Below are 230,686 nucleotides of genomic sequence, written 5' to 3'. Positions count from 1 at the left end.
CATCCAGGGACGCTGCACCTTCACCCCGGACGACGGTGAAACCCTCTACATAGAAGCTGGCGATGCACTGATGTTGCCAGCCAACAGCCTCGGGATCTGGGACATCCAGGAAACCGTGCGCAAGACCTACGTTCTGATTTTTTGATCCTCTGATTGCCTGCCAACAACAATAACCCACACAGGAATCCACTCATGATCCGAAAGACCCTGGCACTGGCCCCACTGGCGCTCGTCGTGTCCGTCAGCCACGCGGCCGAAACCGTCAAGATCTACAACTGGTCGGACTACATCGCACCGGACACCACGAAAAACTTCCAGGCAGAAACCGGCATCGGCTTCAGCTACGACGTCTACGACAGCAACGAAACCCTCGACGGCAAGTTGATGACCGGTAAATCCGGCTACGACGTGGTGTTCCCGTCCAACCATTTCATGGCCCGGCAGATTCAGGGCGGGGCGCTGAAGAAACTCGACAAGAGCCAGTTGCCGAACTGGAAGAACCTGAACCCGGTCTTGCTCAAGGCGTTGCAGACCAACGACCCGGGCAACGAGCACGGCTTCCCGTATCTATGGGGCAGCACCGGCATCGGCTATAACATCGCCAAGGTCAAAGCCGTATTGGGCGACAACGCGCCGGTGGATTCCTGGGACCTGATCTTCAAGCCCGAGAACATGGCGAAGCTGCAGAAGTGCGGCGTGGCGATCCTCGACAATGGCCCGGAATTGCTCCCGGCGGCGCTGAATTACCTGGGTCTGCCGCATCACAGCAAGAACCCGGAGGACTACAAAAAGGCAGAAGCGCTGCTGATGAAAGTCCGGCCTTACGTCAGCTACTTCCATTCATCCAAGTACACCAGCGACCTGGCCAACGGTGACATCTGCGTGGCGGTCGGTTTCTCCGGCGACATCCTGCAAGCCGAAACCCGCGCCAAGGAAGCCAAGAACGGCGTGGACATCGGTTATGCGATTCCCAAGGAAGGCGCGGCGATCTGGTTCGACATGGTTGCCATGCCCGTCGATGCCCCGGATGAAAAAGCCGGTTACGCCTTCATGAACTACCTGCTGCGCCCGGACGTCATGGCCAGTATCAGCAACTACGTGCATTACGCCAACGGTAACGAGAAGGCTGACAGCCTGATCGACCCGGCGATCAAGAACGACACCAAGGTCTACCCGAGCCCGGAAATGATGGGGAAATTGTTTGCGCTGGAAGCGATGCCGCTGAATATCGACCGGATTCGGACGCGGGTGTGGAACAAGATTCGCACCGGAAGCTGATACGCCAGATAAGGCCAACGGGACAGGATGTCCCGTTGCGCGATCAGGTAGTCGGCTCAACCGTACAACTCATTCGCCCCGAGCCCGGTATCTGGAAAAATGCTTCGTTTTCGTCCTGCCAGAAGCTGTAGCTACCCCGGTTGTCCTTGGCGTTGTATTGGGTAGCGGAATCATTCGGCACCTGGATCAGGGTGACAGCGGTATTCGCCCATTTCAGGTACACCACACGCGGTTCGACATTGAAGAAAGTGGCGGCAATCAATGCGTTCAGCCCTGCGCAATGCAAGGCTATGGGGCCATCGGTGAGCCTGCTCGGATCCTTGGTTCGTGCAATCGCCGAACCCTGACGAAGCTGATGCGCACGCTCGGCATAACTGCGGATCGTGCATGCCTTGGGCTCTGCTGCGGAAGCACACTGATTGCGGGCGTCGGCCCAGAACCGCTGTTCGACCTCGACTTTGTCGGGAAGCGGCACCGAATGAACGTCCGTGAGCACCAGGCGATAGAGACGCGTCAGTTCAATATCCATCTGCTTCAGTTGCGGGTCGCGACAGATAAGCTTCTCGATGGTTGCGCTGGCCTTGGCGCAATCGAAGCTGGTCGCCAGGACCGTAGAAGTCCCGGCGCTTGCGCAAAAACTCGTCGCCGCGCACGCGCTGGCGGCAATGAGCGTGGCCAAAAAGGGCGTGACCATTTTCATGTCGGCTTCACCCGGATCATTTCGTAAGCCCGCGAAGAACGATAACTCGGTATTTCAGTGTGGTCACATTCCTCGAAAAGTCTAATTTTCACTGATCGAAGTGTACGAGCCAACACATGAATAGTCAGACGATTCCCGTCCCGATAACTTACCTTTATTTAATATTTAAATTGCCGATTGTCAGACAATAACTTCAGCTGATTATTTTCACATTCATTCTTTTCCCAGTGCGCCTATTGTTTCCGGGCGCTTTGCGGAATACACAAACTTGACGCCAAAAAAGTAGTGGACGTTTGATTTCAAATTGTGTCAGTTTTCTTTCGCCTTCATTGGGCGAGTGATAGGACGATCTCGCCAGGGATTGTCGCTATCTGACTAAAACTGTTCCATGGCAATACAAGGAAGTGTGTTTATGTCGAAAGTAAAAGTTAACGCTATTGAGATTGCTGAACTGGCCTTCCAGCCTTTGCAGGCATTGGCGGCCCCCAGTTCTGCATTCAATCAGATCAATAGTTTCAGCCATCAATACGACCGTGGCGGTAACCTCACGGTCAATGGCAAACCCTCGTTCTCCGTCGACCAGGCAGCCACCCAATTGCTGCGCGACGGCGCTGCCTACCAGGACAAGGACGGCAGCGGCAAAATCGAACTGACCTACACGTTCCTGACCTCGGCCTCGTCGAGCACCATGAACAAGCACGGGATCACCGGCTTCAGCCAATTCAGTGCCCAGCAAAAAGGCCAGGCCGTGCTCGCCATGCAATCCTGGGCCGACGTGGCCAACGTCACCTTCACGGACAAGGCCAGCGGCGGCGACGCTCACATGACCTTCGGCAACTACAGCGGCGGTCAGGACGGTGCGGCGGCATTCGCTTACTTGCCTGGCACGGGCGCGGGGTATGACGGGACTTCCTGGTACCTGATCAACAGCGGCTACACGGCCAACAAGACACCGGAACTGAACAATTACGGGCGTCAAACCCTCACTCACGAAATCGGCCACTCCCTGGGCCTGGCGCATCCTGGTGACTACAACGCCGGCGAAGGCGCACCGACCTACAACGACGCGTCCTACGGGCAAGACACCCGCGGCTACAGCGTCATGAGCTACTGGAGTGAAAGCAACACCAGCCAGAACTTCAGCAAGGGCGGTGTCGAAGCCTACTCGTCGGGCCCGTTGATGGACGATATCGCAGCCATCCAGAAGCTCTACGGCGCCAACACCACCACCCGTACCGGTGACACCACCTACGGCTTCAACTCCAATGCCGGCCGCGACTTCCTGAGCGCGTCTTCATCGTCGGACAAGGTCGTGTTTTCGGTGTGGGATGCGGGCGGCAAGGACACCCTGGATTTCTCCGGGTTTACCCAAAACCAGAAGATCAACCTCAATGAGGCCTCGTTCTCCGACGTTGGCGGCCTGGTGGGTAATGTGTCCATCGCCAAGGGCGTTAGCGTCGAAAACGCCATCGGCGGTTCGGGCAATGATTTGCTGATCGGTAACGGCGTAGCCAACGAGCTGAAGGGCGGTGCCGGCAACGACATCCTTTACGGCGCGGGCGGTGGGGACAAATTGTGGGGCGGCGTTGGTTCGGACACCTTTGTGTTCGCGGCCAGCAGCGACTCCAAGCCGGGTGCGGTCGACCAGATCCTCGATTTTGTCAGCGGTCTCGACAAGATCGACCTGACCGGCATCACCAACGGCGCAGGCCTGCATTTTGTGAGCGCATTCACGGGGGCGGCCGGCGATGCAGTGCTGACCACCTCCGGTGGCAACAGCCTGTTGTCGGTGGACTTCTCCGGGCATGGCGTGGCTGATTTCCTCGTCAGCACCGTAGGCCAGGCGGCGTTCTCGGACATCGTGGCCTGATTCAAGGCAAAAGGAGGGCGGCGCCGCAAGCGCCGCTCTTTGCCCCTTGAGCCACAATCCTGAGTAAAACGCCCTATGATCCCTGACGCTTTTACCTACAAAGCAACCGCGTGGCTGTTCGCGACGCTCATGATGTTTTTTGGAGATGTAGCCATGGCAAGCAGCCTGAAGTTGGCAGACCCGTCGGAACTGGCGGGGAAATGGCGGGTGACGCAACAGGACAATCCGTCGAACGTTTGCCCCTTGGAATTCAAAGCTAACCAGACCTTGGGCGACGGCACCGAGTGCCTCGCTGGATGGTTGGGAGAGCAGCCGATCGGTTGGTTTCCCGAGCCCGACGGCATCGCGCTCACCGGTAAGGAAGGGTCGAAGATTGTGTTTTTCAGTCGTCAGCGTGACGGACTGTATCGAGGCACTTCGAAGACCGGGCTGGTCATTACACTTGAGCACCCGCTGTATTAATCGAAACCCTACTAGTTGTGATTAAAGTGTAAGTAACAACCTCGCCAGGCAGGCGAGGGATAACACCTCAGGAAGAGCGCATGAAGATCGCAAAGAATCCAGTCGCCGCGCCGTTAATTATGGCGCTGGGTGACTACAAGAGCATTTTGATCAGCGTCGGCTGTTTTACGGCGCTGATCAACATTCTGATGTTAGTGCCCTCTATCTACATGCTTCAGGTTTATGACCGGGTATTGTCTTCGCAAAATGAAACCACACTGGCGATGTTGTCACTCATGGTCGTCGGGTTCTTTGCGTTTATCGGTTTGCTGGAGATTATCCGCAGTTTCATCGTCATTCGTATCGGCAGCCAACTGGAGCGACGCTTCAACCTGCGGGTGTATCAAGCGGCGTTCGAGCGCAACCTGTTCAGGGGCGAGGGCAACGCCGGGCAGTCGCTGGGGGATCTGACCCACATTCGCCAGTTCGTGACCGGCCCGGCGTTGTTTGCCTTCTTCGACGCGCCGTGGTTTCCGGTGTACCTGTTGGTGATTTACCTGTTCAACGTCTGGCTCGGCGTGTTTGCCACGGCGGGCGCGGTGTTGCTGATCGGGCTGGCGTGTCTCAATGAGGCGATGACCAAAAAACCGCTGGGTGGCGCGGCGGTGTTTTCCCAGAAGTCCAGCCAGATGGCCACCAGTCACCTGCGTAACGCGCAAACCATTCAGGCCATGGGCATGCTCGGTGCCTTGCGCCATCGCTGGTTCCAGGTGCATTCGCGATTCCTCGGCCTGCAGAACCAGGCGAGTGATACCGGCGCGGTCATCAGTTCCCTGAGCAAAACCCTGCGCCTGTGCCTGCAATCACTCGTGTTGGGACTTGGCGCATTGCTGGTGATCAAGGGCGATATGACGGCGGGGATGATGATCGCCGGCTCGATCCTGATGGGACGTGTGCTGAGCCCCATCGATCAGTTGATCGCCGTGTGGAAACAGTGGAGTGGCGCGAAACTCGCCTACCGGCGTCTCGACGAACTGCTGCAAGCCTTTCCTCCAAGCGACGACGCCATGGCGTTGCCGGCGCCGAAAGGGCAGATCACGTTCGAACAGGTCAGTGCCGGCCCACCCGGACAACGGGGCGCCACCTTGCATATGCTCAGTTTCCAGCTCGGTGCCGGCGAAGTGCTGGGCGTGCTGGGGGCTTCCGGTTCCGGCAAATCGACGCTGGCCCGAGTGTTGGTCGGTGTGTGGCCGACGCTTGGCGGCACTGTGCGGCTCGACGGTGCCGACATCCATCGCTGGAACCGCGACGAACTCGGCCCCTACATCGGTTACTTGCCCCAGGACATCGAATTGTTCAGTGGCAGCATCGCGCAAAACATCGCCCGGTTCCGTGAGGCCGATCCGCAAAAAGTCGTGGAAGCGGCGCATCAGGCCGGCGTCCATGACTTGATCCTGCGCCTGCCTCAGGGCTACGACACGGTTCTTGGTGAGGATGGTGGCGGCTTGTCCGGCGGTCAAAAACAGCGCGTGGCGCTTGCGCGAGCCCTGTACGGCAAACCGAGCCTGGTGGTGCTGGATGAGCCGAATTCCAACCTCGACACCGTCGGCGAAGCCGCATTGGCCGGCGCGATTGCGCAAATGAAAGCCCAGGGCACCAGCGTGATTCTAGTGACTCACCGTTCTTCGGCGCTGGCCCAGGCCGACAAATTGCTGGTGCTCAATGATGGACGCTTGCAGGCGTTCGGCCCGAGCCAGGACGTGCTCAAGGCCCTCGCCGGCGCTCAGGAACACAAGCCCGCCACGGCACCGGGCGGGCTGAGCATGAGCCGGCAATACCAGCCCTCGACAAGGAATTCGAGTGTATGAGCAACAACAGCGAAGCCACCCTGGAACACGATTACCTCACCGAACGCCCGGAGCGCGACGCAAGGTTTTTTGCGCGCATGGGCTGGTTGCTGGCGATCGTCGGCGCCGGCAGTTTCTTTCTCTGGGCCAGCCTTGCGCCACTCGATCAGGGCATTCCCGTGCAAGGCACGGTCGTGGTCTCCGGTAAGCGCAAAGCCGTGCAATCGATGAGCAGCGGCGTGGTCAGCCAGATTCTGGTGCGCGAAGGCCAGGTGGTGAAGCAGGGCCAGCCATTGTTCCAGCTCGACCGCACGCAAGTCACCGCCGACGTGCAATCCCTGCGCGCCCAATACCGCATGGCCTGGGCCAGCCTGGCGCGCTGGCAAAGCGAACGGGACAACCTCAAACAGGTGAATTTTCCTGCCGAACTGAGCAACGATCCCGACCCACGCCTGGCACTGGTCCTAGAAGGTCAACGGCAATTGTTCAGCAGTCGCCGCGAAGCGTTTTCCCGTGAACAGGCCGCCTTGCGCGCCAGCATCGAAGGCGCCGGGGCGCAACTGGCCGGCATGCGCCGCGCCCGTTCGGATCTGACCGCCCAGGCCAGTTCGCTGCAGCAACAACTGGGCAATCTTCAGCCGCTGGCGGACAACGGCTACATCCCGCGCAACCGGCTGATGGAGTACCAGCGCCAGTTGTCGCAAGTCCAACAACAATTGGCAGAAAACAGCGGTGAAAGCGGTCGGGTGGAGCAGGGCATCCTCGAATCGCGCCTGAAGCTGCAACAACACATCGAGGAATACCAGAAAGAAGTCCGCACCCAACTGGCCGATGCGCAACTCAAAAGCGTGACCCTCGAAGAGCAACTGACCTCTGCCGGATTCGACCTGCAACACAGCGAGATCATCGCCACCGCCGACGGCATCGCGGTCAACCTCGGGGTGCACACCGAAGGCGCCGTGGTGCGTCAGGGCGAAACCCTGCTGGAGATCGTCCCGCAAGGCGCACATCTGGAAGTCGAGGGGCACCTGCCGATCAACCTGATCGACAAGGTCGGCACGCATCTGTCGGTGGACATCCTGTTCACCGCGTTCAACCAGAGCCGTACGCCGCGTGTGCCCGGTGAAGTCAGCCTGATTTCCGCCGACCAGATGGTCGATGAAAAAACCGGCGTGCCGTATTACGTGCTGCGCAGCAGTGTCAGCGATCAGGCCATGGAAAAACTCAACGGCCTGGTGATCAAGCCCGGCATGCCCGCGGAAATGTTCGTGCGCACCGGCGAGCGCTCGCTCCTCAACTATCTGTTCAAACCGCTGCTCGACCGCGCAAGTTCCGCGTTGACCGAGGAATAAGGATGTTCCGCAGTATGAATAAGCTTTCCCTTTTCGCGGCGAGTCTCGCGTTGCTGACCTGCAACGCGTCAATGGCCATGGGCCCGTTCGACATTTACGAACAAGCGTTGCGCAATGATCCGGTGTTTCTCGGCGCCATCAAGGAACGCGATGCCGGCCTGGAAAACCGTGCCATCGGCCGCGCCGGGCTGCTGCCACACCTGGGTTACACCTACAACAAGGGCCGCAACACCTCCAAGGTCACCTACCTCAACGAGCGCGGGGAAAACCAGCGTGATGATCGCAACTACAGCAGTTACGGCTCGACCCTGACGCTGCAACAACCGTTGATCGATTACGAAGCCTATGCCGCGTACCGCAAAGGTGTGGCGCAGTCACTGTTCGCCGATGAAACCTTCCGCGGCAAGAGCCAGGAATTGCTGGTGCGGGTGCTGGAAAGCTACACCCAGGCGCTGTTCGCTCAAGACCAGATCGATATTGCACAAGCGAAAAAGAAGGCTTTCGAACAACAGTTCCAGCAGAACGAACACATGTTCCGCCAGGGCGAAGGCACGCGCACCGATATTCTCGAGGCCGAATCCCGTTACGAACTGGCGACCGCCGAAGAGATCGAGGCGCGCAACGAGCAGGATGCGTCCCTGCGAGAGCTCGGTGCATTGATCGGCGTGTCGGCCATTGACATCGGGGATCTGGCGCCGCTGGATCAGAACTTTCAGACCTTCACCCTGCAACCCGCCCGATACGACACTTGGCACGAGATGGCCGTGGCGAACAACCCGAACCTGGCGTCGCAGCGCCAGGCCGTGGAAGTGGCGCGCTACGAAGTCGAACGCAATCGCGCCGGGCACCTGCCGAAAGTCAGTGCGTATGCGTCGGTGCGGCAGAACGAATCGGAAAGCGGCAACACCTACAACCAGCGCTACGACACCAACACCATCGGCATCGAAGTCAACGTGCCGCTGTATGCCGGCGGCGGGGTTTCCGCCTCGACGCGCCAGGCCAGCCGGGCCATGGAGCAGGCGGAGTACCAGCTGGATGGTCAGACCCGGGAGACGCTGATCGAGCTGCGTCGGCAGTTCAGCGCCTGCCAGTCGGGGGTGAGCAAACTGCGGGCCTATCAGAAAGCCCTGACGTCCGCCGAAGCCCTGGTGGTCTCGACGAAGCAGAGCATCCTCGGCGGTGAACGGGTCAACCTCGATGCGCTCAACGCCGAACAACAGCTCTACACCACACGCCGCGACCTGGCCCAGACCCGGTACGACTATTTGATGGCCTGGATCAAGCTGCATTACTACGCCGGCACCCTGAACGAGCAGGACCTGGCCAAAGTGGGTGAGGCGTTTGGGCAAGGCCCGCCGTCACGCCGCGAAGATCTCTGAAACATCCACCAGTGGAATACCGGCAGGCACTCACAACTGTGGCGAGGGGCCCCGCTTAGGTGAACAGCATTCCAACAAAAAGAGAGGCTTTACCATGGGTGTGTACGACTACAAAAACTTCGGTACAGCAGACTCAAAGGCGTTGTTCACCGACGCCATGGCGATCACGCTGTATTCCTATCACAACCTCGATAACGGTTTTGCCACCGGTTACCAGCACAACGGCTTTGGCCTTGGCTTGCCGGCGACGTTGGTGACTGCGCTGATTGGCGGCACTGACTCCCAGGGTGTAATCCCCGGCGTGCCGTGGAATCCGGATTCGGAAAAAGCCGCGCTCGACGCGGTGCACAAGGCTGGCTGGACGCCCATTACCGCGACTCAACTGGGCTATGACGGCAAGGTCGATGCCCGCGGAACCTTTTTCGGCGAAAAGGCCGGATACACCAGCGCTCAGGTGGAAATCCTCGGCAAGTACGACGCCCAGGGCCATCTCAGCGAAGTCGGCATCGCCTTTCGCGGCACCAGTGGGCCACGGGAAAGCCTGATCAGCGACTCGATCGCTGACGGGATCAACGATCTGCTCGCCGCATTGGGGCCGAAGGATTACGCCAGGAACTACGTGGGCGAAGCGTTTGGCGACTTGCTGGGCGATGTCGCGGCATTTGCCCGGGCCAACGGTCTGTCGGGCAAGGACGTGCTGGTCAGCGGCCACAGCCTCGGCGGTCTGGCGGTAAACAGCCTGGCAGACCTGAGCAACGACAAGTGGGCCGGGTTCTACAAGGACGCCAACTACATCGCCTACGCGTCGCCCACCCAAAGCAGCACCGATAAAGTGCTCAACGTCGGTTATGAGAACGACCCGGTATTTCGCGCGCTCGACGGCTCATCCTTCAACCTGTCTTCAGTGGGCGTGCACGATGCCCATCAGGATTCGGCGACCAACAACATCGTCAGCTTCAACGATCATTACGCGTCGACGGCGTGGAATGTGCTGCCGTTTTCCATCCTCAATATCCCTACCTGGATTTCCCACCTGCCGACGGCGTATGGCGATGGCATGTCCCGGGTGCTGGAGTCGCAGTTCTATGACCTCACCAGCAAGGACTCGACCGTCATCGTCGCCAACCTGTCCGATCCGGCGCGCGGCAACACCTGGGTCCAGGACCTCAATCGCAATGCCGAGACCCACAAGGGCAGCACCTTCATCATCGGCAGCGACGGCAACGACCTGATCCAGGGCGGCAAGGGCAACGACTACCTGGAAGGCCGCGATGGCAATGACACCTTCCGCGACGGTGGTGGCTACAACATCGTGCTGGGTGGCAAGGGCAGCAACGTGCTGGACTTGCAGCAGTCGGTGAAAACCTTCGATTTCGCCAATGACGGCGCCGGCAACCTGTACATCCGCGATGCGCAGGGCGGCATCAGCATCACTCGCGACATTGGCAGCCTTGTCACCAAGGAGCCGGGGTTTCTCTGGGGGGTGTTCAAGGATGACGTGAGCCACAGCGTTACGGCCAACGGTCTGGCGGCAGGAAACAACCTGACCCAATACGCCTCGACACTGAAGGGCGGAGCGGGCGCCGATACGCTAAAGGCTCACGTCAGCGGTGATTGGTTGTTTGGCCTGGAGGGCAACGACCATTTGATCGGCGGCCAAGGCAACGACGTGTTCGTCGGTGGCGCGGGGAATGACCTGATGGAGTCGGGCGGCGGGATCGACACGTTCCTGTTCAGTGGCGCGTTCGGCCATGACCGGGTGGTGGGCTATCAGGCGAATGACAAGCTGGTGTTTCTTGGAGTTCAGGGGGTGTCGCCCAATGACGATTATCGGGCTCATGCCACGGCAGTCGGGAACGACACGGTGCTGACGTTTGGCGGTGATTCGGTGACGTTGGTCGGGGTTGGGCTGGATAGCCTGGGCGGCGTTGTTATTGCCTGAAAATGATGTGGCGTCTGCAAGAGCCTCTTCGCGGGCAAGCCTCGCTCCTGCAGGGATCATCGTCGAGCACAAATTGTGCGTAGATCCTGTAGGAGCGAGGCTTGCCCGCGAAGAACGATAACGCGGTCTTCAGTCTTCCTTGCGAACCGTTGCCACCTCATCAACCTTGACCTTCACCTTCGTTCCGGAAATATCTTCAAATTCGTAAAAGCCTTCCTTGTTGTTGGCTTTCGGCATGTCCTTGGTCAAATACTGGGTGCCGTTCTGCAGGGTCACCACCGTTGGCGTCGAGCAACCGGCGAGGGTCAGCAGAGCCGCCATGGCCAGTGGCAAACCCAGAGTCTTGATATTCATAACCACCTCTCATCCTCCAATAAACAGCGCGACCGCTTCGAATCCTCCAATCGTCACTGTACCTCTAACGCGGTTGGTACGATGGATCGCGGGAAAGTTCGACAGACAGCCGAAATATTCCTGATCGCGCCGCCGCTTATCCTTTTCCGTTTGCACCGGACAGGGCGTTGCTGGTATCTGTACGCATAACCAGTACTCGTTCCCTATGGCCCTGTTTTCCTGTGACCCAGAATCCGCTCGACGATCCGTTCTATTACTTGAACAACTTCATGCAAGTGCTTGATTGGCTTGAGCATCGCTATGCCGATGTGCTGACGATCGAGGAGCAAACCTTCATCCGTGAATTCAACCGGCTGCCCCGCGAGTCCAGGGCGTTGCTGGTGCGGATGGTGATGCGCAAGGGAATTCACTTCCGGGCGAGCAAACTGCATTACCTCGAGATTGGCGACATCGCCAGCGCCGCGAAGCCATTGCTGGAACTGGGCTGGATCGATGAGCAGGCGCCGCTGTCACTCGACACGTTGTTCGACGTGTTGCTCAAGGCGGAAATCGTGCAGTGCTTCGGCACCGCCATTGATCAGCCCAAAGGCAAAAAGAACGAGTGGCTTGCGACCCTGAGCGAACGGTTTCCCGAAGCGCTCAGCTTTAGCCATTGGTGCGCGCCACTGCAGGACCGGTTGTTCAGCCTGACCATCATGGGCCTGTGTGATCGCCTGCGCCTGATGTTCTTCGGCAATCTTTATCAGGACTGGTCAGAGTTTGTGCTGGCCGACCTCGGCATCTTTACCTACGAAAAAGTCGAGTTCTGCGCCGAATCCCGAGGCCTGCGCAATCGCGAGGATGTGGATGCCTGTTTCTTCCTTCACGAATGCCAGCAGCGTTTGGAAGCGGGTGAGGCGGTGGCGGAGATCGTCGAGCAGATCAACGGGCTGACACTGACCAATCCCTGGTTGCAGAAACGGCGCGGCAAGCTGTTGTTCCAGATCGGCCAGCATTGCGAACGCATGGCGGATTTCGCCAATGCGCTGGGCATTTATCGCGACTGTGCCTGGCCCGGTGCGAGGTCGCGTTTGATTCGTGTACTGGAGCGCTGCGGCGAGTACCAACTGGCCATGGACCTGGCCACGGTTGCCGGCCAATCACCGGAAAGTGCTGCCGAACAACAGCACCTACTGCGTGTAGTGCCCCGGCTGCGACGCAAGCTCGGCGGGCCGCCCGCAAAACGTTCGTCCCCAAGGGAGATGCTGCGCCTGGACCTGCAACTGCCCAGAATCGATCCCGTGCTGTCGGTGGAATTTTACGTACAGGCGCATCTGGCCGAGGACTCGGCACCGGTGCATTACGTCGAAAACAGCCTGATCAACTCGTTGTTCGGCTTGCTGTGCTGGCCCGCGATCTTCGCACCGTTGCCGGGGGCGTTTTTCCATCCGTTCCAGCGTGGGCCGGTGGATCTGCTCAATGAAGACTTCCATGCACGGCGTGCGGATCTGTTCCAGGCCTGCCTCGCCGAACTCGATGACGGGCGTTACCTGCAGACGATCCGGGAACGGTATGCCGCCAAATGGGGCGTGCAATCGCCGTTCGTGTTCTGGGGCGCGTTAAACGAAGATCTGCTCGATCAGGCGCTTGATTGCCTGCCGGCCGAGCATCTCAAACACTGGTTCAACCGCTTGCTGCTGGACATCAAGGCCAACCGTGCCGGGATGCCTGACCTGATCCAGTTCTGGCCGCAGCACAAGACCTACCGCATGATCGAAGTCAAAGGCCCTGGCGATCGCCTGCAAGACAATCAGTTGCGCTGGCTCGAGTTCTGCCATGAACACCAGATGCCCATTGCCGTCTGCTACGTGCAATGGGCGGAGCAGAGCGCTTGAGCTACAGCATCGCGGTGCGGGCGTTGTGCGAGTTCACCGCCAAGGTCGGCGACCTCGACTTGCGCTTCACGCCATCGCCGACTGCGCTGGAAGGCATCGTCGGCCACCGGACGGTGGCGTCCCGGCGCAGCGACGGTTATCAGAGTGAAGTCGCGCTTGAAGGCCTGTATCAAACGTTGAAGGTCAAGGGCAGGGCGGACGGCTACGACCCGGTGCAAAACTGCCTGGAAGAAGTCAAAACCTACCGGGGCGACCTGAGCAAGCAACCGGCCAACCATCGCCAGCTGCACTGGGCTCAGGCCAAGGTCTACGGCTGGTTGATATGCCAGAAACTGGACCTGGCGCAGATCAACCTGGCGCTGGTGTACTTCGACATCGTCAGCGAAAAGGAGACCTGCCTCGTCGAAGCGTTCAGCGCTGAAGAACTGAAAGTATTCTTCGAACATCATTGCCAGCTGTTCTTGCGCTGGGCCGAACAGGAAATGGCCCATCGCGAAGCACGCAACGCTGCGGCGCAGCAACTGGCGTTTCCCCATGCCGGTTTTCGTCCGGGGCAACGGCATCTGGCTGAATCGGTGTTCAAGGCCGTCAGCACTGGCCGTTGCCTGATGGCCCAGGCCCCGACCGGAATCGGCAAGACCGTCGGCACGCTGTTTCCAATGCTCAAGGCCCTGGCGCCGCAGCAACTGGACAAGGTGTTTTTCCTCACGGCGAAAACCCCCGGGCGCAAACTGGCGCTCGATGCGGCGCAGGTCATTCTCGACAGCGCGGCGGCGCCACCGTTGCGTGTCCTGGAAATGATCGCCCGGGACAAGGCTTGCGAGCATCCGGACAAGGCCTGCCACGGCGAATCCTGCCCGTTGGCCCAGGGTTTCTATGATCGGTTGCCGGCCGCGCGCCAGGCCGCCAGCGAACTGTCACTGTTGAATCAGAGTGCCTTGCGCGAAGTGGCCTCGAAGCACGATGTCTGCCCTTATTACCTGAGCCAGGAAATGGCCCGTTGGTCCGACGTGGTGGTCGCTGACTACAACTACTATTTCGATTTCAGCGCGTTGCTGTTCGGGCTGGCCCAGGCCAACAACTGGAACGTCGCGGTGCTGGTGGACGAAGCCCACAACCTGGTGGAGCGCGGGCGACAGATGTACAGCGCCAGCCTTGACCAGTCGACGCTCAACGGTGTGCGCAAAACGGCTCCCGAGCCCCTGAAGAAAGCCCTGCAGCGGGTCAATCGCGAGTGGAACGCCCTGCATAACCTGCAACTCGCGCCGTACCAGGCCTACGATAAACCCCCGGAGAAACTGCTCCAGGCATTGTCGTCATGCAGCGCAAGCATCGGCGATTACCTCAACGATCATCCCCAGGGCCTGGACAGCGCCTTGCAGAATTTCTACTTCGACATGCTGCAGTTCTGCCGCGTCGCCGAGCTCTTCGATGAACAGTTCCTGTTCGACATCAGCAAGCGCGACCTCGACCGCCCGCGCAACCTGTCGCAATTGTGCCTGCGCAACGTGGTGCCTGCCGGTTTCATCCGCCCGCGCCTGACGGCGGCACGCAGTACCGTGCTGTTTTCCGCGACGTTGAGCCCTCGTCATTACTACGCCGATTTACTCGGAACGCCGGCGGACACCGTCTGGATCGACGTCGAATCGCCGTTTCACGCTGACCAGTTGAAGGTCCATATCGTCAGCGAGATTTCCACGCGGTTTGTCCATCGACAGTCTTCCCTGGCGCCGATCGTCGAGTTGATCGCCAGGCAGTTCGCCCAACGTCCCGGCAACTACCTGGCTTTTTTCAGCAGCTTCGATTACTTGCAGCAAGTGGCACAGCTCCTGGCCGAGACACATCCACACATCAATCTCTGGGCGCAATCCCGGGGCATGGGGGAAGGGCAGCGTCAGGACTTTCTCGATCAGTTCACCGAGCACAGTCAGGGCATCGGTTTCGCGGTGCTGGGCGGGGCGTTTGGCGAGGGCATCGACTTGCCCGGTGCACGGTTGATCGGCGCATTCATCGCCACCCTCGGACTGGCGCAACTCAACCCGGTCAATGAACAGTTGAAACATCGGATGGCAGCTATTTTCGGTGCCGGTTATGACTACACCTACCTGTTTCCCGGCGTGCAGAAAGTGGTTCAGGCCGCAGGACGCGTGATCCGTACCCAACAGGACCAAGGGGTGGTGATGTTGATCGATGACCGGTTTGGCGACAGTAAGGTCAAACAGCTGCTACCGCGTTGGTGGTCGGTTGCTCCGACGATTTTGCTCTCTGCCGAGTAGGAACTTTTTCCCTTAGAAAACATCGACATATCTTGAAAGCTAACGGCGTTTGAAGAAACGGTGAGTGCACGCTTTATTGAGAGGGCAAGGCATCACGTTCAAGCCCGTCTTTGATAAGGAAATCAAGGCATGTCAGAAGCTTCGAAATACACGTACACCTCTGCCGAGGTCACAGAGGCATACGATGAAATAAAAGTGACCCTGTTCAACGGCATCACTGCCGAGGCGACGCCAAAAATACTGGTGGTTGCCGGGCTACAGGCCTCGGGCAAAACGTATCTGCTGGAAAAGACCCTTTTGCCGTCAACGCGCTACGACAACTACGTTCGTTTGTACCTGCCCAAGTACCGGGAAAAACACCCTCAATACGCAGAGATGATCAAACTCGGCGTTTTGCATGCGTACGAGCATACAGAGGCATTTGTGCGGGAAGTCTGCGCGAAGATCTTTAACCAGGCTTTCGCCGGCAAATACAACATCATCATGGAGTGCGCGTTCGATAGCATCGATTTCGCCGCCTTTCCGCCGATGGCAACCGCCGCGGGCTATCAGTTCGAGACCCATATCGTCGGCTGTACTCAAGAGTTCGCTCACATTTCGAGCATCCAGAGAGCACTAAAAAGCCTTGAAAAATCGGAAATGGAAAGATTTCTGACAAAATCAACGCTGGCCGCCAGTATGGGATATGCACAAGCGATCATCCTGGCTTTCGAGACGGCTTCAAAAGCGATCAGCGGTTCGCAAATCACCGTGTACGAACGCGGGTTTGGCGCGTTGAACGAGCGAGCGATGCGGGCTCAGAGCACTTATGCCAAAGCGGCCGACGGCTCCGTGAGCAAAACGACAACCTTGAGGCATTTTGAGTACGCCGTTTACTCCCGGATCATCGATAACCATGCCTTTGCGGTAAATGGTCACCACGAAATCATCAAGGAGTGCCATCTGGCGCTGCTCGAGACAGCCGGTCATACCCAGTACGTACCCGGTTTCGTCTACAACGATCTGTACGCCTGCATCATCAGGTACGCAGACCGATAACACTTTGCATCAGTGCCGCTTTTCGGCTTTCCAAAATCCCGGTTTATCGCATACTCCAGAAAACATACCTGACGTGAGGGCTCAATGAACGAAGGTCGAACCAAGGCCAGCACTATCGAGGACGGGCGTTTTCGCCTGTTGATCGATGCGGTGATTGACTACGCGATCTACATGATTGATCCCGACGGCATCATCACGAGCTGGAATGCCGGCGCCAAGCGCTTTAAAGGGTATGAGGAAGCCGAGATTCTCGGCCAGCATTTCTCGCGTTTCTACACCGAAGAGGATCGTCTCAAAGGGATGCCCCAACGGGCGCTGGACACGGCGATCCGTGAGGGGCGTTTCGAGGGGGAAGGCTGGCGGGTTCGCAAGGACGGTTCGCATTTCTGGTGCCACGTGGTGATCGATCCGATTTTCGACGCAACGGGCACCTTGTTGGGTTTTGCCAAGATCACCCGGGACCTGACCGACCGCAAGATGGCCGAAGAAGTGCTCAAACAAAGTGAGCAGCAGTTTCGGCTATTGGTCCAAAGCGTCACGGACTATGCCATCTACATGCTCGACGCTGATGGGCGCCTGACCAACTGGAACCCTGGTGCCCAGCGCATCAAGGGTTACCGGCCCGAAGAAGTGATCGGCCAGCATTTTTCGATGTTCTATACCCCGGAAGATCGCGAAGCCGGCGAACCGAAACGCACGCTGGACGTTGCGGTTCGCGAGGGGCGATTCGAAAACAAGGGCTGGCGCCTGCGCAAGGACGGCACACGGTTCCTGGCGCATGTCGTGGTCGATCCGATCTGGGGCGACACCGGCACATTGCTCGGTTTCGCCAAGATCACCCGGGATATCACTGAAGCGACCCATGCCCAGCAGGCCCTTGAGCAAACCCGCGAGGCGCTGTTTCAGGCGCAGAAAATGCAGGCCATCGGGCAACTCAGCGGAGGCATCGCCCATGACTTCAATAACCTGCTGACAGTGATCCTCGGCAATCTGGAAATCGTCCGCAAGCGGGTGGGGGAGGATTCGAAAATCACTCGGTTGCTGGATAACGCCGTTCAGGGCGCCTTGCGCGGCGTCTCGCTGACCCAGCGCATGCTGGCCTTCGCCAGGCGCCAGGAACTGAAGACCGAGCCTGTGGAAATACCGAAGCTGGTAGAGGGCATTACCGGTCTGTTGCGCAGTTCCCTCGGGCCTTCCGTGGTGCTCGAAACCCGTTTTCCGCAGGAAATCGAGCCGGTGGTGGCAGACATTAACCAGCTCGAACTGGCGGTCCTGAACCTGGTGACCAACGCGCGCGATGCAATGCCCCATGGTGGGAAAATCCTTATCAGCACCAAGTCTGAAGAAGCCGCGGATCACGCCTCGCTTTCGCCAAAGTCAGGTCGTTTTGTCTGCCTGAGCGTCAGTGATTCGGGGGAGGGCATGGACGACGTCACCCTCGCCTCAGCGATGGACCCGTTTTTCACCACCAAGGGGGTGGGCAAGGGCACGGGGTTGGGATTGTCGATGGTTCATGGCTTCATCGAACAATTGGGCGGGCGATTCATTCTGAAAAGCCAAAAGGACAAGGGAACAACGGCCGAACTGTGGATACCCGTCGCCACAAACGGTTTGGCCGACAAGCTTGCCCCGGAGGAGGCCGCGCCGCCGGTGCCGCGCCTGTGCGTGCTGGTGGTGGACGACGACAGTCTGGTGCTGACCAGTACCTGCCTGTTGCTCGAAGATTTGGGTCACCGCGTGATCAGTGCGGTGTCCGGAGCTCAAGCGCTGAAAGTGTTCGACAGCGAGCAGGCCGTCGATCTGGTCATTACCGACATGGCCATGCCGCAAATGGATGGCGCGCAACTGGCGCAGGCGATCCGAGGCATCAAGCCGGACCTGCCGATCATCCTCGCCACCGGTTACGCCGAGCGCCTGGAAGGCTTTGCGACAAGACTCCCGCGCCTGTCCAAGCCTTTCACTCAACTCAATCTGGTGGAAATCATTGCCTCGACGATGAAATGACTCATTGTTCGGCCGCGGAACCTGCATTCTTTTTGAACCCGCGCAGGTTCATGGCGCACAGGCAAAACTGCAACACGATCAAGGCGTAGGCCTGGGAGTGATACCCCCAGATCACCCATAGAATGTTGCTGAGGATAAAGCACATGAACCCCCAGACCCGGCGCCTGGGGGTTCGTGAACCGATCAGCCAGGCCGCCAGCACCGTCACCAGCATCGCTGGCCATTGCACCCAATCAAGATCGTCCATTGCAGGCCCCTTGCAGTGTTAATCCGGCTGAACTTGTCCGCAGGCGTTTCTTCTAAACGTTTTCCATCCTGTGCGTGACTCCCTTGCCAAGAATACTGACTGAACCGTCTGCCGAAGAAGCCCTGACCGAACACAACGCCAAGATGTTCGGCTCGCCCAAGGAGCGCCTGGATTTCTATCGCCGGGAAATCCAGTACGAAACCAGCATTCTGGCCAATCGCACCGACGCCTACCTCGCGGCGCAATCGTTTCTGGTGATTGCCTTCGCATCGTGCATGGCCAACCTTAATCCCGAGTGGGGCAAACTGTTCACCCTGGTGGTCCCGCCGTTTCTGGCGTTGCTGGGGCTGCTCAGTTCTCTCAACGCCTGGCCGGGCATTCGCGCGGCGTACGACATCATCGATCACTGGCACTTCAAGCAGAGTGAATTGCTGCGCAGCGAGCCCCTCATGGGACTGGCCTACGACGAGTCGCCACTGTTCAGCGAGATGGAGTCGTCCCACAAGGGCTACCGCAAATCGCTATTGTTCTCGGTGCGAACACCCTGGATCTTCGCCACGTTCTGGGTCGTGCTAGGCAGTTACGCGGTTTATATCCAGGTGACCAATCCCGGGGCGTGAGACGAAATGCAAAAAAGCCCGGCAAAACGCCGGGCCTTTTATTGCCTGTCACGGTAATCAGGCCGCCATATTGGCCGCACTCATTTCTTTCTTGTACTGGGCTTTGAGGCTTTCCATTTGCGCACCCAATTCTTCGAGGGTGGCTTTGCCCAGCAGCTTTTTAGCCTGAGGGAACATCTCCGTTTCTTCCTCTTCGATGTGGTGCTCCAGCAATTCCTTGACCACTTTCACCCGCCCGGCGAACTCCACGGAGGACGGGTCGGTGACTTTCAGGTCAGGCAGCACCAGCGAGTCGACGGTGCGGTGTTCTTCCTTGGCTTCGTAATACATGACGTCCTGTTCCTTGCCGCCCGCTTTTTTATACGCCGGGTACAAGACTTCCTCTTCGAGGCGGGTATGGATGGTGATCTCCATTTCAAGCTTGGCCAGCAGCTCGGTGCGTTTTTTAACGCCACGTTCAGTGGATTCGCTCAGCTGGGTCAGGATGCCCTTTACGCGTTCATGGTCGGCTTGCAGCAGGTCAATGGCGTTCATGGTCAAGTCTCTCGAATAGTCACGGGGATGAGCGCGAACGGTCTCAAGGCCGAAGGTCGCTCATAGTCCTTGAGCATTTGTCGTGCCGGATAACCTGTTGAAGTAAGTCCATTTAAAATCAAAGGGTTGCAGTGGCTGATGGCGAACTGAAGTCATGCAGGCTGCATGAGTCCGGATTTTGACTCATGCAGTTCGCGGCTTCGTTTTTCAACGCGCCATACACCCGGTTTTTCACGCGCAACCATTGATCAGATTCGCCACTGATGCGACTGAACTCGCAGTGAACCCTCGCTCCCTTAATACAGACACCGATGCCTTTATTGAACCGCGAGGATGCAGCCATGCGTGCAATGACATACCACGGAGCCCATGACGTCAAAATCGAAACCGTGCCCGATCCCGTCATCGAAGCCCCCGACGACATTATCCTGCGAGTGACGGCCACTGCCATTTGTGGATCGGACCTGCATTTGTATCGAGGGAAAATCCCCACCGTGGAGCATGGCGACATTTTCGGCCATGAGTTCATGGGCATCGTCGAAGAAACCGGCCCTGCCGTCACCGCCGTGCAACGGGGTGACCGGGTGGTGATTCCGTTCGTAATCGCCTGTGGCGAGTGCTTTTTTTGCCAGCAGGACCTGTTTGCCAGCTGTGAAACCACCAACACCGGGCCTGGTGCGATCATCAACAAAAAGGCGATTCCACCACCTGCCGCGCTGTTCGGTTTCAGCCGTTTGTATGGGGGTATCCCGGGCGGGCAGGCCGAACTGGTCAGAGTGCCCAAGGCCAATACCGGGCCGTTCAAAGTGCCGGGGACGCTGGCCGACGAGAAGGTGCTGTTTCTATCTGACATCCTGCCGACGGCCTGGCAAGCCGTGCTGAATACCGGGATCGGTCCGGGTTCAAGCATTGCGATCTATGGTGCCGGGCCGGTGGGGTTGTTGAGTGCGGCCTGCGCCAGAATGCTCGGTGCCGAGCAAATCTTCATGGTGGATCATCACGCTTATCGACTGGCTTATGCCCAGCGTACCTACGGTGTGATACCGATCAATTTTGATGAAGATGATGACCCGGCCGACACGATCATCCGCCAGACGGCGGGCAGTCGCGGGGTGGACGGGGTCGTCGATGCGGTCGGTTTCGAAGCCAAGGGCAGCACCACGGAGACGGTGCTCGCCACCCTGAAGCTGGAAGGCAGCAGCGGCAAGGCGTTACGTCAGTGCATTGCGGCCGTGCGTCGCGGCGGCGTGGTGAGTGTGCCGGGCGTTTACTCCGGATTCATCCACGGTTTTCTGTTCGGTGATGCGTTCGATAAAGGCCTGACCTTCAAAATGGGCCAGACCCACGTGCAGCGGTATTTGCCGGAACTGCTGGGGCACATTGAAACCGGCCGCCTGCAACCGGAAGCCATCATCACTCACCGGATGTCGCTGGAGCAGGTGGCTGAGGGCTACAGGATTTTCGATAAAAAGCAGGAGGAGTGCCGCAAGGTCATTCTGACACCCGGCTCCAGTGATATACCGCTGACCGAGAATCTGGAAACCGCCCCGATACCAGCGTTATAGGTGCGATCCCTTGTGGGAGCGGGCTTGTTCGCGAATGCGGTGTTTCAGAATCAGAGAAGTCGACTGACACGGCGCATTCGCGAGCAAGCCCGCTCCCACATTCTTTGGGGAGATGGCTGATTTCCGGTTGATAAATACCGACGTAAATTCACAGCCATCAAATCAAGTCTTTTGTTTTTTGCGCTGCTCATACCAAGCCAGCATCGGTTGCGTGCTGATGCCATGGACGAGAATGCTCAGCGCAACCACCGACAACGTCAGGTCGGTGCAAAGCGCCGCGATCGAAGGCGCGAGCCCATGGTTCAGGGCATAGAAAAGGTAATACAGGCTACCGATCCCGCGAATGCCGAACCAGCCGATCAACAGGCGCTGACGACCGTCCAGCAAGCCGCGCCAGGGCAGGGCGACGACACTCAGCGGGCGAATCAGGCAAAACAACACGCCACCGATCAGCAGCGCTCGCCAGTCCCAGTGCCCAATCAGCACGACACCGAGCAGGGTCACCAGAAACACTTCCATGGCGCGCTCGACCAGACCGCCAAACGCGAGCATGTCGCCCATCATGATGCCGGCGGCAACCTGCGTTTCTTCAAGACCTGCGGTATCGCCATGCACGGCCTGGTGCGGTTCGACGTTCTGATGGCCGACGACCGGCTGTACCAGGTGCTCGGCCGGCAGTTCGTCGTCGCCGGTGGATTTGACTTCGACATGGCGCAGGCCCAGGCCCGCTGCGAACACGGACAAAAAGCCGTAGCCATGAATCGATTCGGCAGCGACGTACGCCAGGGCGATCAGCGCGAGGGCCAGGTAATCGTTAGGGGAAACGGTGCTGTCTTCATTTCTGATCCGCAGCGCCAACGTCAGGCGGCCAATGCCTCGTGCCATCGCATAACCGGTGAGCAAACCGGCCGGGACCGCCCAGAGCAGGCTGTGCAACGCCCAGTCGCCCAGCCAGCCGGGGTTGCCTTCGTGTTGCAGCAACAGCAGCCCGAGGATCACGAATGGAAAGGCAATCCCGTCGTTGAGTCCCGCTTCACCGGAGAGGCCGAAACGCACGCTGTCGTCATCCCGGGCGTCGTTGACTTGCACCAGCGCCGCGAGTACCGGGTCGGTGGGTGCCAGTATCGATCCAATCAACACGGCGGTGCCCCAGGACAGTTCGAACCCGTAGTGCAGCAGCAGGGAAACGCCGGTAATGGTCAACACCATCACCGGGCCAGCCAGGCCAACGGCGATGCGCCAGTTCTTGTCCTTGAAGGGCGAGCGCAACTTCAGCCCGCACACAAACAGCGAAAAGAGCACCGCAACTTCCGTCAGGTGCTCCATCCAGGTGGAGGCGTCGTTCATGTCCAGCTTCAACAGGCCGAGCGCCGCCGGCCCGATGGCGATACCGAGGATCAGGCACACCGCTGATGTCGTCACCGGCATCCAGCGCAGGTACGACGACGTCAACGCCAGTGTCAGCAACACCGCACCCAACACCGACACCCAGAGAATGAAGCTCATGCGCTGTACTCGCCGGGCAGGTGTTGCGATGTTGGGGCGTTGGTGATCAACCGACCGTCGCGCGCAGGTATTCCGGCGTCAGTACGTTGAACCACACCAGGATCATTTCCACCAGGATGGTGACCAGCACCAACAGCCCGACACCCCAGACGCAGGCCGCATTCAGCAACCCTTGCTCCTTGCGTTCATGCATGAAGGTCGGCATGCCGATGAACAGCAAAAACGTCGAGTAGATCGAGGCTGCACCGAGCACGGTGATCGCCAGCCAGCGACTCGGGTACAGACCGGCAAAGCCTGCAAGGAAAAACGGGGTGACGGTATACGCGGCAAAACCGATGCACTGGTTGACCGTCGGCCGCGCATCGAACGTGCGAGACATCCAGCGGATGAACAGCCCCATCAACGCCACGCCAGCGACAATGGTCACGTAAAGCAGTACGCATAATTGCAGCGCGCTACTGCTGCTGAGCTTCACGGTTTCGTTTTCGGCCAGGCTCCAGCCGACATAGGTGGTGCCGATAAACAGGCACACGGCCGGGATCAAGGCGAGCACCAGCAAATGAGCGAGGTAGTGGCGGGGGTGGGCTTCCTCTTCCTTACGGATATCCGTCCACGCGAAGTTCGGTTGGGTAAACAGCTTGACGATAGGTGCGGACATGACGACCTCCTGATCTGGAGCGGCCCCGTGACAGGGGCACCTAAACGTATTGAGGGGCGAGCATTGTCAGGGGTTCACTTTTTATCGCCGTCGCCGGACGTGGTCCGATAGAGGGAATGTTTACCGGCGGGGAAGGTCAACCGAGCAGCTCTGTGTCGGGAGAATTGCCATGAGCGTCAGCCAGTCCGTGGTCGAGTACCTGCGTCAGAACGATTTGCTGCTGACCACTGCAGAATCGTGTACCGCCGGAAAAATCGTCACCCTGCTGGCGGAGGTGCCGCACAGCGGTGAGTTGATCGAGAGCGGCTACGTGGTCTATTCCCCCGAAGCGAAGCAACGCTTGCTCAACGTCAGCCCTTCGACGATCGAAACGTTCAACCTGACCAGTTGCGAAGTCGCCCGGGAAATGGCGGAAGGGGCGCTGCGCGACAGCACGGCCAACGTTGCCGTGGCGACCACCGGCATCCTTGGGCCGGAAGACGTCGATGGCATTCCGGCCGGCACCATTTGTTTTGCCTGGGCCTATCAGACGCGTCACGGGCGCAGTGTTTTCAGTCGGCAGGAACGGTTTTTCGGCACCCGGAGTCAGGTGCAGCTGATGGCCGCAGAGCATGCCTTGAAGTTGCTGCCGGATTTCCATCAGCGTGCGTTGGCCGGCGAGTCAGGCCAGGGAGAAGCGCGTGAGCGATGAGTCCAGTCAACGCGATTACCAGAGTCGCGACTATCCCGTGAAGGAGGACATGGCGTACCAGGTTAAAGTCTGGCGATTCGAGCGCGTGGGCTGGTACGCCCTGGTGGTATTGGTTTTGCTGGCGCTGCTCGGTCTGTTTTCCCACGGGCCGTTGAGCACCCGTGACGTTTCCGGTGGCGATGGCAAGGTGCGTGTGCAGTACGAGATGTTCCACCGAAATGGGTCGACCAACGCCATGCAGATCAGCGTGATCGGTGCGCCGCAGGCCCCGGTCGAGCTGGAACTGTCGGCGGCGCTGCTGGACGGATTCAGCATCGAAACCCTGCAACCGCAACCCGTTCGCGCCCTGAGTGCCGGGCAGGGCATGAAGGTGTGGCTGCAAACCGATGCGCAGGGGCAGGCCAATCTCTACCTGACGTTACGCGGTGACGGGCTGGGGTTGTTTCGCAGCCGCATCACATCCCCCGGCGCCATGCCGGTCGAGCTGGATCAATTCATTTTCCCTTAGGTGACTTATGGATTCGGTATTGCGCGCGGCGGTCATGTATCTGGCGCTGATGGTGCTGTTCAAGATTGCGGGGCGGCGCTCGCTGGCCGAACTGACGACGTTCGATTTCGTGCTGCTGATGATCATCGGTGAGGCGACGCAACAGGCGTTGCTGGGCGATGACTTTTCCTTGACCAATTCGATGCTGGTCATCGTTACGCTGATTGCGATTGACGTTGGCCTTTCGTTGCTCAAGCAGCGCTCGCACTGGGTGTCCCAGCTGATCGATGGCGAGCCGACGATCATCGTCGAGAACGGCAAGGTGTTGCACAAGCGACTGCGCCACGCACGGTTGATCGAGGCCGATATCATGGAGGCGGCCCGTTCGAGTCAGGGCATCGAAACCCTGGACCAGATCAAGTTTGCGATCCTTGAACGAAACGGCAAGATTTCAGTGATCGCTCAAGAATCGCGATGATCCGCTGTTGTGGCGAGCAAGCTCGCTCGCCACAGGGCGTTCCTTCAAAGCATCGGTTTTCCGCCGGTAATCCCGTAGCGCTGACCAGTGATGTAGCTGGCTTCATCCGAGGCCAGCAGCACATAAATCGGCGCCACTTCGACCGGTTGTCCCGGCCGTCCCAGCGGTGTCTGCCCGCCAAAATTCTGCACTTCCTCATCCGGCATGGTCGAGACGATCAGCGGCGTCCAGATCGGGCCCGGCGCCACGCAGTTCACCCGGATGTTTTTCGGGCCCAGCATCTGCGCCAGACCGGCGGTGAAGTTGGCAATCGCGCCTTTGGTCGTGGCATAGGGCAGGAGCGTCGGCTTGGGCATGTCCGAATTGACCGAGCTGGTGTTGATGATCGAACTGCCGGGTTTCATGTGTTTCAGCGCTGCCTGGCAGATCCGGAAGATGGCGGTGATGTTGACGTCGAAGGTCATCACCCATTCTTCGTCCGGGATGTCCTCGAAATTTTCGTGGGTCATCTGGAACGCGGCGTTGTTGACCAGAATGTCGATCCGGCCAAAGCGTTCGACGGTCTTGTCGACCAGCGCCTGGCATTGCGCTTTGTGCGCGATGTCACCGGGCAGCAACACGCACTGGCGCCCGGCCTGTTCGACCCAGCGTGCGGTTTCCTGCGCGTCTTCATGTTCATTGAGGTAGGCGACGGCGACGTCCGCACCTTCACGGGCGAAGGCGATCGCGACTGCGCGGCCGATACCGCTGTCGGCGCCGGTGATCAGGGCGATCTTGCCGTCCAGACGGCCGGAGCCTTTGTAGCTCTGCTCGCCACAATCCGGATACGGGTCCATTTTTTTCTGGGAGCCGGGAACGGGCTGGCCCTGTTTCTTGAAGGGTGGTTTTGGATAGTCAGTCATCGGGAAATCTCCGTTCTCAAGGCAGAAGAGTCAAAGGGTGGACCCTGCTCTTTTGTCCTGAGTTCGGTTGGATTTCTCGGTCGTGTGACCAACGCAAATGCCCAGTAGGAACGAACCTGTGGGGAGGGATTTTGTGGCGAGGGGATTTATCCCCGTTCGGCTGCGAAGCAGTCGTCAACCCTTTACACGCGGTTGATCTTTGAAATACCGGGGCTGCTTCGCAGCCCAACGGGGATAAATCCCCCCGCCACAAAATCCCCTCACTACTGGCTCGCTCACACAGGGGGGGATTGCCTTTGGCTTGAGATCGGATCAGGTGTTGAGATTGAGCAAACTGCGCTCCATCCGGGCGATGCCTTCCTCCAGCAACGCGCGCGGGCAGCCGAAATTCAGGCGGACGAACTGTTTGCAGTCATCGCCAAAATCCAGGCCCGGGCTGAGCCCGACTTTTGCGTGTTCAAGGAAGAACTGCTGCGGATTCTCCAGGCCCAGTGCCGAGCAATCGAGCCACGCCAGGTACGTGCTCTGCGGTACGTTCATGGTGACGCCCGGCAGCCGGGTGCGCACCGCATCAACCAGAAAGTCGCGGTTCCCTTGCAGGTAACCCACCAGCTCGGACAGCCACGGCCCGGCTTCGCTGTAGGCAATGCGTGTCGCTTCCATGCCCAGCGGGTTGACGCTGTCGACCATGCCGCAACGGGCGTGGTTGACCCGCTCACGCAAGGCCCGGTCCTGAATGATCATGAACGAGGTCTTAAGGCCGGCGATGTTGTAGGCCTTGCTCGCCGACATCAGGGTGATGGTGCGCCGGGCGATTTCCGGGCTCAACGACGCGGTGGGAATGTGCTTGCGCCCGTCGAAGCACAGTTCGGCGTGGATTTCGTCGGAGATGATCCAGGCGTCCTGTTCCCGGCAGATGTCGGCCACCGCTTGCAGTTCCTCCCTCGGGAACGCCTTGCCCAGCGGGTTGTGCGGATTGCTCAGCAGCAACGCGCCGCCACCGGCCAGCGACTGGCGCAAGGTGTCGAGCGGCGTGGCGTAGGTACCGTCAGCCCGTGTGTCGAAACTCAGTTCAACCTTGTTCAGGCCCCAATGACCGGGGGCATGCCGCAGCGGCGGATAGTTGGGCACCTGGACCACGACATTCTGTTGCGGTTGCACCAGTGCGTTCAGGGCCATGTTGAAACCCGATTCCACGCCCGGCAGGAAAATCAGTTCCTGCGGCTCGACGCGCCAGGAGTATTTACTCCAGAGGTCGGCAACGATGGCATCGCGCAAGTCGTCCTGCGCCACACTGTAGCCGAGCAACGGATGCTCCAGACGTTTTTGCAAGGCCTGGATGATGACCGGCGGCGCGGCGAAATCCATGTCGGCGACCCACATCGGCAATACCTCGGCCGGGTAGCGGCTCCACTTGGTACTGCCGGTGTTGTGGCGGTCGAACACCTGATCAAAATCGAAAGTCATGCTCATCTCATAAGGGCCGGGATTAATTCGGCAGACATGATAAGCGCCAAGCGGTGTGGGAGCGAGCCTGTGTAGTGAGGGAATGTTGTGGTGAGGTGTTTTGTGGCGAGGGGATTTATCCCCGTTCGGCGGCGAAGCCGTCGTAGATCCTGACAACCCGGTATGACTGAAAGAATGCAGGGGGCCGCTTCGCAGCCCAACGGGGATAAATCCCCTCGCCACTAAGGTTCGGACTCTACAGGCAGTGATGTCCAAATCTTGTCCGGCGGTCGGTTTTCACACAGTCTGCAACGGCATTGTCTACAGTTTGAAGTGTCGGTAGCCACGCTGCCGCCACCGTGATTGTCCAGAAAAACCCGGCACAAGTACCGGGTCTCCACCTGATCAGGAGTGCACGATGGATCTCAACCGTCGTCAGTTCTTCAAGGTTGCCGGTATCGGCCTTGCAGGCTCGAGCCTGGGCGCGCTGGGCATGGCCCCGGCGCCGGCCTTCGCCGAGCAGGTGCGCCACTTCAAGCTCGCCCACACCCATGAAACCCGCAATACCTGTCCGTACTGCTCGGTAGGCTGCGGCTTGATCATGTACAGCCAGGGCGATGCCGCCAAGAACGTCGCGCAAAACATCATCCATATCGAAGGCGATGCCGACCACCCGGTCAATCGCGGCACCCTGTGCCCGAAAGGCGCGGGCCTGCTGGATTTCATTCACAGCCCCGGCCGCCTGCAATACCCGCAAGTGCGCAAGCCGGGCAGCAGCGAATGGACGCGGGTGTCCTGGGATGAAGCGCTGGATCGCGTCGCCGACTTGATGAAGGCCGACCGCGACGCCAACTTCATCGAGAAGAACGAACAGGGCCAAACGGTGAACCGCTGGCTGACCACCGGTTTCCTGGCGGCCTCGGCGGCGTCCAACGAAGCGGGCTACATCACCCACAAGGTCATTCGCAGTCTCGGCATGCTGGGGTTCGATAACCAGGCGCGTGTCTGACACGGCCCGACGGTGGCAAGTCTTGCCCCGACGTTTGGCCGTGGTGCCATGACCAATACCTGGACCGATATCGCCAACGCGAATCTGATCCTGGTGATGGGTGGTAACGCCGCAGAAGCGCACCCGTGCGGTTTCAAATGGGTGACCGAAGCCAAGGCTCACAACGCCGCGAGGCTGATCGTGGTCGATCCGCGATTCACCCGCACCGCGTCCGTGGCCGACTATTACGCGCCGATTCGCACCGGCACCGACATCGCCTTCATGGGCGGGTTGATCAATTACCTGCTGACCGAGGACAAGATCCAGCACGAGTACGTGCGCAATTACACTGACGTTTCGTTCATCGTCAAAGCCGGGTATGGCTTCGAGGACGGCATCTTCAGCGGATACGACGTGGCCAAGCGTGCATATACCGACAAGTCCGGCTGGGGTTATGAACTCGGTGAAGACGGCTTCGTCAAGGTCGACCCGACCCTGCAAGACCCGCACTGTGTCTACCAACTGATGAAGCAGCATTACAGCCGCTACAACATCGAGCTGGCCAGCCAGATTTGCGGCATGCCCGTGGACGCCATGCAAAAGATCTGGGAAGAGATCGCCACTTGCTCGCAACCGGGCAAGACCATGACGATCCTGTATGCCCTGGGCTGGACGCAGCATTCGATCGGCTCGCAAATCATCCGCAGCGCCGCCATGGTGCAGTTGCTGCTGGGCAACGTCGGCATGCCGGGCGGCGGCGTCAATGCCTTGCGCGGGCACTCCAACATTCAGGGCCTGACCGACCTCGGGCTGTTGTCCAACGCACTGCCGGGCTACCTGACCCTGCCGGTAGACGCCGAGCAGGACTACAACGCCTACATCACCAAACGCACGCAGAAACCGTTGCGGCCGGGGCAATTGTCCTACTGGCAGAACTACAGCAAATTCCACGTCAGCCTGATGAAAGCCTGGTACGCCGGCAACGCCACCGCCGAGAACAACTGGGCTTACGACTACTTGCCGAAACTGGACATTTCCCAGTACGACATCCTCAAGGTGTTCGACCTGATGGGGCAGGGCAAGGTCAACGGCTACATGTGCCAGGGCTTCAACCCGATTGCCGCGTTGCCCGACAAAAACCGGGTGATGGCGGCGCTGGCCAAGTTGAAATGGCTGGTGGTGATGGACCCGCTGTCCACCGAAACCTCGGAGTTCTGGCGCAATGTCGGGCCGTACAACGATGTGGAAACCGCCGGCATCCAGACCGAAGTGATCCGCCTGCCCACCACCTGTTTCGCCGAGGAAGACGGCTCGCTGGTCAACAGCAGTCGCTGGCTGCAATGGCACTGGAAAGGCGCCGACGGCCCTGGCGAAGCGCGCACCGACGTGCAGATCATGAGCGAGCTGTTCCTGCGCCTGCGTCAACGCTATCAAGCCAAGGGCGGCACGTATCCCGACCCGATCCTCAAACTGTCATGGCCCTACAAGATCGCTGACGAACCGACGCCAGAAGAGCTGGCCAGGGAAATCAACGGTTACGCCACCACCGACTTTACCGATGCGACAGGCGTGGCGATCAAGGGCAGTGCGCAACTGGCCGGCTTCGGCCAACTCAAGGATGACGGCAGCACCGCATCAGGCTGCTGGATTTTCTGCGGCAGCTGGACCGAGACCGGTAACCAGATGGCCCGGCGCGACAACAGCGACCCGTACGGCATGAAGCAAAACCAGGGCTGGGCCTGGGCCTGGCCGGCAAACCGGCGGATTCTCTACAACCGCGCCTCAAGCGACCCGCAAGGCAAACCGTGGGACCAGAAAAAACGTCTGGTGTGGTGGAACGGCAAAGCCTGGGGCGGCACCGATGTGCCGGACTTCAAGGCCGACTCGCCACCGGAAGCCGGGATGAACCCGTTCATCATGAATCCCGAAGGTGTGGCGCGGTTCTTTGCCGTCGACAAGATGAATGAAGGCCCGTTCCCGGAACACTACGAGCCGTTCGAGACGCCCATCGGCATCAACCCGCTGCACCCGGACAACAAGAAAGCCACCAGCAACCCGGCGGCCCGGATCTTCGATTCGGTGTGGGATTCCCTCGGCGTGGCCAAGGATTACCCGTACGCCGCCACCAGCTACCGCCTGACCGAACATTTCCACTTCTGGAGCAAGCATTGCAAGCTCAACGCGATTTCCCAGCCGGAGCAGTTCGTCGAGATCGGCGAGGTGCTGGCCAAGGAAAAAGGCATCGTTGCCGGTGACCGGGTGCGGGTCAGCAGCAAGCGCGGGCATATCGAAGCGGTGGCGGTGGTGACCAAGCGGATACGTCCGCTGCAGGTCAACAATCAGGTGGTGCACCAGATCGGCATTCCGTTGCACTGGGGATTCACCGGGCTCACGCGTCACGGATACCTGACCAATACGCTGGTGCCGTTCCTCGGCGATGGCAACACCCAGACCCCGGAATCCAAGTCATTCCTGGTCAACGTGGAGAAAGTCTAAATGGCCAGCCAAGACATTATTGCCCGTTCGGCCACCACGACGGTTTCGCCTTCGGTGCGCAATCAGGAGGAAGTGGCCAAGCTGATCGACACCACCAAGTGCATCGGCTGCAAGGCCTGCCAGGTCGCCTGTTCGGAATGGAACGAACTGCGCGACGACGTCGGTCACAACCTCGGCACCTACGACAATCCCCAGGACCTGAGCGCCGAAACCTGGACCCTGATGCGCTTTACCGAGCACGAGACCGATGCCGGCAACCTCGAATGGCTGATCCGCAAGGACGGCTGCATGCATTGTGCCGAGCCCGGCTGCCTTGCGGCGTGCCCGAGTCCGGGGGCGATCATCAAGCACGCCAACGGTATCGTCGATTTCGATCAGGACCATTGCATCGGTTGCGGTTATTGCATCACCGGCTGCCCGTTCAACATTCCGCGGATCTCGCAGAAAGATCACAAGGCCTACAAGTGCACGCTGTGCTCGGACCGGGTCGCGGTGGGCCTTGAACCGGCCTGCGTGAAAACCTGTCCGACCGGGGCGATAGTGTTCGGCACCAAGGACGACATGAAGGAACACGCCGCCGAACGCATCGTCGACCTCAAGAGCCGCGGCTTCGCCAACGCAGGTCTGTACGACCCCGAAGGCGTGGGCGGTACGCACGTCATGTACGTGTTGCATCACGCCGACACGCCGGTGCTGTACGCCGGATTGCCGAACAGTCCGACGATCAGTCCCCTGGTGGAGTTGTGGAAAGGCGTGAGCAAACCCTTGGGCTTGCTGGCCATGGGACTGGCGGTACTGGCCGGGTTCTTCCACTACGTGCGCGTTGGCCCGCAGATCGTCGAGGAAGACGAACTTCCGATTCTCAAAGACCCTGCGGTGCATGAAGTCGATCCGGCGGTGCACACCTTCGATCCGCGCGGGGAGGACAGACCATGATCCGCAGACAGATCCTGCGCTACACCTCGAACCAGCGCACCAATCACTGGCTGGTGGCGATCTTCTTCTTCATGGCGGCATTGTCGGGGCTGGCGCTGTTTCATCCGGCGCTGTTCTGGCTCAGCAACCTGTTCGGCGGCGGGCCGTGGACGCGCATCCTGCATCCGTTCATGGGCGTGGTGATGTTCGTGCTGTTCCTGGGGCTGGTGATTCAATTCTTTCGGGCGAACTTTTTTATCAGCAATGACCGCCTGTGGCTGCGCCGCGTCGGGCGGGTGATCCAGAACGAGGAGGAGGGCGTTCCGCCGATCGGCAAGTACAACCCGGGGCAGAAGCTGCTGTTCTGGACGTTGTTGCTGTGCATGCTGGTGTTGTTGTTCAGCGGGCTGGTGATCTGGCGTGCGTATTTCGGCGAGTATTTCGGCATCACCTCGATTCGCTGGGCGATGCTGCTGCATGCCTTGGCGGGATTTGTCTTGGTGTTGAGCATCATCGTGCACATCTACGCCGGCATCTGGATCAAGGGCTCGGTCAGCGCCATGGTGCATGGATGGGTCAGCCGTGCCTGGGCGAGTAAGCACCATGAACTCTGGTACCGGGAAGTGACGCGCGACGAACATCCAGAACGGCCGGTCAGTAAAAAAGGATAAGCACCTTGGCGACGATTCTTGAGCCTGGCGAGATCGAAGCGGCGGCGAGTTCACCGCCGTTTCTGCACCTGCCGCCGAACAACCTGTTTGCCTTGCGCGCGCGGCGACTGGAACGGTTGGCTGAGGGGCATCCTTTGGCTGGTTACCTGCTTTTGGTGGCTGGTCTGTGTGATGTTCAGCAGCAGTTGATGGATGATCCGCCCGTCATTGCGTTGCCGGATTCCGAACGCTTGCGGGTTTGCCTGCAGCATGGCCTGCCACCGTTCGCTGCCGACAGTCTGGTGCGCGAGGACGATTGGTTGCCTTGGCTCGAGGCGTTGTTGCAGCGTTATCTGCCACCGTCGCAATGGGAAGTCGAGAGCGCGATTACCCGCTTGCGCAATGCCAGTGTCGGCCAACTCAAAGCGTGGGCAATTGCTTTGGTCAGTGGCCAGTTTGCGATGCTGCCCGCGGCGTTGGTGCCGTTCCTGGGCGCTGCATTGCAGGCCGTGTGGAGCCATTGGTTGCTGAACACGCCTGGTCTGGTCTTGAAACCCGGCGACAGTCTCAGCCAGTGCCCGGCGTGCGGTTCGCCGGCGATGGCTGGGGTGATCCGGCATCGCGGCAAGCACAACGGCTTGCGTTATCTGGTGTGTTCGTTGTGTGCCTGTGAATGGCACGTGGTGCGGGTTAAATGCGTGTATTGCGAGCAGAGCAAGGGCCTTGAGTACGTCAGTCTCGATGATGATCGCCATGCTGCCAATCAGGCGCCGTTGCGGGCTGAAGTTTGTCCCGGTTGTCGCAGTTATCTGAAGTTGTTGTATCTGGAGAATGATGCTGATGCTGAAGCGCTGTCGGGGGATTTGACCAGTCTGATGCTGGATATGCGGCTGGAGCAGGAAGGGTATCAGCGGGTGGCGCCTAATCTTTTGTTTGCGCCTGGGGGGGACTGACGCTGTCTTGGTGTGGGGGGGTATATCCGTTTTTTCGGTAACGGCTGATATTGGTTCCGCCCTTACGGCGGGTCACTTGGAAAAGCGCCAAGTAACCAAGCGCTTTTGCCCCTTTCGTTCGGTGGCTCGCTAAGACTCGCCATGCCCTCGTTCCGGTCCTGCTCCGTGGGCCCGCCGCCATCGGCCATCCATGGCCGGGGGCGGCTACCGCGGCATCCTTGCCGCGGTGCCCACTGCGCAGAACCTCCACTCGGCCTCTCGAGGGGGCGACCACCGCCACAGCACCGCGAGGCGGCCTTCGGGCCGACCTGGGCGTCAAGCGGGCGCGCTTCGCTGACTTGATCGTTCCCCCCCTCTTGAGCAACCCCGATTAAATGTGGGAGCGGGCTTGCTCGCGAATGAGGCCGTGTCAGTCAACATCAATGCTGAATGCCAGTCCGCATTCGCGAGCAAGCCCGCTCCCACAGGGTATTTTTGGTGGGCATGAGATTGGTGTTCGTCGCCGATGACTTTGACGGAAAACAGGCCGGTTATCAGGCCGCCTCGCTTTGTTTTTGATCTTGATCTGCCCCGTCGGAGCGAGCCACCGTACGTCAGGGGCGCTGGGCGCTTGGTTACTTGGCGCTTTTCCAAGTGACCCGCCGTCAGGGCGGAACCCATAGCCGCCGTTACCGAAAAAATGGATATGTACACCATCAAAACTTAGGTCAACTGACACACCGCTATCGCTGGCAAGCCAGCTCCCACAGGGTTCCGTGAACATCCGCAAGAACAGGTTGGCTGTCACGCGAAGAAGCTCGGCCGACTACACTCAGGCGGTCAGCCGTTTACGGGAGCCCCTGATGTCCTCCAGATCCGCCACCCCGGCCTTGCGGCTACCTTCCATCGACAGTTTGCTACGCCATCCAGCCTGTCAGCCCCTGGCCGAGCGCTACGGGCGCGAGGCGCTGCTGGCCAGTCTGCGGCAACTGCTCGACGACCTGCGTGAACCGGTCATTTCAGGACAACTCGACGCTATCGAAATCACCCCCGAAACCTTGGCGGGCAGGGCGGGCGAGCGCCTTGCCCGGCAGCATCGCAGCCATGTCCGCCGCGTATTCAATCTCACCGGCACCGTGCTGCACACCAACCTCGGCCGCGCGTTGTTGCCGCAGGAAGCGATCGATGCCGTGCAGATGGCCGCCCGTTATCCGCTCAACCTGGAATTCGACCTGCACAGCGGCAAGCGCGGCGATCGCGATGACTTGATCGAAGGCCTGATCCGCGAACTGACCGGCGCCGAAGCCGTGACCGTGGTCAACAACAACGCGGCCGCCGTGCTGCTGACGCTCAATAGCCTGGGCGCGCGCAAGGAAGGGATCATTTCCCGGGGTGAACTGATCGAAATCGGCGGTGCGTTCCGCATTCCCGACATCATGGCGCGGGCCGGGGTGAAGCTGCATGAAGTCGGCACCACCAATCGCACCCACGCCAAGGATTACGAAGCTGCCATCGGTCCGCGCAGCGGCCTGGTGATGCGCGTGCACGCCAGCAACTACAGCATTCAGGGCTTCACCACGAGTGTGCCGACCGCCGAGTTGGCAGAGCTGGCGCACAAGCACGGTTTACCGCTGCTTGAAGACCTCGGCAGCGGCAGTCTGCTCGACTTGACGCGCTGGGGCTTGCCCGCCGAACCGACGGTGCGCCAGGCATTGCTCGACGGTGCAGACATTGTCACCTTCAGCGGCGACAAACTGCTCGGTGGGCCGCAGGCCGGGCTGATCGTCGGGCGCAAAGAGCTGATCGCGAAGATCAAGAAGAACCCGCTCAAACGAGCGTTGCGCGTCGATAAGCTGACCCTGGCCGCCCTCGAAGCCGTGCTGGGTCTGTACCGCGATCCGGATCGCCTGGCCGAACGCCTGCCGAGTTTGCGCCTGCTCACCCGGCCTCAGCCTGACATCCTCGCCCAGGCCGAGCGCCTGCAACCCTCACTGGCCAGGGTGATGAGTGATGGCTGGAACGTCAGCGCAGTGCCGTCGCTGGGCATGATCGGCAGCGGCAGCCAACCGGTGGCGCGCTTGCCGAGTGCGGCGTTGTGCCTGCGACCGGAGGTCAGCAAGCGCCTGCGCGGTCGGCGGTTGCTTGATCTGGAAGCGGCCTTCAGAACACTGGACATTCCCGTGCTCGGCCGCCTCGATGACGATGCGCTGTGGCTGGATCTGCGGCAACTGGACGACGAGCCGGCGTGGCTGGCGCAACTCGATCAACTGCAGGTGCCCGGGTGATCGTCGGCACCGCCGGGCACATCGACCACGGCAAGACGTCCTTGCTGCAGGCCTTGACCGGCCAGGCGGGCGACCGTCGCCGGGAAGAGCGTGAGCGGGGCATGACCATCGACCTGGGCTATCTGTATTCGGCGCTCGAACCGGGCGCGGCCCTGACCGGTTTTATCGACGTGCCCGGTCATGAACGCTTCACCCATAACATGCTGGCCGGGGCGCAGGGCATTGATCTGGTGTTGCTGGTGGTTGCCGCCGATGACGGCGTCATGCCGCAGACCCGCGAACACCTGGCCATCGCCGAACTGCTGGGCATTCCCCGGGCGCTGATCGCGATTACCAAATGCGACCGGGTCGATCCCTCCAGGGTGCAGGCCGTACGCGAACAGATCGTCACCTTGCTGGCGCCCGGCCCTTATGCCGGTGCGCCGCAGATGGCAGTGTCGAACACGACCGGCGAGGGCATCGAAACCCTGCGTCAGGCGTTGCTGGATGCGCAAAAAAATGTGCTCCAGCGCAGTACTCGCGGCGGGTTTCGCCTGGCAATCGATCGGGCTTTCAACGTTGCCGGTGCGGGAATTGTGGTGACCGGCACGGCGCTGTCCGGACAGGTCACGGTTGGCGACACGCTGTTGCTCGGCCCACAGGGCAAACCGGTGCGGGTGCGCGGCCTGCATGCGCAGAATCAGGCTGCCAACCGCGCAACCGCAGGCCAGCGCGTGGCGTTGAACCTGAGCGCCGAACGCCTGGCACTGGAGCAGATTCATCGGGGGCACTGGTTGTTGGCCGAGTGGCTGTATGCGCCGACGCAGCGACTGGACATCGACTTGCACCTGTTGGCCAGCGAAGCCAGGGCATTCGAACATTTTCAACCGGTGCACGTGCACCTCGGGACTCAGGACGTCACAGGGCGAGTGGCATTGCTGGAAGGCTCCAGCCTGGCGCCGGGTGAGCGAATGTTCGCGCAACTCCTGCTCAATGCCCCTGTGCAAGCGGTTCACGGCGACCCGTTGATCCTGCGCGATCAAAGCGCTCAACGCACCCTCGGCGGTGGCCGGGTGCTGGACCCGTTCGCGCCGTCCCGACAGCGCCGCAGCCCGGAGCGACTGGCGCAGTTGCAGGCACTGGCCACGACGACACATCTGGAAGCCGTCTTGCCGGCATTGCTGGCCAACAGCGACACCGGACTCGATCCGCAGCGACTGGAACGCCAGTTCAACCGTCCGCGCAGCACCTGGGATTTGCCTGATGATATGCGCCTGATCAACACGCGGCAGGGACAGCTGCTGTTCAGTACGCTGCGTTGGGACACGCAAAAAGCCCGGTTGCTGGAACACTTGGCGCGTTTTCATCAACTGGAGCCGGACCAGATGGGCCCGGACCGGGATCGTCTGCGTCGGTTCACCGGCACGGCGCTGGACCGTGCGACGTTCATCAGCCTGATCGACGAACTGTTGGCAAGTGGCGCCATCGCTGCCAGCGGACCGTGGCTGCATTTGCCCGGCCATCAGGTGCGTTTGAGCGAGGAAGACGAAGCCCTGTGGCAACACTTGCAACCGCTGTTCGATCAGGCCGGATTCGAACCGCCGTGGGTACGTGATCTGGGCGGCGATGAAGTGGCGGTGCGCTTGCTGCTGCGCAAGATGGCGCGGCTGGGCCTGGTGCATCAAGTGGTCCGCGACCTGTTTTATACAGACGCCATGCTGCGTCGTATGGCGTCTATGCTCTTGCAACTGGCGGCGCAAAACGAGGTGATTCAAGTCACGGCGTTTCGCGATGCGGTGGGCCTGGGGCGCAAGCGCAGCATCCAGATTCTCGAATACTTCGACCGCCTCGGCCTGACCCGACGCTTTGGTGACAAGCGCCATGTGCGCCTGGACAGCGCACTGGCCCGGCCAACAGAGCACTGAGTTCATGGAAGGCAATCGCGCCCGGTGGCGCGGCCGGGCTTCAAACCCGGTTGGGGACGGCATCCGTTCCCGGGCGAGTTCGACTCCCGCTGCCTTCCGCCATTTCCCTCAGAAGCGCCCGAAGTTCAACGGGTACTCGATGACCACGTAAACCCGGTCGATATCATCACCGGCCTGGGCGCTGTTGGCCCGGTGCGAGACATGGGACAGTTGCAGTGACAAGCCCTTGGCCGAGCCGGACTGCACGATGTAGCGCAAGTCGATATCGCGCTCCCAATGCCGTCCGCCATCGCCTTGCTGCGGCACGTTCGTGCCGACCGATTCATCGAACGGGTTGTAAGCGCCGCCCTGGGGGGCATGGGTGCCGTCAATCTGGCTGCCCCTGACGTAACGGGTCATGAATTTCAGACCGGGAATGCCATAGGCGCCCAGATCCAGGTCGTAACGCGCTTGCCAGGATTGTTCGTGGGCGCCGTTGAAGTCGGCGTATTTGATCGAGTTGGCGAGGTAGATGGAGTCGCCACCGACGAAGTCGAACGGTGTATTGCCGTTGACCTTCTGGTAGGCCAGGGTAAAGGCATGGGCATCGACGGTGTATTTGCCCGACAGGCTGAACGCAGTGTTATCGATGGCGCCGGCCAACGCTCGGCCGGTGTCCCGGGTGTGATAAAGATTGGCGTCGAGGAACCAGCCGGACTGTTTCAGGTGCAGATTGCCGTAGTACTGATGCCAGGTGTCGGTCAATTCCGATGTGTACAGGGCGGCGCCAATAGGACTTTGCGTAAACAGGTCGGCACCCAGCAATGAAATGCCGCCTGCCTCGGTGTTCGCGCCATAACCATAAAAGTTGCCCTTGCCCGAAGAATTGTCCTGGTTCTTGAACGCCGTAAAGTGGCCCGCGACCAGGTTCATCCCGTCGATCTCGCGACTGTTCAACAGAAAACCGCTGGCGTACTCCGGTTGCAGACGTTTGTCGGCGGTGTCGAACACCGGGGTTTCGACCATCATTTCGCCGTAGGCCAACGTGGTTTTCGAGGCCTTGATCTTCAAGGCGCCGCCACCACTGGAGTAGTGGTCTTCGCTGTTGCCGTCACTGTCCAACGGCAATAATCCGGTCCCGGAATGGCCCTTGCCGCCATCCAGTTTCATCCCCAGAAACCCGTGGGCATCGAGGCCGAATCCCAGGGTGCCGGGTGTGAACCCCGATTCGAACGAGGCGATAAAACCCTGGGCCCATTCCGCCTTGTAGCTCTTGCCGGCGGGCGAGGGCGAGCGGTAGTCGCTGTTGAGGTAGAAGTTACGGCTCAACACCTCGAGCTTTGAATCCTCGACAAAGCCTTGCGTCGATTCATCGGCCCGGACGACGCCGCTGGTGCTGGCTAAAACTACGGACAAGCACAAGGGCAGCCTGACCCGCAGGTCTTGCGAGGAATAAGTCATCGATCAATCACCGCGAGGGAACGCGACTCCGCCTTACGCGGAGCCGCTGGCATTGCTTAGTGACCTTCGGAAGCACCAAACATGGTCTTGGCGTAGATCAGCCCCAGACCGTAGGAACCACCGTTGGCAATCGAGGTTTTCACGGTTTCGTCATAGGTTTCGGTGCGTGCCCAGTCGCGTTGCAACTCAAGCAGGTATTGCAACGACGTCATCGGCCGCGCGCCGATCTGAATCATGCGCTGCATCGCCATTTCGTGAGCTTCGGTGGAGACGTCGCCACAGGCGTCGGCAATCACGTAGACCTCAAAACCCTGGTCGATGGCCGACAGCGCCGGGCCGACGATGCACACGGAGGTCCACAGGCCGGCGAGGACGATTTTCTGTTTGCCGATCTTGTTGACTTCGACGGCGATGCGCTCGTCTTCCCAGGTGTTCATGCTGGTGCGGTCGATGACGTTGTGTTCCGGGAACACCGATTTGATTTCGTCGAAGATCGGGCCGGAGAAGCTCTTCTCGGCAACCGTGGTAAGGATGGTCGAGACCTTGAAGCCACGCGCAGCCTTGGCCACCAGCGCAGCGTTGTTGCGCAGGGTCACGGCGTCGATCGACTTGGTCGCAAAGGACATTTGTGACTGGTGGTCGATCATGATCAGCGTGTGATCGGTCGGGGTCAGCAGGGTTTTGCCGGGAACTGCTTTTGCGATAGCCATGGCGATGTCCTTACGGGTGAGTGAGGAGGCCATGGTTGCTCAGATTCGGACGGAGATATTGAACCGGTGTGCTGTGTTTTGACTTTCTTGCGGGGCAAGATCACCGCGCCGCCCCGCGCCATAAAAGCTATCGCGCGGGGCCGTCCATCATTGCATCACGTAACGACCGGGTGCCGATTCAAGTGCCGGGTACTGCGCGTTGCCGGTGTGCAGCGCAGAAGGCTGGCGTTCACCGGCGTGTTCGGCCAGCCAGGCGAACCAGTCGTTCCACCAGCTGCCGGGGTGTTGCTCGGCATTGGTGAACCAGGTATCGGGGTTTTCCGTGACCCGGTTGTTGGTCCAGTAATGGCGCTTTTCCTTGGCGGGCGGGTTGATGACCCCGGCGATATGCCCCGAAGCGCCCAGCACGAAGCGCTTGGTGCCGGACAGCAGTTCGGTGCTGGCGTAGGCGCTTCGCCACGGCACGATGTGATCGTCATGAGTGGCGAGGATGTACGCCGGCGCGTTGATGGCGCGCAGGTCGAGCTTGACCCCGCAGCAGTCCAGTCCGCCGGATTTCAGGTCGTTCTGCAGATAGGTGTGGCGCAGGTACCAGCAATACATCGGGCCGGGAAGGTTGGTGCTGTCGTTGTTCCAGAACAACAAGTCCAACGGAATAGGCTTCTGACCCTTGAGGTACTTGTCGACGTTGTAGTTCCACCACAAATCATTGGGGCGCAACAGCGAGAAGGTGTTGCCCATGTCCTCACCCTTGAACAGGCCGATGGGGCCGTCGATGCCGCCGATGGTGCGCTCGCGGTAAGCCACCAGTTGCTCGTCGACGAAGATGTCGATGGGGCCGGTGTCGAGGTAGTCGAGGAACGTGGTCAGCAGGCTCACGCTGCCGATTTCGCGATCACCACGGGCCGCCAGCACCGCCAGCGCGGTGCTCAGCAGCGTGCCGCCGATGCAGAAACCGACGCAGTTGGGCCGTTGCTCGCCGCTGATTTCGCGGGTCACTTGCAGGCCTTTGATGATGCCGGTTTCGATCAGGTCATCCCAGGTGGTGCCGGCGTGTGCCTGATCGAAGTTGCGCCACGACATCAGAAACACCGGATGACCTTGTTGCAACAGATGGCGAACCATCGAGTTGTCCGGGCGCAGGTCGAGGATGTAGTACTTGTTGATCGACGGCGGGACGATGAACACCGGGCGCCGGTACTGGGTTTCGCTTTGCGGGTAGTACTGGATCAGCTGGAACAGTTCATTCTCGAACACCACTTCGCCAGGGGTGTTGGCCAGATCGACGCCGACCTTGAAGGCGCCGCTGTCGCACTGGCGCATCTTGCCTTCCTGCAGGTCGCTGGCCAGGTGCAGCAGGCCAGTGAGGAGGCTGCCGCCCTGAGTGTCCGCCGCCCGCTGCAGGGCATCGGGATTGCTCACCAGAAAATTGCTCGGCGCACCCGCGGCAATGGCTTGCTCCACGAGGTACAGCAGGCGCTGGCGGGGCTTCTTTTCCTTGATCAGCAGTTTGTCGAGCAGTTTGAGCAGGAATCCGGCGTTGAGCAGGTAAAACGCGGCGAGGGAGCCAAACAGCGGCTCGCTCCAGTTGCCACTGGCAAAACGTCGATCCTCAAAAGTGAAGGGCTGGCCGCTCATCACCCGGTGCCCGAGGTCCGCCCATTGCAGTTGATAGTCCGATTGAAGGCTATCGAGCGTGCCGCGCGGCAAGTCGAACCACTCGTTGTATTCCTGCCCGGTAAACCACGGATTGGTGCTGACCCATAACCGTAATTGTTGCACTGCAAAGGAGGCAATGAACGGAACCTGGCCGGACCAGAAGGTATTGAAGGTGTGCGCGTTAGTGTCCATGGAACTCCTTGCCCACATCCGTAAACCGGGCAGAAAAAAACCGCGGTGCCGGAATTCGGCACCGCGTCAGCAGTCAAGCAAGCAGTCCTGTGTTTCTTCTTAGCGTTCGATGACCAGGCTGACGCCTTGGCCGCCACCGATGCACAACGTGGCCAGGCCTTTTTTGCCGTCTCGGCGAATCAGTTCGTGCACCAGCGACACCAGAATCCGCGCGCCCGACGCGCCGATCGGATGACCCAGCGCAATCGCGCCTCCGTTGACATTGACCTTGCGAGTGTCCCAGCCCAGTTCTTTGCCCACCGCCAGTGATTGCGCGGCAAACGCTTCGTTGGCTTCGATCAGGTCGAGGTCGTCCAGGCTCCAGCCGGCTTTCTCCAGCACCAGACGGGTGGCCGGGACCGGACCGATGCCCATGATCGACGGGTCGACGCCCGCGCTGGCGTAAGCCTTGATGCGTGCCAGAACCGGCAAGCCCAGGGCCTGGGCCGTGGCGGCGTTGGCCAGCAGCAACACGGCGGCGCCATCGTTGAGGGTCGACGAGTTGCCGGCGGTCACGCTGCCGTCTTTCTGGAACGCCGGTTTCAGGTTGCTCATGGCTTGCAGCGTGCCGCCCGGGCGCGGTTGCTCATCCGTATCGAACACCAGCGGATCGCCCTTGCGCTGAGGGATCAGGATCGGCGTGATTTCACGCTTGAAGTAGCCCGCTTCGATGGCGGCGGCCGCTTTCTGTTGCGAGGCGGCAGCGAAGGCGTCCTGATCTTCGCGGCTGAGGCTGTACTTCGTGGCCAGATTCTCCGCGGTGATGCCCATGTGGTAGTCGTTGAAGGCGTCCCACAAACCGTCCTGAATCACGCTGTCTTGCAATTGCGCATGACCCAGGCGCAGGCCGGTGCGTGCCTTGGGCAGCACATAAGGCGCCAGGCTCATGTTTTCCTGACCGCCGGCAATCACCAGTTCGGCGTCGCCGCAACGGATCGCCTGGACAGCCAGTTGCACGGCCTTGAGGCCCGAGCCGCAGACCTTGTTCAGGGTCATGGCCGGGGTGGTAAAGGGCAGGCCGGCCTTGATAGCCGTCTGGCGTGCCGGGTTTTGTCCCGAGCCTGCGGTGAGGACCTGGCCGAGGATCACTTCATCGATCTGCGCGCCGTCCAGACCGGTCTCTTCCAGCAGGCGGCGAATCACTGTGGCACCCAGTTCGGTGGCTGGAATCGCGGACAAGGCACCTTGAAAACTGCCAATGGCGGTACGAGTAGCGGCAACGATTACGACTTCGTTCATGCGTGACCTCATTAAGATTTTGTCCAGCGGGAGCAGGGCGTCCGTGCCCTGATCGGTCTACTGCATGTTCATGCCGCCGTTCACCGAGAAGTCGGCGCCGGTGCTGTAGCCCGATTCATCGGAAGCCAGCCAGGCCACGATCGAAGCGATTTCTTCGGGTTGGCCGAGGCGCCCGACCGGGGTGGCGGCAATCATGGAGTCGAGGATGTCCGGGCGGATGGCCGCGGTCATGCTGGTCTGGATGTAACCCGGCGAGACGGTGTTGACGGTCACGCCCTTGCCGGACACTTCCCGCGCCATTGCCATGGTGAAACCGTGGATGCCGGCTTTGGCCGCGCTGTAGTTGGTCTGGCCGAACTGGCCGCGCTGACCGTTGATCGAGGAGATATTGATCACGCGTCCCCAGCCTTTGGCCAACATCCCTTCAATCACCTGCTTGGTGGTGTTGAACACGCCGCTCAGGTTGGTGCCGATGACCGCGTTCCAGTCCTCGTGCGTCAGCTTGCGAAAAGAGGCATCGCGCGTGATGCCGGCGTTGTTGACCAGCACATCGATCGGGCCGAATTGTTCCCGCGCCATCTCGAAGGCCTTGCGCGTCGACTCCCAATCGGTGATGTCGCCGTAGACGCACTCGAACTGATAACCCGCCGCCAGCTGAGTGGCAATCCAGTCATTCTTGCGGGCGGAATCGGCGCTGCAACCGACGATGACCTTGAATCCTTCCTTGTACAGGCGCTGGCTTATCGCCGTGCCAATCCCACCCATACCACCCGTGACCAACGCAATACGACCAAGCGACTTCATAAGCTCCAATCCTTTTTTGTTTTTGCGCTGCAAGATGGGCGATTGTTCGGTATTGGCGGGGGATGCGGAAGTGTTGGGAAGTGACGGTGTGGTGTCCAACGGTGCCATGCGCGGTTTGGCAGCTCCGATGCGACGAATGGCCTGAATCACTGGCTAAAAGTGAGGGCTACCTATACTGGGATCAATATTGGCAACGAAACAGCCCGTTAGAATCTTGATTCATCGCAGATCAGTCATGGCTCCGGACAGGATGTCCGGTTCCACAGGTCATTGAGGACGCCATGTATAGAATGAGTTCAGGCTATGCCAGCGTGCTGGTAAATACGCTCTCGGCTCAAGGACTGGAGGTTGCCAGTCTGTGTCGGGAGGCTGGACTAGACATTAATCTCGCAAACAAACCAGGAGCGTTCTGCGAGCGAAAGGCCATCTATCGACTCTGGGAACTGGCCGCCGAGGCCTCGGGCGATCCAGACATTGGCTTACGGGCCTATGGCAGTTTCCACCCCGGCAGCTTTCAGATCGTCGGCTACACCATGATGTCCAGCCTGAACCTGAAAAAAGCCCTTGAACGCCTGGTCCGTTTCTGTCCGTTGATTGGCACCGGGTTCAGCCTTTTCTTCACTTCGGAACAGCAACATTATCGTTTGTCCGGGCTCGACCATCAGCAACAGGGTTCGGTCAAACCACGCCAATACACCGATGCCGGGCTCGCTTCATTGCTGGGTTTCTGTCGCAAGCTGTCGGGTGGCAACACACCGCAACCCTTGAGCGTCGAGTTCACTTATCCCGAGCCCGAAGACATCTCCGAGCATCGACGGCTGTTTGGCTGCAATCTGCATTTCGACGCACCTTACGACAGCATTCTGTTTGACGGCGAGGAGTTGATGCGGCCGTTGAGCATGGCCAACGAAGCGTTGGCGGTGCTGCATGACAGCTTTGCCGAGGCGCAACTGGACCTGCTGTTTGGTTTTTGCATTGTCGGCCGGATTCGCGCGCTGATTACCGAGCGCTTGAGTCAGGGGCAGGGGCAGTGCGACATGGAGTCGATCGCGGCGGCCTTGAACATCAGCAAGCGAACGCTGCAACGTGCGCTGGAAAAGGAAGGGACACAATTCAAGGACGTGCTGAACGCGGTGCGTCGACAACTGGCCGATTTCTACCTGCGTCATTCTCACTTCAACATGAAACATGTCGCGTATCTCCTTGGTTTTCATGACCACAGCAGCTTCAACAAAGCCTGTAGCCGCTGGTTCGGCATGACACCGGGGCAGTACCGTTCCGACGAATCGTTTGAGATTGAGGAAGCCGCGCCGGTGTGACTTTCCCTGTGGGAGATTCTATGTTTGGGGGCTTGCCCCCCCTACCTGGCGACCCGATTACTCACTCACACCGCATGGGCAGGTTTCGCGGCTGCTTCGCAGCCGAACGGGGCGGTGCGACGTTTCGCTAAATCCCCTCGCCACACAAGCTCGCTCCCACCGGTTGCTCATCACGGCGCAGCAGGTTTCTTCGCGCCTTTTTTGCCCTTTACGGGTTTGCGCGTTTTTGTCGGCGTTACCGGGGCGATCGGTTCAGGGGTGACCACCGCAACTTGATCGGCTTCACTTGGAGGTTGAGCCAGGCTGAACCCCGGCAGCGGCACATCGAGCAGCGTGTGCAATTCACACCAGAACGGGTTGTCTGCACCGCTGGTCAGCAGTTCCGGCAACAAATTGGCGACGGCCGCCAGTACTTGTTGGCGTTCTTCGCGCTCGACCAGCATCAGGGGCAAGCTGTGCAGGCTTTCCTGCGGGTGGGTGGCGACCAGCAGTTTTTGCAGGCGAAGGGTTTCGCGCAAGTCCAGCGGCTCGGCACTGTAGTCCTGCAGCAGCACCTGCAATTGCACGATCAGTTTCTCGACGCTTTGCTTGCCCGGCTCATCGCTGTCGCGGCCCAGCAGGAACAGGATCCGGATCAGGGCTTCCATCAAACCGCCAAGGGGCAGGGCGTCCTGAAGGCGTTCGGTCAGGACTTTATCGTGCTGCCTGGCATGCGCCTGCAGATCTCGCCCCGGGGTATTGCCGGCGAGGCTGTTGAGGACGCCATACACGCCGTAAAAACTCATCTCCTGAGCGGCATCACGCAGGTCCCGATAACCATTCAAGGCGTCCTGTACCTGGTTGGAAAACAGTGCCTGCCAGGCCAGCAACGGATTGGACGGGCTGGCGGGATGTCGATCCTTGCTCACTTGAGCGGCACTGCCTGCCAGCCACCAGAGCGCCGGGTTCAGACTGTTCCACATGACCTGTTGCTGGTGGAACGGATGTGCCTTGCGCATCATTTCGGCGGTCGGCTCGTTGATCAACTGACGCAACCACGGCCGTACAAATCCGTCATACAGCGTGTTGTTGAAATCAGAGGTACGTTCGACCAGCGCGAATTCGCGATCGTCGTCACGGGACGGCTGCACTGTGCCGTGGATGTCGGCGATACGCCGTGGCTCGAAACGCACGGCGTACGGCGTATCCGGATTTTCCGGCAGGTCATCGATGAGCATTTCATAGAGTCCGCCTGGCAATTCATTGATCGCGTCGACCGCGCCCAGCAACTCTCGGTGTTCACGCCGCGCCACTTCGCCCGAGACGAAGATGCCCAGATGACCGATGCTCGCGTGCCGCAGGTAAACAATGGTGCGTCCGGCATTTTGCAGGGCGAGATCGCTGGGATAGACGTCGGTGATCCAGTCCAGCGCCTGCTGCGGCGAGGTGATGTTGTCGCCATAGGAACAGAACACCACCACCGGCACTTCGATGCGTTTGAGGTCGAGCCCGCTGCTCTTGCGCCCGAGACCGCCGGACAGCTGATTGCCGATGAACAGATCGTCGACAATCATCTCGATCTCTTCACCATTGAGCAGGGTCGGGCTGCCCCACCAGCGTTCGAAATCGAGAAAGCGCGGGGCTTCGCTGTCGACTTCGCTGAACAGGTGGTAGTACTTGCCCCACCAGGTGTTGGCCGGGTCGAGGCTTTCGAAATTGCTCACCAGCCAGGTGCCGTCGAAACGGTCATTGCCCAGGTCGCTGCCCAGGCGCGCCATCCAGCCGCCACCGAGCAAACCGCCGGTGTAGCGCATCGGATTGCGCCCATTGACGCCGGCCCAGTACGACAAAGGCGCGCCATTGACGATGATCAGTCCCGGCAGCTCCGGGCGGGTCGCCGCCAGGCCCATCAATGCCCAGCCGGCCTGGCAGTTGCCGATCACCACGGGTTTGGCGCTGGCGGGATGTCGCGCGCTGACCTCTTCGAGGAACCGCGCCTGGGCTTCAACGATGTCCGCCAGGGTTTGCCCCGGGCGTGGGGAATGGCTGAACGAGATGAAATAGGTCGGATGGCCGGCGCGCAGGCTTTCGCCGATGACCGAATCCTGTTTGAAACCGCCAATCCCCGAGCCGTGGCCGCCGCGCGGGTCAATGATGATCACCGGCTGTTTTTTGCTGTCGAGCCGTTGTCCGGGGCCTGCGAGGATCTGCAGCAACGAGTAGTTGACCGGGCGAAGCAGGTCTTCGCCGGCAATCAGGGTTTCATGATTGAACTTGAGCAGCAGTGGGTACCCGGCGCGTTCGTGGGCCAGGGTGTTGTCACCACGCTGACGCAAGGTGTCCCAGAACAGCACGCTGCGTTGGCCCAGGTCGATGACGTATTCCTGCCAGTCAGCGGCGTTCGGCGGTGTGAGTAGCCCAAGGCTTGAAGGCGCGTAGGTTTTGGCCTGGCGCTGCTGCGCGGCGTCGAGAACGTTGAGGGTGTTGAGGCGCTGGAGATGGTTCAGGTGCTCGAACAAACCGGACGGGGCCGAAAGCTCTTCATCTTGCAGCGCAATATTTTCTTCCTGACCCATCGTGAACTCCTGACGCCATGCGTGGGAATGTCGCCCTGACTCATAGAAGCCAAGCCGGCCATTCGATTTTCACGAGTGTATAGGGAATATCAGTCGAGGAAGCGAACTTTATTGTGCGCTGCACAAAATAGCCGTTGCCAAATGGTTTTGTGCACTGCAATATCAACTCAGCGCGATGACTGGCAGGATCGCTATCGTGTCCTCAGGCCCATCCGGGCCTTCCCGTACCAGGAGATTCAAGCATGTCTTTTTTCAACCCGGAAAATCTGCAAACCGCTCAGAAAGCCAACCTCGACCTGCTGCAGCAAATCAGCGGCAAAGTGTTCGCCAGCGTTGAGCAACTGAGCCAGTTGCAGTTCAAGGCACTGCGCGACTCCACCGAAGAGCATTTCGAAGGCGTGCGCAAATTGCTCGCCGTGCGCGATGCCCAAGGCTTCGCTGACTTGCAGGCGTCGTTCACCCAGCCGAGCGCGCAAAGCGAACGCCTGGCCGAGTTCAATCGTCAGGTTCAGGCGCTGATCGTGGGCACGCAGTCGGACATCGCCAAACTGACGTCGAGTCAGGTCGAGGCGGGCACCCAGCAGGTGAATGAGTTCGTTGAATCGATCAGCAAGAATGCACCGGCCGGCTCCGAGCCTGTTGTGGCGGCGTTCAAGTCGGGTCTGGCGAATGCCGGTACGGTGTTTGAAAGCGCACAGAAAGCCGTGAAACAGGCTTCCGATGTGGCTCAGAGCAATTTTGACGCCGCCACTGCCGCTGCCGCCAAAGCAGCGCCAGAAGCCAGCGCCAAGGCCACCAACGGTAACAAATAAGTCAAATCAGGCCGGCAGCACCGATGGCGACGGGTTTACTCCCCGTCGCCATTTTTTTTCGGGCCGTTTTCGCTTTCAGGTTTGCCGGTGAACAGGCCGAACATGTTTTGCGTGTTCAGGTAGAGCGCCTTGGACTGATCGACATACTGGCGCATCAGGTCCTGCATGACCGGGGCCTGCTGGTGCATGAAGGTGCTCCAGGCTTCGGACGACTGCGCGCCGGTCTGTGACTGGATGTCGATGACGGTCTGGATGCTTTTGTCGAGGTAGCTGCCCAGCACACCCTGGTACGGGCCGTAGAACTGGATAATCCCCATCAGCATGTCGCTGGTGAAGATCGGTTCGCCGCCGCTTTCCGCTTCCAGAATCACCTGCAGCAGGATGCTGCGCGTCAGATCCTCGCCAGACTTGGCATCGACCACCTGGAACGCAATCTTGTCGACGACCAACTGGCGTATGTCCGCGAGCGTCAGGTGACTGCTGGTGTGGGTGTCATACAGTCGGCGATTGGGATATTTCTTGATCAGGCGGGGGGTGTTCCGACTGTTATCTGGCATGCGGGGCGTCTCGTGGCGAGCCTGGTTTGCAGGCATCTTAACCTACTATGGGTACTGCCGCGGGATGGTGTCGGGGGGAGGGATGCCAGGTTCAACATCTTCAGTGCTTCTGAAGCCGTCTTCGCGAGCAAGCCCGCTCCCACAGGGGACTTGCGAACACTGAAGATCCAATGTGGGAGCGGGCTTGCTCGCGAAGAGGCCCGCAATCACAGCGAAAATCCGGAAAAAAAAGGACTGCGCCGCCAAGCGAGTCCCCTTTTGTGAAACCAGAATCGGGTTACCAGATCGGCAATGTGTAACTCACAATCAAACGGTTCTCATCAAGATCGCTGCCAAAATTCGTCGAGCGTACTGTCGCATTACGCCATTTCACCCCTACGTTCTTTAGTGGCCCGCTCTGCACGACATAGCCGATATCGGTATCACGCTCCCATTCCTTGCCTTCCGGGCGGTTGCCGCCCAGGTCGATATTGTCACCGGTGATGTAGCGGGTCATGAACGTCAGACCGGGGATGCCGAGGGCGGCAAAGTTGTAGTCGTAACGGGCCTGCCAGGATTTTTCGTCCTTGCTGGCGAAGTCGCCGATCTGCACGAAGTTCACCAGGAACGCATCGGTGCCATTGACGTAAGCATACCCGGTGTCGCCGCTCATGCCCTGATAACCCAGGCCGAACGCATGCCCGCCGAGGCTGTAAGTGAACATCGCACCAATCGCGTTGTTGTCGACATTGCTGCCGCCATCATCGGTGGAACGGGCGAAACGCAGATCTGTCTTCAACGACTGGCCGGTGGTGACCGGCAACACGTAGGTCAGGTTGACCAGGTGCTGGCTGTAGAAATTGTCGAGGTGACCGTAGCTGTAGCCGGTGGCGAGGTTACTGGTCCATTTGTAGTTGAGGCTGGCGAAATCGAAGCTGTCGCTGTCCAGATGACGGCTCGTAATGCCCTTGGCGCCGGTGCGCGTGATGCCCATGTCCTCGTAGTCCGAGGAGTCGCGCTGGTTGACTTGCGTCAGGCGCCCGGCATCCACGCTCAGGCCTTCGATCTCCAGGGAGGTCAACTGACCGCCCTTGAACGTTTGCGGCAACAGCCGTGAATCGTTGGCCAGCACCGTCGGTAGTTTTGGCAGCAGCGTACCGAGTTTCAGGGTGCTTTTGGAGGCGCGCACTTTGGCGGTCAGGCCCAGTTCACCGTACTCGTCCTGAGCACCTTTGCGCGTGTCGCGATGGCGCTGAAGCACACCGGAACCGGCGCGATCCGGGCTGGAGTCGAGTTTGACGCCCAGCAGGCCAATGGTATCGAAACCGACCCCGATCAAACCCTCGGTAAAGCCGGATTCGTAGCGCAGCAGGAAACCCTGCGCCCATTCCTCTTGTTTGGATTGCGCAGCGTTATCCTGGCGATAATCACGATTGAAATAGAAGTTACGCAGCTCGAGGCTGGCCTTGCTGTCCTTGATAAAGTCAGCAGCGGCGGGGGCCGAGAGGCTGATGATACCGCCGGCCAGCAACAGTCGGGTAGCGAGAATACGGGTGTTGCAATCCATGTGAAGCCCCTTTGTTTTTATTATGGAATGACGGCTTATGCAGCCCTCGCCAATCGGGCGAGGGCTTATCAATAAAAAACGCGGACGCCGAAACGAGAGGAGCGTGGCGCCGCGTGCGGTTCAATCGTTAGAACTGCTCGGCGCTCAGACCGAACAACGAGGCACTGCCGGCGCGAATCGACTGTTCGAGGCTCAAGATGCGCGGCAGCAAGCGATGGATGTAGAAGTCGGCGGTGGCGATCTTCGCCCCGTAGAACCCTTCGTCTTCGCCGCGTTTTTTCTGCGCAACCTGTGCCATGCGCGCCCACAGCCAGGCGTAGGCGACGTAACCGAACAGGTGCAGAAACTCCACGGAAGCGGCACCGACTTCGTTGCGATTGGTCGCCGCCCGGTCCTGCAACCAGTCGCTCAGGTCTTCCAGGCGCTGCACGGCATCGAACAGTTGTGCGGAGTAGGGCGCGTCGGGCTGGTGGGCGAAATGGCGGATCTCGCCGGTGAACTGACGCAGCGCGACGCCGTTGTCAGCCAGCACTTTGCGCCCGAGCAGGTCCAGCGCCTGGATGCCGTTGGTGCCTTCGTAAATCTGTGCGATGCGCACGTCGCGGACCAACTGTTCCTGGCCCCATTCGCGGATATAGCCATGGCCGCCGAACACTTGCTGGCCGTTGATGCAGCTTTCCAGGCCGGTGTCGGTGAAGAAGGCCTTGGCAATCGGTGTCAGCAGGGCGACCAGGGTTTGCGCGGTGTCGCGTTCTTGCGCGTCATCGGAGAACTTCGCCAGATCGAGCTGCTGCCCGACATAGCTGGCGAACGCGCGGCCACCCTCGGTCATGGCTTTCATGCTGAGGAGCATGCGGCGCACGTCGGGGTGAACGATGATCGGATCGGCGACTTTGTCCGGGGCCATGGCGCCGGTCGGGGAGCGACTCTGAGTACGTTCACGGGCGTACGCCACGGCGCTCTGGTAGGACGCTTCGGCACAGCCAATGCCCTGAATGCCGATGGACAGGCGTTCGTAGTTCATCATGGTGAACATCGCCGCGAGGCCTTTGTTGGCTTCGCCCACCAGCCAGCCACTGGCACCGTCGAAATTCATCACGCAGGTGGCCGAGGCCTTGATGCCCATCTTGTGTTCGATCGAACCGCAACTCACGGCGTTGGCGTCACCGAGGGAACCGTCGGTATTGACCAGCACCTTGGGCACCACAAACAGCGAGATGCCTTTCGGCCCGGCCGGTGCGTCCGGCAGTTTGGCCAGCACCAGATGGACGATGTTTTCGGTCAGGTCCTGATCGCCACCGGTAATGAAGATCTTGCTGCCGGTGATGCTGAAACTGCCGTCGGCCCGGGGTTCGGCGCGGGTACGGATAAGCCCCAGGTCGGTGCCGGCATGGGCTTCGGTCAGGCACATGGAACCGGCCCAGCGACCTTCATACATCGGCGGCAGGTACAGGTCTTTCAAGCTGTCGCTGGCGTGAGCATCCAGTGCCAGGCAGGCACCGGAGCTCAACGCCGAGTACAGCGCGAAGCTTGAATTGGCGCCGTAGAGCATCTCTTCAAACTGTACGGCCAGCATTTTCGGCATGCCCATCCCGCCATACTCGGCATTGCCGGACAGACCGACCCAGCCACCTTCGATGTACGTGGCATAAGCCTGTTTGAAGCCGATCGGCGTCGTGACCTGGCCTTCATGCCACTGCGCGCCTTCCTCGTCGCCGCTGCGGTTCAAGGGTGCGATCAGGTGCGCGGTGACTTTTCCCGCTTCCTCAAGGATCGCGTCGGCGATGTCGGCATCGATGTTGTCCGCCAGGGCCGGCAGGCGCGCCCACAGGGCAGGGGCGTCGAACACTTCATGCAGGACGAAGCGCATGTCGCGCAGGGGGGCTTTGAATTCGGGCATAACGTGAACCTCGACGGGACGGTTGTGCACGGCGCCACAACGGGGCGCCGTGCCTTTCAATCAATGACTGGAAGCGGCGGCAGCACCCAGGCCGGTCTGCGCGCGCACGAACTGGTCGGCGTAGGCATCGCGTTCCTTGTCGGCCCGCACGCTGCGGTCGAGGCGGGACACGACGACAATCACCAGGAACGCCAGCGGCATGGAAAACAGCGCCGGGTGGTCGTACGGGAAGATCGCGTGGGCATGGCCGAGCACGGTCACCCACACGGCCGGGGACAGGATCACCAGCACCAGGGCGCAGATCAGGCCGGCAAAACCGCCGATGATCGCGCCTTTGGTGGTCAGGCCTTTCCAGTACATGGCCATGATCAGCACCGGGAAGTTGGTCGAGGCGGCGATGCCAAAGGTCAGGCCGACCAGGAACGCAACGTTCATCTTCTCGAACAGAATGCCCAGCAGAATCGCAATGATGCCCAGGCCCACGGTGGCCAGGCGGGTCACGCGCATTTCCTGTTTCTGGGTGGCTTTACCTTTCTTGAACACCGTGGCGTAGAGATCGTGGGAAATCGCCGACGCACCGGCCAGGGCCAGCCCGGAAACCACCGCAAGGATGGTGGCGAAGGCCACGGCCGAGAGAAAACCGAAGAACAGGTTGCCGCCCACGGCTTTAGCCAGGTGCATCGCGACCATGTTGCCGCCGCCGATCAAGGCACCACCGACTTCGCCGTTGACGTAGTACTGCGGATCGGTGCCGATGATCACCATCGCGGCGAAGCCCAGGGTGCAGACCACGAGGAAGAAGAAACCGATGAAACCAGTGGCGTAGAACACCGATTTACGCGCTTCCTTGGCGTTGGGCACGGTGAAGAAACGCATCAGGATGTGCGGCAGGCCGGCGATGCCGAAGACCAGGCCGAGCGACATCGACGCCGTGTTGATCGGGTCGGCGAGCATCGAGCCAGGGCCCATGATGTTCCAGCCGCTGGCATGCGCCTCGACCGCTTTGGTGGCGAGGGTTTCGTAGCTGAAACCGAATTGCGACATGGCCATGACCGCGAGGGTCGTGCCGCCGGCGAGCAGCAACACGGCTTTGATGATCTGCACCCAGGTGGTGGCGATCATCCCGCCGAAAATCACATACACCAGCATCAACGCACCGACGATCATCACCGCTACCGGGTAGTCGAGGCCGAACAGCAATTTGATCAACTGACCGGCACCGACCATCTGCACGATCAGGTAGCAGCACACCACCGTCAACGAACCGAAGGCGGCGAAGATCCGTACTTTGTTCTGGTCCAGTCGATAGGAAACGATGTCGGCAAAGGTGTAGCGCCCCAGATTGCGCAAGCGCTCGGCCATCAGGAAGGTGATGATCGGCCAGCCGACAAAGAAGCCGATGGTGTAGATGAAACCGTCGTAACCCTTGGCGAACACCAGGCTCGACAGCCCCAGCAGTGTGGCGGCGGACATGTAGTCACCGGCAATCGCCAGGCCGTTCTGAAAACCGGTGATGCCACCGCCGGCGGTGTAGAAGTCGGACGTGGATTTGGTCTGGCGCGCAGCCCACCAGGTGATCGCCAGCGTGCCGAGGACGAACAGGAAAAACATGCCGATGGCATGCAGGTTCAGCGGTTGTTTTTCTATGGCGCCCAACGCGGGAGCGGCGAATACAGCGGAGGCCGGCAGCAGGCACGCTGCCGCGAGGATGAGTTTACGCATCACTTGCTCTCCTCGAGAATGGCGGCGCCCAGTGCATCGAAGCGCGTGTTGGCGCTGTAGACATACCAGCCGGTCAGCAGCCAGGAAAAAATGATGATCGCCGCGCCAACCGGCATGCCCAGGGTCAACATCCGATGCTCGCCGAGCGGTGCGTGCAGCCACTGCGGGGCAAACGCCACCACGAGCATGAACAGGTAATAAGTGCCCAGCACGGCAGCACTCAATGACCAGGCCAGGCGCGAACGGCTGCTGACCAATTGAAGGAATTTCGGGTTGCTCCGAATACGTTCACAGCGTTGGGTATCGGTTGCATGGATGTCGATCATGGTGCGCTCCACATTGTTGTTGTTATCGGTGTGAGGGGGCAGCGCAGGCCGAATCCGGCGTGCACGATCCCGAAGCGGCAGGTAAGACACCTGCCGCCTGATAGGTAAAACGTGGGTGAGGGTTAGAGGGCCTTGGCCCTGTCGCGCAGCACGTACTTCTGGATCTTGCCGGTGGAGGTCTTCGGCAACAGGGTGAAAATCACCGTGCGCGGGACTTTGAAACCGGCCAGGTGTTCGCGGCAGAAACTGATGATGTCGGCTTCGCGAACGTCCTGGTGATCAGCCTTCAAGGTGATGAAGGCGCAGGGCGTTTCGCCCCATTTTTCATCGGGACGGGCGACCACTGCGGCCTCCATCACACCCGGATGGCGGTAGAGCACGCCTTCGAGTTCGATGGTGGAAATGTTCTCGCCACCGGAAATGATGATGTCTTTGAGGCGGTCCTTGATCTCGACATAACCGTCGGGGTGACACACCGCCAGGTCGCCGGTATGGAACCAGCCACCCTCGAACGCTTCAGCGGTGGCCGTCGGGTTTTTCAGGTAGCCCTTCATCACGGTGTTGCCGCGCATGAACACTTCACCGATGGTCTGACCGTCGCGCGGCGTCGGTTCCAGGGTCTTCGAATCGCCGACCATCACGCCTTCGAGCGTCGGGTAGCGCACACCCTGGCGGGACTTGATCTGCGCCCGTTCTTCCAGCGGCAGTTCATCCCATTCGGCATGCCAGGCGCACAGCGTCACCGGGCCATAGGTTTCGGTCAGGCCGTAGACGTGGGTGACCTTGATGCCCATTTCTTCCACGGCGCCAATGACTTTGGCCGGCGGTGCAGCACCGGCGACCATGGCGTTGACCGGGTGATCGATGGCGGCTTTCGCCGATTCCGGCATGTTGACCAGCGCATTGAGCACGATTGGCGCGCCGCACAAGTGAGTGACCTGGTGTTCGCGGATCAGCGTGAGGATTTTCTGTGGATCGACGCGACGCAGGAACACGTGCACACCGGCCAGCGCGGTGATGGTCCACGGGTAGCACCAGCCGTTGCAATGGAACATCGGCAGGGTCCAGAGGTAGACGGGATGGTTGCCCATCGCCCAGGTCATCTGGTTGCCCAAGGCATTCAGATAAGCGCCGCGGTGGTGATAGACCACGCCTTTCGGATTGCCGGTGGTGCCGGAGGTGTAGTTCAGCGAGATGGCCTGCCACTCGTTGGACGGCCATTGCCAGGCGAATGCCGGGTCGCCTTCCGCCAGCAACGCTTCATAGTCCAGATCGCTGACGGCCTTGCCTTCGCCGTACTCCGGGTCGTTGACATCGATGACCAGCGGCGGGTGATCGAGCATGCCGATGGCGGCGTGAATCACGTCATGGAACTCGCGGTCGGTGATCAGCACCTTGGCCTCGCCATGCTGCAGCATGAAAGCAATGGCTTCGGCATCCAGGCGCACGTTGAGCGGGTTGAGCACGGCACCGATCATCGGCACGCCGAAATGCACTTCGAGCATCTCGGGGATGTTGGGCAGCATCACCGCCACGGTGTCGTTCTTGCCAATACCGCGACCGGCCAGCGCCGAAGCCAGACGTCGGCAACGGGTATAGGTCTGTGCCCAGGTACGACGAATCGAGCCGTGGATAACGGCGGGGTAGTCGGGGTAAACGTTGGCCGTGCGCTCGAGGAAGCTGAGCGGAGACAGGGCGATGTGATTGACAGCCGAAGGGCCTAGCCCTTGTTCATAGATCGACATGTTCAGGTACTCGGTGGCTGATTGTTAGCTCTATCGGTGGCCTTTCAGCGTAGCCGCTGAGGTCACCTTTTATGTCCGGTCTGCTTTATATAACAATTATCCACAAATATGGAAGTACAACCTATAGCGTATAGGATATGTACTATATTTGATTCTTGCTCATCTAAATGACTGCAGTCATATCGCCAAGGCCGGTATATCCTTGGTTTCCCCAACGAAGCGGAACCGTGATGACCCTGACTCCCGTTCGATTGCACAGCTGGTTGCGTCTGCAGCGCGAGGGCGTTTCCCTGGCTGCCCGGGCCGACGCGTTGTGCCGGGCGCTGCAGGATTGCCCCGAGGTGCGTCGCGCGGTTTACCTGAGCTGGCAACCTCAGGCGCGGATCTACAGCCACGAAGGCGCCGCCCAGCATTTTCCACCGGGCCAGGGCGACCCTTCGCAGGCCAGCGACCAGTTGTTGTTCGAGCGTCTACTGGAAGCGGGGCGCCTCGATCTCGCGCAGGTACGGCAACTGGATTGCTGGTTGGCCGGCCGACTGCGCCGCGCCGCCATCAGCCATGGTCAGGTGTTTGATCTGGCGTTGCAGCCGGGACAGGCGGGCCTGTTGCTGGTGGAAGTCTGCGAGGGCGTGAGTTTCGATTGGCTGGGTTGGGTGCAGGATCTGCTGACGACCTTGCTCAGCAGCGTCAACGGCATGCTGCGCGGCTCGCCGTTGCTGGGTCACGATCCACAGCCCAGCCTGTTGCTCGATGCCCAGGGCCGGCCGCAGGAATTCAACGCAGCGTTGCTGGCGCTGCTGGCCGAAAAGCCGCTGACCGACGTGCTGGGATTTCTGCCGGTCAATCATCGCGTGCTGGTACGCGCCTGCCTGGACCAGCAACGCGCCATTGAAGGGGTCGAAGCCCAGTTTGAAGCGCAGATCCTGATCTGGACGTTCATTCCCGATCCCCAGGACAACCGCGTGCTCGCCCGTTGCCGCGACGCCACCGTGCAAGTGCTGGCCGAGCGCGAAGCGACCCAGGCGCGGCGGCTGTACCGGTTGATCATCGAGAACACCACCGACCTGATTTCCCGGCACACACCGGACGGCTGTTTTCTCGATGCTTCGCCCGCCTCGTGGACATTGCTCGGTTACTGGCCGGAAGAGTTGCGCGGGCAAATGGCCCAGGGGCTGTTCCATGGTCAGGACCTGGCCAGCCTGGTGCAACGTGCCCGGGATGCGCTGGAGCAGGACGGTTATCACACGATGACGTATCGCATTCGCCATCGGGACGGGCATTACCTGTGGTTCGAAACCGCCAGCCGGGCGATTCGTGAGACCTACACCGGCACGGTGGTCGAGGTGGTCAGCGTTTCCCGGGACATTACTGCGCGGGTTCAGGCGGAAGAGAACAAGCGGCGCCTGGCCGAAGTCGTCGAGGCCAACATCGACCCGGTTCTGTTTATCGACCCCGAGGGCCAAGTCACCTACCTCAACCCGGCGGCACGGCGCATTCTCGGGATCGGCGAGCAACAGCCGATGCCGACCCTGGCGGAACTGTTCGCCAGCGCTGACCTGACGCGTCTGCAGCGTGACGGCTGGAGCGGCGCCGAACGCCACGGCGTCTGGAGCACCGATGCACGCTTGCAACCACCGGGCGGTGGCGCGTCGGTGCCGGTGTCGTTGGTGCTGTTGGCGCACCGTTCGGCGGGCGGCGAACGCTACTATTCCCTGGTGGCGCGTGACATGACCGAACGTGAACTGCGCGAAGTGCAACAGCGCCGCCATCAGGATGAACTGGCGCATACCGCGCGTCTGGTCACCCTCGGTGAACTGGCGTCGGGCATTGCCCACGAAATCAATCAGCCGCTGGCCGCTGTGGTCAATTACGCCAATGCCAGCCAGCGCTATTTGCAGACCGTGGATTCCAATCCCCAGGCCGCCGCCCGGGTGGCACAAGGCCTGGAACGCATCACCCACCATGCCACTCACGCGTCGGAAGTGATCCGTCGTTTGCGCGCGTTTCTACGCAAAGGCCAGCGCCGCATGCAGGCACTGAATGTCACCGATGTCGCCCGCGAAGCCGTGCGTTTGTGCGACTGGGAGGCGAGCAATTGCCAAGTGACAATCGAGGATCGACTGCCGGATAATCTGCCGCCCGTTTATGCCGACCGGGTGTTGCTGGAGCAGGTCCTGCTCAATCTGTTGCGCAATGCCATCGATGCCAACCGCGAACAACATCCCGGCCAGCCTTCGCTGATCGTGATGACTGCAGGGCAGGGCAGTGCCGCCAGCGTGGATATCAATGTGCAAGACCAGGGCCCCGGCGTGAGCGAGCCGGAACTGGAGCAGATCTTTACCCCGTTCTACACCAGCAAGGCCGATGGCCTGGGGCTCGGTTTGTCCATGAGCCGCAGCATCATTGAAGGTTTCGGCGGCGAACTGCAGGCCCGCCGCCAACCGGTCGGGCTGCTGATGTGCTGTCGCTTGCCGCTGGCCGGCCCAACAAAACAACAACAGGAATAATGCAATGGCGGGTGTGACGGAGCACGTGGTGTATGTGGTCGATGACGATCAGGGCATGCTCGATTCAACGGTCTGGTTATTGGAATCGGTCGGCCTGAAAGCATTGCCGTTTACCAGTGGCGTCGAGTTCCTCGATGCCTGCGATGCCAGCCTGGCGGCCTGCGTCCTGCTGGACGTGCGCATGCCTGGCATGGGCGGCTTGAACGTGCAGGAAGAAATGCGTGTGCGCGAACTGAACCTGCCGATCATCTTCGTCAGCGGTCACGCCGATGTGCCGATCGTGGTGCGTGCGTTCAAGGCCGGCGCTCACGACTTCATTGAAAAACCCTACAACGAACAATTGCTGCTGGACAGCGTGCAACAGGCCCTCAGCAACTGCGCGACCCACCGTTCGGGCAATCAAGGGCATGAAGCGTTGCAGGCCCGCTTGCTCACGCTGACCCCGCGGGAGCGTGACGTCCTGCTGCCGCTGGTACAGGGTTACATCACCCGGGAAATCGCCGAGCAATTGGGGGTCAGCGCGAAAACGGTCGACCTCTACCGCTCACGGGTGATGAAACGCATGCAGGCTAATACTCTGCCGGACCTGGTCGGCATGGCCATTGCCGCGGGACTGGTTGATCCATTGAAACTGCGTTGAACCTTCGTGTTTTTCGCCGAACGTCTATGCTGGGCTAACCGATCCCGTTGCAGCGATCAGGGAGGCATTCATGGAGCCCACGTCCTTATCCGAAAAAACGTTGACGCGCACACTGCTCGACGTCTTTATCCGTGCCGGGTTGATCACCGTACTGGTGCTGTTCTGCTTCGAGATCTTCAGCCCGTTCCGCGACCTCATGCTGTGGTCGCTGATCCTGGCGATCACCCTTTATCCGTTGCAAGAGCGACTCAAAGGACCGCTGGGGCAAAAGGAAGGGCGCATTGCGACGCTGATCGTACTGGTCGCCATCCTTATCCTGATGGTGCCGATTTATCTGATGGGCACCTCGATTGCCGACTCGGTCGAGCACGCCATCGGCGTGATCAAGAGCGGTGGTTTCCACATTCCGCCACCCGCTGATTCAGTCGCCGAATGGCCATTGGTGGGTAAGCCGCTGTCGGCCCTTTGGCTACAGGCTTCCACCGATCTTCCCGGCCTTACAGAGAAGTACATTCCGCAGATCAAAGACGTCAGCCTGAACCTGTTGAGCAAACTCGCCGGTGTCGGCATGGGTTTCCTGATGTTCATTTTCGCCTTGATCATCGCCGGGATCTTCATGGCCTATGGTGAAAACGGTTACCGCAGTTCGGTCCAGATCGCATCCCGCATCAGCGGCCCGGAAAAGGGCGCGAAAATCGCCGGGCTGTGCACCGCAACGATTCGTGCGGTCGCACTGGGGGTGGTCGGCATCGCTTTCATCCAGATGCTGCTGGTAGGCCTGGGTTTCGTGTTCAAGGGTGTTCCTGCTGCCGGGTTGCTGGCCCTGGGGGTACTGCTGCTCGGAATCATGCAGTTGCCGGCGACGCTGATTACGCTCCCCGTGATTGCCTATGTGTTCGCCACGGAAGGTGCCAGCACGGGGACGATTGTGTTTGCTGTCTATGTCTTCGTTGCCGGCCTGGTGGATAACGTACTCAAGCCCTTGCTGCTGGGGCGCGGTGTCGATGTGCCGATGCCGGTGATCCTGATCGGCGCTCTGGGCGGCATGGTCACTGGCGGTATTCTCGGGCTGTTCATCGGTCCGGTCGTGCTGGCGGTCGGGTATCAATTATTCTGGCAATGGGTACAGGATCGGCATCCGGAAAGTGGAGGGCCGCCACCATGAGTGCACCGAGTCATGAACTGCTGGACCAGGTACTGATCGCCCACGGTGGCCTGGACCGCTGGAACAGCTTCAATCAGGTTCGCGCGACCATCGTGACCGGTGGCTCGCTCTGGGCCATGAAAGGGCTGACCCAGGACAGCGCGCCCCGGCAGATGACCGTGTGGCTGCATGAACAGCGGGCCTCGGTGACGCCCTTTGGCGGGGCCGATCAATTCACCGCCTACACCCCGGACCGAATCGCCATCGAAAATACCGCCGGCAAGGTGATTGCCGAGCGAGCAGCACCGAGGGAGTCCTTCCGCGACCATGGGGAAAACAGTCCATGGGATCCGCTGCATCGCGCGTATTTCAACGGTTACGCACTCTGGTCCTACCTGACCATGCCTTTCCAGTTCACCTGGCCGGGTGTCGTGACCGAGGAAGTCGAGCCCTGGCACGAGGGTTCACACATCTGGCGACGCTTGCGAGTGACCTTTCCCGAAAACGTCGCCACGCACTGCGCCGTGCAGGATTTCTACTTCGGTGATGACTTTCTGCTGCGTCGACACGATTACAACGTGGACGTCAGCGGTGGCCTGGCTGCCGCCCAGTACGTGCATGGCTATGTGGAAGCTGATGGGTTGCGCATGCCCGGCAAGCGGCGCGCTTATCGACGCAAGGCCGACGGTCAGGCGGACAAGGATGCCTTGCTGGTGGCCATCGATCTCAGCGACATCGGCTATTCGTAATGCACGGTGGAGGAATGAATCATGAACGTACATTCCTGGGAAAAACTCTATGTCGATGACTTGCGCGTGGGTCAGGAATTTGAAAGCGACCCTGTTCGCGTCGATCGGGACGCGATGCTGGCGTTTGCTCGCGAATACGACCCGCAACCTTTCCACTTGAGCGCCGAAGAAGCCGAATTGAGCCTGTTCGGCGGTTTGGCGGCCAGCGGCTGGAACACCGCGGCACTGACCATGAAGCTGCTGGTGGCCAGCGTGCCGTTGGCAGACGGCATCATCGGCCTGGGCATCGAGCTGAGCTGGCCTACACCGACCTATCCGGATGACGTTCTGCGACTGTTCAGCACCGTGCAGGCCATCGACCCGTCCGCTTCCAAACCGGATCGGGGCGTGGTGACGATGTTCATGGAAACGCTGAATCAGAACGACAAGGTGGTACAGCGCGCGACCGGCAAGTTGCTAGTGTTCAGAAGGCCGGCGGAGGACTGAAGTCGTTGAGCCTGGCTTCAGGTTTCGAGGGCGACAGCCACTAGTGGCCTGCGTGATCGAGAACCTGAGGGGGTGGGGGGGCAGATAGAACAATCAGTACCGCCCCCGTCATAACCTTCAAACTGCCGTTGATGGTTTGACGGGGGCGCCAGGTCTTTTAGAAACTGAACCGCTGCAGAATGACGCCCAGTCCGTCGGACATTGCCTTGAGTTCCTGAGTCGTGCGAACGATCCCGCCTTGGGCGGTGGCGTTCTCTTCCACGCTTTGCGCCACTCTTTCGACGTTGCAGGCGACCTGCTCACTGGCGGCGCGTTGTTCCTGGAGCGACAACGAAATGAAACTGACGGCCGCAACGGATTCGTCCAGTGCGCCCTTGATCCTGCCCATGGAAAGGCCTGCGCTCTCGACCAGTTTCTGGCCATGGGTCACGCGCTCACAGCCAGCGGCCATGCTGTCTTTGGCTTTGACCATGCCGCTTTGTATGGCATTGACCAAGGCAACGATTTCGGTGGTGGATTGGGCTGTGCGTGCAGCCAGGCTGCGTACTTCATCCGCGACCACGGCGAAGCCGCGACCTTGCTCGCCGGCCCGCGCCGCTTCGATAGCGGCATTGAGGGCAAGGAGATTGGTCTGTTCGGCGATGCCCCGTATCACACCGACAATCAGACTGATGTCGTTGGACTGTATCGCCAGCTGATCGATGTCCGAAGAACTTTGTGCAACCAGATCGGCAATCAGGCCCATCTCCTCGATGGACGCCTGCATGACCGCCATGCCTTCACTGGTGATTTCGCCCGCTTTCTGCGCGGTGCTCTGGGCCTGTCGGGCATTGTCGGCGATGTGAGTGATGCTGACGGAAAGCTCTTCTACCGTGGCCGCCATGGAGGAGGCTGTCTCGCTTTGCATGGCCGCGCTGCTCAAACCTTGCTCGGAGGACGCAGACAGTTGCAGCGTGGCGCCTTCGATCTGCTCGGAGGCCTGGCTGATCTTGCCGATCATATCGCTCAGGCTGAGGCGCATCGCCTGGACGGAGTGCAGCACACCTGTCGACTGTTGTTGCTGATCAAACTGCGAAGCGGCGAGCTTTCCCTCGGCGATGTTCGAACTGATGGCGGCAAGTTCTGCCGGTTCGGCACCGAGCTGGCGACCCAACAGGCGGGAGAACAGGAATGTGTAGGCCGCGCCCGCGATCAGTGCCAATGCCAGAATCAACAGGCTCAACCGGAGACTGTCGTTATAGGCGATCTGGTTCTGCTCGAACTGGCTCTTGGCCTCAGTCAGTTGAACCTCGATCAACTCGGAAAACTTGGCTGACAAGGGATCGATCAGTGGATACAACTGATCTGTCGCGAAACGTGCGAGCCCGGCGTTATCGTTCTGGCGCAGTATGCCCTGCAAGTTTTGCAATGGCCCGCGGGTGGCTTCCATCAACGGGTTGATCTGCGCGATTAAACCGGTTTCAGCGGGGATCAGTTGCGTCGATTTGTACGCTTGCCACGTCTGATCGATTTCCCGCTGTGCTTGCTCTATCCGGGTCAACGATTCAGCGTTGGTGAAGTTGCCATTGCGAGCCTTGTGGGTTGCATCGACGATGTCCACGGCGTACAGGTCAGCGATTTTTTTCAAGTCCCGCAGCGGCACGACTCGATCGAGGTACACGGTCTCCAGACTGTGTACAGCAGATTGCATTCCCAAGAGCCCAAGCCCGCCGACACACAATAAACCCAGCAGCAAAGTACTGGTGAGCACAAGCAGATGAGTCCTGATTTTCCAGCGTTCCATAGTCCGTTATTCCTGAGTCAGCTAATCGATGGGCGATCGAGAGGATAGCGTCAGTTGCAATGAGGGCACGTTGCCATCATGTGCTGGGACTATGGAGAAAGACATCGTTTGACCGGCGAGTATTTATGAATTTGCGACGTCTGACTGCGCCCCCGACGCCGTCAGACTGGCAACCCCGGTTATTTGCGCACGTTCTGGTACAGCATCAGCCTTGAAGTTTCATGCATGCCACGGGTCAGCTCCACCAGGCGTTTGAACTCTTCAGGGTTTTGCCCCGCCACGTTATCCAGTGGCGTCGCAGAGGCCAGGTCGTGCAGCGTTGGCGAGCTGCCGTCGTGCTGCATCTGCACCATGTAGTGTTGAGTGACGCCCGCAATCAACGGGAATGTGCCTTCACGCAGCACCAACGGCACTGCACGCTCACCCTCGGGCGAAGGCTGTTGAATATCACGCCCCATGCCACTGTTGCGAAACTCGAGGCCGGCCATGCCCGCCACGGTTGGCAGCAAGTCGACCAGGCCGACGGCTTCCTTGACGGTCCGCGTGCCGAGCAGGCCCGGCGCGTGGATGATCATGGGCACCGCGTTGCTTTCCAGACCCAGCTGCTCATAAGCCGGTGCCAGGAACGGGATCTGGGCGATACGGGTGTTATGGTCGCCAAACAGTACGAAAATGGTGTTGTCGTAGTACCCACCTTCCTTGGCAATTTCCATCAAGCGTCCGATGTTGAAGTCCAGCAGGCGCACGGCATTGTACTGCTCGACACTGCGCGACCCTGCGGCCTGAACTTCCGCCAGGGTAGGGTGCTTGACCTCGAATCCGTCATTGCTCTTGGGAATCGTGAAGGGGCGATGGTTGCCGGCCGTCTGCACGTAGGCAAAGAACGGTTTGTCCTTGGGCAGCGCCTGCAGGATCTTGTCGGTTTCCTTGAACAGATCCAGGTCTGAAATCCCCCAGACATCCACGACCGGTGATTCCCAGTCCCGCTCTTCGAGCAAACGAACCCCGTCGATACTTTGTCGAATCAGGGCGTTCATGTTGGCCCAACCGGAGTTGCCGCCAATGGTGTAGATCTTCTCGTAACCGGTGAAGGCATTGATCAATGTGTGCTGTTTGGTGATCAGCGGATTACGGGTCGCGGTTTCCTGTCGAGTGACGTCCGGAACCCCGCTGATGCTGGCCCAAACGGTTTTTGCGGTGCCGGTGACCGGCACGTAGAAGTGCTCGAAGAACCAGCTCTGCGTGGCCAGGCGGTCGATATTGGGCGTCGGATTGATCGGGTTGCCGTAGGCGCCGACGGCGCTGGTGCCCAGCGACTCAAGCATGACAAACATCACGTTCGGCGGTCGCGAGCTGGAAACCTTGTAGGGTTGCGGCCCTTGATGACGGACGAAATTCAGGGTTTGCGCATCGGGCTGGTCAACGCCCAGGTACTTGGCAATCACGGGATAGTGTTCACGCACCTGCGCTTCGTCATAGCGCGACTGACCGACCTTGACCGTGTCGTAGAGGAAAATCACCGGGTTCAGGCCCAGCGCAGCGACCTGGTTATTGCCGGAGAAAAACGCATCGCTCCAGCGCAATGGCACAGGGTTTTCAAGGTTCATGTTCTCGACACGGCCCAAGATACCCAGCAGCACCAGCACCACCATCAATGCGCTACCCCATGTGGCGGAGAGCGGGTGAATGGCTTTGCGTGGACGGTCCAGTGTCACGCGTTCGAGACGTATCAGGGCCAGCGTGACCAATACGACCGTTATCAGCCACCCCAGTGAAATCCAGATAACCGGGTAGGTTTGCCAGACCATGTCTCGGGATATTTGCGCGTCTTCGATGAAGCGCAGCACGGTGGCGTTGATCCTCACGCCCAGGTAGGCGTAATGGCCAAAATCGACGATATAGATCAGCAGCAGGGCGCCCATGGCGACAAACACATACACACGGGCCAAGCGGCGAAGCAGGCGGCTGCTGACGAGATTCCAGCGCGGAATCCAGGCCAGCAGCGCCAGTGGCAACATGACCAGGATGGCCAGGCGCAGGTCGAAACGAAAGCCGATGCCCAGGGTTTCCAGGACTGCACCTTCGCCGCTCAATGCTCTGGCGTCGAAACCGGAAAAACCGAAATAGAACACCACTCGTAGCAATGCAAACAGCACAAACGCAACCGCTGTTGCGCCTAGCCAATAATGCAAACGTCTCGATTGCAGCCAACCCATCCCTGTTCCCCTGTTAAAAAGTCGTTGAATCTCAAATGGATCTGGAGTCTTTCACTGAGCCACGCAATGTGTTCAGCCAGCCATACGTCCGGCGCACCGCAAGCATCAGTAATGCCACGCAGCAATACAGGCCCAGCAGTGGATCAACCAGGTAATCCCAATAGTTTTGCGAAGGTTTTATCCCGGCGATGAAAGCCAGGGTCGCACTCGCCAGCAGCACGACGGCCAAGTAGTTGCGCAGGTAAAACAGACCTGCCGTGAGCAGGCCGACGAAGATCAGCATCGGACGCGGACTGAAGCCAAACCGGTAAGGGTCCAGATAACTCAAACCCAGCGTTGCCGGATAGAGCACCAGCGCCATCGCGGCGAAGATGATTAATACGCTGGTCGCACCGTGCTGCGCAGACGGGAGGAAACCCAGTCGACGCAAACAGCCCCACGCCATGAACACCAGGGTCGTGACCGCGAGATCATCAATGTGGCTGCGCAAGTACGCCGCCAACGACAAGCCATCCAGCGGTATGAAGCTGACTGCCAGCAATGCGGCCAACAGGGCGATCCGCGAAGCCCGGCTCAAGCCAAAAGAAGGCAGCAACAGGAAAATGATCATTGTGAAGCTGACATGGGCTTGCCACAGGTTGATCATTTGACACGCTCCGACAGCCATGCATCGTTGAAGCTAACGTGCTTGATGAAGGTGTTGTTCCAGGAATAAACCAGGTGATACATACCGTCGGGGCTTCGGATGAAGTACGGATATTCATATTCGAAACTGCAGACCTGGTCTTTGCAGACCCGGCCGTCAAGGTTGTTCAGGAACTGCGCCTCCAGCGGTTGGCGAAGTGCACCACTGGATCCGCGGAACTCTTTACCGATGATTTCCTTGAACGCCTCGGGTGAAAACGTATCGCCCTCTGGATCAGGTGATTTGTCGAGGTCCCGCAGCGAGTGCCAATCGTCCATTTTTGCGTCAGTGCCATAGAGGCTCAGTTTGAAGCGCCCGTCCTGCAAATCATTGAGTGCCACCAGCAACCCATGTTCGGGGGTCGCGACAGCCGCCAACGAGGAATTGGGATTCGATGGGTCGAGCGGATAAGGCTCGCTCCAGGTTTGCCCGGCGTCTTCAGTGCGGGTCGCCAGGACACGGTGGTGGGTGTTGCCGGCATAGCGCAGCAAGGCGATACCGCGCTGGCCATCCAGCGGAACGACCGTGGGTTGCAATGAATTAGTGCCATGGCTGATGCGAAATTTATCGATCACTTCACCGTCTGCGCTCAGGTACAGGTACTCGGCAAATTTGCCCAGGAATTCGTGGTAGACCGGTAAGCCGATGGAACCGTCAGCGTGAAACACCGGGGCCGAACGTACCAGGGTGCTGATATTCAGAAAGGGGGAGGTGATCAATTGGCGTGGTTCGGACCACTGGCGACCATAGTCGTCAGAGACCATCACGTTGACCGCACTACCGGCCCAGCCACCCATGGACACCGAGACGTAAAACAGCCAGAGGCGGTTGTCCGGTGCGAGCGCAATGACCGGGTTGCCCAGTTTGCGGATATATTTTCCGGTGCCCTGTTGGGTCGAATCCCGAGTCGCCAATACTTGTTCCGCACCCCATTCGCCGGTTTTCGTGTCGAAACGGGCAGAGCGCACCTGCACATCGGATGCACCTTCGCGAGTACCGGCAAACCAGACCGACATCAGGCTGCCGTCCGGTAGCGCGGTGACCGCCGAGGAATGCACGAAGTCCACCAGCCCGGATGAGGCAAAACGGCTGGTATAGATGGGTTTGGCGACTTGATCAGCCACAGCCCTCACCGGACTCATCAGGGCAAAGGATGAATGCACGGGGGCAGGGTGGGTGAACCATGCGGTCGCAAACAGGCAAGCCAGGGCAACATAAGCCCCGAAGGCAGGGAGGGTGCAGAGGTGGATGCGCATCATTGTGGCTGTGCATCTCATGGCCAGATCAGGCAGCTCAACCTATCACTTGTAGCTACAGACCCGGTGTTTAGCGAGCTGCTGGTTTGTAACCAAATGTTTGTAGTCTGTCGTTTCAATCGACGCCTTATAAAAACGACTTGTATATCAATGATTTAAAAAATCCATCAGGCGCCAGACCGTTAATCGAAAATCCGGACGCAACAGTGAATAACCAGACTGACGCCTTGGTACTTGAAGTGCGCATTTTGCGGCAATACGACCCATTGATTGTTCACTACAACGAACAATCAATTCAGGTTATTGCCGTAGTCAGGGCGATAACCGCTGCCTACTGTAGAGGTGAAATTCAAATTCATTCACCGCAGCGAGCCTCGTCATGACCCACGTTAGCGACAACAAAGAAATTGCCCAGTACATCCACGGCGCCCATGTCGTCGGCAGCGGTGTGCGCACTCAACCCGTTTACAATCCGGCCACTGGCGCTGTCAGTAACCATGTGCGCCTGGGCACCTCGCAGGACATAGACGCCGCAGTGGCCTCCGCCCAGGCTGCCTTTCCCGCCTGGTCGAACACGCCGCCGATCCGCCGGGCCCGGGTATTGTTCAAGTTTCTGGAACTGTTGAACCAGAACAAAGACGCACTGGCGCATTTGATCACTGCCGAACATGGCAAGGTCTTCACCGATTCTCAGGGTGAAGTGGCCCGGGGTATCGACATCGTTGAATTCTCTTGCGGCATTCCGCAATTGCTCAAGGGCGACTTCTCCGATCAGGTGTCCACCAACATGGACAACTGGACGCTGCGCCAACCCCTGGGTGTCGTCGCCGGCATCACGCCGTTCAACTTTCCGGTAATGGTACCGATGTGGATGTTCCCGGTGGCGATCGCGGCGGGCAACACGTTCATTCTCAAGCCAAGCCCGACCGATCCCAGCGCCAGTCTGTTCATGGCTGATTTGCTCAAGCAGGCCGGTTTGCCTGACGGCGTGTTCAACGTGGTGCAAGGCGACAAAGAGGCCGTCGATGCGTTGCTGGTTCATCCGGATGTGAAAGCAGTGTCCTTCGTCGGCTCCACGCCAATCGCCAATTACATCTACGAAACCGGTGCTCGCCATGGCAAACGCGTGCAAGCACTGGGCGGTGCGAAGAACCACATGGTGGTCATGCCTGACGCGGACGTCGATCAGGTGGTCGATGCACTGATCGGCGCGGGCTATGGCTCGGCGGGCGAACGCTGCATGGCAATTTCGGTCGCCGTACTGGTCGGCGACGTGGCTGACAAAGTCATGCCAAAACTGCTGGAGCGTACCAAGGCGCTGAAGGTCCTCAACGGCAGCAACCTGGCGGCGGAAATGGGGCCGATCGTCACCCCGGCTGCTCATGCCCGTATTACCGGCTACATCGAGCAAGGCATCAACGAAGGTGCGCAATTGCTGGTCGATGGCCGCAACTTCAACAGCGCGGACGCCGGCGAAGGTTGCGAGGAAGGCTTCTGGATGGGCGGCACACTGTTCGACCACGTCACCCCGGACATGCGCATCTACAAAGAAGAAATCTTCGGCCCGGTGCTGGCCTGCATGCGCGTGCCTGATTTCGCCACCGCAGTGCAGTTGGTCAACGACCACGAATTCGGCAACGGCGTGGCCTGCTTCACCCGCGATGGCAACGTGGCGCGTGAATTCAGTCGTCGCATCCAGGTCGGCATGGTTGGCATCAACGTACCGATCCCGGTACCCATGGCCTGGCACGGCTTTGGCGGCTGGAAAAAGAGCCTGTTTGGTGACATGCATGCTTATGGAGAGGAGGGCGTGCGCTTCTACACCAAGCAAAAGTCCATCATGCAGCGCTGGCCGGAAAGCATCGGCAAAGGCGCTGAATTTGCGATGCCGACTGCGAAGTAAGGCTGCGGTTTCTGGCCGAAGGCCTGCTGCATTCGCGACCGATGGACAGAAGGAGGCGTTTCTCGCCAAAGCGAGCTCCGGTTTTCCGTCATCGTTGAAGAGGGGGCAGGGGAACAATGATTGAATCTGTTCCCCTGCAAAACCGCATGCGGGTTAGAGCTCGCCAGTCAGGAACTGTGCCCGTCCATGGCCGAAACTCCAGTCGGCATCGTCATTGATCACAATGGAAACCATCACGTCGCTTGGCTGGATATTGCAATGGGTCTGCAGTTCCTGAGTCAGCAGCTCGTAGAATTTGATCTTCGAGGCTTCACTGCGCGGCCTGCTGGTGACACTGACAATGATCACGTCCTTCGTTCTCGGGATATCCAGACCGGTATCTTCGACGATCATACGGCTGGGGCGGTGTTCATTGACGATCTGATAACGATCGCGCTCGGGCACTTCAAAAGCTACGACCATCGCACGATGCGCAGCATCCAGTAATGCTTTGAGCTGCGCATCATCGCGACCTTCTACAACATCGAATTTCATCAGAGGCATGTGGGTAATCTCGAGTAGGGATGGGATGCCTGCATCGCAGGTCTTGATGCCCACACTAAGCCGTTGCTTTGTTCATGACGAGGCGCAAAAATAGAATTAATTGTTTCTACAGGAGAACAATCAAATCATGCTGAAAGTGGAAGTCGAAAGGCTCTGGACCCATCTTCACTGGTTGGCGATCCTTGCAGAGCAGGGCACGTATACCGCTGCGGCGATCAGACTGGGGGTGAGCAAGTCAGCGGTGAGTCAGCGAATTGCCGAACTGGAAAAAGCCACGGGGCTGAGCCTGGTGTTGCGCACGACGCGCAGTGTGCGGCTGACCGATGCGGGAAACGCTTTGGTACGGGACGTGCGCAGCGCTTATGAGCACATTGCCCAAAGTTTTTCCGATGTTCGAGACTCGGCAGGTGTGGCGCGAGGACTCATCCGGCTGACGGCTCCGGTCGCGTTTGCACGCCAGCATTTGATTCCGGAACTCGCCGGGTTCTTCAAGAAATATCCCGAAGTCAAAGTGCAGCTTGACGTTTCCGATCAAATTTCCTCCATCGCTTCGGAGGGTTTTGATCTGGCGGTTCGACACAGCAATCAGATCCCGGATACCCATGTCGCCTGGAAGTTGTGCGCGACTCGCTCGGTGCTGGTTGCCACCCGCAGCTATCTGGAGAAATTCGGCGAACCGCAACGTCCGGAGGATCTCGTCGAACACAACTGCCTGTTCTACCCGCGAGGCAACGATACGCCTGCCTGGGCTTTTGAGGGCGACGCCGCCGTGCAGGGAGAAGAGAAACGGTTGACTGTTCCTATCAGCGGCAGCTTTGCAACCAATAATAGCGAAGCGTTGCGTGATGCGGCCTTGACTGATTTGGGCATAGCGTTGTTGCCCGACTTCAGCGCCCAAGCCGGCCTCAAGAGCGGCGGATTGGTTCAGGTGTTGCCAACGTGGAGAGTCGTTGGAGCTTTCCCTGAGGACATTTATCTGGTGCGGCCTTATTCCGCCCATGTGCCCAGAGCCGTGAGTGTTTTTGTCGACTACCTGCGCGGGCGGTTTACGACCGGATTTATCTGAGAGCCTTTTGTAGGCTTTATGGCATCGCGCTTGATACAGGATTTTTATGGGCGACGTCAGGTGCGAAGCAATCGGGCTGTCGCGCTGACAAAAACCAGCAGAACACTCACGCAGCCAAGCGCGAATGACAAGGTGCTCAGATGGGCGACCACCCCGATGAATACGGGGCCTATCAGTATCCCCGCGTAGCCCATCGAGATGACAGCGGGGATGGCTACCGCCTGTGGCATTCGTTGCTGGCGGCCTACAGCGGTAAAGAGCACAGGGACGATGTTTGAGCATCCAGCACCCACCAGCGCGTAGCCAATCAGGGACGCGGCCCAGCCATCGATTCCAAGCGATACGATCATGCCCGCGGCTGCGCAGAGTCCGCCAAGCGCAACGACGCGCACGCCGCCCAGTTTGCTGACGATGGCATCTCCTGTCAGACGGCCCACTGTCATCGCAGCGGCGAAGGAGGCGTAGCCCAAGCCGGCGATGCTCGGCTCTAACCCTCGGCTCGAGACAAGAAAAACCGCGCTCCAGTCGAGCATTGCGCCTTCAGTGAGGAAGACGATGAAACAGAGCGCCCCTAAAAACAGCACGATCCCCCTGGGCACCGCGAACAATGGCCCGCCCCGTTCAGTGCCATAAGTCAGCAAAGCAGGCGCTGCCTTGTAGAGCGCTCCCAAAACGACGGCAACGATGCAGAGCGCAGCAATCAACGGATGCAGGCCCAAGGTCAGCAAAGCGGTCATCGCCCCGGCGCCCAATATGCCTCCGACGCTGTAAAGGCCATGGAAGCCGGACTGAAGTGCCTGCCCGCTGTTTTTCTCGACGATGACGGACTGTATGTTCATGGCGCAATCAAGCATGCCCATGCTGGCCCCGAAAACAACGACAGCGATGACCAGGCCAGGCAGCCACGCCACGGTGCTCAACAGTGGAAAAACGGCGCACAAGACAATCGTCGCCCAGATTACGACCGGGCGGCATCCATAGTGTGCAGTGAGATATCCGGCGAAGGGCATGGCCACAATAGAGCCACCGCCCAGGCCAAGCAGCAGCAACCCCAGGCCACCATCGTCCAGGCCAGCGCGGGTTTTAACCAATGGGACCATTGGCGCCCATGCGGACATGAGTAAACCCGCGATCAGGAAGGCGATGCGTGTAGACATCCGCTCGCTGTGGTTAGCCGTGGGTATCAACACCGGCGATGGCGCATTCATAATTCTCGGTAATCCTTATCGATGATGCTCGCCATCGTTTGCTCGGCCTGGACAGTGCGGGAAAACCTGGCGCCTGCGCTCATACGTTGCTCTATAGCTGCTTGGCGCGACGCCAAAGAAATCACGGAAGCGCATATGGAAGTTGGCGAAACTGCAGAAGCCGGTCGCAATCGCGATATCGGTGATCGGCCGATTGCTCTGCAGAATAAGTTGCCGCGCTCGAGTCAAGCGCAGCTCAAGGTAGTAACGCGTGGGCGTGGCGCCCACGAAACGGCAGAAGCGACGTTCCAGTTGTCGTCGGGAAATGTTCACACACTCAGCCAGTTCGTCGATCGATAGCGGCTCTTCGATGTTCTTTTGCATCAGTTCCAAAGCGAGCTTCAGGGTTTGGGGCAAGGTGGGGTCAGCGTCAACTATGACCGTCGATATCCCGGAGACTTCAGAGGTTTGATCGCAACTGAGTATTTCCTCGACAGCATGGGTCAGCGACACGCCTTGTCTGGCGGTGATGAGCTCCAGCATCATGCGTAACGAGCTGCTGGCGCCAGCGCACGTGATACGGTTTCGATCGATTACGTGCGTTCGACAAGAGACCAGCACCTTGGGGAAGACATCCTCCATCATCGCTCGTCCGTCAGGATGGAAGGCACACTCGACGCCGTCCATCAGCTGAGCTTCTGCCAGGAAAAATGCCCCGTTCCACAAACCGCCCATGGTCGCGCCAAGGGAGGCGGCGTTACGCAGCTTGCGCCGTAATAGCGGGTCGCTGATCAGCTTCACTCGCAACCCGCCGGCGACGATGAGAACGTCGATCCGGTCCGGAAGTTGGGATAGCTCCAGGTCTGCTGAAATCGCAATTCCCAGATCGCTCATCACCAGTCGGCTCCTGATGCCGACAGTCAACACCTCAAACGCCGGTGTCTCGCTCATCAGGTTGGCGGTCACCAGCGCATCGATAGCGCCGGTAAACGACATCATCGAGAAGTTGTTCAAAAGTACGAACGCTACACGAGTCACCGCCTGCGGCTTTACCGGTTTCTGCGCCGTACAGGAGTAGCCCCTGTTTTTGTCTTTGAGCACGCTCTCGAATACGAATGGCATAAATCCTCTTTGACACCTGAACGAATAGCCAGGAAACCGTTGCGCAATCTAGGCAGCGGTTTTCGGAGCGGACAGCAACAAATCAAAGAACGATTGGCAGTCATCACTGCCGGGCAATGCTTCAACACTGTTCTTGATGGCATTGCTGAGTGTGGTGCCCAAGCTGTCATCAGCCAGGAGATGGTATTTAGCGGCAAGTTCGTCACTCGACATAGGGTTGCCGGGGTCACCCTTGGCCGTCGCGGTCGGGCTCGTAAGACGCGTGCCGTCTTTCAGCGTAACCGTGACGCGGGACAGAATTTCCTCCGGGAACCGGGCGGACAGGTCAGGCGCCTCATGAAGGGTTATTTTCGCGCTGACACTCAAGATGTCTGGCGCATGAATGGAATCCCCGGTGACCTCTTTAGGGCCCAGCTTCCCGCGAACGATCAAGGCAGCCAAGGGAAACGCCAGCGCATACTGGGCCTCGTCCGCATTCTTCGGAAAATGCCCCTGCAAGCACACAGACTCGTGGAACGTTTCGACATCAATGGTCTCGATCAACGCTGCAGTGATGACCGGATGTGCCCGCATCAAATCAGTCATGGCCGTGAGCGCCGGTTGCGCCCAGCGACATACCGGCCACGGTTTGAAATATTGCTCGTCGATCTCCCAACGGGTTCCGATGTCTTGCCAGAAAGTGGAAATCTCCAAAGGTTCAACGGTCGCGGCTGGAGCGCCAGTGACACCGAGCTGTGCCATCAGCAGTGCGTTCAGTCCGGCATACGCCCCGGCACCGTGGGCATCACGCAACATCGTCGGGAAGCTCACCAAGCGCATCATCGGGCACCTCGGGCCAAAGTATTCCGCGATACCCAGCGCATGACGGAACGTCGTTTCATCAAGCTTCAGCAGGCGGGCGCCAGCGCAAACCACGCCGATTCCGGAAAAGGCACCTGAGGCATGATATTCAGGGGCGGTGGCCATCAATGCCTGGCCCGCCCGTAACGCGGTTTCATAACCGATGCACAGTGCGCTGAGGAATTCTTCGCCGCTGATGTCTTTGCCCTGACCGAGATACGCGTCGACCAACGCAACAATAGCCGGGACTACGGTTGCACCCGCATGCCCCTTGGAGGTGAAGTGACCTTCATGTGCATCCAGGCTATCGACGCAGAAACCGCCTGCATACGCGGCGCCCAATGGATGTACGGCTCTGCCGTCGAACCAGAGGCGGCTGGACAACTTGTTGGCAGAGTAATGGGTGTCAGCGTAGGTTTTGAGCATCACGCTGGTTTGATTGTCGCGAGCACCGGCGGCCACACCAATGATGTCGAGCAGGCAGGTTTTAACCAGCTCGCGTGTATGCAGGGGCGCATCCTTGTAACTGAAATTCTGGACGAACGAATACAACTGCATTTCATGATTCCTGAATGATGAACACCGAAACGGATGAAAAAGTTGCCCGGGGAAGGGCAACCTTTTATGCAGATTTAAATGAAGGGACTAGTTTTTTGCGGTGGCAGTGTTAGCCGCGGCGCGAGCATCTGCCAGCCAGATGTCGTATTTCGCGCGATGGGCCGCGATCCATTCCTTGGCGTGACGAGTAATGTCAGCTGCACTTTTTTCGCCATTGTGCATTTTCAGGTTTTGCGCGCTTTCATCGTCGGTAGTGATCTGCATTTCAGACAGGAACTTCACGGCCGCCGGATTTTTCTCGGCGAACTCTTTATTGATAACCGCTCTGACACTGTCTACCGCGAAGCCAAGGTTTTTACCATTGAAGGTCGTGTTGACATCGTTTTTGCCACCTGGAAGATCCGTACGCGGCACGGTCAACCACACAACATCTTTACCTTCGACCAGAACACCGGAGATCCACTGAGGTACCCAGGTGTAATAGAGAATCGGCTTACCCTGTTTGTAACGAGCGATGGTGTCCGCCATCAAGGCAAAATAGGAGCCCTGGTTATTGGAAACGGTCTTCATCAAATCATAGGCTTTCATGTGGTGCGCAATGATGAGCTCACAGCCCCAACCCGGGTTGCAACCCGTGAGGTCGGCTTTACCGTCACCATTGGCATCGAACAGTTTGGCAATTTCCGGCTTCTGCAAATCTGCGAGCGAGGTGATGTGATGCTCGTCGGCCGTTTTTTTGTCAATCATGTAGCCCTGCAACACGCCCGGCATGATAGCGCCGGTTTTCACCATCACCTCATCGCCGCCAGCCTTCTCGTAGAAAGACTTGTGCAGTTCCTCCCACAGATGCACCGAGAAATCCGCGTCACCATTGGCAATCGCAACCATCATGGTGGAGTACTCGGTTTCCTTTGGTGTTTCAACGTCGTAGCCCAATTCCTTGAGGCCCGCCATTGCAATCTCTCCACGAAACCGCTCTTCGGCGATCGACGGAAAGATCGGGGTGATGGAGACCCCTTTTCCGGGCTCCTGCGCCGTGGCGGCCGATGCGAATACAGGTGATACCGCTAAAACTAAAAGCGCCACAGAATGAATGAATTTCTGTTTTATTCCGAAGGTTGTGAAGTTCATTATCGTTTACCTTGGCTGGTTAAGAAGTTGGCATTTCTTTTGGTTCACAACGCGCCGCTAAGCGAATTAACTTTCTTTGGGACTAACTTCTATCTTTGTAATGGTGTTCTTTCTTTTCAGACGGTAAACGACACCCGCAGGGCCGGTCTGATACCAGTGTTCGCCTTTGGTTGCCCTGTTACTGCGTTCGCCCATGGCCTGGGTCAGGCGGTCGAGGAAAATCGCCAGCAGTACCAGGCCCAGTCCACCGACGGTTGCCAAGCCCATATCAAGGCGGCCAATCCCGCGAAGTACCATCATCCCCAAGCCTCCCACCGAAATCATTGATGCGATCACGACCATGGAAAGTGACAACATCAATGCCTGATTCAGACCGGCCATGATCGTCGGTGCCGCCAAAGGAAGTTGAACCCGCCTCAGCATCTGGCGAGGGGTGCATCCAAAAGCCCGGGCCGCCTCGATCTTGTCTTCCGGTACCTGGCGAATGCCCAGATTGGTAAGCCTGACCAGTGGTGCTACCGAAAAGATGATCGTGACCAGCACCCCCGGTACGTTGCCGATACCAAACAGCATCACCACGGGTACCAGGTAAACAAATGCGGGCAGTGTTTGCATGGCATCGAGCACCGGCCGCAGAAGCATCTCCAGTCGGTCACTCCGGGCACACAGGACTCCCAGCGGTATGCCAATAACTGCACAGAAGAACAGTGAAGTGAGCACCAGGGCGAGGGTGACCATCGCGTCACTCCATACGCCGATCACTCCCAGGAGGGTGAGGGTGACGAAACAAAGGATTCCAATCTTTCTCCCTCCTACCTGCCAGCCCAGGAGCGTCGCAAAAATAATGAATATCGACGGAGGAATAGCCAACAACCCGAACTGAATTCCATTAAGTACCTGATCGATTGGCCATCTAATCGAACGGAATACCTCGCGGAAATTATGAACCAGATAATTCAGGGCAACTTCTACCCATTGGCCCAAAGGGACGTTGAGGGATTGAAACGGGTCTAGAAAACTGAATTCGTTCATGTCATCACCTGAATATCCGAGCCTGGCAAGCCAGCAAATAGAGACTATTAGTGCCGGCTCATTGTCTGAAGCAGTAGGCTCTTGGAGATCGTGCCTTTGAACACACCCTGGCGATCCAGCACAGCAACTGGATTAACGGCATCAGCAACAATGTGAAAGACGTCCTGCAGGAGTACATCGTCGCGCAGCGTAGGCGTGGATTGATCCATGGCGTACGGATGCTCTGCACAGATCTTGGCAACGTCGCCAGCCTTGAGGATCTTCGAGGCATCAAAGCCTTTGAAGAAAGCTCTGACGTAATCGTTCGCAGGGTTGCAAAGCAGCTCTTGCGGGGTACCGATCTGTACCACCCGGCCACCCTCCATGATTGCAATGCGATGGCCGATGCGAATCGCCTCCTCAATGTCATGGGAGATGAAGATGATGGTGCGATGCTGTTCTGCCTGCAGGCGGATCAGTTCGCCCTGCATTTCGTGGCGAATCAACGGATCGAGTGCCGAGAAGGCTTCGTCCATCAGCAGGATGGCGGGGTCGTTGGCCAGCGCTCGGGCCAGGCCTACCCGCTGTTGCATACCGCCGGACAGTTGGTGCGGATAGCTGTAGGCGTGGCCATCGAGCCCCACCTGTTTGAGTGCCTCGAGTGCACGCTTATGCCGTTCACTTTCCTCGACGCCCGAGATTTCCAGGCCGAAAGCAACGTTGTCGATCACACTCATGTGGGGCATCAGGGCAAACGACTGAAACACCATGCTCATGTCTTTGCGGCGAACGCTGAGGAGATCAGCATCCGACAGGCCGGTGATTTCCTGGCCGTTGAGGTGGATGGTTCCGGAGGTCGGCTCGATCAATCGATTGAACAACCGCACCATCGTCGACTTCCCGGACCCGGAAAGCCCCATGATGACGAAAATCTCTCCACGTTTTACGGAGAAACTGGCATCAAAAACGCCAACGACTTGACCGGTTTTGCTGAAAATTTCACTTTTATCAGCACCGCGAGCCAGCATCTCCATCGCGAGCTTTGGCTGAGTACCAAAGACTTTGTAAATGTTTTTTACCGAGAGTATCTCATCACCAAGACTCATAACCCCTCCTGCTGCAAATACGACGTAAGATCAAGAATTTGGATATACGTATCTTGATCAGTGAAGACGGTGCTTATGGGGGCAGTCAAGCTGGGAGAAAGGTTGCGAGTTAGTCATTGTGACCATCCTCTTTATTATGTGATGTTTATTATTCTTGTTTTATCGGCGCTGTATTAATCGCTGCCTTGAGACCCAAGTTATTACCTTATAGAGTCAGCGTCTAACAACATTTCTTCCCGCCAATCAATAACGTCATGTTATCAATAAATGAATCGTGTCAATTTGCGACTACGAAAGTGCTGTTTGCGAAGGCGACTACTGCTGGCCCTGTCTTAGACCCTCTGTTTCAGCTACGCTCCGGCGTAGGCTCTAGGTGGAACCTTCTCGCCGATCTCATCGCTAACGGCCCTCCAAACGGCCCCGAACCGGATATTCAATACTCTAGGTTATGGTTAAGCACATCGATCCAGACATGACGCTGCTGAAAATGCCGTCCCTGAAAGCAGTGAAGTCATTCGTAGCCGCTGCCAAATACCAAAGCTTTACGCGTGCGGCTGAAGCGCTGTGCGTTACGCAAGCGGCAATCAGTCGTCAGATTCGGGAGCTTGAAACGTACCTTGGGGTGGATCTCTTCAAGAGGGTGGGGCGAGCAGTCGAGTTGACGGAAGCCGGATCGATCTTTTTTGATGCGGCACAATTATCTTTCGTCAACATTTCCCAGGCGGCGGAGCGCATTCGCACCAACAATGCAGGCAAGCGCACGTTGACACTTTGCTGTTCTCCCGCGTTCTCAGCCCTCTGGCTCGCAGCGAAGTTGCCGGGTTTTTTTACCAGGAACACAGACATCGACCTCAATCTGGTCACCACTCAAAACTTCCTGTCGATGGAACCGGGTGTCACTCCAGACATCTTCATCACCAAAATGGCCAGGATTCAGGATGGCTACCGCAGTTATCCGTTGTTTCACGACGTCATCTATCCGGTGTGCACACCTCGTTACAAAGAGGAGCACCCTGAGCTGTCCAGCCTGGAAGGATTACGCGACGGGGTTTTGCTTAACCTAAGCCCCTATGGCAGATCCCAGGTGGCGGAGCACGTTGATTGGGGCGTTTGGCTGGCTTATCACGATGTTGATATCGAAAAACGCCCCCACGACAGCCCTCACGTTTTCAACGCCAACGACTACAACCTGGTCATCAGCATGGTACTGACCCATCAGGGCGTAGCCCTCGGATGGAATCACCTGGTTGCAACCCTGGTTGAAAACGGCACGCTGATTCGGCCGATCGAAGAGGAAGTGGTTCTCCATGAAAGTCAGCACTATCTGACATTTCGTGAAGACCGGATCAATGACGACGCCTGTTGCCGGCTACGCGACTGGATTCTGGCCCAGTTCTCCTGAGCCGCCTGGAAGAATGGAACACGAACAAGGGGATTGAAGGTGTGAATCAAGATACCGGTGGTGATCATTCGTGGTTCTCACCACCGGCAGTGCTGCACTTAGCCGACAGATCTTAACGGGATCGTGTCATTGAGCTGCTCAAGCATCGTTTTGCAGTACCAGTCATCAAACTGGCACACACCGATTTCGCTGGCCACCGACAAAGGGCCTGGCTCGAAAGCTGGAGAGCTGACACCCACCTGTGCGCCCTCAACCAAAGTGCGGTCCTGGTCATTGGTTGCTAGCCAAACCTTGGTCAGGCGATCGATGTCGTAGTCGACACCTTCCTGCGCGTCTTTCTTGACGAGCCATTTTGTAGTTACCATCGTCTCGCCTGGACCGATGGGCAGAACGCGGAAGCTCAGCGCGTGATCGCCCAGAAAGTGGTTCCAGGTGGATGGATAGTTGAAGTAAAGCAGCGCACCGATGTTGGCTTCACCGGTTGTATCCAAGCGACCGGCAACCGCAGGCTTGCCATCCATGGTGTAGCTGACGGCCCCGGAAAACAGGGGGATGCGCGTCATACGGAAACGACCGTCATCATCCATGACCAATCGGCTAGGCAAACCTGCCGCCTCGCAGCGATCCCAATGCTCTTTGAGTTCGAGATCTTCATCGCCTCCGGCGCCGCCCACTGATGGGTTGTCCACGAATGAGTGCATCAGTTCCGGGTGAGTAAAATCGCAGTGGTAGCACTCGCGGTTGTTCTCGAAAACCAGTTTCCAGTTGCCTTTCTCGATGATGTTCGACTCAAACGCGACTTTGCAGTCGTCCAGGTTATGCGGCGCAACGAAAGGGGTGACGGATTTTCTGAACGACGAAAAGTCTGGGGCGATATCTGCCACGCACACGTAGATATACGTTTCGACCACCTCACAGTGCACGGGCTTCAACCCATGCTGAGACTTGTCGAAATCGTCCGCCATGTTCCCGGCGAACAGCAGGCGACCATCCAGTTCGAATGTCCATTTGTGGTAAGGGCACACCAGCTTGGCGACCTTGCCGCTGGCTTCCGGGCACACCTTGGAACCGCGATGGCGACAGGCATTGTGGAAGGCACGAATCTGCTTGTCTGCGCCGCGCACGATAGCGACAGGGTAATCGCCGATTTGCAGCGACAGGTATTGACCCGACTTCTCCAGCTCAAATGTGTGCCCTGCGAAGATCCAGCTTTTGTGCCAGATCTGTTCCAGATCCTGCCTGTAAACGTCGGGATCGCTATAAAGGGCACCTGGCAGCGCGTGGTCAGGCTTGCGCTGCGCGATTAGATTTGAAACTGCCGATTTAGTGCTCACGGTCAACACACTCCAAAATACCAAGGGGGCGACACATTCAGCCTGCTCAGCGAGATGAGGCCAAACGGTCTTGAGTTCGCAGTACCGCCTGTGGATGCAAGCCCATCAAACCGTGCTGCTTCTATCCGCGAACCGGAACGTTTTGCCACGTCCAGGAAGCGTCTTACGCAAAATGTGCCTTCTTGGATGGTGGTGCCATCCGTGCACTCATTTCGTTCGAGTCCTTATTAAGGCAGACAATGTTGCTACAGCACCTTATTCGACCCCGAACAAACAGTTTCCAACTAATGGAACGAATGTACGAGAAATTCTATTTTCCAATTCGTCAGTAGAATATCGCTGTTGTAAGGCTACGACGGCAATCATGCATCAACAAGAAACATTTACTCTTATCAATGCATAATCAAATGTTATCGATTGACGTCTTGGCATCGGCAAGGAAATTTCAAACTATTGAAAACAAAGGAAAAGATATTTTCAAGGGTGTGTGAAGCATCCATCTGAAAATGTATATGCGGGAAATACACTCTATTGACCGACTTCTTGGCCCATGCCAGTCTGGATTCAACAGTTAAGCAAAGTGCCGCAATTGATCTCGTGTTTGAGCAGGGGGAACCGTCCCGTGAAAACATGAAGATTCTTGTCGCGCCTCAAGGCATCAAAGCTGACGCGTTCGTTGATCTCCTACCTAACTCGCATTCGGAGCATTTATCTTGAAATTTGAAGGTATCTATACGCCAGCAGTAACTCCTTATAACTCTGATGGGGAGATTGACTGGAACGTGTACTCGGAAGTTTTGGAGTCGCTGATCGAGGCGAAGGTGCATGGCATTATTATCGGTGGGTCGACCGGCGAGTATTATGCGCAGACTGCGGAAGAACGCACCGAGTTGGCAGCCTACGCCAAAGATGTGATCGGCACACGGGTGCAACTGATCGTCAGTACCGGGGCGATTCGCACCGAAGATGCGGTTCAGTACGCCAAGGATGCCAAATCGATCAAAGCGGACGCCATTCTCGTCACCAGCCCGCCGTATGCGCTGCCGACCTCCCAGGAAAACGCGATCCACGCATTGACGATTGATCGCGCCGCCGACCTGCCGATCATGCTTTACAACTATCCGGGGCGCATGTGCGTTTCGATGGACGAAGAATATTTCACGCGTGTCAGCCAATCGAAAAACGTCGTCGCCATCAAGGAAAGTTCCGGCGACATGGGTCAGGTGCATATGCTGGCCCGGCAGTTCCCCAACATCGCCTTGTCCTGCGGATGGGACGACCAGGCCCTCGAGTTTTTTGCCTGGGGCGCCCGCAGTTGGGTGTGCGCAGGTTCCAACTTCCTGCCCAGGGAACACGTTGCGCTGTATGAAGCCTGCGTGATCGAAAAGAACTTCGATAAAAGCCGTCAAATCATGTCGGCAATGATGCCGCTGATGAATGCCCTGGACGGTGGCAAGTTCGTGCAGTCGATCAAGTACGGCTGCGAAGTTGCCGGATTGAACGTCGGTAACGTGCGCCTGCCATTGCAGCCACTGGAAGCGGACGAAAAGCAGAGCTTCGCGTCGGTCATTACTGAACTCAAACGTAACGTAGCCAATATTTCTTCGGGAGCCAGCCATGGGTGATCTTCTGAGCAAGGCCGAATATGCCGCGCTGGCCAAAGACATTGCGTTGCCGTCCAAGGCGTTCATCAATGGCGCATTCAAGCCTGCGATCTCTGGCAAAACCTTCGCCACGAACAACCCGGCGACCGGTGACTTTTTGACCGACGTCGCAGCGTGTTCGTCCGAGGATGTCGACTTCGCGGTGAGCAATGCCAAGGAGGCCTTTGAGGATGGGCGCTGGAGATCCGTTTCTCCGCGGGAGCGCAAAGCGGTCCTGTTGAAATTCGCAAACCTGCTTGAAAGCCATCAACATGAACTGGCCGTCCTCGAAAGCCTCGATAGCGGCAAACCGGTCAGTGAATGCCAGTTGGTCGACATCCCGGACACCATCCACACGATCCGCTGGCACGCAGAACTGATTGACAAGATTTACGACAACACCGCTCCGGTGGGCAGCGACGCGCTGACCATGGTAGTTCGGGAGCCAATCGGCGTGGTGGGCTGCGTATTGCCCTGGAACTTCCCGCTGCTGATGCTGGCCTGGAAAATCGGCCCGGCGCTCGCTGCAGGCTGTTCGGTCATCGTCAAACCTGCTGAGCAAACCTCGCTGACCACGTTGCGTGTCGCGCAGCTGGCGTTCGAAGCCGGCGTACCTGCCGGCGTACTCAACATTGTCACCGGCACGGGCAAGGACGTCGGTGAACCGATTGGTTTGCATAACGATGTCGACATGGTCAGCTTCACCGGCTCCACCGCGACCGGCCGTCGTTTCCTGCATTACGCCGCCGATTCGAACCTGAAACGCATCGTCCTCGAGTGCGGCGGAAAAAATCCGGCCGTGGTGATGGACGATGCCCAAGACCTGGATCTCGTCGCTCAGCACGTGGTCAATGGCGCGTTCTGGAACATGGGCGAAAACTGCTCCGCAACTTCTCGTCTGATCGTCCATGCATCGGTTAAGGACGAGCTGCTGAAGCGCATGGGCGCCTACATCCGCGAATGGAAAATGGGCGATCCACTCGATCCGGAAAACCGCGTAGGGTCGCTGGTCAGCCCTGAGCATTTTGCCAAAGTGAAGTCGTACCTTGAGCACGCCGCCGCCGGAAAGCTTGAAGTGGTTTACGGTGGCGCGACCAAAGACGGCGCCTTTGTAGAGCCGACGGTGATTGACGGTGTCGGTCGAGACAACCGGCTGTTCCAGGAAGAGATCTTCGGCCCGATTCTCTCGGTCACCACCTTCAACACGATCTCCGAAGCCATTGCCCTGGCCAATGACACGGTCTACGGACTCGCGGCCTCGGTATATACCGGCAGCCTGCGGCGGGCAATCAAGTTGTCGCGGGAAATTCGCGCGGGCATCGTCACCGTGAACTGCTTTGGTGAGGGCGACGCATCGACACCCTTCGGTGGCTACAAGGAGTCGGGCTTCGGCGGTCGGGACAAATCCATTTTCGCCCATGACCAGTACACCGAAATCAAAACCATCTGGATCGATGTGTCTGATCGGTCGGATGAAGAGACCGAAAAATGAGCACCCATACCATCAAGCGCCTGCCGGTAGATACCGGGGTTTCAGGTTGGGAGGCGATTTCCGAACGCACTGCGCCTGTCCGCATGCTTGATGGAAACGTGACGGCGGACTGGCTGATTATCGGGGCCGGTTTTGCCGGCCTGTCCGCCGCTCGCAGACTTTCACAGCTGCACCCCGGTGACAGCATTGTCGTGGTCGATGCTCATGAAGTCGCCAAGGGGCCGGCGGGCAGAAACTCTGGTTTCATGATCGATGTGCCGCACAGTCTGTCGTCCGGGGAATACTCGGTGGCGAGTGAGTCTGCAACGGCGCTGGAAATTGCGCAGAACCGCTTTGCGATTGCTTTTGCCGCTGCCGCTGCGCGGGAGTACGGCATGTCTGCCGACACGTTCGACCCTTCCGGGAAGATCAACGCGGCCGCCACTGAGCGGGGATTGAAACTGAACGTCAATTACGCTCAATCCCTTGAACGCATTGGCGAGAAGTTCCAGATGTTCGATGCCGCGCAAATGCGCGAAATCACCGGGTCTACCTATTATCACGGTGGGATCTACACGCCCGGCGCCGTGATGATTCAACCCGCGCAATACATTAGAGACCTGGCAGCAGGGCTCGAAGGGAAAATCACGCTGTTCGAACGCTCTCCGATTGTTGAGTTGACCAGGCAGGGTAGCGGTTGGAGCGCTCGATCTCATAACGGGACGGTGCATGCACCCAAGGTCATCCTGGGGGTTAACGGGCACATTGAAGACTTTGGCCATTATCAAGGACGACTGTTGCACGTCTTCACTTATGCCTCCATGACCGCCGCGTACAGTGATAATGAGCTCAGGAAAGACGTACCCGGCAAAGCTAAATGGGCCTTGTTGCCGGCGGACCCAATGGGCGCGACCGTCCGCAAGATCTCTTCAGACGGTCTCTCGCGTATCGTCATCCGGACCAAGTTCACCTATGACCCGAGTATCCAGGTCACTCCAGAGCGGGTAGCGGCGGTGGCCAAAGAACAGCGACACTCCCTGGATGCGCGCTTTCCCGAATTGAAATCCACTGCGTTGGAATTCAGTTGGGCCGGCCGCCTGTGTCTGAGTCGTAACAGCGCCGCTGCATTTGGCGAGATTGAAGAAAACCTGTACTCGGCTTGCTGCGAAAACGGACTGGGTACTGTGAAAAGCACCCTGGCCGGTGTGATGGCTGCGGAGTTGGCCTCGGGTACGCGTTCGGAGTTTCTCGATAGCTTCAGTCACGCACCAGGCCCCAGCAAGCTACCCCCCAGGATAATAACGAAACTGGGCGTCAGTTCGGTTATTCGCTGGCATGAGTTTTGGGCCGGGCGAGAAGGCTGACAAGTTCAAGTCGTCGGCTATCTACCGACTTCAAAGTCTGATCGGAACGTTCTACGAAGGAAAGGTTGATTGAATAGCGACCGAACAAAAAATATTGCGCATTTAACGACGCCCACCGCTGCTGCTAATCCCGGGATCGCGAGGCCCCAACTCGGGATTTTCCTCTGCCTGCTTTCAATGCTGATTTTCGCCAGCCAGGACGGCGTAACCAAGGTGCTGGTCAAAGACTTCCCGGTTGCCCAACTGGTCATGGTGCGTTATTGGGTGTTTGTCGTTTTTGCTCTCGGATATGCCGCTTACCTAGGCAGGGGCCAGGCGACGTTTCGCAGTAAGCACCCTTGGCTGCAAATCATTCGAGCGCTGTTAGCCGTGGGTGAAACCCTGCTGTTTGCGGTGGGGCTACGATATTTGGGCCTGGCCGAAATGCACGCACTTTATGCCGTATTTCCGCTGATGACACTGGCCTTGGCGGGGACCGTGCTTGGGGAGTTCATAGGTCTGCGGCGCTGGATTGCAGCGGCCATAGGGTTCACCGGCACACTGGTCATCCTCCGGCCAGGCGCGGGAGTTTTTGAACTCGCGGCGCTGATCCCGCTGCTGGCTGCTTTGGCGTTCGCGGTATTCAACGTACTGACGCGTCGAATCAGCCAGCACGACTCCTTTGCTACGAACATGCTCTTCATGGCGTGTGTGGGGGCCCTGACGGTCACATTTGCGGGGCTGCCTGCATGGGTTTCTCCGACTCCGATCCAGGGCCTCTTGATGGGGATCCTGGCATTGACGGGAGTCGTCGCACAGATTCTCTTCATTCAAGCACTGAAATACGCGACGGCTTCAACCTTGCAGCCTTTCAACTATGCGCTTCTGGTGTTCGCCACGTTGATTGGTGTAATCGTTTTTGCCGAGCAACCGGATACCTGGGTGGTTGTCGGCGCAGCGTTGGTGATCATCGGTGGGCTGTATGCGATCAAAGCGAAGGCGTGAGCATTCAACCGGACAGCCATGGGCTCAGGGATTAAACCCCGCCAAAGAATCTTGCAGCGGAGGAGGGCAAGTCCCTCCCTCCGTCGCAACTCGGGCGGATTCGATCAAAACGGCAGTGGCAGTTTCGCCGTGCGCCCCCCATCCACCACCAGTACCTGTCCGGTAATGAAGGCCGATGATTCGGAAGCCAGGAAAACGACTGTCCCGCCCACATCCGCCGGCAATCCGGTACGTCCGACCGGGTGAAGGCGCAGGAGTGCCTGGCGCGCCGCACGCGGATCCGCTTGAGCAGAGAGGTATGCATCACTCAGCTCGGAGTTTATCCACCCCGGAGCAATGGCGTTGCAGCGAATGCCATCGCGGCCGAGATCGATTGCCAAGGCTCGGGTCAGCCCATGGATGCCGGCCTTGGAGGCACAGTACGCGGCATGTTCCGGGTTGGCGCCTATCCCTTCGATCGACCCGATGTTGATGATGCTGCCACCGCCTCGCTGACGCATCTGTGGGACCAACGCCTTACACAAGAACGCTGGAGCCCGCAGATTGACAGCCATCATGCGATCCCAGTCCTGCTCGGTCATATCATCGATGGACTTCTCGAACATGAACCCGGCGTTGTTGACCAATACATCGATTCCGCCAAGCTGCTCCTGAGCGAAGTGGGCGATCAAATTCGGTGACTCCATCGAAGCGAGATCAGCTTCGACGAAATAGACCTGCGGATGGTTCTGCAAGTCGGCGTCCAGTGCCTGACGCTGAGCGATCAACACAGAAGCTCCCGCCTCCAGCAGTTGTTCGGTGATGCCTCGGCCAATCCCTCTGCCGCCCCCGGTCACCACTGCATTTTTACCTTTGAGCATCGCTACTCTCCTTAGCCGGATACCGGCTTGGCGCCTGTGACTTCTACCGTTTCACCGGCGATGTACCTGGCCTCGTCGGACGCCAGAAATGCGATGACATCCGCAATGTCTTCAGGCTCGGCGATACGGCCCAATGGCACGCTCTTGTTCAGTTCCTGCACGGCTTTATCCGGATCCAGGCCTCGACGCTCAAAGCCGCTGCGTATCATCGGGGTATTGATTTCGTGCGGGCACACGGCGTTGACACGGATGCCCAAAGGGGCGCAATCGCGGCCCAGATTCTCGGTTAACGCCGCGACGGCCCCTTTGCTTGTGCAATACGCCACGTGGGCGGGGCCGGGATAGATACCCCACACAGATGATGTGTTGACGATGGCGGCGCCCGGGCGATTTTTCATGTGCGGTATCGCGGCACGGCAGATGAAGAACACCGCATTCAGGTTTACGCCCATGGCGTCAAACCACATGTCGTCAGTGGTTTCCTCAATCGTGCCGCGGGGAATGATGCCCGCATTGTTCAATACGATGTCGATTCCCGAAAAAACATCGACGGCAGTCTGGACAATCGCTTCGCAATATTCTTTTCGGCGTAAATCGCCTGCCACGTAGTGCACTTCGGCGCCAAGTTCACGAACTTTGGCGGAAATTGATTTGCAACCAGCTTCATCAAGATCAGACAAAACAAGCTTTGCGCCTTCTCGGGCGAACAGTAATGCTAACGCCTGTCCGACGCCCCCGGCAGCGCCGGTGATGATCACCACTTTATTATTAAACTTCATGGCACCTACCTATTATTGTTTTTTGGTAGAACCATTATTTGGTTTTATTGGTTCTCATCGTCTAGCAACTTTTTTATAGGGGCAAAGATAACCTTTTGTTATCTGAAAGATGGAATCGACAGCGCCGATCATAAGTTACCAGTCGCCCGGCTCGGGCGGTATCCAGTGTGGCAGTTCGTTGTGAGATCGAATGCGGATCAGTGTCTAAAAAATGTACGCCGCTGTACATGCCGTGTACGCCACCGGCCTGGGGAGTGTACAGTGGGGCTGAATTTTTAATTAAAGGTGCAACCTGAATGTCACAGACAGGAAGGGCGAAAACCAAAGCGCAGGATGCAGGCTGGCGAGGCTCCGTCGATGGTTGGCTGGACGCAGCCTACGATGCCCTTAAAGAGTCGGGTGTGGATGCTGTGCGGGTAATGCCGCTGGCCAAACGCTTGAATTTGTCTCGCACCAGCTTCTATTGGTTCTATGAAGATCGGGAACAGCTGCTCGCGGCGCTCCTCGCTCGATGGCGGGACAAGAACACTGGCGGTATGGTCAGCCAATGTGAGAGTTATGCGGAAAGTATTTCCGAAGCGATTCTCAACGTCTTCGAGTGCTGGGTGAACCCCGAGCTGTTCGATTCACAGTTCGAATTTGCAGTGCGCAGTTGGGCGCTGCAATCGGACGAAGTCAAAGCTGAAATCGCTCTGGCCGATGAGGCACGAATGAATGCCCTGGCCGCGATGTTCCGACGGTTTGGCTACGACGGCGAGGGGGCCGATGTTCGGGCCAGGACGATCTACCTCACGCAGATCGGCTACATCTCCATGAAAACCAATGAAGATATCGTCATTCGATTTCGACGGATTCCTCAGTACGTGAGCGTGTTTACCGGCAAAGTTCCGAAGCGGCGCGAGCTGGACCGCTTTTATGGAAAGTTTGGCTACGCAGAAAAAGAGCCCGGCGTTTTCGTCCCCTTGGTCGAAACATTCGAGGAGTCCACTGCCGATGGCGAATAGAACGCTGGGCGTCATTGGTGGCACCGGCTGGTTGGGGCGTGCAATTGCCGAGGCGCTCCTTGAAAGCGGTTTCATCGAGCCCGGCCATTTGTTGATCTCGAACCGCTCCGGCGTCAGTACCTTCGAGCCAGGTGTGAAGTTGCTCGCCGACAACCAGCAGTTGGTGGACCTCAGCGATATTGTCGTGCTGTCCATCCGGCCGGAGCAGTTTCGTGAACTGCAGATCAATGCTCGCGGCAAGCCAGTGATTTCTTTGATGGCCGGCGTTCCGGCGGCAGCCATCAGCGCGGCCACCGGTGCGGATGTAATAGTGCGGGCCATGCCGAATGCGGCCGTGGAAATCAGGCAGTCGTTCACACCTTGGTACTGTGTCGGAAACCTTGTTGAACGTGACCGCCAGTGGGTGCAGCGACTGTTCGAGTGCGTAGGTTCGGCGGATGAAGTGCCTGATGAAGACTGCATTGATTATCTCAGCGCGTTATCCGGGACTGGCCCGGCCTTTCCGGCAATGCTGCAATTGGCACTGACTAATCAGGCGGTGGCTGCCGGAATTCCTCTTGCTATCGCACAACGCGCTGCACAAGGCGTCGTGGTGGGGGGCGGCCAGATGCTTGCCAACCGCGATCCGCGGCAAATGATTGAATCGTTGATGGCTTACCGTGGCGTGACGGCGGCAGCGCTGCAGTCGATGGCCGATCAGAACATCGAGTCCATTGTCGGGCGGGCAATAAAGGCAGGCGCTGAGGTTGCGCGGCGGGGAATGTAGCCAGGGCAGGGGACATGCAGTGAAGGCCCGTTGAAGGGCCTTCGCTTTTGGGTTCAGATGTCTTTCATCAGGCGCAAAGCGTCGTAGATGGCCGCGTGGGTGTTGCGAGCAGACACGGCGTCGCCGATCCGGAACAGCTGGAAGCGTCCTTCGGGATGGGTGACGATGTTCTGTGCCGTGCCGGCGATCAGGTCGTGCTGCTCTACCGCACCGCCATTGGTGGAGAGAGGACGCAGCTCGAAGTACAAGTCGTCCAGAGGAAGGGTGCCGTGGTTGACGACCACCTGATCGACCACTCGCTGCTTGTGAACCTTGCCGTAATCGCTGCCAAAGGTTGCAACGAGCCCGCCATCACGTTTTTCCACTGTATCGACCCGATAGGTGACGGTGAAGGTGACGTCCAGGTCCTGAAGGCTGCGCATGTAGGGCACCAGGTTCATGGCCATGACTTCAGGTGCAAACGAGCGGTCAGGGGTGACGATTTCGACTCTCGCACCGCTTTGCGCGATGACCTCGGCAGCTTGCAGAGCAGCATGATCCCCCGCATCGTCGAAGATCAGTACGTTGCGGCCGGGCTTGATGTCGCCGGAAATGATGTCCCAGGTTGAAACCACGAGTTCGTTGCCTTCGCGGAGCACCTCGGTATCAGGCAGGCCGCCGGTCGCAACGATGACCACGTCAGGCTCGAAGGCTTGCACGGTGTCGGCTTCGGCCCAGGTGTTGAAGTGAAACTTCACCCCCAGCCGCTCGCATTGCGCCATGCGCCAATCAATGATGCTGATCATCTCGCGACGACGCTCGCTCAATGCAGTCAGACGAATCTGCCCGCCAGGTTGGTCAGCCGCCTCAAGCACTGTCACATCATGGCCGCGCTCACCGGCTACCCGCGCCGCTTCCAGCCCGGCAGGGCCGGTACCGACCACCAGCACCTTGCGCTTGACCGCGGCTTTGGGAATGTCGTGAGGCATGGTGGTTTCCCGCCCCGTCGCTGCGTTGTGGATGCAGTAGGCCGCGCCGCCCTGGTAGATGCGATCCAGACAGTAGTTGGCGCCCACGCACGGGCGAATGTCTTCTTCGCGCTTCTCGATGATTTTGCGCACGATGTGCGGATCGGTCATGTGCGCGCGGGTCATGCCCACCATGTCCACTTTGCCCGAGGCAATCGCGTAGCGCGCGGTGGCGACATCGGGAATCTTCGCCGCGTGGAAGGTCGGAAAGCCTGTCGACGAGCGGATCTCACCAGCGAAGTCGAGATGGGGCGAGTTGCGCATACCCTGAATCGGGATGACATCGGTCAGCCCTGCGTCCGTATCGATGTGACCACGCACGACGTTCAGGAAGTCGACCAGTCCGCTGTCCTTGAGCATGTGAGAAACCTGCATGCCCTCGCTGGCAGTAAAGCCACCGGGCAATTCTTCATCACCGGTGTAGCGAACGCCCAGCAGAAAATCTTCGCCTACTCGCTGGCGGATGCCACGCAAGACGTCGAAGGTAAAGCGCATGCGGTTTTCCAGCGACCCGCCGTAAGGGCCGTCGAGGTCATTGGTCAACGGTGACCAGAACTGGTCCATCAAATGCCCGTATGCCTGAAGCTCCAGGCCATCGAGACCTGCGGCCTTCATGCGTTCCGCAGCGTCCACATAGTCCTTGATGATCCGCTCGATGTCCCATTCCTCCATTTTCTTCGGGAAGGAGCGGTGTGAAGCCTCGCGACGGTGTGACGGCGACACCACCGGTAACCAGTCGGCCTTGTCCCAGCGGGTGCGACGGCCCAGGTGAGTCAACTGGATCATCACAGCCGCGCCATGTTCGTGGCATTCATCGGTCAGATCCTTCAACCATCCGACGACTTCGTCCTTGTAGGCGAGCACATTGTTGAACACCGGCGGGCTGTCTCGGGATACGGCAGCGGAACCGGCAGTCATGGTCAGGGCGACACCGGCCTTGGCGCGCTCCACGTGGTAGGCGCGATAGAGATCCTTGGGCATGCCGTCCACAGGGTAGGCCGGTTCATGGGAGGTGGTCATGATCCGGTTTCTGAGGGTCAGATTCTTGATTTTATAGGGTTGCAGCAAGGGATCGCTGGACATCGTGGTGCGCTCCAAAGTGGGCTTCATCAGGCTCGGCCACTTGAAATTAGGACAAATGTACACCTGTGTCAACGATTGATGACACAGGTGTACATTTTGCTTGCGTGCCAAAAAATCCAGGCTTAACATCCGTCAAAACCAAGACAGACTTGTTTGGAAAGGGGAGCACACGTGACAGAGTTCTTTGATATTCGCCTGGCTAGCAAACAAACAGCTTTTACTGAAATTCCAGTCATAGATATATCGTCGCTCATACACGGCGAAAATCCGCTGAAGGTGGCAAGCCAAATAGGTGATGCATGCGAAAAGGTGGGGTTTTTTTATATAAAAAACCATGGCATTGACCAGCAGCTGATAGATGAGATGTACACGCTGACCAAAAGGTTTTTCGAACTTCCGTATGAGGAGAAAAACAAGCTCAATGTCGTAAATTCCGGACTTACGCTACGTGGTTATATACCGATGTACGCGGAGAACGTCGATCCAGCCAATACCCGCGATTTCAAAGAGTGCTTTGATTGCGGAGCTCATTACGATGAGGTCTCTCCATTTTTTGGCCCTAATCAAATGCCGTCTGCACTGCCGCAATTCGAGAAGGTTGCCGAAGCGTATCACTCCGCTGTATTGGCCCTCGCGAGAAAACTCATCGGCGGGATAGCGCTGAGTTTGGGGTTGCCACAAGATTACTTTGAACATCTTCAACGCAAGCCCATCACTATTCAGCGAATTTTGCACTATCCGCCCCAGATCGGAAGGGTTTCCCAGGAAGAGATTGGTATCGGGGCACACACGGACTACGGTTTCCTGACCGTCCTGTCTCAAGACGCAGTTGGTGGTTTGCAAGTCAGGAACCGTGCAGGGGAGTGGGTTACTGCCCCACCCGTTGAAGGTACTTTTATCGTCAATATTGGTGATCTGGTTCAAACACTCACCAACGATCGCTACACCTCGACAATGCATCGCGTCATAAATACTAGCGGTCTAGAGCGCTATTCAATACCTTTCTTTATTGATTTGGATTTCGATGCGGTTGTTGAGCCTGTGCCAACTTGCGTAAGTGAGGCCTTGCCCGCGAAGTATGAAGCGTACACTTGCGGCAAACACAAATTTAAGCGTTTCGTTGATAGCTATGCGCATCTGAAAGTCGTATAGGGAGTTTTCAATGACAAGATTTGCCAGGTGCTCATGTTGTGAGCGATAGGTCCTTGGGCTAAATGGAGGGTGCATTCGATTCAAGCCGTTCGCACCCACCACCGCGATCTAGTCAGCTTGCGGGCCTAACCCTGGATTTTGAGACCCTTTAGCCAGAAACCAAGTTAGAGTGTTCATCGGTGTCTGTTCAAAAGATCCCTCCACTCGATTCGCGTAGTCGCGCCAAGCGGTCCCAGCGAACGAACCGGGCAAAACAACCGTATCTCAATCGTTATGTGAAGAATGAATCGTCCGCTGTTTGTTACTCTGGATGGGCCCAAGGGAGCCGGCAAAACCACACTGTTGGAAGCCGTGACGAAAGCACTTCGGGCAGACAACAAAAAGGTTATCCGGCTTTGCGAGAAGAAAAGCGATCCCTATCGGGGTGAAACAATGACCCTCGTTAACAAGCTCGTCCGAAATCCCACCCGGGATCTGGAACTGAGGGTTTGCGAGCGCTTTGCTGATAGCCGTAGCTGGATTTCCCGGCACGTGCTGACTAAACAGCCACCAGACAGCATCATCCTGATCGATCGCTGGTACCCGTCTGATGCCGCGTTTCGCCGGTTAGTCCCGTTTGCAGAGATTCTACAGTTGAACATTGATCGAAACGTGCAAGTGCCAGACCTGCATGTCGGGGTTGTCACCGATCCTGATATTTCGTGGGCAAGGGCTGCGGCACGAGGGCGTGGGCTAGGCAGTACTGTGATCCATAAGCTGGAAGAACATGTCGCTTGTACAAAGGCGTTCGAGCAAGCAATTGCAGATCACGGCTGGGTTTTATGCCGTAACGAAGGAACGATCGAAGACGCAACGATGCAGGTGGTTTCCGAGATCTATAGAGTCCTTCGGTGCCAGTAGGCGAAGCTCGCTGCGTCGGCCTTGATCAAACGAATCAAACGCCAGTTTTCCGGAACAGATCCAAGCTGAATCGGATGGTCCATGAACGGTCCCGTCCGCATCCATTTGACCGAAATTGGCATACTTGACTCGTGGCCTACCAAAAGGTAGCGTCCGGCCATGACTAACTACTCAAACACCTTTTACGAAATTCTCAACTGTGCCCGCACGCTTATTATCGCCGGCGGGTACAACGGTTTCAGCTATGCGGATATAGCCGAGTTTGTGGGTATTCGGAAAGCCAGTATTCACCACCACTTTCCTACCAAGGTGGATCTTGTACGCACGCTTGTTATGCGGTATCGAGAGGAAGCAGAAGTAGGAATGGGCGAAATAGAACGCCACTGTCCAGCCCCGGAAGAGCAACTGCGCGCCTATATGGGTTATTGGCAATCCTGCATAGGCGATGCAACAAAGGGCTACTGCGTCTGCGCATTACTGGCGACTCAGATCCCGGTATTACCGCAAGAGGTGGTGATAGAAGTGCGGACCCACTTTCGAGCGCTTTCCGCCTGGCTGACTTCCGTTCTTGAGCGGGGATCACAGCAAGGTAGTTTCATGTTGTCCGGCGATGCTCGCGCCGAGGCAGAGGCTTTCATGGCGACCGTTCATGGCGCGATGCTCTCGGCTCGTGCATACGGCGATCCCCAGATGTTTGGCGTGATTACGCTTCCGCTCATCGACAGGTTTCTTATCAAGGAATAATTAATCGCTTGATGCTGAGTTGCCGGTTCAATCAAGCCCGCCAAAAAGCCGAAAGGTTCAAGCGTCCTTTGATGAATCGTCAGCCTCGGGTAAATAGCTTGCCGAAAATCTGCGCGCCGCAATAAGAACCGGAAGAAGCTGGCGCCCCATTTCCGACATCTGATACTCGACACGCAGAGGTTTTTCACCGAAGTCGACTCGCTCGATCAAGCCATCCCTGGCCAGTTCGCGCAGATGGGCCGTCAGCATCTTCTGGGAAACGCCTGGCAGATCGCGCTTCAATTGCAGCGTGCGGATCGATGGGTCGGCGTAGAGCCTGAACAGAATCGGTAGTTTCCATCGACTCTGGATCATTTTGATCACCCGAGCCACGTGCCAGGCCGAACCCTCAGGCCCAAGACAAATCTCACGTTGTTCCTGACTGATAGGCACATAAAAGTGCGTACTGGTTTCATCCATCATCTCTATTTACCTTTCGACGTTGACAACAGTTGAACAGGGGTTGGGTACATGGACTTGGAATTAAGCGGTAAGACTGCGTTGGTCACCGGCAGCAGCAAAGGCATTGGCGAAGCGATCGCCCGAAAACTCGCTTTTGAGAACGCAGTCGTCGTCGTTCACGGGCGCGATAAAGCTCAGGCAGAACGGGTGGCCAAAGACATTATCATGCTGGGCGGCAGTGCCTTTGTGGTCTTGGTGATCTGACGGACGATGACCAGGTCCGGCAACTTGTCGACACCGCGGAAGCGCTTGCGGGTCCTATCGACATCGTGGTCAATAATGCCGGCGGCTCAGGGACGACGAAAGACAGCTGGAGTCTCACACAGCCTGAGACCTGGGCGGCTGCCTACGATCGAAATGTGCTCGCAGCCCTGCGTGTTACCACGCGCCTTCTGCCCAGGATGCAGGAAGCGCGATGGGGGCGAGTCATCAACATCTCCAGTCTGGCCGCCACGATGCCGCCACCCTCTGCGCCTGACTATTCCGCGGCCAAAGCCGCCATGAATGCAATGACCGCTTCCATGGCAAAAGCTGTAGCCGCAGAGGGGATAACGGTCAACGCCATCTCTCCCGGCACGATACACAGTGCCACACTTGATGCTCGGTTTCGTGAGGTCGCCGAGGTGCATGGCTTGGCGAGCAAAGACGCGCCATGGGAAGAAATCGAGCGCACGGTCCTGCCGATGTTTGCTCAGGTTCCTCTTGGCAGAGTCGGTCGTCTCGACGAGATCGCGGCCGCCGTCGCGTTTCTGGCAAGTCCGGTTGCCGGATACATTACCGGCGTCAATTTACGTATTGATGGTGGTCTTTCTCCGGTTATCTGAGATGTTGCCCTGAGTATCCACTACGGTTAGGCTGCGCCGGAGCTCAGGGAACCCGCGCACATGGTCATTGAAAAGAAGATAAACACCGCATCGGTCAGCATGAAGTCGCTGCATCCACTCGATCATGCGCTTGAGTTGCTGCATTTCGGATTTCGCGGGCTGACCATCAAGGCCGATCAGTTTCTGGCGACGCGCGACTTGTCTCGCGTGCATCACCGAATTCTCTACATCATCGCCCGGGCAGATGAGATCAATGTCGGTGATATGGCGATGACATTAGGCATCAGCAAGCAAGCGTTGCATCGACCTCTCAAACACTTGATCGATCAGGAACTGGTGTGTTTCAGCCGCTCCCCGGAGCGCCATCGTTTCAAGCTGCTGGCGCTCACGGAAGCGGGTAGGGCCGTGGAGCAGACCGCCACTGAACTGGAGCGACAGACTCTGGATCAAGCCTTTCGCAAAGTAGGGATTGAAGGGCAGGAGGCCTGGACGTCCGTCATGGCGTCACTGGCAGACAATCTGAACTGAAATCAGGTGATGCACTCTCGCACCATGATGCACTTGGCGAGAGGTTGAAGCAGCGCTTCGGTTGCCTCATCGGGCGAGACCACGGTAGGGCTTACCATCAGAGGATCGCAGCGCCCGCTGCTGACGAGGTCGAACACCTTGGGAATGTGTGGGCGTACATTGCACAGCCCCACCGACAGAGTGACGTCGCGCAAGTACATGCCGAAAAGGGGAATCTTCGGATCGTCGAAGATGATTCCGATGCACGAGCAATGTCCGCCCGGCGCCAGTGCCAACAGCCCACGGTGCAGCGACTCATGATCACGGGTGGCGGACACGACAACGTCGTAACGCTCGTCAAGTATCGTGGGCAGTTCGACGCTGGCACCGCTACGCAGAGCGAGATCCCGACGATATTCATTGTCGTCCAGATAATCGACGCTACCCGCTCCAGCGGCGACGGCCATTTGTACAGCAAGCACGCCGAGGCTTTCGGTGCCTCCCACTACAAGAACGCGGGCGTCCGGCCTGGTGCTGATCGGCCGGCTGGTGGCTACCCAGGCATCCGTGAGGTTGTCACTGGCGCTTGCCACCGCCAGCGGGTTGAGACCGGCGGGCAAAGGGACAAGCATCGCGTCGGCAAATGGCACGTCTACCACTTCCGAAAACAGCCCGCCCCAATGGCCGCCTGCCGGGACACCGTAAGCCGCGTGGCGCGGCACTGTCGTGCATGCGGTGGCACGCCCGGCAAGGCACTGAGGGCAGGTTCCACACGCGATCTTCCACGGAACGGAAACGAGGTCGCCGCGGCGGACGGTCAGCACGGCCTCACCGACTTTCAACACCTCCGCGACACATTCGTGGCCTAAAGCAAAGGGCGGTTTGAAGGGGGTACTACCGGCAATCAGTCGCCGGTCCAGGTCACAGGAAGCGGAAGCTATAGGGCGGACCAGCGCACTGTGGGCGCTGGAAAGCTTCGGTGACGGAGCCTCGATCCAGGCCAATCGGCCAGCACTTTGAACATTCAATACTTTCATTGGATCAGCCCCCAGACACTGCAAACGTGGTGGTGGCCTTGGCGAATAGCTTGCCCGCCTCATCGACCACTTGCGCATCGCAAATCGCCAGGCTCCGAGTACGCTCCACGACCCAACCTTCGACGCGGTAGATCTGGCCGGCGCGCAGCGGCCGCACGTATTTGACGTTGAGGTCGATCGTTGAATGGGGAGTGGACGTTTCCAGTGTTGAGAACAACGCCAACGCCGCCGCGCCATCGAGGCACGTTGCAGAAAAACCGCCATGCACGGCACCTGCCGGGTTCAGGTGACGATCGTCTGGCCGAGCCTCCAGAGTAATTCTGCCAGGGCTTACCGCTACAGCGGTCAGGCCCATCGTCTGGCCGATAGAAGAGGAGGGGACCTCCCCGCGAATCAGCGCACGCAGCGCTTGCAACCCAGAGATCTCGTGTTCGGTCATGTGATTTCCTGTGTGGCCGGCCCTCGTGCGTTGAGCCCGTTGCCACTTTTGCGCCAGTTATTGTTGGAATACTTGTAGGGAGCGAGGAACGCCTTTGGTCGCTGTACGCGATGCAAGAGTGCACAGCCCGCCGACAACCTATACGCTGCGAAGACCTTAAGTCAACATGGTTGATATGAGAGGGGAGTTGGCTTGACAGTGCAGACTACCTACTAGTAGGCTGAGCCACACTTGAAAAATATTTCGAGTGAAATCGAGGCTTTTGCAGGCCCTCTGCAGGCAGCCCTATCCATACATAGGGTCGTCGGTAATCGATCAGTTCAACACGGCATCGGAGCGTATCGATGCCTGACCCGTCATCGCCGCAAGTGTGGCGCCGATCTTATTTTTCCCTGAGAGATACCCATGACGCATCCCTTATCGTTTGTAGGCATCATCCACACGGTGATCAGCCTGGTTCCCGTCATCGCGGGCATCTACAGTTTTGCCCGCTACAGCAAGATCGATAAAAAGACTCGCTCCGGAAAAGTCTATCTGGTGGGGTTGGTGTTAGCGGTTATCACGTCTTTTGGAGTGTCCAGCACCGGAGGGTTAAACGCAGGGCATGCGTTTGGCATCGTGGTCCTGCTGGCTGCTTTGGGTGGTGTGCTCGTGGAGCGATTCACCTTTTTCGGGACGCTTCGTCCTTATCTGTCTGCTTTTGGACTGTCGTTCAGTTTTTTCCTGTCGTTGGTGCCCGCAATCAACGAAACGCTCACTCGACTGCCACCTTCCCAGCCTTTGGCCGCGGGCCCTGCTGCGAGCGTGGTGAAGATCACCTTGCTGGTCCTGTTCTGCTTGTTCGTCGCGGGATTTATTGCGCAATGCCGGCTCGTGTATTTGCAGAATCGGGTCCTGCTCCGGACATAAAAACCGGCGTCATCTGCGCTGCCTTTGCGAAATTAATACGTACGACTGGGTGAGCTCAACCGCTCAACGGGTTTCAGGCAACGGCCACGTGGATTGCGCCACGCGCAGGAAATTCTCGCCGTAGATGTTGTGAACATCCGACTCGCTGTAGCCCAGCCGTTTCAACTCCCGAGCTACCTGATCGAGGGCTGCTGGCTGTAATTGGCGATGGCCGTTCATGTGCCCGTAATGCTGCTCTGGCCACCAATCGTTCTCGTCCACGCCCGCAGGCAGGTCTCGGTGATCGGGCTGCAGTTCGGTGTCCAGGCCGAGGCCGATGTGCCGGGTCCCGACTCGCTCGGCCAGGTAATCGATTTGCCGAATGAAGGCGGCGACCGAAGCGTCGGGGTCGCCCAGAAAAATCCCCAGGCCTGTGAGGCCGATCACGCCATCCTGGGCAGCACACGCGAGGATCTGTTCGTCGTCGATCGTGCGCGGGTGGTCGTGGATGGCCTTCACATTGGTATGGGAGAAGATCACCGGCCGCTGCGAGAGCTCCATGACCTCCAGGCTTGAACGTTTGCTGGCGTGGGAGCAATCCATGACGATGCCGGACCTGTTGATTTCGCTCACCACCTCGCGGCCCAGAGGGGTCAAACCGCCGCCCGCGCCATGACATCCACCGGCGCAGCTGTTATCGCGATTGTAGGCCAGCAACATTTGGCGAACACCCAGTCTGGCGAACAACCCGACCATAGCGACGTCCTGTTGCAGCATGTTCGAACCTTCGAGATCGAAAGAGACCGCCAGCTTGCGCTGGTCACGGGCGCGCTGGATATCCGCGACCGTACCCGCCAGAAGATAGTCGTCTTCGTGTTGCGCCAGCCAGTGCCGGAAGCCGGCGAGCACTCGGATCACGTCAGGAAACGGCGTCATGTCCATCCCCACGTTGACTGAAACGTGATGAAAGCCGGCATCGCGGTAACGCCCCAAGCCAGACATGTCCTGCCCGGGAAGCAACGGCAGGCAAGCGTGAGCTTCCCATTGGATTGGCTCGAAGATATCTGTTTGTGCGTGCGTGGGTTTCATATGGGAGTTGGCTCCAGCAATATTTCGCGGATTAAGGCCCTACGTGCCGATCATTTCGCCAGCGAGATTCGCAAGGGCGCGCAGCCTGTCCATCTGCCTCATGTCGTGGTGATACCCCATCCAGATATCACGTCCTGGCGGCTCACTGCCGACGTCTACCCGTCTCAGGGCGGTCAATTGATCGCCTAACGCGCGTGGCAGAACCGCTACACCCAATCCGCGAGCGCACATCTGCGCCTGCACGGTACGGCTGCTGCTGGTAAGCACAGTATTGGCGCGAGGAAACATCTCCTTTAGCCAGAGCACGTCGGGATAGTGAGCCTGTGCTGTGCTCATGAGGATCAACCCGAGGCCTTCTCCGCTCCGGGAAGGTGAGAAAGGCAGGTCTGCCGCGGCGTAGAGCCCATAGCTGAGTGTCGTGAGTCGACGTTGAACGATGTCCGGTTCGGTGAACGGCACGATGCGAAAGGCGATATCCGCATCACGGCGAGTCAGATCGAACAGGCGATGTCCGGCGATGACCTCTGGAACAATCAATGGGTACCGTCGAGACAGCTCGCTGAGTACTGGAGCCAGCACATGGCAGGCGAACCAGTCAGCCGATGAAATCCGCAACAGCCCCTCAGGTTGATCGCTGTCGCCCGCCAGGTGTCGCTCAATGGAAAGAGCGTTTCGCTCCATTTCCTCGGCCAGCCCCAGAATTTTTTCACCGCTGTCCGTCAATACCAGGCCTTGCCCGGTGCGGCGGAAAAAAACCTGTCCACTGTGCTGCTCAAGAACGTGAAGCCGCCGCCCTACGGTGGGATGACTAACACCAAGTTGCTTCGCAGCAGCGCCCAGCGAGCCGGTACGGACTATCGCCAGAAAGACGCGTAAGTCGTCCCAGTCCATCGCTCACCTCTAACGAAAATGAACGGCGAAGATGCAGCAATGACAGTCCCGTTGCAACCCGTCTCCCCGGACAATTGACCCATCCGCGTTACGCGGCAAGCAAGAGGGGCTCCACATGAATATCGGGTTTGTAGGTGTCGGAAGCATGGGGCAAGCCATGATTCCGTTGCTCGTGCAGGCGGGACATCGGGTAAGCGCATGGAATCGCAGTGCCGACGCGCTTTCCGGGTTAAGTGAAATCGATGTGCTTGCGTCTGCGGTGACCGCATTTCAAGAGCCGGTGGTCATCAGCATGCTTGCCGATGACACGGCAGTGCGCGAGGTCTTGCTGGCGTCAGCGGCATTGAAAACTGCCTGCGACGGCTGCATCCATATCGTCATGTCGACGCTGTCGCCAGCGTTGATGGAGCAGCTGCAGAAAGAACATGACGAGGCGGGTCTGGTGTTCATTGCCGCGCCGGTTTTCGGCATACCTGCTGTCGCGGCCAAGGGTCAACTGAACATTCTGGCGGCCGGACCTGATGCAGCCATTGAGCGCGTTCAGCCACTGTTTGATGTGCTCGGCAAAAAGACCTGGAGGCTGGGTGATCAGCCCGTGCAGGCCTGCATCGCAAAAATCGCGGGCAACATGATGATCGCCCAGGCCATCGAATCGTTGGCTGAAGCGAGCTTGCTCGCTGAGCAATATGGCCTTGGCGCGTCAGTATTCATCGAATTCGTCACCCAGACACTGTTCGCTTGCCCCAGCTACCAGCGCTATGGGCAAAACATAGTCAGCGATCGCTACGAACCAGGTTTCAAGCTGTCCCTTGGTTTGAAGGACGTGAATCTTGCATTGCAGGCAGCCGAGGGGAGGGGGCTCAGCCTGCCCGCCGCGGGTGTGGTGCGTTCGAGAATGGACGCCGCCGAAGCGAGCGGACTGGGTAGCAAGGACTGGTCGGTGTTTGCGACCATGGCTAAACGTCCTCAAGCGGCTGCGCCAACGTCAGAGCCGTGGCACACGAATCCGCTCAAGCGTTCTCGTCGGGGAAATTTCTGGATCACCGGCGAGCGGGTCGTCAAAGAGGGCAAGCGATTCCAGTGCGGCCCGATGTACGTGGAGTGGGAGTCCCCAGAGCTGGTTACCCAACCGTATCCCGTGGTGCTGATACATGGCGGCACCCTGCAGTCCACTGAATGGTTCGATACACCGGACGGCCGCCCCGGCTGGGCGCAGCGTTTCGTTGAGTCCGGTTACGTCGTGTTTTGTGTCGACAGGCCTGGCCACGGGCGTTCCCCGTATCACTCGGAAATACTAGGACCGATGGGGCCGGCGTTTTCTTATGAGCGTGCCCGAGAGGTCTATTTTCCGGAGGGCGGCAGTGAGACCCAATGGCCCTTTGCTGCGGACGACGACAGCACCTTTGATGCCTTCATCGCAGGATATGGCCCTATGCCCGCCGACCTTGCGGCCTCCCAGACCATGGATGCCGATCGCTTGGCTCAACTGCTGGATCGAATCGGCAAGGCAATCATCGTCACCCATTCGGCTTCCGGCCCAGATGGCTGGTTATTGGCAGATCGCAGGCCTGGGCTGATTGCAGCCATTGTCGCTGTTGAGCCGATGGGGCCAGTCTTCGGCGATACGCCCGGCATCGGCGCTCTTGACTGGGGGCTGACAGCTGCTTCGATCACGTTCGATCCTCCACGCGCCTCGGCGCAGGAAGTGCAAGCAGCCGACCCCTCGACGCTGCAGATACCCGCACTCAAAGGAATACCTGTCGCGCTGCTGACGGGCGAGACGTCGAAATTCGCCACATTCGCCACCACCATTGTGCCGTTCCTGCGAACCGCCGGAGCCTGTGTCGACCACTTGGATCTGCCTGCTTTCGGGATTCACGGTAATGGCCACGGTTTGATCTACGAACGCAATTCGGATGAGGCGCTCGGGGTGGTTTTGCGCTGGTTGAGCCATTCACTCCAGCGGGTCAATCAAGCGCAGCCAGATTCAGTCGAATAGGAAAAAATCATGAACATCAAAGCACTGGCCGCACGACTGGATCGTCTTGAAAGTCGTCTGGCGATCGAAACGCTCATTTCTGCTTATGCGAATGCGTTCGACCGTTTGAATGCCGATCTATTGCAGCAGATCTGGCATGAGGATTCGACCCTGGACCTGCCCGGATTCGGAGCTGCGGGGAGTCGGAGCGACATCATTTCAATGGCTGAACAGAGCTGGCGACAGATGCCGCATATGCATCATTGGATGGCCAACCCTCTGATTGAGATTGAGGGCGACATCGCCGTTGGGACAGTGGCAGCCAATTGCCTGTTTCACGATATCGAGAAAGGTCCGGTGCAGGTCAGTGGCCTTTATCACGATAGGTTCGAACGTCGTGACGGCCAGTGGAAGTTTGTATCCCGGCGCTTCGAGTTGCACTACCTCACGCCACTCGATGAATGGGTTCCCATTGCAGGGAGCGAGCATTTCAAGCCAGCTTTTAACCTATGAGGCAGGCAGGCGAGTTGGTTGAAAGAACACATAACTCTTTTTGGCCAATTCCGGTCCCCTTACAAATATGCACGCGAAATGTGCATCTCTGGCAGTGCCGCGGCGGCTGGCTGACGTCCAGAATCGTCCCAACGACCTCGATGCGTACGCAGTGTCTTTCTGGAGTTGCCTAATGACATCCAAACAGGATTCTCCACCAGCAGCCGATTCTCGGCGATGGTTTGCTTTCGCTGTTCTTTTGATCGGCGCTTTTCTCCCGCCGCTGGACTTTTTCATTGTCAATGTTGCATTGCCATCAATTCGCAGCGGCCTGGCTATTACACCAGCGCAAGTCCAATGGGTCATTTCGGGCTATGCCGCGAGCTATGCCGTTTTCCTCATCACTGGAGGTCGATTGGGCGACCTGCTGGGCCGCCGCCGAGTGTTCTTGGCAGGCATCGCCGGGTTCGGCGTTTCGTCCCTGATTTGCGGACTTGCCAGCTCGTCGACGATGTTGATCAGCGGGCGCGTGTTGCAAGGATTAAGCGCTGCGGCAATGGCACCGCAAGGACTGGCGTCTATTCACACTCTATTTCCGGAACACGAACGTTCGCGTGCGTTAGCCGTATATGGCGCGACGATTGGCTTCGCGGCGGTGGTAGCCCAGGCGCTTGGGGGACTGCTGATTTCTGCAAATGTTTTCGACCTGCAATGGCGAGCGATTTTTTTGATTAACCTGCCTATTGTCGTAGCTGTATTTATTGGCGGAGTACCACTGCTTCCCGATTCCAGAAGTAAAACTCCGGCACCGTTAGATCGCATTGGCGTAGTCCTGTGTGCGCTGGCGGTCGGGCTGCTAGTGCTGCCGTTAGTTGAGGGCAGGGAAGCAGGGTGGCCTTGGTGGCTTTGCCTGATGCTAATGAGCTCGCCCATCGTCGCCGCTGGCTTTTGGCGCTACGAAACTTTGCTGGAGCGTCGAGGCGGCACACCACTGGTGAGTCCACAACTCAGCCGCGCACCTGGCTTGGTCGCCGGGCTGACGGGCGTCCTGTTCTTCTACGTGATATCAGCGTTTTTCTTAACGTTTTCGATTTACCTGCAAGATGCGCTAGGTGCAACGCCCCTATTCTGCGGCTTGATGTTCGTTCCCTTTGGCGTGGGCTTTCTGATCGGCCCTCTGACAACGCCCTTTGCAATCCGCTTGTTCGGCCGTTTTGTACCTGCCATAGGAATGCTGCTTGAGGTGCTCGGTTGTCTGATTCTGAGCGCTGCCGTTGCGACCGCGCCGACAGGCAAAAGCCCCGGCCTGGCGTTTGTGATTCTGGCCGTGGGGTTGCTCGGTTTCGGTCAGGGTTGGGCACTGCCAACACTCATTCGCACTGTTATAGATCGTGCGCCCCCAGGCGGATCGGGAATGATCTCCGGCGTCGTCAATTCGGCACTGCAGATCAGCGCCGCGCTGGGTGTGGCGGTCCTCGGGGGCGTTTTCTACGCACTGGCCGCTCCCGCACAGAGCCCTTCGTCGCTTGCTGACGGTTTCATCGCCACCCTGCTGGGCATCGCTGTTTGCCTGGTCTTTTCAGCGCTGTTGTCCGTCCATGCATCGATGCCCCGCTCACCAATAGCGACTGCTCTTTCCGGTGTCTTCGGTCAGCCCAAACCTTGACTGGTGCCAGCGCCGTGCAGCTGCCAATTTTTCCAATACCTATAAATGCGTTACTTAGGAGTCAAGACATGTCTGGTAAATTTATCAATCAAGTAGCGGTCGTCACGGGCGGTTCGACTGGAATCGGCTTTGCGATTGCCAAAGCTCTGTTGGTCGAGGGCGCTAAACGCGTCTATATCACCGGACGCTCGGCGGCAACGTTGGACGCTGCGGTTACCGCACTGGGCGATAAAGCCGTGGCGGTAGTGTCTGATGTCGCTCGGCAGGCCGATCTCGATTCGCTCAAGGCATTGATCGAAGGACGGGACGGTCAACTCGACGCAGTGTTTGCCAATGCCGGTATATGCGAAAAAAACCCCGTGGGCGAAACGACTGAAGCCGCTTACTACAACATGTTCGATATTAACGTTAAGGGCGTATTTTTCACTGTTCAGACGCTGTTGCCGTTGATGAAGGATGGCTCGTCAATCGTTCTGACCGCTTCCATTTGTTCCAGTAACGGGATGGAAGGTCTGAGTCTTTACAATGCGTCAAAGGCTGCGGTGCGTTCATTTGCACGCACTTGGGCCAATGAGCTCAAAGGCCGAAAAATTCGCGCGAACGTGCTCAGCCCTGGCTTTACCAGAACACCGTTGATGGACAACGGACTGAAGATGGATGAAAGCCAGATCGAAGCACTCAAAAATCACGTAGGACAAATCGTGCCGCTAGGCTACATGGCCCAACCGGAACAAATAGCGTCGTCCGCACTTTTCCTTGCATCCGCTGACGCCAGTTATGTCAACGGCGTGGAACTGATGGTGGACGGTGGCCTCTCGCAAATCTAAGGGCATGCCTGTCAAGTCACCCATGATTGTTGTCGACATCCGAACCGGACTGATCAGGGGGCTGGCCCTCGACTGAATGAGGCTTGCGCCGGCGCCAAATTCGAATACGGGGCGATTGCAGTGGCGCTCGAACGGTTTCGAACGGTGTCCAAATGAGGGTGCTTCCGGACAGCGCCACAGCAATTACTGCAGCATTAAGTCCGCCCCCGCAAGGAAATTCCGCGATGAAATCGCTCCCACAGGAATCGGCGCGCCACGCGGCCGGATCTTCAATAGGCTCTGGACACAGAACGGTACTGTGCTCGTCAGCGGGAGTTAGGTTGATCATCTCAGCGCCAGCCCCAGGCACCGATCGAGCAATCTTGCTCGGGACATTGAACGTGTTCTTCCGCCATGCCAGCAATTGAAGCATCGCTTCCACGTCCGGCCGGCGCGACAGATTCGCGGTCGACTCCGAAAGCACCTGCGCGCTTGACGGACTGGGTGGTAACAGAGGGGGCTTAGACTGATCCTTCAATTGGGACTGAAAATCCGGGCTAGTGGTCAGCGCTCGTAGGTTGTTTTCGGCCTCTGCAGCATTCGGCAAGACAGAAGTAACTGGTGGCAGGGCAGAGATGCTGGTCATAAGAGAGCCTCATGTTTAGAGGCTGACTTACGATACGTAACTCCCGTCTTCCTGATAGCGGTAAACGCCAAGGGTTGCGAGGTAATTATGAGCGCCGCGCTGGTTCGGTCGAGAGTGGGCAATTTGAGCAGGTCCATCAGTCTCTCCCGTGCGGGGGGGGGCACGTCTGAAGGGTACGAAGTCCATCGTTCAAGCGACCATAGTCTATCAACTAGTAGGTTTGTTCAATGGCACGCCGTCCCTTAATGGCGACAGGCTATACGAGACCGACAAACGACAGGATGACTAGGACGATCACCACTGCCCCAACGATGTAGATAATATTGTTCATGAGAACTACCTCTTTATCTGAACTGGATTGTCGACACGAAGGTGTCTAATACAAACGACACCTCCGCAGGCAATTCCGTTCCGCAAACCAGATAGCGATGCCGCGCTGGGTGACGACGTGGCGGCGGCGTACGCCGTATGCGAAGAGATCCTCGAATGGGGAGGGGTGTTGAATCCCGCTTCCGTCACATTCCTTCAAAGCCTGGCGGCAAGCGGCGAGCTGCCTGGTTATCTGATCGACGTTGAGGCTTTGCTGCGCCTGGATAGCAGCAATCGGATATCCCATTCTCAGCCCACAATATATGGGGACCTATTGATTGAATCGCGGTAAACCACGCGAATGGGCAGCCCGCCAGCTTCAGCCAGGTTGGATTATCCGGCACTTGCTGGAAACCCATATTGAGATTTTTCCGGCGCGGGCAATTGAAGAGCGCTGCCATCGGTTCGAGGCTGGGCTTTTCATGATGGGGTATGACCTAAGGTCAATTGTCCCAAATGGTTGGGATATTCCTGAACCACCGGCTCTGGCTAGGAAGCGTAAGACTCAAGCTGATTGGAGAAAACGTAACCGAGCAGCGAAAGCAGATTGCTGAATAGCTTCAGGAATGATGAACCTATCTGACATAACACATCATTTAACAAGTGGGCCATGTCATATGTTCATAGGCAGGCCGTTACTATGTTCTGCGGCACGTCCGAAGGCTAATGGCATGGAAATGTTCATGGGTCCAAGTTCATGGAAACCGGGCTGCAGCTTCCGAACTGTCCGGCCCAGCAGAACGGAGCACCCCGACCATTCCAGCCAAACGGCGGCAATCTGATACCGTTTTTTATGTTGGATCTGAGCCTTTTTTTTGCGGGTCGGTGCTCTATAGAGTGCGCGTCCGACGCACTAGTGGACAGTGATCGGCCGCCCACTGTTTCAGGCTCTCTGAAGACCGGACGACCTCGAGAGTCTTCAGGAACCACCATGAATACTCGTCCGAGCTTTCACAGCAAGACCTTCCCCGAGTCGCAACGTGACATTCTCGGCATGATCGCGACCGACCATCATCTGGGCGACATACTCTGCGCCATCTGTCAGATGCACGACGCACAGACCCCCGAAACCTTCTGCTCTATCCTGCTCACTGATGCCGAGGGCAAACACTTGCTAAGCGGCGCGGCGCCCGGGCTGCCGGCCGAGTACAGCGAGGCGATTCATGGAATGGCCATTGGTCCACAGGAAGGAACCTGCGGTACCGCAGCATTCCGGCGCGAGCTTGTGGTCACCGAAGACATCGCCCAGGACCCAAACTGGGAGCGTTTCCGCAGCCTGGCGCTGGGGCATAACCTGCGTTCCTGCTGGTCGGTGCCGTTGCTCTCCCATCAAGGAAACGTGTTGGGTACATTTGCCCTGTACCAGAACCGCGCCCATGCGCCGGACGAGGCGCAGATTCAACGATTGGCCTTTGCAGCCCAACTGGCAGTCATTGCGATCCGCCGCGAACGTGACGGCCAACGTCTGGAGGAAAGCGAACAACGTTTTCGATCATTGTTCACCTACAATCCCAACCCGGTGTTCGCCCTCGATCTGGCCGGCAACATCCAGAGTGTGAATCCGGCAGGCCTGAAGCTGAAACCGCACACCGCAACCGATTTCCTCGGTCATCACTTTTCCCGCCTGTTGCTCGAAGAAGACCTGGAACGGGTCAGTCAGCATTTTTCCGCAGCCCGCGCTGGAGAGCCTCAACGCTTCGAGGCACGGCTTCTCGACGAGAGTGATAAATTGCTGACCATGGACATTTCCAACCTGCCGATCATGGTCAACGGAGAGATCGTCGGGGTATTTGGCATAGCCCGAGACATCAGCGAGCAGAAGCATTTCGAGCGCCAATTGAGCTTCAATGCCAGCCATGACCGGCTGACCGGTTTGCTTAACCGTGTTTCGCTTGAAGACCGGCTTATGCTGGATTGTCACATCAGTCGTCGGCGCAAGCGTCGTCTGGCGGTGATGTGCATTGACCTGGATGGATTCAAATCCATCAACGATTCGATCGGGCATTACTTCGGCGATCAGGTGCTGATTGAGGTGGCGCAGCGTATGACCCGGCAGGTTCGTCCCGGTGACACCATCGTGCGCATGGGCGGTGACGAATTTATCGTGCTGCTGCCGAACCTGCTTCGTGATGAGGACGTTGTACCGGTGGTCGAGCGCTTGATGGCCAGCATTGCCAGACCCTACTGCATCCAAGGCATTGACCTGCACGTGAGTGCAAGTATTGGCATCACCCTGAGCGATGGTCACATCGAGCAGCCGATGCAGCTGATCCAGCAGGCTGACATGGCCATGTACAAAGCCAAGCAGCAAGGGCGCAACAACTTTCAGTGGTACACCAGCGATCTCAATCAGCGCGTTTGCGAGCACGCGAGCCTGCGCAATGACCTGCAAAAGGCTATCGAAACTCAATCGTTCAAGCTGCATTATCAACCGCAGATAGAGGCGCGCACGGGGCGGGTGGTCGGGATCGAAGCGTTGCTGCGCTGGGAGCATCCTGAAAAAGGATTTATCTCACCCGCTGTGTTTGTGCCGGTGGCAGAGGACAGTGGTCAGATCATCCCGCTGAGCCTTTGGGTACTCGATACGGCCTGCGCGCACTTGCGCCAGTTAGGCGAGCAGGGCATCACTGGCATCTCGATGGCGGTGAATATTTCGCCGATGCATTTTCAGCGTGGCCATTTCGTCCAGTATGTACAAGCCACCCTGGAGAAACACGGACTCTGTGGTGAGCAACTGGAGTTGGAGATCACCGAGTCGCTTCTGTTGCATAACGCTGAACAGGCGATCGACACGTTGCACCGGCTCAAGGCGTTGGGGGTTTGCATTGCGCTCGATGATTTCGGCACCGGTTTTTCCAGCCTCAGCTACCTCAAGCGTTTGCCCATCGACAAGATCAAGATTGACCGCTCGTTCATCCAGGAAATCGCCACCGACCATCACGATGCTGCGATCACCCAAGGCATAATTTCCATGGCCCATCACCTCAGCCTGACGGTGGTCGCCGAAGGTGTGGAAACGGCGTCTCAGGTGGATTTCCTGAAGGGCAGCCGCTGCGATGTTTTTCAGGGGTATTACTTTGCCAAACCAATGCCCTATGCAGACATCGAAGCTTTCCTGAGCCATCCCGCGTCCCATCCCTGACCGCCAATTCTGTCTGGACCCAGACCTGAAAATCAGACGCTAAGGCAAATTTTCAGACCCCAGCGCAGAACTCCCTCTCCCCAGGCAAGGCGCTCCCTGCGCCTTTCTCACACACTCGGCTCTAACGCTATCGCGCTGCACAACAACAAGAGCCGCGAAAAAAATGACTAGTTTCCAGCCTGCTACCGAAAGCCAGACCGGCCACATCGGCGCCCGTCAGACCCGTGTCGAGGACGCCGCATTGTTGCGCGGCCTCGGCTGTTATGCCGATGACGCTGCGATCCCTCCGGGAACGCTACACGCGGCGATCATCCGTTCACCCCACGCTCATGCGCGGATCACCTCGGTGGACTTTTCCAGTGCGCTGCTGATGAAAGGCGTGCACGGCGTGCTGGTCGGCGAAGACGTCAAACGCTGGGCGCTGCCGTTCCCGGTGGGTGTGCGGCAGCCGATGGAGCACTGGTGCGTCGCCGTCGACAAGGTACGTTACGTCGGAGAGCCGGTGGCCGTAGTGATCGCTGAGAGCCGCTATCTGGCCGAGGACGCCATCGAAGGTGTGCGCGTTGAATACGAGCCGCTGCCACCGATCATCGATCCCGAACGGGCCACCGCCGAACAGGCGCCGATCCTGCACGAAGCGGTCGGCAGCAACGTGGTCAACGAACGGCGCTTTCGTTATGGCGAGCCGGAGCAGGCCTTCGAGCAGGCGCCGCACAAGGTCTCGCTCAAAGTGAATTTTCCGCGCAGTTCCTGCACGCCCATCGAATGCTATGTGGTGCTGGCTCAGTTCGAGCGCGCCACCGGCATTTATGACGTGCTGGCCAATTTTCAGGGTCCCTATGCGTTGCACACGGTCATGGCCCGGGCACTGAATGTACCCGGCAACCGCCTCCGTTTGCGTACACCGAAAGATTCCGGCGGCAGCTTTGGCATCAAGCAAGGGGTTTTCCCTTACGTGGTAATGATGGGGCTGGCGTCACGCAAGGTCGGTGCACCGGTGAAGTGGGTCGAGGACCGTCTGGAACATCTTCAGGGGGCTTCTTCGGCGACCAATCGGGTGACCGAAATTGAAGCAGCGGTAGAAGCGGATGGCCGTATCACCGCTTTGCGTTATGACCAGATCGACGATTGTGGTGCCTACCTGAGAGCGCCTGAACCGGCGACTTTCTACCGCATGCACGGCAACCTGACGGGTGCCTACGCGATCCGCAATTTGCAAGTGCGCAACCGAGTGGTGCTGACCAACAAAACCCCTTCCGGCCTGAACCGTGGTTTCGGTGGCCCACAGGTGTATTTCGCCCTTGAACGGTTGCTGCAACACATCGCCGTGCAATTGAAGCTTGATCCGTTGGACGTGATCCGCCGCAACCTGGTGCCGGCCGATGCCTTCCCTTATCGCGCGGCCGCCGGTGCGTTGCTCGATTCCGGCAATTACCAGGCAGGCATTGCCTTGGCGGCGGCTGACGGTGGACTCGACGAGTTGCTCGAACGTCGTGATCAGGCGCGTGCCGAAGGCCGGATCTACGGCATCGGTTATGCCGCCGTCATCGAGCCTTCGATTTCCAACATGGGATACATCACCACCGCGATGACACCCGAAGAGCGGCGCAAGGCCGGTCCGAAAAACGGCGCTGTCGCCACCGCCACCATCAACGTCGGCCCATTGGGTGACGTCAGTGTGCACGTGTCCTCGGCACCCCAAGGGCAGGGCCATCAAACCACCGTCGCTCAGGTCGTCGCCGAAGTGCTTGGGGTTGCGCTGGAATCCATCGTGGTCAACGTCGAGCTGGATACCCAGAAGGACGCTTGGTCGATTGCCTCGGGCAACTATTCCAGCCGCTTCGCCGGCGCTGTGGCCGGTGCCGTCTACAAGGCGGCGCTGAAGATCCGCGATCGCCTCGCCGCGATTGCCGCCGAGCAATTGCAGGCCAGCCCCGAAGATATTCGTTTCGCCGGCGGCAAGATTTTTGTGGTCAATGGCGGAGCGGTCGCGCCATTCCATCGGATTGCCGGTGCGACCCACTGGTCGCCGGGCCTGCTGCCGGAAGGTGAAAGTGGCGGACTGCGCGAAACCGCGTTCTGGAGCCCGCCGCAATTGGTGGCCCCGGACGACCAGGATCAGGTCAACAGCTCGCTGTGCTACGGCTTTGTCTTCGACATCTGTGGTCTGGAAATCGACCGCATGACCGGCGAGATCCACATCGATCGCTACGTCACCTGCCATGACGCCGGCCGCCTGCTCAACCCGGCGCTGGTCGATGGCCAGATTCGTGGTGGCTTCACCCAAGGCCTCGGCGCGGCGCTGATGGAAGAGTTCGCCTATGGCGAGGACGGCAGTTTCCTCTCAGGGACCTTCGCCGATTATCTGGTGCCGACCGCACCGGAAGTGATCGAACCGGTGATCCTGCACATGGAAACGCCATCGCCATTCACCCCACTGGGCGCCAAGGGTGTGGGCGAGGGAAACAATATGAGCACGCCGGTGTGCATCGCCAACGCGGTGGCTGACGCCCTTGGCCGCTCGGACATCCGTCTGCCACTGACGCCATCGAAAGTACGCACGCTCATCGGGATCGACGAGCCGCCACGGCCCGCCGGTATGGAGCCCGATGAAAACCTGGACGCGGCCGCTGCCGGTGGACCGGCACTGCGGGCCAACGACTCGGTGGTGATTCCTGCTGCGCCGCAACAGGTCTTCGATACCTTGCTCGACCCGCAGACGCTGGCGGCAATCATTCCCGGTTGCCACGACCTCGTGCTTGAAGGCGAAAACCGTTACCGCGCAGACGTCACCGTCGGCGTCGGCATGATCCGTGCGCGCTTCGAGGCCAAGGTTGCCCTGAGTGATCTGGACCCGCCGCATTCATTGCGTCTGTCCGGTTCCGGCAGCAGCTCGATGGGTTCGGCCCAGGGTCAGGCCAAGGTGCGTTTCGTCCAACTGGAAAATGGCCACACACGTCTGGAATACCAATACCAGGTGGCGGTCAGCGGCAAAGTCGCCGCGGTCGGCGGCCGAATGTTGCAAGGGGCCTCGAAAGTGATCATCGGACAAATCTTTACTCGCCTGTCGCAACGGGTCAGCGGCCAAGCCATCTCCACCGGCTGGTGGGCGCGACTGCGGGCCTCGCTTGGCGCGCTGTTTGGCAAGGGAGGTGCGCAATGAAACCGGCTGCTTTCGATTACGTTCGGGCTGACACCCGTCGTCAGGTGGTTGAGTTGCTCGCCGAGTACGGCCAGGAAGCTCGCATCATCGCCGGTGGCCAATCGCTGATGGCGGTGCTGAACATGCGCCTGGCTCAACCCAAGTTACTCATCGATATCAATCATGTGGCTGAACTGGCCTATATCGAACTGCGCAAGGATTGCCTGGCGGTAGGTGCCGGGGTACGACAGGCGCAGTTGCTGGCGCGTTCGACCCTGATGGACGAGGTGCCTTTATTGGCACTGGCGATGCCCTGGATCGGTCACTTCCAGACGCGTAATCGCGGCACCGTCTGCGGTTCGGTGGCTCACGCCGACCCCAGCGCCGAGTTGCCACTGTGCCTGGTGACGCTGGGCGGCGAGATCGTTCTGGAGTCGAAAAAGGGCAAGCGCATCGTCAAGGCTGTCGACTTCTTCCAGGGCATTCTCACCACCGACAAGCGTGCGGATGAACTGGTCGTCGAGGTGCGTTTTCCGCTTAAGCGCGAAGGCATCACCTATCGCTTCCGCGAAATCGCCATGCGCCACGGCGACTTTGCGATTGTCTCCCTGGCCGCAGCCATCGGCGCGGATCAGGTCGAGCTTGGCATCGGCGGGGTCGCTGACCGTCCGCAACGTCGCAGTCTGCCTCGTGGTGCGGGGCTGCCGGACGCGCTCAATCAAACTGCCTGGTCGCTCGACGCACAAGACGATGTGCAGGCCAGCGCTGCCTATCGCCGCCAACTGATTCGCGAGCTGGGTCATCAGCTGATCGAAGGAGTCTGAACATGCGTGTAACTGCCGACCAAACCTTTCCGATTCGCCTGGAACTCAATGGCCGCTCCCGCGAAGCCCTGGCTGAACCGCGAACCCAACTCTGCGACTTCCTTCGCCACGACCTCGGTGCCACCGGTGTCCATGTCGGATGCGAACACGGTGTCTGCGGTGCCTGCACGGTGCTGGTGGACGGAGTCGCCATGCGCTCCTGCCTGATGCTCGCGGTACAGGGGCACGAGCGGCGTATCGAGACCGTCGAGTCCTTGGCCGACGACGACACACTGAGCGACCTGCAACAAGCCTTTCGCCGTCATCACGCCTTGCAGTGCGGCTTTTGCACTGCGGGCATTCTCATGTCCTGCGTGGATTTCCTGGAACGGGTACCCAACCCGGACGAGACACAGGTACGCGACATGCTTTCGGGGCATCTATGTCGCTGCACGGGCTACACCGGCATCGTCCAGGCCGTGCTCGAAGTCGCTGCCCAGCGCCAAACGAACGAAGGGGTATAACAACAATGTTCGATCTCGGACGCAGTTTCCTCGCTGCCGTTGAACGCCGGCCGCACGCCGTGGCGGTCAGTGACGGTGCGTTGAAGAAAACCTATGAAGACTGGTTCGTCGATATCCAGAGTGCCGCTTGGGGCTTGCAATGCCTTGGGCTGCAACGCGGTGATCGACTGCTGGTAGTGATGCAGAACCGCTGGCAGATGGCGACCCTGCATTGGGCCTGTCAGTTTGCGGGCATCGTCATGACCCCGTTGAACTGGCGTTCGACCGCCGATGAACTGGGCTACTGCATCGAAGATGCGCAAATCCGTGCAGTGGCTTACGACGATGCTACCGTGACCGCCGTGGCCGGTTGCAGTGCCGCCACAAGGCTGCCACGGATCGCCACAGGTCTGCGTGCTGCCAACACCGACCTGAGTTTCCAGGAACTGTGTTCGCAGACCCCCTCCGGCATCATTTTGCAGGCCGACGCCGAAGACTTTTCACTGCTGCTGTACACCTCCGGAACCACCAGCAAGCCCAAGGGCGTGCCCCGTCGGCACCGTTGCGAACGTGCCGCGGCGGTGGCCCACGTCGCGCAAAACCTTTACCGCCAGGGCGAGTGCACGCTGGGTGTCATGCCGCTTTACCACACCATGGGCGTGCGTTCGTTGCTGTCCATGGCGCTGATCGACGGACATTTCGTCTGTGTGCCGAAGTTCGACGTGGAAGCGACGTTGCAGGCCATCGAGCGGGAAAAGGTCAGCAACCTGTACCTGGTGCCGACGCTCTACCACATGCTCATCGAACACCCGGCCTTTACCCGCGAGCGAGTCGCCAGTGTCGAAAAAATCGGCTTTGCCGGTGCGCCGATGAGCGACGGTTTGATGCGTCGCGTCGAGCAGGCGTTCCAGCCGCAATTGTTCGTCAATCATTACGGCAGCTCGGAGATCTACACCTTCACCATCGACCAGCAAGCCAGCCGCAAACCCGGTTCGTCAGGGCGCAGTGCAATGAACCAGCGCGTGCGCGTGGTGCCGATCGATGCTGAAACGGCAGACGTGCAGGTCAACCCATTGGAGGAGGGCCAGATCATCGCCGACCTGGCGAGTGACGAGGCGTTCGAAGGCTACCTGAACCGCCCCGAAGCGACCGCCAAGGCATTACGTGACGGATGGTATTTCACCGGTGACATCGGCTACTTCGATCGGGAGGGCGATCTGTTCGTCACGGGGCGTGTCGATGACTTGATCATCACCGGCGGCGAAAACGTCAGCCCGGCAGAAATCGAAAACATGCTTTCTCTGCACCCGGCAGTGGAAGAAGTGGTGGTGGTCGGTCTGCCCGACGAGCAGTGGGGCAAAATCATTGCAGCTTTTATCAAGCTGCGCGCCGAGGTCTCGGAAAGCGAGCTCGATGCCCATTGCATCGCTTCGGGCCTGGCCAAATTCAAGCGGCCACGGCGTTACCAGTTCATCGATCAGATTCCCAAATCTCCAGTGGGCAAGGTGCTGCGGCGCGTGCTGCTCGCCGAATTTCAGGAACAGGCCTTGAAGGCCATCAGCTAATCATCCAGAGGACACTCTCATGCAACAACAAGCGATCCAGCAATTTCTCGACACTCAGTTCGATGGCTTCCAGGTTGAAGTCGATGTGTCCCGCGAGCGCGCTGATATCATCCTCAACCGGGCACCGTTGAATGTCATTTCCATGGGGCAGCGCGATCAACTGCGCCTGGTCTTCGAAGCCCTCGATGCACACAAAGATGTGCGTGTCATCGTGCTGCGTTCGGTGGGTGAACATTTCTCCAGCGGCGGCGACATCAAGGGTTTCCTCGAAGCATCGCCAGAGCACGTTTCGAAGCTGGCCTGGAATGTCGCGGCACCGGCACGTTGCGAAAAACCGGTGATCGTTGCCAACCGTGGCTACACCTTCGGCGTCGGTTTCGAACTCTCCCTGGCCTGCGATTTCCGCATTGCTTCACAAACCACTCGCTACGCCTTGCCTGAGCAGAACCTGGGTCAGATCCCGGGCTCGGGTGGCTCCGCACGCCTGCAGAAAATCATCGGCATCACCCGCACCAAGCACATGGTGATGCGCGCCAAACGCATTACCGGCGACCAGGCCTACGCCTGGGGTATCGCGACCGAGGTCGTGCCGGATACCGAACTGGAAAGCACCGTCGATGCGTTGGTCGATGAACTGCGTCGCTTCTCGCCGCTGGCTCAGCGCACGGCGAAAAAACTGATCAATGACAACGAAGATGCGCCGCTGACCGTCGCGATCGAAATGGAAGGTCACTGCTACAGCCGTCTGCGTAGCTCCAAGGACTTCAAGGAAGGCGTTGAAGCGTTTCACAGCAAGCGTGCGGCCGTGTTTATCGGCGAGTAAATCGTACCGGCGAGCAGGCCCGGGAGTATGTCGGTAACGGCGTACGTCCCTACGGAGCAGGGCCTGCCGCCCCATCAATGCAACTTAAAGGGCACATCAAGGCATCACCGCTGACCTGCTGATTACCCGCAACCCGCGCACCGGGATGCAGAACGTTTCGATTGACCGTTTGTGTGAGGCAACCATGACTACGACAACAACAATAACTGCATCACCCGCCAGCGCCGCTACCGATACACCGCAGATTCCACCGGGCAAGGCCTTGCTCGCGGCATTTGCCTCGACATTCGGCTGGGCGCTGGATTTGTTCGACCTGTTCATTCTGCTCTACGTGGCGCCCATCATCGGCCGCCTGTTCTTCCCCTCGGAGACCCCGACCCTGTCGCTGGCCGCGGTATATGCTTCGTTCGCCGTGGCCTTGCTGGTGCGTCCGCTGGGCTCGGCGATCTTCGGCGCGTATGCCGATAAACACGGCCGCAAGCGTGCGTTGATGGTGTCGATGGTCGGCGTCGGTATTTCCACAGCGCTGTTTGGCGCGTTGCCGACTATTCACCAGGTCGGGGTGTTGGCTCCGATACTGTTCCTGGTATTACGGGTGATTCAGGGCATTTTCGTTGGCGGCATCGTTGCCTCCACTCACACCATCGGGACCGAATCCATCTCGCCACGCTATCGCGGCTTGATGTCCGGATTGATCGGTGGCGCCGGGGCCGGCATGGGCGCGCTGTTGGCGTCAGTCACTTATCTGGTGCTATCGGAGATCTTTCCCGGGGATGAATTTGACGTCTGGGGCTGGCGCTTCATGTTCTTCTGCGGCTTGCTCAGCACCGTTTTCGGTTTGGTGATGTTCCGTTACCTGGAAGAAACCCCGGTCTGGCAGCAACTGCAACAAGCCCGCAAAACCAAGGGGCCGGCAATAGTGGTGGTGTCGCCACTCAAGCGTCTGTTTGGTCGCGAGTACCGCGGCGTGATGCTGGTCAATCTGCTGATTACGTTCGGCGGCGGAGCCACCTATTACCTGGCCTGCGGTTATCTGCCGACATTGCTCAACGTGGTCGCCAAAGTGCCCCACACGCAGACTTCGCAGCTGCTGATGTACGGGTCGGTGGCAACCATTGTCGGCGCACTGGCCTTCGGTTACCTGAGCGACCTGATCGGTCGCAAGAAGACTTTCCTGCTGCTGGGTGTGATCAACCTGGTGAGCCTGCCCATGATGTTCCTTGGCGTCGCCGAACCGGGTTCGCTGACCCGCACTGCGCTGTATTGCGTGGGCATAGGCTTCATGGGCGGGGCGATCATCGCGCCGATCCTGATCTTCCTCAACGAACGCTTTGCCACCGAGCTGCGAGCCAGCGGCACCGGGTTGTCCTGGAACATCGGTTTCGCCCTCGGCGGCACCATGCCGACCTTTGTGTCCCTGGTCAGCAGCAGCCCGGCGCAGATCCCCATGGTGCTGGCGATTTTCGCCGCCGGTCTGTCGGTGATCTACCTGATCGGCAGCGTGGTGATTCCGGAAACCCAAGGCAATTTCAAATAAAGGCGGGGAGGCGCTCCAGGAATTCGCAGATCAGCTGCAAGGTGCGCTCGGTCGCTTCGGTCTGGGGAAAGTGTCCGCAGTTGTCCAGCAACACACAGCGGCACGGCCCAGGCACCTGTCGCTGGATGACCACCAGTTGCTCGGGCGTGGCGTAGTGGTCTTCGCGACCCTGAATGACCAGCAACGGCTTTTCGATATAAGCCAACTGCGCTTCGAGATCGTCCAGGGCAAAGTCCGGGTGCAACCAACTGTCGCTCCAACCGTGAAAAGCGCCGTCGACATTGGCCCCATGGTGGCGTGCCAGGCGTTCGCGCAATTGGCCCTTATGCCAAACCTCAGTGGTATGGCGAATGCCATCGAGGCTCTCGGTCTCGACAATCACGTGAGGCGCCAGTGCAATGCTGCCCAATACGCGGGGATCATTGGCGGCGGCATAGGCGAGGACAATGGAGGCGCCGTCACTGTGACCGAGCAAAACCACTTGCGGCAGTTGCAAGGCATCGAGCAATTGCCGCAGTTCACGAGGGCCGTCGCTGCTCAGGTAGTTCAGCGGACGCGGCAGGGTTACCGGGCTCGATTGCCCATAACCCTGACGACTGTAGGTGACCACACCGCAACCGCTGGCTTGGGCCAGGCGCTGGGGGAAGTCTTTCCATTGGTCGGCGCTGCCGAGGCCTTCGTGCAACAGCACAAGCGTCGGTCGCGATGGGTCAGCCGCAGGGATTTGGCGATATTCCAGGCGCAGCGGCCCCAGTTGCAAAAATTGTTGTGGCGACATGTTGAATCAACGATTGAACAAGGTTGCTCGCAGGTTACCGTAAACGTAACCCGGCATGCAGTACCACGGTTTGCTTGAGGTATAGAAAACATGCGCCATCTCGATGTTCAGGTGATCGACCAGGCACTGCAATGGGCTCGCGCCGGGCAGGCCCAGTGGCTGTGTACGGTGCTCTCCACCTATGGCTCGGCGCCGCGTGCGCCGGGGGCGATGCTGGTGACCAATGGCTCGGGCGAACACGTCGGCTCGCTATCGGGTGGCTGCGTCGAGGAGGAGTTTCTCGAAAGCCTGGCGCGCGGTGAATTACGCGAACCGGCGCAGATCGTCAGTTATGGCGACAGCGTCGAGCAACGCCACCGTCTAAGACTGCCCTGTGGTGGTGTGCTGATCGTGCTGGTCGAGCACCGCGCTGCGAGTCCCGAATGGATCGCGCACCTGGAGAGTCTGCAAGCGGCGTTAATGGGTCAGCGGCGTCTGCTGCGTCATGTCGAGTTGAGCAGCGGAGCCTTGCGCCTGGACGCAGACATCGGACACGGCAGCGAGCGGGTGCAAGTCGTCGACGAGACGGTGCGCATCAGTGTTGGCCCTGCGTTGCGACTGATTCTGGCCGGGCTGTCGCCGGTCGCGGAAGTCTGCGCCAGTTTTGCCCGCGCCATCGGCTGCGAAGTCATCGCCTGCGACCCCCGGGATGAGATGCAGCATGTGCAGCTCGAAGGCGTGGAGATGCAACGCGTGCTGCCCTCGATGTTCATCGCCGCTGGTGGTTGCCATGCGGCGACTGCGGTGGTGGCGCTGACTCACGATCCTCGAATCGATGATCTGGCGCTGATGGAAGCGGTGCACACTCCGGCGTTTTACATCGGTGCCATGGGTTCTCAGGCAACCTCGGCCAAGCGCGCCGAGCGGCTCAAGCGCATCGGTGGTCTGACGGATGAACAGATTGCCCGTTTGCACATGCCCATCGGCCTCGATCTGGGCAGCAAGGCCCCGGCGGAGATCGCTCTGGCGGTGGTGGCCGATATCCTGCGCGTTTATCACGGGAAAGAGCGCCATGCCTTGTAAGCCGGTTTTTCCGACGAACGTGAGGGCTGCGAAAGTCGAGGTAGACCCTCAAGCCTTTGCGCGCGATAGTAGCCAGCCATGTGTTGCTGAACCATCGAGTGACCGCCGGGGTTGAGAAATAGATAGACGCCCCGATGATATGCATTGTGGTCGGTAACAATATCGCTTCTAGCGAGCGGAGGAATCTGATGTCGATTGCCCAACGGGTTTTCCATGGCAGGTTTGGCCGGGTCGCCTTGCTGAATATGGATCGTTCGCTGGTCACCCACACCCATTCCGAATGCCATGTGCTGGTCAAAGTGTCCGGCGAGGACACTTACTTCAACGTCAACGGTCGGCGGGTTCCGCTCAGCGATCGCACGGCGGTGCTGGTCAATGCCTGGGAGCCGCATTTCTACGATCCGCAGCCGGGTGCCGGTGCAACCGTCATCTTGGCGCTCTACATCGAGCCCGCCTGGCTGGCCACTGCCCAGCAGTCGCTTGCGCTCAGCGGTCGGCCGGACTTTTTTGCCCAGCCGTGCATCGAGCTGTCGAGTCGTAATCGCACCTTGGCCGACATCCTGGTCGCCGAAGCGCATGGCTGCGGGATCGTGCCGAAAGAGCGCATGGAATTCATGCTGTTCGACTTCCTGATCGAACTGATCGAGGACTTTTCCAGCTGGCGGCATTTATCGCGACTGGGCGCGCCGAACTCAGCTGAGTTCCGGGACGCACGCGTGCGCCGTGGCACCGCATGGTTGCTTGAGCACCTCGATGATCCGAACCCGATCGACAATGCCGCGCGGGCTTGTGGTCTGTCGCGGGCGCACTTCTTTGCGCTGTTCAAGAAAGATACCGGCATGACGCCGACCCTGTTGCTGAACGACGCGCGCATGCGCCGGGCTTTTGCCTGGCTTGAGCGTGAGCGCAGTGGAACGTTGGGCCTGTTGTCGGAGAACCTCGGGTTCTCCGAGCAAGGCCATTTCACACGGTTTTTCCGTCAGCACATTGGAGCTTCACCCAGCCAGTATCGGCGTGTAGTGGATTGTTATGCGACAGTTTGAACCGAGAGGAGGGCGGGGGTATTGGGCAATACTCCCGCCGATGAAGTTAGTCCTTTATCTTGAAACGAGCGGCTTTTATAGGCTGCGAAATTTGTAGAGTTTATTAATTGTCCAGAAAGTCATAAATCTCTTTCATGCGTTCTTCGCGCATCAACTCAAGTTCTTCCTTGGTTTCGGCTACCCACTGCAGCATGAAGTCCCAGCAATCGCAGTCGTGAGCATCCGCTTCTGCTTCAAATGCTTCTTTCAGAAATTTAAGGCGATATTCTTCTGGCGAGAGCCCGCAGTTTTCAGCGAGGCTGTAGTTCAGCTCGCTGAGTTCAAGTTGGATCCATAAGTTAGCGTCCAGGAATTTCTTCAGGGCGAGTTCGGCTCTAAGTTCTTTTGCGATCATGAATACACTCTCGTGTCATAAAACAGGTAGACATTTTTTTCGAGATCAGTAGCGCTACACAGGATTATGTCAATTTCCCGCCATCATCCATCCTCTAACACCATGACTTTCACTCAACTCTTTCACGACTCGAGCCGCGTCCTGCTTTTGTTTATACGGGCCAATGACGACAAAGTTGTTTTCTTTACGCGCTACCGGCAACTCGAACTGCTGAATGGCTTTTACTGCACGATGGCGGCTAGGTGTATTCAATGCAATTTCGACCACCCATAGGCCGGATGAAGGCGTGATTGAAGCTTCTTTTTTAGTGTGGAAAATGTAGCCGCCGCATGTCAAACACGGGCGTTCCAGCGTGATCAGCGAGCCTGGTACTGTGCGAAAGACATGCCATTGCGGATCAATGGTTTTTTTGCGAGCGAAGAGTGCCAGGAGCAGGCCGATAAAAGTAATCAGACCGCTGAGAATAATTGTCCATTTGTGTGCCTGTGTGGGCAATGAAGTCAGCGTGAGTCCGGGTGTTTCGTCTGGCTTTTCGAGCCAAAACTGTACGGCGTCAGCCTCCGTTGAGTCGGGTTTGCGGGATTCGTTTTTCGTAAGGTGTGCGAGCCCGTCAGAATGTATCGTACCGAGCTCTGTCGCAACTTTATTAGCGGTGTCATCGAGTAGTTGTTCGAACTTTGTCACTTTTTGCTGGATGTATGAGTTGTCGACGTTATTTTGACAAATGGGTCCTGTGGACGTGTAGGTCCATAGTAGTGCTGATAGTTGCCCAAAAACGCCAGTTAACAGGAAGCCCAAGCCAAGCTTTCGCACAGCGGCCGTCTCCAAAGCAAGTGAATAGTTGTCTGCCCCGTTTATTTCTGATAAACAGGGTTCTTTTGTTGATCCTGGGATTGTCTAAATTCTTGAGCGCGTCAGTGTGCTCAAGCGCCAAAACTAGTTGGCTGCTTTATTGTTGTTGAAAGAACATCGGCCTTGCACTTTATAGACTGTTGGCTGACGAAAAAGTCTCAGGTTGTCGAAAAAAAACCGTATCAGATGGATTGCAGAGCGATCCATTAATTACTTGTATTTAAGGTGAATATCGTGGCCAAAGTTGCCTTGTTCAAGATTCAAGCCATGCCTACTCGCTTGGTATAAATGAAAGGATTGTCAGCCGGCCCTTTCCGGTACGGACAGGGAGAAGCTACTGAATTTTTTGTCACCCTTTCAAACGATGCCGGTGTCTGCACTACACTTCAGGTGTCATTCCTACCCCTGGAGAGTTCCTGGTGAACCCTCCAGATATTGTGCTTGGTCCTGAAAAAATTGCGGGACTGAGCGCTGAGCTTTAAAGCTCTACTCGACACGCCTGGCCGTGGACGCATTACCGGTCCTGATGTGGGATGAGGGTCAATGCCATGGCTGTTGAAGGCAATGCAGGTCAATTATTTGCTGTCGTCACTTTGCTTGCCGCCGCCGTGGTGGCAGTGCCGCTGCTCAAACGCATCGGGCTCGGCTCAGTGGTCGGTTACCTGGCGCCGGGGCTGATCATTGGCCCCTTCGGGCTGCAACTGATCCATAACCCCCTCACCATCATTGAGGTGGCCGAGCTGGGTGTGACGATGTTTCTTTTTGTGATTGGACTGGAGATGAAACCCTCGCACCTATGGGATCTGCGTCGGCAGATCTTTGGGCTGGGCAGCCTGCAGGTGGTGGTCTGTGCTGTTCTGCTCACTTTTGTCGGCATGGCTTTTGGATTCCCTTGGCAGGTGTCATTTGTCTGCGCAGCGGGTTTTGTACTCACCTCCACGGCCCTGGTTATGCAAGTTCTCTCGGAACGCGGTGACATTACCGAGCCGAGAGGGCAGCACGTCGTGTCCATTTTGCTGTTTGAAGACCTGTTGATAGCCCCTTTGCTGGCGGTGGTGGCTTTTCTGGCGCCCACTGAGTTGGCGAATGGACCCACGTCACCCCTTTGGCAACGCATAGGTACCGCAGCGCTGTCCCTGGGGGCATTGGTGGCCATCGGATTGTGGCTGCTCGATCCCCTGTTTCGAGTATTGGCCAATGCCAAAGCGCGCGAGGTAATGACTGCGGCTGCGCTGCTGGTTGTGTTGGGAGCAGCGCTGCTGATGGAAATCGGCGGTCTTTCAATGGCGATGGGTGCTTTCGTTGCCGGTGTGCTGCTGTCGGAATCCACATTTCGCCACCAGTTGGAGGCCGACATAGAACCGTTTCGTGGCCTGCTGCTGGGGCTGTTTTTCCTCGGTGTCGGCATGTCGCTGGATCTGCAAACGATGGTCAGCGCGTAGAGGCTCATCATCTCTGGTGTGCTGGCACTGATGCTGGTCAAGGCCCTGTGTATTTATGCAGTTGCGCGTCTGGCGAAAAGCGGTCATCGCGACGCGCTGGATCGCGCCGTGCTGATGGCGCAGGGTGGCGAATTTGCTTTTGTGCTTTTTGCCGAAGCGCTCAAACTCAGGGTCATCGGTCCTGAAGTCAACGCCAACATGACGGCTATCGTGGTGCTCTCCATGGCGCTTACACCGGTGACCTTATTGCTGTGCAAACGGTTTACTCGCCCACAGCCCGTGTCCATGGACGGTGTGGAAGCCGCACACAATCTGCAATGCAATGTACTCATCATCGGTTTTGGCCGTGTGGGGCAGATTGCCTGCCAGGTGCCGCTCGCTCAGGGAGCAAAAATTTCTATCATCGATATAAATCCGGAGGTCATCCGCGCCGTGACACCCTACGGTTTCAAGGTCTATTACGGCGACGGCGCCCGCCATGAAATATTGCACGCTGCCGGTGCCCATCACGCCCGCGCCATCATTATTTGTGTGGATGATAAAAAAGCCGCGACACGCATTGTCGAAAGTACGCGGCACTACTGCCCGCAGGTGAAAGTGCTGGTGCGCGCTTTTGACCGCGAACACGCGCTGGAACTGGTCGAACACGATGCCGACTACATAGTGCGGGAGACCTTTGAGGCCGCCCTGCTGCTCGGCCGTCAGGCCGTGGTGACGCTGGGTGCGTCTGAGCACGAAGCCGACGCGGTGATCGACGAAGTGCGCAAACGCGATGCCGAACGTTTTGCCTTGGAAACAGCGGGCGGCCTGTTTGCCGGACGAGCGTTGGTATTGGGGAATATTGAGCGCATTGATCCGCCGAACAATGAAGCGCGGGATGCTCAGTGAGCATCAATCGCCGTCATTCGGTTCACGGTGCTCCAGCGCAGAAAACTGACCACTCAACCACGTATAAAGCTGGGAAACCGCAGGGCTGATCTGCTTGCGATGCGGGCACACCAGACTCAACGGCGAAGCTTCGCCAGGAAAATCCGGCAGCAGCACAAGCAGACGCTCAGCGGCGATATCGGCACTGACATCCAGCCAGGATTTGTAGGCGATACCTTCACCGTCCAACGACCAGCGTCGCACGACATCGGCGTCATCGCTGAACAGTGGCCCCGAAACCTGCACGGTTTGCCCGCCCAGGTTCCACTTGTCGTAGACCCGGCCATTTTGCAGATAGAGCAGGCAGTGATGCTTGCTCAAGTCATCCGGCGTTTGGGGAGAACCGCAGCGTTGCACATACTCCGGTGAGGCAACAAGCACCCGCTGGTTCCACGGTGCAAGCGGCAGTGCCACGTAGTTGGCGTCTTCATTCGGGCCGTATCGAATCGCCACGTCCACCGGGTCGCGAAACAGATTGGCCATCTGGTCCGACAGGAAAAAACGCAACGTCAATTCTGGATGCTGACGGCGGAACAGTGTCAGCCACGGCAGCAGTATGTTGCGCCCCAGATCGGACGGCGCTGTCACTTGCAGTACGCCCCGCAGCGTGGCGTTCTCACCACGCAGGTTTTCCTTGCCTTGCTTCAGGGTCTCAAGCACTGAGTGGGCGGTGGGCAGATATTGCTCGCCCTCGGCAGTCAATCGCAGGCTGCGAGTGGTGCGGGCGAACAGGCGTACGTCCAGCTCGCGCTCCAGACGTTTGATGGCGGCGGCGACCTGACCAGGCAATAGATCAGCCTCCAGCGCCGCTGCGGTGAAACTGCCCAGTGCGGCGCTGCGGATGAATAAACCAAGATCATCGATGCGGATCATTTTCACTCCTACAGTGAAAGTGTTGGCGCATTCTGCTTGTTTTTCTTTGTACTTGGGAAGTCGAAGATGGCTGCAAACGAGTGCATCACCCTTCAGACAGCGAGTGTCCATGAAAGCCATCACCTTTACCGAACACGCTTTGCCCATCGACAATCCACACGCATTGATCGACATCAGCCTCCCGGTGCCCACGCCTGGTCCACGGGATCTGCTGGTCGAAGTTCGCGCGGTGTCAGTGAATCCGGTCGATACCAAGGTGCGCGCCGGAACTTTCACAAAAGAACCGAAAATCCTCGGCTGGGATGCCACAGGTATTGTCCGCGAGATCGGCTCTGAAGTGACGCTGTTTCAGCCGGGCGATGAAGTGTTCTATGCCGGCTCGATTGCCCGCACCGGCAGCTACAGCGAATTCCATCTGGTCGATGAGCGGATCGTCGGGCACAAGCCTCGGTCATTGAGTGCCGCCGATACGGCAGCGTTGCCGTTGACCTCGATCACTGCCTGGGAATTGTTGTTTGACCGGCTCGGTGTCGTCGAGGGTTCGGGGGAGGGCAAGTACCTGTTGATCACCGGAGCGGCTGGCGGCGTCGGTTCGATGCTGGTGCAACTGGCCCGACAGTTGACCCGCCTTACCGTCATCGGAACTGCCTCACGCCAGGAAACCGCTGATTGGGTGCGGCAGTTGGGCGCGCATCAGGTGATCGATCACGCCCAGCCACTGCTCGCACAATTACAAGCGCTCGGCGTGCCGGAGATCGACTATGTCGCCAGCCTCACTCACACCGAACAGCACTTTGCACAACTGATCGACGTGCTCAAGCCGCAAGGGCGTCTGGGTGTGATTGACGATCCGGACAGCCTCGATGTGATGCCGCTCAAGCGCAAGTCGCTGTCGTTGCATTGGGAGCTGATGTTCACCCGCTCGCTGTATGAAACCCCGGACATGATCAACCAGCATCACCTGCTCAATCGGGTCAGCGCTCTGATTGACCAAGGTGTTCTGCAAACCACTGTGGGCGAGCACTTCGGTGCGATCAATGCGGCAAACATGCGTCGTGCCCATGCGCTGGTCGAGAGCGGCAAGGCCCGGGGCAAGATCGTTCTCGAAGGTTTCTGATTTCACTTCAGGCGGGTCGCTTGCGGGCCCGCTGAACCGCCTGCGGCATCACTTGCCATTTTTTTAATGTTGGAGCGTTGACGATGAATTCGTCCAGTAACGTGTTGGTATCGATTGCCGTGCTCAAGGCCAAGGCAGGCAAAGAACTGGCATTGAAACAAGAACTGCTGGCGCTGGTAGAGCCGACCCGAGCAGAGCCGGGCAATCTCGATTATGTGTTGTTCAAGCTGCGCGACGAGCAGGACACGTTCTACATGCGCGAGGCTTTCAGGGATCAGACGGCGCTGGATGCGCATTTTTCGATGCCTTACTTTCAGCGCTTTGTCGCCACGGCAGATGACCTGCTCGAAGAGCCGTTGCAACTGATATTCCTTGAGCAGGTATCTGCCTGATGATTCAACCAGTTGAACCGCACCACCTCGGCCGGCGTGGAGGCGGCCGGCGGATCAATTCGCTTCAGGACGCGGCTGTACTCCGAATTGCGGAACGATGTGAGTCCCCAGCTCCTCAATGACTTGCGCAGCAGGGCGCTTTCCGTATTTGAGATTCAGGATAACGTGGTCCACTCCGATTTCCTCAAGCGACTCCAGCAAAAAACGGAGATGGTAGTGTCCAAGTTTGAACCCCAAATGAATGCGAGTGGGCGGCGTGGACGGGTTCTCATCGAGGTCGATGTAAAGCGACTGAGTGAAGGGCTTATAGACGGAACCACATTGCTTCATGACCTCCAGCCGCCAATCTTCCACGATCAGTCGCTGCATGTTCGGTGGGCGTGGATAGTTGATCCATCCGACGCTTTCGCGCGCGATCCAATCCAGTGACTGGCGGCTATTGCCGGTCACGAACATTGGAATGACTTGGGTTGTGGGTTTCGGAATGAGGTCTGCACCCTGCATCTCACCACCGCTCCAGCGAATGGGCTCAAAGCTGGTGCTGTGGGCTTGGCGAATCACCTCGTAGTGCTCTCGAAAGATGTCTCCGCGCCTTTCGGGATCGACGCCAAAAGCCGAAAACTCCACTGGGCGATCGCCGGAAGCTACACCCAGAATCAAGCGACCTGCGCTCAACTGATCGACGCTGGCTGATGCCTTGGCCGTGTGCAGAGGATGGTGTAACGGGATGGCAATGGATGCGGTACCAAGCGCTATCTCCGACGTATGAGCGGCCATATAGCCCAGGTAAACCCAGGGGTCGAAGACTTGGCCGACATCACCGAAATTAGGGTCCCGAAGAGGCACATCGCGAAACCAGAGCGCGCAGAAGCCCAGCGCCTCTGCTCGTTTGGCCAATGCGACCTGGTTGAGCATGTTCGGCGTGTCCCCATCGAAGGCCTCCAAAGGAAAGAACAATCCCAGGCTCAAATGACCCGGAGTGAAGGTTCGGCTGAACCCTCGATGCTCCTGATAAGGAATCGCGCTCGGCCGATACATACTCATCTTCCTCAATGGGAGAACGTGAACAGCGCCCCTGTTTCCAGAGGCGCTGCGGCATCGGTCGCTTGGGAACGACAGGTGGGGTAGTGGGTGCAATCTTTGCCCGTAGCGCCGTACATGCTGGTCGGGTCGACCGGAGTGAGGGGCCAGTTGCAGGCAGTACTCGCGGGCAGTTCCGGATTGGCGATGAGCGGACGGTCAAAATAAATCAGGTCTCTTCAGCCCGATACATCGCCTGAGCAAAAGCAGGGGATCATCCAACAAGCGTAGGCGGCTTTGCGCGGAACCGCCATGTCCGTCGTCCGTCTCGGTACCAGTCGCAAATGGCTACACCGCAGTCTGGGCCTTGGGCGTCGTGATCGGCGCGCCTCGGGTTGCTATTTTTGCTGCATGCTGGAGCGATGGTCACATCGAGCAGCCGGTGCAACTGATCCAGCAGGCTGAGTGGCTATGTACAAAGCCAAGCAGCAAGGGCGCAACATCTTTTCAGTGTGCGCTGGGAGCATCCGGATAAAGGATTATCTCACCCGGTATTTGTACCCGCGGCAGAGGACAGTCGTCAGGTCAGCCCGCTGAGCCTTTGGGTACTCGACCGGCAATTGTGTCCGGCCCCAGTCCTGAAATTCAGACGATAAGATAAATTTTCAGACCCCAACGCAGAACTCCATCTCCCCAGGCAAGGCACTCTCTGCGCCTTTCTCACACACTCGGCACTAATGCTATCGCGCTGCATAACAACAAGAGCCGCGAAAAAATGAGTAGCGCTGAGACTCCGCTTCGAGGCATGACTTCAATGCAATAACAAACCGCTCAGGCCGCTAGCTTATTTATCTAAATATACCTGAACACTATCTACCGTTCCTTCGTGTGCATTGCGTTGGCCTGGAAGATTTTGCGTTGCTTCTATTACTTCAAAATAACAAATGGAGCGCCATATAAATGAGTGGAAAAACAATAACTGCAAGTTCGGTGTTTCTTAGTATCACCCTGAGTGTCCAGGCGCATGCTGACTTCCTGAGTGATAGCAAAGCCACCTTGGGAATGAGAAACTTCTACTTCAATAACGACAACCGCGATGGCGTTGCCGCCCCTACCAAAACCGAAGAATGGGCGCAGGGTTTCATGCTGGACTTCAAATCGGGCTATACCGACGGCATGGTTGGCTTTGGTGTCGATGGCCTGGGGTTGCTGGGGGTTAACCTGGACAGCGGCAAAGGACGGCATGTCGGCAGCAGCATGATGCCTTCTGACAGTGACAACCGTGCGGTCGACGAGTGGAGCAGGCTGGGGCTGACCGGAAAAGTCAAAATGTCGAAAACTGAACTTCGCTACGGCACCTTGATTCCGAAACTCCCAATTCTGGTCGCCAACGATGGGCGCGTGCTTCCGCAAACCTTCGAGGGCGTTCAAATCACCTCAAGCGAGCTCAATCGCCTGACCTTGACTGGAGGTCGGATTGAACATGCAACAGGACGTGGTTCGAGCGATCAGACGGGGCTGGCCGTTACTGGTGGTACGCGTGAAAGCAATCAGTTTGACTTCGCCGGGGGCGATTGGAAAGTCACCAAGGATCTGACAGCTCAGTACTACTACGCCGGCCTCGATAACTACTATACGCAGCATTTTTTGGGATTGATTCACACCCTTGCCATCTCGGACAATCAGTCCCTCAAAACCGACCTGCGCTACTTCAAAACTGACTCGTCAGGTGCAAATAGCTCCGGTACGTCAGGCTACAGAATGAGTGGCTACACCAAAAACGGTGATGGAGAAATCGATAACCGTACCTGGAGTGCCGCGTTGATTTACACACTGGGTGGCCACGCGATTACTGCGGGGTACCAAAGTGTGTCGGATGGCAGCAACTTCACTCAACTCAGTCAGGGTAGCCTGCCAGACAAGGGCGCCGGTGGAGCAAGCCTGTATCTGTATACAGACCGCTTTATCCAAACTTTCACCCGCGCAGGCGAGCGAACAGCTTTCGGCCAGTATGCTTACGACTTCGCCGCTCTGGGCGTCCCTGGCCTAAAAGGCTCGGTCATGTACCTCTCTGGCGATAACATTAAAACGACGTCAGGCGCCAACCAAAAGGAATGGGAAAGAGACATTAGCCTGGACTACGTCCTTCAGTCGGGAGCGCTAAAAGGCGTCGGGTTCGGCTGGCGTAACGGCAAGTCCAACAGCGAAGCATCTCGTAACGTCGATCAGAATCGTATTTTTGTCACCTATAGCATTCCGCTTCTCTAGATAGCGGTGCGGGAAGTTTAGGGATATCGGATGCTCATGATCGGCGCAGACCCGCAGTGCGACACGCCAGTCATGGTCAAGCTGGTCGTCGATGCCGAGGTTAGAGAGGTCCTTTTCTATCGGTCGTGTGCCGTGCACCTCGGGCTGCATTTGATAGTGTCCGTTCGAAGGCATACGATCGAGATTGAAGGTGTCTACATGCAAGTTACAGCGCCGCCACGGTGACACTACGCCGGATGCGCTCAGCAGACCGGGAGGTGTTACTTGAAGTGCACAACTGATATGCCCGCTAACGTCATCACAAAACTCACCTACCTGGTCAAGCACGATGCGAAGCCCTATGTGCATACCGAGGCTCTGACCGGTAACAGTGAACCACACTACTTTGCTGAGCAGGAGGAGCGCGAGGTCACGATACACAACGGTCGTCCGTTGGCAGACAGCCTTTCTCTGGACAAGCAGGGGTTTGAACTCCATCGGCGGGATACGGTGGTCGACGATCTCTACGACGATACCTCAGTGGAAAGCGTCTACTATGACGAGGTCAAGGCCTTGATCAAGGAGTTGACGGGCGCGAGCCGGGTCGTCATCTTCGACCACACCAGGCGCAGCGACGCCGAGCGGCGGGATATTCGCGGGCCAGCCAGCCGTGTGCATAATGACTACACCGACCGCTCGGGGCCTGAACGTATTCGCGACGTGCTGGGCCAGGATCAGGCCGCCGCACGGGTCTCGGTGGCCCAGATTAACCTCTGGCGCCCGATGAGCGGCCCCGTCAAGCGCTCACCGCTGGCGGTGCTGGACGCCTCGACGCTCAACCCCAATGACCTGCTGGCCACCGATTTGGTCTATCCGGATCGTATCGGTGAGATCTACCACCTGGCCTACAATCCGCAACAGCGCTGGTACTATTTTCCGGACATGCGCCGTGACGAAGTCTTGCTGATCAAGGGGTATGACTCACGTCACGACGACCGTGCCCGCTTCACGCCCCATACCGCCTTCAAGGACCCCAATACGCCGCCGGGAGCCCCGCCGCGCGAGAGTATCGAAGTTCGCACCCTGGCCTTCTTTGATTAGGTTTTTGCCGCTTGGCGCGGGCCTCCCGCAGCGCTGTGTTTGCCCCCGTGCTTTCCAGGCGAACACCCGCTTTGGTTGGTAGGGATGTATGGATGTGCGCGGATAGCTGATCCACCCGTGATATGGCCCAACTTTAAAGATTCAACGATACCTGAAGTTTAGTAAAACATAACAGATCATGGTTGCTGTCAGGCCGACCAATATGTACTCGACGCGGGGTAGGAATATAACCAAACCACCTAGAGAAAACACGATCAAGGTGTTTTGTAGTATGTATTTCCTTATTTTAGGTACCGCTATGAAGTAGCCATATTGCTTGCCTAAGAAAAATAAGGCCATGCCGATGATTGACGTAATCTGGAAATCGCGCATCGCAATGTCATTCAGGATCGCATGCCTGATCAAATTTGCGAGAAGTGCTAGCCCCATAAATAGAAAAAGGTGCGAGTAGATTAAGGAGTGTCCACTCATACTACTTTCATTTTTGCTCAACAAGTAAAAGCTATCAAAATATATCCACCAGATACTGCAAATCATGATAAATCCGGTGATTGCCGCCATCACATTATAACGATCCCATTGAATGTCAGATAACCCTCCAGAAAGGCTAATTACCGACTCGCCCAATAAGATGAGGGTGAGTAAACCTAGTCGTTCAACCAAGTGTTCTGTATGTGCGGGCAATGGCTTTAGCTTACCCCAAGAAAATAAAGGGAGCAGAATATCAAGAAAAATCCCAATGTAAGCGACAAGGTAACGCATAGGTGGGTCAAAAAGAATGGATGAAAGACTAACAGCTGCGCTAACTAACAGGGCGAAGCCAAGCCTGGAGGAGAATTCACTACGATGATCGAATTTATTTATGGACGAAATGTACATAATACTGATGATGGCACGTATACCAAAATAGCAGGTAATAACAAGCGCATAGTTTACTTCCAATTCTTCCCCAATCCGTGCAGACAGCACAATGAGCAGCAACATTAAAAATAAAGTTGCCAAGCGGTGAAGGTTACTGTCTGTATCAAACCTATTTGAGTAAATCGTGTGGCTGGACCAGATCCACCATAATGGAACAAAAAGCAGTAAAAATGTCCATAATTGCTCCTGTTCAAAATGGCCGTGATGAAGATGTCCGAGAGTATGCGTAACCTTGCCAATTGCAACAACAAAAATCAGGTCAAAAAACAACTCTAACCATGTGGCGTGTCGATTCTTTTCATAATACTTCAAAGATTTCATTCGCTGCTGGCTCCGTGTGCACCTCTTTAATCCACCACCACGTCTGTTAGTACGGTCAATACAGAATCCAGCGTGCCATCGGGCCGATAGCAACATTGCGCACGGGCGGACCTTAGCGGGCAACTGGGCTGCTGTTCCGCCAACCATTCATTCAGCGCCTCGACCAGGACATGGGCCTCGACTATGGAATCTTCCGAACTGTCAAAAATTAACATCGCCATTTTTTATGTCCTCGGTTCGCTGGGCTGATATTTTCGTGCCGCTGCTTTATGAGCGATGCTTGTCGCTGGCAGCACCGTGGATTCTTCAATCTCCCGTATTGAAATATCATCGAATGCAAACCTGGTGCGCTGCGCAATGGGGCACGTTCGCCCTCGGCTACGGTGTGGGTGATGCCAAGCGATTTCACTATCTAGCGATTTCGTCAACTCATTAACGAAAGCTCAATCATCTGACTCATCTCGGTGAACTCTGGAGCCCCGTCATAGCGAATCCCGTCAATGTAAAACGCTGGGGTGCCATTCACGCCGCTCCGTACGCCGCCATTAAAATCGGATTTTATTTTGGGTACGTAGGTACCGTCTTGCATGGCAAGATAGAGTTCTTCGTCGGGGAGGCCATGTTTTAGAGCGATGGCCCGAAACAGCGGCAGGCCTAATCGATCCTGATTTTCATACAATTCGTCGTGAGCCTCCCAGAAGAATCCTCGACTCCCGGCAAACTCAGCGGTGACAGCTGCAGCCATCGCATGCGGGTGAGCAGTGGTCAGTGGAAAATTACGGAACACGAACAGCAAATCATCGCGAAAATGCTGTTGCAGATTCTTGACTATCCAATACGCTTCAGCGCAATAGGGACATTGATAGTCGCCAAATTCCACCAGTGTGACCTTGGCATGCGCACTTCCCTGGCGATGGTCGCTGGCACTTACCGGGACTTTGAGAGTGGCCATGGGATCACCTGTTAATTTTAGGTTGGCGTGCTTTGTGATGAATTCGCCAGAGCATCCAGCGCATCCAGAATGCCGTCCGCCCCCGGATTGATTGCCATCGGGGAGACGTAGCTCCAGGCGACCACCCCCTCCTTGTCAATCACGAACAGCGCCCGCTTACAAACCCCCAGGTGGGACTCGTAGGCTCCATACTGCCGCGCCACAGCCCCTTTGGGCTCGAAATCGGCCAGCAGGCTGAAGTGAAAATTTCGATCTTTGGCAAAGGCCTGATGACACCAGGCGCTGTCAACTGAGATACCCAGTAGCGTCGCACCGTATTCTCTGAATGTGGGTAGCAACTGGTTGTACAAAGTCAGTTGGTCGCCACAAACCGAAGTCCAGTCTGCGGGATAAAACGCCAGTATCACGGGATTTCCCTTTAGCTCGCGTAGCGACAACTGCTGATCAGGGGTTGCGTACAGAGTGAAGTCGGGCGCGACAGTGCCGGCCGGCAGCGGCCCCTGAACCAGGTCGCCATTCGTTTCTTTCGCATCATCCAATTCTGAAGTGTGCATGGCTTGAGCCCTTATAGATGGGCGGTTGGGGTCTGCTCAGCGGGATACGACTTGCCCGGGGGGATAACTCCATCCACCGCCAAGTGATTTACAAATGGCGACGATGCCTCGATACACCTCGTTTGAGGCCTGAGCCTGAGTGTCTTCGGTTGCGAGACGTTCACTATCCGCATCAAGAAGCACGAGGAGATCCGCCGTGCCTTCGCGGTATTGGATTGAGGCCAGGTTGGCAGCGGAAAGGCTGGATTCGCTCTGACGCACCATTGACTATAGTCGTTGTTGGCGCTTGCCGTAATCGCTGAACGCGTTCTACGTTTCCTCCAATGCCGGCAAGACCTCGCGCGCTCGTTCTTTTGCTGTCATTTTCGGCGGCTTTTTATCCGATGGTTTTGGTGCGAACCGCAATCATGTCCTTGCTGATCGATTCGCCCCTGCGAATTCCGACATCGAAGCGTTGCTCGATCACGCTGGTGATTCCATAGCCTCATTTGCTGATGAGTAGGTGGTTTACGACTGGCGGTATTTTTTTGCACAAATTTATCAGACGTCGTTCGTCGGTATCCTGGGTCGCCCATAGCGTGTTTTGATGAGATCCGACTATCGTTATTGGATGGCGTCGTCAGCCGAGACTGCCATTCCCTCCAACGTAATCGTCTTCCTGAGCAATCTCAGCGTATTGCGGATCTCATGCCCCTGTTGCTTGAGCATCGTTTACGGGGCCGTAGACCCATCTGAATGAGTCCGTGTTATCCATCTTTGGAGACAACTCATCATGGCTACTCTCTGTGAAATATGTAATGCGAGACCCGCTGTAGCGCGAGTGACCGTATCGCAAAATGGCCAAGCCAGGACAATGTCCATTTGCGACCACGATTACCGTCAACTCTTACGCCATCAAAGCATGTTGAATCCATTCGACTCTCTGCTGGGCGGGGGTGTGTCCCGCTTTTTCGACAGCATGGGCGGAGCAAAGGATCAAGCGGGTGATGACTTCAGGCTCTCTGCGCAAGTGCCTCGAGAATCTGTCGATGCAACCGATGCATTCAGTTCCCAGACGCTGGAAATCCTGCAACGCGCGGGTGAGAAAGCCCATGAACTCAACCGTAGCGAGCTCGATACTGAGCATTTGTTGTATGTGCTTGCGGATACCGATGTGGGTACGGCGTTGCTTAAGGAGCTGAAGCTTTCTCCGGACGAGATCAAAGGCTACATCGATCAACATGCTCAGAGGGGCACAGCGGAGGCCCAGGCCCCGGTGGACCAGATGAGCATTTCGCCACGGTTAAAGAAAGTTTTCAATTTTGCGTTCCAGGCATCTCGTGATTTAGGACATTCGTACGTTGGCCCAGAGCATTTGTTGATAGGGCTTGCCTCCGTACCAGAAAGTATCGCCGGGACATTGCTCAAAAAATACGGCGTAACGCCTGAAGCCTTGCGGCAGAAGGTGGTAAAGGTGGTGGGTAAGGGGGCTGAGGATGGGCGAGTCGACACCCCGACGGGAACACCGACACTCGACAAGTTCGGTCGCGACCTGACGTCACTGGCTCGTGAGGGCAAACTGGATCCCGTACTGGGGCGCGCGCAGGAAATCGAAAATACCATCGAGGTGCTGGCGCGGCGCAGAAAGAACAATCCGGTTCTTATCGGCGAACCTGGCGTCGGTAAAACAGCCATCGTTGAAGGGCTTGCACAACGAATAGTAAAAGGCGATGTCCCTGAGATTCTGCGTGGCAGGCGGCTTGTTGAAATCAATCTGAACTCAATGGTTGCGGGCTCTAAATATCGTGGTGAATTCGAGGAGCGAGCCAAGCAACTACTTGATGAAGTCGCCGCAAAAAGCTCGGAGCTTATTCTGTTCATTGACGAGTTGCACACGATCGTTGGCGCGGGGCAGGGTGGTGAGGAGGGCGGCCTGGATATTGCCAACGTACTGAAACCCGCATTGGCACGCGGGGAGCTTAGTTTGATCGGTGCGACGACACTCAATGAGTATCAAAAGCACATCGAAAAAGACGCAGCGCTTGAACGACGTTTTCAGCCTGTGCTGATATCCGAGCCCACCGTCGAACAGACCATCATTATCTTGCGTGGGCTGCGCGATAAGCTTGAGGCTCATCACCAGGTCACATTCGCCGATGAAGCATTTGTGGCGGCAGCTGAGCTGTCGGATCGTTACATCACCTCGCGCTATCTACCGGATAAAGCCATTGACCTGATCGATCAGGCCGCGGCCCGTGTTCGAATCAGTTCCTCCTCAAGGCCGGCTGGCATCCAGGAGCTGGAAGCCGAAATCACGCAACTTAAACGTGAACAGGACTATGCATCTTCCCGTAAACGTTTTGATGAATCCAAAGGCTTCGAAGAACGCATTGGTCAAAAACAAGCGCAACTGGGAGAGGAAACAGAAGCCTGGCAGCGCAAGACAGGTTCCGAAACCCTTGAGGTGACCCTGGAATCAATTGCCGAGGTGCTGTCCCGTCTCACCGGTATTCCTGTGACCGAGCTTACGCAGGAAGAGCGTCAAAAACTGTTGAATATGGAAGACACGTTGCGTGAGCGGCTGGTTGGACAGGAAGACGCTGTTCTCGCGGTCAGCGATGCCGTTCGTTTGTCTCGAGCCGGCCTTGGTCAGGCGAACAGACCTATTGCCACGTTTCTCTTTCTTGGCCCTACGGGCGTTGGCAAAACTGAACTTGCCAAAGCGTTGGCGGAAACGGTGTTTGGTGACGAGCAATCGATCATTCGTATTGATATGTCGGAGTACATGGAGCGGCATGCGGTTGCTCGTTTGATCGGCGCGCCACCCGGTTATGTGGGATATGACGAAGGCGGTCAGTTGACAGAGCGTGTCCGCCGCAAGCCCTACAGTGTGATTCTGCTCGACGAGATCGAAAAGGCGCATCCCGATGTGAGCAACGTATTGCTGCAGGTATTCGACGATGGGCGTCTCACGGACGGCAAGGGACGTGTCGTGGACTTCAGCAACACGATCATCATTGCCACCAGCAACTTGGGCTCTCCCGTGATCATGGAGAATCTTGAGCGCCCCGAAGATGAACGCCTTACGGATAAAGCGTTACGTGATGAATTAATGGGCGTCCTGAAAGGGCATTTTCGTCCCGAATTCCTGAACCGTATTGATGACATCATCGTGTTCCATGCCCTTACCCGTGACAACATCCGATCGATTGTGAGCATTCAGCTTGATCGGGTCATTCGAACTGCAGCGGCACAGAACATCACCGTGAAAATTGATGGTTCACTCATCGATCATCTGGCGGATGTTGGTTATCAGCCTGAGTTTGGCGCGCGCGAGTTGAAACGTCAGATTCGCCAGGCCGTCGAAACGCGGCTTGCGAAGGAAATGCTCGCTGGCAAGCTGCAAGCCTGCGACAGTGTTGAGTTGGGTTACGACACGGAACGTAGGGAAGTGGTCTTCAATAAAGTGGAGGTGGATGCGCCAAAGACCTCCGGAAAGAGTAGTCCGCCAGACCAGCCAGATGATCTGGCACCTACTGCGGAGACCGGGACTTAGCCCCAGCACACTCACGTAACCTGGGAGCAGGCCTGTTGATCACGACGTGCAGTGGTGTACTGAATCCTCAAATGCCTGGACGAGCCCGGCGGACTGAAGACGCAAGTGTGGAGGGTTATCGTGTCAAAGCCTGATTCTGAAAGGCGTGAGCGCAACTCGACGCTGAAAAATTTCAGACTTCAGTGGACGCTGATGAATGCTTACGAACGTTTCGAACAATTGGTTGTTATAGCGCTCAGTCTCATTATCGCGTCTGTGATTTTGATGGCGCTACTGCAGCTCTGTCGCAGGGTTGTGCCGTTGGTGATCGGTGGTGCGATTGACCCTCTAGATCACGATGTTTTCCAGGCCCTCTTTGGCTCAATCTTCACCGTGCTGATAGCCCTGGAGTTTAAGCATTCGATTGTGCGCCCGGCCCTACGACGCAACAGCATCGTTCAGGTTCGCACAGTGCTGTTGATCGCCTTGCTGGCGCTCAGCCGGAAGTTCGTTATTCTCGATTCTGCCGCTACGCCTGCGCTCACCATTGCCGCACTAGGATTTGCCACCTTGGTGCTCGGCATCGTCTGCTGGCTCTTACGGGAGCGTGATAAGGATGACTTACGAGAGTGTGATAAGGATGAATAGCTACGAGGGCTTCGCAATGCCAACAATTTTCCACCGAGAGAACATCAAGGCCAGCGGGGTGATCAACTTTGCTTCGCTAGCCGGGGTCGTCGGCATGCCGGGCTATGTGCTGTTTCTCGCCAGCAAGGATGGGCAATTTTTGACGGGGTATAGCCTCTAGAGGCAGACAGGCAGACCTACGCGCGTGTCACCGCTAATGACTGTGCCAGATCGAAAGCAATACGGGCACGCCAAAACCCGGCGCCCTGGTTGTCGGCCTGTATCAACGCTTGATTCAGCAGTTCATTCACATAGTTGCGTGATGACGGTGTAGCGTCTTTGAGCAGCAGTTGTCCCTTGACTCTCAGCAGTTCCGGTAGAAACCATCGTTCATCACGTGACGAGGCAATACGTATGGTTTCATCGATCGTCTCCAGGGCCTGCTGGTTCAAGCCCAGCATCGCCATCCCTTGCACACCTTCGCAACGCAGCAGGCTATAAAACGGACTGGCGCCTTGCTGGTCCATTTCGCTCATTGTTTCACTCAGCCGGCGCAAACCCACCTCTGGTTCATCCTGGCGAATCAGAAGAATGCTTTCGAAGCATCGGGTGAGTTGGCGCCAGATCGGCAAGTCATGCAGTGCGATGCTTTTTTGCATTGTGGCGAGATGACTATGAACCTTGGGTAAGTCGCCCGCGATCAGCGCCAACACTCACAGTTCTGTTCCCAGTTGTTGAATGTTTGGAGATACGACGGCGAGGAACTTGTCCCTTGAGCGTCGTGCGATCCAGACCGCTATTGTCCAGCTGACTTTGTGTCGACGCGCTCAGGGCGTGGTGAAATGCCGCCCGGGCTGGTAGTTCTCCAGTTGGGTGCGACGCCTCAAACTTCGAATGCTATGAACGGCGGCGCTGAAGGGCGTGATAGCTACCGCTGATATTGAGGATCACCCGGTACCAGGTCGAAACTGTTACGAGTTCTGGGAGGCGTGCCTGTCGCCCAGCCTGTGCGGTACGTTTGCCACATCACAGCGTTACTCTGCGGAGCCGGTGCCGAAGGCTGCGCTGGCACCGTCATTCGCAGCACATAGGCTGCGCCGGGGGTTGCTCTAAGCGGTGAGGCAGGAGACAGTAACGCATCATTGGATCTCGAGCTTTTTATGGACGAATTGGCCAGCTTCAACACTACGTTAAACCACCGGCATTATGGCGAGGGGGCTTATGAACATAGAAAGCAGCGCTCGTCCCTCACTGATCTAAAGATCATCACTTACGGCGCAGCGACTGGTTTGCAATCACTGTTCCGGTATGTAGACCAAGAATATCTAAAGCGCGCCGCAGGCTCACCTGCCAAGATCCTGCTCGGTCTGGCTGGGGTAGCTGAGCTGGATGACACGCAAGCAGGGGTAATGACCGAGACGGTCATGGCAATCGCTCGCCAACTGCCGACGTCAGACCTCTATCTCCATGCTGCGTGCCACATCAAATTATTGAGCCACGATGGCATCGCCTATCTGGGGTCGCAAAACCTTTCCAACGGTGCCGAGCCGTATTTCGAGGGCGCAAACTCGTCGAAAAAATACTTCAACCGTTTCCACGAGGTCATCCTTAAGGTTGAAGACACGGATTTGGCGTGGGTCAATACCTTGTTGTGCAAGGTGCTCGCTGATCATCAACTTTGCGTCCGAATTACCTCGGAGCATCAAGACCGAACACTGGCGTAAGAGCTTATCAAGCGGTTTGTGCACAACGCAAAACTTGCACGGATCATTGAAAACATCACGACGGGCAGCCTACTGGAAGCATTTCTCCAGCAAAAACCTTCACTCATGGCGGTCGAGTTCAATGAGACGTCTGCCGCTGAGACTTGCAAACTAGTGGCTGCTATCGTGCAGGAGCGGGCCCCTAAGCTACGCTTGGACGAATTGAAGGAACTGCTGCTGCCTGAAACAGATTTTTCCTGGTTCAAACAGGCAAATCCGCTCGCGGAACTAAAACGCATCATCTCAAGGCTGGGAGAGGATTTTCCTGGCAAAGTCGCCTTGCAACGTAAACTGGACGATGAGCAGCCCTTAGTGCTACCCGACGGCAGCGACGAGTGCCTCATTGAAGGTATTCGGAAAGTCGCACGCAGCCATGACCTAGAGTCATTGGACGAGTTCGTGCAAAAACAACGAAATAACATAATTCATTCCATTATCCAGTCACCGGATTATTCGCAACACTACATGTTTGGCGCGATCGACAATGACGGTAACGTAAATGAAGAATTACTGAATAATCGCTTCTCGGACAGCGACGTTGAGTGGGATGAAGACGAGGAGGGCAACCTCCACCGTCATGAGCGCGATGCCATGTCTTTGGATGAAAAACTAGACCAGATTGATATCACTTCGCTGCGTGTAGACTTGGACGCAGTGTTCAGTAAGGAAATCAATAAGCTTTGGGCTGATGAGGTGCTGAAACTGTCGAGCGCTCTATCGATAGAGCTACAGACGCTATACCAACGAGAGTTGGATAACCGTGATTTTATGGCATTCGTCAATCAGGTGCGGGCAGGTCAGTCCGGCAAATGGTCCGATCGATGGAGTAGCTAAGCGGCCTGCCAGCCAATGATGCTATAGCCATCTTGGACGCTGAAAATAGGGACAGTCATAGGGGAATCGGATTCGCATGCTCGAGAAAATCGTCTGTATCGATAACGTCGGTGTTATCAAAAAAGGGATCACTAAGCCCATAGATTTGGAAAAAGTCAGCCTTATTTACGCCGATAACGCCCGTGGAAAGTCGACACTGTCATCGATCCTGCTGGCGTGTTCTACCTTCGACGCTCAGGATCTGATCGACCGCAAAACAATTGGCGCACTGACCTCACAGAAAGTCCATTTCCGATTCCGTACCGGGGGCGGATCACCTCCCTTCAGCACTGAATTCGATGGTGCCTCCTGGAAGGGGCAGCAACCGAACCTTCACGTGTTCAACCAGGCTTTCGTAGATCGCAATGTATACGCAACTGCTGGTGTTCTTCCTGAGCAACGGGAGGCGCTACTCAATCTGGCCCTTGGCGACGCGGCTGTAGCCCAACGGACGAAATTCGACACCGAGTCCGCGACAGTGCGGGACTGTACTGCGAAAGTCGCCGCCGCCGAGGGGGCATTGCAGGGGTACAGAGGTAATTTCTCGGTCAGCCAATTTACCAAGCTCAAGCCAATTAAAGATGTCGACGCCCAGATTGTTGAGACCGACAGGCAACTGAACGAAGCTCGGGCATCCCAACAGATAATGAGCCGTCCAGCATTCAAGATGGTGGATATACCAGCGTTTAATTTTGAAGGTCTGCCCAGCCTTCTGGAAGGCTCCTTCGAGAGTATTTCAGTCAACGCAGAACAAACAGCAAAAGCCCATTTTACCAAACACAAGGGGCCAGCAACCGAGCGGTGGGTTGCCGAGGGGCTCCAGCACCTTCCAGAAGATGAATGTCCGTTTTGCGGCCAGGAAACGAATGAGCTGAGTTTGCTCAAGGCTTACAAATTGTACTTCGACGGCTCCTACTCCGAATACCAGCGCCGCATTGCCGCGCTTCGTCAGACTGTGCTGCAGAGGTTGGGTGATAAGAAGCTTGGAGGGTGGAGTGCTGCCAACGAATATAATCAGGGCCTTCGAAGCGTGTGGGCCGAAAGCCTAGGAATCGCCGATATTCCTGTTCTCGACAATGTGGCTGCTTGGCAAGTGCTCGGCGAGGTTGAGGCAGACTTGCTTGCAATTGTCAGTCAAAAGGAAGGCGATCCGCTAACTGCACTCGATTCCGCGCCGTTCCTGAAAGTGGTAGAGCGTTTGAATGAACTTGCCCAGATTGCAACTGACTTCAACCAGCAAATAGTCAAGCTCAATGATGAGATTGCTGAATATAAGGCGAAGCTGGCTAAACCCGATATTTCGGGACTTGAGGCATCTCGATCCTCGCTCATGCTCGGCAGGACAAGGTTTGATACTCCGGTTGTAGCTCTTGTTGCAGAGCTGGCCACTGCAAAGACGAAGCTGAAATCCGCAGAGGCCGCAAGAGATACTTCTCGTACTGAGCTAGACAGGTTGATGGGGCAAACGCTGAAGGATTTTCAAATATCCATTAACAATTGGCTTCGTAAATTCGCGGCCCCTTTCGAGATCCAGGCATTGGCCCCCACCTATAGAGGTGGGGGCTTGCGCTCTGAATATGCGCTGAAGGTGAGAGGCGCCACTGTCATCGTTGGCCCCGGCGTAGGAGGGGACTTGTCGTTCCATTCGGCTTTGAGCGAAGGGGACAAAAGGACGTTGGCGTTTGCTTTCTTCCTTGCCCGACTGTTCGCCGACGCCAATCGATCCGGTGCTACGGTAGTACTTGACGACGTTTTTACCAGCTTGGATAAGCATCGCCGTCATAACACGGTTGAAGCAGTGCTACAGATGGTCAACCAATGCTCACAGGTCATCGCTTTGGGCCACGATGCGCACTTTCTACGTGAGGTCAAACGGCGTGTAGCGCGTAAAAAGCTTGGAAAGATAGGAGAGCTTTCCCTTCATCGGGATGCGGATGATTACAGTCGACTGGATGATTTCGATCTAGATGACTATTGCTCCTCGGAATACTACAAGCATTACCAACTCGTTGAGCGATTCATCGATGGAGATACTACCGTCAGCTTGCTCGAAGTGGCCAAAGCCTTGCGTTTACTGGTTGAGGGGCACCTGCATCGATGTTTTCCAAAAAAGTTCGCTGAAGGGCAGACGGTGGGCGACATGCTGGGCCAGGTCAAAGGGGCGGTCGCCCCAAATCCCCTGGCACTGTTGCATCCTCTTCATGCTGAGTTGGTCAGCTTTAACGAGTTCGCTGCGGCATTTCACCATGACACCTCTGGGGGCTATACCAGAGTGGAGATCAATGCTGCGGAGCTACTGCCATTTGCCAAGGGCGCGTTGGGGTTTATCCAGATGAGAAAATTCAGCTAAGTGGAGTTTCTGAGGTTCTCTTCAGCGGCCGGCCCAAGAATCTGTTCCTTACTCGGGCCACCGTAACAGGGCCTCTACTTGGCCATTGGCTTTCAACGGCTGTAACCCCATCTGGGGTTGGGACAAGCGACCATATGCGTGCCTCGATCCCATCGCCTATCGGGCGAACTCTGGTGGGGGAATGCGTTGACGGCGCGATGCAGCAGGTTTTTTCATGGCTTCTTTCAAACGCTGAGCAGGCGCTTCTAACTCAGACGGCGACGCAAGGCTAACAGCAAGCATTAACGCATCACGGCGTTTCTGCTTGCCTTCCAAAATCTCAGAGAGGCTATTTTCCGGCTGAACTGGGTGCTCCATCGTTGCTGACCTCGATCTTCGGATCAAATTGGATGCTAGCACAAGCCTTACAATCCACAGTCTTCCGTTGATCCCCTTTGCTTATGAAACTTGATCCATAAGATGTTCATTGCATCTCGCTTGGCAGTTCCGTTCGAATTAGGGAAAACAGTTCGTCGAGGGTGATCGGATTGTCCTGAATCAGATAACAGCCTACGAGTATGGTCAGCGGATGAACGCCCATTACAGTTGCCAGATCATCTACCTTCTCGATCGTAGGGCTCTTCAGACCGCGCTCTAGGGTGCTGAGATAGGTACGACTACTGACGTCAGAGAAATCTTCCTGGGAAAGCTTCCTCTCCGATCGCAGCTTTTTCAGGGCCGCGCCAAATGCCTGTTTCAGTTCCATATTGCCGACCTCGCAAAAGGAACGATGAAGCCTTTTTGAGCTCTATAGGGCTACAATCTATAGTGTTCACTTTTGGAATGGCGCTATGTTCATCACTCACAAACCAGCAGAGATTTTCCTCGACGCGTACTTGGGTGATGAGTCTACCCAGTACTGGCAGTACGTTGAGCAGACCACTCATTGCCCCTGGTTTTACGTCAGAGTAGGTCGACAACAAAGCAGTGAAGCATTGACTTGCATGGTTATGCTTCCCAGCATTTCAGCGCTTGAGCAGTTACTTAATGAACAAGGATCAGACATCTGGCTGTTGGATATCCAGTTGGTTTCACCGGCTTATCTCAACCGAAGTGATGGGTGGAAGATGGAGAGGCTGTTAGAGGTGCGCGAAATGGTGGATGACCTCAGTGAGGAGGCGGCCTACGTGTATAGTCTGGAGGGAGGGCATATCTACACTGAGGCCTTGGGGTCCAGCACATCCGATTTGCAAAATCCTCGTATCATTTTTTCGGCTACACCGGCATCTCGGCGAGCATGAGACCAACACGCTCGAAAGGTTAACTGCATCTTCGACGCGCTAGCGGTTAGGCAATCTTGCCTGCCCGCTGCGTCAGTTGGCGGCTTTGGCAACCTTTCTGCCACTTACCGCTTTCGCAATGGAGTCAGTATGTTTTCGACATCCAATCCTTTCAGCAGGCAGTTGTGCGCAATTGCCGACAGTGCTTCATAGAGCTGGTCTCGCTGCTTTATCAAGTCGGCATTCTCCGCCTGCAGATTAGCAATACGTTCTTCGAGGCTTCTTCGGCGGCGGGCACCGTCTGGATCTCTCCCACTCTCCTTGAGTTGTACGATACGGGCGGACTCGATTCGCCTCCCACGGTCCCCCACTAAGGTAGCTCGGCTAGTCAGGCCCAATCGACGCTGCACTTCGGGGCGTGAAATAGGCGCGTTCTCTAGTCCTAAGCTAATCATTTGGGCGAGGAGGGCGTCGATCGCCTCATCCAAGGTCCCGCCTCTCAAGGTCTGTCGATGAGCCATGGTCACCTCTAATCATCTGAAACAGAGCTGTGCCGTTTGTCCGTGTCCGCAATCGTCATTGGATGCCCCTTCGGAAATACGCGTTGCACACCTACATTGGTATCGCGTGCGAGGACGGATTTTAAATTGTTGAGCTTGTCTTCCTGGTCCATCAGCCATACATCGCTACCTGCCTCTCCGGCGCCGGCATCGCGCATGATGGTGATTGCCGTGGTCAAATTCTCGGCTTGTTTCTCAAGGTTGGCCCGCTCCGATGGAGTGCCCATCAGATGGAGATGCGAGCAGCCATTCCAGCACTGAAGATGCTTAGGGCAGGGCGCTTGGGAGAAATCGTGAATGCAACCTCCGAAGGGTGTTACGTGTAGCGCCGTGGCGTGTACGGTGAGGAATGCTTCTGCAGTTGTCGTGCCTTTATCTGACAGCAACGCATGGTAACTGTCGGTTAACGCGCCCTGAATGCGTTTATCTCTTATGCCTGTATGCAGAAAATCGATGCGCTCGTGATGGCTATTGAACGCCAAGAACTCGTGATGCGCAGCAGTGTTTTCCTCAATGCTTGTGTGTTGGTAGTAGACATTCTGGTCGAGGCGTTTTCGCCCTAAGGCCAATGCTTGCTGAACATCACTCATACCGGTCAGATGGTAGATAGTGTTTCGCCAATGTCGAGGTTGGTGACTGGTTAACCGAATCGGATTTCCATCGGGCTCAACGAATGATCGGCGGGAGAAGATTGATGGATATGCTGGGTCAGCACCAAGCGCCCGATTGATATCCTCCAGAGTAACTCGGCGCGGAACTGCGCGAAAAACATTCGCCTCACGGCCGCCGCAGCGAAATTGACCGTCGAAGGCAATGGCCAATGTTTCGCTAGTCCTAAGTATCACTTTTTGCCCAAGGCTTTCAGCTGCTGCTAAGGCCACATGATTCCTGAGTTTTGGCACAATGAGTGATTCAATCTCTCCGGCAGAATAACAGCAATATTCTTCATCACCTTCATCCGACCAACCCACGGGATGCACTCCGTTGCGATCCAAGTAAAGTCCCAGGTTTCTGAAGTTGAGAAAGCCTAACCACTTCATGACTTCATTTTCTGGCAAAATTGTATTTGGCAAGTGCTCCCAAATACGACCTGGATTTTTTCTTGCCACAGCGCTATCTGGCGTTGGTCGATAGTTAAGGCTTTTAACCGTTCAACAGCGCGCCTCGCCAATGGAATGTCAGTTTCAGCGAGCCAATGAACACGGGATTGAAATTGCTTTTCCGCAAAGTACCTAATTCCGCATTCGACCAGAGGTTTACCGTTGGCATCTACAACGGCTTCTCCTGTGCTCCCTTTGATCGGCCTCTCGACCCAACAATCATAGGGGATGACTGCTACTTCGTTACCTCGTTGTCCAGTCGCAATCAATAAATCGATCACGCGCAGCAAAATTTCTTCGCCGTCGCTGAGCGGGTTATTCGAACATAGGGCATATGCTTCCATCGCCTCACGAGAGGGCAATCTACGATCTGATTTACGCTGTTTTACCGCACGATCAGGATCGTGCAATGAGATGTACTCGTTGCGGCTACTTTCTGGTTTTACATCATGTACAAAGTGGATGGCGGTCTCGGTTAATTGCAGTTTATCGATCGTATCCGCTATCACCTGAAGATGAGAGATCGCGTCGTAAAGGTTCTTGTAGCCACTTTCGCGAAGAAATCCTACGACGCGGTCAAAATCCCCCCGCGTCAACTGTGTAGGGTCGGATACGCGTCGTTCAAACAACGGATTATAAAGCCGGCGTATTGCAATATTGTAGGCCGCGACCATCGAAAACTTCAGGCTCCGGGTGCGTTGCAGATATACGATTAATGCCTTGCAAAAATCCTGAAAATCCAACGGGAGGGCAGCTTTAGGAGGAACAGAATAGCCATTCTTTTCAAGCGATTGTCGGTGAGTTTCAAAGGTTATGGACTGTTGCTTCACGCGTTGAGGCAACCAGCGCTCGACCGACCATAGCGTTGACCCCCACGACGTTGTAATTGGCAATGTATGAAATATCGCTTGTTCCTGGTTAATGAAGCTTTTGAGACTTTGCCTTGCCTTAGAGGGCGTCATCTGCGGCGTCCTCCGTGTGCTGCCGGCAGCGCTCGATCGTAGCGCTTACCGCCAGGATGGTCGTCTGATGCTGGGCGAGGGGCCGGTTGTGAATGAGGTCACCGACTTGTTCTGCCATATCAATGAACCGTTGCGCTTCCCGTTGCAACGCCTCTTTCACTTGCTCATGGCGACCGTCAGCAAAGGGGTGAAATTTCTTGCAGGTGTAGCAGGCGAAGACGGGATTGTAGGGGCAGTGCGTGTGAACCGGCAGTGCACAGGCACCAATCTCTCCTATGTACTGCGTATCGATGACGCCGCGTATGGCCCTTTCCGGCACAGTATCGCGGCGTTGGACGATTTCGCCAGTTAATAAGCTGCGCATGATGCGTTGATAGGCCGGGCTCTTTCCCAGTGCTTTCTCTTTGATCCGGGCAATGTTGGGGGTTGCCGTTACGTAGGCACGCGCAGCAACAGTGCTATTGTGGCCGAGCAGTTCGGCAATCATGTCTGCTGGCGTTCCTTGGTCCGCCAGACCTTGGCCGAGGTGATGACGCAGCAGCATCGTTACCTGGTTTGGTTTATCTATTCCTGCTTCACGGAGCTCCTGTTTAAGGCACGCAATTATTTCGGACACCGAGAGGCGCCTTCCTTTGAGGTTTACAAATAATGGTTTACAGCCCCTGCCAAAGCGTCGTTGAACTATAGAAATATGCTCTGAAATTTTTTCACCCAGTCTCGTGGTTAGTTTACGAGGTCGTCGTTCAGGTCTGCGTTGACCGACCTTTTTGGCCATGGGTAGCCAGAGGGTGTAGTACTTCTCAAAATCAGCGCTTTCAATGAACTCAAAATCTTCAATGTCGAGCGAGTGAAGTTGGATCGAGCGAGGGCCCAACTCGAAACATAAGTTAAGCATTATGTTTAGCTGGAATTCATTCCAGTTTTGCACTTGAATATCACGCTCAATTCGCTTGAGTAATCGAACCTCTTCATCAAGGTCTAATCCGGACTGCGAGAGAAAAATTCGCGCATGCGGGTCAACTCGATCTGATTTCACATCCTTGATTTTTAAGTAGGTGATTGGATCGAAGCCATTGATTCCTCTATCCATTGCCCATCGGTAAAGCCTTCGAAATCCTATAAGTACTGCCCTCGTTTTTTTGAGTTCCTCGAGAGCAGTGACCAGCTGATGGGTGTCCCAAGGAAGTCCGGTCGCGAGATTTGTACTAGATAAAAAGCGTAGGGTATCTGCGAACATTACCGCGGTTCGAGGAGCATATTTCTCAAGTGCATAGGCCATAAAACCTTTGCCTATTTCTATTAGCTCCGAATTCAATTGGAGTGCAGCCCAATCGATTTTCATCGCGAGTCCACCGTCGTACCACGTCCACACCGGCAGCCGGGTATCGACGTATCGTGGCTGGTCAGTGGTGCGAGTTCGAATCGCAACCTGAGCCGGGCCCTCGAACGCGTAGGTCGGAAAAGAGGAGGAGGGTGAAGCGTGTTCTTGATCGGCTGATTTGGTCACGGCGAACCTCCTTAACTGTCAAGTCGGCTCCAGGCTGCCGAAGCACGCTGGGCGTTGTGGAGGTTAGCCGACTCGGCTAGATAACGACTTGCATAACGGCGTGGCATCGTCGAAGTGTCGGACCAACCGCAGACTCGCCGGAGTTCGTCTGTGGCCCGCTCGAGGTCATACCCACGCTTCTCGACAAGGTAAGCCAAAAACCGATCGGCAAAGGTGTGGCGAAAGTCATGCGCGGAAAGTGTAGGCAACAACCCCGGATGAGCCAGTTCAATGGTCAGAAACAGCCGATCAAGGACGTTAGACAACGCGCGGATCGACAGCGGGCGACCTCGGTCAGAGATGAACAAATAGTGGTACAGCAATTTCATTGGTTTGCCATTACGCAGGGGGCGTCGCTCGCCCTGGATATAACGCTCGTAGACCTCATACAACTGCGCCGAGATACCTACTGTCCGTCCGTGTGTTTTCAGCGCAGGCTCTTCAGCGCGCGGGTCGCCGGGATCATGTTCGCGGTCATTGATGCTGACATAGGCATGCTGAGAACCCTCATTGACATCGGTGGTGTAGAGCTTGAGAAGCTCCCCTCGGCGCATACCGGTCTCCAGTAGTAATTCAATCATTAGCCAATTGCGCAGCTGCAGCCTTTCCGGGAACGGATTCTCCGTAGCGCCGGGGCGAATCAATGTGCGAATGATCTGGAGTTGCGTATCCGTCAGGCTGCGGTAACGAGCGCGGTCCTGCCGAACGTTGGTGATATGGCTCTCAAAGCGCCGCTCAATGACGTCGGCGACATCTGCAAATACAACCTCGATGTTAGCCAGGGTGGTTGAATTTTGACGAGCGCGCGGGATGTATCGGGTGACACACCAGGACAGGTATAGCTTCAGCAAACGCAGGTACTGGTCACGAGTACGCGGATCGATATACGGAAAAGGTGCAGTTTCAGCTTTGCCGATTCGGGCGACCAGGTTGTCGGCTTGACGGCCGCTTTGGAGCCAAATGGCGTAACCGTCCAGTAAAGCCAAAATCGATTCGAATTGGCAGGCCAAGATGGCGTCATCAATATTGAGGTCACGGCTTTTAGCATAGATATAGAAAGCCTGGATCGCGCGCAGATGTGCCGCCGCCGTATTGTAAGCCCGGTGCCTGAGTCTGAGTTGGACGTAGATGAACGGAACGAGTATGGGCAACGGCTCCGCGTTACCAGCGTTCACGAGCAGCGGAACACGCTGACCTGAAGAGAAACGGCATTGAATCAGCTTCATCGGCAGCCACCACATTGAATGACTCGCCATGAACACGAAGGACATGGCCCGTTGAGAGAGTGGACGTCAGAAACGGATTTGTCGAATCAGCGGCTTAGACAGCTCATGAACATCTATGACATGACCTGTCGTTTAACATAATATACATTACACGTAACAAGGTATTTCAAGGTTAGCCCCGTTGCACGCGGATTTGGCGCAGCTGATTTCTCCCTTCAGCTGCTCAATCAATGTCGAATGCTCAGGAAACGCCTCGCACAGCTTTTGTCTGTCACCCATCTGCATATCTGCAAAATCAAACCCTGGCGATACGGCCTCACTGATCAAACCAAATCCCGCTGAGCCATTCACAAGCTGCGAAGCTTTCCAGATGCCACCCGGTGCGTGCAGCTGCAGCAATTCTCCAGCGATGACGTTGCTGCCCATCACGACAGTTCTCAGTTCGCCGTCCGGAAAAATCAGGCTGTACTGAATGGCGTCGCCCAGATGGTAGTAATGCATGATGTCCGATTGGTTAAAGTGAAACTGGCCGATCGGTGAATCTGTGGTCAACAGGTAATAGATGGACGTCATCGCATACCGTGGACCGCCGAGCGTCTCGACCAGAGGTTGCTGGTCAGCCTGAAAAGTTCTGCGGTAGTAGCCACCTTCGACGTGTGGTTCCAGGTTAAGCGCCGTCACTATTGCTTCACTGTTTAGCCGCAATTGTTGCTCCAGATATCATGATGGCAAATAGCTATACTAAATAGCCCTTTAGTTAAGTTAATCAATAATCACACTGCGCTTGTGTTCACGACCCTCGCCGTCCGAATGAACAACGCACGCACTTTTTCCCAGAAATTTCCCCCCAGTACAAAAAAGCTGCCGATCAACATCAGGTCGCCCAACAACTGCAGCTGCCAGATATTCGGCCGAAGTCCCGGCCAGATACTGTCCACATAAGGCTCGAGAAAAGCCGAGAACAGCGGCAAACAAAACATCACGACGCCGATCCGATGGCGCCACGGCCCAACTTCGGTGTCGGTTGTCGGTGCCAGTGCAGACACGTAGCCAAACAAGCTGCTTTTGAGCTGCTGAAACCCCGCCTTGCCCATGACCGCGATGACGATAATCAGCAGCACCTTGTTACTGATAAACAGAACGCCTGTCAGCGCCGCGATCCTCGAACCCGACATGCCCGCTGCCGCCACGATGGGCACCATCAGCCATGAGCCGAGCATCAGGCATATGATCGCGATGCCCAGTTTGAAGCGCCATCCAGCGGTGTGCGGTGCATTCATGGCTGTCGTTCCTTTTTGACGGGTCATATTGAATGTGATGACGCTTGAAAAGCTTAGCAGTCAGTTGATCATCAGGGCGTCTATGCTCCTGTGAACTTAATGGACTGGAAAACATGCATGCATTTGACGCGATCAAGCCAACTGCTCCTGCTGGGTGTGCTCGGCTTGAGTGGCTGCGTGCGCCTGGGGCCGGATTTTCAGTCACCGAAGCAAGCATGGATTGACCACTGGAACTCCCCTGCCCTTGAGCAATCCAGCCAGCGCGACCTGCATCCTGATCTGCGGCAGTGGTGGCAAGTCTTCGGCGATCCGGTGCTCGATCGTCTGATCGCCGAGGCGGATGCCCACAATTCAGATCTGAGGATTGCCGGTCTGCGCGTGATGGAGGCCCGGGCCCAACTGGGGATCGCTCAAAGCGGACGCTACCCGCAATTGCAGCAAGCCAGCGTCGACAGTCTGTACTTCAACCGCAGGCAGTCCGGTGGGAGCAATCCGCAGGACAGCCATTTCTGGCAACACAGCGCAGCGTTCGACATTGGCTGGGAGCTGGATTTCTGGGGGCGCTTCAGTCGTGCCATCGAATCCGCCGATGCCGGTTACTTCGCCGCGCAAGCCAACTATGAAGATGTGCTCGTCCTGCTGCGTGCCCAAGTGGCGGACACCTACTTTTCGTTGCGTACCACCGAGGCGCGTTTGCGCGTTGCGAGGGAAAACGCCAAACAGCAACAGCGTAATTTCGAGATCACCGAAAAGCTGTTCAACAGCGGCCAGCAAGCCGAACTCGACCTGCAACAGGCCAAGACTCAATACCTGGGCACCCTGAGCACCATTCCCAACTTCGAAGACCAGGTGCTGCGTACCCGCAATGCGCTGGCTGTGTTGATCGGCCAGCCACCCGGCGCGCTGCCGCAGTTGCTTGAGAATGAAGGTTTGATCCCGTTGGTAGACCGCGCCGTGCTGCAGGATGTGCCCGCCAATCTACTGCTGCGTCGGCCCGACGTGCGCGCGGCCGAACTCAATGTCGCGGCCCAATCGGCGCTGATCGGCGTCGCCGAAACCGATTTCTACCCGTCGTTGACCTTGCTCGGCAGCATCGTCTGGTCGGCCGACACGCTGAACGGCACCTCCAGAAGCCTCGACTTCATCGGCGGCCCCAGCCTGCGCTGGAACCTGTTCGACCATGGCCAGATCAGCAACAACGTGCGTATCCAGGATGCGCGGTTGCAGCAGTTGATCGAGGCTTACCGCGACAAGGTTCGCCAGGCGGCGCGCGAGGCCGATGACGCTGCCAGTGGATTGGTCAAATCCCTGGAACGCGAACGCATCCTGCGTGAGGCCGAAGTCGCCGCCAAACGCTCGCTGGTGTTGGCCAGCGCGCAATATCGTGAGGGTTACTCAGACTTCCAGCGGGTGCTGGATGCGCAACGCGCCTTGCTCGAGCAACAGGACAATTACCTGGTCAGCCGCAGCAATGCCGTGAGCAATGTGATCGCCCTGTACAAAGCCCTGGGCGGTGGCTGGTATAGCGCGCTGCCGAAAATCGATGCGGCGACGCGCCGGCAAATGGAGCAACGCACGGACTGGGGCGATCTGCTGGATGAGCCCTCAGCTGCGCAAGCCAAAAAGGTAAACGACCATGAGTGAAGCCGCCCCGCCCTCCCCCAAAACGCCCGAGCCGCCTGCGGACCCCGCGAAAAAAGGCATCAAATGGGTGTTGCTGGTCATCGTCCTGAGCCTGGCCTGGTACCTGGCGGCTGACCGGTTCACGCCTTACACCCAGCAGGCCCGGGTGGGTGCCTTTGTCATTCCGGTGGCTGCGGAAGTGGCCGGTCGGGTCATTCGCGTCAACGTGCGCAACAACCAGGACGTCAAGGCCGGCGACGTTCTGTTCGAGGTGGATCCCCAGCCGTTTCAAATCGCCGTCGACCGTGCCCGCGCAGACCTCGAATCGACACGCCGACAGATCGGCGCCAGCACCGCCGGCATTGCCTCGGCACAAGCCAATTTGCGCGCTGCACAAGCCAATGAGCTCAAGGCGCGCCAGGACAATCAGCGCCTTGAGGGGCTGTATCGCGATGACCCCGGAACCATTTCCGTGCGCCTGCTCGAAGTGTCTCGCGCCAACCGCGAACAAGCCGTCAGTCAGGTCGCCGCCGCCCGTGCCGAAGTCCAGCGCGCGCGTGAGCAGGAAGGTGGCAGCGACGAAGATAACGCTCTGCTGCGTAGCGCCGCCACGGCGTTGTCGAAAGCCGAACTGGACCTGGCCAATACGCAGATTCGCGCACGTTCGGCAGGCTTGATCACCGACTTGCGCACCGATGCCGGGCAGTTCGCCGCCGTCGGCAGTCCGGTCATGACCCTGATCGCCATCCACGATGTGTGGATCAGTGCCGACATGACCGAAAACAACCTCGGTCTGGTCAGGCTCGATACACCGGTGGCGATCGTTCTGGATGCGCTGCCGGGCGAAGTGTTCGACGGGCGCGTGCGCAGTGTCGGCTACGGCGTCAGTGTCGGTCAGACGCCGGCACCCGGCACGCTGCCCAGTGTGCAGAACAGCCGCGACTGGTTGCGTCCGGCCCAGCGATTTCCGGTGATCATCGAGTTCTCCGAGGAATCCAAAGCGCGGCTACGCGACAGCCGTGCGATGCGTGCCGGCGGCCAGGCTGAAGTCATGGCTTTCCCGACCCAAGGCAATCCGTTGAACCCGCTCGGCCGTCTGTTTCTCGGCCTGATGAGCTGGCTGTCGTATGCCTACTAAGCGCACGCCCCGGGAGCAGCGCGCACTGCGTCTGGCCATGGGCACCGCGTTGTGTCTCGCCGCCAGTTTCGGTCTGGCATTGCCGATTCCGTTTATTGCGCCGGTGTTGGCGCTGTTGCTCCTCGCCTCTGTCAATCGCCCGCTACCGCTCAAGGCGGGATTGGTGCTGGCCGTGGCTGCGATGCTGACCACCGGCGTCGGCCTGTTGTTGATTCCGCTCCTGCGTTATTACCCGGTCAGCGGCGTGCTGCTGATCGGCGTCTGTCTGTTCCTGGTGTTTCGCTTTGGATTGCGCGGCGGCAACAACCTGATCGTCACCTTCCTGGTGATCGGCCTGACCATGATTTCTTCGGCCGGTGTCGCGGAGTTCGACCTCGCGGCAATGGTTATCGGTGCGTTGGTCAAAGGATTGCTCCTCGCCGTGATGATGGTGACGGTGAGTCACTGGCTGTTTCCCGACCCGCCCAACGCGCCGTCGCCACCCGCTCCCCCTCTATTACCGGCGGAAGAAGTCAGCCGGGTTGCGCTGCGTGCAACCCTGATCGTGCTGCCGGCGTTTTTGCTGGCACTGATCGATCCGGCGAGCTACCTGCCGATCATCCTGAAGGCGGTCGGCCTGGGTCAGCAGAGTTCCACGACTGCCCGCAACGCCGGTCGCGAACTGGTCGGTTCGACCCTGCTGGCCGGCGTGCTGGCGGTGATGTTCTGGAGTGCGCTCAGCCTGTTTGTGCACCTGTGGATGTTTTTCCTGTGGATGCTGCTGTTCGGTCTGATCCTGGCACGCAAGCTCTACGCTCTGAGCCCTACCCGCTTGAGCCCGGGATTCTGGCTGAACACCCTGATCACGATGATTATCCTGCTCGGTCAGTCGGTGCAGGACAGCCTCGCGGGCAAGGACGTCTACACGGCTTTCGCCGTGCGCATGGGGCTGTTTATTCTGGTGACACTGTATGCGTGCCTGATGGTTTATCTGCTGGATCAGCGACCACCAAAACGTGTTCAGGGATTAACCTGATACCCCTTGCCTTGCAGGCAACTGGTATAGGCCGTCGAACTGGTGGACGCGGCGGTTTTCTGCTGCGCCCGGCGTTCCTGGCGTTGACGCGATGCACCCACCACCGCACCCGCGGCGGCCGTCTCTTTCGCGCGGTTCTGCCGATAATCCTGCTTCACGTCGTCATCCACACGGTCATAAAACTCATCGTGCTGACGCCCGCGAACCTGAGCCCCAGCGGCTCCGGCAGCGGCACCGACTGCCGCACCTTTCAGGCGCCCACCGGATGCCGGCGGCGTCGTTGAAGTCTGGCTGGCGGCGACGTTGTGGCAGGCGTCGATATCCAGCTGGGTTTGTTGCGACGTCTGGCCCTGCATCGGGACCACCGTTTCGGCCCACGCCGGCGTGGCGGCAATCGACAGCGCGGCGCACAGACCAAGGGAAGACAAGCTGTTCATGATGACCTCCGTGCAATGCTCAGCCATCAAAAGTGTAGATCACCCCCGCTCGCCCTCCCCCGACTTATGACTGACGGCCCTCAATAAACGGCGATATGCGCATCCGTTCTCGGCTCGGTGCCTCCACATAACACGCCGGTTTCGGGATCGCGCAGGATAATCTGCCCGCGCCCGTAGCTGGTCAGGTCGCACGCCACCTGCACCTCATGTCCGCGCCGTGCCAGTGCTGCGGCCATATCCCGCGAAGCGCTTTGCTCGATGCCGACTTTCAAGCCGCCCAGCCATTGCCAGCGAGGTGCATCCAGCGCTGCTTGCGGGTTGAGGCCGAAATCCACGAGGTTCATGACCATCTGCACATGTCCCTGGGGTTGCATGTAGCCGCCCATCACGCCGAACGGCCCCATGGCTACGCCGTCCTTGCTCAGGAAGCCCGGGATGATGGTGTGGAAGGTTTTCTTGCCGGGTGCCAGGCAGTTGGAATGTGCGGGATCAAGGCTGAACTCTTCACCACGGTTTTGCAGGGCGATGCCGCTGTCGGGCAACACTACGCCGGAGCCGAAGCCGTGATAGTTACTCTGGATGAACGAGACCATGTTGCCCTCGGCATCGGCGGTGGCCAGGTACACCGTGCCACTGGCGTGAGGATCGCCCGGCTGAGGCGCCACGGCCTGCTCACCGATTTGCCCGCGACGGTGCGCGCAATAGTGATCGCTGAGCAGATCGTCCACCGCGACCCGCATGTGCTCCGGATCGGTGATGTAGTGCAGGCCGTCGCTGTAAGCGAGTTTCATCGCCTCGAGCTGCCGGTGCCAGGTCTGTTGACTGTCGCGGTGATCGAAGTCGAAGCCTTCCAGGATTTTCAGGGTCATCAAGGCTACGAGGCCCTGGCCGCTGGGTGGAATCTCCCAGACATCTACTCCCCTGTAGTTGACCTTGATCGGGTCGACCCATTGCGCGCGGTAATCCTGCAAGTCACTGGCACGCAGATAACCACCCGTGGCCCGGGAATGCGCATCCAGCCGTTGCGCCAGCGGGCCGCGATAGAGACTCTCGCACTCGGTGGCCGCCAACTCCGACAACGTCCGGGCTTGCGCCGGGTTGCGGAACATTTCCCCGGCGCGGGGTGCGCGTCCATCGATCAGAAAGGTCTCGAACCAGCTATCGAGTACTTCGTCGCGATCCGGGGTGAAGTCATCCAGCGCCGCTTGCCATTGCAGGGCGACCACGGGGGACACCGGAAAACCATCGCGCGCCAGGCTGATCGCCGGTTGCAGCAGGTCGGCAAATGGCAGGCGTCCGAATCGTTTGGACAGCTCGGCCCAGGCCGACGGGCAACCCGGCACGGTCACTGGCGTCCAGCCATGCAGCGGCATTTTTTCATGCCCGGCGGCTTTCACCGCCTCGATGCTCAGACCTTGTGGCGCAGCGCCGTTGGCGTTCAAACCGTGCAATTTGTTCTGAGTCCAGACCAATGCGAAGGCATCGCCACCGATACCGCAACCGGTTGGCTCAACCACCGTCAACGCAGCGGCCGTAGCAATCGCCGCGTCAATGGCATTGCCACCGCGACGCATGATTTCAATGCCGGCTTCGGCGGCCAGCGGTTGTGAGGCGGCGACCATGCCGCGTTTGGCGAAAACGCTTTGACGCTGCGAGGCGTAGGGATACTCATGGGCAGAGAATTTGAACATGGCAGAACTCACAAAAAAGTAAGGGTACGGGCTCACAGCACCCGACTGAGAAAGGCACGGGTACGGGCGTGCTTCGGCTGGCTGAAGATCTGTTCGGGTGGGCCCTGTTCGATCAACTCGCCTTGATCGAGCACCACCACCCGGTCAGCCACTTCGCGGGCAAACCCCATTTCGTGGGTGACAACCACCATGGTCATGCCCTCCTCCGCGAGTTCCTTCATCACTTGCAGCACTTCGCCCACTGTCTCCGGATCAAGGGCGCTGGTCGGTTCGTCGAACAGCATTGCCTGGGGTTTCATCGCCAGCGCACGGGCGATGGCCACCCGTTGCTGCTGGCCGCCGGACAACATCGACGGGTAGTGATCGGCTTTTTCCGCCAACCCTACGCGCTTGAGCAGCGCCCTCGCCTGCTCCACTGCCGCCGCGCGCGACACGCCCAGCACCTGGATCGGCGCTTCGATGATGTTTTCCAGCGCGGTCATGTGCGGGAACAGATTGAAGCGCTGGAACACCATGCCGATGTCCCGGCGCTGGCGAGCGATGTTGCGTTCCGAATCCTTCACCTGCTTGCCGTTGGCCTTGGTGCGATAGCCCATCGGCTGGCCACTGACGCGGATCTGCCCAGACTGAATGTCTTCCAGCAGATTGATGCAGCGGATGAACGTGGTTTTGCCGGAACCGGACGCGCCGATCAGCACCACCACTTCGCCCCGTCGCACTTGCAGCGAGATGCCCTTGAGAATCTCCAGGTCGCCGAAGGACTTGTGAATATCCAGCGCTTCGATGACCAGTTCTTCACTCATGTGCGCCATTTCAACGCCCCCTCAGCAGTTTCATGGTGTTGCGCCCGAACATGCGACTGGCGGCGGGCGCCGGCCGGTCAGACTGGCCGAACCGCGTCTCGAGCCAGCGCTGGAAAAAGCCCCAGAGCGTGGTCAAGGCCAGGAAGTAGATCGCGACCACCAGGTACAACTCGAACACACGGAAGGTGGCGGACGTGACCATTTGCGTACTGAGCAGCAGTTCCTGCACGCCGATGACGCTGACCAGCGTGGTGTTTTTCAGCATCACGTTGAACTCGTTGCCCAGCGGCGGCACGATCACCCGGAAGGCCTGGGGCAGCACGATGCGGCGCATCAGTTTGGGAAAGGTCATGCCCAGCGAACGCCCGGCTTCGTATTGACCCTTGTCCACTGCGCCGATCCCGGCACGGATGATTTCGGCCATGTAGGCGCCTTCGTTTAGGCCCAGGGCAATGATCGCCGCCTGGATATTGCCCGGCACGATGAACCAGCCGAGGTCGAGGTCTTCGAAGCGAAAGATCCCGCCGGCCGCCAGCGCCGTGTACAGAAAAACGATCTGCACCAGCAATGGTGTGCCACGCATCAGCCACACATAAAAGCGCACCGGGTACTGCAACAGCGGATTGCGTGACAGCTTCATCAAAGCGCCAATCAGCCCCAGTACACAACCGAGCAACATGGCCGACACGCTGATGAGGCAGGTCAGCCACAACCCCGTCAGGTAGACGTCGCTGGGCTGCAGCAGGTACTGCCAGAACACATCCCAATTGAAGTTCATTGCGTACGTCCTCAGTCCAGTTTGTCGCCTTCGACATGCCATTTACCGAGGAGCGCGGCGTAACTGCCGTCGGCGCGCATGCCTTGCAGGACTTCGGTCAGGGCGACGGTCAGTTGCGGGTCGCTTTTGCGCACGCCAAAGCCAGTGAGGATGCGGTTGAATGCAGGCACGGCGGACTGGAACAGATCCGGGGCGAGCTGCTGATAGTGCCCGGCGGATTCCACTGTGGTGCCGAAGGCGTCTACCTGGTTGATACGCAGCGCCTGGAAGGCATCGGCGTCGACGTTGTAGACCACCAGTTTCATCGGTGCCTTGCCGGCCGCTTCGAGCTTTTCGTTTTCCTTGCCCAGCAGCATGCGGATGGTCGAACCGTTGCTCACCGCAACTTTGAGGCCAGACAGGTCTTCCAGCGTGTTCACCGACTTCGGGTTGCCCTTGGGCACCACGATGGACTGGCTGGAATACATGAAGTTGACGATGTCGATCACCTCGCGGCGCTCGGGTTTGTCGAACAGCTGGTCAACGATCATGTCGCATTGCTGCGCCAGCAGTGCCGGGATCAGCCCGGCGAAAGGCGAGATCCGCCATTCGACTTTCTTGTCTCGCAGGCGCTTGGCAATCGCTTCCCCCATATCGACCTGCAGCCCGACGGGCTTTTGCTTCAGGTCAAACGACACCAGCGGTGGCGAGTCCATGCCGGAGCAATAGACGATCTTTTCGCTCTTGCTCAATCGCTCCGGCAATTCGGGGGCGGCGAACGCCGACAGGGAACATAGGCTCATGGTCAATACGGCAACTAACGCGCAAGGCTTGTGCATGGCAAGACTCCAGGTGTGCTGCAACGAATGTTCCGTGTAGGCGCTGGTGTACCTACAGGAAGGATTTGGGTTTTGGGCTATTGGTGAGCTTCGAGGAACTGGATCAGTCGCGGGATCGTGCCTTCGATGTGTTCGCACACCACTTGCGCCGCTTTGTCCGGGTCACCGGAACGCAGCGCGGCAATAATCGAGGCGTGTTCGTCACGGGCACTGCGGGGTTTGTCGGCGTGTTGCAGCCACAGACGCATGTGCGGCTCGATCACCGAGTACAACGCGCTGATCTGCCGCATCAGCCGCGGGCGTTCGCTGAGGCTGCACAGGTATTCATGGAAGGCGCGATGGCGACTGACCCATTCGGCGCCGTCTTCGCGGTAGTCATCCATCTCGTCGAGCAACCGCTCGAGGTGACTGAAATGACGCTCTGTCAGTTTCTCCACCGCCACCCGGATCGCCAGGCCTTCGAGCGCGCTGCGCATTTCGAAGACTTCGCGCATTTCGTCGATGTTCAAGCCGCGGACGATAGCCCCGCGATTGGGCCGTAAGGTCACCAGCCCATCCGCATCAAGACGCCGAAAGGCTTCGCGCACCGGCATCCGGCTCATGCCGATTTCACCGGCGATGTCCTCGGCAATCAGCCGCTCGCCGGTGCGGTAACGCCCTTTGCAAATGGCTTCGAGCAGGAAGTTGTAGGCCTCCTCTTCGGCGGTGATGGGCTGACGTTCTGTGTAGACAGGGGCGAATTTCATCGCGAGCACCTTTTGTATTTTTGTATCCAATTATCCATAAAGCCAAAAAAGCACATTGCGTGCCAGATAGCGCGAACAGTTTTCAGGTGGTTGATTTGATTGATTTAATGAAGGAGTGCGGGTTTTGACTGAGTTATTTTTGAGGAGAAATGCGAGTTGAAATGCCCCAGGTTTTGACCTGGTGCTTCGGAAAAGTGCACGCAAGTAACACAGACGTGTTTCTTCTGCTACCTCGGACTGCAGGAGCCGCTACCGCCTTAGCGTCTCACTCGGCAGCTCTTTGAACAGCGCGCGATAACTGCTGGAAAACCGTCCCAAATGCCAGAACGACCACTGCATCGCCACTTCGGCCACGGTGGTTTCCATGGGCGAGCGGCTGAGCAATTCGCGGTGGGCGCTGTTGAGGCGGCGCAGGCGCAACCAGTGGGTCGGCGTCATGCCGGTATAGGCCTTGAACGCGTGCTGCAACTGACGCAATGAAACCCCGGCGACCTGGGACAGCTCCAGCAGATTCAGGGTTTCTTCCGGGGAATCGGCCGCCCATTCGCCGATGCGTTTCATCACCGCCCGCTCTTCGGTGCGACGCTGCAAACCGCTGCGATCGAGGCAGACACAGGCGTTGTCGAGGATGTACAGACAGTCTTCCAGCAACTGCTGGGTCAACGCCTCTTTGCTCGGCGGATCGAGGGTCTGCGCCAAGCGGGTCAAGGTCCCGCTGAGCCAGCGACTGAACAGTGCGTTCTGCTGCGAATTCAGCGGCGCCATGAACAGCCCTTCGAGCCTGGCGACATTCAGGCCGTGGCGCTGAACGAATTCAGGCCCGAACACCACGGCGATTTCCTGATAGTTCTCCGGGGTGATCCAGATGTTGCGGCTTTCTTCATTCAACACGTACAGCGCGTTGTCGCTGCGATCGAAACAGAACGCCAGCGAACCCTCGGGCGCGCTGAAATTCTGCTCGACCCGGGTGTTCATGTGTTCCTCGTAAATCTCTACGCCCTGCAGGTCGAGGTAACGCACCCGCCCGGCGAAATGCCCCGGCGACATCTGCTGGTAATGCTGGACCCAACCCGGTGTGGCGCGGATCTGCTCGGCGACATCGGCGGTGTTGAACGCTTGGACCTGTAATGGATTGCACGCTGTCATGGGTGACCTTACGCACTCGTTTGGTGCGTTTTGGTGCTGCTGAAAGTGGATAGATGGAACGTCAAGGCTCGCCCAAGATAGTCGTCAACGCGTCCCAGGGGAAGTGTGTGGCGGATGAAACCACCCTCCCCGGCGTTAATAAAACCAATAACGAGGTCTTTATGAATGTCCCTTTCGATCAGCTGCTCACGTGGCTGAAAGATCACAAGATTACCGAAGTCGAGTGCGTCGTCAGCGACCTGACCGGCATTGCACGCGGCAAGATTGCACCCACCAACAAGTTCCTGCATGAGCGAGGCATGCGCCTGCCGGAAAGTGTGCTTTTGCAAACGGTAACCGGGGACTTTGTCGACGACGACATCTACTACGACCTGCTCGACCCGGCCGACATCGACATGGTGTGCAAGCCGGTTTCCGATGCGGTCTACGTGATTCCATGGGCCATCGAGCCTACCGCGATCGTGATCCACGACACCTTCGACAAGTTCGGCAACCCGATTGAACTGTCACCACGCAACGTGCTGAAGAAAGTCCTGCAGCTGTACACCGACAAAGGCTGGAAGCCGATTGTCGCGCCGGAAATGGAGTTCTACCTGACCCAGCGCTGCGAAGACCCGGACCTGCCGCTCAAAGCGCCGCTGGGCCGTTCGGGCCGGGCGGAAAGTGGGCGCCAGTCATTTTCCATCGACGCTGCCAACGAATTCGACCCGCTGTTTGAAGACGTCTACGACTGGTGCGAACTGCAGGGCCTGGACCTCGACACGCTGATCCACGAAGACGGCCCGGCGCAGATGGAAATCAACTTCCGTCACGGCGACGCGCTGGACCTGGCCGACCAGATCACCGTGTTCAAACGCACCATGCGCGAGGCAGCGCTCAAGCACAACGTTGCGGCGACGTTCATGGCCAAGCCGATTGGTGATGAGCCGGGCAGCGCCATGCACATCCACCAGAGTGTGGTGGACATCGCCACCGGCAAGCCGATATTCGCCAATGCCGACGGGCAAATGAGCGAGCTGTTCCTGCACTACATTGGCGGCCTGCAGAAATACATCCCCAAAGTGCTGCCGATGTTCGCGCCCAACGTGAACTCGTTCCGCCGCTTCCTGCCCGACACCTCCGCACCGGTGAACGTCGAATGGGGTGAGGAAAACCGCACCGTGGGCCTGCGTGTACCGACCTCCAGCCCCGAGGCGATGCGCGTGGAAAACCGCTTGCCGGGCGCAGATGCCAACCCGTATCTGGCCATCGCTGCCAGCCTGTTGTGCGGCTATCTCGGCATGGTCGAACGCATCGAGCCGAGCGCCGCGGTGCAGGGCCGGGCCTACGAGCGACGCAACCTGCGGCTGCCGATCACCATCGAAGACGCGCTGACGCAGATGGAAGAATGCGAAACCATCGGGCGTTACCTGGGCGACAAGTTTGTCCGCGGTTACGTGGCAGTCAAGCGAGCGGAACACGAGAACTTCAAGCGGGTGATCAGTTCCTGGGAGCGGGAGTTTTTGCTTCTTAGTGTCTAAACCTCGCTCCCACATGAGATCACATTCCCTGTGGGAGCGGGCTTGCTCGCGAAAGCGGTATATCAGTCAACGGTAATGTTGAATGTGCTGGCCTCTTCGCGAGCAAGCCCGCTCCCACAAGGAAAATGCCAACGCCTGCAAAATCCAATAAATCCAAGAGGTGTCGTTATGCGTCTGTTGAAAACCATGGTTCCCGCCGCTCTGGCGCTGTTGTGCAGTGTGGGGGCCCATGCTCAACCACAGGTCAGCGTCTACAACTGGACCGACTACATCGGCGAAACCACCCTCGCCGACTTCCAGGCGAAAACCGGGATCAAGGTGATCTACGACGTCTTCGATTCCAACGAAACCCTCGAGGGCAAACTGCTCGCCGGCCGCACCGGGTATGACGTGGTGGTGCCGTCCAACCACTTCCTCGCTCGCCAGGTGAAGGCCGGTGCGTTCCTCAAGCTCGATCGCGCGCAGTTGCCGAACTTCAAGAACCTCGACCCGAAACTGCTGGCACTGCTGGAGAAGAACGATCCGGGCAACGAACATTCCGTTCCGTACCTGTGGGGCACCAACGGCATCGGTTACAACGTCGACAAGGTCAAGCAAGTGCTGGGCATCGATCACATCGATTCCTGGGCCGTGTTGTTCGAACCGGAAAACATCAAGAAACTCAGTCAGTGCGGCGTGTCGATGATGGACTCGGCGGACGAAGTGTTCCCCGCCATCCTCAACTACATGGGCATGGACCCACGCAGCGAGAACCCGGAAGACTTCAAAAAAGCCGAAGCCAAGCTGCTGAGCATCCGGCCCTATATCACCTACTTCCACTCGTCCAAGTACGTGTCGGACCTGGCCAACGGCGACATCTGCGTGGCCTTCGGTTACTCCGGCGACGTATTCCAGGCGGCCAACCGCGCCAAGGAAGCCAAGAACGGCGTGAACATCGCTTACGCCATCCCGAAGGAAGGCAGTAATCTGTGGTTCGATTTGCTGGCGGTTCCTTCCGATGCGAGCAACCCGAAAGAGGCTCACGCCTTCATCAATTACCTGCTGGACCCGCAAGTGATCGCCAAGGTCAGCGCCTCGGTCGGTTACGCCAACCCGAACCCCGCCGCCAAGCAATACATGGACGCTGAACTGGTGAACAATCCCGAGGTTTACCCGCCTCAAACCGTTCTCGACAAGCTCTACATCTCGACCACCCCGCCCCAGGCGATCATGCGTTTGATGACCCGTTCCTGGAGCAAAGTGAAGTCCAACAAATGAACCAGTACAGCAACCAACATGCGCGTTCCTATTACGCCGCGTCGGCCAATACGCTCGCGCCCTTCCCCGCGCTGGCCGAAGACCTCGTGGCCGATGTCTGCGTGATCGGCGGCGGATTTACCGGGATCAACACTGCGATCGAACTGGCGCAGCGCGGGCTCTCGGTGATTCTGCTGGAGGCCCGACGGATCGGCTGGGGCGCCAGCGGGCGCAACGGCGGTCAGTTGATTCGCGGCATCGGGCATGACGTCAGTGGATTCACCAAGCATGTCGGTCACGAAGGCGTGCGTTACCTTGAGCGCGCCGGGATTGAATCGGTGGAGCTCGTGGGCAAGCGCATCCGTGAGCACAACATCGATTGCGACCTGCGCTGGGGTTTTTGCGAACTGGCGAACACCAAGGCGCAGTTCGCGGCGTTCATGGCTGAGCAGGAAAGCCTTGTCGAGTCGGGTTACGCCCATGAAACCCGGCTGGTCGGGCCGGAGCAGATCCGCGAGCAAGTGGTGAATTCGGGCGTGTATGCCGGTGGCCTGGTCGACATGGGTTCGGGGCACTTGCACCCGCTGAATCTGGTGCTCGGTGAAGCGCGGCTGGCGCAATCGCTTGGGGTGCAGATCTTTGAGCAGAGCCCGGTGCTGGAACTGATCCATGGCAGCACGGTTCAGGTTCGTTGTGCCGGCGGCACGGTGCGTGCCGGCAGTCTGGTACTGGCGTGTAATGCGCATCTGGACGAACTGGAACCGAAACTCAACGGCAAGGTGCTTCCAGCGGGCAGTTACATCATCGCCACCGAGCCATTGGCGCCTGAGGTTGCCGCGCAATTGATCCCGCACAACCTGGCGCTGTGCGACCAGAAAGTCGGCCTGGATTATTACCGGCTCTCGGCGGACCGGCGCTTGCTGTTCGGCGGCGCCTGTCATTATTCCGGGCGCGATCCGGCGGACATTGCCGCCTACATGCGCCCGCAGATGCTCAAGGTCTTCCCGCAGCTGGCGGACGTGCGCATTGATTATCAGTGGGGCGGCAAGATCGGCATCACGGCCAATCGGTTTCCGCAGGTCGGCCGCTTGCGCCAGCACCCGAACGTGTTTTATGCCCAGGGTTACTCCGGCCATGGGCTGAACGTGACCCACTGGTGCGCAAAACTGCTGGGCGAAGCGATTCATGCCGGACACAGCCAAGGCTTCGACGTGTTCAGCGCCGTGCCGCACATGACCTTTCCCGGTGGACCGATGCTGCGTTCGCCGTTGCTGGCGCTGGGCATGTTCTGGTACCGGCTGCGTGAGTTGCTCGGCTGAAGCGCAGCGATGTTTGACCTACCGCTTTCGCGGGCAAGCCCGCTCCCACAGGACCTTCAGCGAACACAGCATTTGTGAGCGACGATGATTCTTGTGGAAGTGCTCGGCTGGAGCGCAGCGATGTTTGACCTGCCGCTTTCGCGGGCAAGCCCCCCACAGGACCTTCAGCGAACACAGCATTTGTGAGCGACGAAGATCCCTGTGGGAGCGGGCTTGCCCGCGAAGAACGATGACACGGACTATCAGTCGTTTGAGCCTTTCGATTTGCTCATTCGCAAGGCACTTCTATATTGAGGAGGTGCTCTGACTTTCCTGTCTCCTGGCGAGTGCGGCCTATGGCTACGACTGACCAACTGATCATCTGCGAGCACTGCGACTGCGTGTATCAAAAAGTCACGCTCGCCAAACATCAGAAAACCCTGTGTACGCGCTGCGGCGGCGTGCTCCAGCGCTATAACGGCCTGTCGGTGGAGCAGCGGCTGGCGCTGACCGTCACGGCATTGATGCTGTGGATTTTCGCCAATTTCTACCCGGTCATGAGCATCAGCCTCCAAGGCTTGAAAAACAGCGCAACGCTGTGGGATTCCGTGATGGCCCTGACGCTGGGCCCGATTACCTTCATCGCCCTGGTGGCGGCCATCTCGATGATCATCGCGCCGATTTTCCAGTTGCTGCTGTTGATCTGGGTCCTGAGTTTCGCCCTCGTTTCCCGTCGCTCGCCGGGCTTCAGATTCTGCATGCGCTGGCTGGAAACCCTGCGGCCCTGGAGCATGCTGGAAGTCTGCCTGCTGGGGGCAATGGTTGCCGTGATCAAACTCGCCGGGCTGCTCGACGTGCTGCCCGGTATCGGTCTGTTTGCCCTGGCCATTCTCAGCCTGATGATGATCCGCATTGCCGGACGCGATGTCCGTGAACTGTGGGATGTTTTATGACCACGCCTCCGGTCGCCAGCGAACTCAACCTGTGCCTTTGCCACAGCTGCGGCCTGGCCTGTGACATGACCGGCGAACCCCACGAATGCGAGCGTTGCGGGGCACCGCTGCATCGGCGCAAAACCAACGCGCTGACCCGGACCTGGGCCTACCTGCTCACTTCGCTGGTGTTCTACATCCCGGCCAACGTGTTGCCGGTGATGAACACCAAAATGGTCGGTAACGGTGCCGACAGCACCATCATGGGCGGTGTGCTGGATTTCTGGCAGCACGGCGCCTGGGACATTGCCCTGATCATTTTCATCGCCAGCATCGCGGTGCCGGGCATCAAGTTCGTCGCCCTGACGCTCCTGCTGGTGACCGTTCAACGCAACAGCCAATGGGCGCGCAAGGAGCGGTCAAAAATGTACCGTTTCGTCGAGCTCATCGGTTATTGGTCGATGCTCGACGTGATCGTGGTGGCCCTGGTGGCTTCACTGGTGAAGTTTCAAGCCCTGGCCGACATCGAACCGCGCGCGGGCATTCTGTTTTTTGGTCTGGTCGTGGTGTTTACCATGCTCTCGGCGATGAGCTTCGACCCGCGTCTGATCTGGGACCAACACCATTCGAATAACGAGGAGGTCATGGATGAAGTCGCAAGCCACTGACGGGCCGCAAGCCCCTGGGGAGGCCCCGATCAAGACCCGCCGTTTCAGCGTTTCATTGGTATGGATCGTGCCGATCGTGGCGGTGCTGGTGGGTATTTCGCTGGTGGTGCACAGCATCCTGCAGGAAGGCCCGACCATCACCGTGACCTTCAAGACCGGCAGCGGCCTGACGGCCAACAAGACCGAAGTCAAATACCGCAACGTGGTGATCGGGCATGTGTCCGACGTCGAACTGAGCAACGACCAGAAGAGCGTCAACGCCACGATCAAACTGGCCAAGCAGGCGGAAAGCTTCACCCGTGAAGACTCGCAGTTCTGGGTCGTGCGACCACGCATCGGTGCCGGCGGCGTGTCGGGCATCGATACCCTGCTCTCCGGGGACTACATCGGTGCCGATATCGGCCAGTCCAATGCCCGGGCGAAGAATTTCACCGGCCTGGAAAACCCGCCGCCCATCACCTATGGCGAGCCCGGCAAGCGCTTCACGCTGAACGCTCCGGACCTGGGTTCGCTGGACATCGGTTCGCCGGTTTACTACCGCAAGATTCCCGTCGGCCAGGTCGTCGCTTACGCCCTGAATGCCGACGGCAAAGGGGTGAACATTGAAGTGTTCATTCATTCGCCCAACGATGCCTACGTCACCGAAAACACCCGCTTCTGGAACGCCAGCGGGATCGACGTGAATGTCGGCGCCAACGGTTTTGCGGTGAAGACCGAGTCGCTGTCCTCCATCCTGGTGGGCGGCATTGCCTTCCGCGCTCCGGAATACAGCCCCAACGATACACCAGCCATCGAGGATAAAGCCTTCGAACTGTTCGAAGACCAGCAAACCGCACTCGCCCCGCCCAACGGCAAGGCGCAATACCTGAGCTTGCGTTTCGACCAGGCCTTGCGCGGGCTCAAGGTCGGTGCACCGGTGGAATTCCTCGGCATCGAGTTCGGCAGAGTGGTGTCGGTCAATCTGGATTTCGATCCGAAAAAACGCAGTTTCCCGGTCAATGTCGGCATCGTGATCTACCCGCAACGGCTGGGTCAGGCGCACATCAAAATGCTCGAGGCCTTGAAGCATGACCCCAATGACGAAGCGGCGGGCGTACGACTGATGGGCACGTTCATCGAAAACGGCCTGCGGGCCCAGGCCCGAAGCGGCAATCTGTTGACCGGCCAGCTCTACATCGCGCTCGACTTCTACCCCAAAGCGGAGAAAGTCGTGTTCGACCCCACTGCCCGTCCCGTGTCCATTCCGACCATTCCCGGCAGCCTGGAACAGTTGCAGGAAAAACTCGAAGGCATGGTCAACAAGATCAATCAGCTGCCGATCGAGCGCATTGCCGGCAACCTCGACAGCAACCTCGTCGAGCTGCGCAAGGGCCTCGCGCAATTCAACGCCAAGACCCTGCCCGGCGTGCAAACCACCCTGGCGGATGTCAGCAAGACCCTGCAATCGGCCAGCTCGACCCTCGCCGAAGATTCGCCGCAACGGGAGCAATTGACCCAGACCCTGGACGAACTCGGGCGCATGTCGCGTTCCTTGCGTGAGCTCTCGGATTACCTGGGCCGACATCCGGAGTCGCTGATTCGCGGTCGCCCCGAAAACGCCGCGCCGCTGGACTTGAAGGCGCCACCGCGCAACTGACCACAGGAGCAACACCCATGGTTTCTTCGCTGAAGATGACGTTGGTCACTGCGCTCATGCTGCTCGCCGCGTGCCGCAGTGAGCCGATCCAGTTCCATACCCTGACGCCGGCGCAATTGAGCGGGACCGCACGCGGCAACGGCGGGGAAATCCTCATCGAAGGTATCAGCGTACCGCCGCAGGTCGATCGTCCGCAGATCGTCATTCGCCAGGGCAATAGCGGCCTGGCGATTCTCGAGACCGAATGGTGGGCAGCGAGCCTGGTGGATGAGTTGCGCAGCGCCTTGGTCGATCAACTGGCCAACAGCAGTCCCCAGCGCAAAGTCTCGGTGCGCGTCGAGGTTCAGCGTTTTGATTCGGTTCCCGGTCAATACGCGCTGATGGACGTCAAATGGCGCCTGCGCAGTCCCGGGGCTGGTGACACCACGCTGGTCAGCTGCCGAAGTACGTTGCAAACACCGTCAGGACCGTCCATCGATGACCTGGTCATTGCCCAGCAGAACAACGTCAAACGCCTGGCTGCGTTGATCAGTCAAGCTGCAAGCGGAACGCAAAGAGGTTGCCCGGTATCGCAATGAATTGACGGTTTTTCTGATCCAGCCCCTTACATTCGGCGCCGCTCAAGCCTGCAAATGATTCGTATTGACCTACAATCATTGTCGACCCTTACGGTCTGTCAGCGTGCACGATTCTAAAAACAACAGGAGCCGCCAACGCATGAACCGCCCTATTCCCGCTTTCCTGAGAATCGCCGTGCTGACCACTGCCCTGCTGAGTGCCGGTCACGTTTACTCCGCCGATGCCGACGGCATCGTGGTCTACAACGCCCAGCATGAAAGCCTGACAAAAGCCTGGACCGAGGGCTTTACCAAGGAGACCGGAATCAAGGTCACGGTGCGCAACGGCGACGACACCGAAATGGGTAACCAGATCGTGCAGGAAGGCGCCGCCTCCCCCGCTGACGTGTTCCTGACCGAAAACTCCCCGGCCATGGTGCTGGTCGATAGTGCGGGGCTGTTTGCACCCGTAGCGCCGACCACGCTGGAACAAGTCGATGCGGCTTACCGTCCGGCACATGGCAAGTGGGTGGGCATCGCTGCGCGCTCCACGGTGTTTGTCTACAACCCGGGCAAACTGCCCGAAGCCGAATTGCCGAAATCGCTGATGGACCTCGCCGATCCGAAATGGAAAGGTCGCTGGGCGGCATCACCGGCCGGCGCCGACTTCCAGGCTATTGTCGCCGCGGTACTGGAACTCAAGGGCGAAGCCGCCACCCTTGAGTGGCTCAAAGGGATGGAAGCCAACTTCACCGCGTACCGGGGCAACAGTTCCGTGTTGAAAGCGGTGAATGCCGGGCAGATCGACAGCGGTGTGATCTACCACTATTACCGCTTCGGCGATCAGGCCCGGACCGGCGAAAACAGCAAGAACACCGCCCTGCACTACTTCAAGCACAAGGACCCGGGTGCTTTTGTCAGCATTTCCGGTGGCGGCGTCCTGGCGTCCAGCCAACACAAGGAACAGGCCCAGGCGTTCCTGAAATGGGTCACCGGCAAGGACGGCCAGGCCATCCTCAAGACGGGTAAATCGTTCGAATATTCCGTGGGCAAAAACGCGGAATCCAACCCGAAACTGGTGCCTCTGCAACAGCTCGACGCGCCGAAGGTCGATGCGTCAAAACTCGACAGTAAAAAAGCCGTGGAGCTGATGACTCAGGCCGGACTGCTCTGAATTGATGCCTGAAACGCTACCGGTGGATGTCGCTGCGGCGATACCCGCACATTTACGCCGTCGCTCCCGGGGATTGTTCGCCGGGCGCGGCGGTGCGTGGGTGATCGGTTTGTCGGTGCTGATTTCATTGCTGGCGCTGCTGCCGATTGCTTTCGTCATCGGCGTTTCCGTGCAGACCGGTTGGGCCACCCTGGCAACGCTGGTGTTCCGGCCACGGGTCGGCGAGTTATTGATCAACACGGTATTGCTGGTCGCGATCACGATTCCCTTGTGCATCCTGCTGGGCGTGACGCTGGCCTGGCTGACCGAGCGCAGCGACCTGCCCGGGCGGCGCTGGTGGTCCTTGTTGTCGATCGCGCCACTGGCGGTCCCGGCCTTCGTTCACAGTTATGCCTGGGTCAGCCTGGTGCCACCGATTCATGGTCTGTTTGCCGGGGTTCTGGTGTCGGTCATTGCTTATTTCCCCTTCCTTTACTTGCCGATTGCGGCGACCTTGCGCCGGCTCGATCCGGCGATTGAAGATGTCGCGGAATCAATGGGGCTCAAGCCTTGGGCGGTATTTTTCCGGGTGGTGCTGCCGCAGCTGCGCCTGGCCATCTGTGGCGGAGCCTTGCTGGTCGGGCTGCACTTGCTGGCCGAGTATGGCCTGTACGCGATGATCCGCTTCGACACCTTCACCACGGCGATCTTCGATCAGTTCAAGTCCACTTTCAACGGCCCCGCCGCCAACATGCTGGCCGGCGTGCTCGCCCTGTGCTGCCTGGGAATGCTGACCGTCGAATCGGCGGCGCGTGGCCATGCGCGCTATGCCCGGGTCGGCTCGGGAAGTGCCCGCGAATACCGCATCGTGCGCTTGAAAACCGCTTCGACCGTACTCGCGCTGACCTTGCTGATGATGACCTGCGCCCTGACGCTGGGAGTGCCGCTAATCACCTTGGGCAAATGGTTGATCGCGGGGGGCGCGAATGTCTGGCAGATGGACGAGCTGATGCCCGCGCTGCAACAAACACTGCTGCTCGGCGTTGCCGGGGCGGTGCTCACTACCTGCGCCGCCATCCCGATTGCGTGGTTGTCGATTCGCTCGCCAGGCCGGCTGCAGCGGATCCTCGAAAGCTGCAATTACATCACCAGTTCGTTGCCGGGCATTGTCGTCGCGCTGGCCCTGGTGACGGTCACGGTGCATTTCGCCCGACCGATTTATCAAACCACTATCACCGTTCTGCTGGCGTACCTGCTGATGTTCTTGCCCCGCGCCTTGGTGAGCTTGCGTGCCGGCATCGCCCAGGCGCCGGTTGAACTGGAGAACATCGCCCGCAGCCTCGGTCGCTCGCCCGGCCGGGTGTTGTGGCTGATCACCTTGCGGCTGGCCGCGCCTGGCGCTGCCGCGGGCGCCGCGCTGGTGTTTCTCGCGATCAGCAATGAATTGACCGCCACGCTGCTGCTGGCCCCGAACGGCACGCGCACGCTGGCGACCGGGTTCTGGGCGTTGACCAGCGAAATCGACTACGCCGCCGCTGCGCCCTATGCCTTGCTGATGATTCTGCTGTCGCTTCCGTTGACCGGGCTCCTTTACCACCAATCCAAACGAACGGCTGGCCGATGAACACGCTTGAACTGCACTCGATCTGCAAATCCTACGGTCAACAAACGGCCCTGGATGACATCAGCCTGTCAGTGCCGACGGGCAGCCGCACGGTGATCGTCGGCCCGTCCGGTTCCGGCAAATCCACCCTGCTGCGCATGATCGCCGGTTTCGAACTGCCGGACTCCGGGCGCCTGACGCTGAATGGTCAGACGCTGGTCGACCCCACCCATGAAGTGCCCGCTCACCAACGACAGATCGGCTATGTGCCTCAGGACGGTGCCTTGTTCCCGCACATGACCGTGGCCGCCAACATCGGCTTCGGATTGTCGATCAGGGGCCACGAAAAACGCGAGCGTATCGCCCAGTTGATGGACAGCGTTGCCCTGGAGGCGAACATGGCCGACCGCTGGCCCCATGAACTGTCTGGCGGTCAGCAACAACGGGTGGCACTGGCCAGGGCGTTGGCGCAACAGCCGCGTTTGATGTTGCTGGATGAACCGTTTTCCGCGCTCGATACCGGCCTGCGCGTGGCCATGCGCAAACTCGTTGCCCGGTTGCTGCAGGACGCGGGCGTCACCACCATCCTGGTCACCCATGACCAGAGTGAAGCGCTGTCGTTTGCCGATCAGTTGGCCGTCATGCGCGAGGGGCGGCTGGTTCAGTCCGGTCATCCGCTGGACCTGTACCGCTATCCCGGCGACGAGCAAACCGCGATGTTCCTCGGTGATGCCGTGGTCATGCCGGCCCGGATCGAAGCCGGCTGGGCCCATTGCGATCTGGGGCGGATCCCGGTCAACAATCATCGCAACAACCGTTGTGCGCAGATCATGCTACGGCCTGAGCAGTTGCAACTGGTCGGTATCGTGTCCAGCGCCGTCGAGGTCTCCGGTTGTCGCGCCGTGGTGACCGAGCGGGATTTCAGCGGCAATACCTGCACGCTGACCGTGGAACTGGAGCCGTTGCCATCTGCGGACCAGCCCGGTCGATCATTGATGGTGCGCAGTTCGGGCCTGTACGCGCCACCCACCGGCAGCGCGGTTCACGTCTCGACCATCGGCCACGCCCATGTGCTGAACGACACCTAAAGATCAAAGCGGTCGACCGCCCGCCGTCGTTCGTTGTCATCGCGCACGTCGTAGTTGGCCGTCGTCTGGATATTGCTGTGATGGGCGAGTTTCTGCGCGATCGACAAGTCATGTTCCTCGATCACCCGGGTAATGAAAGAACGCCGAAAGTCATGGGGCATGATTTTCACCCCGACCTGCGCGCCGCGTTGCCGGGCGATGTAATAGATCGCGTGTTTGGTGATGCGCTCACGGGTGATGTGGCTGCCGCGGCGGATGCGGTTGAACAGGAACGGATCGTCCACCTCGCCTTCCTTGAGTTGCGAGCGGCGCAGCTCCAGCCAGGCATCCAGTTTGGCGAAGGCCCAGGCCGGCGCGTATTTGATCAGTTGCTTGTTGCCTTTGGCGGTCACCCGCAGGCTGCGTTCGGTGAAATCCACCTGATCGAGGTCGAGGTTCACCGACTCTGATTTACGCATGCCCGAGCCATACAGAATCCCGATGATCGCCGCGTCCCGCAGGCCTTGTGGCCGAGGATCGGCCGCACAGACCGCCATCATTTCCTGGATCAGCGAGCGCCGAAGATTGCGTCCCTGGGACAGACGCGTTCCGGCAATGCCCTTGACCGAGCGCATTTTCAGCAAGTGTTCCTGGCTGATCAGGCTCATGCGCCACGCTTCATTCATCACCCCGCGCACGGCGTTGACGTACAGCGAAGACGTGTTGGGCGCGTAGCCGTCCGCGCGCAACGCCGCCACCAGCGCGATCACATCCTCGGGCTGCAACTGGTGCCAGGGAATCTCCTCGACGTTCATGTCCTCGAAGCCCAGGCGGTCGGCGGCATCCTGCAATACATAGCGCATCGTCAGTTGGCTGGACGGCGCCAGTCGCGCCAGATACAGGGGCATCGGATTGGTCTTTGCAGCAGAATCAGTAACAGGTAAGTCAATCAAAACAAAACGGCCTTGAGTGGAAACAGATCAATAAAACAACTAAGGATTGAAACATTCTTTATATAAAGCGGGACACTTCCGTAGGACGTTTCTACTAAAGAGTGCGATGAACGGCAGAAGTCTGAACATTGGCTTAATAACGTTGAGATAAACGATCCCACCACCGGGTTTTGATGTTCCTTTGACAAAAACCGGCCTAACCTCATCTCTACCCGGTGAGCCTCGATGGGCTCCCAACCTGCCGTCCATGGCGGCAAAAGTCAAATAAGGCTCGTGCCCGACAGGTCACTAAACCGTTGAAATCCCGTTTATTTCGGCACTCTTGCCGAAGGACGGCCTACGCCCCGAGGTTTTCCATGAGTGAGGCTTTTCTCCCATTCTCCCGCCCCAGTATCGGCGATGAAGAAATAGCCGCCGTAGAGCAAGTATTGCGCTCCGGCTGGATCACTACCGGGCCGAAAAACCAGCAACTCGAAGAACACTTCGCCAACTATGTTGGATGCCGCCATGCCGTGGCACTGTCCTCGGCCACCGGCGCCATGCATGTCACGTTACTGGCCTTGGGCATCGGTCCGGGCGACGAAGTCATCACGCCGTCCCAGACCTGGGTCTCCACCGCCAACATGATCTGTTTGCTGGGCGCGACGCCGGTGTTTGTCGACGTCGACCGCGACACGTTGATGAGCAGCATCGAGCACATCGAAGCGGCCATCACCCCGCGCACCCGGGCAATTATTCCGGTGCATTACGCCGGCGCGGCGTTCGATCTCGATCCGCTCTACGCGCTAGCCCACAATCACGGCATCCCGGTGATCGAAGACGCCGCCCATGCGGCAGGCACCCGCTACAAAAACCGCCACGTCGGCGCCGAAGGCACGGCGATTTTCTCGTTTCACGCGATCAAGAACATGACCTGCGCCGAGGGCGCGATGTTCGTCAGTGGCGATGAAACGCTCGCCAACCGGGTGCGCATGCTCAAGTTTCATGGCCTCGGTGTGGATGCCTACGACCGCATGACCCACGGCCGCAAACCCCAGGCCCAGGTGATCGAGCCGGGTTTCAAATACAACCTGGCCGACATCAATGCCGCCATCGCCCTGGCGCAACTGGAACGCCTGGATGAGATCAACGCCAAGCGTACGGCGCTGGCCAGAAGCTATTTACAGCGTCTGGAAGGCTCGCCGGTTCAACCGCTGGCCATTCCGCTTTACCCGCAACAGCATGCCTGGCACCTGTTCATCCTGCGCATCGACGTCGAGCGCTGCGGGCTCGACCGTGAAGCGTTCATGAAAGCCCTGCAGGCGCAGAACATCGGCACCGGCATCCACTTCATCGCCACCCACCTGCACACGTACTACCGCCAGCGCTTCCCCAACATCTACCTGCCCAACACGGAATGGAACTCGGCACGCCTGTGCTCGATCCCGTTGTTCCCCGACATGAGCAACGATGACGTCGACCGTGTCGTCAGCGCCATTGAACTCACACTGGACGCACGCCTGTGAAACCTTATCCGATCCGCTGCGTGTCGATCGTCATCCCGGTCTACAACGAGCAAGACAGCCTGCCCGAGTTGCTCAGGCGCACCGAAGCGGCGTGCCAGCAATTGCACCATGACTACGAAATCGTGTTGGTCGATGACGGCAGTCGCGACCATTCCGCGCAGATCCTCGAAGAGGCCGCCAGTCGCGAATGCAGCCCGGTGGTGGCGGTCATTCTCAATCGCAATTACGGCCAGCACGCGGCAATCATGGCCGGTTTCGAGCAGTGCAAGGGCGATGTTGTCATCACCCTCGACGCCGATCTGCAGAACCCGCCCGAAGAGATTCCACGCCTGGTGGCCCAGGCTGAGCTTGGCTATGACGTGGTCGCTACCGTGCGCAACAACCGTCAGGATTCAGTCCTGCGCCGTTGGCCGTCGAAGCTGATCAACCTCGCCGTGCAACGCTCCACCGGCGTGGCCATGAGCGATTACGGCTGCATGCTCCGCGCTTACCGCCGATCCATTGTCGACGCGATGCTCGCCTGCCGCGAACGCAGCACCTTCATCCCGATCCTCGCCAACGGTTTCGCCCGGCACACCACCGAAATCCTGGTGACCCACGCCGAACGCGAACACGGCGAATCGAAGTACAGCCCGATGCGCCTGGTCAACCTGATGTTCGACCTGATCACCTGCATGACCACCACGCCGCTGCGCTTGTTGAGCATCGTCGGCTTCGCCATGGCCGGGCTTGGCGTCGCGTTCGCTGTCGCGCTGATCGTCCTGCGGCTGGTGTTCGGCGCCAGTTGGGCCGGTGACGGGATGTTCGTGCTGTTCGCCGTGCTGTTCGTGTTCACCGGCGGCCAGTTCATCGGCATGGGCCTGCTGGGCGAATACCTGGGGCGGATGTACAGCGATGTCCGGGCGCGCCCGCGGTTTTTTATCGAAAAAGTCCTGCGCAGCCAGCCCGCCACACCCGTACCCATGGTCACCGTTGACGGCCTCACTTCCATTTCTTCAGATCAGGTTCTCTCATGAGCGCAAAAGCGGTTGTTTTCGCCTATCACGATATTGGCTGTGCCGGCATCGAAACCCTGCTCGACAGCGGCTACGAGATTGCGGCCGTGTTCACCCACGCCGATGATCCCAAGGAGAACGCGTTCTACGCCTCCGTTGCACAACTGTGCGCGCGCCGGGGCATCCCGGTGCACGCCCCGGAAGACGTCAACCATCCGCTGTGGATCGAACGCATCAGCCAGCTCAACCCCGATTACCTGTTCTCGTTCTACTACCGCCATCTGCTGAGCGAGCCGCTGCTGGCCACAGCCCGCAAAGGCGCGTTCAACCTCCACGGCTCGTTGCTGCCGCGCTATCGCGGGCGGGCGCCGGCCAATTGGGTGCTGGTCAACGGCGAAAGCGAAACCGGCGTGACCCTGCACCGCATGGTCAAGCGCGCCGATGCCGGTGCGATCCTTGTCCAGAAAAAGGTTGGAATCGAGCGCAGCGACACCGCTCTGAGCCTACACGGCAAACTACGGGTGGCCGCGACCGACCTGTTGCGTGACACCTTGCCAGCGTTGTTGGCTGGCAAGGTCAGTGAAACGCCGCAGGACGAGTCCCAAGCCACGACATTCGGTCGCCGCACACCCGCCGACGGCAAGCTGATCTGGCAAAAACCGGCTGAAGAACTGTTCAACCTGGTGCGCGCAGTGACCCAGCCCTACCCCGGCGCGTTCTGCGCCGTGGGCGAACACAAGCTGATTGTCTGGCGCGCCGAAGTCGTCAAGGGCAACGACGGCCAGGCACCGGGCCGGGTTATCAGCGTCGATCCGCTGCGCATTGCCTGCGGCGAAGATTCGCTGGTGATCAGCGCCGGTCAGCGCAACGACAACGGCTTGTACCTGAGCGGCCCGCAACTGGCCGGTGAGCTCGGTCTGGTCGACGGTTCCGTACTGCGCGGTGCCGAATCCGCACGCACGCAACGCCGCACCCGCGTGCTGATCCTCGGCGTCAACGGCTTCATCGGCAATCACTTGTCCGAGCGCCTGCTGCGTGACGACCGATACGAGGTGTACGGCCTGGACATTGGCTCGGACGCCATCGAACGTTTGCGCAGCCATCCGCATTTCCATTTCGTCGAAGGCGACATCAGCATCCACTCCGAATGGATCGAATACCACATCAAGAAATGCGACGTGATCCTGCCGCTGGTGGCGATCGCCACGCCCATCGAGTACACCCGCAACCCCCTGCGCGTGTTCGAACTGGATTTCGAAGAGAACCTGAAACTGGTTCGCTACTGCGTCAAATACAACAAACGGGTGATCTTCCCGTCGACCTCGGAAGTCTATGGCATGTGCCAGGACGACAAATTCGACGAGGACACGTCCAACCTCGTGGTCGGGCCGATCAACAAGCAACGCTGGATCTACTCGACCTCCAAGCAACTGCTCGACCGGGTGATCTGGGCTTACGGCCAGAAAGGCCTGAAGTTCACCCTGTTCCGCCCCTTCAACTGGATGGGCCCGCGCCTGGACCGTCTGGATTCGGCACGCATCGGCAGCTCCCGGGCGATCACGCAACTGATCCTCAATCTGGTGGAAGGCACGCCGATTCGCCTGTTCGATGGCGGTGAGCAAAAACGCTGCTTCACCGACATTGCCGATGGCGTGGAAGCGCTGGCGCGAATCATCGACAACCGCAACGACGCCTGCGATGGCCAGATCATCAACATCGGCAACCCGGACAACGAAGCCAGCATCCGCCAGTTGGGCGAGGAGCTGCTGCGTCAGTTCGAAGCGCACCCGCTGCGCCACAACTTCCCGCCGTTCGCCGGGTTCCGCGAGGTCGAAAGCAAGGCGTTCTACGGTGCGGGTTATCAGGACGTATCCCACCGCAAACCGAGCATCGACAACGCCAAGCGATTGCTGGACTGGACGCCGACCGTGGAGATGAGTGAAACCATCGGCAACACGCTGGATTTCTTCTTGCGTGAAGCCATGCTCGAAATCGCGGACAACGCTTGATGCACGCGGGTCTCAGGATTGATGTCGACACTTACCGTGGCACCCGCGAGGGCGTGCCACGGCTGCTGGAAATGCTCGATGAAGCCCAGGTCAAAGCCACGTTTTTCTTCAGCGTCGGGCCGGACAACATGGGGCGGCACCTGTGGCGCCTGATCCGCCCGCAGTTTCTCTGGAAGATGCTGCGCTCCAACGCGGCCAGCCTGTACGGCTGGGACATTCTGCTGGCCGGCACCGCGTGGCCGGGCAAGCCGATTGGTCGTGATCTCGGGCATTTGATGCGGCAAACCCGGGCGGCCGGGCATGAAGTCGGCCTGCACGCCTGGGATCACCATGGCTGGCAGGCCAACGCCGGGCGCTGGAGCGACGCGCAACTGATCGAGCAGATTCGTCAGGGCGTGGACACGCTGAGCGACATCCTCGGACAGAAAATCGACTGCTCGGCGGCCGCCGGTTGGCGGGCGGACGAGCGTGTGATCGAAGCCAAGCAGCGATTCGGTTTTCGCTACAACAGCGATTGTCGTGGCCGCAGTCTGTTCCGACCGACTTTGGCCGATGGCGATCTGGGCGCGCCACAGGTCCCGGTGGACCTGCCCACCTTCGATGAAGTGGTCGGCCCGACCGTCGCGGCCAAGGATTTCAACACGTTCATCCTTGACCGGTTCACCCCGCAAAACCTCAACGTCTACACGGTCCACGCGGAAGTGGAAGGGATTCTGATGGCCGACGATTTCCGTCAACTGCTGGCCGATGCGCGTCAGCGCGATATTCGTTTTCAGCCCTTGGGCGATTTGCTGCCCGAAACACTGGACGCCTTGCCCAGTGGCCGGGTGGTGCGCGGAACGCTCGACGGTCGTGAAGGCTGGCTGGGAGTGCAAGGCGTATGAGCCAACGCTGGGCATTGCCGTTATTGCTTGGCTTTTGTCTGGTGGCCTATCTGCTGCCGATGGGCAGCCACGGTTTGTGGATTCCGGACGAAACCCGTTACGCGCAAATCAGCCAGGGCATGCTCTTGAGCGGCGACTGGGTATCGCCGCATTTCATGGGCCTGCGCTACTTCGAAAAACCGGCGGCCGGTTACTGGATGATCGCCCTCGGTCAGGCGGTGTTTGGAGACAATCTGTTCGGCGTGCGGTTCGCTTCGGCACTCAGCACCGGGCTCAGCGTGATGCTGTGTTACTTGATCTCCCGCCGGCTCTGGAACGAGCCGCGCAAGAGTTTTGCCTGCGCGCTGCTGTACATGAGTTTTACCGTGGTGGCCGGGCAAGCGGGTTACGCCAACCTCGATCCGCAATTCACCTTTTGGGTCAACCTGAGTCTGGTGGCTCTGTGGTTTGCGCTGGACAGCGTCAGCCGTGGCCAACGCCTGATCGCTTGGGCGTTGCTGGGCCTGGCGTGTGGCATGGGGTTCATGACCAAGGGATTTCTGGCCTGGCTGTTGCCGGTGCTGATCGCCCTGCCCTGGGTGATCTGGCAAAAACGCTGGCGCGAGTTGCTGATTTACGGCCCGGTGGCGATTGCCGTGGCCATCGCCGTGAGCCTGCCCTGGGCCTTGGCGGTGCACGCGCGGGAGCCCGATTACTGGCGGTTCTTCTTCTGGCACGAACACATACGCCGTTTCGCCGGTGACGATGCGCAGCATGACGCGCCGTGGTGGTTCTATCTGCCGTTGCTGGTGGCGTTCAGTCTGCCGTGGGCCGCGTTATTGCCGTCGGCATTGAAGCAGGCGTGGCAATCACGTCGTCAGGCCAACATCGGCTTTCTGCTGCTATGGATGCTGATGCCACTGCTGTTTTTCAGCCTCAGCAACGGCAAATTGCCGACCTACATCCTGCCGTGCCTGCTGCCTCTGGCGTTGTTGCTGGGCCATGCGCTGGCCGATCGCTTGCGGCTGGAGCAAGGTCGGGCGCTGGGCCTCAATGGCTTGCTTAACCTGCTTCTGGGCCTGACCACCCTGCTCGCCCTGGTCTACCTGCAACTGAAAAAACCGCTGTACGACCACGAACTGCATAGCCTGGTGCTGGTGTTCATCGGCCTGATCGGCTGGATCATGGCCAACCTGTTGCAAGCGTTCCGGCCGCTGCAATGCTGGGCGGCGCCGGCCTTTGGCAGCCTGCTGCTGATCGGCGTCCTGCCGGCGGCGATGCCCGAGGCGGTGGTGGCGAACAAGATGCCCGACCAGTTCGTCCTTGAACATGCACAGGAACTTGGCCAGACCGAAACGCTGCTCAGCAATGATCTGGGCGCCGCTTCGGCCCTGGCCTGGCGCCTGAAACGCCCGGACGTGGCGTTGTACAACACGATAGGCGAACTGAAATATGGCCTCGCTTATCCTGACGGCGCGCCGCAGCGCGTCGACCCCGATCACGTGCAGCAGTGGATGCGCGACGCCCGCCGGAACGGTTCGGTGGGCGTGCTGATGCGGGTCAAAGGGGAGGACGAGCTGCGTGAAATCGAACGCCTGCCCAAGGATGGCAAACGCTATGAACAAGGCAACCTTGTGATCCTGATTTTTCCTCAGGGTGGGTCATGAGCCTGTTGCTGGTGTTGGCCGCCTGCCTGCTCACCTGCCTGGGCCAGATCGCCCAGAAATACGCCGTGGAGAACTGGCGCGTCCAGCCGTCAGGCTGGGGCGCAAAACTGCGCTCGCCATGGTTGTGGCTGGCAATCGCTGCGTTGGGCGCGGGCTTGCTGGTGTGGCTGCTGGTGTTGCAGCGCCTTGAAGTCGGCGTCGCCTACCCGATGTTGAGCCTGAATTTCGTGCTGATCACCCTGATCGCCCGCTTCGTCTTCCTCGAAACCATCGACCGCCGTCACTGGCTGGGCGTGGCGCTGGTGATGGGCGGCGTGATGTTGCTGGGACTGCACACATGAGCCTGCGCCGTGGCCTGACCTTCGCCCTCGGCAGCGTGCTGCTGGGAAGCGCCGCGCAACTGGGCATGCGCTGGAGCATGACGCGCCTGCCGTCCCCCGAACACTGGCTGACCGCCCCGATTGATCCGACCGCCGTGGTCGTGGTGCTGACCGCCATCCTCGCCTACACCCTGTCGATGTTCAGTTGGCTCGCCGCCCTGCGCGATGTGCCGCTGGGCCGGGCTTATTCGCTGTTGAGCATCAGCTACGCGCTGGTGTACCTGCTCGCCGCCGCGCTGCCGATGTTCAACGAAGATTTCAGTCCTTCCAAAAGCCTCGGGGTGACCCTGGTCATCCTCGGCGTCATCACCATCAACTCTCGACCTGCTCATGCGTCCAACCTCAGGAGTGACCTATGAAAATCAGTGTATTTGGTAGCGGTTACGTGGGCCTGGTGCAGGCCGCTGTGCTGGCTGAAGTCGGCCACGACGTGGTCTGCATGGACATCGACGAGAAAAAAGTCGAGTTGCTACAACAGGGCCACGTGAGCATTTTCGAACCGGGGCTCGCCAGTCTGGTGCGTGAAAGCCTCGAAGCCAAGCGACTGCAGTTCACCACCGATGAAAAATTCGCGGTGCAACACGGCCAGGTGCTGTTCATCGCGGTAGGTACCCCGTCCCGGGACGATGGCTCGGCGGACTTGCGCTACGTGTTGTCGGTGGGCGAAGCGGTGGCCCGCCATCGCGAACACCCGGTGATTCTGGTGGAGAAATCCACCGTTCCCGTGGGCACCGGCGATACCTTGCGCGCGCACATCGACAAGTGCCTGATCAAGGTCGGGCGGTTGTTGCAGTTCGAGATCGTCTCCAACCCGGAGTTTTTGAAAGAAGGCTCGGCCGTGGCCGATTGCCGGCGCCCGGACCGTATCGTCATCGGCTGCGAAAGCGATGACGTGCGCGACGTGATGCGCGATCTCTATGCGCCGTTCAACCGCAACCATGACCGGATCATGTTCATGGACCTGCGCAGTGCCGAACTGACCAAGTACGCCGCCAACTGCATGCTGGCGACCAAGATCAGCTTCATCAACCAGATCGCCGAACTGGCCGAACACCTGGGCGCCGACATCGAATCGGTGCGCCTGGGCATCGGCGCGGATTCGCGCATCGGCTACCACTTCATCTACCCCGGTTGCGGTTACGGCGGTTCGTGTTTCCCCAAAGACATGCGCGCCCTGATCCACAGCGCCGAAGAAGCGCATTGTTCCAGTGACCTGCTGCAAGCGGTGGAAGCGATCAACCAGCGGCAGAAACACAAATTGTTCGAGCGCATCAACGCGTTCTACAAGGGCGATCTGCGCGGTAAAACCTTCGCCGTGTGGGGCCTGGCGTTCAAACCCAACACCGATGACATGCGCGACGCACCGAGCCGGGTGCTGCTTGAATCACTGTGGGCCGCCGGCGCCAGTGTGCGCGCGTTCGATCCGGAAGCGATGCAGGAAACCCAGCATTTGTACCCCGACGAAGCCAAACTGATGCTCATGGGCACCCCGGAATCGGTGCTGGCCGGTGCCGATGCGTTGATCATCTGCACCGAGTGGCAACAGTTCAAGGCGCCGGATTTCAACCTGATCCAACAGCGTCTCAAAGCCCCGGTGATCTTCGACGGACGCAACCTGTACGATGCCGATCGTCTGGCGCGCAACGGGTTCATGTACTACCCGATGGGGCGCGGCGACTCGCGCAAGCTGCCGATTCCGTATCAGCAATGGCCGGCGGCTTCGGATGTAGCCTGATCCCCCAGCACACACAACCCTTGTAGGAGCTGCCGAAGGCTGCGATCTTTTGCCCTTGAATCAAAAGATCGCAGCCTTCGGCTGCTCCTGCACGTGACAGAAACATGACGATTATTGTGCGCGGCGCCGTGGTTACCGACGCCCCTTTCCTCCCCGACATCGAACGTTGCGCAGCAGAACGGTTTCGCGACGACCCTTCATTGGCCTGGCTGGCCGACAGCCCTGTGCCCGATGCCGAACACCATCGACAGGCAATCGAGACCGGGCAGGTTTGGGTGGCGCAATCGGCGCAAGGTGCACTTGCGGGGTTTCTCAGCGCGGTGGAAATCGACAACCAACTGCATATTCAGGAACTGTCCGTCAGCCAGCCTTTTCAGGGCCGGGGCATCGGTCGAAAGTTGCTGTTAGCCGCAGTTTCATACGCTCACGGACAAGAACTCGCCGGTCTGACTTTGACCACGTTTCGCGACTTGCCCTGGAATGAACTGTTTTACCGGCGCATGGGTTTCGCAACATTGAGCCCTGCTGAAACAGGCCCGCGATTAACGCGGGTATTAAACGACGAAGTCGCCCACGGTTTACCCGGTGAGCGCCGTTGTGCGATGCGTTTCAGCCTTGAACCGGGGCCTTCAAATCAACCCCCAATGCCTGGGCGAACGCCTTGACCAGCGGACTGCGCACGGTGTTGTGCCGCAGGATCAGATTGAACGGCGTGCTGATGTGAATCAGGTCGGGCCGCACCGCGCGCAATTGCCCCTGGGCGACCATCGAAGCGGCGTAGTGCTGCGGTAGAAAACCCACGAAACGCCCGGTCTTGATCAGCAGCGCTACGGCTTCCACTTGGGTGGCCGAGGCCGAAAAGCTGTCGTACCGGGCAAAATTCAGTTTGTCGCGGTGGATCGCGTAGCGGTGGTTGATGCACTCGTAATTCTTGAGCACGTCGCTGTCGATTTCCGCTTCCGGAACCGCAAACAACGGGTGACCAACCGCGCAGTAAACCTCCGAGCGTTCTTCATACAGCGCGTAATAATCGAACTCTTCACGTTTCTGATAAACCGGCACGATACCGGCCACTAACCGCCCCTCTACGACGCCTCTTTCCACTTCATCCAGTTGCGACGCCTGAAGTTGAAACCTTACTTTCGGTGATGTCTCGTTTATTCGTTTAAGCGCTGCAACTAACGGTGAATTAGCGTCGGAAATAGTATTATCAATAACGCCTACGCCAAGGTCGCCGATAAGTTCATTTTGCGCTGAACTAAGCCGATCACGAAAGTTGTCGACCGAGGCAAACAGATCAATCGACGCCTGATACACCAGACGGCCTTCTTCGGTCAGATGAAAGCCCTCGCGGCCTCGGGTGCACAGGCGCATGCCGATGCGAATCTCGAGGTCGGAGATCTGTTTGCTGATGGCGGCCAGCCCCACATTCAGCTCGTTCTGCGCCGCACTGAAACCGCCCGCCTCGACCACGGCCTTGAATACTTTGAGCAGTTTGAAATCCAGCCCGCTGAGGGCCAACGGTGCCCGTTGCACCGTTTTTGGCGCGGGGTTTCCGGAATTGGAAAGTGGGGTTTCCATAATGCTTATTTACCTCTGGCGCGCTATTCAACAACCTGTGCCCAACAACAAAAACATAGCTGGCCAATAATAATGAACACAGAAAACCAGGCTTGGCAACCGCTATTAATCCCCGTACTTCAGTGCCAACTCACTGATTTCGAACCATTAAAAGCTGACACTTCGATCAGCTCTCGCAACGACGCAACTGCGCTTTTCCCCTGCCCTTGAATATTGAATAGGCCTGGCCACGCCCAATTGATTTGCGGCGTGCGTTTGCGGCCCGGCACACCGATTTCAGTTCGCTTTACCGACGAGGAAAACAACAATGTCTCAAACCACCGACCGTCTCTGGGGTGCACGCTTCAAAAGCGGCCCGTCCGAAGCCCTGGCGGCCCTGTCCCGTTGCCCCGAGCGCTACTTTCGCCTCACCCCGTACGACCTCGCCGGTTCCAAGGCCCATGCCCGTGAACTGCAACGCGCCGGGCTGTTGAGCGAGCAGGAAACCCTGACCATGCTCGCCGCGCTGGAAGGTATCGGTGCTGACTTCAACGCCGGCAGCATCGCGCCAACCCTCGACGACGAAGACGTCCACACCTTTATCGAACGCCTGCTGACCGAACGCCTCGGCGCCCTGGGTGGCAAGTTGCGCGCCGGCCGTTCGCGCAACGACCAGACCGCCAACGACCTGCGTCTGTTCCTGCGTGACCACGTGCGCACCCTCGCCGTTGAAGTACTGGCCCTGCAACAAGCGCTGGTGGATCAGGCCGAACAACACATCGAAAGCATTTGCCCGGGCTTCACCCACTTGCAGCAAGCGCAGCCGATCGTCTTCGCTCACCACTTGCTGGCCCACGCCCAATCGATGCTGCGTGACGTCCAACGTCTGGTGGACTGGGACGTTCGCACCTCGCTGTCGCCACTGGGTGCCGCCGCCATGGCAGGCTCCGCCATCGCACGCCTGCCGCAACAGTCGGCCAAGGAAATGGGCTACAGCGGCGTCTGCGAAAACTCCATCGACGCCGTGGCCAGCCGCGATCACGTCGCCGAGTTCCTGTTTATCGCCAGCATGCTGGGCATCAACATTTCCCGCCTCGCCGAAGAATTCTGCCTGTGGTCGTCGCGGCAATTTCGCTGGGTCGCACTGGATGATGCCTACGCCACCGGCAGTTCGATCATGCCGCAGAAGAAAAACCCGGACATTGCCGAACTGGCACGGGGCAAGGCGGGTCGCCTGATCGGCAACCTCACCGGCCTGCTCTCTACGTTGAAGTCCTTGCCACTGTCGTACAACCGTGACTTGAGCGAAGACAAGAACGGCGTGCTCGACAGCGTCGACACCTTGCTGCTGGTGCTGCCGGCCATGGCCGGGATGGTCGCGACCATGAAGGTCAACGTCGAAGAACTGCGTCGTCAGGCGCCGCTCGGTTTCACCCTCGCCACCGAAGTCGCCGACTGGCTGGCGATGCGCGGCGTGCCGTTCAAGGAAGCCCATGAAATCACCGGCGCGCTGGTTCAAGCCTGTGAGAAACACGACATTGAGTTGTGGGAAGCATCCCCAGCGCTGCTGGCGGAAATCGATCCGCGTCTGACCCCGGAAGTGCGCGACAGCCTGACCCTCGAAGCCGCCATTGCCGCGCGCAGTGGCTGGGGCGGAACTGCACCGCAGCAGGTGCGCGAGCAGATCGGCCGGCTGAAGACCGCACTCGCGGCGCAGCACGCATGGACCCAAAACTATCAGGGCTTCCGGCTCTGAAGCAGGACACAAAACCTGTGGGAGCGGGCTTGCTCGCGAATGCGGTGTGTCATTCAACATAAATGGCGACTGACACGGCCCCTTCGCGAGCAAACCCGCTCCCACAGGGATTGAGTTGGATCTGAAAGAACAGCGTACGGAGAAACAACATGAGCCAGACTCAGGCAGAACGACTCCAGGCGGAGCGCAAACTGGCGGAAAACCAGTTCGATATCACCCAGTACGATCACGTGCCTCGGCGTTATTACGGGCGGATCTTTTTCGCCACCGTGATCGTCATCGCGATCATCGGCCTGGTGCGGGCGTTCGCCGAAGGCAAGATCGAATGGTCGTACATCGGCCAGTTCCTCACGTCCCAGGCGATCATGTGGGGCTTGCTCAACACCATCGTCATGGCGGTGCTGGCAATGGGGCTGGGCATTGTGTTCGGAGTGATCACGGCGATCATGCGCATGTCGGCCAACCCGATCCTGCGCTACGTGGCAGTGACCTACACCTGGCTGTTCCGCGGCACGCCACTGATCCTGCAACTGCTGTTGTGGTTCAACCTGGCGCTGATCTTCCCCACCATCGGCATCCCCGGCGTGTTCGAAATGGACACCGTGAGCCTGATGACGCCGTTCGTGGCCGCCCTCCTCGGCTTGAGCATCAACCAGGGCGCCTACACCGCCGAAGTGGTCCGCGCCGGCCTGTTGTCGGTGGACACCGGACAGTACGAGGCCGCCAAGTCGATCGGCATGCCGCGCCTGCAGGCACTGCGCCGGATCATCTTGCCCCAGGCCATGCGGGTGATCATTCCGCCGGTCGGCAACGAATTCATCGGCATGGTGAAAATGACCTCCCTGGCGAGCGTCATCCAGTACTCGGAACTGCTCTACAACGCCCAGAACATTTACTACGCCAACGCCCGGGTGATGGAGCTGCTGATCGTCGCCGGTATCTGGTACCTGGCCACCGTCACTGTCCTGTCCTTCGGTCAAAGCCGTCTGGAGCGTCGTTTCGCTCGCGGCGCCGGCAAGCGTTCTTGAGGAGCCCCACATGAGAAGCATCGTCAAGGCTGTGAGCCTGAACAAGTATTACGACCAGTTCCACGCGCTCAAAGACGTCAACATCGAAGTCGAGCAAGGCGAAGTGCTGTGCATCATCGGCCCGTCCGGCTCCGGCAAAAGCACCTTGCTGCGTTGCATCAACCAGCTGGAAAAAATCGACAAGGGCGGCCTGTGGGTCGACGGCGAGCTGGTGGGCTACCGCATCGCCGGCAACAAACTGCACGAACTCAACGAGGCGCAGATCGCCCGTCAACGCCTGTCCACCGGCATGGTGTTCCAGCGTTTCAACCTGTTCCCGCACATGACTGTGCTGCAAAACATCATCGAAGGGCCGTGCCAGGTGCTCAAGCGTTCGCCCAAAGAGGCGCACGAAGAAGCCGTGGAACTGCTCGCCCGCGTCGGCCTGGCCGACAAGCGCAACAGCTACCCGATCGAACTGTCGGGTGGTCAGCAACAACGTGTCGCCATTGCCCGTGCATTGGCCATGCGGCCCAAGCTGATGCTGTTCGATGAACCCACTTCGGCACTCGACCCGGAACTGGTCGGTGAGGTGCTGTCGGTGATGCGCGACCTCGCGCAAACCGGCATGACCATGATCGTCGTCACCCATGAACTGGGCTTCGCCCGCGAGGTTTCCAACCGCATGGTGTTCATGGACGGCGGGCAGATCGTGGAGGCTGGAAGCCCCGAAGAAATACTAATAAGTCCGCAAAACCCACGCACCCAAAGCTTCATTTCTGCCGTTCGAACCTAAGCGTCCATTGCGCTCACAACACTCATAAGAGAACGACCATGAAGAACTTCGTTATCCCAGCAGTACTCGCAGGCCTGATGGCTTCCAGCGTCAGCTTCGCCGCCGAATTGCCGGCCAGCATCAAGGAAAAAGGCGAGATCGTCGTCGCGATCATGCCGAACTACCCGCCGATGGATTTCAAGGACCCGGCCACCAACACCCTCACCGGCCTCGACTATGACCTGGGCAACGCCCTGGCCGAACGCCTGGGCGTGAAGATCAAATGGCAGGAAACCGGCTTCGAGCAAATGATCAACGCACTCACCACCGATCGCGTCGACATGGTGCTGTCGGGTATGACCGACACCGTCGAGCGTCAGGCCAGCGTGACGTTCGTTGACTACTTCACCAGCGGTCCGCAGTTCTACACCTTGCAGAAAAACAAGGACTTCAACGAAATCACTGACCTGTGCGGCAAGAAAGTCGGCACCAGCCGCCGCACCACGTTCCCGGCGGAAATCGCTGAATACAGCAAGGCCCACTGCGAAGCCGCCGGCAAACCGGCCATCGTAGTGATCGGCACCGAAGGTTCGGCGGATGCCCGCGCGCAACTGCGTCAGAGCCGTATCGACGCGGCGATGCAAGGCAGCGAGACCTTGTCGTACCTGAAGACTCAGGAAAAGGACATGTACAAAACCGTCGGCCAGCCGATTTCCGTGCAGTTCTCCGGCATGGGCCTGAGCAAGAAAAAGCCTGAGCTGAGCGAAGCGGTGAAGGTCGCGCTGCAGAGCATGATCGATGACGGCAGCTACGCCACCATCCTGAAAAAATGGGACCTGGAGCTGGGCGCGATCAAGACGGCGACCATCAACGCCGGCAAGTAATCAGGTAGACGACCCGCATCCACTTTGGGTCTGGGTCGATCACGATTATGTGACCAACCGATAAACCTGTGGGAGCGGGCTTGCCCGCGATGGCGGACTGTCAGGCGACATTGATGGTGATATGTGCCACCCCATCGCGGGCAAGCCCGCTCCCACAGGGGCCGGTGTTAACTGATAAATAGCTGGAGCGCTACTGATGTCCTCCTCACCCCAACCCACCTGGCCCGACCAGCACAAAGCCTGCCTCGCCCTGGCCTTCGACCTCGATGGCCCCACCGGCGATGCGATGCTCAATGGCTCGATCTGGCGCAAGCCCGAGTACTTCGGTTTCGGTGGTTACGGCCCTTACCGCGCACTGCCGCGGATTCTCGACCTGCTCGATGAGTTCCGGATACCGACCACCTTCTTCGTCCCGGCCTGGGTCGTGGAAAACTGGCCGAAACAGTGTCAGGCGATCGTCGAGCGCGGGCATGAGGTGGCGTACCACGGCTACAAACACGAATCCTTTTACGCCCTGACGCTGGAACAGCAAAAGGACGTGATGCACAAATCCCGCGAAGTGTTCTGGAAACACCTGAACATCCGCGCCGAAGGTTTCCGCACACCGTCCGGCGACTGGCGGGCCGAGACGCCGGCGATGCTGGTGGAAGCCGGCGTGACCTATTCCAGCAGCATGCGCGGCGATGACCGGCCCTATCTGGTCAATGTCCCCGGCTTCGAAACGCCGCTGGTGGAAATCCCCGGCCGCTGGGAAATGGATGACTACGCCTCCCTCGCCTACACCCGTGCGCCGGACTTTCCTTCCGGGCTGGACCGCACCGCCAGCTATGAGCTAACCCTGGACAACTGGCGCCGCGAATACGACGGCGCCATGAATGAAGGGTTGTGCCTGACCACCCTGTTCCACCCCAAGATCACCGGCAAACCGGGACGCATCCTGTTGCTGGAAAAACTCTTCGAACACATGCGCCAGCGCGACGACGTGTGGTTCGCCACCTGCCGCGATGTCACCCAGTGGTGGCTGAAGGAGCATCACCATGGCTGATTCCACTCTCTGGCCCAAAGGCTATCGCTGCGCCGTGGTGCTGACCGTCGATTACAACGACATCCACGGCATTCTCACCCAGGCGCCCGAAGTCGCCGGACGCGACAAGACACTGTCGGTGTGGCGCTACGGCACTCAACGCGGCGTCGACCGCTTGCTGGGCCTGTTCGAAGAACTGGGCGTGAGCAGCAGCTGGTTTGTTCCCGGCATCGTTGCCGAGGAAAACCCGGAGCACATCCAGGCGATTCAAGCGGGCGGGCATGAGATTGCCTGCGCCGGGTATCGTCACCAGAACTACGACACCCTCGATCTGCAGCAACAGAGCGCCGAGATCGCCCGTGGCTGCGAAGCGTTGCAAGCGCTGACCGGTCAACGCCCGAGCGGGTTTCGCATTCCGGCCGGCAACGGTGCACCAGGGTTCATCGAGGCATTGCGGGAGCAAGGCATTCGCTGGTCTTCCTCGTGGCGTGGCGATGATTTGCCGTTCGCTCACCCCACGGCGCCCGACGTGATCGAACTGCCCTTGCACTACGAACTGGAAGACGAACCCTACTTTGCCTTCAACCTGAGCCCGGCCGTGCCGCCGGCGCAATCACGGATCGCGTCCTACAGCCACACCCTGGGCAATCTGCAAATGGACTTCGCCGGGTTTCATCGCTTCGGCTTGTGTTATGTGCTGAGGTTGCATCCGGAGATCATTGCTACACCGGGACGGATTGGCGTGTTGCGCGAATTGCTGCAAGGCATTCAGCAGCACGACGATGTGTGGATCGCCACTGGTGCCGAAGTTGCTCAGTGGTGGGCCGAATCCGCGCCGCCCGTGACCGAGGATCACCCGGCGTCGGTGTACGAGCGGCATTATCGGGATTACCTCCTATGACCGAACGCTTGCAGCGACTGGCGCAGTTTTGCGTCGACACCCGATTTGAACACGTGCCACCGGCACTGGTGGCGCAAGCCACCCGGCATATCCTCGACACCTTTGGCGCGACACTGGCCGGGGCTGGCAGCGACGTGGCGAAGCAGGCGCGTCAGGTGTTCGAGGGTGAAAGCGGCAGCACGCCGGTCTGGGGCACCGATCTGCGGGTCGGCGCCGCCCAGGCCGCCATGCTCAACGGCGTCGCCGCCCATGCACTGGAACTGGATGACACCGGTGGCTGCGATCATTCCGGCGCGGTGGTGTTGCCGGCGGTGATGGCTGCGGTGTCGATGTCTGCGCGGCCTGTCAGCGGTCGCGAGTTGATCACTGCCGTGGTCATCGGCTACGACGTCGGCCGCCGCGTGCTCGAAGCCTGTGGCGGTTACTCAGCGCACAACGGCGCCGGTTGGCACTCCACGGCGACCTGCGGCGTATTCGGCGCGGCGGCCGCGAGTGGGCTCATTCTGGGGTTGAACGCCGAACAAATGGTGTCGGCACTGGGCATCGCTGGCAGTTTCAGCGGCGGCCTGTGGGCCTTCATCCACGACGGCTCGCAGAGCAAAAAACTGCACAGCGGTCGCGCGGCCGAGGGTGGATTGCTCGCGGCGCGGTTTGCACAGCAAGGCATCACCGGGCCGACGAAGTTGTTCGATGACGTCTGGGGCGGGTTTCTCAAGACCCTGGCCATTGAGACGGCTCAACCTGCAGCGCTGGATGCGGATCTCGGAGTCGTGTGGAAACTCGCCCGCTGTTCGATCAAGCCGTATGCCTCATGCCGAGGGACGCATTCGGCCATCGACGCGTTGGAGGTGCTGCTGGAAACACTGCAGGTCGGCGTCGATCAGGTCGAGGACATTCAGGTCTCGCTATGCGGTTTCCTGCAGGACATGTGCGGCGGTCAGGACGTGAGCACGCTGGCGGCGGCGCAGATGAGCCTGCCGTACGCCCTCGCCGCCCGGCTGGTGCATGGCCATTGCCGACTGGAAGCCTATGACGATGAGCAGCGGCGGGATCCGCAGATTGCCCATTGGATGTCGCGCATTCGCCTTGAAGTGGACCTGCAACTGTCAGAGGATGGCGAGCCCGTGGTGAGCGTGCGGACCGTGGACGGTCGGCAGGCCAGTCTTTGCGTCGATCCACCGTTGGGTGCGCCGGGTAATCCGTTGAGTGATGAGGCGCTGGAGCAGAAGTTTTTCAGTCTGGCTGGGCGGGTGATGCCGAGGTCGCAGGCTGAGGAGTTGATCGGGCATTTGTGGCGGCTTGAAGCACTTGATTCGGTCTGCATGCTTGAGCGGTGGCTGAGTTGAGTATGACGTTGTCTGTTCCGGCCTCTTCGCGAGCAAGCCCGCTCCCACACTTAATCGCATGTGAGCACACTATTTGTGAACACCCGGATCAATTGTGGGAGCGGGCTTGCCCGCGAATGGCCGCGACACGGTACATCGACGTACACCCTAAAATCTGAATAAGGACATTTGCCCCACCGTGGCCACTTACTCGCTCGTTATCCGCCGCCTGATGATCGTCTCGCTGACCATCGTCGTCAGCCGTGCCATCACCAGCCCGTTGCTCACGCTGTTCCTGAGTAACAAGCTCGGCCTCAACCAACAGGACGTTGGCTTGCTGCTGGGCATCGCGGTGTTCATCGCCACCTTGCTCGCGCTCTACGGCGGATACATCATCGACCGCCTCGAAAAGCGCCGGTTGCTGATCCTCGCCATGCTCTCCAGCGCCATCGGTTTCGTGCTGCTGACCTTCGCCGAAAACCTGTATCTGACCACCCTCACCCTGGTGATCACTGAAACGGCGTCGGCCCTGTTCCTGATCGGGTCGAAGGCGATCCTCAGCGAAAACCTGCCCATGGGTCAGCGCGCCAAGGCCTTTTCCCTGCGCTATACACTGACCAATATCGGCTATGCCACCGGCCCGATGCTTGGCGTAGTGATTGCCGGGGTGTATCCGATTGCGCCGTTCCTGATTGCCGGTGCCATCGCGTTTTTCAGCATCTTCTTGATGAGCGGAATTCCCAGGGACTCGGCGCAGACACCCGCGATCGGTCAGCCACAGAGTTTCCTGAAAACCCTGATCACCCTGAAAAACGACCGCACGCTGATCATGTTTACCTGCGGCTGTCTGCTCAGCACCGTGGTCCACGGGCGATTCACCCTGTACCTGTCGCAATACCTGCTGGTGACCCACGACTCCAAGCGCGCCCTGGAAACCATGGCCGCCCTGCTCGCGTGCAACGCCATCAGCGTGATCCTGCTGCAGTACCAGATCGGGCGTTTCCTCAAGCGCGAACAATTGCGCTACTGGATTGCCGGCGGTACCAGCCTGTTCATCGTCGGCCTGATCGGTTTCAGCCTGGCCGACAGTCTCGTGTCCTGGTGCGTGGCGATGTTCATTTTCACCCTCGGCGAAATGATCATTTACCCCGCCGAATTCCTCTTCGTCGACACCCTCGCGCCCGAGGAACTGCGCGGCAGCTATTACGGCGCGCAGAACCTCGCGGCCCTGGGCGGTGCGCTGAGCCCGGTGATTTGCGGTTTCCTGCTGATGCACACGCCGGCGCCGACGATGTTTTATGCCCTGAGTGCCCTCACCGCCATGGGTGGCTTCCTGTGTTTCATGAGTGGTCGCCGCGTCGCTTTACATCAAAATTAATGCACTCAAGCTGCATTAATATGAATTTGTCAGCATGTCGAATCAACGGCACACTGTGCCCTGTTCCTCCCCCAATAGTTGGAACCTTCAAGGGCTTTCTGGGTATCCCAGCTAAGCCTTTTTTTTGCCTCGATTTTTTCAAGGGGTCATTTGCCAAATGCTCGCTCGCTGGTTACCCGCCTCCGTCAACACCCGACCCTCGGAATGGAGCCGTGCTGCCATCGGCATGGCCTTGGGTACGATGTTCAGCGTCTGGCTCTGCTCCCAGGTGTTCGGCATCGAAGTCGCGCAGCACCTGATCGGACCGTTGGGCGCCTCGGCGGTGCTGCTGTTTGCGGTGTCCTCCGGCGCACTGGCGCAACCCTGGTCGATTCTCGGCGGTTACTTGAGCGCCGGCGTGATCGCGCTGCTGGTCGCTCATGTGCTTGGCCGCACGCTCGGCAGCGCGTGCCTCGCCGCGGGCATGGCACTGATCCTGATGTGCTGGCTGCGTTGCCTGCACCCGCCGGCCGGCGCCCTGGCCTTGACGCTGGTGCTGGCCGATCCGGCAACCATCGCCCTGGACTGGAAAGCGCTCGCCCCGGTGATGCTCGGCGCCTCGACGATGCTGTTCAGCGCCGTGGTCTATAACAACCTGACGCGGATTCGTTATCCAAAACGCGCCGCTGAACCGGTGGCCGTGGTACCTGCCGATCATCCGCCGATCGATCGTCAGGCCATTACCGCCGAGGACTTGAAACTGGCCCTGGCGGACATGGAAGCGTTCTACGACGTCACTCCCGAAGACCTCGAGCAATTGATTCACGCCAGCGAATTGCACGCCAAACGCCGCAGCATTGGTGAAGTGCTCGGCAGTAGAACCTGATACCACACCAAACCCTGTGGGAGCGGGCTTGCTCGCGAAGAGGTCGTCTCATCCAGCATTAATGTTGAATGACACGGCCCCTTCGCGAGCAAGCCCGCTCCCACATTTGGCATGAGGGTCAATCATTGCAAATATGCAGAAAGAACCTGCACATATCCCGGTTGTACATCACAAATTTGCACTGTTACGATCCAGCATCGCTCGCGCGCGAGCTTCTCTATAAAGAACAATAAAAGCAGGGAGTTACTGATGACTGCTCAGGTTTCTTCTCCAGGGGCTTCGTCCATGGATGCCACGCAAAATGAAGTGCTGGCCGAGGTTCGCAACCACATCGGTCACCTGACCCTCAATCGCCCCGCCGGTCTCAACGCGATTACCCTGGACATGGTCCGCCTCCTGCACCGCCAGCTCGATGCGTGGGTGAACGATCCGCAGATTCACGCCGTGGTTTTGCGCGGCGCTGGCGAGAAAGCCTTCTGCGCCGGCGGCGACATTCGCTCGCTGTACGACAGCTTCAAGAACGGCGACACACTGCACGAAGAGTTCTTCGTCGAGGAATATGCCCTCGACCTCGCGATTCACCACTACCGCAAACCGGTCCTGGCCCTGATGGACGGTTTTGTCCTCGGAGGCGGCATGGGCCTGGTGCAAGGCGCCGACCTGCGAGTGGTCACCGAAAAAAGTCGCCTGGCCATGCCGGAAGTCGGCATCGGTTATTTCCCGGACGTCGGCGGCAGTCACTTCCTGCCGCGGGTTCCTGGCGAATTGGGTATTTACCTCGGCGTCAGCGGCGTGCAGGTTCGCGCGGCGGATGCGCTCTATTGCGGGCTGGCCGACTGGTACCTGGACAGCGACAAACTGGGGGCGCTGGACGAGCAACTCGATCAACTGGAATGGCACGGCACGCCGCTCAAAGACCTTCAAGGCCTGCTAGCGCAACTGGCGGTGCAGCAATTGCCCGATGCACCACTGAGCAAACTGCGCCCGGCCATCGATCACTTCTTCGCCCTGCCCGACGTGCCGAGTATTGTTGAGCAACTGCGCGAAGTCACGGTTGCCGACAGCCATGAATGGGCGATGACCACGGCGGATCTGCTGGAAAGCCGTTCGCCGCTGGCCATGGGCGTGACCCTGGAAATGCTGCGCCGCGGTCGGCACTTGAGCCTGGAAGACTGCTTCGCCCTCGAGCTGCACCTGGACCGTCAATGGTTCGAGCGCGGCGACCTGATCGAAGGCGTGCGCGCCTTGCTGATCGACAAAGACAAGAACCCGCGCTGGAACCCGCCGACCTTGCAGGCGCTGGACGCCGAGCACGTCGCAAGTTTCTTCACGGGGTTTGACCGGAGCGGGAGCTGAGCCATGCACGATATCGAATTGAGCGAAGAACAAGTCATGATCCGCGACATGGCCCGGGATTTTGCCCGCGGCGAAATCGCGCCCCACGCGCAAGCCTGGGAAAAGGCCGGCTGGATCGATGATGGCCTGGTGGCGAAGATGGGTGAGCTGGGCCTGCTGGGCATGGTGGTGCCCGAGGAATGGGGCGGCACTTATGTCGACTACGTCGCCTACGCCCTGGCGGTGGAAGAGATTTCCGCCGGCGACGGCGCCACCGGCGCACTGATGAGCATCCACAATTCCGTGGGCTGCGGACCGGTCATGAACTACGGCACCGACGAGCAGAAACAGACCTGGTTGCCGGATCTGGCCAGCGGCAAGGCCATCGGCTGCTTCTGCCTGACCGAGCCGCAAGCCGGCTCCGAAGCGCACAACCTGCGCACCCGCGCCGAGTTGCGCGACGGTCAGTGGGTGATCAACGGCGCCAAGCAATTCGTCAGCAACGGCAAACGGGCGAAACTGGCGATCGTGTTTGCCGTGACCGACCCGGATCTGGGCAAGCGCGGTATTTCAGCGTTTCTGGTGCCCACCGATACCGCCGGTTTCATCGTTGATCGCACAGAACACAAAATGGGCATCCGCGCTTCCGATACCTGCGCGGTCACCCTGAGCAACTGCACGATTCCCGAAGCCAACCTGCTCGGCGAACGCGGTAAAGGCCTGGCCATCGCGCTCTCCAACCTTGAAGGCGGTCGCATCGGCATTGCGGCGCAAGCCTTGGGCATCGCACGCGCGGCGTTCGAAGCGGCGCTGGCCTACTCCCGTGATCGCGTGCAGTTCGACAAGCCGATCATCGAACACCAGAGCATCGCCAACATGCTGGCCGACATGCACACGCGCCTGAATGCTGCGCGGTTGCTGATCCTGCATGCCGCGCGGTTGCGCAGCGCGGGCAAGCCGTGTTTGTCAGAGGCTTCACAGGCCAAGCTGTTTGCGTCGGAAATGGCCGAGAAGGTCTGCTCTTCGGCGATGCAGATCCATGGCGGGTACGGGTATCTGGAGGATTACCCGGTGGAACGTTATTACCGGGACGCGCGGATTACGCAGATTTATGAAGGGTCGAGCGAGATACAGCGAATGGTGATTGCCCGGGAGCTCAAGAACTATCAGGTGTGATGCCTTAAAAGCTTCGCGGGCAAGCCTCGCTCCTACAGATCACACGACCTGTAGGAGCGAGGCTTGCCCGCGAAGGCGTCAGTGAATACGCCGCATTACTTACCGACGAACTCCGCCTCACGCTTGGCAATAAACGCCGCCATCCCTTCCTTCTGATCCTGCGTCGCAAACGCCGCATGGAACACCCGACGCTCAAAGCGCACGCCTTCCGACAGGCTCACCTCAAACGCGCGGTTGACGCTTTCCTTGATCATCATCGCAATCGGCAACGACTTCTTGGCGATCAATGCCGCGACTTTCAGCGCCTCTTCCAGCAACTCGTCCGCCGGCACGATCCGCGCCACGATCCCGCAACGCTCCGCCTCCACCGCATCGATCAAACGCCCGCTGAGGCACATTTCCATCGCCTTGGCCTTGCCCACGGCGCGAGTCAGGCGCTGGGTGCCGCCCATGCCCGGCAGCACGCCGAGGTTGATTTCCGGCTGACCGAATTTAGCGTTGTCGCCCGCCAGGATGAAGTCGCACATCAGCGCCAGCTCGCAGCCGCCGCCCAGGGCAAAACCATTGACCGCGGCGATGATCGGCTTACGGCGGTTAGCCACGCGGTCGCTGTCGCTGAACAGATCATCGAGGTAGATCTGCGGATAGGTCAGCTCGGCCATTTCCTTGATGTCGGCACCGGCGGCAAAGGCTTTTTTCGAGCCGGTCAGCACAATGCAACCGATGTTCGAATCAGCTTCCAGGCCATCGAGGGCGTGGTTCAGCTCGCTGACGATCTGCGCGTTCAACGCGTTCAGCGCCTGCGGACGGTTCAGGGTGATCAGGCCGACACGGCCGTGGGTTTCCAGCAAAATCGTTTCGTAACTCATAAATAACTCCTTTTTTGCATAACGCTTGATCCCTGTAGGAGCTGCCGAAGGCTGCGATCTTTTGATTCAAGGGCAAAAGATCGCAGCCTTCGGCAGCTCCTACGGGGATCGATTTTAAAGACTGCGCGAAATGACCATGCGCTGAATATCGCTGGTGCCTTCATAGATCTGGCAGACACGCACGTCGCGGTAGATCCGTTCCAGCGGGAAATCGTTCAGGTAGCCGTAACCACCGAGGGTTTGCAACGCGGCGGAGCAGACCTTTTCCGCCATTTCCGAGGCGAACAGCTTGGCCATGGAGGCCTCGACCAGGGCGGGCTTGCCACTGTCTCTCAACGCGGCGGCGTAATGCACCATCTGCCGGGCTACGGCGATCTGGGTCGCCATGTCCGCGAGGCGGAACGCGACTGCCTGATGTTCGATGATCGGTTTGCCGAAGCTCTCGCGCTCACGGGCGTAATCCCGGGCCGCTTCAAACGCGGCGCGCGCCATGCCCACCGATTGCGAGGCGATGCCGACGCGGCCGCCTTCGAGATTGGCCAGGGCGATCCGGTAACCTTCACCCTCCTCGCCCAAGCGGTTGGCCACCGGCACTTTGACGTCTTCAAACAGAATCTGGCAGGTGTCGGATGCATGCTGGCCGAGTTTGTCTTCGACGCGGGCCACTTTGTAGCCCGGCGAGTCGGTGGGCACGATCAGCGCGGTGATCCCGCGTTTTCCGGCACTCGGGTCCGTCACCGCAAACACGATCACCACCCCGGCATTCTGCCCGGAGGTGATGAACTGTTTGCAGCCGTTCAGCACGTAGTGATCGCCTTCCAGACGGGCGCGGGTTTTCAAACCGCTGGCATCGGAACCGGCTTGCGGTTCGGTCAACGCGAAAGCACCGAGCATTGCACCGCTGGCCAGCGGTTTCAGAAAGCGCTCTTTCTGATCGTCGTTGCCGTAGTTGAGAATCGGCACGCAACCGACCGAGTTGTGCACGCTCATGATGGTCGAGCAGGCGCCGTCACCGGCGGCGATTTCTTCCAGGGCCATGGCGTAGGCCAGGTAACCGGTGTCGCAACCGCCCCACTGCTCGGGCACCAGCATGCCGAAGAAGCCCAGCTCGGCCATCTCGCCGATGGCCTCCTTGGGGAAACGGTGCTCGCGGTCCCATTCGGCGGCGAACGGTTTCAACCGTTCCTGGGCAAACTGCCGGGCCGCTTCGCTGATCTGCAGTTGTTCGTCATTGGGAATCATGGTGAATCCTTAAAAAATAAGCCTTCGTACAGATACCAATTTGTTGAAACGCTAACCCTGTGGGAGCGGGCTTGCTCGCGAATGCGGTGTGCCATTCAACTTTAATGTCGACTGACACGGCCTCTTCGCGAGTAAGCCCGCTCCCACATTGGTTGCGTGCCAGATCTTAGTAGAGGCACTCCACAGCCATCGCCGTGGCTTCACCGCCGCCGATGCAGATCGCCGCAACGCCGCGTTTCAGGCCTTTCTGGCGCAGGGCCGAGAGCAAGGTCACCAGAATCCGCGCGCCGGACGCACCGATCGGGTGGCCCAGGGCGCAGGCGCCGCCGTGTACGTTGAGTTTCTCGTGAGGAATTTCCAGGTGGGTCATGGCGGCCATGCCAACCACGGCAAACGCTTCGTTGACCTCGACCAGATCAACCTCGTTCAGCGACCAGCCGGTTTTCTTCATCAGCCGCTTGATCGCGCCGATCGGTGCCACCGGGAACAGGCCTGGCGTGTCGGCGAATGCCGCATGACCATGGATCACTGCGAGTGGTTTCAGACCGCGTTTTTCAGCTTCGGAGCGGCGCATCAACACCAGGGCCGCGGCGCCATCGGAAATCGAACTGGAGTTGGCCGCCGTCACGGTGCCGCCTTCACGGAAGGCCGGTTTCAGCGAGGCAATCTTGTCCAGTTTGGCTTTCGGTGGCTGCTCGTCGTTGCTGATCACCACCTGCTCTTTACCGACGGTGACGGTCAACGGCACGATTTCGTCCTTGAAGCTGCCGTCCTTGATTGCCTGCTGCGCGCGGGTGGTCGACGCGATTGCAAACGCGTCCTGAGCCTCGCGAGTGAAGCCGTTGGTTTCGGCGCAATCCTCGGCGAAGGTGCCCATCAGGCGACCTTTGTCGTAGGCGTCTTCCAGGCCATCGAGGAACATCGAATCGAGCACACGACCGTGGCCCATGCGGTAACCGCTTCGGGCGCGGTCCAGCAGGTACGGCGCGTTGGACATGCTTTCCATGCCGCCGGCGACGACAACATCGGCGCTGCCAGCAACTAGCATGTCGTGGGCCAGGATGGCCGCTTCCATGCCGGAACCGCACATTTTGTTCAGGGTGGTGCAACGGGTCGATTTATCCAGCCCGGCGCCCAGCGCAGCCTGACGGGCCGGGGCCTGGCCGAGGCCGGCGGGCAGCACGCAGCCGAACAGCACTTCTTCAACGGCATCCGGCGCCAAACCTGCGCGTTCAACCGCTGCACGAATGGCGGCAGCACCCAGTTGTGGTGCGGTCAGGCTTTTCAGTTCGCCCTGGAAACCACCCATCGGGGTGCGGACGGCGCTGACGATAACGATTGGATCGTTGGCAATAGTCATGACAAATCCTCCTTATTTGGCGGCCATGCGCAAGGCACCGTCGAGACGGATCACCTCGCCATTGAGCATGCTGTTTTCAATGATATGCCTGACCAGCGCGGCATACTCGCCCGGTTTGCCCAAACGCGGCGGGAACGGCACGCCAGCGGCCAGGGAATCGCGGACTTCCTGGGTCATGCCGGCCATCATCGGTGTTTCGAAAATGCCCGGCGCGATGGTCATCACGCGGATGCCGAAGCGCGCCAGTTCACGGGCAGCGGGCAAGGTCAGGCTGACGATCGCGCCTTTGGACGCGGCATAAGCGGCCTGGCCGATCTGGCCATCGTAAGCCGCCGCCGAGGCGGTGTTGATGATCACCCCGCGTTCACCATCGGCATCCGGTTCGCTTTCAGCGATGGCCGCCGATGCCAGACGCAGCATGTTGAAACTGCCGATCAGGTTGACGTTGATCACCTGGCTGAAACTGGCCAGCGCGTGCGGGCCGTTCTTGCCGAGGATCTTCTCGCCACGGACGATGCCGGCGCAGTTGACCAGACCGTTGAGGCCACCGAAGGCCTTGACCGTCGCCTGCACCGCCGCTTCAGCCGCCGCTTCGTTGCTGATGTCCGCAACCACGCTTTGCGCACCGAGGCGTTCAGCCTGGGCTGCAACGGCCTCGGCGTTCATGTCCACCAGCATCACTTTGGCACCGGCCGCGACCAGCATTTCAGCCGTGGCCGCGCCGAGCCCGGAGGCACCGCCGGTGACGAGAAAAACCTTGTTTTCGATCTGCATCATTGTTTCCTTGGATTCAAGCTGAAACGTTCTTCGCCGCAGCCTCTTGAGCCTTGGCGATTTCCTGGTTGCGCAAGATAAAGCGCTGCAATTTGCCGCTTGGGGTTTTCGGCAACTCGCTGACAAATTCGATTTCACGGGGGTACGAGTGCGCGGCCAGGCGCTTACGCACGTGCTGGCGCAGCTCTTCGGCCAGTTCGGGCGCGGCGCGGTATTGCGCGCTGAGCACGACGAATGCTTTGACCAGTTCGGTGCGCTCCGGGTCGGGCTTGCCCACCACCGCCGCTTCGACCACGGCCGGGTGTTCAATCAACGCGCTTTCGACGTCGAACGGGCCGACGCGGTAGCCGGAGGTGGTGATCACGTCATCACTGCGGCCGACGAAGCTGATGCTGCCGTCCGGGTTCCACTCGACGGTGTCGCCGCTCAGGTAATAGTTGCCGACGAAGGCCTTGGTGGGCGCGCCTTCGTAACCGGCGAACCAGCACATCGGCGATTGGCTGCGGTCGATGGCGAGGATGCCCGGCTGGCCGACGCCCAGTTCCTTGTACTCGTCGTCGAGCACCGCGATGCGGTGGCCCGGCGAGGCAAAACCGGCGGCGCCCATGTGGATCGGATGATCGATCCCGTGGTGGTTGCACAGGACCATGCCCAACTCGGTCTGGCCGTAATGGTCATGAATCACCACGCCGAGGTTGTCGGCGAACCAGCGGATCACTTCCGGGTTCAGCGGCTCGCCGGCACTGCTGACGATGCGCAATTTGCCCTTGATCGACTTCGCGAACTCATCGCCACCGGCAATCAGCAGGCGATACGCCGTCGGTGAACCGGTGAGGTTGGTGATCCCGTATTTGTTGATCACCCGGCAGGTGCTTTCGAGGGTGAACGGGCCATCGTAAAAGGTGATCGGATGCCCCATCGACATCGGCCCGGTCACGCCAAAATAGATGCCGTAGGCCCAACCCGGATCGGCGACGTTCCAGAATGCATCTTCCGGGCGCAGGTCGACGGCGTCACGGGTGTAGCTCTGGAAGGCGACGATGGCCTTGAGCGGCACGGACAATGCCTTCGCCGGGCCGGTGGTGCCCGAGGTGAACATCAGCAGGAACGGGTCTTCGCCGGTCAGCAGCAGCGGTTCGCACTCGGCGGAATAGTTGGCCAGTTCGGCCCAGAAACTGAAATCGCCACGGACGATGCCCTGGCCTTTCGCGCCTCCGACCGTGACGATGGTCGGGCAGTCGGTGACTTCAGCGAGTTTGGAGCGGTTGACCGCGTCGGTGACCACCACTTTGGCGCCGGAACTGTTCAGGCGATGTTCAATGGCTTTGGGGCCGAACGCGGTGAACAGAGGCTGATACACCGCGCCGATACGCCAGGTGGCGAACACGGTGATCAACAATTCGATATTGCGCGGCAGGAGGCCGGCGACTTTGTCGCCTTTCTTCACGCCCTGGGCCAGCAGGAAATTGGCGAAACGCGCGGCCTTGTCCTGCAGGTCGCTGAAGGTGTACGTCGCGCTGGAGCCATCACGGCCTTCCCAGAACAGCGCGATGCGGCCTGGCAACGCATGCCGGTCGCAACACTCGACGCAGGCATTGAGGGCCGTCAGATTGCCCGCGAGCGCGGCGTCGACGGTGTGCTGATAGTTGAACTGTGACGTAGCAGACAAGTAATCGCGCATTGCCAGAATCCCTGTGTATTTTTATTAGGCTGGGGAACCGTAACCAACAGGGAAATACTCGCTCTGCGCGGGGGGTGGGGCAATGGTCAAAGCTATCAAGTTGTCTGACTGGTTTGGCCAAGATTTGAAAGGTGTGGTGCCTGTAAGGGCCTCTTCGCGAGCAAGCCCGCTCCCACATTCGGCCGAGTTCTTTCAGTAGAAATGCGATCGAATGTGGGAGCGGGCTTGCTCGCGAAGAGGCCGGATGCATCAATACAAAATCCGGATCAGTCGGCCTCGTTCAAAATCAAACTCCGGTAATGCCCCGGATTCGACCCCGACCACTTGCGAAACGCCTTGTAGAACGAACTCGCATCAGCAAACCCCAACCGCGTGGCGATCTCGGCAAAGCTGATACTCGGCTCAGCCAGCCAGACGATGGCCAACTCCTTGCGCACGCTGTCCTTGAGCCCCTGATACGTCTGCCCCTCTTCCGCCAGCCGCCGGCGCAAGGTCGACGCCGACATGCACAGTTGCTGCGCCAGCGGCTCGGTTTCCGGCCACTGTTCGGCGGGCAATTGCCGCAAATCGTGCTTGATGCGACTGGCCAGGCTCTGCGGATCGCGGTACTTGACCAGAATGTTCGCTGGCGCATGGGCCAGGAATCGCTTGAGTTCTTCGGCGCTACGCTTGATCGGCAGGTCCAGGCAATCGGCCGAGAAGATCATCCGGGTACGGGGCCGGTCGAAACGCAGGTTTTCGGAAAACATCACCTGATAGTCATCACAGAAATCCGGCTGCGGGCAGCGCAACTCAATGGCCAGAATCGGAATCCGCCGCCCCGCCAGCCAGCAGGCCACGCCGTGCACGATCATCCAGTAGGTGAAATAGGTAAAGGCCCGACGCGGGTCCTGGTCGTCTTCCAGCAACACGATTTCCGCGAGGCTTTGCTGGCGAACCAGCTGCGCTGGCAAGTGTTCGAGCATCAATGACAGAAACTCCAGCCCCGAAGTCAGGCCGGCGGCGAGGCTCGGCTGGACCATGGAGCTGCGACACAGAAACGCCAGACTGCCGGATTTGAGCTTGCGCGGGTCCATGCCAAAAAATTCATCGTCCCGACGCCGGGCCAGTAAACGCCATAGCCGTGCGTATGCGGTGGCCGGCACGCGGGCGGTGAAAGACTCGAGCAGTGCCGAATCGATGCCGACCTTGTTCAACACCTCGTCGGTGGCGCCACCGGGGGCGCAACTTTGCAACAGCGCTTCACGCACCAGTTGAATGGAAATGGTGTCTTTTTCCGACATTGAGCGAGGTGAGCCCTGTTCTTGTTTGAGTGGTGGGCATATTAGCGCATGGCACCCGGATCCTGTAGGAGCGAGGCTTGCCCGCGAAGACGATGTCCAAGGCAAATTATTTGTTGAATATGAAGCAGCCTTCGCGGGCAAGCCTCGCTCCTACAGAAGAGGGGCGGTGATGTTGAGGGTTGTTCAGCTTAGGTTCAGGTTAATGTCAATGATTGCCATTTGGGAATGAGTGTCATTATGTTACAAATTAGCACCCTATCTAATTCCCAGACGGTGCTGAATGCTTGTTCCTTTTCTGATCATGCTGCGCGAAGGCATTGAAGCCGCATTGATCGTTGGCATCATCGCCAGCTACCTCAAGCAAACCGGCCGCGGCCAATGGATGCCCGCCGTGTGGATTGGCGTGTTCCTCGCCGCCGCCCTCGCTTTGCTGGTGGGCGGTGGCCTGGAGCTGGTCAGTGCCGAGTTTCCGCAGAAACAACAGGAACTGTTCGAAGGCGTGGTCGGACTGGTCGCGGTCGGCATTCTCAGTTCCATGGTGTTCTGGATGCGCAAGGTGGCGCGTTCGATCAAGCATTCGTTGCACGTCTCTCTCGATCACGCGTTGACCGGTTCCAGGCATCAGGTGACAGCGCTGATCGCCATGGTGTTTTTCGCCGTCGCCCGGGAAGGCCTGGAAACGGTGTTCTTCCTGCTCGCGGTGTTCCAGCAAAGCGAAGGCCCGGCCGCACCGATCGGTGCCCTGCTCGGCCTGATCCTGGCGATCATCGTCGGTTTCCTGATCTACACCGGCAGCATGCACCTGAACCTCGGCGCGTTCTTCCGCTGGACCGGTCTGTTCATCCTCGTGGTGGCCGCCGGCATTCTCGCCAACTCGGTGCAGGCGCTGCATGAAGCCGGCCTCTGGAATCACCTGCAGACCGTGCTGTTCGACTTCAGCGCCACGCTGCCGATGGACGGCCCGCTGGGTTCGGTGCTGGCCGGGATGTTCGGCTATCAGGATGCGCCGACCGTCAGCACCCTCGGCGCTTATCTGATTTACCTGGTGGTGGCGCTGGTGATGTTTTTTCTCCCCGCGCCCGCTCCCGCTAAACAAGCTTCTTCCGTTTCCAGTCAATAAGGGCCTTCATGTCAACGCCTACTCCTCCAGTGGCCTTCCCTCCCCGCGCCTTGCGCTGGGCAGTGGCCGGTTCGGTGATCGTGATGATCGCCGCCGGTGGCCTGTTCTACTACGCCTCGAAAATGGCCGCGGCCAAGCGTCAGAGCAACCACGACGAAGTGCTGGTGACCATTCACCCGCACAGCTGCGAGCCGAATGCGTTGACGGTCCCGGCCGGGCGCGCCAGTTTCCGCATCGTCAACCGCTCGGACCGCGCTGTTGAATGGGAAATCCTCGATGGCGTGCTGGTGGTCGAAGAGCGGGAAAACATCGCGCCCGGCCTGAGCCAGGTGATCAACGCCAACCTGTTGCCCGGCGATTACGCGATCACCTGCGGCCTGCTGAGCAATCCCCGTGGCACGCTGCACGTAACGCCTACCGCCGCTTCCGAAGCCGCGGCCAAAGCCAAACCGTCGATGGTCGCTTTCGTCGGACCGTTGTCGGAATTCCGCGTTTACCTGAGCAGCCAAGGCACCGCGCTGATCAAAGCCGTCACCGCACTTGAGCAAGCCATCGAAGCCGGTGATCTGAGCCAGGCGCAAGCGTTGTACATCCCGGCCCGCACCGCGTATCAGCGCATCGCCCCGGCTGCACAGCGTCTCGCCGAACTCGACAACAGCATCAACGCCCGTGCCGACTACTTTGAAAAACGCGAGCAGGATCCGGACTTCAGCGGCTTCCATCGCCTCGAATATGCGCTGTTCCAGCAACGCACCCTCGACGGCCTGACACCGGTCGCCCAGCGGCTGCTGACCGACGTCACCACGCTCAAGCAACAACTGCTCGCCCAATCGCTGCCGCCGGAACAACTGGTCAGCATCGTGGTGCGCAACCTCAACAACCTCGGCGACGTGCGCGCCAGCAGCGGTGAAGAAGAACGCTACAGCCACACGGACTTGAATGGATTCGCCGGCAATCTCGACGCTGCCCGCAAGGTCGTCGACCTGTTGCGTCCGCTGCTGACCAAGTCCGCCGCCGAACTGCTGCCGCCCCTCGACAGCGCCGTCGCCAGCCTCGATGCCGAACTCAACGGCTTCAAGGTCGAGAACGGCTACGCGAGCTACGACAGCGTCAGCGCCGAACAACGCAAACAGATCGCCGACAAGGCCAAGGCGCTGGCCGACGCGCTCGACGGCATCGATCCCGCCCTCGGCCTTTCCGGCCTATAGCAGAAGACGAACTTCAGATGAATGATTCAGAACACTTCAACCTTCAGCGGCGCAGGGTATTGATGGGCATGGGCGCCGCCGGCGTAGCCCTGGCCGGGTCGGCCTTGAGTTGCCCGGCCATGGCCGCCAGCCCCGCGCAAGTCACCGAAGCGCCGAGCAGCGACAAGACCGAGGACCGCCACGACTTCCACGGCCGGCACCAGAGCGGCATCGTCACCCCGCGCCCGGCGTCCGGCATGCTGGTGTCGTTTGATGTGTTGGCCAGCGACCGCGGAGACCTGGAGCGGCTGTTCCGCACGCTCAATGAGCGCATCGCATTCCTGATGCAGGGTGGCCCGGTGGCGCAGGTCGATCCGAAACTACCACCGGTGGATTCGGGGATTCTTGGCCCAGTGGTCACGCCGGATAACCTGACCATCACCGTGTCGGTCGGCGAATCGTTATTCGACGAGCGCTTCGGCCTGGCGAACGCCAAACCGAAACGACTGAGCCGCATGGTCGGTTTCCCCAACGATGCGCTGGAAGCCGATTGCTGCCATGGCGACCTGAGCCTGCAGTTCTGCGCCAACACCACCGACACCAACATCCACGCCCTGCGCGACATCGTGAAGAACCTGCCGGACCTGCTGCTGGTGCGCTGGAAGCAGGAAGGCAGCGTGCCGCCGCAAGCGCCGGCGAAACCCGGTGTGCCGGCGCAGAGTGCACGCAATTTCCTGGGTTTCCGCGACGGCTCGGCCAACCCCGACTCCAACGACGCCAAGGCCATGGACAGCATCGTCTGGGTCCGGCCCGGCAGCGACGAACCGGCGTGGGCGGCGAATGGCAGCTATCAGGCGGTGCGGATCATCCGCAATTTCGTCGAACGCTGGGACCGGACGCCGCTGCAGGAACAGGAAAGCATCCTCGGCCGGATCAAAAGCACCGGCGCGCCCATGGGCGGCACCCATGAAACCGAAGTCCCGGACTACGCCAAGGACCCGGAAGGCAAGCTGACCAAACTCGACGCGCACATCCGTCTGGCCAACCCGCGCACTGCCGCGAGCCAGGCCAACCTGATCCTGCGCCGGCCGTTCAACTACTCCAACGGCGTGAACAAGAACGGTCAGTTGGACATGGGCCTGTTGTTCATCTGCTACCAGGCCGACCTGGAAAAAGGCTTCATCGCCGTGCAAACCCGCCTCAACGGCGAACCGCTCGAGGAATACCTCAAGCCGGTCGGTGGCGGGTACTTCTTCACCCTGCCGGGCGTGACGGGCGACCGGGATTTCATCGGTCGCTCGCTGCTTGACGCTGCCTCCCCAAAAACAACCGCATAACCAACCCCCCACACGGAACCGTCCCATGAACAAGTCGCCACTCGCGTTACTGCTGACCCTTGGTTTGCTCAACACCCCGTTTTCGGCTTTCGCGGCGACGGCGCCGCTGGAACTGGTGGGGCCGATCTCGGACTACAAGATCTACGTCACAGAGCAACTGGACGAACTGGCCAGCCACACTCAGAAATTCACCGACGCCGTGAAGAAAGGCGACCTCGCCACCGCGCAAAAACTCTACGCGCCGACCCGGGTTTACTACGAATCGATCGAGCCGATCGCCGAGCTGTTCAGTGACCTCGACGCGTCCATCGACTCCCGTGTCGACGACCACGAAAAAGGTGTGAAGGCTGAAGATTTCACCGGTTTCCACCGCATCGAATATTCGTTGTTCTCCGAGAAAAGCACCAAGGGCCTGGGCGAACTGGCCGATGGTTTGAACAAAGACGTCAAGGACCTGCAAACCCGCGTCGCCGGTCTGACCTTCCCGCCGGAGAAAGTGGTGGGCGGCGCGGCGGCGTTGCTGGAAGAAGTCGCGGCGACGAAGATCTCCGGCGAGGAAGATCGCTACAGCCACACCGACCTGTATGACTTCCAGGGCAACATCGACGGCGCGAAGAAAATCGTCGACCTGTTCCGTCCGCAGATCGAGAAGCAGGACGCAGCGTTCATTGCCAAGGTCGATAAGAACTTTGCGACGGTGAACAAGACACTGGCCAAGTACAAGACCAAGGATGGGGGTTTTGAGACTTACGACAAGGTGAAAGACAGCGACCGTAAAGCACTGGTTGGGCCGGTGAATACGTTGGCTGAGGATCTGTCGACGTTGCGTGGAAAATTGGGGCTGAACTGAGGTTCAGTCTCAGGGAGGATGCTTCGCGAGCAGGCCTTGCCCGCGAAGCGCCCAGGTAGACTAACGTGGTTGGAGTTTTGGATTCCGGGGAGTAAAACCCAAAAGTGCCGGTCCGACAGGTTTTCCGCGGCTATCCACGCCAAACCATTTGTTGCTCTGAAATATGGCCGTGCTGTTAGTGCCCCGGTTCACTCCGTTGACAAGTTTGTGCTCAGCATTCATCCACGCGGGCATTTTTTTCCCCGCTTCCATGGCGGCTCCTCCGAGAAAGCACCTGATTTGATCGACCCCGGTTTGCAGTCGACCTAAACCGTTTTGGGTGATCTCGAATACTCGGCTGGTCAGCATCTTGCCAAAGCTTCGCACTCCTCTTGCAGTGCCCCCGAGGAGATCAAGCAACCCGCTCGCTGGGTTGATTAGCGAATTGGCGGTACCCACGCCAGTTTTCATGAACTCAAAGGCCTTCACTTTGAACGGTGAATCAGAGTTGAGTACGCTCGCTGCTTTACCCGCACCACCGACCAATGCGAAAAGGCCAGATACCGCATCGGTAAAACACCCGAATGCGCCATTGATCAAGCCCATGCGCGTCCCGGAGCTCAAGTCGCTGGCACAGCCGACGAAGGGAATCAGTTGCAGAGCATAGGCTTTCAAATTTTTCCAGAATTGGTTCTGCTCATCGCGGGGGGTGAGTCCTTTGGCGCGATCGAACAAAACTGCCTTTTGCCCCTGCAAAAAATTATCGTGGATCACGGCGCTGACGATCCTGGCCAGCTTGGGTGAGAAATAGCCAGGGGGAACGTATGTCGTTTCATCCGTGCCCACCAAGGGTGTAGCGGGAAAGTTGTTGCCCAATTTTTCGATGATCAATTGGGGTGACCTGATATGGGTTCTCGGTGCGGACCCGGTTGTATAAGCCTGGAAATCGAAGGGCAACTCAGTGCCTCGCTGAACGCGGATATTGCTTGGCGAATTTCTACTGACTCTGGCTTTTTCGATTTTCATCTCGCCGTTCAGCGGCAGCTTATCGGGCAAGTCCGAACGTTTGACGATTTTCAGCTGTGCCGGGAACACTTCGAAGTAACTGATTTTGCCATGGTATTCACTGCGTATCAGCGTGCCATATCCGCCACGAACTGCCGCCCGATGCTCGGGTGTTTCATCCTCTTTAATCTTCCCGGTTTCTGCTCGCAAGGTGAACAGTTCAACGCTACCGAGCTCTAGAGATTGGCGGTCTTCCAAAGGCAACTCGGCAAACATCAGTTTGGTTGGAGCGATAAACCCCTCTGAGAAATCGGCGAAATAGCTGTCCACGGAGGCCGTTAAAAGCGTGTTCATGTCTGGCAAGGTCTGTATTCTTCTTGCCCACTCCTCACTCGTCATCCCCCCCCGGTTCGGCTGCCACCAATCTGTTGGGTTCAAGTCACCACTCATGTACACCTCGACCAGATCGTGGGTGGTCCCTTTGGTTGCCTCGAGGTTCCACGCGGCACTCACAGCGTTTGACCAGAGTTTCATCCCCTCTAGTTCGCGATCACTTGCACCTGGAAATACCTTGCGTAGCTCAAGGATGGCCAGTTCCCTGCGCGCTGGCAGTGGCCGGGAAAAGGCCTGGAGTGATTTGGCAATCTCCGCGCGCTGCCTGGCGAACATGTTGGCGGCGCGTTCATAATCACCGGGGGAGTAGTCTGACGTCTGCCTCTGTCGAACAACGCCGTTCATGACACCCCATGCCACCAGTATGTCGACACCGAGGCTCTGGAATAACAGGCGGTTTTCCTCGGTGACTGGATCAAGCACAGCAAGCGCCATGAGCTGTTCATCGGTCATTACACGGGAACAGCCTTGATCCGTTGCTTCCGCGATGGCAACGCCCAAACGCAACGTCATCCAGTTGACGGTTCCCATCAGCACGTTATCGTTACCGCCAGCCACTAGAAATTCCGGAGCAACGTCGGCCAGGAACAAGTGAGCCACCAATGGCGCAGTCTGCGCGCTGACCCCCTTGTCATTGATCAAATGATTTTCGATATCGGCACGTATCGCACCGAGTTCACGCCCTCTGTTGTTCGGCTGGTAAACATCGTAACCGGCAATGTTGCCCAGTTTGCCAGGCACATCGGGATCAACATTCAGTTTTATCGCCGTGCACAGGAGCTGATGGTAGTGCTCCACGGAAGCCGTTTGTCCTTCGGTGGCGCCATACCAGTTGAGCTTTTCGACCAATTGCCGTCCCCATGAGTCAGCTTTATTGGTCTCGAGCATTTCACCAAGCAGTCGGTCGGCATGGGCTCGCAGGTATTCGACTGAGAGACCGAGGGGCAGATGAACACCCAACGCCTGGATAATTGACGGAGAACCGTCCTGAAGTCCTTTGGACAGCTCGATGATCTGGGTCTTTTCAGCACTTGAAAGCGTGACAGACGCAGGATTATCCGCCAGCAAATCGGCCCCATAATTGCCTGACGGTGGGGCTGGCGGTATTGACGTGGCCAGCCAGCCAATGATGTTGCGGACTTCACCGGCATTTTTGGGTGCATCAAAACCCTTGAAACGGATGATCTGCAGCAGGTCAAAAGAGGGGCTGCTACGTAGCGCCCCGCCGGTTTTTTTAGTCTGTTCGAACAACTTGTCGAGTTCTGCCTTCAATGCAGGCTGAGCGTTCACAGCGCCAGTCAGGTCAACCCACCTGCTCTCGGAGAAAACCTGGATTTTTCGCTCAGAGACCCTGGCAGGGAATGCGCTGCAGTCAATGTTCCGAGCCTGGCAAAGCTCAATCATGGCCGGCAACACCAGAAAATCATTCAGATGATGGCGTATTTCCTCGCTGGCCTGCACAAGTGGGCTGCTGACAAAATCAGCCATGGTTTGCGACAAGTTAACGATCGCGCTATCGGCCTTGTTCGTCACTGCCAGTTCGAGGGCAGTGACCAACTTCGCACGTTCCTCGGCCTCTTCCGCAACCTGTTTGACCTGTTCGATCGCATTTTCCAGGCGCGCCTTTTTACCCGTAGAAAACTCGGGCCAACCCGATGTCTCCAATTGGTTCGCGAGGACACTTTCGCTCGCTGGAGTGGATGGTGGTTCTACCCCGTAAAACCTGAGGATCACATCGCAAGGAATGGCGTTCGACTCAGTACTCACCTGACACAACCCGAAATCGTCGGGGTCGAGTAATGTCAGGACCGACACCAGTGGCTTTGCCGCCGGCCACCACCCCGAGTCATCCCACAGACTAAACGCACGGGTCGTGGTTTCACCGTTTTCGGTGACGGTGCCTGTCACCCGGTTGTGATGAATGCGCAGCGTTGACAAGGAGAGGCCTTTGGCAGTGAAGAACTCCAGAAGCGCCGGGTCGTTCAGGGCTTGCTTGTACAATTCGACGGATGAGTGGAGCAGCGTCCCGGCAGGGACCGACACAAGGGTGTTTCGACCGGACTTCATCACTGCGATAACGTCATTTTGCAGCTGTTTATCTGCGGTTGAGAGCGCGCCCGAATCATTCAATGTTTCCAGCGTCCACTCGGCGGCACGTTTCAAGCGTTGTAACCGGATCGGCTCTGTCGTGCCCTCATCAGTTTTGGATGAGACAAGGTCGCGGTGGTGTTGAACAAAATCATTTCGGATGTGTTCGACACCCTCGACGATCAATTCACTGCCGGTGATGTTCTTGTTCCATGGCACCGGCTGCTCCAGCAGATGGGCTACATCCGACACCAGCAAAGGATCCTGGTGTGGATCCTCGTAGCTGGACTTGACGAGCCGCTCCCGGATAGCCCGGGCTATCGCAGGCATCTCGTTCAGGGACGATTCCACGTCATTGACAATTTGTCCGTGCAGCCTGGAATCGGCTTCCTTGACGAAGTGCGAGCTGTCAGGCGGTCCCTCGGGGAACCATTGGTTATAAAACTCAAGGACAACGGCATACACTGCGGCTATCGCGACCGTTGCGGTTGCGCGTGGGTTTTGCTGGACCACGCCGGCCGCAGTGTTTACGGTCGCCAGGCTTGCAGCCGCGAGGAATCCGGCTGTTCCCTGTAGCCATTCCCCGAGACTGACGGCCCATGTCTCGACGGTGCTCTGCTGATGCTCCAGCTCTGCAACATTCAATTCATTGGCTTTGTTTTCGAGCTCGTTGAGCAGCGTGCGGGGATCGGCTATATCCTCGGCTGCCACAGGGTTCCATCCGGTGAGAAAGTGCGTGACGCCCGTCAAAAGAGTATCGACCTGACCAGCCAGCTCTTCGAGTTGCTCAATGAATCCAGGGGCGAACGCAGCGCTTTCGTGTCTGGGTTGCTCTGCGGGTGGCGTGGTCGTGACCGTAGCGCGAGGCATGACTCGCAGGCCAGGATCCATCGCTGGCCCCGGCAGTTGCCTGATGTTCTCGACGCAGTTGAGTGCATACATGATTCTGGGCACAAATCCTTTCGGTACGCCGGGTGCACGGGTATCGACGGAATCGTGGAAATCGGATTTACGTTCGATCTCCTGCAGAACCTTCAACAACGGAAAATCTACATCGCGTTTGCTATCCCCACCGACGTGAATGACCAGATGAGTTTGCGGTTTGAAGGGTTTGAGAAACTCGAAACTTACCGCGTCTCGAACGGTACGTTGAGCCGCTACTATCGGGTCTTTTTTTTCTACGATGCACCGGATCAGTTGATGAATGCTGCTTTCGTAGCCGGCCGGCACTTCGTCGTTTGCTGCGCGTTGATTCAAGACCTGCAAACACTTGCTCATTAGAAGGCATGCGGTGTCCGGCGACGGTCTGAGGTGGGCGATGTCCTCAAGGTCCACCTCAGGCCTGTTGGGCCCTTCCTCATCCAACAGCTGTCCCAGGCGGTCATTCATCCATGGCGGACTGGCTTCAATAATTTCGCAAAGACACTGCCATTGAGCGCTCGTCAACAATTGCCCCTTGGCAATTTTCTTGTCCCTTTCCTTATGCGATTCGGTCAGTTGGGACTGTATGAATCCAGCAACGCCTTGGCCGTCCTCGCCCTGATGGAAACCGAGATGTTCGCCAAGCGTGTCGGCCCAGCGGTCATGCGGAAAATGGCAAACAACCTCCACGATCTCGCGCAGCTGCAACACAGGCAAATCGCCCTTGGTTTGCAGAGAGCGCATTATTGCCTCGACGAATACGTGCTCCAGGTTCCTGCCGACTTTTCTGTGCAAGATGCCGCTTTTCAGAATATCGAGTACTTCCCGCTCCGTCAGAGTCTGGGTGGTCAAATGCTCATAAGCAGCCCCCCAGGCTTCGCTAAAGGAATTCAGATCATCAATACAGTCCCCATCGCGTTTTTCCCTGGGGTAATACAGCGGGATCTCGACGGCGTTATTGTTTGCAGCAGCGACGCCGGGCCCAGGGACGCTGACAGGAAAACCGGGGCGTTGCGAGCTGCTTGCGGTGCCGGAAACCTGCGCGGCCAACCTGGTTGGCGCCCCGGTATTCGGAGTTGAATGATCTGGATTGGCCGAACGGGTGGTGTTTGTCGGGGCAGGTTTTACGTTCAACTTAAAGTCCTTTTTGCAGGAATGCACGACCGCAGCCTAAAAGACCGGGTCAAAAAAGATCTTTAAAAAAACGCTCTGCCCTGCAGATTTCCTTTACAGAATGCGATAAAGCAACCGCTCGATCCGCACCCGACTCACTCGCTTGAGAAACTTGGCCACCGCCGCCGGGTAATCCGGCAGGGTTTCCAGATCCTGATACCGCTCGATGCGCGTGGTGTGCTGGAAAATCTCCGCCAGCTCACTGCGACGCGGCGCCAGCAATTCCCCTTTCGGATCATCGATCAGCAATGCGTTTTCCAGGTCGAGACGGAACGCTCGCGGGTTGAGGTTGTTGCCGGTCAGCAAGGTATAACGCTGATCGATCCACATGCCTTTGAGGTGATAGGTGTGATCGCCGTCCTTCCACAGGTGCAGGTTCAACTGACCGCTTTCGACGCCGCGGTGATGGCGCTTGGCGAAGCGGCGCAGGCTGATTTCGTAGAGGTATGGTAGCGCCGCGATTACCTTGAACGGCTCGCTCGGCGGGATGTAGAAGTCATTGGCGGTTTTGTCGCCGACCACGATGTCGATCTTCACACCTCGCGCCAGCGCCCGGTTGATTTCCCGGGTCACCGCCAACGGCAGGTTGAAGTACGGCGTGCAGATCGTCAGTTGATGCTGGGCGCTGGCGATCAATTCGCAAATCACCCGGCTCAACGGGTTGTTCTTGCCCACCCCGAGCAACGGGCTGACCGACAGACCATCCTTGGCCGTACTGCCCGTCGTGGTGTCGTACGCGGCGTGCTTGAGGCGGCTGCGCAGGTCGCCAATGTCGTTGCGCAGGCTGCGGGTGGTCGGCAGGTTCGGCAGATCGAGGCGGTGCACCGCTTTCGAGGCGACCAGCCCATGCTGGACCAGGTGCTGCATCGAATCGGCCAGCGCGCTGTTCTGCAGCAGGTGATAACGGTCGTAGCGGTATTTGTCGAACTTGTGCAGGTAGACGTTGTTGAGACTCGCGCCGCTGTAGATCACGCAGTCATCAATCACGAAGCCTTTCAAATGCAGCACGCCGAACAGCTCGCGGGTCTGCACCGGCACGCCGTACACCGGCACAACGCTTTGGTGGGTGCGCGTTGTTTCCTGATACCACGCCGAGTTGCCCGGCTGCTTGCCGGCACCGATCAAGCCGCGCTGGGCGCGCAACCAGTCGACGACCACCACCACGTCCAGTTCCGGATGCGCCAGTTTGGCGGCGTGCAAGGCATCGAGAATTTCCTGGCCGGCTTCATCCTGTTGCAGGTACAGCGCGACGATATAGATGCGCCGGGTCGCCGTGGCGATTTTTTCCAGCAGGCAACGACGGAACTCGGCAGCGCCAGAGAGGATGGTGACGGCATCGGCGGTCAGCGGAAAACTGCGCAGTTTGGGCAGCAGAGAGCGTTTGAAAAGCGACGGCATAGGGCTCGCAATGGGTCGAATCCGGAGAGTTTGAGAGCTTACACCATGGATGGGTTTGGGTCTTGGCCTCTTCGCGGGCAAGCCTCGCTCCTACAAGGGAATGCGATCAACTGTAGGAGCGAGGCTTGCCCGCGAAGGCAATTTCATGGTCGCGAAAAATAACAATTGACCAAGGAGAACGATCGTTCTACTGTAGCCGCATGAACGAAATCACTAGCAACGACACACGCGACATCATTCTGGATGTCACCGAAAAGTTGATCTACAAGAGTGGCATCGCTGCCACCGGCATGGATCTTCTGGTGAAAACCGCCGGCGTCTCCAGAAAAAGCATTTACCGCTACTTCGCCAACAAGGAGGAGCTGACCGTCGCCGCCCTGCAACGACGCGATGTGCGTTGGATGCACTGGTACAGGACCGCCGTCGACCAGGCCGAAACCCCGGCCGATCGGCTGCTCAACCTGTTTACCGTGCTCAGGGCCTGGTTTGACTCGGAAGGCTTTCGTGGCTGTGCCTTCATCAACACCAGTGGTGAAACCGGCGACCCGCAAGACCCGGTTCGCCTGGTGGCCAAAGAACACAAACAGAAGCTGCTCGACTACGTGCGCGAGCTCTGCACCGAACATGGCGCCAAAGACCCGGAGACGCTGGCCAGACAGCTGCTGATCCTGATCGACGGTGCCATTACCGTGGCGCTTGTCATGGGTGATCACAGTGCCGCCGATAATGCGCAATGCATGGCGCGAAAGTTATTGGACCTGTAACACTTTAAACAAGCCCGACAACTTGCTTGAACTTTAATTTTATAGGGAGACTTTAAATGTCTAACGCAGAAGTTCGTCCGCCATTGCCGCCCTTTACCCGTGAATCGGCCATCGAGAAAGTTCGCCTGGCCGAAGACGGCTGGAACTCTCGTGACGCGGAACGTGTGTCCCTGGCGTACACCCTGGACACCAAATGGCGTAACCGCGCCGAGTTCGCCTACAACCGTGAAGAAGCCAAAGGGTTCCTGACCCGCAAATGGGCCAAGGAACTGGACTATCGGCTGATCAAGGAGCTCTGGGCGTTCACCGGCAACCGCATCGCCGTGCGTTACGCCTATGAATGGCACGACGACTCGGGCAACTGGTTCCGTTCCTACGGCAACGAAAACTGGGAGTTCGACGAAAACGGTTTGATGGCCAACCGGTTCGCCTGCATCAACGACATGCCGATCAAGGAAAGCGACCGCAAGTTCCACTGGCCGCTGGGTCGTCGGCCGGATGATCATCCGAGCCTGTCCGATCTGGGTCTGTAAGCTCACCTAAATCAAAATGTGGGAGCGGGCTTGCTCGCGAAAGCGGCGTATCAGTCAACGCACATGTTGACGCTGATGGCCTCTTCGCGGGCAAGCCCGCTCCCACAGGTTTTTGTGGTGTTCAGGCGACTGCGGCCTGTTTTACCAAGGCCTTGGCCTCCAGCTCCCGCACCAACGGCAACACCCGTTTGCCGAAATATTCCACCTCCTCCTGAAAATGCAGAAACCCCGCCAGCACCAAATCCACGCCCACCGCTTTCAACGCCACTATCCGTTCGGCAATCTGCAGCGGTGTGCCGATCAGGTTGGTCTTGAAGCCGTCGTTGTACTGCACCAGGTCTTCGAAGGTCGACTTGGCCCAGTTGCCCTCGCCTTCCGGTGACGCCCTGCCCGCCTGCTTCGCCGCATCGCCAAAGGCATTCACCGCGTCCGGATCGGCCTGATCGATGATCTGCGCCAGCACGGCGCGCGCCTCTTCCTCGGTGTCACGGGCGATCACAAACGCGTTCACCCCGACTTTCACCGAATGATTGTTCGCGGCGGCCTTGGCCCGGATATCGTCGACTTGCGCCTTGATGCCTTCGGGGGTATTGCCGTTGGTGAAGTACCAGTCCGACACCCGTGCCGCCATGTCTCGCGCCGCGCGGGAGCTACCGCCCTGGAAAATCTCCGGTTGCCCCAGCGGCTTCGGTTTGAGGCTGTAGTTGTCGAAGCGGTAGAAGTCACCCCGAAAGGTGAAATTGTCCTGGCTCCAGATGCCCTTGAGCGAGCGGATGAATTCTTCGGAACGACGATAACGCTCATCGTGCTCCAGCCAGTGTTCGCCGATCGCCTGGAACTCACCCTTGAACCAGCCGCTGACGATGTTCACCGCCACCCGGCCGTTGGTCAGCTGATCGATCGTCGCCAGTTGCTTGGCGGCCAGCGCCGGTTGCCACGGGCCGGGCAGGATCGCGGCGATCACTTTCAACGTCGTCGTGGCCGCCAGTAGCGCGTGGCTGAAGGCAACCGATTCATGCTGGTACTCGGCACCGTAGCCGGCGGTGAAGCGGATCTGCGTCAGGGCATATTCAAATCCCGCTTTCTCGGCCAGTTGCGCGAGTGTGCGGTTGTAGTCGATGCCCCAATGGGTGCGTTGCTCGATCTTGCTGACCACCAGCCCGCCGCTGACGTTCGGCACCCAGTAGGCAAATTTGACGGCTTGCTGACTCATTGGCGTGTCCTCGGGACATTGGGAATGTCCTTGGGTGAGAGCAGCAACCGTGCCAGCGGGGTGAGACGACCCTCTTGTGGCTGGCGAGAACCCTGTGGGAGCGGGCTTGCCCGCGATAGCGGAATGTCAGTCAACGAATATGTTGAATGTGATACCGCCATTGCGGGCAAGCCCGCTCCCACAGGGTTCTGGGTGTGTAAGGGCAATTTGCTGCTGCACTGTTGGTACGGCAACAGTTCAAGCGGCATCGGAATACCGATCCCCAGCAAACCCTGGCTGCCAGCGCCCGGCATGGTCCCTGCAATCCCCCTCGGCACTACTGCCGATCCAAGGAGCTGCCCCCCATGACCGAACACCAGGTAATCAATCCACTGTCCATTGGCACTGACTATGAAGCGCTGGCCGCGAGATTCCGGCCGATTTTCCAGCGTATTGCCGCCGGGGCCGTTGAGCGCGAACAGTCGCGCAGCCTGCCTCACGAACCGATTCAATGGCTCAAGGAAGCCGGTTTCGGCGCGGTGCGCGTGCCGGTCGAATACGGTGGTGGCGGCGCCTCCCTGCCGCAGTTGTTTGAGCTGCTGATTGAACTGGCCGAAGCCGATTCCAACGTGCCCCAAGCCCTGCGCGGGCATTTCGCGTTTGCCGAGGATCGCTTGAACGCCACGCCGGGACCGGCCCGGGATCTCTGGTTCAAACGCTTCGTCGAAGGCGACATTGTCGGTTGTGCCTGGACGGAAATCGGCAGCGTGGCCATCGGCGATGTGATCACCAAAGTCTCGCCCCATGGCGACCGCTGGCGGCTCAACGGTGAGAAGTTCTACAGCACCGGCAGCCTGTTTTCCGACTGGATCGATGTCTACGCCCAGCGCAGTGACACCGGTGGCGACGTGATCGCGGCGGTGCGTACACGCCAACCGGGGATCGTGCAAAGCGATGACTGGGACGGTTTCGGTCAGCGCACCACGGGCAGCGGCACGTCGCGGTTTATCGATGCCGAGGTGGACGCCGAGAACGTCATCGACTTCGCCACCCGCTTCAAGTACCAGACGGCGTTTTATCAACTGGTCTTGCTCGCCACCCTCACCGGGATCGGACGCGCCGCGTTGCGTGATGTGGCGCATCAGGTGCAGGCGCGCAAACGTATTTACAGTCATGGCAACGCACCGCGCGCCAGTGAGGATGCGCAGGTGCAACAGGTGGTCGGGGAAGTGGCGGCGTGGGTGTACGCCGCTGAAGCCAGCGCCCTGAGGGCGGCACAACCGGCGCAACGGGCGTATCTGGCGCGGTTTTCCGGGGATGACGCGCTGGAACGAGCGGCAAATGTCGCCGCCGAAATCGAATCGGCGAAAGCACAGGTAGTGGTGTCAGAGTTGATTCAGCGGGCGACCACCGAGCTGTTCAATGCATTGGGGGCTTCGGATATTCGCGAGGGTAAATCGCTGGACCGGCATTGGCGTAATGCGCGGACGGTGTCGTCGCACAATCCGGTGATCTACAAGGCGCGGATTGTCGGGGATTGGGCGATTAACGGGACTGAGCCGCCGTTTGTGTGGCAGATCGGGAATGGGCCTGCCGCAAAGTGATGTAGCGCCTGACAGTCAGTCTTCGCGGGCAAGCCCGCTCCCACAGGGGAATGTGATGACCTGTAGGAGCGAGGCTTGCCCGCGAAGAGGCCGGATGGGTCGCAGCAAAAGTTGGATATAGGTAAGATACCGGCCCTTCCCCGCAGCCCTTTCCTGCGCCCCGCCGAATAAGCCGATTCCATGCCTTTCGAACTCAGTGTTGACCTCACCACCCTGGCCATTCTGGCCGTTGTCGCCTTCATTGCCGGTTTCATCGACGCCATTGCCGGCGGCGGTGGTCTGTTGACCACCCCGGCGCTGCTGACCGCCGGCCTGCCACCGCATCTGGTGCTGGGCACCAACAAACTCAGTTCGACCTTCGGCTCGGCCACCGCCAGCTTCACCTTCTACCGGCGCAAGCTGTTCCATCCCCGGCAGTGGGTGCACGCCATAGTCGGCACGCTGGTCGGCGCGTTGACCGGTGCGGTGGTTGCGCATTACCTGCCCGCCGAATGGCTGAACAAGATGCTGCCAGTGATTGTGTTCGCCTGCGGCCTGTACCTGTTGTTTGGTGGCACGCCGAAAGCGCCGCTGGACAGCAACGCGCCGATCAAGAAAAAGTGGCAATCGACCCAAGGCTTCAGCCTCGGTTTCTACGACGGCGTGGCCGGCCCCGGCACGGGCGCGTTCTGGACCGTCAGCAGCCTGCTGATGTACCCCATCGACCTGGTGAAGGCCAGCGGCGTGGCCCGCAGCATGAACTTCGTCAGCAACATTGCGGCGCTGTCGGTGTTCATCTTTTCCGGGCAGGTGGACTGGATCATCGGCCTGAGCATGGGCCTGTCGGTGATGGTCGGTGCATTTTTCGGCGCCCGCTCCGCCATCAGCGGCGGAGCCAAGTTCATTCGTCCGGTGTTCATCACCGTGGTGCTGGGCCTGACCGTGCGGTTAGCCTGGCAACACTGGTTCAGCGTGGCCTAAACGCCGCGCCACATAAACGTCGATCAAGTAACGGGCAATCGAGCGTGACGCCGGCAACGGCGGCAGCTCGTGCACGTTGAACCACTGGGCGTCCTCGATCTCGTCTTCCTGGCAAATAATCTCGCCGCCGGCATACTCGGCGTGAAAGCCGAGCATCATCGAGTGCGGAAACGGCCAGCACTGGCTGCCCATGTACTGGATGTTCTTGACCTCGATCTGCACTTCCTCGCGAACCTCGCGAATCAGGCAGTCCTCGGCCGATTCGCCCGGTTCGGCGAATCCCGCCAGCGTGCTGTAGACCCCGGTGACAAACCGCGGTGAACGCGCCAGCAGCACTTCATCGCCACGGGTGATCAGCACGATCATGCTCGGCGAAATGCGCGGGTAATAACGCAGGTCGCACGGTTCGCAGTACATCGCCCGTTCACGGAAGACTTGCCTGGTGGCTTGCCCGCAATTGCCGCAAAAGCGGTGCTCGCGGGCCCAGGTGCCGATCTGCGCGGCATAACCCAGCATCTTGTAAACGGTGTGATCACCGTCGAGCATGAACGCCCGCAGGCCTTTCCAGTTGCAGCCCGGCACGTCGCTGTGACTGCGCAGTTCCAGCAGATACACCGGCTCGTCATCCAGGTGGCCTATGCCATGTTCGGCAAGAATCGACAGGTCCTGACGCTTGAGCCATTCGCGCGGGAACAGCGCGCCATTGTCATCGAACAGAAAGCCTTCCGGGCTGCGCGCAACGGCCCAGCCGCCCGGTTGATCGGTGTCCAGTACTGCGGTGGTCCAGCGTGAAGTCATTTTTCAATCAATCCAGAAATTCGGGTTTCTGTTTGCTCAAATGGGCGGCCATGGCCACGCGCATATCAGTGGATTGCAGCATGGCGGCGTTCCAGGTGGCGACGTATTCGAGGCCGTCGTCGATGCGATGATCGCGCATGTAGCTGATCATCTCTTTGGTGCCGGTGACCGCAATCGGCGACTTGCTGGCGATGTCGCGAGCAATGCCCATGACACCGTCGAGCAGGCTCGCGGTATCGCTGTAGACGCGATTGACCAGGCCGATGGTGCGCGCTTCCTCGGCGCCGAACGAGCGACCAGTGTAAGCCAGTTCTCGCAGCATGCCGTCACCGATGATCCGCGGCAAGCGTTGCAAGGTGCCAACGTCGGCGGCCATGCCGATGTCGATTTCCTTGATCGAGAATTGCGCGTCTTCGGCGGCGTAACGCATGTCGCAGGCGGCAATCAGGTCGATCGCGCCACCCAGGCAATAACCCTGAATCGCCGCCAGCACGGGCTTGCGGCAATTGTCGACGGCATTGAAGGAGGCTTGCAGCGCCAGAATCTTGCGGCGCAGCAAGCGTGCATTGCGGCCAACGTCCTTGCCCAGCTCATTGGCCACACCGGCCAGCATCATCAGATCAATGCCGGACGAGAAATGTTTGCCGGCGCCACTGAGCACCACCACCCGCACTTCGTCGGTGTCGTCGATCCACTGGAAGATCTCGATGATCTCCTTCCAGAACGCAGCGTTCATCGCATTGATCTTCTCCGGACGATTGATTTGCACATGAGCAATTTTATCGGCCAGTTCGACGGTGAACGCGGTGTACTGAGACATGGCAGTGATCCTTTACCGGGCAAAAAAGAGGCCCGAACTATAACAAGGCATCCCGCTCGGCAGTAAGGCAGCGGTTCGGCCAAAAGCGGGACCTCAACGCGCACCACAATAGTGCGAACGCATGACAGCACTCGCACATTCGTGTGAACGCCCGGTTACTTTTTGGGGCTCAATCGCAAAAAAACATGCCCTTCGTCGGGGCGTTCCGGTGTCTATCCGGTACGTCCGTACCTCTTTGAACCGATTGTCGAACAATTTTGCCATATGACCTTCACCGCTCTAAGTTCTGGCCTAGACTCATTTTCGCGGGGCAAAACCGGTCGGTCACAAAGTGCAAAAAAAATCGAAACTTTTGCTCTTCTTGGTCGGTCCTCTGAAAGGTAGGTGCGTTGCGACTGGTGCAATCCTTGCAACGTCCACTCCAGCCATTCTGCTTCAACGCATGGCCAGCGCTTGCTGACCAATGCGTCGCGCGTTTGCGCCCAGCCAAAGGAATTGGCCACGAAACACCGTTTGCCAGACCTGAGAATTAGATCAACAACACGGGAGATTCATATGATCAGTGCGGCTTTAGATATTCAGGGAGAACGTGCTCATCAGCAGGTCGGCGATACGAGCGCCGTGAGCGCCCCAAGTGCCCAATCGATCAACGTCCCGAGCACCAAGACGCTGACCCCGGTGGCCAGCCAGAACCCCAATCGAAAGAAAGTGTTGTTCGTGACCTCGGAAATCGCCGACCTGGTGAAGACCGGCGGTCTGGGCGACGTCTCGGCCGCGCTGCCCCGGGCCATGGCGCAATTGCACGATGTGCGTGTGCTGATCCCCGGTTACCCGCAAGTGCTGCACAGCGAAAACCCGATTCATATTATTGGTGAGCTCGGTGGTCACGCCGCGCTGCCGCCCTGCAAGATCGGGCGCATGGACATGCCCGACGGTCTGGTCATTTACGTGTTGATCTGCCCTGAACTCTACGAGCGCGAAGGGTCGCCCTACGGCGCCAACAACGGTCGCGACTGGCCGGACAACCATATCCGCTTCGCCCGCCTGGGCCTGGCCGCTGCCGATATCGCCGCCAACCTCGCCCAGATCCACTGGTGCCCGGACCTGGTGCACGCCCATGACTGGCCCGCCGGCCTGGCGCCTGCCTACATGCACTGGCGTGGGCAGCGCACCCCGACGCTGTTCACCATTCACAACCTCGCTTATCAAGGCGTGACCAGTCTGGGGTCCTGCCCTGAACTGGGCATTCCCGCGCATGCCCTGCAACAGGAAGGCATGGAGTTCTACGGCAAGATGTCGTTCCTCAAGGCCGGCATGGCGTATTCGAGCCACATCACCACGGTCAGCGCCACCTACGCCCAGGAAATCACCACGCCGGCCTTCGGCTGCGGCCTCGACGGCTTTCTCGCCGCCAAGACCCAGCAAGGCCTGCTCAGCGGCATTCCCAATGGCATCGATGAGAGCTGGGACGCCGCCACCGACGAGCACCTGTCCCACCCGTTCAGCATCGGTGACTGGGAAGGCAAGGCGGTCAACGCGGCGCACGTGCGCGACCTGTTTGGCCTGGATGATTCGGAAGGCCCGCTGTTTGCCGTGGTTTCGCGCCTGGTCTACCAGAAAGGCCTGGACCTGACCGAAGCCGTGTCCGAGTACATCGTCGAATCGGGTGGCCAGATCGCGATCATCGGTCGTGGCGAGCCGGAAGAAGAACAAGCCATGCGTGAACTGGCCCTGCGTTTCCCGGGGCAAATCGGTGTACGCATCGGCTTCAACGAAACCGACGCGCGCCGCATGTTCGCCGGCAGTGATTTCCTGCTGATGCCATCGCGTTACGAACCGTGCGGCCTGAGCCAGATGTATGCCCAGCGCTTCGGCTCGTTGCCGGTTGCCCGCAACACCGGCGGTCTGGCCGACACCATCGAAAACGGCGTGACCGGTTTCCTGTTCGACGAATCCACCGTGGAGAGTTATCAGGAAGCCCTGAGCCGTGCCTTCAAGGTGTTTGCCTTTCCCGACCTGCTCAACGCCATGCGTTGCCGCGCCATGGCCGCACCGTTCAACTGGTGCAAGGCGGTCGAACCCTACGCCGAACTCTATGAGCAGCTTGTTGCTAAAGCACTGGGGAAATCGAACAGACAGTAAGAGGTTTTTGAACAATGCCGTTACGGACCCTTGAGACCTGGCCCCACGGCGCAATCATGCTGGACGCAGAGCACACGCGTTTTGCCTTGTGGGCGCCAGATGCGTTTTTTGTCAGTGTCGAACTGGAAGATGGACAATCCTTGCCGCTACTGCCTCAGGCCGATGGCTGGTTCGTGATCAAAACGCGTTGCCCCGCCGGCACGCGTTACCGCTACAACATCGACGGTGAGATTGAAGTCCCCGACCCGGCCTCCCGCGCACAGGCCGGTGACATTCACCTGCACAGCGTGGTGGTCGATCCCCTCGCCTACACCTGGCAGCACAGCACATGGTTGGGTCGGCCATGGAACGAGGCGGTGATCTACGAGTTGCACGTCGGCGCGCTGGGCGGCTTCAGTGAAGTCGAACAGCACCTCGAGCGACTCACGGCGCTGGGTATCACGGCCATCGAACTGATGCCCATTGCGCAATTTCCCGGTGACCGCAACTGGGGCTACGACGGCGTGCTGCCCTACGCGCCCCAGGCCTCCTATGGTACCCCCGAACAACTCAAGCACCTGATCGACACAGCCCACGGCCATGGCCTGGCGGTGATTCTCGACGTGGTCTACAACCACTTCGGCCCGGATGGCAATTACCTGCATCGCTACGCCAAGGGCTTCTTCAATGAAGACAAACACACGCCCTGGGGCGCCGCCATCGATTTCCGGCGGCGCGAGGTGCGCGACTTCTTCATCGACAATGCGTTGATGTGGTTGCTGGAATACCGCTTTGACGGATTGCGCTTTGATGCAGTGCACGCCATCGAAAGCCCGGACTTTCTTCAGGAACTGGCGCAACGAATTCGCCAGCAGACGGACCCGGCGCGGCATGTCTGGTTGACGGTCGAAAACGAGCACAACCAGGCCAGCCTGCTGCAGGAAGGGTTCGACGCGCAGTGGAACGACGACGGCCACAACGCGTTGCACGTGCTGCTGACCGGTGAAACCGATGCCTATTACGCCGACTACGCGGACAATCCCACAGAGAAACTGGCACGCTGCCTGAGCCAAGGCTTCGTGTTCCAGGGTCACACCAACCGCCACGGTGAAGCGCGGGGCGAGCCCAGCGGGCACCTGCCGCCCAGCGCGTTCGTGTTGTTTTTGCAGAACCATGACCAGATCGGCAATCGTGCGTTTGGCGAACGTCTGCCGCAACTGACCCACCCCGACGCGCTGAAAGCCGCGACCGCTCTGTTGCTGTTGTCGCCGATGATCCCGCTGATGTTCATGGGCGACGAGTTCGCCGCCGAGCAACCGTTCCTGTTCTTCACCAGCCATCACGGCGAACTGGCGGAACTGGTCCGCGAAGGCCGACGTAACGAGTTCGCCGCGTTCGATGCGTTTGCCGATCCGGAGAAACGTGAACGGATTCCCGACCCGAATGCGCAGCAGACCTTCGAAGACTCTCGTCCCGATCTGACTTCCAGTCGAGACTCCGGCATTTACCAGCTGTATCGCCAACTGTTGAAAATCCGCCATGAGCGGATCGTCCCGCACGTACCCGGCGCCCATCCACTGGGCGCCGATGTGCTGGGCAGAGGCGCGGTCACGGCGCGTTGGCAACTGGGCGACGGCAGTCTGCTGCGCATTGACCTGAACCTCAGCGACACGCCAGTGGTCCACTCCCCACAGGCCGGCACTTCGTTGTTGTTCGAACACCCACCGCAGTCCGCCGACCTGTTGGATCAGGGCACGCTTGCCCCGTATTGCGCGCTAGTCAGCCTCACGGCCGCAGCCCCTTTGCTACCCCCGGATGGAGAGCGCCAATGAGCGATGCGCAACTGGAAATACTGGCCAGCCGAGCTGGCCTGGCGGTCGACTGGATCGACGCCAACGGCCGCCCACAGAAAGTCGCTCCATCGGTATTACGCAACGTCCTGACCGGACTCGGCCACCCGGCCGGCAGCGCACAGGAAATCGACGCCAGCCTGCTCGAATTGCAGCAGGTGCAACAGACCCGACACCTGCCGCCGTTGCTGACCGCGGACGTGGGCGTGAGCCTGAACCTGGCGCACTACTTCGAGCCGCAAACACCCTGCGAGGTCCACCTTGAAGATGGCTCGCGGCTCAACCTGAAACTGGATGCCGAGGCGATGTTGCCCGGCCTGATTCCGGTCGGTTACCAGCATGTCAGCATTGAAGGCCAGTCCTTTACGCTGGCCGTGGCACCGTCGCGCTGCTACAGCGTCGGCGATGCCGTCGACAGTCCGATCCCGCGTGCCTGGGGCCTCAGCGTGCAGTTGTATTCGCTGCGCCGTCCCGGCGATGGCGGTTTCGGCGACACCCAGGCACTGGAGGATCTCGCCCGGGTAGCCGGTGAACGGGGCGCCGAAGCCTTGGCGATCAGTCCGCTGCACGCGATGTTCAGCAGCGACACCCAACGCTACAGCCCCTATTCGCCGTCCAGCCGTTTGTTTCTCAACAGCTTGTACGCCGCGCCCGGCGCGATCCTGGGTGAGCGCGCGATGCGCACGGCGATTGATGCCACGGGGCTCGCCGCTGAACTCAAGCACCTCGAAGCATTGCCACTGATCGACTGGCCCGTTGCGGCCGAAGCCAAGCATCGGCTGTTGCAGGCGCTGTACGAAGGCTTTGTCCACGGCGAACACCCGCTGCATGCCGACTTCAGCAGTTTCCGCCACGCGGCCGGCGAAGCCCTGGAAAACCACTGCCGCTTCGAAGCCATTCAGGAAGCCCGCGCCGCCAAGGGTGAAAACCTCGACTGGCGCGAATGGCCCGAGCAATGGCGCGATCCACGCAGCGCGGCACTGGCCGAATTCGCCGAAGAGAATGCCGGGCGCATCGGCTTCTTTGCCTTCTGCCAATGGCTGATCACCCGATGCCTGGAGCGTGCGCAAACCGCCGCCCGCAGCAGCGGCATGAGCATTGGCTTGATCGCTGACCTGGCGGTGGGTGCCGACGGTGGTGGCAGCCAGGCCTGGAGTCGCCAGGATGAATTGCTCGCCTCCCTGACCGTAGGCGCGCCGCCGGACATTCTCAACCGCACCGGCCAGGGCTGGGGGATTTCCGCGTTTTCGCCCGAAGGCCTGGTCCGCAACGGCTTTCGCGCCTTCATCGAAATGCTCCGGGCCAACTTCGCCCACGCGGGCGGTCTGCGCATCGATCACGTCATGGGCCTGCAACGGCTGTGGGTGATCCCCAACGGCGCAGTACCCGCTGACGGCGCTTATCTCTATTACCCGGTTGACGACCTTCTGCGCCTTCTGGCCCTGGAGTCCCATCGGCATCAGGCCATCGTCCTCGGCGAAGATCTCGGTACGGTGGAGGACAGCCTGCGGGAAAAACTCATCGCCCGCTCGATCCTCGGCATGCGCGTGATGCTGTTCGAACAGGACAACGCCCACTTCAAGCCGATCCTCGATTGGCCGGACAACGCCCTGGCGACCACCAGCACCCATGACCTGCCGACGCTCAATGGCTGGTGGCATGGCCGCGATATCGACTGGAATGCCCGACTGGGGCTGGTCGATGCCCAAGGTGAAATCGAGTGGCGCCATCATCGTGAACGGGAACGCGAAGGCCTGCGCCGCGTGTTAAGCGAAGACCCGCAGAACTTTCGCGAAGAGTCCCACGAAACCGATCAGGTGCTCGATGCGGCCATCCGCTTCCTCGGTCACACCCGGGCGCCGCTGGTGTTGCTGCCGCTGGAGGATGCCCTGGGCATCGAACAGCAGGCCAATCTGCCCGGTACCATCGACACCCACCCCAATTGGTCGCGTCGTTTGCCCGGTGACAGCGAAGCGCTGCTCGACGACCCGGACGCCGCCCGGCGCCTGGAACTGCTCGCGTGTGCGCGACTTCAGGCCGCCGAGCGTGACCGATGAATCAGCCACGTCTTCAACCGCTGCGCGCAACCGTGCGGCTACAGTTTCATAAAGACTTCACGCTCGACGATGCGGTGCCGCTGGTGCCGTATTTCGCCAGCCTCGGCATCAGCCATGTCTACGCCTCGCCACTGCTGAGCGCCCGCGCCGGCTCGATGCACGGCTATGACGTGGTGGACCCGACCACGGTCAACCCCGAACTGGGCGGCGAAGCGGCGTTGCGGCGGCTGGTCAGCGCGTTGCGTGCGCAGAACATGGGATTGATCCTCGACATCGTCTCCAACCACATGGCTGTCGGCGGCGGTGATAACCCCTGGTGGCTGGACTTGCTGGAATGGGGACGCCTGAGTCCTTATGGCGAGTTCTTTGACATCCAGTGGCATTCGCCCGATCCATTGATGGAAGGCCAGCTGCTGCTGCCGTTCCTCGGCAGCGACTACGGCGTTGCGTTGCAGGACGGCACCCTGCCCTTGCGCTTCGATGCACAGCATGGTGCGTTTTACGTCGAACACTACGACCACCATTTCCCGATTTGCCCGATGAATTACGGCGAACTGCTGAAAGCGGATGACGAGCAACTCAAGTCCCTGGCCGACCGCTTCAGCACCCTGAGCTATCAGACCGACGCCCACAGTCTGGCGATGCCGTTGAAAGACGAGCTGCGCGAACTGGCCAGCGACCCGATCGTGCTCCAGGCCATTGAACAGAACCTGAAAGCCTACGATTCGCTTACGCCGGACGGCTTCCAGCGTCTGCATCAATTGCTGGAACGCCAGAGCTACCGCCTCGCCAGTTGGCGCACGGCGGCGGACGACATCAACTGGCGGCGCTTTTTCGATGTCAACGAACTGGGTGGGCTGCGCGTGGAGCGTCCGGCGGTGTTCGAAGCGACCCACGCGAAAATCTTCGAACTGGTGGCTGAAGGCCTGATCGACGGCTTGCGTATCGACCACATCGATGGCCTCGCCGACCCGCGCGGTTATTGCCGCAAGCTGCGGCGCCGGGTCGACAGCCTGGTGCCGGATCGGCACTTGCCCATTTACGTCGAGAAGATCCTTGGCGAGGGGGAAACCCTGCACCGTGACTGGTCGGTGGACGGCACCACCGGTTACGAATTCATGAACCAGTTGTCGTTGCTGCAACATGATCCCGCCGGGGCAGAAACCCTGGGTGAACTGTGGAGTCGCTACAGCGAACGACCTGCCGATTTCCGGCAGGAAGCACAACTGTCGCGTCAGCAGATCCTCAACGGTTCCCTCGCCGGCGACTTTGAAAGTGTCGCCCAGGCCATGCTGCAAGTGGCCCGGGAAGACCTGATGACCCGCGACCTGACCCTCGGCGCGATTCGCCGGGCGTTGCAGGAATTGATCGTGCACTTTCCGGTGTATCGCACTTACATCAGTCCCCGTGGACGCTCGGCGCAAGACGATGTGTTTTTCCAGCAAGCCATGGACGGTGCGCGGCAAACCCTCAGCGAAGCCGATTGGCCCGTGCTCGATTGCCTCGCCCGATGGCTGGGGGGTGAACCGTGGCGCCAACGTCCGGTGGGGCGCTCGCGCAAGATCCTCAAGCACGCCTGCGTACGTTTTCAGCAACTGACCTCGCCCGCGGCAGCCAAAGCCGTGGAAGACACTGCGTTCTATCGTTCGGCGGTCTTGTTGTCGCGCAATGACGTGGGATTCAGCACCGAGCAGTTCAGCGCGCCGGTGGCCGATTTCCATGCCGCGTGCCTCAATCGCCTCGAAGAGTTCCCCGACAACCTGCTGGCTACCGCAACCCATGACCATAAACGCGGCGAAGACACCCGCGCCAGGCTGGCGGTGTTGAGCGAGCGCAGCGCGTGGTTCGCCTGGCAGGTGCCGCTCTGGCAAACACTGGCCCGGCCGCTGCGCGACAACGACCAGATGCCGTCCGCGGGCGATGAGCTGATCCTGTATCAGGCGCTCCTCGGCAGCTGGCCACTGGATCTGCGCGATGACGATAAGGCGGCGTACGAGAACTACACTCAACGTGTG

General features: G+C 58.8%; 192 protein-coding genes, 1 tRNA gene and 5 pseudogenes (2 of these 198 cut by a window edge). 117 read left to right on the top strand and 81 right to left on the bottom strand.

Annotation, left to right across the window (positions count from 1 at the left end):
- Positions 1 to 145, top strand: partial view of a cupin domain-containing protein gene (locus J2Y86_RS03515; RefSeq protein ID WP_253428183.1) — the 3' end only. Its footprint begins 197 nt before the window's first position; only the last 145 of its 342 coding nucleotides appear in the window; its start codon lies off the left edge, out of view; the stop codon is at positions 143 to 145.
- Positions 146 to 192: 47 nt separating this feature from the next.
- Positions 193 to 1,278: a polyamine ABC transporter substrate-binding protein gene (locus J2Y86_RS03510; RefSeq protein WP_253428181.1), complete on the top strand. Its 1,086-nt coding sequence runs from the start codon at positions 193 to 195 to the stop codon at positions 1,276 to 1,278.
- Between the two features lie 43 nt (positions 1,279 to 1,321).
- Here J2Y86_RS03510 and J2Y86_RS03505 read toward each other — a convergent pair whose 3' ends face one another.
- Positions 1,322 to 1,978, bottom strand: coding sequence for an MliC family protein (locus tag J2Y86_RS03505; RefSeq protein ID WP_253428179.1), 657 nt, complete (start codon positions 1,976 to 1,978; stop codon positions 1,322 to 1,324).
- Between the two features lie 412 nt (positions 1,979 to 2,390).
- Between J2Y86_RS03505 and J2Y86_RS03500 the strand changes: the two genes are divergently transcribed.
- From J2Y86_RS03500 to J2Y86_RS03475, 6 genes are all read left to right on the top strand, one after another.
- A complete protein-coding gene (locus J2Y86_RS03500; protein ID WP_253428177.1) occupies positions 2,391 to 3,848 on the top strand; it encodes a serralysin family metalloprotease in 1,458 nt (485 codons plus the stop codon).
- 75 nt (positions 3,849 to 3,923) lie between these two features.
- Positions 3,924 to 4,310 carry an AprI/Inh family metalloprotease inhibitor gene (locus J2Y86_RS03495; RefSeq protein ID WP_253428175.1) on the top strand — a complete coding sequence of 129 codons (387 nt, stop codon included), beginning with the start codon at positions 3,924 to 3,926 and terminating at the stop codon, positions 4,308 to 4,310.
- Positions 4,311 to 4,390: 80 nt separating this feature from the next.
- Positions 4,391 to 6,157: a type I secretion system permease/ATPase gene (locus J2Y86_RS03490; RefSeq protein ID WP_253428173.1), complete on the top strand. Its 1,767-nt coding sequence runs from the start codon at positions 4,391 to 4,393 to the stop codon at positions 6,155 to 6,157.
- A complete protein-coding gene (locus tag J2Y86_RS03485) occupies positions 6,154 to 7,488 on the top strand; it encodes an HlyD family type I secretion periplasmic adaptor subunit (protein ID WP_253428171.1) in 1,335 nt (444 codons plus the stop codon). Before J2Y86_RS03490 ends, J2Y86_RS03485 begins: the two co-directional genes overlap by 4 nt.
- Before the next feature lie 2 nt (positions 7,489 to 7,490).
- Positions 7,491 to 8,867: a TolC family outer membrane protein gene (locus J2Y86_RS03480; protein ID WP_253428169.1), complete on the top strand. Its 1,377-nt coding sequence runs from the start codon at positions 7,491 to 7,493 to the stop codon at positions 8,865 to 8,867.
- Positions 8,868 to 8,961: 94 nt separating this feature from the next.
- Positions 8,962 to 10,809: a polyurethane esterase gene (locus tag J2Y86_RS03475; protein ID WP_253428167.1), complete on the top strand. Its 1,848-nt coding sequence runs from the start codon at positions 8,962 to 8,964 to the stop codon at positions 10,807 to 10,809.
- 129 nt (positions 10,810 to 10,938) lie between these two features.
- Here the strand turns inward: J2Y86_RS03475 and J2Y86_RS03470 are convergent, their stop codons facing one another.
- Entirely contained in the window at positions 10,939 to 11,163 is a 225-nt protein-coding gene (locus J2Y86_RS03470) for a YgdI/YgdR family lipoprotein (protein ID WP_253428165.1), read from the bottom strand.
- 221 nt (positions 11,164 to 11,384) lie between these two features.
- On the opposite strand from J2Y86_RS03470, the gene J2Y86_RS03465 reads away from it, so the two are divergent.
- From J2Y86_RS03465 to J2Y86_RS03450, 4 genes are all read left to right on the top strand, one after another.
- Positions 11,385 to 13,037, top strand: a complete 1,653-nt coding sequence (locus tag J2Y86_RS03465) for a VRR-NUC domain-containing protein (RefSeq protein ID WP_367399708.1) — start codon at positions 11,385 to 11,387, stop codon at positions 13,035 to 13,037.
- Positions 13,034 to 15,313 (top strand): ATP-dependent DNA helicase, encoded by a 2,280-nt coding sequence (locus J2Y86_RS03460; protein WP_253428163.1) that lies wholly within the window; start codon positions 13,034 to 13,036, stop codon positions 15,311 to 15,313. Before J2Y86_RS03465 ends, J2Y86_RS03460 begins: the two co-directional genes overlap by 4 nt.
- 129 nt (positions 15,314 to 15,442) lie before the next feature.
- A complete protein-coding gene (locus tag J2Y86_RS03455) occupies positions 15,443 to 16,351 on the top strand; it encodes a zeta toxin family protein (protein ID WP_253428161.1) in 909 nt (302 codons plus the stop codon).
- Between the two features lie 84 nt (positions 16,352 to 16,435).
- The gene (locus J2Y86_RS03450) at positions 16,436 to 18,355 is read left to right on the top strand and encodes a hybrid sensor histidine kinase/response regulator (protein ID WP_253428158.1); all 1,920 of its coding nucleotides are present in this window, start codon (positions 16,436 to 16,438) and stop codon (positions 18,353 to 18,355) included.
- A 1-nt stretch (position 18,356) separates the two neighbouring features.
- Here the strand turns inward: J2Y86_RS03450 and J2Y86_RS03445 are convergent, their stop codons facing one another.
- Positions 18,357 to 18,602, bottom strand: a complete 246-nt coding sequence (locus J2Y86_RS03445) for a hypothetical protein (protein WP_253428156.1) — start codon at positions 18,600 to 18,602, stop codon at positions 18,357 to 18,359.
- Between the two features lie 83 nt (positions 18,603 to 18,685).
- On the opposite strand from J2Y86_RS03445, the gene J2Y86_RS03440 reads away from it, so the two are divergent.
- Positions 18,686 to 19,222: a hypothetical protein gene (locus J2Y86_RS03440; protein WP_253428154.1), complete on the top strand. Its 537-nt coding sequence runs from the start codon at positions 18,686 to 18,688 to the stop codon at positions 19,220 to 19,222.
- A 57-nt stretch (positions 19,223 to 19,279) separates the two neighbouring features.
- Here the strand turns inward: J2Y86_RS03440 and J2Y86_RS03435 are convergent, their stop codons facing one another.
- Positions 19,280 to 19,756 (bottom strand): hemerythrin domain-containing protein, encoded by a 477-nt coding sequence (locus J2Y86_RS03435; protein WP_253428153.1) that lies wholly within the window; start codon positions 19,754 to 19,756, stop codon positions 19,280 to 19,282.
- A gap of 341 nt (positions 19,757 to 20,097) precedes the next feature.
- On the opposite strand from J2Y86_RS03435, the gene J2Y86_RS03430 reads away from it, so the two are divergent.
- Positions 20,098 to 21,321 (top strand): zinc-dependent alcohol dehydrogenase, encoded by a 1,224-nt coding sequence (locus J2Y86_RS03430; protein ID WP_253428151.1) that lies wholly within the window; start codon positions 20,098 to 20,100, stop codon positions 21,319 to 21,321.
- Between the two features lie 162 nt (positions 21,322 to 21,483).
- Here the strand turns inward: J2Y86_RS03430 and J2Y86_RS03425 are convergent, their stop codons facing one another.
- Both J2Y86_RS03425 and J2Y86_RS03420 read right to left on the bottom strand, forming a co-directional pair.
- Positions 21,484 to 22,827, bottom strand: coding sequence for a cation:proton antiporter (locus tag J2Y86_RS03425; RefSeq protein ID WP_253428150.1), 1,344 nt, complete (start codon positions 22,825 to 22,827; stop codon positions 21,484 to 21,486).
- A 46-nt stretch (positions 22,828 to 22,873) separates the two neighbouring features.
- A complete protein-coding gene (locus J2Y86_RS03420; RefSeq protein WP_253428148.1) occupies positions 22,874 to 23,485 on the bottom strand; it encodes a Yip1 family protein in 612 nt (203 codons plus the stop codon).
- Positions 23,486 to 23,654: 169 nt separating this feature from the next.
- On the opposite strand from J2Y86_RS03420, the gene J2Y86_RS03415 reads away from it, so the two are divergent.
- From J2Y86_RS03415 to J2Y86_RS03405, 3 genes are read left to right on the top strand one after another with little or no spacing between them, the layout of a single operon-like run.
- On the top strand, positions 23,655 to 24,176 hold the full coding sequence (locus J2Y86_RS03415; protein ID WP_253428146.1) for a CinA family protein: 522 nt from the start codon (positions 23,655 to 23,657) through the stop codon (positions 24,174 to 24,176).
- Positions 24,166 to 24,684 (top strand): hypothetical protein, encoded by a 519-nt coding sequence (locus tag J2Y86_RS03410; protein ID WP_253428144.1) that lies wholly within the window; start codon positions 24,166 to 24,168, stop codon positions 24,682 to 24,684. Before J2Y86_RS03415 ends, J2Y86_RS03410 begins: the two co-directional genes overlap by 11 nt.
- Positions 24,685 to 24,691: 7 nt before the next feature.
- On the top strand, positions 24,692 to 25,141 hold the full coding sequence (locus J2Y86_RS03405; protein ID WP_253428142.1) for a DUF421 domain-containing protein: 450 nt from the start codon (positions 24,692 to 24,694) through the stop codon (positions 25,139 to 25,141).
- A gap of 44 nt (positions 25,142 to 25,185) precedes the next feature.
- Here J2Y86_RS03405 and J2Y86_RS03400 read toward each other — a convergent pair whose 3' ends face one another.
- Positions 25,186 to 26,043: an SDR family oxidoreductase gene (locus tag J2Y86_RS03400; RefSeq protein WP_017338784.1), complete on the bottom strand. Its 858-nt coding sequence runs from the start codon at positions 26,041 to 26,043 to the stop codon at positions 25,186 to 25,188.
- A 312-nt stretch (positions 26,044 to 26,355) separates the two neighbouring features.
- On the bottom strand, positions 26,356 to 27,510 hold the full coding sequence (locus J2Y86_RS03395) for a MalY/PatB family protein (protein ID WP_253428140.1): 1,155 nt from the start codon (positions 27,508 to 27,510) through the stop codon (positions 26,356 to 26,358).
- 397 nt (positions 27,511 to 27,907) lie between these two features.
- Here J2Y86_RS03395 and fdnG point away from each other — a divergent pair, with 397 nt between their 5' ends.
- The 7 genes from fdnG to J2Y86_RS03360 all read left to right on the top strand — a co-directional run bounded on the left by fdnG (position 27,908) and on the right by J2Y86_RS03360 (position 37,761).
- Positions 27,908 to 30,973 (top strand): formate dehydrogenase-N subunit alpha, encoded by a 3,066-nt coding sequence (gene fdnG, locus J2Y86_RS03390; protein ID WP_253428138.1) that lies wholly within the window; start codon positions 27,908 to 27,910, stop codon positions 30,971 to 30,973.
- Positions 30,974 to 31,909 (top strand): formate dehydrogenase subunit beta, encoded by a 936-nt coding sequence (gene fdxH, locus J2Y86_RS03385; protein ID WP_253428136.1) that lies wholly within the window; start codon positions 30,974 to 30,976, stop codon positions 31,907 to 31,909.
- Positions 31,906 to 32,559, top strand: a complete 654-nt coding sequence (locus J2Y86_RS03380) for a formate dehydrogenase subunit gamma (RefSeq protein WP_253428134.1) — start codon at positions 31,906 to 31,908, stop codon at positions 32,557 to 32,559. The genes fdxH and J2Y86_RS03380 overlap by 4 nt, the downstream gene beginning before the upstream one ends.
- 5 nt (positions 32,560 to 32,564) lie before the next feature.
- Positions 32,565 to 33,491 (top strand): formate dehydrogenase accessory protein FdhE, encoded by a 927-nt coding sequence (fdhE, locus tag J2Y86_RS03375; protein ID WP_253428132.1) that lies wholly within the window; start codon positions 32,565 to 32,567, stop codon positions 33,489 to 33,491.
- An 842-nt stretch (positions 33,492 to 34,333) separates the two neighbouring features.
- Positions 34,334 to 35,755, top strand: coding sequence for an L-seryl-tRNA(Sec) selenium transferase (gene selA, locus J2Y86_RS03370; RefSeq protein WP_253428130.1), 1,422 nt, complete (start codon positions 34,334 to 34,336; stop codon positions 35,753 to 35,755).
- The gene (selB, locus tag J2Y86_RS03365) at positions 35,752 to 37,659 is read left to right on the top strand and encodes a selenocysteine-specific translation elongation factor (protein ID WP_253440097.1); all 1,908 of its coding nucleotides are present in this window, start codon (positions 35,752 to 35,754) and stop codon (positions 37,657 to 37,659) included. Before selA ends, selB begins: the two co-directional genes overlap by 4 nt.
- A gap of 6 nt (positions 37,660 to 37,665) precedes the next feature.
- Positions 37,666 to 37,761 (top strand) — tRNA-Sec (locus tag J2Y86_RS03360).
- Positions 37,762 to 37,767: 6 nt separating this feature from the next.
- Here the strand turns inward: J2Y86_RS03360 and J2Y86_RS03355 are convergent.
- The 5 genes from J2Y86_RS03355 to phbB all read right to left on the bottom strand — a co-directional run bounded on the left by J2Y86_RS03355 (position 37,768) and on the right by phbB (position 43,742).
- Positions 37,768 to 39,099, bottom strand: coding sequence for an OprD family porin (locus J2Y86_RS03355; RefSeq protein WP_253428128.1), 1,332 nt, complete (start codon positions 39,097 to 39,099; stop codon positions 37,768 to 37,770).
- 56 nt (positions 39,100 to 39,155) lie between these two features.
- On the bottom strand, positions 39,156 to 39,809 hold the full coding sequence (locus J2Y86_RS03350; protein WP_017338794.1) for a hydrolase: 654 nt from the start codon (positions 39,807 to 39,809) through the stop codon (positions 39,156 to 39,158).
- A 147-nt stretch (positions 39,810 to 39,956) separates the two neighbouring features.
- Positions 39,957 to 41,660, bottom strand: coding sequence for a class I poly(R)-hydroxyalkanoic acid synthase (gene phaC / locus J2Y86_RS03345; protein ID WP_253428125.1), 1,704 nt, complete (start codon positions 41,658 to 41,660; stop codon positions 39,957 to 39,959).
- 99 nt (positions 41,661 to 41,759) lie between these two features.
- A complete protein-coding gene (locus tag J2Y86_RS03340) occupies positions 41,760 to 42,938 on the bottom strand; it encodes an acetyl-CoA C-acetyltransferase (RefSeq protein ID WP_253428123.1) in 1,179 nt (392 codons plus the stop codon).
- Positions 42,939 to 42,995: 57 nt separating this feature from the next.
- The gene (phbB, locus tag J2Y86_RS03335) at positions 42,996 to 43,742 is read right to left on the bottom strand and encodes an acetoacetyl-CoA reductase (RefSeq protein WP_253428120.1); all 747 of its coding nucleotides are present in this window, start codon (positions 43,740 to 43,742) and stop codon (positions 42,996 to 42,998) included.
- Between the two features lie 281 nt (positions 43,743 to 44,023).
- On the opposite strand from phbB, the gene J2Y86_RS03330 reads away from it, so the two are divergent.
- Positions 44,024 to 45,061, top strand: a complete 1,038-nt coding sequence (locus J2Y86_RS03330; RefSeq protein ID WP_367399707.1) for an AraC family transcriptional regulator — start codon at positions 44,024 to 44,026, stop codon at positions 45,059 to 45,061.
- 170 nt (positions 45,062 to 45,231) lie between these two features.
- Here the strand turns inward: J2Y86_RS03330 and J2Y86_RS03325 are convergent, their stop codons facing one another.
- On the bottom strand, positions 45,232 to 47,616 hold the full coding sequence (locus J2Y86_RS03325) for a DUF3141 domain-containing protein (protein ID WP_253428116.1): 2,385 nt from the start codon (positions 47,614 to 47,616) through the stop codon (positions 45,232 to 45,234).
- Between the two features lie 242 nt (positions 47,617 to 47,858).
- Between J2Y86_RS03325 and phaP the strand changes: the two genes are divergently transcribed.
- Positions 47,859 to 48,428: a TIGR01841 family phasin gene (phaP, locus tag J2Y86_RS03320; RefSeq protein ID WP_253428114.1), complete on the top strand. Its 570-nt coding sequence runs from the start codon at positions 47,859 to 47,861 to the stop codon at positions 48,426 to 48,428.
- Between the two features lie 35 nt (positions 48,429 to 48,463).
- Here phaP and phaR read toward each other — a convergent pair whose 3' ends face one another.
- From phaR to J2Y86_RS03290, 6 genes are all read right to left on the bottom strand, one after another.
- Positions 48,464 to 48,985, bottom strand: coding sequence for a polyhydroxyalkanoate synthesis repressor PhaR (gene phaR / locus J2Y86_RS03315; RefSeq protein ID WP_253428112.1), 522 nt, complete (start codon positions 48,983 to 48,985; stop codon positions 48,464 to 48,466).
- 277 nt (positions 48,986 to 49,262) lie between these two features.
- A complete protein-coding gene (locus J2Y86_RS03310) occupies positions 49,263 to 50,531 on the bottom strand; it encodes an OprD family porin (protein ID WP_253428109.1) in 1,269 nt (422 codons plus the stop codon).
- Positions 50,532 to 50,658: 127 nt separating this feature from the next.
- On the bottom strand, positions 50,659 to 52,431 hold the full coding sequence (locus tag J2Y86_RS03305) for an acyl-CoA dehydrogenase C-terminal domain-containing protein (RefSeq protein WP_253428107.1): 1,773 nt from the start codon (positions 52,429 to 52,431) through the stop codon (positions 50,659 to 50,661).
- Positions 52,432 to 52,491: 60 nt separating this feature from the next.
- Complete coding sequence (locus J2Y86_RS03300; protein ID WP_253428104.1) at positions 52,492 to 54,153, bottom strand: cation acetate symporter; 1,662 nt, start codon at positions 54,151 to 54,153, stop codon at positions 52,492 to 52,494.
- Positions 54,153 to 54,479, bottom strand: coding sequence for a DUF485 domain-containing protein (locus J2Y86_RS03295; protein WP_253428087.1), 327 nt, complete (start codon positions 54,477 to 54,479; stop codon positions 54,153 to 54,155). Before J2Y86_RS03295 ends, J2Y86_RS03300 begins: the two co-directional genes overlap by 1 nt.
- 122 nt (positions 54,480 to 54,601) lie before the next feature.
- Entirely contained in the window at positions 54,602 to 56,224 is a 1,623-nt protein-coding gene (locus J2Y86_RS03290) for an acyl-CoA synthetase (protein WP_253428085.1), read from the bottom strand.
- Positions 56,225 to 56,454: 230 nt separating this feature from the next.
- On the opposite strand from J2Y86_RS03290, the gene J2Y86_RS03285 reads away from it, so the two are divergent.
- From J2Y86_RS03285 to J2Y86_RS03265, 5 genes are all read left to right on the top strand, one after another.
- Complete coding sequence (locus tag J2Y86_RS03285; protein WP_253428083.1) at positions 56,455 to 58,731, top strand: PAS domain-containing sensor histidine kinase; 2,277 nt, start codon at positions 56,455 to 56,457, stop codon at positions 58,729 to 58,731.
- Positions 58,732 to 58,735: 4 nt separating this feature from the next.
- Complete coding sequence (locus tag J2Y86_RS03280) at positions 58,736 to 59,371, top strand: response regulator transcription factor (protein ID WP_253428081.1); 636 nt, start codon at positions 58,736 to 58,738, stop codon at positions 59,369 to 59,371.
- A 70-nt stretch (positions 59,372 to 59,441) separates the two neighbouring features.
- Positions 59,442 to 60,536, top strand: coding sequence for an AI-2E family transporter (locus tag J2Y86_RS03275; RefSeq protein ID WP_253428079.1), 1,095 nt, complete (start codon positions 59,442 to 59,444; stop codon positions 60,534 to 60,536).
- The gene (locus tag J2Y86_RS03270; RefSeq protein ID WP_253428077.1) at positions 60,533 to 61,264 is read left to right on the top strand and encodes a hypothetical protein; all 732 of its coding nucleotides are present in this window, start codon (positions 60,533 to 60,535) and stop codon (positions 61,262 to 61,264) included. Before J2Y86_RS03275 ends, J2Y86_RS03270 begins: the two co-directional genes overlap by 4 nt.
- A 21-nt stretch (positions 61,265 to 61,285) precedes the next feature.
- Positions 61,286 to 61,750, top strand: a complete 465-nt coding sequence (locus J2Y86_RS03265) for a MaoC family dehydratase (protein ID WP_253428075.1) — start codon at positions 61,286 to 61,288, stop codon at positions 61,748 to 61,750.
- Positions 61,751 to 61,907: 157 nt separating this feature from the next.
- On the opposite strand, the gene J2Y86_RS30325 is transcribed toward J2Y86_RS03265, so the two are convergent.
- From J2Y86_RS30325 to J2Y86_RS03245, 5 genes and pseudogenes are all read right to left on the bottom strand, one after another.
- A complete protein-coding gene (locus tag J2Y86_RS30325; RefSeq protein WP_437180677.1) occupies positions 61,908 to 62,516 on the bottom strand; it encodes a methyl-accepting chemotaxis protein in 609 nt (202 codons plus the stop codon).
- A 492-nt stretch (positions 62,517 to 63,008) separates the two neighbouring features.
- Positions 63,009 to 63,533, bottom strand: a pseudogene (locus J2Y86_RS30320) (Tar ligand binding domain-containing protein); the annotation flags it as partial.
- A gap of 179 nt (positions 63,534 to 63,712) precedes the next feature.
- A complete protein-coding gene (locus J2Y86_RS03255) occupies positions 63,713 to 65,749 on the bottom strand; it encodes an LTA synthase family protein (protein WP_253428071.1) in 2,037 nt (678 codons plus the stop codon).
- 31 nt (positions 65,750 to 65,780) lie between these two features.
- The gene (locus tag J2Y86_RS03250) at positions 65,781 to 66,395 is read right to left on the bottom strand and encodes a hypothetical protein (RefSeq protein ID WP_253428069.1); all 615 of its coding nucleotides are present in this window, start codon (positions 66,393 to 66,395) and stop codon (positions 65,781 to 65,783) included.
- Positions 66,392 to 67,690 carry a sialidase family protein gene (locus tag J2Y86_RS03245; RefSeq protein ID WP_253440094.1) on the bottom strand — a complete coding sequence of 433 codons (1,299 nt, stop codon included), beginning with the start codon at positions 67,688 to 67,690 and terminating at the stop codon, positions 66,392 to 66,394. The genes J2Y86_RS03250 and J2Y86_RS03245 overlap by 4 nt, the downstream gene beginning before the upstream one ends.
- A gap of 379 nt (positions 67,691 to 68,069) precedes the next feature.
- Between J2Y86_RS03245 and J2Y86_RS03240 the strand changes: the two genes are divergently transcribed.
- Entirely contained in the window at positions 68,070 to 69,593 is a 1,524-nt protein-coding gene (locus tag J2Y86_RS03240; protein WP_253428068.1) for a CoA-acylating methylmalonate-semialdehyde dehydrogenase, read from the top strand.
- Between the two features lie 153 nt (positions 69,594 to 69,746).
- On the opposite strand, the gene J2Y86_RS03235 is transcribed toward J2Y86_RS03240, so the two are convergent.
- Positions 69,747 to 70,136, bottom strand: coding sequence for a tautomerase family protein (locus J2Y86_RS03235; protein ID WP_253428066.1), 390 nt, complete (start codon positions 70,134 to 70,136; stop codon positions 69,747 to 69,749).
- 127 nt (positions 70,137 to 70,263) lie between these two features.
- Between J2Y86_RS03235 and J2Y86_RS03230 the strand changes: the two genes are divergently transcribed.
- Entirely contained in the window at positions 70,264 to 71,202 is a 939-nt protein-coding gene (locus J2Y86_RS03230; RefSeq protein WP_253428064.1) for a LysR family transcriptional regulator, read from the top strand.
- A gap of 56 nt (positions 71,203 to 71,258) precedes the next feature.
- Here the strand turns inward: J2Y86_RS03230 and J2Y86_RS03225 are convergent, their stop codons facing one another.
- The 6 genes from J2Y86_RS03225 to J2Y86_RS03200 all read right to left on the bottom strand — a co-directional run bounded on the left by J2Y86_RS03225 (position 71,259) and on the right by J2Y86_RS03200 (position 78,157).
- Complete coding sequence (locus J2Y86_RS03225; RefSeq protein WP_253428062.1) at positions 71,259 to 72,410, bottom strand: MFS transporter; 1,152 nt, start codon at positions 72,408 to 72,410, stop codon at positions 71,259 to 71,261.
- Positions 72,411 to 72,425: 15 nt separating this feature from the next.
- Complete coding sequence (locus tag J2Y86_RS03220) at positions 72,426 to 73,511, bottom strand: GlxA family transcriptional regulator (RefSeq protein ID WP_253428060.1); 1,086 nt, start codon at positions 73,509 to 73,511, stop codon at positions 72,426 to 72,428.
- A 48-nt stretch (positions 73,512 to 73,559) separates the two neighbouring features.
- Complete coding sequence (locus J2Y86_RS03215) at positions 73,560 to 74,909, bottom strand: MmgE/PrpD family protein (protein WP_253428058.1); 1,350 nt, start codon at positions 74,907 to 74,909, stop codon at positions 73,560 to 73,562.
- Between the two features lie 87 nt (positions 74,910 to 74,996).
- A complete protein-coding gene (proX, locus tag J2Y86_RS03210; protein ID WP_253428056.1) occupies positions 74,997 to 76,040 on the bottom strand; it encodes a glycine betaine/L-proline ABC transporter substrate-binding protein ProX in 1,044 nt (347 codons plus the stop codon).
- 66 nt (positions 76,041 to 76,106) lie between these two features.
- On the bottom strand, positions 76,107 to 77,111 hold the full coding sequence (proW, locus tag J2Y86_RS03205) for a glycine betaine/L-proline ABC transporter permease ProW (protein WP_255313272.1): 1,005 nt from the start codon (positions 77,109 to 77,111) through the stop codon (positions 76,107 to 76,109).
- 8 nt (positions 77,112 to 77,119) lie between these two features.
- The gene (locus J2Y86_RS03200; protein ID WP_253428054.1) at positions 77,120 to 78,157 is read right to left on the bottom strand and encodes a quaternary amine ABC transporter ATP-binding protein; all 1,038 of its coding nucleotides are present in this window, start codon (positions 78,155 to 78,157) and stop codon (positions 77,120 to 77,122) included.
- A 448-nt stretch (positions 78,158 to 78,605) separates the two neighbouring features.
- On the opposite strand from J2Y86_RS03200, the gene J2Y86_RS03195 reads away from it, so the two are divergent.
- The gene (locus J2Y86_RS03195; RefSeq protein WP_185076557.1) at positions 78,606 to 79,559 is read left to right on the top strand and encodes a LysR family transcriptional regulator; all 954 of its coding nucleotides are present in this window, start codon (positions 78,606 to 78,608) and stop codon (positions 79,557 to 79,559) included.
- A 98-nt stretch (positions 79,560 to 79,657) separates the two neighbouring features.
- Here the strand turns inward: J2Y86_RS03195 and J2Y86_RS03190 are convergent, their stop codons facing one another.
- A complete protein-coding gene (locus tag J2Y86_RS03190; RefSeq protein ID WP_253428052.1) occupies positions 79,658 to 80,893 on the bottom strand; it encodes an aromatic ring-hydroxylating oxygenase subunit alpha in 1,236 nt (411 codons plus the stop codon).
- Positions 80,894 to 81,606: 713 nt separating this feature from the next.
- Here J2Y86_RS03190 and J2Y86_RS03185 point away from each other — a divergent pair.
- The 4 genes from J2Y86_RS03185 (at position 81,607) to J2Y86_RS03170 (ending at position 86,355) form a co-directional block, all read left to right on the top strand.
- A complete protein-coding gene (locus tag J2Y86_RS03185; RefSeq protein WP_253428050.1) occupies positions 81,607 to 82,518 on the top strand; it encodes a dihydrodipicolinate synthase family protein in 912 nt (303 codons plus the stop codon).
- Complete coding sequence (locus J2Y86_RS03180) at positions 82,511 to 84,028, top strand: aldehyde dehydrogenase (protein ID WP_123407814.1); 1,518 nt, start codon at positions 82,511 to 82,513, stop codon at positions 84,026 to 84,028. The genes J2Y86_RS03185 and J2Y86_RS03180 overlap by 8 nt, the downstream gene beginning before the upstream one ends.
- Positions 84,025 to 85,371, top strand: a complete 1,347-nt coding sequence (locus J2Y86_RS03175; protein WP_253428049.1) for an NAD(P)/FAD-dependent oxidoreductase — start codon at positions 84,025 to 84,027, stop codon at positions 85,369 to 85,371. The genes J2Y86_RS03180 and J2Y86_RS03175 overlap by 4 nt, the downstream gene beginning before the upstream one ends.
- Before the next feature lie 69 nt (positions 85,372 to 85,440).
- Entirely contained in the window at positions 85,441 to 86,355 is a 915-nt protein-coding gene (locus J2Y86_RS03170) for a DMT family transporter (protein ID WP_253428047.1), read from the top strand.
- Positions 86,356 to 86,459: 104 nt separating this feature from the next.
- Here J2Y86_RS03170 and J2Y86_RS03165 read toward each other — a convergent pair whose 3' ends face one another.
- Both J2Y86_RS03165 and J2Y86_RS03160 read right to left on the bottom strand, forming a co-directional pair.
- Complete coding sequence (locus tag J2Y86_RS03165) at positions 86,460 to 87,215, bottom strand: SDR family NAD(P)-dependent oxidoreductase (protein WP_253428045.1); 756 nt, start codon at positions 87,213 to 87,215, stop codon at positions 86,460 to 86,462.
- A gap of 11 nt (positions 87,216 to 87,226) precedes the next feature.
- Positions 87,227 to 87,994, bottom strand: a complete 768-nt coding sequence (locus tag J2Y86_RS03160; protein WP_253428043.1) for an SDR family NAD(P)-dependent oxidoreductase — start codon at positions 87,992 to 87,994, stop codon at positions 87,227 to 87,229.
- A gap of 296 nt (positions 87,995 to 88,290) precedes the next feature.
- On the opposite strand from J2Y86_RS03160, the gene J2Y86_RS03155 reads away from it, so the two are divergent.
- The gene (locus J2Y86_RS03155) at positions 88,291 to 88,998 is read left to right on the top strand and encodes a TetR/AcrR family transcriptional regulator (protein ID WP_253428041.1); all 708 of its coding nucleotides are present in this window, start codon (positions 88,291 to 88,293) and stop codon (positions 88,996 to 88,998) included.
- Positions 88,988 to 89,764: a pyrroline-5-carboxylate reductase family protein gene (locus tag J2Y86_RS03150; protein WP_253440092.1), complete on the top strand. Its 777-nt coding sequence runs from the start codon at positions 88,988 to 88,990 to the stop codon at positions 89,762 to 89,764. Before J2Y86_RS03155 ends, J2Y86_RS03150 begins: the two co-directional genes overlap by 11 nt.
- A 53-nt stretch (positions 89,765 to 89,817) precedes the next feature.
- On the opposite strand, the gene J2Y86_RS03145 is transcribed toward J2Y86_RS03150, so the two are convergent.
- On the bottom strand, positions 89,818 to 91,854 hold the full coding sequence (locus J2Y86_RS03145) for an NADH:flavin oxidoreductase (protein WP_253440089.1): 2,037 nt from the start codon (positions 91,852 to 91,854) through the stop codon (positions 89,818 to 89,820).
- Between the two features lie 171 nt (positions 91,855 to 92,025).
- Here J2Y86_RS03145 and J2Y86_RS03140 point away from each other — a divergent pair, with 171 nt between their 5' ends.
- The 3 genes from J2Y86_RS03140 to J2Y86_RS03130 all read left to right on the top strand — a co-directional run bounded on the left by J2Y86_RS03140 (position 92,026) and on the right by J2Y86_RS03130 (position 94,650).
- A complete protein-coding gene (locus J2Y86_RS03140) occupies positions 92,026 to 93,006 on the top strand; it encodes an isopenicillin N synthase family dioxygenase (protein WP_253428039.1) in 981 nt (326 codons plus the stop codon).
- Between the two features lie 282 nt (positions 93,007 to 93,288).
- Positions 93,289 to 93,906: a dTMP kinase gene (locus J2Y86_RS03135; RefSeq protein ID WP_253428037.1), complete on the top strand. Its 618-nt coding sequence runs from the start codon at positions 93,289 to 93,291 to the stop codon at positions 93,904 to 93,906.
- Positions 93,907 to 94,065: 159 nt separating this feature from the next.
- A complete protein-coding gene (locus J2Y86_RS03130) occupies positions 94,066 to 94,650 on the top strand; it encodes a TetR/AcrR family transcriptional regulator (RefSeq protein ID WP_253428035.1) in 585 nt (194 codons plus the stop codon).
- A gap of 57 nt (positions 94,651 to 94,707) precedes the next feature.
- Here J2Y86_RS03130 and J2Y86_RS03125 read toward each other — a convergent pair whose 3' ends face one another.
- Positions 94,708 to 95,112, bottom strand: coding sequence for a winged helix-turn-helix transcriptional regulator (locus tag J2Y86_RS03125; protein ID WP_253428034.1), 405 nt, complete (start codon positions 95,110 to 95,112; stop codon positions 94,708 to 94,710).
- A 48-nt stretch (positions 95,113 to 95,160) separates the two neighbouring features.
- Between J2Y86_RS03125 and J2Y86_RS03115 the strand changes: the two are divergent.
- Together J2Y86_RS03115 and J2Y86_RS03110 are read left to right on the top strand one after the other, a co-directional pair.
- Positions 95,161 to 95,975, top strand: a pseudogene (locus J2Y86_RS03115) (SDR family NAD(P)-dependent oxidoreductase).
- 60 nt (positions 95,976 to 96,035) lie between these two features.
- Complete coding sequence (locus J2Y86_RS03110; protein WP_253428032.1) at positions 96,036 to 96,503, top strand: MarR family winged helix-turn-helix transcriptional regulator; 468 nt, start codon at positions 96,036 to 96,038, stop codon at positions 96,501 to 96,503.
- Between the two features lie 2 nt (positions 96,504 to 96,505).
- Here the strand turns inward: J2Y86_RS03110 and J2Y86_RS03105 are convergent, their stop codons facing one another.
- Positions 96,506 to 97,519 carry a zinc-dependent alcohol dehydrogenase gene (locus J2Y86_RS03105; protein ID WP_253428031.1) on the bottom strand — a complete coding sequence of 338 codons (1,014 nt, stop codon included), beginning with the start codon at positions 97,517 to 97,519 and terminating at the stop codon, positions 96,506 to 96,508.
- A gap of 4 nt (positions 97,520 to 97,523) precedes the next feature.
- Positions 97,524 to 97,958, bottom strand: coding sequence for a PaaI family thioesterase (locus J2Y86_RS03100; protein ID WP_253428030.1), 435 nt, complete (start codon positions 97,956 to 97,958; stop codon positions 97,524 to 97,526).
- Between the two features lie 405 nt (positions 97,959 to 98,363).
- Here J2Y86_RS03100 and J2Y86_RS03095 point away from each other — a divergent pair, with 405 nt between their 5' ends.
- On the top strand, positions 98,364 to 98,867 hold the full coding sequence (locus tag J2Y86_RS03095) for a hypothetical protein (RefSeq protein ID WP_253428029.1): 504 nt from the start codon (positions 98,364 to 98,366) through the stop codon (positions 98,865 to 98,867).
- 63 nt (positions 98,868 to 98,930) lie between these two features.
- Here the strand turns inward: J2Y86_RS03095 and J2Y86_RS03090 are convergent, their stop codons facing one another.
- A complete protein-coding gene (locus J2Y86_RS03090; RefSeq protein ID WP_253428028.1) occupies positions 98,931 to 99,935 on the bottom strand; it encodes a dipeptidase in 1,005 nt (334 codons plus the stop codon).
- Positions 99,936 to 99,974: 39 nt separating this feature from the next.
- Entirely contained in the window at positions 99,975 to 100,826 is an 852-nt protein-coding gene (locus J2Y86_RS03085) for a LysR family transcriptional regulator (RefSeq protein WP_253428027.1), read from the bottom strand.
- Positions 100,827 to 100,941: 115 nt separating this feature from the next.
- Between J2Y86_RS03085 and J2Y86_RS03080 the strand changes: the two genes are divergently transcribed.
- The 4 genes from J2Y86_RS03080 to J2Y86_RS03065 all read left to right on the top strand — a co-directional run bounded on the left by J2Y86_RS03080 (position 100,942) and on the right by J2Y86_RS03065 (position 105,789).
- Complete coding sequence (locus J2Y86_RS03080) at positions 100,942 to 102,825, top strand: alpha/beta fold hydrolase (protein WP_253428026.1); 1,884 nt, start codon at positions 100,942 to 100,944, stop codon at positions 102,823 to 102,825.
- A gap of 9 nt (positions 102,826 to 102,834) precedes the next feature.
- Positions 102,835 to 103,317 carry a nuclear transport factor 2 family protein gene (locus J2Y86_RS03075; protein ID WP_253428025.1) on the top strand — a complete coding sequence of 161 codons (483 nt, stop codon included), beginning with the start codon at positions 102,835 to 102,837 and terminating at the stop codon, positions 103,315 to 103,317.
- 172 nt (positions 103,318 to 103,489) lie between these two features.
- Positions 103,490 to 104,962 (top strand): MFS transporter, encoded by a 1,473-nt coding sequence (locus J2Y86_RS03070; protein ID WP_253428024.1) that lies wholly within the window; start codon positions 103,490 to 103,492, stop codon positions 104,960 to 104,962.
- Positions 104,963 to 105,030: 68 nt separating this feature from the next.
- Positions 105,031 to 105,789 (top strand): SDR family NAD(P)-dependent oxidoreductase, encoded by a 759-nt coding sequence (locus J2Y86_RS03065; protein WP_253428023.1) that lies wholly within the window; start codon positions 105,031 to 105,033, stop codon positions 105,787 to 105,789.
- Positions 105,790 to 105,805: 16 nt separating this feature from the next.
- Here the strand turns inward: J2Y86_RS03065 and J2Y86_RS03060 are convergent, their stop codons facing one another.
- Positions 105,806 to 106,414 (bottom strand): hypothetical protein, encoded by a 609-nt coding sequence (locus tag J2Y86_RS03060; RefSeq protein ID WP_253428022.1) that lies wholly within the window; start codon positions 106,412 to 106,414, stop codon positions 105,806 to 105,808.
- Positions 106,415 to 107,714: 1,300 nt separating this feature from the next.
- On the opposite strand from J2Y86_RS03060, the gene J2Y86_RS03055 reads away from it, so the two are divergent.
- The 7 genes from J2Y86_RS03055 to J2Y86_RS03025 all read left to right on the top strand — a co-directional run bounded on the left by J2Y86_RS03055 (position 107,715) and on the right by J2Y86_RS03025 (position 118,298).
- Positions 107,715 to 109,925, top strand: a complete 2,211-nt coding sequence (locus tag J2Y86_RS03055; RefSeq protein WP_253428021.1) for a putative bifunctional diguanylate cyclase/phosphodiesterase — start codon at positions 107,715 to 107,717, stop codon at positions 109,923 to 109,925.
- Positions 109,926 to 110,088: 163 nt separating this feature from the next.
- On the top strand, positions 110,089 to 113,088 hold the full coding sequence (locus J2Y86_RS03050) for a xanthine dehydrogenase family protein molybdopterin-binding subunit (RefSeq protein WP_253428020.1): 3,000 nt from the start codon (positions 110,089 to 110,091) through the stop codon (positions 113,086 to 113,088).
- Positions 113,085 to 113,891, top strand: coding sequence for an FAD binding domain-containing protein (locus J2Y86_RS03045; protein WP_253428019.1), 807 nt, complete (start codon positions 113,085 to 113,087; stop codon positions 113,889 to 113,891). Before J2Y86_RS03050 ends, J2Y86_RS03045 begins: the two co-directional genes overlap by 4 nt.
- A gap of 2 nt (positions 113,892 to 113,893) precedes the next feature.
- A complete protein-coding gene (locus J2Y86_RS03040) occupies positions 113,894 to 114,394 on the top strand; it encodes a (2Fe-2S)-binding protein (RefSeq protein WP_064596717.1) in 501 nt (166 codons plus the stop codon).
- A gap of 5 nt (positions 114,395 to 114,399) precedes the next feature.
- Positions 114,400 to 115,938: an AMP-binding protein gene (locus J2Y86_RS03035; RefSeq protein WP_253428018.1), complete on the top strand. Its 1,539-nt coding sequence runs from the start codon at positions 114,400 to 114,402 to the stop codon at positions 115,936 to 115,938.
- 19 nt (positions 115,939 to 115,957) lie between these two features.
- Positions 115,958 to 116,761 carry an enoyl-CoA hydratase/isomerase family protein gene (locus J2Y86_RS03030; protein ID WP_133839517.1) on the top strand — a complete coding sequence of 268 codons (804 nt, stop codon included), beginning with the start codon at positions 115,958 to 115,960 and terminating at the stop codon, positions 116,759 to 116,761.
- 184 nt (positions 116,762 to 116,945) lie between these two features.
- Positions 116,946 to 118,298 carry an MFS transporter gene (locus tag J2Y86_RS03025; RefSeq protein WP_253428017.1) on the top strand — a complete coding sequence of 451 codons (1,353 nt, stop codon included), beginning with the start codon at positions 116,946 to 116,948 and terminating at the stop codon, positions 118,296 to 118,298.
- Here J2Y86_RS03025 and J2Y86_RS03020 read toward each other — a convergent pair.
- The gene (locus J2Y86_RS03020) at positions 118,291 to 119,076 is read right to left on the bottom strand and encodes an alpha/beta fold hydrolase (RefSeq protein ID WP_253428015.1); all 786 of its coding nucleotides are present in this window, start codon (positions 119,074 to 119,076) and stop codon (positions 118,291 to 118,293) included. The two genes, J2Y86_RS03025 and J2Y86_RS03020, sit on opposite strands and share 8 nt — an antisense overlap.
- 90 nt (positions 119,077 to 119,166) lie before the next feature.
- Between J2Y86_RS03020 and J2Y86_RS03015 the strand changes: the two genes are divergently transcribed.
- Positions 119,167 to 120,138, top strand: coding sequence for an XdhC family protein (locus tag J2Y86_RS03015; RefSeq protein ID WP_253428014.1), 972 nt, complete (start codon positions 119,167 to 119,169; stop codon positions 120,136 to 120,138).
- Positions 120,139 to 120,326: 188 nt separating this feature from the next.
- Positions 120,327 to 121,181, top strand: a complete 855-nt coding sequence (locus tag J2Y86_RS03010) for a helix-turn-helix transcriptional regulator (protein ID WP_253428013.1) — start codon at positions 120,327 to 120,329, stop codon at positions 121,179 to 121,181.
- Positions 121,182 to 121,284: 103 nt separating this feature from the next.
- Here the strand turns inward: J2Y86_RS03010 and J2Y86_RS03005 are convergent, their stop codons facing one another.
- Together J2Y86_RS03005 and J2Y86_RS03000 are read right to left on the bottom strand one after the other, a co-directional pair.
- The gene (locus tag J2Y86_RS03005) at positions 121,285 to 121,575 is read right to left on the bottom strand and encodes a DUF6388 family protein (protein WP_116642246.1); all 291 of its coding nucleotides are present in this window, start codon (positions 121,573 to 121,575) and stop codon (positions 121,285 to 121,287) included.
- Between the two features lie 69 nt (positions 121,576 to 121,644).
- Positions 121,645 to 122,388: an SPOR domain-containing protein gene (locus J2Y86_RS03000; RefSeq protein WP_253428012.1), complete on the bottom strand. Its 744-nt coding sequence runs from the start codon at positions 122,386 to 122,388 to the stop codon at positions 121,645 to 121,647.
- 587 nt (positions 122,389 to 122,975) lie between these two features.
- Between J2Y86_RS03000 and J2Y86_RS02995 the strand changes: the two are divergent.
- Positions 122,976 to 124,757, top strand: a pseudogene (locus J2Y86_RS02995) (monovalent cation:proton antiporter-2 (CPA2) family protein).
- Positions 124,758 to 124,760: 3 nt separating this feature from the next.
- Here J2Y86_RS02995 and J2Y86_RS02990 read toward each other — a convergent pair.
- A complete protein-coding gene (locus J2Y86_RS02990; RefSeq protein WP_253428011.1) occupies positions 124,761 to 125,669 on the bottom strand; it encodes a LysR family transcriptional regulator in 909 nt (302 codons plus the stop codon).
- 109 nt (positions 125,670 to 125,778) lie between these two features.
- Here J2Y86_RS02990 and J2Y86_RS02985 point away from each other — a divergent pair, with 109 nt between their 5' ends.
- On the top strand, positions 125,779 to 126,786 hold the full coding sequence (locus J2Y86_RS02985; protein WP_253428010.1) for a zinc-binding alcohol dehydrogenase family protein: 1,008 nt from the start codon (positions 125,779 to 125,781) through the stop codon (positions 126,784 to 126,786).
- Between the two features lie 83 nt (positions 126,787 to 126,869).
- Positions 126,870 to 127,178, top strand: a complete 309-nt coding sequence (locus J2Y86_RS02980; RefSeq protein WP_253428009.1) for a putative quinol monooxygenase — start codon at positions 126,870 to 126,872, stop codon at positions 127,176 to 127,178.
- 54 nt (positions 127,179 to 127,232) lie between these two features.
- Here J2Y86_RS02980 and J2Y86_RS02975 read toward each other — a convergent pair whose 3' ends face one another.
- Positions 127,233 to 128,216 carry an LLM class oxidoreductase gene (locus tag J2Y86_RS02975; RefSeq protein ID WP_253428008.1) on the bottom strand — a complete coding sequence of 328 codons (984 nt, stop codon included), beginning with the start codon at positions 128,214 to 128,216 and terminating at the stop codon, positions 127,233 to 127,235.
- Between the two features lie 400 nt (positions 128,217 to 128,616).
- Between J2Y86_RS02975 and J2Y86_RS30315 the strand changes: the two are divergent.
- The 3 genes and pseudogenes from J2Y86_RS30315 to J2Y86_RS02960 all read left to right on the top strand — a co-directional run.
- A pseudogene (locus J2Y86_RS30315) lies at positions 128,617 to 128,812 on the top strand (hypothetical protein); the annotation flags it as partial.
- Positions 128,813 to 129,158: 346 nt separating this feature from the next.
- On the top strand, positions 129,159 to 130,466 hold the full coding sequence (locus J2Y86_RS02965) for an OprD family porin (RefSeq protein ID WP_253428005.1): 1,308 nt from the start codon (positions 129,159 to 129,161) through the stop codon (positions 130,464 to 130,466).
- 282 nt (positions 130,467 to 130,748) lie between these two features.
- Entirely contained in the window at positions 130,749 to 131,546 is a 798-nt protein-coding gene (locus tag J2Y86_RS02960; RefSeq protein ID WP_253428003.1) for a CmcJ/NvfI family oxidoreductase, read from the top strand.
- A gap of 141 nt (positions 131,547 to 131,687) precedes the next feature.
- On the opposite strand, the gene J2Y86_RS02955 is transcribed toward J2Y86_RS02960, so the two are convergent.
- The 5 genes and pseudogenes from J2Y86_RS02955 to J2Y86_RS02935 form a co-directional block, all read right to left on the bottom strand.
- The gene (locus J2Y86_RS02955) at positions 131,688 to 132,788 is read right to left on the bottom strand and encodes a low temperature requirement protein A (protein WP_253428001.1); all 1,101 of its coding nucleotides are present in this window, start codon (positions 132,786 to 132,788) and stop codon (positions 131,688 to 131,690) included.
- 26 nt (positions 132,789 to 132,814) lie between these two features.
- The gene (locus J2Y86_RS02950; RefSeq protein WP_253427999.1) at positions 132,815 to 133,009 is read right to left on the bottom strand and encodes a hypothetical protein; all 195 of its coding nucleotides are present in this window, start codon (positions 133,007 to 133,009) and stop codon (positions 132,815 to 132,817) included.
- Between the two features lie 203 nt (positions 133,010 to 133,212).
- Positions 133,213 to 133,740, bottom strand: a complete 528-nt coding sequence (locus J2Y86_RS02945; protein WP_253427997.1) for a DsbA family protein — start codon at positions 133,738 to 133,740, stop codon at positions 133,213 to 133,215.
- A 17-nt stretch (positions 133,741 to 133,757) separates the two neighbouring features.
- On the bottom strand, positions 133,758 to 134,294 hold the full coding sequence (locus tag J2Y86_RS02940) for a redoxin domain-containing protein (RefSeq protein ID WP_253427995.1): 537 nt from the start codon (positions 134,292 to 134,294) through the stop codon (positions 133,758 to 133,760).
- Positions 134,295 to 134,330: 36 nt separating this feature from the next.
- Positions 134,331 to 134,636 (bottom strand): annotated as a pseudogene (locus tag J2Y86_RS02935) (TolC family protein); the annotation flags it as partial.
- 427 nt (positions 134,637 to 135,063) lie between these two features.
- On the opposite strand from J2Y86_RS02935, the gene J2Y86_RS02925 reads away from it, so the two are divergent.
- From J2Y86_RS02925 to J2Y86_RS02915, 3 genes are all read left to right on the top strand, one after another.
- On the top strand, positions 135,064 to 137,829 hold the full coding sequence (locus J2Y86_RS02925; RefSeq protein WP_437180676.1) for an AAA family ATPase: 2,766 nt from the start codon (positions 135,064 to 135,066) through the stop codon (positions 137,827 to 137,829).
- 192 nt (positions 137,830 to 138,021) lie between these two features.
- Positions 138,022 to 138,456 carry a phosphate-starvation-inducible PsiE family protein gene (locus J2Y86_RS02920; RefSeq protein WP_210624629.1) on the top strand — a complete coding sequence of 145 codons (435 nt, stop codon included), beginning with the start codon at positions 138,022 to 138,024 and terminating at the stop codon, positions 138,454 to 138,456.
- Positions 138,457 to 138,472: 16 nt separating this feature from the next.
- Complete coding sequence (locus tag J2Y86_RS02915) at positions 138,473 to 138,616, top strand: hypothetical protein (protein WP_253427991.1); 144 nt, start codon at positions 138,473 to 138,475, stop codon at positions 138,614 to 138,616.
- Between the two features lie 16 nt (positions 138,617 to 138,632).
- On the opposite strand, the gene J2Y86_RS02910 is transcribed toward J2Y86_RS02915, so the two are convergent.
- Positions 138,633 to 139,148 (bottom strand): hypothetical protein, encoded by a 516-nt coding sequence (locus J2Y86_RS02910; RefSeq protein ID WP_253427989.1) that lies wholly within the window; start codon positions 139,146 to 139,148, stop codon positions 138,633 to 138,635.
- 447 nt (positions 139,149 to 139,595) lie between these two features.
- On the opposite strand from J2Y86_RS02910, the gene J2Y86_RS02905 reads away from it, so the two are divergent.
- From J2Y86_RS02905 to J2Y86_RS02895, 3 genes are all read left to right on the top strand, one after another.
- Positions 139,596 to 140,159: a hypothetical protein gene (locus tag J2Y86_RS02905; protein ID WP_253427987.1), complete on the top strand. Its 564-nt coding sequence runs from the start codon at positions 139,596 to 139,598 to the stop codon at positions 140,157 to 140,159.
- Between the two features lie 18 nt (positions 140,160 to 140,177).
- Complete coding sequence (locus tag J2Y86_RS02900; RefSeq protein WP_253427985.1) at positions 140,178 to 141,032, top strand: hypothetical protein; 855 nt, start codon at positions 140,178 to 140,180, stop codon at positions 141,030 to 141,032.
- Between the two features lie 76 nt (positions 141,033 to 141,108).
- Positions 141,109 to 143,421 (top strand): AAA family ATPase, encoded by a 2,313-nt coding sequence (locus J2Y86_RS02895; protein WP_253427983.1) that lies wholly within the window; start codon positions 141,109 to 141,111, stop codon positions 143,419 to 143,421.
- 156 nt (positions 143,422 to 143,577) lie between these two features.
- Here J2Y86_RS02895 and J2Y86_RS02890 read toward each other — a convergent pair whose 3' ends face one another.
- The gene (locus J2Y86_RS02890; protein WP_253427981.1) at positions 143,578 to 143,778 is read right to left on the bottom strand and encodes a hypothetical protein; all 201 of its coding nucleotides are present in this window, start codon (positions 143,776 to 143,778) and stop codon (positions 143,578 to 143,580) included.
- Positions 143,779 to 143,884: 106 nt separating this feature from the next.
- On the bottom strand, positions 143,885 to 144,166 hold the full coding sequence (locus J2Y86_RS02885) for a helix-turn-helix domain-containing protein (RefSeq protein ID WP_253427979.1): 282 nt from the start codon (positions 144,164 to 144,166) through the stop codon (positions 143,885 to 143,887).
- Between the two features lie 85 nt (positions 144,167 to 144,251).
- Here J2Y86_RS02885 and J2Y86_RS02880 point away from each other — a divergent pair, with 85 nt between their 5' ends.
- Positions 144,252 to 144,701, top strand: coding sequence for a hypothetical protein (locus J2Y86_RS02880; protein ID WP_253427977.1), 450 nt, complete (start codon positions 144,252 to 144,254; stop codon positions 144,699 to 144,701).
- A gap of 508 nt (positions 144,702 to 145,209) precedes the next feature.
- Here the strand turns inward: J2Y86_RS02880 and J2Y86_RS02875 are convergent.
- The 6 genes from J2Y86_RS02875 to J2Y86_RS02850 form a co-directional block, all read right to left on the bottom strand.
- A complete protein-coding gene (locus tag J2Y86_RS02875; RefSeq protein WP_253427975.1) occupies positions 145,210 to 146,280 on the bottom strand; it encodes a hypothetical protein in 1,071 nt (356 codons plus the stop codon).
- Positions 146,277 to 147,302, bottom strand: coding sequence for a hypothetical protein (locus J2Y86_RS02870; protein ID WP_253427973.1), 1,026 nt, complete (start codon positions 147,300 to 147,302; stop codon positions 146,277 to 146,279). Before J2Y86_RS02870 ends, J2Y86_RS02875 begins: the two co-directional genes overlap by 4 nt.
- Positions 147,289 to 148,809, bottom strand: coding sequence for a tyrosine-type recombinase/integrase (locus tag J2Y86_RS02865; RefSeq protein WP_253427971.1), 1,521 nt, complete (start codon positions 148,807 to 148,809; stop codon positions 147,289 to 147,291). The genes J2Y86_RS02870 and J2Y86_RS02865 overlap by 14 nt, the downstream gene beginning before the upstream one ends.
- Positions 148,810 to 148,820: 11 nt before the next feature.
- Positions 148,821 to 150,074, bottom strand: a complete 1,254-nt coding sequence (locus J2Y86_RS02860) for a tyrosine-type recombinase/integrase (protein ID WP_253427969.1) — start codon at positions 150,072 to 150,074, stop codon at positions 148,821 to 148,823.
- 147 nt (positions 150,075 to 150,221) lie between these two features.
- Entirely contained in the window at positions 150,222 to 150,779 is a 558-nt protein-coding gene (locus J2Y86_RS02855) for a cupin domain-containing protein (RefSeq protein WP_253427967.1), read from the bottom strand.
- A gap of 68 nt (positions 150,780 to 150,847) precedes the next feature.
- Complete coding sequence (locus tag J2Y86_RS02850; RefSeq protein ID WP_253427965.1) at positions 150,848 to 151,354, bottom strand: transporter suffix domain-containing protein; 507 nt, start codon at positions 151,352 to 151,354, stop codon at positions 150,848 to 150,850.
- 117 nt (positions 151,355 to 151,471) lie between these two features.
- Between J2Y86_RS02850 and J2Y86_RS02845 the strand changes: the two genes are divergently transcribed.
- From J2Y86_RS02845 to J2Y86_RS02835, 3 genes are read left to right on the top strand one after another with little or no spacing between them, the layout of a single operon-like run.
- A complete protein-coding gene (locus J2Y86_RS02845; protein ID WP_253427963.1) occupies positions 151,472 to 152,998 on the top strand; it encodes an efflux transporter outer membrane subunit in 1,527 nt (508 codons plus the stop codon).
- On the top strand, positions 152,991 to 154,115 hold the full coding sequence (locus J2Y86_RS02840) for an HlyD family secretion protein (protein ID WP_253427962.1): 1,125 nt from the start codon (positions 152,991 to 152,993) through the stop codon (positions 154,113 to 154,115). Before J2Y86_RS02845 ends, J2Y86_RS02840 begins: the two co-directional genes overlap by 8 nt.
- Positions 154,105 to 155,130, top strand: a complete 1,026-nt coding sequence (locus J2Y86_RS02835) for a DUF2955 domain-containing protein (protein ID WP_253427961.1) — start codon at positions 154,105 to 154,107, stop codon at positions 155,128 to 155,130. Before J2Y86_RS02840 ends, J2Y86_RS02835 begins: the two co-directional genes overlap by 11 nt.
- Here the strand turns inward: J2Y86_RS02835 and J2Y86_RS02830 are convergent.
- The 7 genes from J2Y86_RS02830 to J2Y86_RS02800 all read right to left on the bottom strand — a co-directional run bounded on the left by J2Y86_RS02830 (position 155,115) and on the right by J2Y86_RS02800 (position 161,549).
- Positions 155,115 to 155,567 carry a YMGG-like glycine zipper-containing protein gene (locus tag J2Y86_RS02830; protein WP_253427960.1) on the bottom strand — a complete coding sequence of 151 codons (453 nt, stop codon included), beginning with the start codon at positions 155,565 to 155,567 and terminating at the stop codon, positions 155,115 to 155,117. The two genes, J2Y86_RS02835 and J2Y86_RS02830, sit on opposite strands and share 16 nt — an antisense overlap.
- Before the next feature lie 80 nt (positions 155,568 to 155,647).
- The gene (locus tag J2Y86_RS02825; protein ID WP_253427959.1) at positions 155,648 to 157,258 is read right to left on the bottom strand and encodes a gamma-glutamyltransferase family protein; all 1,611 of its coding nucleotides are present in this window, start codon (positions 157,256 to 157,258) and stop codon (positions 155,648 to 155,650) included.
- A gap of 32 nt (positions 157,259 to 157,290) precedes the next feature.
- Complete coding sequence (locus J2Y86_RS02820; RefSeq protein ID WP_253427958.1) at positions 157,291 to 158,070, bottom strand: amino acid ABC transporter ATP-binding protein; 780 nt, start codon at positions 158,068 to 158,070, stop codon at positions 157,291 to 157,293.
- A gap of 1 nt (position 158,071) precedes the next feature.
- On the bottom strand, positions 158,072 to 158,839 hold the full coding sequence (locus tag J2Y86_RS02815; RefSeq protein ID WP_253427957.1) for an amino acid ABC transporter permease: 768 nt from the start codon (positions 158,837 to 158,839) through the stop codon (positions 158,072 to 158,074).
- A gap of 11 nt (positions 158,840 to 158,850) precedes the next feature.
- A complete protein-coding gene (locus J2Y86_RS02810) occupies positions 158,851 to 159,657 on the bottom strand; it encodes an ABC transporter substrate-binding protein (protein ID WP_253427955.1) in 807 nt (268 codons plus the stop codon).
- 77 nt (positions 159,658 to 159,734) lie between these two features.
- Positions 159,735 to 160,403 carry a GntR family transcriptional regulator gene (locus J2Y86_RS02805; protein ID WP_253427953.1) on the bottom strand — a complete coding sequence of 223 codons (669 nt, stop codon included), beginning with the start codon at positions 160,401 to 160,403 and terminating at the stop codon, positions 159,735 to 159,737.
- Between the two features lie 249 nt (positions 160,404 to 160,652).
- On the bottom strand, positions 160,653 to 161,549 hold the full coding sequence (locus J2Y86_RS02800; RefSeq protein ID WP_253427951.1) for a helix-turn-helix domain-containing protein: 897 nt from the start codon (positions 161,547 to 161,549) through the stop codon (positions 160,653 to 160,655).
- 161 nt (positions 161,550 to 161,710) lie between these two features.
- Between J2Y86_RS02800 and J2Y86_RS02795 the strand changes: the two genes are divergently transcribed.
- From J2Y86_RS02795 to J2Y86_RS02750, 10 genes are all read left to right on the top strand, one after another.
- Positions 161,711 to 163,069, top strand: coding sequence for a glutamine synthetase family protein (locus J2Y86_RS02795; protein ID WP_253427949.1), 1,359 nt, complete (start codon positions 161,711 to 161,713; stop codon positions 163,067 to 163,069).
- A 168-nt stretch (positions 163,070 to 163,237) separates the two neighbouring features.
- Positions 163,238 to 164,326 carry a polyamine ABC transporter substrate-binding protein gene (locus tag J2Y86_RS02790; protein WP_253427947.1) on the top strand — a complete coding sequence of 363 codons (1,089 nt, stop codon included), beginning with the start codon at positions 163,238 to 163,240 and terminating at the stop codon, positions 164,324 to 164,326.
- Entirely contained in the window at positions 164,323 to 165,624 is a 1,302-nt protein-coding gene (locus J2Y86_RS02785) for an NAD(P)/FAD-dependent oxidoreductase (protein WP_253427945.1), read from the top strand. Before J2Y86_RS02790 ends, J2Y86_RS02785 begins: the two co-directional genes overlap by 4 nt.
- A 335-nt stretch (positions 165,625 to 165,959) precedes the next feature.
- Positions 165,960 to 166,556: a paraquat-inducible protein A gene (locus tag J2Y86_RS02780; RefSeq protein WP_253427944.1), complete on the top strand. Its 597-nt coding sequence runs from the start codon at positions 165,960 to 165,962 to the stop codon at positions 166,554 to 166,556.
- A complete protein-coding gene (locus tag J2Y86_RS02775) occupies positions 166,553 to 167,203 on the top strand; it encodes a paraquat-inducible protein A (protein WP_253427941.1) in 651 nt (216 codons plus the stop codon). The genes J2Y86_RS02780 and J2Y86_RS02775 overlap by 4 nt, the downstream gene beginning before the upstream one ends.
- On the top strand, positions 167,184 to 168,839 hold the full coding sequence (locus tag J2Y86_RS02770; protein ID WP_253427939.1) for an intermembrane transport protein PqiB: 1,656 nt from the start codon (positions 167,184 to 167,186) through the stop codon (positions 168,837 to 168,839). Before J2Y86_RS02775 ends, J2Y86_RS02770 begins: the two co-directional genes overlap by 20 nt.
- 17 nt (positions 168,840 to 168,856) lie before the next feature.
- Positions 168,857 to 169,417, top strand: coding sequence for a PqiC family protein (locus J2Y86_RS02765; protein WP_253427938.1), 561 nt, complete (start codon positions 168,857 to 168,859; stop codon positions 169,415 to 169,417).
- A 139-nt stretch (positions 169,418 to 169,556) separates the two neighbouring features.
- Positions 169,557 to 170,570 (top strand): iron ABC transporter substrate-binding protein, encoded by a 1,014-nt coding sequence (locus J2Y86_RS02760; protein WP_253427936.1) that lies wholly within the window; start codon positions 169,557 to 169,559, stop codon positions 170,568 to 170,570.
- Positions 170,571 to 170,574: 4 nt separating this feature from the next.
- Positions 170,575 to 172,173, top strand: a complete 1,599-nt coding sequence (locus tag J2Y86_RS02755; RefSeq protein ID WP_253427934.1) for an ABC transporter permease — start codon at positions 170,575 to 170,577, stop codon at positions 172,171 to 172,173.
- Entirely contained in the window at positions 172,170 to 173,240 is a 1,071-nt protein-coding gene (locus J2Y86_RS02750; protein ID WP_253427933.1) for an ABC transporter ATP-binding protein, read from the top strand. Before J2Y86_RS02755 ends, J2Y86_RS02750 begins: the two co-directional genes overlap by 4 nt.
- Here J2Y86_RS02750 and J2Y86_RS02745 read toward each other — a convergent pair.
- Complete coding sequence (locus tag J2Y86_RS02745; protein WP_253427932.1) at positions 173,237 to 174,127, bottom strand: site-specific integrase; 891 nt, start codon at positions 174,125 to 174,127, stop codon at positions 173,237 to 173,239. The two genes, J2Y86_RS02750 and J2Y86_RS02745, sit on opposite strands and share 4 nt — an antisense overlap.
- 401 nt (positions 174,128 to 174,528) lie before the next feature.
- On the opposite strand from J2Y86_RS02745, the gene arnB reads away from it, so the two are divergent.
- From arnB to J2Y86_RS02700, 9 genes are all read left to right on the top strand, one after another.
- Positions 174,529 to 175,677, top strand: coding sequence for a UDP-4-amino-4-deoxy-L-arabinose aminotransferase (gene arnB / locus J2Y86_RS02740; protein ID WP_253427931.1), 1,149 nt, complete (start codon positions 174,529 to 174,531; stop codon positions 175,675 to 175,677).
- A complete protein-coding gene (gene arnC, locus J2Y86_RS02735; RefSeq protein ID WP_253427930.1) occupies positions 175,674 to 176,693 on the top strand; it encodes an undecaprenyl-phosphate 4-deoxy-4-formamido-L-arabinose transferase in 1,020 nt (339 codons plus the stop codon). Before arnB ends, arnC begins: the two co-directional genes overlap by 4 nt.
- Positions 176,690 to 178,681, top strand: a complete 1,992-nt coding sequence (gene arnA / locus J2Y86_RS02730; RefSeq protein WP_253427929.1) for a bifunctional UDP-4-amino-4-deoxy-L-arabinose formyltransferase/UDP-glucuronic acid oxidase ArnA — start codon at positions 176,690 to 176,692, stop codon at positions 178,679 to 178,681. The genes arnC and arnA overlap by 4 nt, the downstream gene beginning before the upstream one ends.
- Complete coding sequence (arnD, locus tag J2Y86_RS02725) at positions 178,681 to 179,565, top strand: 4-deoxy-4-formamido-L-arabinose-phosphoundecaprenol deformylase (RefSeq protein ID WP_253427927.1); 885 nt, start codon at positions 178,681 to 178,683, stop codon at positions 179,563 to 179,565. The genes arnA and arnD overlap by 1 nt, the downstream gene beginning before the upstream one ends.
- On the top strand, positions 179,562 to 181,211 hold the full coding sequence (gene arnT, locus J2Y86_RS02720) for a lipid IV(A) 4-amino-4-deoxy-L-arabinosyltransferase (RefSeq protein ID WP_253427926.1): 1,650 nt from the start codon (positions 179,562 to 179,564) through the stop codon (positions 181,209 to 181,211). The genes arnD and arnT overlap by 4 nt, the downstream gene beginning before the upstream one ends.
- Positions 181,208 to 181,552 carry a 4-amino-4-deoxy-L-arabinose-phosphoundecaprenol flippase subunit ArnE gene (arnE, locus tag J2Y86_RS02715; RefSeq protein ID WP_253427925.1) on the top strand — a complete coding sequence of 115 codons (345 nt, stop codon included), beginning with the start codon at positions 181,208 to 181,210 and terminating at the stop codon, positions 181,550 to 181,552. Before arnT ends, arnE begins: the two co-directional genes overlap by 4 nt.
- Positions 181,549 to 181,950 (top strand): 4-amino-4-deoxy-L-arabinose-phosphoundecaprenol flippase subunit ArnF, encoded by a 402-nt coding sequence (gene arnF, locus J2Y86_RS02710; protein WP_253427924.1) that lies wholly within the window; start codon positions 181,549 to 181,551, stop codon positions 181,948 to 181,950. The genes arnE and arnF overlap by 4 nt, the downstream gene beginning before the upstream one ends.
- The gene (locus J2Y86_RS02705) at positions 181,947 to 183,326 is read left to right on the top strand and encodes a UDP-glucose dehydrogenase family protein (RefSeq protein ID WP_253427923.1); all 1,380 of its coding nucleotides are present in this window, start codon (positions 181,947 to 181,949) and stop codon (positions 183,324 to 183,326) included. Before arnF ends, J2Y86_RS02705 begins: the two co-directional genes overlap by 4 nt.
- A 104-nt stretch (positions 183,327 to 183,430) precedes the next feature.
- Positions 183,431 to 183,991, top strand: coding sequence for a GNAT family N-acetyltransferase (locus tag J2Y86_RS02700; protein ID WP_253427922.1), 561 nt, complete (start codon positions 183,431 to 183,433; stop codon positions 183,989 to 183,991).
- Here the strand turns inward: J2Y86_RS02700 and J2Y86_RS02695 are convergent.
- Positions 183,936 to 184,907: a LysR family transcriptional regulator gene (locus tag J2Y86_RS02695; protein ID WP_253427921.1), complete on the bottom strand. Its 972-nt coding sequence runs from the start codon at positions 184,905 to 184,907 to the stop codon at positions 183,936 to 183,938. The two genes, J2Y86_RS02700 and J2Y86_RS02695, sit on opposite strands and share 56 nt — an antisense overlap.
- A 307-nt stretch (positions 184,908 to 185,214) precedes the next feature.
- Between J2Y86_RS02695 and argH the strand changes: the two genes are divergently transcribed.
- From argH to J2Y86_RS02640, 11 genes are all read left to right on the top strand, one after another.
- The gene (gene argH, locus J2Y86_RS02690) at positions 185,215 to 186,642 is read left to right on the top strand and encodes an argininosuccinate lyase (RefSeq protein WP_253427919.1); all 1,428 of its coding nucleotides are present in this window, start codon (positions 185,215 to 185,217) and stop codon (positions 186,640 to 186,642) included.
- Between the two features lie 149 nt (positions 186,643 to 186,791).
- On the top strand, positions 186,792 to 187,670 hold the full coding sequence (locus J2Y86_RS02685) for an amino acid ABC transporter permease (RefSeq protein WP_253427917.1): 879 nt from the start codon (positions 186,792 to 186,794) through the stop codon (positions 187,668 to 187,670).
- Between the two features lie 10 nt (positions 187,671 to 187,680).
- Positions 187,681 to 188,445 (top strand): amino acid ABC transporter ATP-binding protein, encoded by a 765-nt coding sequence (locus J2Y86_RS02680; protein WP_017339042.1) that lies wholly within the window; start codon positions 187,681 to 187,683, stop codon positions 188,443 to 188,445.
- Between the two features lie 38 nt (positions 188,446 to 188,483).
- Positions 188,484 to 189,308: an ABC transporter substrate-binding protein gene (locus J2Y86_RS02675; protein ID WP_253427914.1), complete on the top strand. Its 825-nt coding sequence runs from the start codon at positions 188,484 to 188,486 to the stop codon at positions 189,306 to 189,308.
- A 196-nt stretch (positions 189,309 to 189,504) separates the two neighbouring features.
- The gene (locus J2Y86_RS02670; RefSeq protein ID WP_253427912.1) at positions 189,505 to 190,353 is read left to right on the top strand and encodes a polysaccharide deacetylase family protein; all 849 of its coding nucleotides are present in this window, start codon (positions 189,505 to 189,507) and stop codon (positions 190,351 to 190,353) included.
- Positions 190,346 to 191,233, top strand: coding sequence for a polysaccharide deacetylase family protein (locus tag J2Y86_RS02665; RefSeq protein ID WP_253427911.1), 888 nt, complete (start codon positions 190,346 to 190,348; stop codon positions 191,231 to 191,233). The genes J2Y86_RS02670 and J2Y86_RS02665 overlap by 8 nt, the downstream gene beginning before the upstream one ends.
- Positions 191,230 to 192,579: an MmgE/PrpD family protein gene (locus tag J2Y86_RS02660; protein WP_253427910.1), complete on the top strand. Its 1,350-nt coding sequence runs from the start codon at positions 191,230 to 191,232 to the stop codon at positions 192,577 to 192,579. Before J2Y86_RS02665 ends, J2Y86_RS02660 begins: the two co-directional genes overlap by 4 nt.
- A gap of 178 nt (positions 192,580 to 192,757) precedes the next feature.
- Positions 192,758 to 193,936 carry an MFS transporter gene (locus tag J2Y86_RS02655; RefSeq protein ID WP_253427909.1) on the top strand — a complete coding sequence of 393 codons (1,179 nt, stop codon included), beginning with the start codon at positions 192,758 to 192,760 and terminating at the stop codon, positions 193,934 to 193,936.
- Positions 193,937 to 194,093: 157 nt separating this feature from the next.
- On the top strand, positions 194,094 to 194,801 hold the full coding sequence (locus tag J2Y86_RS02650; RefSeq protein WP_253427908.1) for an HPP family protein: 708 nt from the start codon (positions 194,094 to 194,096) through the stop codon (positions 194,799 to 194,801).
- 249 nt (positions 194,802 to 195,050) lie between these two features.
- Entirely contained in the window at positions 195,051 to 196,157 is a 1,107-nt protein-coding gene (locus J2Y86_RS02645) for an enoyl-CoA hydratase/isomerase family protein (RefSeq protein ID WP_253427907.1), read from the top strand.
- 3 nt (positions 196,158 to 196,160) lie between these two features.
- Positions 196,161 to 197,312, top strand: a complete 1,152-nt coding sequence (locus J2Y86_RS02640) for an acyl-CoA dehydrogenase family protein (RefSeq protein WP_253427906.1) — start codon at positions 196,161 to 196,163, stop codon at positions 197,310 to 197,312.
- A gap of 95 nt (positions 197,313 to 197,407) precedes the next feature.
- Here J2Y86_RS02640 and J2Y86_RS02635 read toward each other — a convergent pair whose 3' ends face one another.
- From J2Y86_RS02635 to J2Y86_RS02610, 6 genes are all read right to left on the bottom strand, one after another.
- The gene (locus tag J2Y86_RS02635; RefSeq protein ID WP_059402380.1) at positions 197,408 to 198,181 is read right to left on the bottom strand and encodes an enoyl-CoA hydratase; all 774 of its coding nucleotides are present in this window, start codon (positions 198,179 to 198,181) and stop codon (positions 197,408 to 197,410) included.
- Positions 198,182 to 198,295: 114 nt separating this feature from the next.
- Complete coding sequence (locus tag J2Y86_RS02630) at positions 198,296 to 199,423, bottom strand: acyl-CoA dehydrogenase (protein WP_008026517.1); 1,128 nt, start codon at positions 199,421 to 199,423, stop codon at positions 198,296 to 198,298.
- A gap of 166 nt (positions 199,424 to 199,589) precedes the next feature.
- The gene (locus J2Y86_RS02625) at positions 199,590 to 200,783 is read right to left on the bottom strand and encodes an acetyl-CoA C-acyltransferase (protein ID WP_253427904.1); all 1,194 of its coding nucleotides are present in this window, start codon (positions 200,781 to 200,783) and stop codon (positions 199,590 to 199,592) included.
- A gap of 12 nt (positions 200,784 to 200,795) precedes the next feature.
- Positions 200,796 to 201,557 carry an SDR family NAD(P)-dependent oxidoreductase gene (locus tag J2Y86_RS02620; RefSeq protein ID WP_253427902.1) on the bottom strand — a complete coding sequence of 254 codons (762 nt, stop codon included), beginning with the start codon at positions 201,555 to 201,557 and terminating at the stop codon, positions 200,796 to 200,798.
- A gap of 16 nt (positions 201,558 to 201,573) precedes the next feature.
- Complete coding sequence (locus tag J2Y86_RS02615) at positions 201,574 to 203,238, bottom strand: AMP-binding protein (protein WP_253427900.1); 1,665 nt, start codon at positions 203,236 to 203,238, stop codon at positions 201,574 to 201,576.
- A gap of 266 nt (positions 203,239 to 203,504) precedes the next feature.
- Positions 203,505 to 204,521: an AraC family transcriptional regulator gene (locus J2Y86_RS02610; protein ID WP_253427898.1), complete on the bottom strand. Its 1,017-nt coding sequence runs from the start codon at positions 204,519 to 204,521 to the stop codon at positions 203,505 to 203,507.
- A 280-nt stretch (positions 204,522 to 204,801) separates the two neighbouring features.
- Between J2Y86_RS02610 and efeU the strand changes: the two genes are divergently transcribed.
- The 4 genes from efeU to efeO (J2Y86_RS02590) are packed head-to-tail and all read left to right on the top strand — an operon-like array spanning position 204,802 to position 209,015.
- The gene (gene efeU / locus J2Y86_RS02605) at positions 204,802 to 205,641 is read left to right on the top strand and encodes an iron uptake transporter permease EfeU (protein ID WP_253427896.1); all 840 of its coding nucleotides are present in this window, start codon (positions 204,802 to 204,804) and stop codon (positions 205,639 to 205,641) included.
- An 8-nt stretch (positions 205,642 to 205,649) separates the two neighbouring features.
- On the top strand, positions 205,650 to 206,849 hold the full coding sequence (efeO, locus tag J2Y86_RS02600) for an iron uptake system protein EfeO (protein ID WP_253427894.1): 1,200 nt from the start codon (positions 205,650 to 205,652) through the stop codon (positions 206,847 to 206,849).
- A 17-nt stretch (positions 206,850 to 206,866) separates the two neighbouring features.
- Positions 206,867 to 208,165 carry an iron uptake transporter deferrochelatase/peroxidase subunit gene (gene efeB, locus J2Y86_RS02595; protein WP_253427891.1) on the top strand — a complete coding sequence of 433 codons (1,299 nt, stop codon included), beginning with the start codon at positions 206,867 to 206,869 and terminating at the stop codon, positions 208,163 to 208,165.
- A 25-nt stretch (positions 208,166 to 208,190) separates the two neighbouring features.
- Positions 208,191 to 209,015 carry an iron uptake system protein EfeO gene (gene efeO / locus J2Y86_RS02590; RefSeq protein ID WP_253427889.1) on the top strand — a complete coding sequence of 275 codons (825 nt, stop codon included), beginning with the start codon at positions 208,191 to 208,193 and terminating at the stop codon, positions 209,013 to 209,015.
- 60 nt (positions 209,016 to 209,075) lie between these two features.
- On the opposite strand, the gene J2Y86_RS02585 is transcribed toward efeO (J2Y86_RS02590), so the two are convergent.
- Complete coding sequence (locus tag J2Y86_RS02585) at positions 209,076 to 214,535, bottom strand: hypothetical protein (RefSeq protein WP_253427887.1); 5,460 nt, start codon at positions 214,533 to 214,535, stop codon at positions 209,076 to 209,078.
- A gap of 93 nt (positions 214,536 to 214,628) precedes the next feature.
- Positions 214,629 to 215,972: a CDP-diacylglycerol--serine O-phosphatidyltransferase gene (pssA, locus tag J2Y86_RS02580; RefSeq protein ID WP_253427885.1), complete on the bottom strand. Its 1,344-nt coding sequence runs from the start codon at positions 215,970 to 215,972 to the stop codon at positions 214,629 to 214,631.
- Positions 215,973 to 216,172: 200 nt separating this feature from the next.
- Here pssA and J2Y86_RS02575 point away from each other — a divergent pair, with 200 nt between their 5' ends.
- The gene (locus J2Y86_RS02575) at positions 216,173 to 216,736 is read left to right on the top strand and encodes a TetR/AcrR family transcriptional regulator (RefSeq protein ID WP_253427883.1); all 564 of its coding nucleotides are present in this window, start codon (positions 216,173 to 216,175) and stop codon (positions 216,734 to 216,736) included.
- Between the two features lie 56 nt (positions 216,737 to 216,792).
- Complete coding sequence (locus J2Y86_RS02570; protein ID WP_008038345.1) at positions 216,793 to 217,269, top strand: DUF1348 family protein; 477 nt, start codon at positions 216,793 to 216,795, stop codon at positions 217,267 to 217,269.
- 121 nt (positions 217,270 to 217,390) lie between these two features.
- Here the strand turns inward: J2Y86_RS02570 and sfnG are convergent, their stop codons facing one another.
- Positions 217,391 to 218,482, bottom strand: a complete 1,092-nt coding sequence (gene sfnG / locus J2Y86_RS02565; protein ID WP_253427882.1) for a dimethylsulfone monooxygenase SfnG — start codon at positions 218,480 to 218,482, stop codon at positions 217,391 to 217,393.
- 344 nt (positions 218,483 to 218,826) lie between these two features.
- Here sfnG and J2Y86_RS02560 point away from each other — a divergent pair, with 344 nt between their 5' ends.
- On the top strand, positions 218,827 to 220,065 hold the full coding sequence (locus J2Y86_RS02560) for an acyl-CoA dehydrogenase family protein (RefSeq protein WP_253427881.1): 1,239 nt from the start codon (positions 218,827 to 218,829) through the stop codon (positions 220,063 to 220,065).
- A 180-nt stretch (positions 220,066 to 220,245) separates the two neighbouring features.
- Positions 220,246 to 221,025, top strand: a complete 780-nt coding sequence (locus J2Y86_RS02555; protein WP_223434540.1) for a TSUP family transporter — start codon at positions 220,246 to 220,248, stop codon at positions 221,023 to 221,025.
- Here the strand turns inward: J2Y86_RS02555 and nudC are convergent.
- Together nudC and J2Y86_RS02545 are read right to left on the bottom strand one after the other, a co-directional pair.
- Positions 220,993 to 221,823 (bottom strand): NAD(+) diphosphatase, encoded by an 831-nt coding sequence (gene nudC / locus J2Y86_RS02550; protein WP_253427880.1) that lies wholly within the window; start codon positions 221,821 to 221,823, stop codon positions 220,993 to 220,995. The genes J2Y86_RS02555 and nudC overlap by 33 nt on opposite strands.
- Before the next feature lie 7 nt (positions 221,824 to 221,830).
- Positions 221,831 to 222,643, bottom strand: coding sequence for a crotonase/enoyl-CoA hydratase family protein (locus tag J2Y86_RS02545; protein WP_253427879.1), 813 nt, complete (start codon positions 222,641 to 222,643; stop codon positions 221,831 to 221,833).
- A gap of 555 nt (positions 222,644 to 223,198) precedes the next feature.
- Here J2Y86_RS02545 and glgA point away from each other — a divergent pair.
- The 4 genes in view from glgA to J2Y86_RS02525 are tightly spaced (at most 14 nt apart) and all read left to right on the top strand, a layout consistent with a single transcriptional unit that may run on beyond the window.
- On the top strand, positions 223,199 to 224,785 hold the full coding sequence (glgA, locus tag J2Y86_RS02540) for a glycogen synthase GlgA (protein ID WP_253427878.1): 1,587 nt from the start codon (positions 223,199 to 223,201) through the stop codon (positions 224,783 to 224,785).
- A 14-nt stretch (positions 224,786 to 224,799) separates the two neighbouring features.
- Positions 224,800 to 226,596, top strand: a complete 1,797-nt coding sequence (gene treZ, locus J2Y86_RS02535) for a malto-oligosyltrehalose trehalohydrolase (RefSeq protein WP_253427876.1) — start codon at positions 224,800 to 224,802, stop codon at positions 226,594 to 226,596.
- Positions 226,593 to 228,671, top strand: coding sequence for a 4-alpha-glucanotransferase (gene malQ / locus J2Y86_RS02530; RefSeq protein WP_253427874.1), 2,079 nt, complete (start codon positions 226,593 to 226,595; stop codon positions 228,669 to 228,671). The genes treZ and malQ overlap by 4 nt, the downstream gene beginning before the upstream one ends.
- Positions 228,668 to 230,686 carry the 5' portion of a malto-oligosyltrehalose synthase gene (locus J2Y86_RS02525; RefSeq protein WP_253427872.1) on the top strand. 768 nt of this gene lie beyond the right edge of the window, so only the first 2,019 of its 2,787 coding nucleotides appear in the window; it begins with the start codon at positions 228,668 to 228,670; its stop codon lies beyond the right edge, outside the window. The genes malQ and J2Y86_RS02525 overlap by 4 nt, the downstream gene beginning before the upstream one ends.

The sequence above is a fragment of the Pseudomonas migulae genome (assembly GCF_024169315.1).
In the GTDB taxonomy this organism is placed as follows: Bacteria; Pseudomonadota; Gammaproteobacteria; order Pseudomonadales; family Pseudomonadaceae; genus Aquipseudomonas; species Aquipseudomonas migulae_B.
Note: the sequence above shows the minus strand (reverse complement) of the source record. Positions and strands in the feature narration are given on the sequence as shown.

Bases quoted from the DNA above. Each gene is read 5' to 3' on its own strand.
- J2Y86_RS03510 (WP_253428181.1), top strand. From the start codon at position 193: ATGATCCGAAAGACCCTGGCACTGGCCCCACTGGCGCTCGTCGTGTCC.
- J2Y86_RS03505 (WP_253428179.1), bottom strand. From the start codon at position 1,978: ATGAAAATGGTCACGCCCTTTTTGGCCACGCTCATTGCCGCCAGCGCG.
- J2Y86_RS03500 (WP_253428177.1), top strand. From the start codon at position 2,391: ATGTCGAAAGTAAAAGTTAACGCTATTGAGATTGCTGAACTGGCCTTC.
- J2Y86_RS03495 (WP_253428175.1), top strand. From the start codon at position 3,924: ATGATCCCTGACGCTTTTACCTACAAAGCAACCGCGTGGCTGTTCGCG.
- J2Y86_RS03490 (WP_253428173.1), top strand. From the start codon at position 4,391: ATGAAGATCGCAAAGAATCCAGTCGCCGCGCCGTTAATTATGGCGCTG.
- J2Y86_RS03485 (WP_253428171.1), top strand. From the start codon at position 6,154: ATGAGCAACAACAGCGAAGCCACCCTGGAACACGATTACCTCACCGAA.
- J2Y86_RS03480 (WP_253428169.1), top strand. From the start codon at position 7,491: ATGTTCCGCAGTATGAATAAGCTTTCCCTTTTCGCGGCGAGTCTCGCG.
- J2Y86_RS03475 (WP_253428167.1), top strand. From the start codon at position 8,962: ATGGGTGTGTACGACTACAAAAACTTCGGTACAGCAGACTCAAAGGCG.
- J2Y86_RS03470 (WP_253428165.1), bottom strand. From the start codon at position 11,163: ATGAATATCAAGACTCTGGGTTTGCCACTGGCCATGGCGGCTCTGCTG.
- J2Y86_RS03455 (WP_253428161.1), top strand. From the start codon at position 15,443: ATGTCAGAAGCTTCGAAATACACGTACACCTCTGCCGAGGTCACAGAG.
- J2Y86_RS03450 (WP_253428158.1), top strand. From the start codon at position 16,436: ATGAACGAAGGTCGAACCAAGGCCAGCACTATCGAGGACGGGCGTTTT.
- J2Y86_RS03445 (WP_253428156.1), bottom strand. From the start codon at position 18,602: ATGGACGATCTTGATTGGGTGCAATGGCCAGCGATGCTGGTGACGGTG.
- J2Y86_RS03435 (WP_253428153.1), bottom strand. From the start codon at position 19,756: ATGAACGCCATTGACCTGCTGCAAGCCGACCATGAACGCGTAAAGGGC.
- J2Y86_RS03430 (WP_253428151.1), top strand. From the start codon at position 20,098: ATGCGTGCAATGACATACCACGGAGCCCATGACGTCAAAATCGAAACC.
- J2Y86_RS03425 (WP_253428150.1), bottom strand. From the start codon at position 22,827: ATGAGCTTCATTCTCTGGGTGTCGGTGTTGGGTGCGGTGTTGCTGACA.
- J2Y86_RS03420 (WP_253428148.1), bottom strand. From the start codon at position 23,485: ATGTCCGCACCTATCGTCAAGCTGTTTACCCAACCGAACTTCGCGTGG.
- J2Y86_RS03415 (WP_253428146.1), top strand. From the start codon at position 23,655: ATGAGCGTCAGCCAGTCCGTGGTCGAGTACCTGCGTCAGAACGATTTG.
- J2Y86_RS03405 (WP_253428142.1), top strand. From the start codon at position 24,692: ATGGATTCGGTATTGCGCGCGGCGGTCATGTATCTGGCGCTGATGGTG.
- J2Y86_RS03400 (WP_017338784.1), bottom strand. From the start codon at position 26,043: ATGACTGACTATCCAAAACCACCCTTCAAGAAACAGGGCCAGCCCGTT.
- J2Y86_RS03395 (WP_253428140.1), bottom strand. From the start codon at position 27,510: ATGACTTTCGATTTTGATCAGGTGTTCGACCGCCACAACACCGGCAGT.
- fdxH (WP_253428136.1), top strand. From the start codon at position 30,974: ATGGCCAGCCAAGACATTATTGCCCGTTCGGCCACCACGACGGTTTCG.
- J2Y86_RS03380 (WP_253428134.1), top strand. From the start codon at position 31,906: ATGATCCGCAGACAGATCCTGCGCTACACCTCGAACCAGCGCACCAAT.
- selA (WP_253428130.1), top strand. From the start codon at position 34,334: ATGTCCTCCAGATCCGCCACCCCGGCCTTGCGGCTACCTTCCATCGAC.
- J2Y86_RS03355 (WP_253428128.1), bottom strand. From the start codon at position 39,099: ATGACTTATTCCTCGCAAGACCTGCGGGTCAGGCTGCCCTTGTGCTTG.
- J2Y86_RS03350 (WP_017338794.1), bottom strand. From the start codon at position 39,809: ATGGCTATCGCAAAAGCAGTTCCCGGCAAAACCCTGCTGACCCCGACC.
- phaC (WP_253428125.1), bottom strand. From the start codon at position 41,660: ATGGACACTAACGCGCACACCTTCAATACCTTCTGGTCCGGCCAGGTT.
- J2Y86_RS03340 (WP_253428123.1), bottom strand. From the start codon at position 42,938: ATGAACGAAGTCGTAATCGTTGCCGCTACTCGTACCGCCATTGGCAGT.
- phbB (WP_253428120.1), bottom strand. From the start codon at position 43,742: ATGAAGTCGCTTGGTCGTATTGCGTTGGTCACGGGTGGTATGGGTGGG.
- J2Y86_RS03330 (WP_367399707.1), top strand. From the start codon at position 44,024: ATGTATAGAATGAGTTCAGGCTATGCCAGCGTGCTGGTAAATACGCTC.
- J2Y86_RS03325 (WP_253428116.1), bottom strand. From the start codon at position 47,616: ATGGGTCAGGAAGAAAATATTGCGCTGCAAGATGAAGAGCTTTCGGCC.
- phaP (WP_253428114.1), top strand. From the start codon at position 47,859: ATGTCTTTTTTCAACCCGGAAAATCTGCAAACCGCTCAGAAAGCCAAC.
- phaR (WP_253428112.1), bottom strand. From the start codon at position 48,985: ATGCCAGATAACAGTCGGAACACCCCCCGCCTGATCAAGAAATATCCC.
- J2Y86_RS03310 (WP_253428109.1), bottom strand. From the start codon at position 50,531: ATGGATTGCAACACCCGTATTCTCGCTACCCGACTGTTGCTGGCCGGC.
- J2Y86_RS03305 (WP_253428107.1), bottom strand. From the start codon at position 52,431: ATGCCCGAATTCAAAGCCCCCCTGCGCGACATGCGCTTCGTCCTGCAT.
- J2Y86_RS03300 (WP_253428104.1), bottom strand. From the start codon at position 54,153: ATGCGTAAACTCATCCTCGCGGCAGCGTGCCTGCTGCCGGCCTCCGCT.
- J2Y86_RS03295 (WP_253428087.1), bottom strand. From the start codon at position 54,479: ATGATCGACATCCATGCAACCGATACCCAACGCTGTGAACGTATTCGG.
- J2Y86_RS03290 (WP_253428085.1), bottom strand. From the start codon at position 56,224: ATGTCGATCTATGAACAAGGGCTAGGCCCTTCGGCTGTCAATCACATC.
- J2Y86_RS03285 (WP_253428083.1), top strand. From the start codon at position 56,455: ATGACCCTGACTCCCGTTCGATTGCACAGCTGGTTGCGTCTGCAGCGC.
- J2Y86_RS03280 (WP_253428081.1), top strand. From the start codon at position 58,736: ATGGCGGGTGTGACGGAGCACGTGGTGTATGTGGTCGATGACGATCAG.
- J2Y86_RS03275 (WP_253428079.1), top strand. From the start codon at position 59,442: ATGGAGCCCACGTCCTTATCCGAAAAAACGTTGACGCGCACACTGCTC.
- J2Y86_RS03270 (WP_253428077.1), top strand. From the start codon at position 60,533: ATGAGTGCACCGAGTCATGAACTGCTGGACCAGGTACTGATCGCCCAC.
- J2Y86_RS03265 (WP_253428075.1), top strand. From the start codon at position 61,286: ATGAACGTACATTCCTGGGAAAAACTCTATGTCGATGACTTGCGCGTG.
- J2Y86_RS30325 (WP_437180677.1), bottom strand. From the start codon at position 62,516: ATGCAGGCGTCCATCGAGGAGATGGGCCTGATTGCCGATCTGGTTGCA.
- J2Y86_RS03255 (WP_253428071.1), bottom strand. From the start codon at position 65,749: ATGGGTTGGCTGCAATCGAGACGTTTGCATTATTGGCTAGGCGCAACA.
- J2Y86_RS03250 (WP_253428069.1), bottom strand. From the start codon at position 66,395: ATGATCAACCTGTGGCAAGCCCATGTCAGCTTCACAATGATCATTTTC.
- J2Y86_RS03245 (WP_253440094.1), bottom strand. From the start codon at position 67,690: ATGCGCATCCACCTCTGCACCCTCCCTGCCTTCGGGGCTTATGTTGCC.
- J2Y86_RS03240 (WP_253428068.1), top strand. From the start codon at position 68,070: ATGACCCACGTTAGCGACAACAAAGAAATTGCCCAGTACATCCACGGC.
- J2Y86_RS03235 (WP_253428066.1), bottom strand. From the start codon at position 70,136: ATGCCTCTGATGAAATTCGATGTTGTAGAAGGTCGCGATGATGCGCAG.
- J2Y86_RS03230 (WP_253428064.1), top strand. From the start codon at position 70,264: ATGCTGAAAGTGGAAGTCGAAAGGCTCTGGACCCATCTTCACTGGTTG.
- J2Y86_RS03225 (WP_253428062.1), bottom strand. From the start codon at position 72,410: ATGAATGCGCCATCGCCGGTGTTGATACCCACGGCTAACCACAGCGAG.
- J2Y86_RS03220 (WP_253428060.1), bottom strand. From the start codon at position 73,511: ATGCCATTCGTATTCGAGAGCGTGCTCAAAGACAAAAACAGGGGCTAC.
- J2Y86_RS03215 (WP_253428058.1), bottom strand. From the start codon at position 74,909: ATGCAGTTGTATTCGTTCGTCCAGAATTTCAGTTACAAGGATGCGCCC.
- proX (WP_253428056.1), bottom strand. From the start codon at position 76,040: ATGAACTTCACAACCTTCGGAATAAAACAGAAATTCATTCATTCTGTG.
- J2Y86_RS03200 (WP_253428054.1), bottom strand. From the start codon at position 78,157: ATGAGTCTTGGTGATGAGATACTCTCGGTAAAAAACATTTACAAAGTC.
- J2Y86_RS03195 (WP_185076557.1), top strand. From the start codon at position 78,606: ATGGTTAAGCACATCGATCCAGACATGACGCTGCTGAAAATGCCGTCC.
- J2Y86_RS03180 (WP_123407814.1), top strand. From the start codon at position 82,511: ATGGGTGATCTTCTGAGCAAGGCCGAATATGCCGCGCTGGCCAAAGAC.
- J2Y86_RS03175 (WP_253428049.1), top strand. From the start codon at position 84,025: ATGAGCACCCATACCATCAAGCGCCTGCCGGTAGATACCGGGGTTTCA.
- J2Y86_RS03165 (WP_253428045.1), bottom strand. From the start codon at position 87,215: ATGCTCAAAGGTAAAAATGCAGTGGTGACCGGGGGCGGCAGAGGGATT.
- J2Y86_RS03160 (WP_253428043.1), bottom strand. From the start codon at position 87,994: ATGAAGTTTAATAATAAAGTGGTGATCATCACCGGCGCTGCCGGGGGC.
- J2Y86_RS03155 (WP_253428041.1), top strand. From the start codon at position 88,291: ATGTCACAGACAGGAAGGGCGAAAACCAAAGCGCAGGATGCAGGCTGG.
- J2Y86_RS03150 (WP_253440092.1), top strand. From the start codon at position 88,988: ATGGCGAATAGAACGCTGGGCGTCATTGGTGGCACCGGCTGGTTGGGG.
- J2Y86_RS03145 (WP_253440089.1), bottom strand. From the start codon at position 91,854: ATGTCCAGCGATCCCTTGCTGCAACCCTATAAAATCAAGAATCTGACC.
- J2Y86_RS03135 (WP_253428037.1), top strand. From the start codon at position 93,289: ATGAATCGTCCGCTGTTTGTTACTCTGGATGGGCCCAAGGGAGCCGGC.
- J2Y86_RS03130 (WP_253428035.1), top strand. From the start codon at position 94,066: ATGACTAACTACTCAAACACCTTTTACGAAATTCTCAACTGTGCCCGC.
- J2Y86_RS03125 (WP_253428034.1), bottom strand. From the start codon at position 95,112: ATGATGGATGAAACCAGTACGCACTTTTATGTGCCTATCAGTCAGGAA.
- J2Y86_RS03110 (WP_253428032.1), top strand. From the start codon at position 96,036: ATGGTCATTGAAAAGAAGATAAACACCGCATCGGTCAGCATGAAGTCG.
- J2Y86_RS03105 (WP_253428031.1), bottom strand. From the start codon at position 97,519: ATGAAAGTATTGAATGTTCAAAGTGCTGGCCGATTGGCCTGGATCGAG.
- J2Y86_RS03100 (WP_253428030.1), bottom strand. From the start codon at position 97,958: ATGACCGAACACGAGATCTCTGGGTTGCAAGCGCTGCGTGCGCTGATT.
- J2Y86_RS03095 (WP_253428029.1), top strand. From the start codon at position 98,364: ATGACGCATCCCTTATCGTTTGTAGGCATCATCCACACGGTGATCAGC.
- J2Y86_RS03090 (WP_253428028.1), bottom strand. From the start codon at position 99,935: ATGAAACCCACGCACGCACAAACAGATATCTTCGAGCCAATCCAATGG.
- J2Y86_RS03085 (WP_253428027.1), bottom strand. From the start codon at position 100,826: ATGGACTGGGACGACTTACGCGTCTTTCTGGCGATAGTCCGTACCGGC.
- J2Y86_RS03080 (WP_253428026.1), top strand. From the start codon at position 100,942: ATGAATATCGGGTTTGTAGGTGTCGGAAGCATGGGGCAAGCCATGATT.
- J2Y86_RS03075 (WP_253428025.1), top strand. From the start codon at position 102,835: ATGAACATCAAAGCACTGGCCGCACGACTGGATCGTCTTGAAAGTCGT.
- J2Y86_RS03070 (WP_253428024.1), top strand. From the start codon at position 103,490: ATGACATCCAAACAGGATTCTCCACCAGCAGCCGATTCTCGGCGATGG.
- J2Y86_RS03065 (WP_253428023.1), top strand. From the start codon at position 105,031: ATGTCTGGTAAATTTATCAATCAAGTAGCGGTCGTCACGGGCGGTTCG.
- J2Y86_RS03060 (WP_253428022.1), bottom strand. From the start codon at position 106,414: ATGACCAGCATCTCTGCCCTGCCACCAGTTACTTCTGTCTTGCCGAAT.
- J2Y86_RS03055 (WP_253428021.1), top strand. From the start codon at position 107,715: ATGAATACTCGTCCGAGCTTTCACAGCAAGACCTTCCCCGAGTCGCAA.
- J2Y86_RS03050 (WP_253428020.1), top strand. From the start codon at position 110,089: ATGACTAGTTTCCAGCCTGCTACCGAAAGCCAGACCGGCCACATCGGC.
- J2Y86_RS03045 (WP_253428019.1), top strand. From the start codon at position 113,085: ATGAAACCGGCTGCTTTCGATTACGTTCGGGCTGACACCCGTCGTCAG.
- J2Y86_RS03040 (WP_064596717.1), top strand. From the start codon at position 113,894: ATGCGTGTAACTGCCGACCAAACCTTTCCGATTCGCCTGGAACTCAAT.
- J2Y86_RS03035 (WP_253428018.1), top strand. From the start codon at position 114,400: ATGTTCGATCTCGGACGCAGTTTCCTCGCTGCCGTTGAACGCCGGCCG.
- J2Y86_RS03030 (WP_133839517.1), top strand. From the start codon at position 115,958: ATGCAACAACAAGCGATCCAGCAATTTCTCGACACTCAGTTCGATGGC.
- J2Y86_RS03025 (WP_253428017.1), top strand. From the start codon at position 116,946: ATGACTACGACAACAACAATAACTGCATCACCCGCCAGCGCCGCTACC.
- J2Y86_RS03020 (WP_253428015.1), bottom strand. From the start codon at position 119,076: ATGTCGCCACAACAATTTTTGCAACTGGGGCCGCTGCGCCTGGAATAT.
- J2Y86_RS03015 (WP_253428014.1), top strand. From the start codon at position 119,167: ATGCGCCATCTCGATGTTCAGGTGATCGACCAGGCACTGCAATGGGCT.
- J2Y86_RS03010 (WP_253428013.1), top strand. From the start codon at position 120,327: ATGTCGATTGCCCAACGGGTTTTCCATGGCAGGTTTGGCCGGGTCGCC.
- J2Y86_RS03005 (WP_116642246.1), bottom strand. From the start codon at position 121,575: ATGATCGCAAAAGAACTTAGAGCCGAACTCGCCCTGAAGAAATTCCTG.
- J2Y86_RS02990 (WP_253428011.1), bottom strand. From the start codon at position 125,669: ATGATCCGCATCGATGATCTTGGTTTATTCATCCGCAGCGCCGCACTG.
- J2Y86_RS02985 (WP_253428010.1), top strand. From the start codon at position 125,779: ATGAAAGCCATCACCTTTACCGAACACGCTTTGCCCATCGACAATCCA.
- J2Y86_RS02980 (WP_253428009.1), top strand. From the start codon at position 126,870: ATGAATTCGTCCAGTAACGTGTTGGTATCGATTGCCGTGCTCAAGGCC.
- J2Y86_RS02975 (WP_253428008.1), bottom strand. From the start codon at position 128,216: ATGTATCGGCCGAGCGCGATTCCTTATCAGGAGCATCGAGGGTTCAGC.
- J2Y86_RS02965 (WP_253428005.1), top strand. From the start codon at position 129,159: ATGAGTGGAAAAACAATAACTGCAAGTTCGGTGTTTCTTAGTATCACC.
- J2Y86_RS02960 (WP_253428003.1), top strand. From the start codon at position 130,749: ATGCCCGCTAACGTCATCACAAAACTCACCTACCTGGTCAAGCACGAT.
- J2Y86_RS02955 (WP_253428001.1), bottom strand. From the start codon at position 132,788: ATGAAATCTTTGAAGTATTATGAAAAGAATCGACACGCCACATGGTTA.
- J2Y86_RS02950 (WP_253427999.1), bottom strand. From the start codon at position 133,009: ATGGCGATGTTAATTTTTGACAGTTCGGAAGATTCCATAGTCGAGGCC.
- J2Y86_RS02945 (WP_253427997.1), bottom strand. From the start codon at position 133,740: ATGGCCACTCTCAAAGTCCCGGTAAGTGCCAGCGACCATCGCCAGGGA.
- J2Y86_RS02940 (WP_253427995.1), bottom strand. From the start codon at position 134,294: ATGCACACTTCAGAATTGGATGATGCGAAAGAAACGAATGGCGACCTG.
- J2Y86_RS02920 (WP_210624629.1), top strand. From the start codon at position 138,022: ATGAATGCTTACGAACGTTTCGAACAATTGGTTGTTATAGCGCTCAGT.
- J2Y86_RS02915 (WP_253427991.1), top strand. From the start codon at position 138,473: ATGCCAACAATTTTCCACCGAGAGAACATCAAGGCCAGCGGGGTGATC.
- J2Y86_RS02905 (WP_253427987.1), top strand. From the start codon at position 139,596: ATGGACGAATTGGCCAGCTTCAACACTACGTTAAACCACCGGCATTAT.
- J2Y86_RS02895 (WP_253427983.1), top strand. From the start codon at position 141,109: ATGCTCGAGAAAATCGTCTGTATCGATAACGTCGGTGTTATCAAAAAA.
- J2Y86_RS02890 (WP_253427981.1), bottom strand. From the start codon at position 143,778: ATGGAGCACCCAGTTCAGCCGGAAAATAGCCTCTCTGAGATTTTGGAA.
- J2Y86_RS02885 (WP_253427979.1), bottom strand. From the start codon at position 144,166: ATGGAACTGAAACAGGCATTTGGCGCGGCCCTGAAAAAGCTGCGATCG.
- J2Y86_RS02880 (WP_253427977.1), top strand. From the start codon at position 144,252: ATGTTCATCACTCACAAACCAGCAGAGATTTTCCTCGACGCGTACTTG.
- J2Y86_RS02875 (WP_253427975.1), bottom strand. From the start codon at position 146,280: ATGAAGTGGTTAGGCTTTCTCAACTTCAGAAACCTGGGACTTTACTTG.
- J2Y86_RS02870 (WP_253427973.1), bottom strand. From the start codon at position 147,302: ATGACGCCCTCTAAGGCAAGGCAAAGTCTCAAAAGCTTCATTAACCAG.
- J2Y86_RS02860 (WP_253427969.1), bottom strand. From the start codon at position 150,074: ATGAAGCTGATTCAATGCCGTTTCTCTTCAGGTCAGCGTGTTCCGCTG.
- J2Y86_RS02850 (WP_253427965.1), bottom strand. From the start codon at position 151,354: ATGAATGCACCGCACACCGCTGGATGGCGCTTCAAACTGGGCATCGCG.
- J2Y86_RS02845 (WP_253427963.1), top strand. From the start codon at position 151,472: ATGCATTTGACGCGATCAAGCCAACTGCTCCTGCTGGGTGTGCTCGGC.
- J2Y86_RS02840 (WP_253427962.1), top strand. From the start codon at position 152,991: ATGAGTGAAGCCGCCCCGCCCTCCCCCAAAACGCCCGAGCCGCCTGCG.
- J2Y86_RS02835 (WP_253427961.1), top strand. From the start codon at position 154,105: ATGCCTACTAAGCGCACGCCCCGGGAGCAGCGCGCACTGCGTCTGGCC.
- J2Y86_RS02830 (WP_253427960.1), bottom strand. From the start codon at position 155,567: ATGAACAGCTTGTCTTCCCTTGGTCTGTGCGCCGCGCTGTCGATTGCC.
- J2Y86_RS02825 (WP_253427959.1), bottom strand. From the start codon at position 157,258: ATGTTCAAATTCTCTGCCCATGAGTATCCCTACGCCTCGCAGCGTCAA.
- J2Y86_RS02820 (WP_253427958.1), bottom strand. From the start codon at position 158,070: ATGGCGCACATGAGTGAAGAACTGGTCATCGAAGCGCTGGATATTCAC.
- J2Y86_RS02815 (WP_253427957.1), bottom strand. From the start codon at position 158,839: ATGAACTTCAATTGGGATGTGTTCTGGCAGTACCTGCTGCAGCCCAGC.
- J2Y86_RS02810 (WP_253427955.1), bottom strand. From the start codon at position 159,657: ATGCACAAGCCTTGCGCGTTAGTTGCCGTATTGACCATGAGCCTATGT.
- J2Y86_RS02805 (WP_253427953.1), bottom strand. From the start codon at position 160,403: ATGAAATTCGCCCCTGTCTACACAGAACGTCAGCCCATCACCGCCGAA.
- J2Y86_RS02800 (WP_253427951.1), bottom strand. From the start codon at position 161,549: ATGACAGCGTGCAATCCATTACAGGTCCAAGCGTTCAACACCGCCGAT.
- J2Y86_RS02795 (WP_253427949.1), top strand. From the start codon at position 161,711: ATGAATGTCCCTTTCGATCAGCTGCTCACGTGGCTGAAAGATCACAAG.
- J2Y86_RS02790 (WP_253427947.1), top strand. From the start codon at position 163,238: ATGCGTCTGTTGAAAACCATGGTTCCCGCCGCTCTGGCGCTGTTGTGC.
- J2Y86_RS02785 (WP_253427945.1), top strand. From the start codon at position 164,323: ATGAACCAGTACAGCAACCAACATGCGCGTTCCTATTACGCCGCGTCG.
- J2Y86_RS02780 (WP_253427944.1), top strand. From the start codon at position 165,960: ATGGCTACGACTGACCAACTGATCATCTGCGAGCACTGCGACTGCGTG.
- J2Y86_RS02775 (WP_253427941.1), top strand. From the start codon at position 166,553: ATGACCACGCCTCCGGTCGCCAGCGAACTCAACCTGTGCCTTTGCCAC.
- J2Y86_RS02770 (WP_253427939.1), top strand. From the start codon at position 167,184: ATGAAGTCGCAAGCCACTGACGGGCCGCAAGCCCCTGGGGAGGCCCCG.
- J2Y86_RS02765 (WP_253427938.1), top strand. From the start codon at position 168,857: ATGGTTTCTTCGCTGAAGATGACGTTGGTCACTGCGCTCATGCTGCTC.
- J2Y86_RS02760 (WP_253427936.1), top strand. From the start codon at position 169,557: ATGAACCGCCCTATTCCCGCTTTCCTGAGAATCGCCGTGCTGACCACT.
- J2Y86_RS02755 (WP_253427934.1), top strand. From the start codon at position 170,575: ATGCCTGAAACGCTACCGGTGGATGTCGCTGCGGCGATACCCGCACAT.
- J2Y86_RS02750 (WP_253427933.1), top strand. From the start codon at position 172,170: ATGAACACGCTTGAACTGCACTCGATCTGCAAATCCTACGGTCAACAA.
- J2Y86_RS02745 (WP_253427932.1), bottom strand. From the start codon at position 174,127: ATGCCCCTGTATCTGGCGCGACTGGCGCCGTCCAGCCAACTGACGATG.
- arnB (WP_253427931.1), top strand. From the start codon at position 174,529: ATGAGTGAGGCTTTTCTCCCATTCTCCCGCCCCAGTATCGGCGATGAA.
- arnA (WP_253427929.1), top strand. From the start codon at position 176,690: ATGAGCGCAAAAGCGGTTGTTTTCGCCTATCACGATATTGGCTGTGCC.
- arnD (WP_253427927.1), top strand. From the start codon at position 178,681: ATGCACGCGGGTCTCAGGATTGATGTCGACACTTACCGTGGCACCCGC.
- arnT (WP_253427926.1), top strand. From the start codon at position 179,562: ATGAGCCAACGCTGGGCATTGCCGTTATTGCTTGGCTTTTGTCTGGTG.
- arnE (WP_253427925.1), top strand. From the start codon at position 181,208: ATGAGCCTGTTGCTGGTGTTGGCCGCCTGCCTGCTCACCTGCCTGGGC.
- arnF (WP_253427924.1), top strand. From the start codon at position 181,549: ATGAGCCTGCGCCGTGGCCTGACCTTCGCCCTCGGCAGCGTGCTGCTG.
- J2Y86_RS02705 (WP_253427923.1), top strand. From the start codon at position 181,947: ATGAAAATCAGTGTATTTGGTAGCGGTTACGTGGGCCTGGTGCAGGCC.
- J2Y86_RS02700 (WP_253427922.1), top strand. From the start codon at position 183,431: ATGACGATTATTGTGCGCGGCGCCGTGGTTACCGACGCCCCTTTCCTC.
- J2Y86_RS02695 (WP_253427921.1), bottom strand. From the start codon at position 184,907: ATGGAAACCCCACTTTCCAATTCCGGAAACCCCGCGCCAAAAACGGTG.
- argH (WP_253427919.1), top strand. From the start codon at position 185,215: ATGTCTCAAACCACCGACCGTCTCTGGGGTGCACGCTTCAAAAGCGGC.
- J2Y86_RS02685 (WP_253427917.1), top strand. From the start codon at position 186,792: ATGAGCCAGACTCAGGCAGAACGACTCCAGGCGGAGCGCAAACTGGCG.
- J2Y86_RS02680 (WP_017339042.1), top strand. From the start codon at position 187,681: ATGAGAAGCATCGTCAAGGCTGTGAGCCTGAACAAGTATTACGACCAG.
- J2Y86_RS02675 (WP_253427914.1), top strand. From the start codon at position 188,484: ATGAAGAACTTCGTTATCCCAGCAGTACTCGCAGGCCTGATGGCTTCC.
- J2Y86_RS02670 (WP_253427912.1), top strand. From the start codon at position 189,505: ATGTCCTCCTCACCCCAACCCACCTGGCCCGACCAGCACAAAGCCTGC.
- J2Y86_RS02665 (WP_253427911.1), top strand. From the start codon at position 190,346: ATGGCTGATTCCACTCTCTGGCCCAAAGGCTATCGCTGCGCCGTGGTG.
- J2Y86_RS02660 (WP_253427910.1), top strand. From the start codon at position 191,230: ATGACCGAACGCTTGCAGCGACTGGCGCAGTTTTGCGTCGACACCCGA.
- J2Y86_RS02650 (WP_253427908.1), top strand. From the start codon at position 194,094: ATGCTCGCTCGCTGGTTACCCGCCTCCGTCAACACCCGACCCTCGGAA.
- J2Y86_RS02645 (WP_253427907.1), top strand. From the start codon at position 195,051: ATGACTGCTCAGGTTTCTTCTCCAGGGGCTTCGTCCATGGATGCCACG.
- J2Y86_RS02640 (WP_253427906.1), top strand. From the start codon at position 196,161: ATGCACGATATCGAATTGAGCGAAGAACAAGTCATGATCCGCGACATG.
- J2Y86_RS02635 (WP_059402380.1), bottom strand. From the start codon at position 198,181: ATGAGTTACGAAACGATTTTGCTGGAAACCCACGGCCGTGTCGGCCTG.
- J2Y86_RS02630 (WP_008026517.1), bottom strand. From the start codon at position 199,423: ATGATTCCCAATGACGAACAACTGCAGATCAGCGAAGCGGCCCGGCAG.
- J2Y86_RS02625 (WP_253427904.1), bottom strand. From the start codon at position 200,783: ATGACTATTGCCAACGATCCAATCGTTATCGTCAGCGCCGTCCGCACC.
- J2Y86_RS02620 (WP_253427902.1), bottom strand. From the start codon at position 201,557: ATGCAGATCGAAAACAAGGTTTTTCTCGTCACCGGCGGTGCCTCCGGG.
- J2Y86_RS02615 (WP_253427900.1), bottom strand. From the start codon at position 203,238: ATGCGCGATTACTTGTCTGCTACGTCACAGTTCAACTATCAGCACACC.
- J2Y86_RS02610 (WP_253427898.1), bottom strand. From the start codon at position 204,521: ATGTCGGAAAAAGACACCATTTCCATTCAACTGGTGCGTGAAGCGCTG.
- efeU (WP_253427896.1), top strand. From the start codon at position 204,802: ATGCTTGTTCCTTTTCTGATCATGCTGCGCGAAGGCATTGAAGCCGCA.
- efeO (WP_253427894.1), top strand. From the start codon at position 205,650: ATGTCAACGCCTACTCCTCCAGTGGCCTTCCCTCCCCGCGCCTTGCGC.
- efeB (WP_253427891.1), top strand. From the start codon at position 206,867: ATGAATGATTCAGAACACTTCAACCTTCAGCGGCGCAGGGTATTGATG.
- efeO (WP_253427889.1), top strand. From the start codon at position 208,191: ATGAACAAGTCGCCACTCGCGTTACTGCTGACCCTTGGTTTGCTCAAC.
- pssA (WP_253427885.1), bottom strand. From the start codon at position 215,972: ATGCCGTCGCTTTTCAAACGCTCTCTGCTGCCCAAACTGCGCAGTTTT.
- J2Y86_RS02575 (WP_253427883.1), top strand. From the start codon at position 216,173: ATGAACGAAATCACTAGCAACGACACACGCGACATCATTCTGGATGTC.
- J2Y86_RS02570 (WP_008038345.1), top strand. From the start codon at position 216,793: ATGTCTAACGCAGAAGTTCGTCCGCCATTGCCGCCCTTTACCCGTGAA.
- sfnG (WP_253427882.1), bottom strand. From the start codon at position 218,482: ATGAGTCAGCAAGCCGTCAAATTTGCCTACTGGGTGCCGAACGTCAGC.
- J2Y86_RS02560 (WP_253427881.1), top strand. From the start codon at position 218,827: ATGACCGAACACCAGGTAATCAATCCACTGTCCATTGGCACTGACTAT.
- J2Y86_RS02555 (WP_223434540.1), top strand. From the start codon at position 220,246: ATGCCTTTCGAACTCAGTGTTGACCTCACCACCCTGGCCATTCTGGCC.
- nudC (WP_253427880.1), bottom strand. From the start codon at position 221,823: ATGACTTCACGCTGGACCACCGCAGTACTGGACACCGATCAACCGGGC.
- J2Y86_RS02545 (WP_253427879.1), bottom strand. From the start codon at position 222,643: ATGTCTCAGTACACCGCGTTCACCGTCGAACTGGCCGATAAAATTGCT.
- glgA (WP_253427878.1), top strand. From the start codon at position 223,199: ATGATCAGTGCGGCTTTAGATATTCAGGGAGAACGTGCTCATCAGCAG.
- treZ (WP_253427876.1), top strand. From the start codon at position 224,800: ATGCCGTTACGGACCCTTGAGACCTGGCCCCACGGCGCAATCATGCTG.
- malQ (WP_253427874.1), top strand. From the start codon at position 226,593: ATGAGCGATGCGCAACTGGAAATACTGGCCAGCCGAGCTGGCCTGGCG.